This window comes from Balneola vulgaris DSM 17893, from assembly GCF_000375465.1.
Lineage (GTDB): Bacteria > Bacteroidota > Rhodothermia > Balneolales > Balneolaceae > Balneola > Balneola vulgaris.
Genome location: NZ_AQXH01000004.1, coordinates 1 through 164,625 on the forward strand (window position 1 = coordinate 1; position 164,625 = coordinate 164,625).

Annotated in this window: 150 protein-coding genes, 3 tRNA genes, 1 other RNA gene and 2 pseudogenes; 64 read left to right on the forward strand and 92 right to left on the reverse strand. The window is 40.5% G+C overall.

The features are described 5' to 3' along the window. The first annotated feature begins 1,357 nt into the window (after positions 1–1,357). Entirely contained in the window at positions 1,358–3,412 is a 2,055-nt protein-coding gene (uvrB, locus tag B155_RS0109475; RefSeq protein WP_018128027.1) for an excinuclease ABC subunit UvrB, read from the forward strand. A gap of 135 nt (positions 3,413–3,547) precedes the next feature. On the opposite strand, the gene B155_RS0109480 is transcribed toward uvrB, so the two are convergent. The 8 genes from B155_RS0109480 to rpmB form a co-directional block, all read right to left on the reverse strand. Further along, positions 3,548–4,009, reverse strand: a complete 462-nt coding sequence (locus B155_RS0109480; RefSeq protein ID WP_018128028.1) for a MarR family winged helix-turn-helix transcriptional regulator — start codon at positions 4,007–4,009, stop codon at positions 3,548–3,550. 80 nt (positions 4,010–4,089) lie between these two features. Continuing rightward, entirely contained in the window at positions 4,090–4,857 is a 768-nt protein-coding gene (locus tag B155_RS0109485) for an exodeoxyribonuclease III (protein WP_026167299.1), read from the reverse strand. A 1-nt stretch (position 4,858) separates the two neighbouring features. Next, positions 4,859–6,073: a tyrosine--tRNA ligase gene (tyrS, locus tag B155_RS0109490; RefSeq protein WP_018128030.1), complete on the reverse strand. Its 1,215-nt coding sequence runs from the start codon at positions 6,071–6,073 to the stop codon at positions 4,859–4,861. 5 nt (positions 6,074–6,078) lie between these two features. Further along, entirely contained in the window at positions 6,079–6,639 is a 561-nt protein-coding gene (locus tag B155_RS0109495; RefSeq protein ID WP_018128031.1) for a CvpA family protein, read from the reverse strand. Beyond that, positions 6,640–7,098 (reverse strand): GatB/YqeY domain-containing protein, encoded by a 459-nt coding sequence (locus tag B155_RS0109500; RefSeq protein WP_018128032.1) that lies wholly within the window; start codon positions 7,096–7,098, stop codon positions 6,640–6,642. A 91-nt stretch (positions 7,099–7,189) separates the two neighbouring features. Further along, entirely contained in the window at positions 7,190–7,360 is a 171-nt protein-coding gene (locus tag B155_RS13755) for a DUF4295 family protein (protein WP_018128033.1), read from the reverse strand. 8 nt (positions 7,361–7,368) lie between these two features. Further along, positions 7,369–7,533 (reverse strand): 50S ribosomal protein L33, encoded by a 165-nt coding sequence (gene rpmG / locus B155_RS13760; RefSeq protein WP_071594818.1) that lies wholly within the window; start codon positions 7,531–7,533, stop codon positions 7,369–7,371. 4 nt (positions 7,534–7,537) lie between these two features. Then, on the reverse strand, positions 7,538–7,783 hold the full coding sequence (rpmB, locus tag B155_RS0109510; protein ID WP_018128034.1) for a 50S ribosomal protein L28: 246 nt from the start codon (positions 7,781–7,783) through the stop codon (positions 7,538–7,540). 277 nt (positions 7,784–8,060) lie between these two features. Between rpmB and gyrB the strand changes: the two genes are divergently transcribed. Together gyrB and gyrA are read left to right on the forward strand one after the other, a co-directional pair. Next, complete coding sequence (gene gyrB / locus B155_RS0109515) at positions 8,061–9,998, forward strand: DNA topoisomerase (ATP-hydrolyzing) subunit B (RefSeq protein WP_018128035.1); 1,938 nt, start codon at positions 8,061–8,063, stop codon at positions 9,996–9,998. 34 nt (positions 9,999–10,032) lie between these two features. Beyond that, complete coding sequence (gene gyrA / locus B155_RS0109520) at positions 10,033–12,489, forward strand: DNA gyrase subunit A (RefSeq protein WP_018128036.1); 2,457 nt, start codon at positions 10,033–10,035, stop codon at positions 12,487–12,489. 424 nt (positions 12,490–12,913) lie between these two features. Here gyrA and B155_RS0109525 read toward each other — a convergent pair whose 3' ends face one another. The 6 genes and pseudogenes from B155_RS0109525 to B155_RS0109545 form a co-directional block, all read right to left on the reverse strand. Beyond that, a complete protein-coding gene (locus tag B155_RS0109525) occupies positions 12,914–13,642 on the reverse strand; it encodes a helix-turn-helix transcriptional regulator (protein ID WP_240386276.1) in 729 nt (242 codons plus the stop codon). Positions 13,643–13,687: 45 nt separating this feature from the next. Continuing rightward, positions 13,688–13,852, reverse strand: a pseudogene (locus tag B155_RS14110) (HTH domain-containing protein); the annotation flags it as partial. Next, positions 13,849–14,490, reverse strand: coding sequence for an RsmG family class I SAM-dependent methyltransferase (locus B155_RS13630; protein ID WP_018128038.1), 642 nt, complete (start codon positions 14,488–14,490; stop codon positions 13,849–13,851). The gene B155_RS13630 and the pseudogene B155_RS14110, both read right to left, overlap by 4 nt. Before the next feature lie 7 nt (positions 14,491–14,497). Beyond that, on the reverse strand, positions 14,498–16,384 hold the full coding sequence (mnmG, locus tag B155_RS0109535) for a tRNA uridine-5-carboxymethylaminomethyl(34) synthesis enzyme MnmG (protein WP_018128039.1): 1,887 nt from the start codon (positions 16,382–16,384) through the stop codon (positions 14,498–14,500). Between the two features lie 63 nt (positions 16,385–16,447). Further along, a tRNA-Asp gene (locus B155_RS0109540) sits at positions 16,448–16,521 on the reverse strand. Positions 16,522–16,587: 66 nt separating this feature from the next. Next, positions 16,588–17,133, reverse strand: a complete 546-nt coding sequence (locus B155_RS0109545; RefSeq protein WP_018128040.1) for a glutathione peroxidase — start codon at positions 17,131–17,133, stop codon at positions 16,588–16,590. 59 nt (positions 17,134–17,192) lie between these two features. Here B155_RS0109545 and B155_RS0109550 point away from each other — a divergent pair, with 59 nt between their 5' ends. From B155_RS0109550 to B155_RS0109560, 3 genes are read left to right on the forward strand one after another with little or no spacing between them, the layout of a single operon-like run. Further along, positions 17,193–17,909: a hypothetical protein gene (locus B155_RS0109550; RefSeq protein ID WP_157464835.1), complete on the forward strand. Its 717-nt coding sequence runs from the start codon at positions 17,193–17,195 to the stop codon at positions 17,907–17,909. Next, positions 17,906–18,208 (forward strand): hypothetical protein, encoded by a 303-nt coding sequence (locus tag B155_RS0109555; RefSeq protein WP_018128042.1) that lies wholly within the window; start codon positions 17,906–17,908, stop codon positions 18,206–18,208. The genes B155_RS0109550 and B155_RS0109555 overlap by 4 nt, the downstream gene beginning before the upstream one ends. Beyond that, positions 18,205–18,966, forward strand: a complete 762-nt coding sequence (locus B155_RS0109560) for an MBL fold metallo-hydrolase (protein WP_018128043.1) — start codon at positions 18,205–18,207, stop codon at positions 18,964–18,966. Before B155_RS0109555 ends, B155_RS0109560 begins: the two co-directional genes overlap by 4 nt. Here B155_RS0109560 and B155_RS0109565 read toward each other — a convergent pair. From B155_RS0109565 to B155_RS0109590, 6 genes are all read right to left on the reverse strand, one after another. Then, complete coding sequence (locus tag B155_RS0109565) at positions 18,963–20,048, reverse strand: mannose-1-phosphate guanylyltransferase (RefSeq protein ID WP_018128044.1); 1,086 nt, start codon at positions 20,046–20,048, stop codon at positions 18,963–18,965. The genes B155_RS0109560 and B155_RS0109565 overlap by 4 nt on opposite strands. A gap of 71 nt (positions 20,049–20,119) precedes the next feature. Further along, complete coding sequence (locus B155_RS0109570; protein ID WP_018128045.1) at positions 20,120–21,202, reverse strand: sensor histidine kinase; 1,083 nt, start codon at positions 21,200–21,202, stop codon at positions 20,120–20,122. Then, positions 21,199–21,876 (reverse strand): response regulator, encoded by a 678-nt coding sequence (locus B155_RS0109575; RefSeq protein WP_018128046.1) that lies wholly within the window; start codon positions 21,874–21,876, stop codon positions 21,199–21,201. Before B155_RS0109575 ends, B155_RS0109570 begins: the two co-directional genes overlap by 4 nt. Before the next feature lie 92 nt (positions 21,877–21,968). Next, positions 21,969–22,562, reverse strand: coding sequence for a Holliday junction branch migration protein RuvA (gene ruvA / locus B155_RS0109580; RefSeq protein WP_018128047.1), 594 nt, complete (start codon positions 22,560–22,562; stop codon positions 21,969–21,971). Then, the gene (gene ruvC / locus B155_RS0109585) at positions 22,559–23,134 is read right to left on the reverse strand and encodes a crossover junction endodeoxyribonuclease RuvC (RefSeq protein WP_018128048.1); all 576 of its coding nucleotides are present in this window, start codon (positions 23,132–23,134) and stop codon (positions 22,559–22,561) included. Before ruvC ends, ruvA begins: the two co-directional genes overlap by 4 nt. Positions 23,135–23,156: 22 nt before the next feature. After that, positions 23,157–23,990 carry an enoyl-ACP reductase FabI gene (locus B155_RS0109590; protein ID WP_018128049.1) on the reverse strand — a complete coding sequence of 278 codons (834 nt, stop codon included), beginning with the start codon at positions 23,988–23,990 and terminating at the stop codon, positions 23,157–23,159. Positions 23,991–24,173: 183 nt separating this feature from the next. Between B155_RS0109590 and B155_RS0109595 the strand changes: the two genes are divergently transcribed. Beyond that, positions 24,174–24,563: a hypothetical protein gene (locus tag B155_RS0109595; protein ID WP_018128050.1), complete on the forward strand. Its 390-nt coding sequence runs from the start codon at positions 24,174–24,176 to the stop codon at positions 24,561–24,563. 106 nt (positions 24,564–24,669) lie between these two features. On the opposite strand, the gene B155_RS0109600 is transcribed toward B155_RS0109595, so the two are convergent. Then, the gene (locus tag B155_RS0109600; protein ID WP_040368445.1) at positions 24,670–27,852 is read right to left on the reverse strand and encodes a WD40/YVTN/BNR-like repeat-containing protein; all 3,183 of its coding nucleotides are present in this window, start codon (positions 27,850–27,852) and stop codon (positions 24,670–24,672) included. A gap of 202 nt (positions 27,853–28,054) precedes the next feature. Continuing rightward, a complete protein-coding gene (locus tag B155_RS0109605; protein ID WP_018128052.1) occupies positions 28,055–29,119 on the reverse strand; it encodes a 6-bladed beta-propeller in 1,065 nt (354 codons plus the stop codon). A 377-nt stretch (positions 29,120–29,496) separates the two neighbouring features. Here B155_RS0109605 and ffh point away from each other — a divergent pair, with 377 nt between their 5' ends. From ffh to B155_RS0109645, 7 genes are all read left to right on the forward strand, one after another. Next, positions 29,497–30,837, forward strand: coding sequence for a signal recognition particle protein (gene ffh / locus B155_RS0109615; RefSeq protein WP_018128054.1), 1,341 nt, complete (start codon positions 29,497–29,499; stop codon positions 30,835–30,837). A gap of 32 nt (positions 30,838–30,869) precedes the next feature. Further along, a complete protein-coding gene (gene rpsP, locus B155_RS14085; protein WP_018128055.1) occupies positions 30,870–31,721 on the forward strand; it encodes a 30S ribosomal protein S16 in 852 nt (283 codons plus the stop codon). 14 nt (positions 31,722–31,735) lie between these two features. After that, the gene (gene rimM / locus B155_RS0109625; protein WP_018128056.1) at positions 31,736–32,293 is read left to right on the forward strand and encodes a ribosome maturation factor RimM; all 558 of its coding nucleotides are present in this window, start codon (positions 31,736–31,738) and stop codon (positions 32,291–32,293) included. After that, positions 32,283–32,975: a tRNA (guanosine(37)-N1)-methyltransferase TrmD gene (trmD, locus tag B155_RS0109630; RefSeq protein WP_026167304.1), complete on the forward strand. Its 693-nt coding sequence runs from the start codon at positions 32,283–32,285 to the stop codon at positions 32,973–32,975. The genes rimM and trmD overlap by 11 nt, the downstream gene beginning before the upstream one ends. Positions 32,976–33,005: 30 nt before the next feature. Further along, positions 33,006–33,365: a 50S ribosomal protein L19 gene (gene rplS / locus B155_RS0109635; RefSeq protein WP_018128058.1), complete on the forward strand. Its 360-nt coding sequence runs from the start codon at positions 33,006–33,008 to the stop codon at positions 33,363–33,365. Positions 33,366–33,464: 99 nt separating this feature from the next. Beyond that, positions 33,465–34,022 carry an adenylate kinase gene (locus B155_RS0109640; RefSeq protein WP_018128059.1) on the forward strand — a complete coding sequence of 186 codons (558 nt, stop codon included), beginning with the start codon at positions 33,465–33,467 and terminating at the stop codon, positions 34,020–34,022. A 124-nt stretch (positions 34,023–34,146) separates the two neighbouring features. Continuing rightward, a complete protein-coding gene (locus B155_RS0109645) occupies positions 34,147–34,893 on the forward strand; it encodes a DUF1499 domain-containing protein (protein ID WP_018128060.1) in 747 nt (248 codons plus the stop codon). Here B155_RS0109645 and B155_RS0109650 read toward each other — a convergent pair. The 8 genes from B155_RS0109650 to dtd form a co-directional block, all read right to left on the reverse strand. Continuing rightward, complete coding sequence (locus B155_RS0109650; RefSeq protein WP_018128061.1) at positions 34,883–35,797, reverse strand: glutaminase; 915 nt, start codon at positions 35,795–35,797, stop codon at positions 34,883–34,885. The genes B155_RS0109645 and B155_RS0109650 overlap by 11 nt on opposite strands. Position 35,798: 1 nt before the next feature. After that, positions 35,799–37,361 carry a glycerol-3-phosphate dehydrogenase/oxidase gene (locus B155_RS0109655; protein WP_018128062.1) on the reverse strand — a complete coding sequence of 521 codons (1,563 nt, stop codon included), beginning with the start codon at positions 37,359–37,361 and terminating at the stop codon, positions 35,799–35,801. Between the two features lie 19 nt (positions 37,362–37,380). Continuing rightward, positions 37,381–38,877, reverse strand: a complete 1,497-nt coding sequence (gene glpK, locus B155_RS0109660; protein WP_018128063.1) for a glycerol kinase GlpK — start codon at positions 38,875–38,877, stop codon at positions 37,381–37,383. Positions 38,878–38,883: 6 nt separating this feature from the next. Next, complete coding sequence (locus B155_RS0109665) at positions 38,884–39,771, reverse strand: cyanophycinase (RefSeq protein ID WP_018128064.1); 888 nt, start codon at positions 39,769–39,771, stop codon at positions 38,884–38,886. Between the two features lie 78 nt (positions 39,772–39,849). Continuing rightward, positions 39,850–40,752, reverse strand: coding sequence for a patatin-like phospholipase family protein (locus B155_RS0109670; RefSeq protein WP_018128065.1), 903 nt, complete (start codon positions 40,750–40,752; stop codon positions 39,850–39,852). Positions 40,753–40,759: 7 nt separating this feature from the next. Next, the gene (locus B155_RS0109675) at positions 40,760–42,226 is read right to left on the reverse strand and encodes a YiiX/YebB-like N1pC/P60 family cysteine hydrolase (protein ID WP_018128066.1); all 1,467 of its coding nucleotides are present in this window, start codon (positions 42,224–42,226) and stop codon (positions 40,760–40,762) included. Positions 42,227–42,259: 33 nt separating this feature from the next. After that, entirely contained in the window at positions 42,260–43,147 is an 888-nt protein-coding gene (locus B155_RS0109680; protein ID WP_018128067.1) for an alkaline phosphatase family protein, read from the reverse strand. Position 43,148: 1 nt separating this feature from the next. Beyond that, on the reverse strand, positions 43,149–43,589 hold the full coding sequence (gene dtd / locus B155_RS0109685; protein ID WP_018128068.1) for a D-aminoacyl-tRNA deacylase: 441 nt from the start codon (positions 43,587–43,589) through the stop codon (positions 43,149–43,151). Between the two features lie 435 nt (positions 43,590–44,024). Here dtd and B155_RS0109690 point away from each other — a divergent pair, with 435 nt between their 5' ends. The 3 genes from B155_RS0109690 to B155_RS0109700 all read left to right on the forward strand — a co-directional run bounded on the left by B155_RS0109690 (position 44,025) and on the right by B155_RS0109700 (position 46,840). Beyond that, positions 44,025–44,543: a YfiT family bacillithiol transferase gene (locus B155_RS0109690; protein ID WP_018128069.1), complete on the forward strand. Its 519-nt coding sequence runs from the start codon at positions 44,025–44,027 to the stop codon at positions 44,541–44,543. 42 nt (positions 44,544–44,585) lie between these two features. Then, positions 44,586–45,590 carry a phosphoribosylformylglycinamidine cyclo-ligase gene (purM, locus tag B155_RS0109695; protein ID WP_018128070.1) on the forward strand — a complete coding sequence of 335 codons (1,005 nt, stop codon included), beginning with the start codon at positions 44,586–44,588 and terminating at the stop codon, positions 45,588–45,590. Between the two features lie 167 nt (positions 45,591–45,757). Continuing rightward, positions 45,758–46,840 carry a DUF2914 domain-containing protein gene (locus tag B155_RS0109700; RefSeq protein ID WP_018128071.1) on the forward strand — a complete coding sequence of 361 codons (1,083 nt, stop codon included), beginning with the start codon at positions 45,758–45,760 and terminating at the stop codon, positions 46,838–46,840. Between the two features lie 6 nt (positions 46,841–46,846). Here the strand turns inward: B155_RS0109700 and B155_RS0109705 are convergent, their stop codons facing one another. From B155_RS0109705 to B155_RS0109715, 3 genes are all read right to left on the reverse strand, one after another. Then, a complete protein-coding gene (locus B155_RS0109705; protein ID WP_018128072.1) occupies positions 46,847–47,068 on the reverse strand; it encodes a helix-turn-helix transcriptional regulator in 222 nt (73 codons plus the stop codon). 1 nt (position 47,069) lies between these two features. Further along, positions 47,070–47,516 carry a hypothetical protein gene (locus tag B155_RS0109710; RefSeq protein ID WP_018128073.1) on the reverse strand — a complete coding sequence of 149 codons (447 nt, stop codon included), beginning with the start codon at positions 47,514–47,516 and terminating at the stop codon, positions 47,070–47,072. A gap of 152 nt (positions 47,517–47,668) precedes the next feature. Then, a complete protein-coding gene (locus B155_RS0109715) occupies positions 47,669–47,890 on the reverse strand; it encodes a putative quorum-sensing-regulated virulence factor (RefSeq protein WP_018128074.1) in 222 nt (73 codons plus the stop codon). A 170-nt stretch (positions 47,891–48,060) separates the two neighbouring features. Here B155_RS0109715 and B155_RS0109720 point away from each other — a divergent pair, with 170 nt between their 5' ends. Together B155_RS0109720 and B155_RS0109725 are read left to right on the forward strand one after the other, a co-directional pair. Beyond that, positions 48,061–48,771, forward strand: a complete 711-nt coding sequence (locus tag B155_RS0109720; protein WP_018128075.1) for an SIMPL domain-containing protein — start codon at positions 48,061–48,063, stop codon at positions 48,769–48,771. 87 nt (positions 48,772–48,858) lie between these two features. Next, on the forward strand, positions 48,859–49,206 hold the full coding sequence (locus B155_RS0109725) for an AtuA-related protein (protein ID WP_018128076.1): 348 nt from the start codon (positions 48,859–48,861) through the stop codon (positions 49,204–49,206). 26 nt (positions 49,207–49,232) lie between these two features. Here the strand turns inward: B155_RS0109725 and B155_RS0109730 are convergent, their stop codons facing one another. The 4 genes from B155_RS0109730 to B155_RS0109745 are packed head-to-tail and all read right to left on the reverse strand — an operon-like array spanning position 49,233 to position 54,687. Further along, positions 49,233–49,802: a DUF2911 domain-containing protein gene (locus tag B155_RS0109730; protein ID WP_018128077.1), complete on the reverse strand. Its 570-nt coding sequence runs from the start codon at positions 49,800–49,802 to the stop codon at positions 49,233–49,235. Beyond that, positions 49,803–52,739, reverse strand: coding sequence for a TolB-like translocation protein (locus B155_RS0109735; protein WP_018128078.1), 2,937 nt, complete (start codon positions 52,737–52,739; stop codon positions 49,803–49,805). A 5-nt stretch (positions 52,740–52,744) separates the two neighbouring features. Beyond that, a complete protein-coding gene (trhA, locus tag B155_RS0109740; protein WP_018128079.1) occupies positions 52,745–53,410 on the reverse strand; it encodes a PAQR family membrane homeostasis protein TrhA in 666 nt (221 codons plus the stop codon). 14 nt (positions 53,411–53,424) lie between these two features. Next, positions 53,425–54,687 carry an Nramp family divalent metal transporter gene (locus B155_RS0109745; protein WP_018128080.1) on the reverse strand — a complete coding sequence of 421 codons (1,263 nt, stop codon included), beginning with the start codon at positions 54,685–54,687 and terminating at the stop codon, positions 53,425–53,427. 77 nt (positions 54,688–54,764) lie between these two features. Between B155_RS0109745 and B155_RS13635 the strand changes: the two genes are divergently transcribed. The 3 genes from B155_RS13635 (at position 54,765) to B155_RS0109760 (ending at position 60,208) form a co-directional block, all read left to right on the forward strand. Further along, positions 54,765–56,645, forward strand: coding sequence for a histidine kinase (locus B155_RS13635; protein WP_169331293.1), 1,881 nt, complete (start codon positions 54,765–54,767; stop codon positions 56,643–56,645). Next, a complete protein-coding gene (locus B155_RS0109755) occupies positions 56,642–57,352 on the forward strand; it encodes a LytR/AlgR family response regulator transcription factor (RefSeq protein WP_018128082.1) in 711 nt (236 codons plus the stop codon). Before B155_RS13635 ends, B155_RS0109755 begins: the two co-directional genes overlap by 4 nt. 279 nt (positions 57,353–57,631) lie before the next feature. Then, positions 57,632–60,208, forward strand: a complete 2,577-nt coding sequence (locus B155_RS0109760; protein ID WP_018128083.1) for a M14 family metallopeptidase — start codon at positions 57,632–57,634, stop codon at positions 60,206–60,208. Positions 60,209–60,278: 70 nt separating this feature from the next. Here the strand turns inward: B155_RS0109760 and B155_RS0109765 are convergent, their stop codons facing one another. After that, entirely contained in the window at positions 60,279–60,785 is a 507-nt protein-coding gene (locus tag B155_RS0109765; protein WP_018128084.1) for a YdeI/OmpD-associated family protein, read from the reverse strand. Between the two features lie 80 nt (positions 60,786–60,865). Here B155_RS0109765 and B155_RS0109770 point away from each other — a divergent pair, with 80 nt between their 5' ends. Then, positions 60,866–61,528 carry a DUF748 domain-containing protein gene (locus tag B155_RS0109770; protein WP_018128085.1) on the forward strand — a complete coding sequence of 221 codons (663 nt, stop codon included), beginning with the start codon at positions 60,866–60,868 and terminating at the stop codon, positions 61,526–61,528. 78 nt (positions 61,529–61,606) lie between these two features. Here B155_RS0109770 and B155_RS0109775 read toward each other — a convergent pair whose 3' ends face one another. From B155_RS0109775 to B155_RS0109800, 6 genes are all read right to left on the reverse strand, one after another. After that, on the reverse strand, positions 61,607–62,806 hold the full coding sequence (locus B155_RS0109775) for an amidohydrolase family protein (RefSeq protein ID WP_018128086.1): 1,200 nt from the start codon (positions 62,804–62,806) through the stop codon (positions 61,607–61,609). A gap of 5 nt (positions 62,807–62,811) precedes the next feature. Further along, positions 62,812–64,119: an amidohydrolase family protein gene (locus B155_RS0109780; RefSeq protein WP_018128087.1), complete on the reverse strand. Its 1,308-nt coding sequence runs from the start codon at positions 64,117–64,119 to the stop codon at positions 62,812–62,814. A gap of 79 nt (positions 64,120–64,198) precedes the next feature. Further along, entirely contained in the window at positions 64,199–65,578 is a 1,380-nt protein-coding gene (locus B155_RS0109785; protein ID WP_018128088.1) for an amidohydrolase family protein, read from the reverse strand. Positions 65,579–65,832: 254 nt separating this feature from the next. After that, the gene (locus B155_RS0109790; RefSeq protein ID WP_018128089.1) at positions 65,833–66,240 is read right to left on the reverse strand and encodes a hypothetical protein; all 408 of its coding nucleotides are present in this window, start codon (positions 66,238–66,240) and stop codon (positions 65,833–65,835) included. Between the two features lie 110 nt (positions 66,241–66,350). Then, entirely contained in the window at positions 66,351–66,821 is a 471-nt protein-coding gene (locus B155_RS0109795) for an MgtC/SapB family protein (protein ID WP_040368448.1), read from the reverse strand. An 87-nt stretch (positions 66,822–66,908) separates the two neighbouring features. Further along, on the reverse strand, positions 66,909–67,241 hold the full coding sequence (locus B155_RS0109800; protein WP_018128091.1) for a YciI family protein: 333 nt from the start codon (positions 67,239–67,241) through the stop codon (positions 66,909–66,911). Positions 67,242–67,403: 162 nt separating this feature from the next. Between B155_RS0109800 and B155_RS0109805 the strand changes: the two genes are divergently transcribed. Beyond that, positions 67,404–68,405 carry a metal-dependent hydrolase gene (locus tag B155_RS0109805; protein ID WP_018128092.1) on the forward strand — a complete coding sequence of 334 codons (1,002 nt, stop codon included), beginning with the start codon at positions 67,404–67,406 and terminating at the stop codon, positions 68,403–68,405. A 62-nt stretch (positions 68,406–68,467) separates the two neighbouring features. On the opposite strand, the gene B155_RS0109810 is transcribed toward B155_RS0109805, so the two are convergent. After that, positions 68,468–69,385 carry an amidohydrolase family protein gene (locus B155_RS0109810; protein WP_018128093.1) on the reverse strand — a complete coding sequence of 306 codons (918 nt, stop codon included), beginning with the start codon at positions 69,383–69,385 and terminating at the stop codon, positions 68,468–68,470. 211 nt (positions 69,386–69,596) lie between these two features. Here B155_RS0109810 and katG point away from each other — a divergent pair, with 211 nt between their 5' ends. After that, positions 69,597–71,846, forward strand: a complete 2,250-nt coding sequence (gene katG / locus B155_RS0109815; RefSeq protein ID WP_018128094.1) for a catalase/peroxidase HPI — start codon at positions 69,597–69,599, stop codon at positions 71,844–71,846. Positions 71,847–71,912: 66 nt separating this feature from the next. Here katG and B155_RS0109820 read toward each other — a convergent pair whose 3' ends face one another. From B155_RS0109820 to B155_RS0109835, 4 genes are all read right to left on the reverse strand, one after another. Continuing rightward, positions 71,913–74,090 carry a TonB-dependent receptor gene (locus B155_RS0109820; protein WP_018128095.1) on the reverse strand — a complete coding sequence of 726 codons (2,178 nt, stop codon included), beginning with the start codon at positions 74,088–74,090 and terminating at the stop codon, positions 71,913–71,915. 105 nt (positions 74,091–74,195) lie between these two features. Next, positions 74,196–74,393, reverse strand: a complete 198-nt coding sequence (locus B155_RS0109825) for a hypothetical protein (RefSeq protein ID WP_018128096.1) — start codon at positions 74,391–74,393, stop codon at positions 74,196–74,198. Further along, on the reverse strand, positions 74,393–74,692 hold the full coding sequence (locus tag B155_RS0109830) for a winged helix-turn-helix domain-containing protein (RefSeq protein ID WP_018128097.1): 300 nt from the start codon (positions 74,690–74,692) through the stop codon (positions 74,393–74,395). Before B155_RS0109830 ends, B155_RS0109825 begins: the two co-directional genes overlap by 1 nt. Positions 74,693–74,698: 6 nt before the next feature. Further along, complete coding sequence (locus B155_RS0109835; RefSeq protein ID WP_018128098.1) at positions 74,699–75,310, reverse strand: hypothetical protein; 612 nt, start codon at positions 75,308–75,310, stop codon at positions 74,699–74,701. 859 nt (positions 75,311–76,169) lie between these two features. Between B155_RS0109835 and B155_RS0109840 the strand changes: the two genes are divergently transcribed. Continuing rightward, entirely contained in the window at positions 76,170–77,315 is a 1,146-nt protein-coding gene (locus B155_RS0109840; RefSeq protein WP_018128099.1) for a helix-turn-helix domain-containing protein, read from the forward strand. 115 nt (positions 77,316–77,430) lie between these two features. After that, positions 77,431–79,773, forward strand: coding sequence for a TonB-dependent receptor (locus tag B155_RS0109845; RefSeq protein ID WP_018128100.1), 2,343 nt, complete (start codon positions 77,431–77,433; stop codon positions 79,771–79,773). Positions 79,774–80,346: 573 nt separating this feature from the next. Here the strand turns inward: B155_RS0109845 and metK are convergent. Next, the gene (gene metK, locus B155_RS0109850) at positions 80,347–81,474 is read right to left on the reverse strand and encodes a methionine adenosyltransferase (RefSeq protein WP_018128101.1); all 1,128 of its coding nucleotides are present in this window, start codon (positions 81,472–81,474) and stop codon (positions 80,347–80,349) included. Positions 81,475–81,626: 152 nt separating this feature from the next. Further along, on the reverse strand, positions 81,627–82,640 hold the full coding sequence (gene ruvB, locus B155_RS0109855) for a Holliday junction branch migration DNA helicase RuvB (protein ID WP_018128102.1): 1,014 nt from the start codon (positions 82,638–82,640) through the stop codon (positions 81,627–81,629). An 86-nt stretch (positions 82,641–82,726) separates the two neighbouring features. Here ruvB and ppk1 point away from each other — a divergent pair, with 86 nt between their 5' ends. Beyond that, on the forward strand, positions 82,727–84,970 hold the full coding sequence (gene ppk1 / locus B155_RS0109860; protein WP_018128103.1) for a polyphosphate kinase 1: 2,244 nt from the start codon (positions 82,727–82,729) through the stop codon (positions 84,968–84,970). Positions 84,971–84,995: 25 nt separating this feature from the next. Here the strand turns inward: ppk1 and B155_RS0109865 are convergent, their stop codons facing one another. Together B155_RS0109865 and B155_RS0109870 are read right to left on the reverse strand one after the other, a co-directional pair. Next, positions 84,996–85,805 (reverse strand): tetratricopeptide repeat protein, encoded by an 810-nt coding sequence (locus B155_RS0109865; RefSeq protein WP_018128104.1) that lies wholly within the window; start codon positions 85,803–85,805, stop codon positions 84,996–84,998. An 87-nt stretch (positions 85,806–85,892) separates the two neighbouring features. Continuing rightward, complete coding sequence (locus B155_RS0109870) at positions 85,893–86,438, reverse strand: RNA polymerase sigma factor (RefSeq protein ID WP_018128105.1); 546 nt, start codon at positions 86,436–86,438, stop codon at positions 85,893–85,895. Between the two features lie 88 nt (positions 86,439–86,526). Here B155_RS0109870 and B155_RS0109875 point away from each other — a divergent pair, with 88 nt between their 5' ends. Next, complete coding sequence (locus B155_RS0109875) at positions 86,527–87,267, forward strand: segregation and condensation protein A (RefSeq protein ID WP_018128106.1); 741 nt, start codon at positions 86,527–86,529, stop codon at positions 87,265–87,267. A gap of 20 nt (positions 87,268–87,287) precedes the next feature. Beyond that, positions 87,288–88,916 carry a M28 family peptidase gene (locus B155_RS0109880; protein WP_018128107.1) on the forward strand — a complete coding sequence of 543 codons (1,629 nt, stop codon included), beginning with the start codon at positions 87,288–87,290 and terminating at the stop codon, positions 88,914–88,916. Positions 88,917–88,973: 57 nt separating this feature from the next. Here the strand turns inward: B155_RS0109880 and B155_RS0109885 are convergent, their stop codons facing one another. Then, positions 88,974–91,895, reverse strand: coding sequence for a CHAT domain-containing protein (locus tag B155_RS0109885; protein WP_018128108.1), 2,922 nt, complete (start codon positions 91,893–91,895; stop codon positions 88,974–88,976). 110 nt (positions 91,896–92,005) lie between these two features. Between B155_RS0109885 and B155_RS14070 the strand changes: the two genes are divergently transcribed. Then, positions 92,006–92,131 (forward strand): hypothetical protein, encoded by a 126-nt coding sequence (locus tag B155_RS14070; RefSeq protein ID WP_276130912.1) that lies wholly within the window; start codon positions 92,006–92,008, stop codon positions 92,129–92,131. A 34-nt stretch (positions 92,132–92,165) separates the two neighbouring features. Here B155_RS14070 and ftsY read toward each other — a convergent pair whose 3' ends face one another. Next, positions 92,166–93,119, reverse strand: coding sequence for a signal recognition particle-docking protein FtsY (ftsY, locus tag B155_RS0109895; RefSeq protein WP_018128110.1), 954 nt, complete (start codon positions 93,117–93,119; stop codon positions 92,166–92,168). A 4-nt stretch (positions 93,120–93,123) separates the two neighbouring features. Then, positions 93,124–93,654: a CDP-alcohol phosphatidyltransferase family protein gene (locus tag B155_RS0109900; protein WP_240386275.1), complete on the reverse strand. Its 531-nt coding sequence runs from the start codon at positions 93,652–93,654 to the stop codon at positions 93,124–93,126. Between the two features lie 118 nt (positions 93,655–93,772). Here B155_RS0109900 and B155_RS0109905 point away from each other — a divergent pair, with 118 nt between their 5' ends. Next, on the forward strand, positions 93,773–94,321 hold the full coding sequence (locus B155_RS0109905; protein WP_018128112.1) for an NUDIX domain-containing protein: 549 nt from the start codon (positions 93,773–93,775) through the stop codon (positions 94,319–94,321). Between the two features lie 40 nt (positions 94,322–94,361). Then, on the forward strand, positions 94,362–96,995 hold the full coding sequence (locus B155_RS0109910; protein WP_018128113.1) for a TonB-dependent receptor: 2,634 nt from the start codon (positions 94,362–94,364) through the stop codon (positions 96,993–96,995). A gap of 10 nt (positions 96,996–97,005) precedes the next feature. Here the strand turns inward: B155_RS0109910 and B155_RS0109915 are convergent, their stop codons facing one another. Both B155_RS0109915 and B155_RS0109920 read right to left on the reverse strand, forming a co-directional pair. Beyond that, a complete protein-coding gene (locus tag B155_RS0109915; protein WP_018128114.1) occupies positions 97,006–97,290 on the reverse strand; it encodes a hypothetical protein in 285 nt (94 codons plus the stop codon). Further along, positions 97,274–97,690, reverse strand: coding sequence for a helix-turn-helix domain-containing protein (locus B155_RS0109920; protein ID WP_018128115.1), 417 nt, complete (start codon positions 97,688–97,690; stop codon positions 97,274–97,276). The genes B155_RS0109915 and B155_RS0109920 overlap by 17 nt, the downstream gene beginning before the upstream one ends. Positions 97,691–97,919: 229 nt before the next feature. On the opposite strand from B155_RS0109920, the gene B155_RS0109925 reads away from it, so the two are divergent. The 3 genes from B155_RS0109925 to B155_RS0109935 all read left to right on the forward strand — a co-directional run bounded on the left by B155_RS0109925 (position 97,920) and on the right by B155_RS0109935 (position 104,093). Next, positions 97,920–101,642 (forward strand): BamA/TamA family outer membrane protein, encoded by a 3,723-nt coding sequence (locus B155_RS0109925; protein ID WP_018128116.1) that lies wholly within the window; start codon positions 97,920–97,922, stop codon positions 101,640–101,642. 70 nt (positions 101,643–101,712) lie between these two features. After that, positions 101,713–103,668 carry an adenylate/guanylate cyclase domain-containing protein gene (locus B155_RS0109930; RefSeq protein WP_018128117.1) on the forward strand — a complete coding sequence of 652 codons (1,956 nt, stop codon included), beginning with the start codon at positions 101,713–101,715 and terminating at the stop codon, positions 103,666–103,668. Further along, entirely contained in the window at positions 103,668–104,093 is a 426-nt protein-coding gene (locus tag B155_RS0109935) for a MarR family winged helix-turn-helix transcriptional regulator (protein WP_018128118.1), read from the forward strand. The genes B155_RS0109930 and B155_RS0109935 overlap by 1 nt, the downstream gene beginning before the upstream one ends. A 59-nt stretch (positions 104,094–104,152) precedes the next feature. Here B155_RS0109935 and hppD read toward each other — a convergent pair whose 3' ends face one another. From hppD to B155_RS0109960, 5 genes are all read right to left on the reverse strand, one after another. Then, positions 104,153–105,280 carry a 4-hydroxyphenylpyruvate dioxygenase gene (hppD, locus tag B155_RS0109940; RefSeq protein ID WP_018128119.1) on the reverse strand — a complete coding sequence of 376 codons (1,128 nt, stop codon included), beginning with the start codon at positions 105,278–105,280 and terminating at the stop codon, positions 104,153–104,155. 71 nt (positions 105,281–105,351) lie between these two features. After that, complete coding sequence (locus tag B155_RS0109945; RefSeq protein WP_018128120.1) at positions 105,352–107,316, reverse strand: acetoacetate--CoA ligase; 1,965 nt, start codon at positions 107,314–107,316, stop codon at positions 105,352–105,354. After that, positions 107,306–108,211 (reverse strand): flavin reductase family protein, encoded by a 906-nt coding sequence (locus tag B155_RS0109950; RefSeq protein WP_018128121.1) that lies wholly within the window; start codon positions 108,209–108,211, stop codon positions 107,306–107,308. Before B155_RS0109950 ends, B155_RS0109945 begins: the two co-directional genes overlap by 11 nt. Next, positions 108,212–109,456, reverse strand: coding sequence for a fumarylacetoacetase (fahA, locus tag B155_RS0109955; protein ID WP_018128122.1), 1,245 nt, complete (start codon positions 109,454–109,456; stop codon positions 108,212–108,214). Between the two features lie 30 nt (positions 109,457–109,486). Continuing rightward, the gene (locus B155_RS0109960) at positions 109,487–110,647 is read right to left on the reverse strand and encodes a homogentisate 1,2-dioxygenase (RefSeq protein WP_018128123.1); all 1,161 of its coding nucleotides are present in this window, start codon (positions 110,645–110,647) and stop codon (positions 109,487–109,489) included. A gap of 167 nt (positions 110,648–110,814) precedes the next feature. Here B155_RS0109960 and B155_RS13295 point away from each other — a divergent pair, with 167 nt between their 5' ends. After that, on the forward strand, positions 110,815–111,381 hold the full coding sequence (locus tag B155_RS13295; protein ID WP_018128124.1) for a Pycsar system effector family protein: 567 nt from the start codon (positions 110,815–110,817) through the stop codon (positions 111,379–111,381). 8 nt (positions 111,382–111,389) lie between these two features. On the opposite strand, the gene B155_RS0109970 is transcribed toward B155_RS13295, so the two are convergent. From B155_RS0109970 to B155_RS0109980, 3 genes are read right to left on the reverse strand one after another with little or no spacing between them, the layout of a single operon-like run. Beyond that, positions 111,390–111,593, reverse strand: coding sequence for a hypothetical protein (locus tag B155_RS0109970; protein ID WP_018128125.1), 204 nt, complete (start codon positions 111,591–111,593; stop codon positions 111,390–111,392). Between the two features lie 47 nt (positions 111,594–111,640). Next, a complete protein-coding gene (locus B155_RS0109975) occupies positions 111,641–112,678 on the reverse strand; it encodes a hypothetical protein (RefSeq protein WP_157464836.1) in 1,038 nt (345 codons plus the stop codon). Between the two features lie 19 nt (positions 112,679–112,697). Next, a complete protein-coding gene (locus tag B155_RS0109980; RefSeq protein WP_018128127.1) occupies positions 112,698–113,138 on the reverse strand; it encodes a hypothetical protein in 441 nt (146 codons plus the stop codon). Positions 113,139–113,259: 121 nt separating this feature from the next. Here B155_RS0109980 and B155_RS0109985 point away from each other — a divergent pair, with 121 nt between their 5' ends. The 7 genes from B155_RS0109985 (at position 113,260) to B155_RS0110020 (ending at position 120,690) form a co-directional block, all read left to right on the forward strand. Next, the gene (locus B155_RS0109985; protein WP_018128128.1) at positions 113,260–113,727 is read left to right on the forward strand and encodes a thioredoxin family protein; all 468 of its coding nucleotides are present in this window, start codon (positions 113,260–113,262) and stop codon (positions 113,725–113,727) included. Between the two features lie 23 nt (positions 113,728–113,750). Beyond that, positions 113,751–114,881, forward strand: coding sequence for a PQQ-dependent sugar dehydrogenase (locus tag B155_RS0109990; protein WP_018128129.1), 1,131 nt, complete (start codon positions 113,751–113,753; stop codon positions 114,879–114,881). Between the two features lie 42 nt (positions 114,882–114,923). Next, a complete protein-coding gene (locus tag B155_RS0110000) occupies positions 114,924–117,329 on the forward strand; it encodes a DNA internalization-related competence protein ComEC/Rec2 (RefSeq protein ID WP_071594819.1) in 2,406 nt (801 codons plus the stop codon). A gap of 81 nt (positions 117,330–117,410) precedes the next feature. Further along, a complete protein-coding gene (gene xseB / locus B155_RS0110005; RefSeq protein ID WP_026167308.1) occupies positions 117,411–117,611 on the forward strand; it encodes an exodeoxyribonuclease VII small subunit in 201 nt (66 codons plus the stop codon). An 11-nt stretch (positions 117,612–117,622) separates the two neighbouring features. Continuing rightward, on the forward strand, positions 117,623–119,539 hold the full coding sequence (gene dxs, locus B155_RS0110010; RefSeq protein ID WP_018128132.1) for a 1-deoxy-D-xylulose-5-phosphate synthase: 1,917 nt from the start codon (positions 117,623–117,625) through the stop codon (positions 119,537–119,539). A gap of 33 nt (positions 119,540–119,572) precedes the next feature. Next, positions 119,573–120,574, forward strand: coding sequence for a tRNA preQ1(34) S-adenosylmethionine ribosyltransferase-isomerase QueA (queA, locus tag B155_RS0110015; protein WP_018128133.1), 1,002 nt, complete (start codon positions 119,573–119,575; stop codon positions 120,572–120,574). Positions 120,575–120,613: 39 nt separating this feature from the next. Further along, a tRNA-Arg gene (locus tag B155_RS0110020) sits at positions 120,614–120,690 on the forward strand. A 69-nt stretch (positions 120,691–120,759) separates the two neighbouring features. Here the strand turns inward: B155_RS0110020 and B155_RS0110025 are convergent. Further along, on the reverse strand, positions 120,760–121,848 hold the full coding sequence (locus B155_RS0110025; RefSeq protein WP_018128134.1) for an alkene reductase: 1,089 nt from the start codon (positions 121,846–121,848) through the stop codon (positions 120,760–120,762). 411 nt (positions 121,849–122,259) lie between these two features. On the opposite strand from B155_RS0110025, the gene B155_RS0110030 reads away from it, so the two are divergent. The 4 genes from B155_RS0110030 to B155_RS0110045 are packed head-to-tail and all read left to right on the forward strand — an operon-like array spanning position 122,260 to position 125,013. After that, positions 122,260–122,688: a hypothetical protein gene (locus B155_RS0110030; protein ID WP_018128135.1), complete on the forward strand. Its 429-nt coding sequence runs from the start codon at positions 122,260–122,262 to the stop codon at positions 122,686–122,688. Continuing rightward, a complete protein-coding gene (locus tag B155_RS0110035) occupies positions 122,685–123,284 on the forward strand; it encodes a hypothetical protein (protein WP_018128136.1) in 600 nt (199 codons plus the stop codon). Before B155_RS0110030 ends, B155_RS0110035 begins: the two co-directional genes overlap by 4 nt. 9 nt (positions 123,285–123,293) lie before the next feature. Further along, on the forward strand, positions 123,294–124,607 hold the full coding sequence (locus B155_RS0110040) for a DUF4900 domain-containing protein (protein WP_157464837.1): 1,314 nt from the start codon (positions 123,294–123,296) through the stop codon (positions 124,605–124,607). 10 nt (positions 124,608–124,617) lie between these two features. Further along, the gene (locus B155_RS0110045) at positions 124,618–125,013 is read left to right on the forward strand and encodes a hypothetical protein (RefSeq protein WP_157464838.1); all 396 of its coding nucleotides are present in this window, start codon (positions 124,618–124,620) and stop codon (positions 125,011–125,013) included. A 13-nt stretch (positions 125,014–125,026) separates the two neighbouring features. Here the strand turns inward: B155_RS0110045 and B155_RS0110050 are convergent, their stop codons facing one another. From B155_RS0110050 to B155_RS0110090, 9 genes are all read right to left on the reverse strand, one after another. Then, positions 125,027–125,710: a LytR/AlgR family response regulator transcription factor gene (locus tag B155_RS0110050; protein ID WP_018128139.1), complete on the reverse strand. Its 684-nt coding sequence runs from the start codon at positions 125,708–125,710 to the stop codon at positions 125,027–125,029. Then, positions 125,710–126,762 (reverse strand): sensor histidine kinase, encoded by a 1,053-nt coding sequence (locus B155_RS0110055; RefSeq protein ID WP_018128140.1) that lies wholly within the window; start codon positions 126,760–126,762, stop codon positions 125,710–125,712. Before B155_RS0110055 ends, B155_RS0110050 begins: the two co-directional genes overlap by 1 nt. Continuing rightward, the gene (locus tag B155_RS0110060) at positions 126,759–127,418 is read right to left on the reverse strand and encodes a hypothetical protein (RefSeq protein WP_018128141.1); all 660 of its coding nucleotides are present in this window, start codon (positions 127,416–127,418) and stop codon (positions 126,759–126,761) included. Before B155_RS0110060 ends, B155_RS0110055 begins: the two co-directional genes overlap by 4 nt. 145 nt (positions 127,419–127,563) lie before the next feature. Continuing rightward, the gene (locus B155_RS0110065) at positions 127,564–128,337 is read right to left on the reverse strand and encodes a hypothetical protein (protein ID WP_018128142.1); all 774 of its coding nucleotides are present in this window, start codon (positions 128,335–128,337) and stop codon (positions 127,564–127,566) included. A 104-nt stretch (positions 128,338–128,441) separates the two neighbouring features. Then, the gene (locus B155_RS0110070; protein ID WP_018128143.1) at positions 128,442–129,278 is read right to left on the reverse strand and encodes a purine-nucleoside phosphorylase; all 837 of its coding nucleotides are present in this window, start codon (positions 129,276–129,278) and stop codon (positions 128,442–128,444) included. A gap of 16 nt (positions 129,279–129,294) precedes the next feature. After that, a complete protein-coding gene (locus B155_RS0110075) occupies positions 129,295–129,978 on the reverse strand; it encodes a DivIVA domain-containing protein (RefSeq protein WP_018128144.1) in 684 nt (227 codons plus the stop codon). Positions 129,979–130,023: 45 nt separating this feature from the next. Beyond that, positions 130,024–130,377 (reverse strand): hypothetical protein, encoded by a 354-nt coding sequence (locus B155_RS0110080; RefSeq protein WP_018128145.1) that lies wholly within the window; start codon positions 130,375–130,377, stop codon positions 130,024–130,026. A gap of 8 nt (positions 130,378–130,385) precedes the next feature. Continuing rightward, positions 130,386–130,685 carry a hypothetical protein gene (locus B155_RS0110085; RefSeq protein ID WP_018128146.1) on the reverse strand — a complete coding sequence of 100 codons (300 nt, stop codon included), beginning with the start codon at positions 130,683–130,685 and terminating at the stop codon, positions 130,386–130,388. Between the two features lie 57 nt (positions 130,686–130,742). Beyond that, positions 130,743–131,441, reverse strand: coding sequence for a YggS family pyridoxal phosphate-dependent enzyme (locus B155_RS0110090; RefSeq protein ID WP_018128147.1), 699 nt, complete (start codon positions 131,439–131,441; stop codon positions 130,743–130,745). 198 nt (positions 131,442–131,639) lie between these two features. Between B155_RS0110090 and B155_RS0110095 the strand changes: the two genes are divergently transcribed. The 3 genes from B155_RS0110095 to rnpB all read left to right on the forward strand — a co-directional run bounded on the left by B155_RS0110095 (position 131,640) and on the right by rnpB (position 133,937). After that, positions 131,640–132,701: a Nif3-like dinuclear metal center hexameric protein gene (locus B155_RS0110095; protein WP_018128148.1), complete on the forward strand. Its 1,062-nt coding sequence runs from the start codon at positions 131,640–131,642 to the stop codon at positions 132,699–132,701. 11 nt (positions 132,702–132,712) lie between these two features. Further along, the gene (locus tag B155_RS0110100) at positions 132,713–133,447 is read left to right on the forward strand and encodes a zinc ribbon domain-containing protein (protein ID WP_018128149.1); all 735 of its coding nucleotides are present in this window, start codon (positions 132,713–132,715) and stop codon (positions 133,445–133,447) included. Positions 133,448–133,570: 123 nt separating this feature from the next. Then, an RNA gene (rnpB, locus tag B155_RS13765) (RNase P RNA component class A) lies at positions 133,571–133,937 on the forward strand. Between the two features lie 69 nt (positions 133,938–134,006). Here rnpB and smpB read toward each other — a convergent pair. Genes smpB through B155_RS0110125 form a run of 4 tightly spaced genes read right to left on the reverse strand, consistent with a single transcriptional unit; the run spans position 134,007 to position 137,413 of the window. After that, complete coding sequence (gene smpB, locus B155_RS0110110) at positions 134,007–134,477, reverse strand: SsrA-binding protein SmpB (RefSeq protein WP_018128150.1); 471 nt, start codon at positions 134,475–134,477, stop codon at positions 134,007–134,009. A gap of 30 nt (positions 134,478–134,507) precedes the next feature. Continuing rightward, on the reverse strand, positions 134,508–134,933 hold the full coding sequence (locus B155_RS0110115; protein ID WP_018128151.1) for a hypothetical protein: 426 nt from the start codon (positions 134,931–134,933) through the stop codon (positions 134,508–134,510). Positions 134,934–134,943: 10 nt separating this feature from the next. Further along, entirely contained in the window at positions 134,944–136,170 is a 1,227-nt protein-coding gene (locus B155_RS0110120; protein WP_018128152.1) for a site-2 protease family protein, read from the reverse strand. Between the two features lie 10 nt (positions 136,171–136,180). Further along, positions 136,181–137,413, reverse strand: a complete 1,233-nt coding sequence (locus tag B155_RS0110125; RefSeq protein ID WP_018128153.1) for an arginine deiminase family protein — start codon at positions 137,411–137,413, stop codon at positions 136,181–136,183. 115 nt (positions 137,414–137,528) lie between these two features. Here B155_RS0110125 and B155_RS0110130 point away from each other — a divergent pair, with 115 nt between their 5' ends. After that, positions 137,529–138,380, forward strand: coding sequence for a transglutaminase-like domain-containing protein (locus tag B155_RS0110130; protein ID WP_018128154.1), 852 nt, complete (start codon positions 137,529–137,531; stop codon positions 138,378–138,380). Positions 138,381–139,092: 712 nt separating this feature from the next. Here the strand turns inward: B155_RS0110130 and B155_RS0110140 are convergent. Next, a complete protein-coding gene (locus B155_RS0110140; protein WP_018128157.1) occupies positions 139,093–140,142 on the reverse strand; it encodes a 6-bladed beta-propeller in 1,050 nt (349 codons plus the stop codon). Between the two features lie 255 nt (positions 140,143–140,397). On the opposite strand from B155_RS0110140, the gene B155_RS0110145 reads away from it, so the two are divergent. The 4 genes and pseudogenes from B155_RS0110145 to hsdR all read left to right on the forward strand — a co-directional run bounded on the left by B155_RS0110145 (position 140,398) and on the right by hsdR (position 146,340). Beyond that, entirely contained in the window at positions 140,398–141,855 is a 1,458-nt protein-coding gene (locus B155_RS0110145) for a class I SAM-dependent DNA methyltransferase (RefSeq protein WP_018128158.1), read from the forward strand. Beyond that, positions 141,852–143,162 carry a restriction endonuclease subunit S gene (locus B155_RS13640; protein ID WP_018128159.1) on the forward strand — a complete coding sequence of 437 codons (1,311 nt, stop codon included), beginning with the start codon at positions 141,852–141,854 and terminating at the stop codon, positions 143,160–143,162. The genes B155_RS0110145 and B155_RS13640 overlap by 4 nt, the downstream gene beginning before the upstream one ends. 294 nt (positions 143,163–143,456) lie before the next feature. After that, positions 143,457–143,843: pseudogene (locus tag B155_RS13305) on the forward strand (GxxExxY protein). A 112-nt stretch (positions 143,844–143,955) separates the two neighbouring features. Beyond that, the gene (hsdR, locus tag B155_RS0110160) at positions 143,956–146,340 is read left to right on the forward strand and encodes an EcoAI/FtnUII family type I restriction enzme subunit R (RefSeq protein ID WP_018128162.1); all 2,385 of its coding nucleotides are present in this window, start codon (positions 143,956–143,958) and stop codon (positions 146,338–146,340) included. Between the two features lie 117 nt (positions 146,341–146,457). Here hsdR and B155_RS0110165 read toward each other — a convergent pair. Then, positions 146,458–146,533 (reverse strand) — tRNA-Phe (locus tag B155_RS0110165). 62 nt (positions 146,534–146,595) lie between these two features. Beyond that, positions 146,596–148,296: a single-stranded-DNA-specific exonuclease RecJ gene (gene recJ, locus B155_RS0110170; protein WP_018128163.1), complete on the reverse strand. Its 1,701-nt coding sequence runs from the start codon at positions 148,294–148,296 to the stop codon at positions 146,596–146,598. A gap of 337 nt (positions 148,297–148,633) precedes the next feature. Here recJ and B155_RS0110175 point away from each other — a divergent pair, with 337 nt between their 5' ends. From B155_RS0110175 to B155_RS0110190, 4 genes are all read left to right on the forward strand, one after another. After that, positions 148,634–149,809 carry a Glu/Leu/Phe/Val family dehydrogenase gene (locus B155_RS0110175; RefSeq protein WP_018128164.1) on the forward strand — a complete coding sequence of 392 codons (1,176 nt, stop codon included), beginning with the start codon at positions 148,634–148,636 and terminating at the stop codon, positions 149,807–149,809. Positions 149,810–150,034: 225 nt separating this feature from the next. Beyond that, entirely contained in the window at positions 150,035–150,937 is a 903-nt protein-coding gene (gene hslO, locus B155_RS0110180; RefSeq protein ID WP_018128165.1) for an Hsp33 family molecular chaperone HslO, read from the forward strand. A gap of 1 nt (position 150,938) precedes the next feature. Continuing rightward, a complete protein-coding gene (locus B155_RS0110185; RefSeq protein ID WP_018128166.1) occupies positions 150,939–151,790 on the forward strand; it encodes a hypothetical protein in 852 nt (283 codons plus the stop codon). A gap of 13 nt (positions 151,791–151,803) precedes the next feature. Continuing rightward, complete coding sequence (locus tag B155_RS0110190; RefSeq protein WP_018128167.1) at positions 151,804–153,054, forward strand: NAD(P)/FAD-dependent oxidoreductase; 1,251 nt, start codon at positions 151,804–151,806, stop codon at positions 153,052–153,054. A gap of 17 nt (positions 153,055–153,071) precedes the next feature. Here B155_RS0110190 and B155_RS0110195 read toward each other — a convergent pair whose 3' ends face one another. From B155_RS0110195 to lpdA, 7 genes are all read right to left on the reverse strand, one after another. Further along, entirely contained in the window at positions 153,072–153,500 is a 429-nt protein-coding gene (locus B155_RS0110195; protein WP_018128168.1) for a HesB/IscA family protein, read from the reverse strand. 28 nt (positions 153,501–153,528) lie between these two features. After that, the gene (locus B155_RS0110200; protein ID WP_018128169.1) at positions 153,529–154,227 is read right to left on the reverse strand and encodes an AlbA family DNA-binding domain-containing protein; all 699 of its coding nucleotides are present in this window, start codon (positions 154,225–154,227) and stop codon (positions 153,529–153,531) included. A gap of 32 nt (positions 154,228–154,259) precedes the next feature. Further along, positions 154,260–155,270: an NAD(P)H-dependent glycerol-3-phosphate dehydrogenase gene (locus B155_RS0110205; protein WP_018128170.1), complete on the reverse strand. Its 1,011-nt coding sequence runs from the start codon at positions 155,268–155,270 to the stop codon at positions 154,260–154,262. Further along, positions 155,267–155,992, reverse strand: a complete 726-nt coding sequence (gene plsY, locus B155_RS0110210) for a glycerol-3-phosphate 1-O-acyltransferase PlsY (RefSeq protein WP_018128171.1) — start codon at positions 155,990–155,992, stop codon at positions 155,267–155,269. The genes B155_RS0110205 and plsY overlap by 4 nt, the downstream gene beginning before the upstream one ends. Before the next feature lie 50 nt (positions 155,993–156,042). Beyond that, on the reverse strand, positions 156,043–156,918 hold the full coding sequence (lipA, locus tag B155_RS0110215; protein WP_018128172.1) for a lipoyl synthase: 876 nt from the start codon (positions 156,916–156,918) through the stop codon (positions 156,043–156,045). Positions 156,919–156,994: 76 nt separating this feature from the next. After that, positions 156,995–157,717 (reverse strand): lipoyl(octanoyl) transferase LipB, encoded by a 723-nt coding sequence (lipB, locus tag B155_RS0110220; RefSeq protein ID WP_018128173.1) that lies wholly within the window; start codon positions 157,715–157,717, stop codon positions 156,995–156,997. 243 nt (positions 157,718–157,960) lie between these two features. Then, positions 157,961–159,382, reverse strand: a complete 1,422-nt coding sequence (gene lpdA, locus B155_RS0110225) for a dihydrolipoyl dehydrogenase (protein WP_018128174.1) — start codon at positions 159,380–159,382, stop codon at positions 157,961–157,963. A 277-nt stretch (positions 159,383–159,659) separates the two neighbouring features. On the opposite strand from lpdA, the gene B155_RS0110230 reads away from it, so the two are divergent. The 3 genes from B155_RS0110230 to B155_RS13645 all read left to right on the forward strand — a co-directional run bounded on the left by B155_RS0110230 (position 159,660) and on the right by B155_RS13645 (position 162,420). Further along, positions 159,660–160,430, forward strand: a complete 771-nt coding sequence (locus B155_RS0110230; RefSeq protein ID WP_018128175.1) for a lytic murein transglycosylase — start codon at positions 159,660–159,662, stop codon at positions 160,428–160,430. Between the two features lie 98 nt (positions 160,431–160,528). Continuing rightward, positions 160,529–160,900, forward strand: coding sequence for a BlaI/MecI/CopY family transcriptional regulator (locus tag B155_RS0110235; RefSeq protein WP_018128176.1), 372 nt, complete (start codon positions 160,529–160,531; stop codon positions 160,898–160,900). Continuing rightward, positions 160,897–162,420, forward strand: coding sequence for a M56 family metallopeptidase (locus B155_RS13645; RefSeq protein WP_018128177.1), 1,524 nt, complete (start codon positions 160,897–160,899; stop codon positions 162,418–162,420). Before B155_RS0110235 ends, B155_RS13645 begins: the two co-directional genes overlap by 4 nt. A gap of 7 nt (positions 162,421–162,427) precedes the next feature. Here the strand turns inward: B155_RS13645 and B155_RS0110245 are convergent, their stop codons facing one another. Beyond that, entirely contained in the window at positions 162,428–162,919 is a 492-nt protein-coding gene (locus B155_RS0110245; RefSeq protein WP_018128178.1) for a GNAT family N-acetyltransferase, read from the reverse strand. A gap of 138 nt (positions 162,920–163,057) precedes the next feature. Continuing rightward, entirely contained in the window at positions 163,058–163,528 is a 471-nt protein-coding gene (locus B155_RS0110250) for a GNAT family N-acetyltransferase (protein WP_018128179.1), read from the reverse strand. Positions 163,529–163,611: 83 nt separating this feature from the next. Here B155_RS0110250 and B155_RS0110255 point away from each other — a divergent pair, with 83 nt between their 5' ends. Further along, on the forward strand, positions 163,612–164,370 hold the full coding sequence (locus tag B155_RS0110255) for a hypothetical protein (protein ID WP_018128180.1): 759 nt from the start codon (positions 163,612–163,614) through the stop codon (positions 164,368–164,370). Positions 164,371–164,625 lie beyond the last annotated feature (255 nt).

The following is a 164,625-nucleotide window of genomic DNA, read 5'->3' on the forward strand; positions in this document are numbered from 1 at the left end:
AGTCTCAAACCATGAACTAACTTTGGGTAGTGCGTTCACTTGAGATCCTTCGTGTTAACACCCTTCAACCTCAACCTTGTATTTCCTACTCAGGATGACAGCTTTTTATTTGGTTGGATACTTAAGTTAAATAGCAGCGTTGTTAACGATCTATAGACTTCTCGTATTCACTCGAAGTGACAAAATGATTGGTATTTCTATCTTTGCCATATCGACCGAAGGGAGATATCTAAAGATTGACTTAACTGTTTTGTTTGAACTACAAGCCTCCAACCAACTCCCGGCGTTGGAATTGAGCAGGCATAGCCTTCATTTTGCATAGCGGCAGAGACGCAGAACATGCGCCGCGACGAAGATGCTTCGGAGCGGAATTGCATGTTGTGCCTGGCGCGGCTAAGGAAGGTCCGGACCCCGACAGCTGTCGGGGCGGTGCTGCTCCCCTTTTGTCCACACAAAAGGGGAAGAAGAGAAAATGAATGTGGCTCAGAAGCCGAAGAAAGATCCTGAATCATGCTGCACTTCGCTCCGCTGTTCAGGATCACGTCGTTGTTAGGGATGTTTGTAAACGAATGAAATTGCAGCTTTGTTAACGATCTCTAGACTTCTCGTATTCACTCGAAGTGACAAAATGATTGGTATTTCTATCTTTGTCATATCGATCGAAGGGAGATATCTAAAGATTGACTTAACTGTTTTGTTTGAACTACAAGCCTCCAAGCACTTCCGGCGTTGGAATTGAGCAGGAGTCGCCTTCATTTTGCATAGCGGCAGAGAAGCAGAACATGCGCCGCGACGAAGGTGCTTCGGAGCGGAATTGCATGTTGTGCCTGGCGCGGCTAAGGAAGGCCCGGAGCAATTCCTGGCGGTGGTTTTTGCTGCCCTTTTGTCCACACAAAAGGGGAAGGAGAGAAAATGAATGTGGCTAAGAAACCTAAGAAAGATCCTGTCCGCCAGCTGGCGGATCGCTGTTCAGGATGACGTCTTTGTTGTGGAAGTATGTAAACGAATGAAATCACATCACTATTAGCGAAGCTGGAGCTTCTAGAAGGCATTCCCAACGGGGACGTTGGGAACGAGGTACGAAGGGTCTCAAACCCTGATCTAGCTTTGGGTAGTGCGTTCATTTGAGATCCTTCGTGTTAGCACCCTTCAACCTCAACCTTGCATTTCCTACTCAGTAAGTCAGTTTTTTTTTGTTGGGTACTTAAGATAAATAGCAGCGTTGTTAACGATCTATTTAGTTCACTCAAAATCAACCTTTCAAACAAAAAGAAAGGCGTGGGAACATTCACACCTATGATAAGAGTTCTTTATATTCCTTAGTTAATGGTTTAACCTTTTAAATCCATCCTCTGTCTTGTCAGAATTTAAGCTTCACTCCCCCTATCAACCTGCTGGTGATCAACCAACAGCAATTAAAGAACTAACTGAGGGCATCCAAGCAGGAGATAAATTTCAAACGCTGCTAGGTATTACGGGCTCTGGTAAGACCCGAACCATCGCCAATGTAATTGAAAACGTTCAGCGACCTACACTGGTGATGAGTCATAACAAGACTCTTGCAGCCCAGCTATATCGTGAGCTTAGTGACTTCTTCCCCGATAACCGTGTAGAGTTCTTTATATCCTATTACGACTACTACCAGCCCGAAGCCTACCTTTCTGCCCAAGACAAGTACATCGAGAAAGACCTTTCCATCAACGACGAGATTCAGCGGTTACGATTACGTGCAACGAGTTCTCTTCTTTCAGGTAGACGTGATGTAATCATCGTTTCTTCCGTGAGTTGTATCTATGGTATTGGTTCACCCTCAGAGTATGCGAAATTGATTGTAAGCCTTGAGACAGGCATGGAGATCCCTCGAAACACCTTACTCTATGACTTAGTGGACCTCCACTACTCACGCAATGACATCGAGTTTAAGCGGGGCACCTTTAGAGTTCGTGGTGATGTTGTAGATGTTTACCCTGCTTACTCAGATGAGGGATTGCGAATTTCCATGTGGGGTGATGAAATAGAAACCCTTCAGCTCTTTGATGTAGATACTGGCAACATCATTGATACAGTTAATGAGTTTAAAATTTACCCCGCTTCGCACTATGTAACTACAAAATCACGCCTTGAAGAATCCATCAAACAGATTCGTGAAGAACTACAATGGCGGACCAAAGTACTTATTGATGAAGAAAAGTTTCTTGAAGCAAAGCGTTTAGAACAGCGGACTCTTTTTGATATTGAGATGATTCAAGAAATTGGATACTGCTCGGGGATCGAAAACTATTCTCGTTACTTGAGTGCCCGCAAGCCGGGAGAGCGACCCTTCTGTTTACTTGATTACTTCCCCGATGACTTTATCACGGTTGTGGACGAAAGTCACCAGACCATTCCTCAGATTTCGGCCATGTATGGTGGGGATAGATCGCGTAAGGTTCAGCTTGTAGATCATGGCTTCCGATTGCCTTCTGCAATGGATAACCGTCCCCTTACCTTTGATGAATGGCAAGAACTCGTTAAGCAAACCATCTTTGTGAGTGCCACTCCTAGCGACTACGAATTAGAACAAAGTGGTGGTGTTTATACGGAACAGTTAATACGTCCTACTGGGTTAATGGAGCCTGAACTTGAGGTTCGTCCACTAGGAAACCAGGTAGATGACTTGATGGAAGAAATACGGGATCGTGTTGCCAAAAAGGAGCGCGTTCTTGTGATTACATTGACCAAGAGATTGAGTGAAGAACTCAGTGAGTACCTCAAAAATGTGGGCGTTTCAGCGGCCTATATGCACAGTGAATTGGATGCCCTAGAACGCATCGAGGTTTTATATAAATATCGCCGTGGGGATTTCGATGTATTGGTTGGTATCAACTTATTACGTGAAGGTATTGATATTCCAGAATTGAGCCTTGTGGCTATTATGGATGCAGACAAAGAAGGCTTCTTACGTTCCGAAACTTCGTTATTTCAGATTGTAGGACGTGCTGCACGTAATGCTAAAGGTAAAGCCATTATGTATGCTGATAGGATTACCGATAGCATGCAAAAAGTGATCGACGAGACAGAGCGTCGTCGTAAGATTCAGCGGGAGTACAACGAGAAGCATGGCATCACCCCTATGACGGTAGCAAAAGAGTTAAAACCACTGGTAGATCCATCGCTAATTTCTAGTAAAAATGTGGACTTCAGTAAAGAAGCCGAAGAAGCGGCTCAGCAGGATTACCTTGAATCCATTAAGGTGGCCGAAGACGGGATTCAGTATAAAGCCAGTCCTGCAATGAATGAGGTGACTTTCGAGAGCAAAGATAAGCTTATTGAACACTTAAGAGCTACGATGCTTCATGCGGCTAAGAATATGGAATTTGAAGAAGCTGCCCGTATTCGTGATCAAATTGGTAAGCTGGAGGAAGAGCTTTAATTGCTACCTAAGGCATCATTTGGGGCTTTTTTAAAGCTCTTCCTTTTCTATACTTGAGGTAGGGACAAAAAAAAGGGAGCAAGCTTTTCATGACTTACTCCCTGAGGGATTTATGGAGTTTTATAAAATGTGTTTTTATAACGCAAGTTCTTCTGCTTTCATTCCAACTTTCTTGCAGATTCTTGCCAATTCCTTTTTCTCAGTTTCACTGAGTACATTAAATTCTTCTTCGATCTTTTCTAAATGCTTCGGGAAATATTCACTTATGAATTTCTCTCCTTTAGCGGTCAAACTAACGATCAAAGCTCTACGGTCGTTATCGTCCTTTTTTCGTTTTACATAACCGTTTTTTTCAAGATTATCGATCACCAATGTTATGTTACCACCGCTTTTCAAAAGTTTTGTTCCAATTTCCTTTTGATTTTGTGGTCCGAGGTGCAAAAGTGACTCTAGCACCCCAAATTGACTAATCGTTAACCCCACTTCAGAAAGACTTCTGCACAATCTTCGCATGATGCTTTCACTTGCTCGCATCATCTTTATATACGCATTTAAAGTATTGACCTGTGTGCTGCTTCCCTTATAGTGTGTTGGCATAGTATCACATTAAACTATTTGACGTTAAGTTAAGCTTTTCCTGAAAAAATTAGTATTAAAGTATTTAAACACTTAAGACTTTAAATATCATATACTACACTAACAGGAGCATGATCGGAGATGTTCCATTTCATCTCTATCTCTGCGCTTACTGCTTTTTCAGCCAACGTTTTAGTTGCAAAGTGATAGTCAATTCTCCAGCCTTTGTTCCTTTGTTTTGAAGCGGCTCTATAACTCCACCAGCTATAAAGGTCAGGCTCACCTTCATGCAATGTTCTAAACACATCGGTATAGCCTAGCTCCAAGAATTTGGTAATCCAGGCTCTTTCTTCTGGAAGAAAACCAGATGTTTTATGCTGTTTATCGGGGTTATGAATATCAATTTCTTTATGACAAATATTGAAATCTCCACAAAATACCATAGGCTTCTCTGAATTCACCCATTGTTCACCAAAAGCATAGAAGTCGTCTAAGAATTTATACTTCATATCCTGGCGAATGTCTCCCGTTGTACCACTTGGGGCATACACAGAACATACGCTATAGCTTTCGAATTCAGCAATGATGACACGTCCTTCTTTATCAATCCATTCCGTGCCCATGCCTTCATGAATCTTGAGTGGTTTTTCTTTTGAAAAGATCGCCACTCCTGAATAGCCTTTCTTTTCTGCACTATGAAAGGCTTTGTGATATCCTAGATCTTGAATTTCTTTTGGAATCTGAGTCTCATCTGCACGGAGTTCCTGAATACAAATTACATCAGGATTCGATTCCGCAACCCAGTCATTAAAACCCTTACGATGCGCGGCACGCACTCCGTTTATATTGTACGAACTAATCTTCTTCAACTTACTTCCCCTTTAGGATACCGTACTTACGCTTTCCTACTTTTAATACTACTTCTTCTCCCGATTTTAAGGTCAGATGGAAGTTCATATCTGTTATTTTCTCGTCATCTAAACTGATACCACCTTGCTTCATCATTCGCTTCGTTTCACCATTGCTTGGTGAGAAGTTGGTATCTCCAATGATATTCAAGAGGCGTAGTTCTTCACCTGCTTGGTATTCAAATACAGGTGCATCATCTGGAACCTGCTTATTGATAATAGTTTGCTCAAAATGATCTTTGGCCCCTTTTGCAGCTTCTTCACCGTGATACATTCTAACTAATGTGTATGCTAAATCATGCTTAGCATTACGCGGGTCTTTTTGTGCCTTTTCTTCAACCTTAGGTAGATCATCCAATGCAATGTCTGTTACCAGTTCGAAGTAGGTGTAGATTAAATCATCCGGTATCGATAGTGCCTTGCCGTACATATCGTTTGGCGCTTCATCAATTCCGATATAGTTGTCATACGATTTCGACATTTTTGCCGAGCCATCGGTTCCAACTAACAATGGCATCATTAGGCATACTTGAGGGTCTTGGTTGTCATCTTTTTGAAGTTGACGACCTACAAGTAAGTTGAATTTCTGATCTGTTCCTCCCAACTCGATATCTGATTTCAGGTACACCGAATCCTGACCTTGTGCGAGTGGATATAAGAATTCGTGCAGTGAAATTGGTTCGTTATTTTCAAAACGCTTTGAGAAGTCATCACGCTCTATCATACGTGCAACGGTCAATTTAGAAGACAACCGTATTACATCCATGAAGTCCATTGGCCCTAACCAGTCGTTGTTATTTGTTAGGGTAAGTTTGTCTTCATCTAAGATCTTTTTCGCCTGATCGATGTACGTCTTCGCATTTTCATTTACTTCTTCTAAAGTAAGTGGTGGGCGTGTTTTGTTCTGTCCCGTTGGATCTCCAATCATGGCTGTGAATCCACCAATAATCAAAATCACTTCATGGCCAAGATCTTGAAATTGTCTCATCTTACGTAGAATCACCGAGTGACCTAAATGTAAATCAGGACGTGTTGGATCAACGCCAAGCTTAACTCGAAGAGGCTTATTTTCTTTGCGAGACTTCTTTAGCTTTTCAACTAGCTCTTGTTCTGGTACAATTTCAATGGCTCCACGCTTAATAATCGCGAGTTGCTCTTCAACAGGAAGAAAAGACATGATGTTTAATCGTTGTTTAGAATAGGCAGATTCTCTGCCGGGTTATACTTACTTATATTTTCTTTGATGGTATCCGTAAAGTTCTCGGCACCAGGATAAACTAATGCGATGGCTTCGTAGGTCCATGGCCCTAACTGAATTACATAGGGATATAAAATGGATTCATTTCGTGTTTCTTCGGAAGGCAGATTAAAGCCCGATAACAGAAGCAGAGCTGTACTAATGATGATGCCTGCTTTAAGTACTCCGAACAAAGCTCCGAATGCACGATTCACTTTTCCTAGATTTACAGCTTCTAAGAACTTTTTCGTTAGAACGGCAATGATCCCCACTATTATCAACGTGCCTAAGAATAGAATGGCCCCAGATACAAATGGGATATAGGCTTCTTTGTCGGCCATAAATGGCTCAATAAGAGTGGCAAAAGCATCCATGTAGTTGAAAGTGAGGAATACAGCGAGGGTAATACCAACGATGTTCAGCACTTCCTTCACCAAACCATTAACCGCTCCTTTATAACCAAAGTATAAAATAGGGAGCGCTATGATGAGGTCGAGGATGTACATTTACTTATTCAGCTCTTCCTTAACTACCTTACTAACTAAACCGCCATCGGCTTTGCCTTTCAACTGACCCATGATCGGTCCCATCACTTTCCCCATATCTTGAGGTCCAGATGCGCCCATTGCTGCAATCTTCTCTTGTACAACAGCACGTACTTCATCTTCATCCATCATTTTTGGGAGATACTCTTCGATGATAGCCAATTCAAGCTTCTCATTATCGGCAAGATCGGCTCGATCGCCTTCTTCGAATTGAGTGATGGACTCTTTGCGTTGTTTGGCCGCCTTCATCAACACATCTGTAGCTTGTGCATCTGTAAGTTCGGCTTCGCCGCCTTTGCGTTCAGCAATTTCTTTTTCCTGCATTTTAGCTTTTAAAGAACGAAGCACGCGTAATCGGTCTTGATCTTTGGCTTTCATTGCAGTTTTAAGGTCTTCGAGTATTTTCGCTTTAAGGCTCATAGTATTCCCCTGTTTTGACTTTGAAAGTACGCAAAAAAAAAGGTTACACAATTCGAATTGCGTAACCCTTTAAAAAGTTTTTAAAACGTAATTACGCTTTTCTGCTTTTGATAAAATCCTGTACGTTTTCTTGATCGATCATAGTTTCACGATAAGAATACTTTCCGCTTTCATTCTTAGTAGAAATGATAACCTTTGCCATTTTACGTGCTGCAGCTTTAGCCGCTAGTGCGTCTGAACCGAATGTTTGTTTCTTAGCCATGTCTCAGATTATTTAATTTCTTTATGAACTGTATGCTTACGCAGAACAGGATTGTATTTTTTCAGCTCCATGCGTTCTGTCTGTGTACGACGGTTCTTGGTAGTCACGTAGCGTGAGGAACCTGGTTTCTCAGTACACTCTAAAATCACCTGAACTCTGTTTCCTTTTGCCATAGTGTTATACCTCTTTTAACAGGGTTCCTTTACGACGAGCATCCTTCAACACTTCAGTAATACCCTTCTTATTGATGGTTCTGAGTGTTTTCGCAGACACTTTAAGTGTAATCCACTTATCTTCTTCAGGAATGTAGAAGCGTCTTTTTTGTAAATTTAAATGAAAACGATGCTTAGTTTTGTTGTTCGCTTTAGAAGAACGGAAACCGTTCATCGCTTTTTTGCCAGTAATATCGTCTCTTCGCGACATCTTAATATGATTTTCTTTAGGAAATAGACACCAAAGATAGAGCTATTCTTTTCAAACATCAACGGCAGAAGCTCTAATTTTTCTTAAAATTTTGAATTATTCACAAAAACCTACATTTATCCACATTCTTTGCGCAAATAAAAGAGGCCGAATTTCGCTTCAGAATATTTATCTCATGTTTTTTTGAATATCACCCCGTCTCTTTTTGATTTTGCCCGTGTATACAGTATTTTCGGCTATTAAATTACACATCTAAACAAGCTATCACCCCTATTTTATGGCAAATAAAAAATCTGCTGATTACAAGGCTTCGAATATTCAGGTTTTAGAAGGTCTTGAGGCGGTAAGAAAGCGACCTGCCATGTACATTGGCGATACTGGTCAGCGAGGGTTACATCACCTTATTAATGAAGTAGTAGATAACTCCATTGATGAAGCGCTCGCCGGTCACTGCGACCACATCATTGTACAGATTAATAATGACGGATCCATGACCATTCAAGATAATGGTCGAGGTATTCCAGTAGACATGCACCCCAAACTCGGTTTACCCGCTGTAGAAGTTGTACTTACTAAACTTCACGCCGGTGGTAAATTTGATAAAGACACCTACAAAGTATCCGGTGGTCTTCACGGGGTAGGTGTAAGTTGTGTAAACGCACTTTCTACTTCGTTTAATGCCGAAATTCACCGAGATGGTGAAATTCACCGTATGGGATTCGAAAAAGGTATTACCACTACTGCACTAACTACAGATGGAAAGACGGATAAAACCGGAACCATCATCACGTTCACTCCTGATCCAGAGATCTTCACTCAAACGGTTGAGTTTAAATTCAACATCATCGCTGAGCGTATGCGTGAGTTGGCTTTCCTAAATCCTCAAGTTACCATCGAGCTTATTGATGAGCGCGAAGAAGACGAGGACTTAGGCAAAGAAGTCTATCACTATGAAGGTGGTGTGCGTGACTTCGTAAAGTATTTAGATGAAAGCAGAGAGTCGCACATGCCTGAGCCTATATATATAGAAGGCGAAGTGGAAGGCGTGCCGGTAGAAATGGCTATGCAATACAACAGTACTTATGCTGAGAACGTCCACTCTTATGTGAACAACATCAACACTAGAGAAGGCGGATCACATGTATCTGGTTTCAGGCGAGCTCTTACTCGTTCTTTGAAGACGTATGCAGAGAAGAATAAGATCATTAAATCGAACAGTAAGATTTCGATTTCTGGTGAAGATTTCCGTGAAGGTTTAACAGCTGTATTGAGTGTTAAAGTAGCGGAACCTCAGTTTGAAGGTCAGACTAAAACAAAATTAGGTAACTCGGAAGTACAAAGCGCTGTTGAAGTAACGGTATACGACCAGCTCAATGAGTACTTAGAGCAAAATCCTAAGACTGCAAAAAAGATTATTGAAAAAGTAGTGCTTGCAGCCGAAGCACGTGAAGCGGCTCGTAAAGCTCGTCAGCTTGTACAAAGAAAGAGTGTGATGAGTGGTGGTGGACTTCCAGGGAAGCTGGCCGATTGTTCGATCAAAGATCCTGAGCATTGCGAAGTATACCTGGTGGAGGGTGACTCTGCAGGTGGTTCAGCGAAAATGGGACGTAATAGAAGTTTCCAAGCTATCCTACCGCTTCGTGGTAAGATCTTGAATGTTGAGAAAGCTAAGATCAACAAGATTCTGGAGAACAAGGAAATTCAAGCGATGATTACTGCACTCGGTACGGGTGTAGGGCATGGCGAAGAAGATTTCGATGTAGATAAATTACGCTACCACAAAATCATCATCATGACGGATGCCGATGTGGATGGCTCTCACATTCGAACGCTACTACTAACGTTTTTCTATCGTTATATGCGCCCTCTTATTGATAATGGCCATATGTACATTGCAACGCCTCCTCTATATAGAATTACTGCGGGTAAGAACATTGAGTATGCTTGGGATGACGACACTCGTGATAAACTTGTGAAAGAATTGAAAAAAGGTCGTCGCAAGTTTGATGTATCTCGTTACAAGGGTCTTGGTGAGATGAACCCTGAGCAGTTATGGGAAACTACGATGGATCCTGAAACTCGCACACTTCAGCAAGTAACCGTTGAAAGTGCCGCTGGTGCTGATAAGATGTTTTCAACCCTTATGGGGGATGAAGTAGCTCCACGTCGTGAGTTCATCGAGCGCAATGCCAAGTACGCTAAAATTGATATTTAAGCCAAAAACACTACAAGGATTTATATAACTAGATATGGCTAGAGAAAAAATTATACCTATTACTATAGAAGACGAAATGGAATCATCCTACATCGATTACTCGATGTCGGTTATTGTATCTCGTGCCCTTCCTGATGTTCGCGATGGCTTAAAACCTGTTCACCGCCGTGCATTATATGGAATGAGTGAACTAGGAATGCTCCACAATAGAGGCTACAAAAAGAGTGCTCGTATTGTGGGTGAGGTTCTTGGTAAGTATCACCCACATGGTGATTCTGCCGTTTATGATACCATTGTTCGTATGGTTCAGGACTTCTCCCTTCGTTATCCACTTGTGGATGGTCAGGGTAACTTCGGTTCTATTGATGGTGACTCTGCTGCAGCGATGCGTTATACAGAGGTTCGCATGGACCGTATTGCTGAAGAGCTTCTTACGGATATCAATAAAGAGACTGTTGACTTCCAATCTAACTTTGATGACACCTTACTAGAGCCAACAGTAATGCCAGGTAGCTTACCAAACTTGTTGATCAATGGATCTTCAGGTATTGCAGTAGGTATGGCTACAAACATGGCTCCACATAACCTTACTGAGGTTATTGATGGTATCACGGCTTTTATTGAAAATCAGGACATCGAAACGAAAGAATTGATGCAGCATATTACTGCACCTGATTTCCCAACTGCCGGTATCATCTATGGTTATGAAGGCGTTAAGGAAGCTTACGAAACAGGCCGTGGTAAAATCACATTACGTGCTCGTGCTAACACCGAAGAACTTCGTGGTGGGCGTGAGCAAATTGTAATTACAGAAATTCCTTATCAGGTTAACAAGAGTACTCTAATTCAGAAGATTGCTGAGCTTGTTAACAATGAAAAGATTACCGAAATCTCTGAAGTTAGAGATGAATCGGATCGTGAAGGTATGCGTGTGGTTATTGTACTTAAGCGTTCTGCGAATGCGGGCGTTGTGCTTAACCAGTTATACAAGTACACCCAGATGCAAACCACTTTCGGCGTAATCAATCTTGCCCTAGTGAAAGGTCGTCCGAAAATCATGGGTCTTAAAGAACTGATCCATCATTATGTTGAGCATCGTGTAGATGTTGTAATTCGACGTACCATTTACGATTTAGATCAAGCTGAAGCTCGTGCTCATATTTTAGAGGGTCTAAAAATTGCTCTCGATAACCTTGATGAAGTTATCAAAACAATCCGTGCATCTAAGAATCCACAGATTGCCAATGTTGAACTTCGTAAGAAATTCGCTCTAACCGATATTCAAGCTAAAGCCATCCTAGAGATGCGTTTACAGAAGCTTACCGGCTTAGAAAGAGATAAGATTGATACTGAGTACAATGAGATTGTAGACAAAATTGCTCGCTTCCGTGAGATCTTAGGAAACCGAGAAATGCAGTACATGATTATCAAAGACGAACTCCAGGATATCAAAGAACGCTACGGTGATGAGCGTCGTACTCAAGTAGTTTATTCTGCAGAGGACTTCAATATTGAAGACATGATTGCAGATGAAGACGTAGTTGTGACGATTTCAAATAAGGGCTTCATCAAACGTATGCCAGTAAGTGGCTATCGTCGTCAACGTCGTGGTGGAAAAGGCATGAAAGGCACCACTACTCGTGATGAGGAATATGTAGAGCATTTATTCGTAGCCACCAACCATAACTACATCCTATTCTTTACAGAGAAAGGAAAATGTTTCTGGCTCAAGGTTTATGAAATTCCAGAAGGCGGACGTTTAGCTCGTGGTCGTGCAATCATTAACCTTATTGAGATTGATAAAGACGATCACATCAAAGCCTTTGTACCTGTTAAAACCTTAGATGATGAAGAGTACGTAAAAGGCCACTCTATCATCATGGCTACGGAACAAGGTCAGATTAAAAAGACTTCTCTTGAAGCTTACAGTCGTCCAAGAAGAGATGGTATCATTGCTATCAACATTAAAGACGGTGACTCTCTATTGGGCGCTGAATTAACAGATGGTGACAGTAACATTATTTTAGCTAATCAAGGTGGACGTGCAATTCGCTTCCATGAATCTGATGCTCGTGAAATGGGTCGTAACACTTCGGGTGTTCGAGGTATGACACTAGGTAAAGATGATAAGCTAGTAGATATGGTTGTGATCAAGAATACTCATGAAGCAACCGTACTCGCCATATCTGAGAATGGCTTTGGTAAGCGTTCCCTAGTGGATGATTACAGAGAGCAATCTCGTGGCGGTAAAGGTGTAATTACACTTAAGATAACTAGCAAGACTGGTAACCTAATTGCACTTAAAGAAGTAACTGACAATGATGATCTTATGATTATCACTGAAAGAGGTAAAGTAATTAGAATGAGCTGCTCTGGTATTAGAACCATGGGACGTAACACTCAAGGTGTTCGCATCATGCGTCTAGATCAAGACGGAGCCATTGCGGCTGTAACGCGTGTAGTAAATGAAGATGAGGAAGAAGAACTTTAAACTTCATCTACACTAGTAATTAATAAGTAGCCCCTTAGCAATAAGGGGCTATTTTTTTGCTTCCGTATTTTCCGTGTAAACACATATTTAGAGTATCTATCTATGCAAGTCTCTGTATTATCCTCAACTATCTTCTTCTCTATTTAATCACAATAGAATAGTTCATTATAGATATAAGCAATTACATATTTAAGACTGTAATGTATTGTTTTTAAATAGGATAGCTTCTTCATTCACACATATAGTGGATATAGTATAGTCTCAATATGGAATATTGGTCAACATTTCGGAAGAATCACACCATTTCCGACTAATGTAAATAAAGAGGTTTTTAGATAATTTTTAGGAAGAATAATGTGGGGGGTTGAACAGGACGAAAGCTAGAAGTCTGAGAATAGAATTTTAAAGAAGTTGTTTTCTCTTTTTATTTGCCGAGCATTTCTCTCAACAGGCTCTGTCTTTTTTCTTTGAGTTCTTTTGGAGCCAGCACTTCCACATGAGTTCCGAATTGGAGCAGCCATTCGTTGATGTAATCCAAATTATCGATCTCGAAGGTCACTTTAATTTTTTCAGAATTTTTAGCCTCTTTCTTAAATATTTTAGCCGCTAAATTCGCTTCAAATCGCTCCAAAACACTTATGGCTACCAACACCTCTATTTTCTGAGAAAATTCGTTAGACCTAAAAATTAACCCTTCTACGTTGAATCCCTTTTTCTCTTGGTAATTTTCGTCTAGAATTTCGACCTCGCTCACATTTTCCAGGATAAAATTTCGAAACTCTCCTCTTAAGTGAGAATAACCGATCACATTCCAATGATCTTCATAATAGACCAAAAGATAAGGGTCAATTTTTCTTGTTTTGGTTTCTCCAGATTTCGAGCGGTACACAAATTGAACACGATGTTTTTGAGAAATGGCACTGCTTAAAATATACCAGTTCCCTCCAGTTCTTTTTTTCCCACCGTATTTCAATAAAGGATCTACAACGGTCCGCTCTTTTAAAGAATTCATGAAGCCTTTTAATTCTTCAGGCAGCACATTATTTATTTTCACCTCCACCCCTTTTGCGTCTTCTACCAGAGTTTTATCCACCTGAGATTTAACAAAATTCAAACCCACAATAATGGTAGCTAACTCATTCGATGAAAACATAAGAGGCGGAATCTTATATCCTGGCATCACACCGTAACCACTATATCGATCCCAAGTGATAGGTACATTTATATCTTGCAGTGCATTTAGATCTCTAAAAATAGTCCTTCGACTTACATCAAAGTACTCGGCCAATTCGTCTACGGTCTTTTTCTGCCCCTTTTCTTGGAGCATCAACATTAACTTTAGCCTTCTTTCTGAACTCTTCACTTGATGCGCTCCAGCATTACAATGCCTTTTCCATCATAGAATTCGCCCATAAAATCAGCATCTAATTTTATTACCTGCATCGATACATGCTCTTTTATCGCCTCGTATTCTTTAAGCGACTCTCTCCATCCCTTTAAAAAAATCAATTTACTCCACGCTTTAACACCTACAAAACCGTACAACTCGTTAAGTTTAAATGCGTGCTTAGTTACTATAACCGTATCATTTTCGGTAGGCACATCTGCAATACTCCCCGCAACTCCCTTCGTTCTATCGCCGATTTTTAAAGAAGATATCATAGCATTGCTAGCAAATATCTTCTTAGTAACAATATCGTTGAGCACCACTTGCTCAAGTTCTTTTACACATATGGCTAATGGAATCCCCGGAAGTCCACCCCCTGACCCTGCATCCACAAGGCTTCTATCTTTAGCATCTAGAAATAAGTTCACAAACAAACAATGCCCCACATGCTCAAGCAATGTTTCACGTGAAACATCACGACTCACAAGGTTTACTTTCTTATTCCACCATAACAACTGATCGGCATAAGCAATCAATTCTTTTTTATGATCATCATATAAGGATGAAATCTGGCCTAGCTGTTCTTTTGTAATAATAGATATAGAGGGTTCCACGTGAAACCTATCCTTTTAAATAAACCATAAGTACCGAAACATCTGAGGCAGAAACCCCACTAATGCGACTTGCCTGACCGATGGTCTCAGGCTTAATCTTAGACATCTTTTGATATCCTTCGGTAGAAAGGCTTTTAATTTTGGTGTAATCAAGGTCTGCAGGAATTGGCGTAGTCTCTTTTTGACTGAGTTCTTGAACCATCTCCCACTCCTTTTCTATATATCCAGAGTATTTGATCTGAATTTCGGCCTGCTCAATCACATACTTATTGGTTGTAATTTCATGAACCGCTTCTTTTAAACCCTCGTCCCCTTCCATCATATCCTTTAAGGAAACTTGAGGTCGAGCTAACACAGACTGTGCCTTAACAGGCTGATTTAATCCGGATGTGCCTAGTGATTCCAGTGTGGAGTTTAACACCTCTGGTCTTACCGTTTGGTTCGACAATAGATCAAGTAATGCATTTACCTCTTCCTTCTTTTGAAGCATGCGATCATAACGCTCCTTAGAAGCCAAGCCTATCTTATAGCCCAATTCCGTTAATCGTAAATCCGCATTGTCTTGTCTGAGTAAAATTCTATGCTCAGCCCTAGAAGTAAACATTCGGTAAGGTTCTTCAGTACCTTTATTGATTAAGTCGTCAATCAATACACCGATATAAGCTTCAGATCTTTTAAGTATCAATGACTCCTTACCCGCAACTTTAAGTGCCGCATTAATTCCCGCCATTAATCCTTGGCAAGCAGCCTCTTCATAACCTGTAGTTCCGTTAATTTGCCCTGCAAAATATAGACCCTCAACAAGCTTCGTTTCTAAGGTTCTTTTAATTTGATGAGGCGGGAAGTAATCATACTCGATGGCGTAACCCGGTCGAATCATCACTACTTCTTCAAATCCTGGAATTGTACGAAGTGCTTCATACTGCACTTCTTCTGGAAGAGAAGTAGAAAAACCATTAAGATACATTTCATAAGTATTCCAACCTTCCGGTTCGAGAAATAACTGATGACGATCTTTATCTGCAAAACGATTAATCTTGTCTTCAATACTTGGGCAATAACGAGGCCCCACAGATTTGATACGACCATTAAACATTGGACTACGATCAAATCCAGTTTTTAAGACTTCATGCACTTCATCATTGGTATATCCAATCCAACAGGTAAGTTGCTCTTCTTTTGGAATTATATCATCTGTTAAAAAAGAAAAGGGAACCGGGTTATCATCTCCATCTTGAACTTCAAGTTTAGAGTAATCTATACTACGCCCGTCAACCCTAGGAGGAGTTCCTGTTTTTAATCTACCTACTTCGAAACCACTGTTTTCTAATGCTGCTGAAATACCTACAGAAGCACGCTCCCCTGAGCGACCACCTCCATAGTTAGAGTCGCCAATATGGATGAGTCCATTTAAAAAAGTGCCGCTCGTCAGAACAACCGATTTACTATAAAACTTTTGGCCAGTTTGGGTAACAACTCCTTCAACTACATTTTGATCGTTAATTATAAGATCAACAACGTTGTCTTGGCGAAAGGTTAAATTCTCTTTGGCTTCTAAAAGCTCACGCATCTTTTGTGCATACAACATGCGATCACTTTGGCAACGAGGACTCCACATAGCCGGCCCCTTGCTCATATTTAGCATTTTGAACTGTACCCCTGAGGCATCACTCACAATTCCAGAGAGTCCGCCTAGAGCATCAATCTCTCTTACTAACTGTCCTTTTGCAATACCGCCCATAGCAGGATTACAAGACATCTTAGCAATGGCTTCTAGATTCATAGTAATAAGTAGAGTCTTGGCACCAAGTTGTGCGGCTGCACCGGCTGCTTCACTACCGGCATGCCCAGCTCCTACTACGATAACGTCATAAGATGGGTAAATGGTTGACATAGGAGAATTAAACCATATTGTTTAAAAAGAAAAAGCCTTGAACCAAATGATTCAAGGCTTTTGCGATCCGGAAGGGACTCGAACCCTCGACCTCCTGCGTGACAGGCAGGCGTTCTAACCAACTGAACTACCGGACCAATCGAGAGCACCAAATATACGGTTCATTCCGAAAGAGAGTCAACCCTATTTGGAAATTTTTTTAACTATTTTTTTAGCTCTGCTTCTATAGCTGATGTAAGCTCTTTACTCTCTGGTTTAACGCCACTTCTGAAACGCCTAATTAGGGTTCCATCTTTAGAAACTAGAAACTTTTCGAAGTTCCATTTAATCTCGCCCGTGAAGTCTGGGTTCTCTAATGAAGTGAGATAAGTGAACAATTCATCTTGGTCATCGCCTTTAACCGACACTTTAGAGAACATAGGGAACTCAACCCCATACTCAAGTGTGCAGAATTGTTTAATCTCTTCATCAGTACCAGGTTCTTGACCTTTGAAGTTATTGGCAGGAAAACCAAGTATCACAAAACCGTCATCCTTATAAGTTTCATAAATTTTTTGTAGCCCTTCATACTGAGGAGTGTATCCACATTTTGATGCTACATTTACAATAAGTACTGTTTTACCTTTATACATTGAGAGCGGAGTTGCATTTCCATCAATATCATTGCGAGTAAATTCGTAAATAGAATCTGGATTTATAGCCATTGAGAACATTCCTATGAATGAAAAAAGAATAAATAGTAGTTTCATAAAATAAAGCGTTGGTTTGACGTTACTCACTCAATTTAATAATGCTTAAATTAATTCCCATGAAGCAAATTATATTACTCCTTACGTTCTTACTTACCGCCCCGACATTACAAGCTCAAATGTTCTCTGTTGGTGAAAGCGACTCTAGACCTCAGAGAAGCTCTTCAAATTATATCTATCTAGGTTACTCACCCATCAACTTTGATTATACCGGAGATGAGAGCGCCGTTCGAGATGAGGAACGTTTAGATTTTGAAGAATCAGGCGTGACTATCGGTTTTGAAACTCCTTTTGTAAATGGATCCATCCTCTTCGCAAATAAACTAACCGGATCCGATGATGCCCGTTTTCTGAAGTTGAACCTATACTACCTAAACTCTTTCAATTTTGTGCAAAGAGAACGATTTGTTTTAGGCGTGCCATTAAAGTTAGAATCGAATTTAACCAGCGTTAGAAATAGCACGGCTAGTAATGAGTTTAACCAATCCGTTTTTTCTTTTGGAGCAGGCGCTTTCATGAAATTTCGAAAAATAGAGTCTTGGGCTTTTGAAGTAAATACTATTCCATCCTATGGGTTTAGTAGTTCCAATGGTGGGCTTTTTGGCGGCTCAAACAAATCGTTGACAGCAAGTGCCCGCCTCAAGTTGCTAAACTTAATTGGGAACCGTTCTTTAAGCATTGGATATGATTATAAACTCTCAGTTTATGATATTGATGCGGAGAACTTTGATTACGATTTAAACTATCACCTCTTTACAATGGGAATTTCTTTGTGAAAGCAGATAAGCTATTACTAGAACTTGAGCAATTATTAGAGCAATGTGGCTACACCCTTCGAAAAGAACGCGGATCTTTCAGGGGTAATGATTGTATGGTTATGGGAGATCGATTAGTTATAGTAAACAAGAATAAGCCAACAGAAGCACAAATAGGTACCATTGCTCGGGTGCTGGGTGAAGCAGACCTCACGGGCATCTATATCAAACCCGCCGTTAAAAAAGAATTGGGCATTATTTGGGATCGCCTTTCTGTTACCCCTGCTAATGCGAGCGACGAATTGGATTTTGAGTCATGAAATTAACCTTCTTAGGCACTGGAACTTCTATGGGTGTACCTGTTGCTGGAGGTTATGGAAGTGAACGCCTTAGCTCTGACCCTAGAAATACACGAACACGATGCTCGGTATGGATTCAAACCGATGAAACTTCCGTATTGATCGATGCGGGTCCAGAGTTTAGAATTCAAAGTATACGTGCTAAGATTCGCAATATCGATCATGTGTTACTGACGCATGAACATATGGATCATGTAGCAGGTTTGGATGACTTAAGAGCCTATAACTATGTACAGAAAGGCCCTATCCCAGTGTACTCCTCAAAACGATGTTTAGATTCTGTTCGTAAACGCTTTGATTATATGTTTGGGGAGAAAAAGTATCCTGGATCTACCTCCCTTGAGTTAAAAGAGATATCTCAATCAATAGTATTGAATGATATCAAAGTTACCCCACTGGAAGTGTTACATGGTTCGCTTGAAATACTCGGCTTTAGAATAAACGATCTGTGCTATCTAACAGATGTTAAGAGTATTCCCGAGGAAACTAAGAAGCTCATCAAAGGCTCTAAAGTAATGGTGCTTAGCGGTTTACGATGGGGCCCAGAACACCCTACTCATTTAACTATTCCTGAAGCTGCAGCAATAGCCCATGAGCTAGGCATACAGCAAACCTATTTAATTCATATGAATAGTGAAGTCGAACATTCGGAAGTCAATAAAAAATTACCTTCCAATGTCCGACTAGCATATGATGAACAAGTAGTTCTAATCGATTAAAGAAACTTCTTTAAGTCGTCGGATCCTTTTAACTGCTCTACAATTTCCTTCACCCCTTGGGCCTGAGTGAGATCACAAACCAAGATCGCATCATCAGTTTCTACAAAAGCAACGTTTTCTAGTCCAACAAACGAGATCATCTTTTCTGTCTTAGACACCACTAAGTTATTGGTTGATCCTGCGAAAGTAGCATTTAAAGTCTGAACAGCATTGCCATCCTTATTTTTCTCTGCTAATTCATATACGGCCGTCCAACTTCCAACGTCATTCCAACCAAAATCACCCGGCACTACAAAAACCTGCTTAGCGCCCTCCATTACTCCATAATCAATAGAGATTGATTCACATTCGTAATAAAAGTCGTTTATGCTCACTTTATGCATATCGGTGTATAACTCAGGTGAAGCTAGTTTCACTTGCTCATACATATCTGGTAGTTGGCGTTTGAATTCCTTTAGAATAGAATCCGCTCTCCAAATAAACATCCCACTATTCCAGTAATAATCGCCCGAATCTAAAAACTGCTGTGCGGTAATGGCGTCCGGTTTTTCTTTAAAGGCTTGTACTTTCTCAACGGCACGACCTGCATGCTCTTCAGAATCTTGCTTATCCGCATGAATATACCCGAAGCCTGTTTCAGCACGGTTCGGTTCTATACCTATAGTAACTAAATCATCCCCTTGTTCTGCTTTTGCAACTGCAGACTTAAGTACTTTTAGAAACTCGTCTGGATTGGTAATGTGATGGTCGGCAGGAAGTACTACCATCACAGCATCCGGGTCTTTTTTATAAAGAAGTTCAGCGGCAATTGCTACACAAGGAGCCGTGTTCTTTGCCACCGGTTCCCCTACTATATTTTCTTCTGGCACCTTTGGAAGTTGCTCCTTCACTATATCCGCGTAATCCGCATTGGTAACCACCATGATTCGTTCTTGTGGAATCACTTCTTTTATGCGATCGGCCGTATTTTGAATCATTGTGTTTTTACCAAACAGATTTAAAAACTGCTTTGGAAGTGCTTTTGTGCTTTGTGGCCAAAATCGGGTTCCTGATCCACCTGCCATTATTACGGCATATACCATGTGTTAACTCCTTTTAGATAGGGCAACTATCAAAATTATAAATATCGTGTGGCTTCAAAATAGAAATTTATCTATCTCGATTCAGTAAGAACTTTGCGAAGGGTGAATTTAAAGGTAGAGCCAACATTTACTTTACTCTCGAATTTAAACTGCTCTCCATGGGCTTCAATAATATGCTTCACAATTGCGAGACCTAGCCCAGTGCCGCCACGTTCTCTCGATCTTGACTTATCTACTCTAAAGAAACGTTCTGTAACTCGAGGTAAATCGGTCTCATCAATACCAATGCCGGTATCTTGAACTGATATCACTACTCTATTTTTATCCTTTTTGAACTGCTCAACGGCAATGGTGACTTTCCCTTGAGGGATGTTGTACTTCACCCCATTTTCAATCAAGTTGATTAGCACCTGTTTAATCTGATTTTTATCCGCCTTTACCCTCAGGTTTTTATCAAAGTCATCCATCAAAATACTTACATGATCCCTTTCAGCTTTATGCTGCAAGCTATCTACGATATCATGTATCACCTCGTACAAATAAAAGGCTTCGATTTCAGACTTCAACTCCCCCGTTTCTAGTTTGGAGATTTCCATCAAATCTTTGGTGAGGTATATCAAACGATTCACATTACGCATCGTTTTCTTCAAGAACTCTCTATTTACATTTTCATCTTCGAGAGCTCCATTCAGTAGGGTTTCTACGAATCCTTGAATGGCAAAAATAGGCGTCTTCAGCTCATGAGAAATATCGCCTATAAATTCCTTACGGTAGTTTTCGATGCGGTTAAGTCGCTGGATCTCTCTTTCAACGGTTCTGCTCGACTTGATGAGTTGCTTAACTAAGTAATCCATCTCATCATTATAAGGGGAAGTTACGCTTTCGTATTCATCAAAGCGTTTCTTAGAGATGTTTTTAGAGACTTGCTCTATAGTTTCGATACGAGCGTGTTGCACCTTAAAGTTGATGACATAACTCACACCAAACACGAGAACAAACGCACCCCCCGACCACGCCAGGGAATACCAAATATTAAGCGGTACTAAAAAAGCTAAAATCAGGAAACAAAGCGCCGCTGTTGACAACGCTGTATATGCGGCTACTCTAAAGCCTAATTTAAAGAAAGGAGCTTTTTTCTTTTTCTTTGGTGTCATTCCTTAAATCGATAACCCACGCCTTTTACCGTTTCAATGTAATGGTCGCCTAGTTTTTCGCGGATTTTTCTTACGTGAACATCCACTGTTCGATCCACTACATAGATGTTATCGCCCCAAACTCTATTTAGAAGTGTCTGGCGATCTAATACTCTTCCTTTTCGACTAGCTAGAAAAAATAGGAGTTCAAATTCCTTTCTAGGCAATTGAAATTCTTCTTCCCCTCTTTGTACGATATATCGATCTTTATCAATAAGCAGGTCGTGAACGTCTAGGCGGTTCACCGACTCCTCTTTTTCATCGAATCGTCTTAAAACTGCTTTGATACGTGATAGTAACTTAACGGTACTAATGGGTTTTGTGATGTAATCATCTCCGCCCTTATTTAGCCCTTCAACTTCTGTTTTCTCATCACTACGGGCCGTTAAGAAAATAATAGGAGTGCCTTTGAGCTCGTCATCCTTTCGGATTTCTTCAACTGCTTGTAAGCCATCCATCTTTGGCATCATGATGTCTAGAAGGATTAAATCTGGTTTGTGCTCACGAGCAACTTCAATACCTTGCTCTCCATTTTCGGCTTTTAAGACCTCAAAGCCTTCTTTTCGGAGGTTATATTCGATCAGATCTAAAAGATCTTTTTCATCATCTACTACTAGAATGGTTTGCTTTGACACAACAGCGGGTTTGGTTACAGTAAAATCTTGAAATCAATGGTACTAATGTCTTTCATTAATATAAAATGAACAAATTGTTACCAACTATTGAGTCAATTTTTATTTAAAAGGCTCAATGCTTTTTTAATTCCACTTGCTACAGTCTTAACATCTTCAATTTGTAAGGCTTTTACCGCCGCTGCTTCCGCATCTTTCTTTTTGAAGCCCAATGATTCTAATGCCTGAGTTACTTCATCTACGGTTGAGTTTTTAGGCGCACTTGCAGCGGATGATGAAGTCGTCTTTACTTCCCCTAGTTTATCTTTCAATTCAAGGATGATCCGCTCTGCCGTTTTCTTACCAATACCTGGTACTCTCGATAAGGCGGCTACATCGGAAGTAGTTATAGCACTCACTAAATGATCAGCCGGTAAACCAGAAACAATGGTTACACCAGATTTAGGGCCTACGCCTTTAACGGTGATTAATTTTTCGAAAAGCTGCTTTTCTTCTTTGGTATAAAACCCAAAGAGTCGCTCGTCGCTATCGGTGATATGATGATGAATCAAAAGTTTTACTTCAAGGCCTTCCTTGAGCTGAGCTAAAGTCTGGGATGAGACTTCCACTCCATATCCAACGCCATGAACTTCAAGATGAACCATACCTTCTTCAAGTTCTTCAACCATACCTTTTAGAAATGTGATCATATCCCTTTTACTCTATCTGGATTTTTAGCGATGAAATCGGCCCAATCCGACTTCTTATTATTTTGGTGGGTCTTATTTGAACCGGTTGGAATCCCTCTTTTACCCTTCATGTAATGGCACCACGCTACCGCTAGTGCATCCGTGGCATCATTCTTTAGCTTTTCATTGGGTAGTTGAACCGTTTTGCTCAACATGAACGCAACTTGTTCTTTACTTGCATTACCGTTTCCAGTAATGGCTTTTTTAACCACTTTTGGGAAATACTCAAAGGCAGGTAAGTCACAATTTTTGATAGCAAGAATAGCCGCTGCTTGTGCTCGGCCTAACTTCAGCATGGCTTGAGGGTCAACCCCATAAACCGGTGTTTCTACCGCACAAGCTGTTGGTTTGTTAGAACGAATTATACCTGATATTTGATCGAATATGTACTTAAGACGGTCGGAGTGGTCATCCATGTGGGCCATCTTAAGTACATCACAACGTAAAGCAATCAGTTGCCCTTTCTCCTCAGTAAGGATAGCATACCCGGTAACACGGGAGCCAGGATCTATACCAAGGATTATATCAGGCATAATTGCTTATTGAATCTATAGTTTACTCTTCGCCTTCTGAGTAAAGTTTTGCTAGGTCGTTCATCATCTCTTCAGAAATACCATTTGTTACAAAACCACCATCGTGGAATAAGTTCTGCATGGTAACTTTGCGAGTAAAGTCAGAGAACATCGCCACACAATAGTCGGCACATTCATCCGCTGTTGGGTTCCCAAGAGGAGACAGCTTCTCAGCGAAGGTGTACATTCCGTCAAATCCTTTGATACCTGAACCAGCTGACGTTTTAGTTGGCGCTTGAGAAATAGTATTCACACGAATACCTCTGCTTGCCAATCTACTTCCGTAGTTACGAGCAATACTTTCTAACAATGCCTTCGCGTCGTTCATATCCGAATACTTCGAGAAAATTCTCTGTGCACCGATGTATGAAAGAGCAATTACACTTCCGCCGTCGTTAAGTACACCCATTTTGTCTGCATGGTGCAGAATACGGTGTAAAGAGATTGCTGAGATATCCAGTGATTGCTGGAACCACTTGTAGTTCAGGTCGGTATATTCTTTTTTCTTACGAATGTTAGGCGACATTCCGATTGCATGAAGAATGAAGTCAACACCACCGAATTCTTCTTTTACTTTCTCCATCATTGAAGTGATGTCGTCATCATTGGTGGCATCACAAGGAATAATAGTTGCGCCCGTCTCTTCCGCTAATGCATCTAAGGTTCCTAAACGAAGTGCAATAGGTGCGTTTGATAACACAAAGTCAGCTCCTTCTCGCTTACATGCTACGGCTACTCTCCATGCGATACTGCGATCGTCGAGCGCTCCGAAAATAATTCCTTTTTTACCTTTTAGTAATCCGTGACCTTCACTCATTGTGTGTACTATTATTTTATCAGTTTACTTTTGTCGAAAACAACCCATTATGATAAATGACTGCTGGGCTGATTATGATGAGCCTAAAATCTGCATATTTGCCTTAAAATGATAGCGCAATTGAATAGGGAAAAATGAGTGCTGTATTTGTGTGGAATCGAGATTTTTATTTATAATCAGAACATGTCTATAAAGTTCAAAAGAAATATATACTTAGATAAACTATCTAAGATCATAGATGTCGATTATACTTCGAAAACACCTACGCTCTCCTTCATTTATGCCGATGGTGTAGCCCGAGGATGGATTCTTGTCGCTACTATAAGTACTCCCTATGTACTTTGGTTGCTCTATAAACTTCGAAAGTTTAATTGGATTGTCAGTTTTCTAGTCTTTGTATTAGCTCCTTTCATCTACAGCTATAATGTCACCTCAATAAATGCCGTGCTGTTGATACGAGCCGTGGCGGCGGTAAATTGGGTGGTATTTCTCATACTCTTAAAAAACAGCTATAGAAACTGGCAAGAACCTATTTTCACACATTCACCGGAATCTGATTTCAGAGATACATAATTACACACTATTCACTGATCCTGCTATTGATTCCCCATATGAATTCCATAAAAAAGCCTCTCATTCTAAATAGAAGAGAGGCTTTGCTCAGAAACTTGATGATCTATCAATAATCACGATTTGGTTTGGTTAAAGCACGAATGCTTCCTCCTTCAACCGCTTGATTGAATGCCGCCACATCTACATTGATGAGACGCTCATATTCTTTTCGAAGAATAATCCAGGCTGCATTTAAATCGGTTGTGCGCTTATACGCCGCTTCAACAGGTCGACCTTCTGCTCCACCTGAAATATACCCATCAGGGCCCGTGGCAAATTTATACAACTCTAAGAATTGATTATCGATGCGTGGCGGGAAACGAATAGGATCTTGTCCACTTTCGTTCTTCGTTTGATGCAGCTTCTGCTGATAGTTAGAAAGCTTGGCTTGGAGTTCTTCGCCCATTTTCTGGATGCTTGGATCCATACCACTATCCTTTGCTCTATCTGCAATCCATGCTAATTGCTCTTTAATGGATTCAATGTCACGAAGCACATTCTGAATTTGATTAATTGAATCACGTACTTGCTGTGAAAACTCAAACTGAACGATGTAATCTTCTTTGGTTACATCGGTTAAGCGAGGGTCGTTTAACACTTCGAAGCTTTGAGTAATAGATTCACGTCCATTTTGCATACGTACTCTATAAGTTCCAGGAGGTGCTTTAATTCCGCCCGTAAAGCCCCAAACAACGGCACCTTCAACCATGTCTGGCCCTGGATAGGTTAAACCCCATACCAAGCGCTGCATACCTGCTTTAGGCTTAATTAAGGTGGTGCCAGGCTTTTTAGCAAGAGCCGAGTCCATAGTAAACGTATGTACGATGCGATTTTGATCATCTAAAACTTCTAGCGTTACTTCGTCTGCTTCTTTTGTGTAGTAATGAATGGTTGCCCCATGAGGTTTAGACGCTGGCGCGTACTCGCCACCCGGTCCCATATCATTTACACGGTAAGCATCTCGTGGCTTGAATAAGTAGCTACTTTCGTTAGCAACACGGCTGTTTAACTCTCTAAGAGGTGTCATATCATCTAGAATCCAGAACGAACGACCTTGCGTTGATAAAATAAGGTCGCCATGAGCTACCTGAATACCACTTACAGGTGTAACGGGTAGATCTAACTGAAATTCTTGCCAATTATCGCCGCCGTTAAAGGAAACGAATAATCCGAATTCGGTACCTGCGAACAGGAGTCCTTCTTTTTCGGGGTCTTCCTTCACTTCACGTACAGGATGTTTTTCAGGGAATCCACTTTTTGGCCCCGAAATTAACTTCCAGCTTCTGCCATAGTTTTCGGTTTTGTAAATGTAGGGCTCAAAATCATCCAAACGATATCTTTGAGCTGCTAAATACGCCGTTCCTTTATCGTGTACCGATACATCAATATTCTCTACAGTTGCAAGTTCAGGCAAGTCCTTAGGAGTGATGTCCGTCCACGTCTTTCCTTCATCACGAGTGATATGAACGCGTCCATCATCGGATCCAGTCCAAATCTCATTTGCATCATGAGGAGAAACCGTGATGGCAAACAGGGTATTATAAATTTCAACACCGGTCATATCATGGTTAATCGGCCCACCTGCATATTGTTGATGTGCTGGATTATTAGTGGTTAAATCTGGACTGATTTTCTCCCACGTTTTCCCGCCATCGGTAGTTTTGCTTACGTATTGCGAACCATGAAATACCACATTCTCATCATGGGGAGAAACCACAATAGGAGACACCCATTGGAATCTATATTCTAAGTTCTTGGCTGCTTCACCCAATTGTAGCTGAGGATATTCAATCATATTTCGAACTTGCTTGGTTTTATGATCATAGCGATCGATCACACCACCATAGCACCCTGAATAAATCACATCTGGGTTATCAGGATGTAGAGCTACAGGTCCCGTTTCACATCCACCTACACTATACCAGTGCTCTTTTGCATGAACGGTATTATTGGAACTCCACGCCGGTACACTGATGGTACTATTGTCCTGCTGTGCGCCATACAACCTATAGGGGAATCCATTATCTACAACTACTCCATACAGCTCTGCCGTAGGTTGGTTGTAATAGGTAGACCATGTTTTACCGCCGTTTGAGGTTACTTGAGCACCCCCGTCATCGGCTACTACCATTATGTTCGTTTTTTCAGGGTGAATCCATAAATCATGTACATCCCCATGAGGAACAGAAATACCTTCATAGGTCTTTCCTCCATCCACTGAACGATACATGCCGGTATTTAACACATACACCGTGTTTTCATCTTTTGGATCGGCTACAATATGTGTGTAGTACCAAGCGCGTTGGCGTAGTTTATTTTCTTTATTGATGCGCTTCCATGTTTTCCCAGCATCATCAGAGCGATATACACCGCCTGCAGGTTCCGCCTCGATTATGGCCCACACTCTTTTAGGATTAGCCGGAGATACGGTTACACCAACTTTACCAACTACACCTGTTGGCAGGCCACCCGATAGCTTATTCCAGTTCTCGCCACCATCGATTGTTTTATACACGCCCCCTTCATCAGCACCGCTAATCATTGTCCATGGTTTACGCTCAGCCCTCCACATCCCAACGTAAATTTCACGTGGGTTCGATGGGTTCATAGCAAGCGATACTGCTCCGGTACTATCTGATAAGAAAAAAATCTGCTCCCAGCTCTCTCCTCCATCTTTACTGCGGTAAACGCCACGCTCTTTATTCTTACCGAAAGCATGACCTAATGCCGCTACATATACCAAATTTGGATCTTGAGGGTGCACCACTACATCACCAATCTGACCAACATCGGGTAGACCTATAAACTCCCAATTCTCACCACTATCGAAAGATTTATAGATTCCTTTTCCAGCAGAAACATTTCCTCTTAAACAAGCGGAGCCTGTTCCTGCATAAATGATATTTGGTGAAGAAGGCGCGGCATCAACGGCACCAATTGAAGAGACATCAAATTGCCCATCCGTTAAATTATGCCAGTAATGTCCATAGTCATCACTCTTCCAAACGCCCCCGCCTGTAGTACCCATAAAGAAGGTTATATTGCTCCCGTCTTTATTTGGCACTGCGGTTACTGCGGTTGAACGCCCACCTCTATATGGTCCCACATTTCTAAACGAAAGCCCTTCATAGAGCTTTTCATCATATAATTGATTTTTGTCCTTTTGTTGTGCGTTTGCCCAATCTGAACTGCCCATAACTGAGAGCAGTAAAGCCAATAAGCACGCACTTATCCTTGTGCATTTATTCATGTACTTCCCTGTGTTAGTTTACTTTATTACTTCTGCCCTTGTTGTAGTGATGTGAGGGCGAGGCTAAAACATACTATAAGCGATTGAGTTTTCGTACTGCTAGCCTTGGCTTTACAATTTTTAATGATTAGAAGAATGGGAAGTACATTTCATTTACTCCGATCAGGCCTCCTTCTATCCGATGGATAACCCAAACGTGGATTTAATTTCCATCACTAGGAATTATTTTTAGAAACTGAAACCGTAAAGCTTCCTCATCTTTCAGCATAATCAGTTCGCCCTTCTTTGTGGAACCTAAAATTGCACCAGGGACTTTTACTTCTCCTAAATAATCAAAGGATTCTTTATTAAAAACAGCCACTATATGTTCGCTCTCATTGAGCGCCCTTCTTTTTTTATATACCCCGCTGTCATTTCGATACACTAAAAATAAATGGTGCTCATCATGAGAAAGATGCAGGCTAATACTCTGCTCTTCAGATAAATATCGAGCCCATGATTGTGAACTATAACTCATTGAAATGAACTTATCTGAGACCTTAAATAAAGGAGGTGTGATTTCTGTTGAGCCTAAGTGATTGCCCGAATGAATGGAAAATGCTTGAATTTTCGGTGTCTTTCCCTGAACGGTATAAATTACTCCGTTTTCACAATCCAGTGAGTATGTCGTTTCCTGTAATATATCATCCCGACCATCAAAATAAGGATCGTAGCCTCCTAAGGTATCTATCAAAGAAAAAGCCGTATCAAAAACAGCTATTGTTGGTACTGAAGGTAGGGTTGGCTTTCTAATTAACTGAACTCCTGAGAACCATTTCTCTTTACAAAATGATATGCCCCTAGATGTAATTGATACACCTTGATTAAACGTATAATCGAATAGCTGAACAGCTTCGGTTTCAGAGTTATAGAGTTTAAACTTTCCCAATTTCTTGTCTAAGATCAAAATGGCAGCAGAATCTTTTGCTCCAAAAAACCGCGAGGATAATATCTCTTTAGGTCCTCGACCCTTTTCCCCAATCTTTCTTACAAAATTTCCATCATAATCAGTTATTACTACTCCAATACTTGATCCATAATTGGCAAATAGTAGTTCATCTACTTCTGGATTGTCTACTACTTGAGTGTACATGCTTAACAAATGCTCTTTTGTTGAGTCACTCAAAACAAAATCATTAGTTGTAATAATTTCTGGGTCCTTTATTTCATTCGTACAACCCAAAACTATCGAAATCAATAAAAGGAGTGGTATTCTATAATCACTCATTCGTCAGGTATCCATTTAATATTCTGATTATCTGCATGTGTTTATCCCGATTTTCTTCAGACCCCCTCTCTGTTCTACCCCTAACTCCCCCCAAGCTTAATTTAGAACTTTGCATCAATTGTAATTCGTATATATTAATAAATAATAAATGTTTATCTTTGTTTAAATATGTTAATGAAAAGTTTATTCTATTTGATGAATGGTTGAACTCATCATTCAACCTACAGTTTATATCGTTTTCGCCACATTCTATCTTTTGATGACGCATTCCCCACAACGGATATAAATAAAAACTTTATCCACATTACTGTTGATAACACAATAATAATCCCGTATTTTTATCGGCTCTGAATTAAGCGGAGAAATCCTGAGTAACCATGTTTGAAAGTTTATCCTCAAAATTAGACAAAGCCTTTCAGCACCTTAAAGGTGATGCACGTATAAGTGATGTTAACATCGCAGATACGGTGCGTGAAATACGCCGTGCTCTATTAGATGCGGATGTAAACTATGAGGTTGCCCGCCAATTCACGAAAGAAATTCAGGAAAAAGCACAGGGCGAAGACGTTCTTGCCAGTGTAAATCCAGGCCAACAGTTCACAAAGATTGTGTTCGACGAGCTTGTTACTACATTTGGTGGAGAAAAGTCGGATATAGCCACTGCGCACACTCCCCCCACTGTAATTCTTATTGCAGGTTTACAAGGATCGGGTAAAACTACCTTCACTGGTAAATTAGCTCGTTACCTCAAGCAGGAGCATAAAAGGAATCCTCTTCTTGCTGCCGCCGATGTTTATCGCCCTGCTGCCGTAAACCAACTTAAGACTCTGGCCTCTGAAATTGATGTGCCGGTATACTCTATTGAACAACAAGATGCTGTTCGCGTAGCTAAAGAAGCTGTAGCGATGGCAAAAAGTTTGGCAATGGATACCGTAATCATTGATACTGCTGGTCGTTTACATGTGGATGAGGAAATGATGAATGAGGTTGCGGAAATTAAGAAAGCCGTAAATCCTCATGAAATCTTGTTCGTTGTTGACTCCATGACCGGTCAGGACGCGGTTAACACGGCAAAAGAGTTTAACGAGCGTATTGATTACGACGGTGTAGTTTTAACTAAGTTGGATGGTGACACCCGTGGTGGTGCTGCCCTTTCCATTAAAACCGTTGTAAACAAACCCATCAAATTTGTGAGTACTGGCGAAAAGCTAGATGCTCTTTCCCCTTTCTATCCCGATCGTATGGCACAGCGCATACTTGGGATGGGTGATGTGGTTTCGCTAGTTGAAAAAGCTCAAAAAGAATTTGACGAGGAGGAAGCTCAACGCCTTCAAAAGCGTATTAGCTCTGATAAATTCAATCTCGAAGATTTCCTCGATCAAATTCAAAAGATCAAGAAGATGGGAGATTTCTCCGATCTTGTTTCTATGATCCCCGGCGCCAGCAAAGCATTGGAAAATGCAGATATCGATGACGATGCCTTTAAGCCTATCGAAGCGATTATCTATTCAATGACGCCGGAGGAGCGTCAGGACCCAAGTGTACTAAACGGAAGTCGAAGACGACGTATAGCCGCCGGTTCTGGCACTACTGTCCGTGAGATCAATGATCTCATTAAACAGTTCGAACAGATGAAAAAAATGATGAAGACCATGTCCAAAATGGGAAAAATGGGACGTGCGATTCATGGATTGAAAAACCTGCCTATAGGTAGGTAACACTTTTATACAAAACTCACTGGAGAACAACATTGATTAGAATCAGACTTCAAAGAAAAGGTCGTAAAAAACGTCCTATCTATCATTTAGTAGTTGCTGACAGCCGCAGTTCACGTGATGGTCGCATCATCGAACAAGTTGGTCGTTACGACAACGTAACAGAAAAGAAAGAAGTGGTACTCAACGAAGACCGTATTATGTACTGGTTGGAGACAGGTGCACAACCTTCTGACACTGTTCGCAAAATCCTTCGCAACGAAGGCATCCTTTACAAACGCCACCTTATGATGTGGGGCAAAAGCGAAGAAGAAATCGAAGCTGCCCTCACTGAATGGAGAGCTTACCGCGATTCAAAATTAGAAGACAGCACTTCTCGTAAAGACAAGTACAAGTCTATCTTAGACGCAGAAGAGAAGGAATTCAAACAACAAGTAGAAAAGAAAGCTAGTGAAGCTGCTAAAGAATTAGCAACTGAAGACGAAGCTGAAACTGAAGCGGAAGCTACAGAAGAAGCACCGGCTGAAACAGCTAGCGAAGAAGTTGCTGAGGAAGCAACCGAAGAGACTACTGAAGAAGCTCCTGCGGAAGAAAAAGTAGAAGTAGCTGAAGAGCCTGCTGCCGAAGAAGAGACCACTGAAGAAGTAGCAGCAGAAGCTGAAACTACTGAGGAAGAAACCACTGAAGAGCCTGCGGAAGAAGAAAAAGCGGAAAAGAAAAGCGAAGAAGCTGCCTCTACTAGCGGAACTTCGGAAGACATGACCGCTAAAGAAGCGATCGATCATATCCGTGATAACGATATGGCTGCTCTTGAAGGTTTTGTAACCGACGCTGAATCACGTAAAACCGTGCTTGCAGCTTGGGAATCTAAGCAGTCTGAAGGATAAAAAATCCGGCTCCCATGAATCAGGAGGCCAATACACAACCCTTTACTAAGATCGGGCAAATTGCTCGCTCTCATGGACTCAAAGGTGAGTTAAAAGTCGATTTAGACTTTAACGACCCTGAATTCCTCAATGAAGTAACGCTCGTGTATTTGCAGAACGATCGTGGAGATTATTTCCCTGCTCGAGTCTCTGGCTTTAGAGTAGAGAAAAAAGGAAGTAACAATTCGTTCTTTGTACAATTTGACCACATCGCTGATCGATCAGCTGCTGAAGCCTTAAGAGGTCGAAGGATCTTTGTAGAAACTTCGTTAGCTGAAACAATCCTAACAGATGAATCTGAAGAGCTATCATTGGTAGACTTCAGAATTATTGATGAACATGAAAATGAAATCGGATTTGTACTAGACGTCATGGATATTCCAGGCAACAATCTGATTTCAGTGTCAACAGGTAGGTTTGAACTTTTAATACCTCTTGTTGATGAATATGTGAATAGCATAGACTGGGATGATCAAACGATATACTGCCAACATTTAAACCGACTAGAAGAGGGCCTGTATGATGAGGATTGACATAATATCTGCAGTACCACCATTACTAGACGGTCCATTGGATCACAGTATTGTTCACCGGGCTAAAGAAAACGGCTTAGTGGAAATTTTTAAGCACGACCTCCGCGATTACACGGAAGACAAGCATAAAAAAATCGACGATTACCCTTATGGCGGAGAAGCAGGGATGGTGTTAACACCCCAGCCCCTATTTAGTTGCATCGAGCACCTAACTTCAGAACGCAGCTATGACGAAATCATCTTTACAGCACCCGATGGTGAGACATTCAATCAAGAGGAAGCCAATAAGCTTTCATTGAAAGAAAACATCATCATTGTATGCGGGCATTATAAAGGAATTGATCAGCGAGTACGCGACACGCTAATCACCAAAGAGTATACCATTGGTGATTATGTACTATCAGGGGGAGAACTTCCAGCTATGGTTATCACAGATGCTATAGTTCGGTTAATTCCCAATGCCATTGGCGATGCTGGTAGTGCCTTAAGCGATTCATTTCAAGATGGTTTGTTAGAAGCCCCGATATATACGAGGCCTGCAAGCTTTAAAGGAATGGAAGTACCTGAAGTTTTACGATCAGGAGATCATAAAAAAATTCAGCAGTGGAAACTTGAACAGTCTATATCTAAGACCAAAGAACGAAGACAAGACTTGTACGAAAAATTTAAGAAAGATTATTAACGGCTGATTCGTCAGCAAACAAACAGAATCATGGATAAGTTAAAACTTATAGAACAAACAATAGTTAACGATGAACTGCCGCAGTTCACTGCAGGTGATACTGTAAACGTTCATTACCGTGTTCGCGAAGGTGAAAAAGAGCGTATTCAGCAGTACGAAGGTGTTGTAATTAACGAACGCGGAAGCGGAGCTAACAAAACATTTACTGTTCGCAAAATTAGTAATAACGTAGGTGTTGAGCGTATTTTCCCATTATACTCTCCGTTTATTGCTAAAATTGATGTTAAGCGTCGTGGTAAAGTGAGACGTTCTAAGTTGTTCTACCTACGTAACCTAACAGGTAAAGCAGCTCGTATTAAAGAGCGTGATACTCGCGGAGAAAAGAAGTAATTCTTCTTTTGCCCCGTATTTGAACTTAAAACCCGGCGTTGAATCGGATAATACGATTATGCGCTCGGGTTCCTTTTCAAAAGATAAAATCACTTTTCGATGAACATCATTCTATTCGGCCCTCCAGGTGCCGGCAAAGGTACTCAAGCAAAGTTACTTCAGGATAAGTACGCAATTCCGCACCTGTCTACAGGGGATATATTCCGTACGGCCATTAAAAACCAGACCCCACTAGGCGTTAAAGTAAAAGCGATTCTAGATAATGGGAAATTGGTACCTGATGAAACCGTTGTTGATCTTGTTGCCGATGAATTAAAAGATGAGAAGTACGATAACGGCTTTATTCTTGATGGATTCCCAAGAACGGTTCCACAAGCTGAAGCCTTTGATACCATCGCAAAAGATCAGAACAAAGCTATTGACGCCTTTGTTGTTCTCACAGTACCTGAAGAAGAATTGATATCACGTATCTTATCTCGTGGCCAAGGCCGCGCCGACGATACCGAAGAAAAAATCAAAACTCGTTTAGAGGTATATCATACAGAAACCGAACCCGTTAAAAATCATTACGACGCTAAAGGGGTTGTAAAAGAAATTAATGGCATCGGTACTATCGATGAAATATTTGAACGTATTACTTCTTCAGTAGAGAAATAAAGGTGTTTTCAATCACATTTAAAGCCTCATCAATTATTGGTGAGGCTTTTTTTATTTGGCCCTACTTTTAAATAGCTTCTATTCAACGATTTTGAAAACCCTCTTCATTCGCAAACGCCACACAATGAGCTATACAGGTAGATCCAAAAAAGGCATTAAGTCATTACAATGGGGTATTAGTTTATCCATCATCGGAGCGCTTGTTGTTTTATTAGCTGGCTATGGTTACCAATGGGGTTGGTGGCATTTTAGGCTTGGCTTTCAGATGATTCCTTGGGCCACAGGTACTACGGTTGTAGGTGGACTCATTACAACTTTTGGTTTTATCAGAGCTAAAAAAACAAAAACCACTTTAACCGTTTTAGGTACTATTAGTGTAATAATAGCCCTAGGTGCACTCTTCAATATTGGGTATTGGTATTTGGAAGTAGAAAAGGGCTACCCACCCATCCATGATATAACCACAGACATTCAGAATCCTCCAGCTTTTGTAGCAATTGCCCCTCTTCGTGCGGATGCTCCAAATCCTGTTGAATATGCTGGCATTGAAACCGCTATGAGCCAGCAGTCTTATTATGGGGATTTATCAGGCATTGAAAGCAACCTTCCTTATGATGAAGCCTTTGATAAAGCATTGGCCACTGTTGATGAAATGCCTTGGACTTTAGTTGAAACGAACAAGGAAGAAGGCCGAATTGAGGCTTACGAAAAACTCGCTTGGTTTGGCTTTATTGATGATGTAGTGATTCGAGTAGATACCACCAATACCGGGAGCATTATCGATATACGTTCTAAATCTAGAATTGGTAGAGGTGACCTAGGAGTGAACTATAAGCGCATCGAAGCATTTAAAAATGCTTTTAAAAAATAGATACGCCCGTTTTTGTAGTAAGTCGTTCTAACACTTCCATACCCAATACTGAATTCCCTGCTTTATTCAATTTAGGGCTCCATACTGTAATGCTGTAATGTCCTGGGAAAACGGCTGCTATTCCTCCGCCAACCCCACTTTTTCCCGGTAAGCCCACTTTAAAGGAAAACTCCCCGGCCTGATCATAGAACCCACAGGTTAACATTATCGCACTAAGACGTTTTGATTGGGATGCAGTTAAGATCATCTCACCCGATTGCACCTCTTTACCATGGTTAGCATAAAGCAAGAAGGTTTGGGCAAGCTCTTGACAACTCATTTCAATGGAACACATGTAGCAATAGAAATCTAATACGTCTTCTACGAGGTTATCTAAATTCCCAAAAGACTTCATAAGACTAGCCAGGGCGACGTTTCTGTAGCCTGTTTCCTTTTCCGATTCAGCTACTTTTTCATTGTAGTTAATGGATGAGTTCCCAGATAATCGTTTTACAAACTCAAGAAACTCGCTTTTGGGGTTCTTTAGCACACTAATAAGAACGTCAGATATGACTAAAGCACCTGCGTTTATTAGCGGATTCCTTGGCACTCCTTGTTCATATTCTAGCTGAACTAAGGAATTAAAAGGATTCCCTGAGGGCTCAACACCAACGCGTTTCCATAATTTCTCTCCTAGTATTGGGTAGGCCATAGTAAGCCCAAAGACCTTGGCTATACTTTGAATAGAGAACTTCTCATCACTATCTCCAAAGCTACAGTGTTCATTTTGTAGGGTACAAAGATGTATGCCAAACTTATTCTCATCAACAGTAGCTAATTCAGGTATATAGGTAGCAGTTTTACCGCCGAATTTCTTTCCTTCAAGCTCTGATACAATTTCTTTAATTACTGCGCTGTAATCCATTTCAATCTAGGATGTAATTCTTTGCTATTTCATTGAATTCATTGACTTCCGAGCGTATCCAATCAGAATCTTTACCTAACTCATCGGCCATAATAGTGGCTACTTTTTCAGCCATTTCAACACATGCTTTGGCATTCAATAGAAGGGCTCGTGTTCTGCGTGATAAAATATCCTCTAATGTCTGTGCCATTTCATTTCGAAGTGCCCAAATCACTTCACCTACTACAAAAGGCAGCGCAGGGTGAAGCTTCTCTTTATAACTCTCATCCTCTTCAAGCAAAGCATCAAAAGCCACTCGATCAGATCCATAAACAGAATGAGCATCGCTACGATCTACATTTTTAAGCCAACCATGTATTCTAAGATTCTTAGTGCCCGACTTTTTAAACTCTAGTCCGGCCACAACCGATGCTTGATCAATGGTATCCTCAGCCATCTTTCGGTAGGTAGTCCATTTACCGCCTGCGATAGTTACCAAGCCTGATTCAGACACTTGTAGATGATGGCTCCTTGATATTTCTGAAGTATTCTTAGCATCAGCAGGTTTAACCAACGGACGCAACCCAGCAAATACACTTTGCACATCCGATCGCTCAGGGTTTTTAGCTAGATATTGTTTGGCATGGCGTAATACAAATTCAATTTCTTCCTCTAAGGCCACCGGCTCAAGACTTGGTTTATCAATTGGGGTATCTGTAGTTCCAACTATTGCTTTACCATGCCAAGGCACTGCAAAAAGTACACGCCCATCATCGGTATGAGGAACCATGATAGCAGCATCACCTGGTAAAAACTCTTTGTCGAGTACTAGGTGTATACCTTGAGCACATTGTATCATATTTTGATGGCCTTGGTCATCCATCTTAAGAATACTGTCTGAAAATATTCCCGTGGCATTTACGACCACTCTAGCGTTTATCTTAAACTCTTCTCCATTGATATGATCTTGTGCTACTAGCCCTTCTACAAAACCTGATCCATTCTTTATAAGACTCTTTACCTTCATATAATTAAGTGGAATAGCGCCTTCATCAGCTGCCGTTTGGGCTAGATTAATGGCTAAACGGGCATCATCAAATTGTCCATCATAATAGATAACGCCTCCTCTAAGTCCTTCTGGCTCAAGTGTGGGTATCTTTTCAAGCACCTCTTTTTTCGTCAGACTTTCAGACTTCTTGATGCCAAGCTTTCCTGCTAAAGCATCATATACTTTCATTCCTATACCATAGAAAGGTCCGTTCCACCACTCGTAACTTGGAACAATAAAGGATTGATGGCTCACCAAATGAGGCGCATTTTGAATCATTAAACCTCGCTCGTGCAATGCTTCAATCACAAGCGATACATCCCCTTGCTGCAGATACCTAACACCACCATGCACGAGCTTTGTACTTCGGCTTGAAGTGCCCTTTGCAAAATCAGCCATTTCCAACAATAGGGTTTTATACCCTCTTGAAGCGGCATCAACGGCACAACCTAAACCCGTTGCCCCCCCACCTACAATCACGATGTCCCAATAATCATTAAACGACCGAACTTGATCTACATACTCTGCTCTATTCATAATTTGTATTCGATGGGTGTTAATCTATCCAGTTTTTACTCTTACCAACGGCTTGGTTCCATTTTTTCATTCGTTGGTCCACTTCATCATCCTTCATGCTTGGGGTGAACTTCTTTTCTTCTTTCCATAGTCGTTGAAGTTCTTCAGTTGAATCCCAAAATCCTACGGCTAATCCCGCTAGGTATGCGGCTCCTAATGCAGTTGTTTCCAAAATCTCCGGTCGTACTATGGGTATGCGTAAGATATCTGATTGAAACTGCATCAATAGATTGTTTCCTGTCGCGCCTCCATCTACTCGTAGTTCTTTTATCTCGATGCCTGAATCTGCTTCCATAGCTAGCAACACATCTCTTACTTGATATGCTATGCCTTCGAGTGCCGCTCGTGCTATATGTCCAGCGGTGGTAGCACGGGTTAACCCATAGATTGCTCCTCTGGCTTTTTGATCCCAATGTGGAGCTCCTAAACCTGCAAATGCTGGAACCATGAACACGCCTCCGTTATCCTCTTCGGTTTCAGCAAGGGCTTCTATATCCGATGATTTTTCTATGATACCCAAACCATCTCTTAACCATTGAACCACGGCTCCGGCTATAAATATGGATCCTTCTAAGGCATACTCTACCTTCCCGTTGATACTCCAGGCAATGGTGGTTAATAGCTTGTTTTCCGACTCTATGATTTCCTCTCCGGTATTAAACATGATGAAAGAACCGGTACCATAGGTGTTTTTGAGCATACCGGGCTCTAAACACATCTGTCCAAACAATGCCGCCTGCTGATCGCCTGCTATTCCCGTAATAGGGAGTTCTAATTTTGAATCCATTAGAACAGCTTTTGCAATGTCTGCACTTGATTCAACAACTTCAGGTAACATTGCCGACGGGATTTCCATCAATTCCAGTAGTTCATCATCCCATTTCTTCTCACGGATGTTATAAAGCATCGTTCTAGAAGCATTGGTCATATCAGTTACATGAGACTTCCCCTTTGTTAGATTCCAAACCAACCAACTATCAATGGTTCCAAAAGCTAGTTTGCCTTCATCGGCTTTTTCTCTAGCTCCGTCTACATTTTCTAAGACCCACTTTACTTTAGTGCCCGAGAAATAACTATCTACAATTAATCCTGTTTTCTTTTTTATGGGTTCAACCCAACCATCCTCTTTTAAAGAATCGCAATAATCGGAGGTTCTTCGGTCTTGCCAAACAATGGCATTATAAATGGGCTTACCCGACTCTTTATCCCAAACAACCGTGGTTTCTCGTTGATTGGTAATTCCTATAGCCGCGATTTCATTACCGTCGATATCATTTTCAGATAAAGCGGTATGGATTACCTCTTGTTGAGTATGCCATATTTCTTCCGCATCATGCTCTACCCAGCCATCATTTGGGAAGTGCTGTTTGAACTCCTTTTGTGATAAAGCAACGATCTTTCCTTTATGATCAAATATAATGGCTCGAGAACTCGTCGTCCCTTGATCTATCGATAGAATATATTTTTTCTCAGCCATTTAGCTTTAGTTTTGAATTACTCTTCGATTTGTGAGGTCATACTTTTGACCTTCTTTCAACATATAAAACTCTCTCGATCCTTCTGGCAACTGATATACCGTATCTCTTTCGGCCGACCATCGGGTACCATCGTACATCACTACATAGCTTTCGCCAATTACTTCAAACCAATCTCCATGTACTACTATTCCCGTGTTTTCGTCTAAACCTATACCTAACAACTCGGGTTTATGATCTAGAATTTCAAACATATCAAACTGGCGATTACGAGCGAATAGGTGCTGATCTATGGCCACGTTTGTTAAGAATCCCAGCCCTTCTTCATGATCGCCCATCATAACTGTATTTGTTTGAGTATCGCCCCTTGCTAGGTAGGAACCTTGTATGGTTGCCCCTGCAGAAGACCCTGCAACAACTCCGCCACGCTCTAAGAGCTTATTAAATTCTTGATGTGCTTTAGTGTTTAAAAAACCATCTGCAATACGCCATTGTCGACCGCCCGTAAACCATACACCCGTCGCTTTTTTTATAGGAGCAATGAAATCCTCTCGGTTTGCAACCGTGGGATCTTCTGTATTCAATACATGAATGTTTTTTACTCCCATTTGTATAAAAGGAGCTTTTAACCGCTCATAATTAGGATCTCTTCGCTTTATATTTTCTTCGCCCTGAGCTGTTGGCACAATGATAATGGTAGCATCCTTTCCTCCAGCATATTCAATGAATTTTTGGCGGAATATTTCTGAGCGTGCCGACCCACCAATAATAATAAGCTTTCCATTCTCCGGTCCTTTTGTAATGGACTCTTGAGAAGTACTTTGAGCTTGTGTAGCACTAGGGTTCAATCCCAGTACGAGAAAAGAAGCAATAACAGCTTTTAATAGGTTCTTCATAACATCATTAATTTTAGTTTTGGATAAGATGTTTCAAAAAAAGCAGAACCTAAAACTAAAAATACGGGCGCTTTACTCTTAGTGCCCTAACTTTGTTTTATATTCCTGCATCGCATGTTTGTATGCACGCTCTCCTACATTCACTAAATCTCTTGCTTTATGAAATTCGAAAGTGTCGCAGGTGTTTCTAGGTATCCTAACTAGAATATCTGGTTGGTGGTATTCGATCATTACTTTGGTGAGCTGATCTTGAGTGAAGCTAAAAGTGCTTTCCATCAATTCGAATAGATTAAACGATTCCTTTTCAGGTTCATCTTCTTTGGGCTCACTCCTAGCCAGTTCTTTTATAGAATTAGGTAAGAGGTTTTCGAACCAACTTGGCTTATGAACTTCTTTCTCATTGCGTTTCAATAGCAGCTCTTCAATAATGGTTCGTGAATTTATATCTACCGCTACTACTATGGCGTCATCCTGCTTATTAACTAAGTTTATAGGCAAAGGATTTAACACCCCACCATCTACTAAAACCTTTCCATCATACACTACGGGTGTAAAAATACCTGGTATAGAAACCGAAGCTCTGAGGGCTTTAAATAAATCTCCCTCTTTAAAGTACACCTCTTCATTGTGCTTCATATCTGTAGCAACGGCGGTAAAAGGAATCTTAAAGTCTTCAATGTGTTGAGGCCCTGTAACTTCCATGTGCTTACTGAATAACCGCTCTCCTTTTACAAAGCCTTGGCCGGTAAATGTAAAGTCGAGTAACTCAAACACTCGTTTTTTAGTAAGGGTGAAAAGCCATTCTTTATATTCAGATAATTGTCCTGCACAGTATATACCCCCTACCACAGCGCCCATCGAACAGCCTATAACTTCGACTATCTCGAACCCCTCTTTTTCGAGCTGTTCAATTACGCCTATATGAGCAATACCTCTTGCCCCGCCTGAGCCTAGCACTAAATGTACTTTCTTTTTCATCATTCCCTCTTTAGTTCACAGAACAACTGGCATATTTTTCTGCCATTCGAACAAGTTCCCAATAGGGTGGCTTATAGCCTTTTTCTTGATAGAATGTTTCTGATTCTAGCAATACTTTTTCTTTAATGGTTTTATGCTCCTCAACAAAGGTATTGTTCTTTAAAGCCTGCGTGGCACTCATCCCCTCCGGAATTATACTTGCCTTCCCAAATCGATTCATTAGCCAACTATAGCCTTTTATAACTCTAGCTACGGGCAACATGAATGGATTATGCTCTACTTTATCCCCTTGGCTAGCACACATAAGCATGGCATCTATAACAGCATTGTATACATGATCATCCCAAAGCGACTCATTGCTTCTCCATTCAGCCACAACACTTAATTGAGAATCATACTCTAAATCTGAAGGCATTTGTGTTCTGAAATATTCTACACCAAATGTATTCAACAAACTCACCACACCGGTTGATGAAAGGGTAGATTCATTTTCCCATAATTGAATACCATACTTGGCATAGGCTGTTGAACCTACTTCTGAACAAAACATCGCTTCATCATCATAAAAGTTCATCTTGAAATCATAGGGTATATGTCGATTTTGAACTTCTTCAAATATCCATTTTGCTGCTTTATGTGGAAGCATTGGATCTTCTTGAAGTGCTTCTAAATCCGCACGAGGTCGAACTACCATAAACCGTAGTTTTCGATCGTTGATGTATTCATCTAATCTAGCAATAGCTACTCCTCGTTCAATATGAGCTTCAATGAAATACGGAATGTTCGTTCCCTCTTCTATATAAATAAGAGCTACATGAGAGAAATTACCTGGATAATCATTTCCTCTTGATATCAAAGCCGACACTTCAGCCCCACCCCGTGATACTAATAAATCACCACTATGCACTTTAATCCCTAAAACTTGAGTAGATGGTGTTTCTGAAGGCTCATCTTGAACATGTAGTACAGGGTCTATAGCATCATATGATTGAAGTAATACTTCTTCAACAGCAGCGCGCATTCCATATAACATTTGATAAATGAGCTCTCTTTGAGAATGTTGGCTTAGGTCCCAATTAATCGATGCCTGCTTTATTTTCCTTCGGGCATCGTTGTACATCTCTAAATAATTAGGATGTATTTCTTTTGAAGCGGCAATTCGAGTTGAAAGCTCAAAGTAGCTATTCAAAAAGTGCCCCAACTCTTGGTCGTTCGCTATTGATGTTGAATCTATTTGATCGAGTAAGTCACGCGATTCTTGGAGGTAATATTCAATCTGTAGATTTAAGGAATCCCTTTCTAACCGAGTATACTGTGTAAACTGCTCCTCCAATTCATCCCATTTATCATCTTTATCCCAAATGAATGGTACCGCATTTCCCTCCTCTTCAATAGGAATAGCAGCGTTGTCGGGAATCAATAACACTCCGTAAAGTGCTATTATTACAAAAACAGAGAGGTATATTTTTTTAAGCATATTTGAATATATAGAAAATGCTGTGCAATGCTTCTAAAGGATATCTAGTAAGGTGTTTTTTACCTCCAAGATACTATTCACATCCTTAAACATATTCGCTCCTTGCCCATATACAAATAGTGGGACTTCATTTCTGGTATGTGTTTTAACAGATAAATCTTCCAGATTCCCATGATCACTACTAATGATAAGGGTGTCATTTGAATTCATCCCTTTTAAAAGGTGCAATAGAAACTCATTTAAGGGCTTTAAAACACGTTGGGCATTTTCTTCCTTTTTCGAATGCCCGGCTTTATCTGTTAAATAGTATTCATAGAGCACCAAGTCTTTAATCTGAAGCATATTTAACACTCGATTTGCTGCTTCACGAGTGTCTATTTTTGGGATATCAATATTTAGTTGTTCTCGCCAGGCATTTTGAACAATCTCGGCCGTAAGCGCTAACCCTGCTTTAATCTCTTCTGTTGAATTTAAAGGAAGCCCTGCACTTTTCGTCATTAGGGTAGTACAACTCCATCTATTTCTTTTTTGTGCATGTTCAAAGAATATGGGTGGGTATGCATTCATGAAATAAGCTTCCTTTCCCAATTGATTTACATCATTAAAAATGGAGTCTTTCTTTAAAAAGTGTTTTATACCTGAGTGAGGAAAAGGTCCAAAATGTTTACCTATTTCTTTAGCTGCATTTTGCCCAGTAAATAATGCGGTTTGTCCTGTACCACTTTGAGGTAAGCCTTCTACTCCAAGATTTGCATCAATCCCTTTGTACAGTTGTTTATCTGTTACATAATTAGGGGCCTTTTTGAAATAATTACCATTCGATAGGATTTCAAAACTTTCATAGGTGTTTGTATAAAAAGGATTTTCATTTCCTTTGTTGCCTAAGCCAATACCATCAATAAATAGAAATAGTACACTCAAATTACTTCTCCAATATTAAGGTTACCGGCCCATCATTAACGAGTTCAACTTCCATCATTGCACCAAATTGACCGGTTTGAATATTCAATGATGATTGCTCTTTAAAATATTGAACCATCTCTTCATAATAGGGCTCAGCAAATTCAGGACGAGCTGCTTCTATGAAACTTGGGCGCGTTCCTTTTTTAGCATCTCCATATAGTGTGAATTGAGAAACCACGAGCAATCCTCCCTCAACATCCTGAACAGATTTATTCATTTTCCCTTCTTCATCTTCGAAAATGCGGAGTTTCAGAATCTTATTACACATCCATTCTAATGACTTTCTATCATCCTGCTCATGAATCCCAACCAGAAGTAATAAACCTTTTTCAATGGCCCCGGTTATTTCTTTTCCAACGGTTACAGATGCTGAACTTACGCGCTGAACTACTACTTTCATGAATGTGAATAATGTTAATTACTATGTGGATTACTGTTGTACAAAAACTGGATAACTATTTACCCTCAAAGTTCTCAACAAGTTTCCACAAAAAACTGGGGTAATCAACATCCAAAAAGAATAACTTTTGGTGTTGGCATAGGTAGATCAATTTTTATGTACAAAACAGGTGCGCTTGTTGATAACAAAAAAAGAGACTATTTAACCCTTTGATTTTACTATCAACATAATCCACATTGATATCCACATAGTTGTGTCAAGAAATGGGGAGAAAAAGGATAACTTTGTTTTCCACAAATCCACACTCTCTATTACTATATATTAAATTTATAAATCTCATTTTGATTGTCTCTTAGGGTGTGGATAAGAATCAGAAAAAGAGCTTCAAAGATTTTTTTAAGACCGTATATTTGAGACAGAATTAAATTCATTCATATGGATCTGAGATACCCTATCGGAAATTTTGATTATGATGCACAACATCAATTCAGTGATGTAGCTTCATGGGTAGATGATATTAGAACACTCCCCTCAAGAATAAGTTCCGCTATACAAACCTACTCTCAAGAAGAATTAGATACTACGTATCGCCCAGGTGGTTGGACGACCACTCAAGTGATTCATCATTTAGGTGATAGCCACTTAAATTCTTTGATTCGTTTTAAACTGGCACTAACAGAAAAGAATCCGACCATTAAACCTTATGATGAACAAGCTTGGACTTCATTAGGTGATTATGATGCATTGAGTATAGAGGATGGATTAACCTTACTTGAACTCATACATAAAAAGTGGGTAGCTGTTTTAGATCAAATGAATGAAGAAGATTTCAATAAAACATTCTTTCATCCTGAATCTGAGATTGAATATAGTTTATTGCAAGCAACAGCAATGTACGCTTGGCATGGAAATCACCATTTAGGGCATATTCAACTCATCAAAAGAAACCAATAATTTTTAATACATCGGCCAGCGAGCCATTCAAATACTTTTATCATGACTAAGAAAACTTTTACTTACAAAGATTCAGGCGTAGACATTAAAGCGGGTGAAGAATTAGTTGATTCAATTAAAGGTGTAGTTAAAGAAACTCATAGTTCTGCCGTGTTATCTAACATTGGCGGTTTTGGTGGATTTTTTAAGCCTGAATTAGGCAACTTTAAAAATCCTGTATTTGTAAGCTCGGTAGATGGAGTTGGAACCAAGTTAATTGTAGCCTTCAAAGCTGGTAAGTATGATACTGTTGGGCAAGATTTAGTAAACCACTGTATCAATGATATTGCTGTTTGTGGAGCACAACCACTGTTTTTCTTAGACTATTTCTCTACTGGAAAATTAGAGCAAAACGTTGGCTACGAAGTAATAAAAGGTTTTGCAACCGCTTGTAAAGAAAATGGTGTGGCGCTTATTGGTGGCGAAACAGCAGAGATGCCAGATATTTATGATCAAGGTGAATTTGATTTAGCCGGTACTATTGTAGGTATTGTAGATGAAGACAAAGTGATAAATGGGGCATCCATTCAAAAAGGCGATGTGTTATTAGGTTTCAAGAGTTCAGGACTTCATACCAATGGTTATTCGCTAGCAAGAAAAGTTCTATTCAGTAAATATGATGTGAACGATTATGTAGAAGAGCTTGGAAGTACTGTAGCAGAAGAACTCCTTCAAATTCATAGATCTTACTTACCACTTATTACAGCTCTTAAAGAATTAGAGGGTGTGAATGGTTTTTCTCATATCACTGGAGGGGGTATGGTAGGTAATACTAAAAGAATTTTACCTGAAGGATTAGCCCTTGATATCAATTGGGATGGTTGGGAGCGACCTGCGGTTTATAAACTAATCCAAGAAATCGGCAATGTTCCTGAAGATGATATGCAAGCTACCTTTAACTTGGGAATTGGTTTAGTTACGGTAGTTTCAGCCGATGCGGTTGATGCTGTAAAAGCCAAAGCTCAAGAATTAGGAGAAGAAGTATTTGAAGTTGGAGCTGTAGTTTAGCACTTCATTTTGCCGTTATAGTAGTTTTACGAAATTAAGTTAGAGTCCGATGAATTCTGGAACAACAGAAGGAGTTTGGACTCTTAGTTAATACTCTTAAATAATTAACAGTTTGAAACTACTGACTATACTATCTTTTGCCGGAATCCATTTAACCTGAATTTTTCATGATTACAAGATTTCGTGCATATATTCGAAAGCATAAAAAAAGTGCTCCCGTTGTTTTCTTTATTCTTGGTTTTATTTGGGACTCGCTTACCCTAGGTAGTATTGATCGTTTATATGACAGAGTGATACTTTGTGTATACCTCTCATCACTTAGTGTTTGTCTATATTTATACAACCTTGCCGATGATGACAAATGGAAGGAAACCTTTCTTGAGAAGTATGAAGATTATTTCCCACTAGCTATACAGTTCTTTTTGGGTGGTTTATGTAGTGCTTACGTTATTTTCTACTCCAGAAGTGTATCCTTCACAAAAACCATTTCCTTTTTCATCATTCTGGTGATACTTCTTTTTGCCAACGAGCTACTAAAAAAACGAATTTCCAATAAGTACTTACAATTTGGTACTTACTTCTTTGTCAATTTTACCTTCTTCACGTTCTTTATTCCCGTTCTAATAAATGTAATGAACACTTTTGTGTTTTTAGTATCAGGGGGTATAAGCTTAGCAAGTACCTTATTTTTAGTGACTTTCATTTATGGTAAAAGTCCTTCTACACGACGAGAACTTCATAAAGGAAAACTCATTGGGTTAATCGTTGCTATCTACTGCATGATTAATGTGTTTTACTACTTTAATCTCATCCCTCCGGTACCATTAGCTATGGAGAAAGGGCTCATTGCACAAGATATCTCAAAAGCGAATGGACATTATTTTGTGACCTATCAGAAAGGTGGATTCTTTAAAGACTTTGAAGAGAAAACCATCTATAAGCCAGGGGACAGTTTATTTGTATTTACTTCAATTTTTGCACCGGCAGATCTAAAGAAAGAGATTGTACATTCGTGGCAATTTAAAAATCCTAATACCGAAGAATGGGAAGTAACGGATAACATAAAGTTTGAAATTACGGGTGGCCGTGATGGTGGATATAGAGGGTATTCATACAAAACCAATTTATTTTCTGGGGACTGGAAAGTGGACGTAAATACCGATGATGGAAAAGTTCTAGGTCGAATCAATTTTGAAGTGATTGTCGACTCTACAAGGGTTCCACCAAATTTAAAAACTGATCAATACTAGTGAGTGTTATTTAGTATTCGTTGAATAACTAAACACTTCATGTATAGGCTTGTTAAAAGCATGAGCTATTTTAAAAGCCAACACTAAAGAGGGTGAATATTTAGCAGCCTCAATAGCGTTAATGGTTTGGCGAGTCACTCCAACTTTATCAGCTAACTCTTGCTGAGTCATTTCACCCGCCATAAATCGTAGTGTGCGAATATTATTTTGAAGAGCTACATCACTCATCTTAAAACTCCTTTCTATAAAAATAGATTTGAGTACCTCTATTTATCATACTAGCAAATAGAAGCACAAACAAAAGGGTGTGAAAAAGAAGAATATTAGCAGGGATATTGAAATGTAACCCCCAAGATTGTTCATAGAAAGATGAAAAAGGAATTTGAAAGAGTACGAAACAGACAGCAGCACACAAAAAGCCATAGGCATTTCTATATCCTTTTGAAGCAATTAGATAATCTCGTTCATCTTTAGATACTCCATCTTTTGAATCCAATACACCAATTACGAGTTCAATAATAAAGGCGAAGAGAAAGACTTTGATAAGTACAGACGACAATTGATCCGATACGGTAGGTGACTCTCCACCCCATCCTAAAACATAGATAGTATATAAACCTGCAATTGCGATTGATGAAGCAAAAGAGGCCCATGCGTAAACTTCTTGACGTGACATATGCGCTTAATTTGAGTTAATGTATAGCACACCTTACGTGATGTAAAATATTTGTTACACTATGGAATAAATTTTTTACTAATTAAATGGAATCTTTGATTGAAACGAGAACACCTTTAACAATCAGTTTTGATGATTAAAGGAAGAAAGGTCTATCTATACTGTCTTTTTAATGGATCTATAACGTGATCTAATCCATTAGTCTTTACCTCGAAAATAGTAGATAGATACTGCCCCAATTTTCCAGGCGGCCAACCCTTGCGTTGAAACCACTCTAGGTAATGCACAGGAAGATCTGTGATAAACCAATGCTGATATTTACCAAAAGGCATACGGGCTCTAACAAGGTCTATCATAAATTGAGGATCGTACATCAATAGGGAATTAGCTGAATTAAAGGCTAAATATAAATGAATAGCTTCTTAATAGTGACTTCATACAATAAATAGAATTTTTACAAGTAAGTACAAGGAAGGTAGGAACAAAAGATAATGAACCTTTCTATGTGTTAATGTAAGTAAGGTTGAATTAAAATTGAGTAGATATGGAAAGTAAAAGTAGCTGGGTAACAGGTGTTGGTATTTTATTAGGGCTGTGTTTATTAGGCTTAATATTGGGTAAGGCAGCCATCGAAGTAAAAGAATTTGAACGTACTGTTACGGTTAAAGGACTTGCTGAACAAGAGGTGTTAGCAGATGTGGTGATATGGCCTATTCAATACACGGAGGCAAGCAATAGCTTAGAAGGGATATATGCTGATTTAGAAAAGAGTGAAGAAAAGGTGAAATCCTTTTTGAAAAACTATGGGGTATCTGAGGATGAGATTACTGTTTCCACGCCATTTGTAACGGATAAGTCAGCACAGCAATATGGCGGATCGAACAACACCCAGTTTCGATTTGTAGCCACGCAAACAGTAACGGTTTACTCTGAAAATGTATTAGAGATAAGAAAACTAAAAACACAGTTACCTGAATTAGGAAAACAAGGTGTAGCCTTAACGGGGAATGAATATCAAGTTCGAACGGAGTACTTGTTTACTCGATTAAATGAAATTAAACCGGATATGATTGAGGCTTCAACGAATGAGGCTCGAAAAGCAGCTCAAAAGTTTGCTGAAGATTCGAATAGTAAACTGGGAAAGATCAAAACGGCGTACCAAGGACAGTTTAGTATCAGTAATAGGGATAAAAATAATACCCATATCAAAAAGGTAAGAGTGGTTTCGACGGTTGTATACTACTTAGACGACTAAGGGATGTAAAATGCTTTTCAATCTATATTCACGCTCGAAAAGAATAGCATTATTCTGTACTTTCAATGGAATTAAAAAAACGTATTTATGCCTCAGGTAAAACTTCTGAAAATAGCACATGGTCGCAGTGGCGATAAAGGAAATGGTTCAAATGTAGGAATCATTGCACGTCACCCAGATATCTATCCATTTCTTCAAGAGCAATTAACAGCAGAGCGTGTTAAAGAACACATGAAGCATGTGTGCAAAGGGGAAGTAGAACGCTTTGAATTACCGAATATAGGTGCGTTGAACTTTATCTTGAATGAAAGTTTAGGCGGCGGCGGTACCGTATCGCTTAAATTAGATGCCCAAGGAAAAACGCATGCTTCTCAAGTACTGAGAATGGACATCGATGTACCTGCTGAATTACTTGAACTTGTAGAGCAAAACTAAAGAGCTTTACTTCTCTCACCTAACAATTAGTAAAAGCGAATAGGGATCTCAACTTTAACGAGATCCCATTGTAGAATCATTTGTGTCATCGAACCTTGAGGTTCTTCAAACTCTATTGAAAACGCTTCAATAGGATCGTTTAATATCTGCACAGGCACTTCAAAGCGGGTATAATCCATTTGCTCATTGTATTCGAAGGCTCCCCACAGTCCCAAACCATGATTTAGTATTACTGTCCAGCTTTCTTCTTCTGGAATAGTAAATAGAGAATAAGTGCCCGCATCTATTACTTCATTATTCATTAAAACGGGTTCAGTAATGGTAATTTCAGTGGCTTCATTTGCTCCCGTTCGCCATACAGCGCCATAAGGCTCCCATTCCCCAAAGATTGTTCGTCCACGCCGATATGGCTGCCCATAAACTACTTTTATGTAGGTATTCTCGTGCTTTACCGAAGATATAGCAATAGGACTTTTTCGGTTCCCAATTGGAGATTCTTCAGGCGTGGAAGGCTTCTTGTTTTCACAACCCCATAGCGCAATACTCAGCACAAGTACAGCAATTGGTAGTTGGTAGCTTTTTAATTGGTACATCATTTAAAAGTCTCCAAAAACGAACTTAGAATTAGATCTCGTTGGCTCGTATGAAATCCCAAAACCCAAATCGATATTAATATTTGATAGATTCAATTGAAAGTGAATACCTGCACCAATCACACTTCGACTTGCTTCAACTATATCAGATTGATTTAAATCGGTTATAGTATGTGAAAAAGTAGTTAGATAAATGGATCGTAAATACAATGGTAGTAGCATTCCCCCGTCATCCGCATACACTAATGGTATGGTATAACGAGTACTGAAACGAGCTAAGTTATTGAAAGATTGTGATGTATTTGTAGGTCTCCTAAAGGCATCACTTGAGAAGGCTTCAGGAATGATAGTAGAAACACTATATAATAAGTCATCACTTTGTTGTAGGAACTGAATATCCCATTTTAAAGACTGATTATATTTTCGAAGTGGAGATACATATCCATTGATTCCATAATAAGCGGCCCATCGATCATTAAGAGTTACAGCACCTCGATTGTTATTCCCAAAAGCGATGATAATATCGGGATCATTCAACGCATGGTCTAAGAAGCCAAATAGGGAAACACCCGCTACGGGTTGTACCGATCGAGTAAGTGAAAGCACATTCCAACTTAATTGAGAATAGAATCCAGCTTTGTACTGAGATTCAAAATCTGAAAGACTATTCGCGGCTAAATCAAAGTAGCGAAACTGCTCAGTGGTTAACTTTGGAGAAAAATATAAATATCGACTTCGCGTGGTGCTATTCAAGTCAAAGGTCATGGGCACTTCAAAGCTAAAACCACGTTCCTGTAACATATAGGAAAACGGACTTCCTCCTACATCTGCAAATACGCCAAATGAAGGATTACTGTATGCTCTAACTTTAAAGCCAGGCCAAAAGGTTTTGTTTGAATATCTTAAATCGTACCAAAGACGATCTTGAATGCCGGTTATCTCGGCATAATATTGCTGACTTCGTAATACATCTATGCTTTGAAGGGATGCTCCAAATTGAAGAGTCCCTACCCGGTCCTTGAGAACAGGAAGTATGGTTCGTGGCTTTAACCAAGAAGCATCTCCATATTTTTTTGTCGGCCAAGCAGCCGCTTCTGTTGAAAGCTCACTTCCAAGAAGAGGTTTTTCCAATTGAGATCTTAAATCTGAACCTTGAATAAATTTATCTCGTGGCACTCGTTGGTTATAAAAATGTTCTTCACGCAGAACGGCAATTTTTTGTTCTTGATTACCCTGTTGAATAAAGGCTATAGCTGAACCGTCGGGCGAGTAACTGCCTTCATAAGCATTAAATAGAGCATTGGTTAGTTGAAGGACATCGCCCGTTGTAAGATTTAATTCGTAAATATTAAGTGCTTCCCCTTTATCGGATGAAAAAAGCAGTTTCTGTTCATTTGGGTGCCATGATAGATCAAAGATAGATGCGTCTTCAAAAGCAATATTTGGTGGTTGCAGCACATCTTGCTGTATAGTTGAAGGTGTTGTAAGCCACAATGCTTGAAGCCCTCTTCTATTAACGATGAGGGCGATTTGATCAGGATTCGAGGGATTGGTCTTTATCTCTACTGGATGTGCACCTGTAAAATGAGCCAATGTTGTAACCTCACCTTCAGAGGAAATATGTATAACGTCAGCGCTAGCTAAATGAGTTTGTAATGCTAAATACCCATCCTTGGCAAAAGTAGGACTATAAATACGGTCTTGATTAGCTATAGATTTCATGGAACCATCTTCAAGAGCAACGATTCTAGGAGTCGCTTTGTAAGCACCATTGTACAAACGCTCTGGAAGGTATTCTGAAATGAGCATTTCATTCCTACTCAGAGATAGATCGAAGGAGTAATCAGCTACGGCAAATAATTCTTTGATGCGTGAAGCCTTTTTGCTGTTTAGGTCATAGCTATAAAGCCCACGAATTCCGTTGTAGTGAATACCATGATAGGCAATTGTAGAAGGGCTTGTCCAGATTGGTCTATTGAGTCGAACTCCTTTAAATGGAGTCTCTAAAATTTGATGGTGTTGTTGAGTTGAAGTGCCGATATCATTTTGGCGCACACGTTCATTTTGCTTCTGCGCAGCTATATAATCAGCATATAATTCGGAGGGCCACTTCCCTGTTACTTGCTTTAAAGCAAACCCATAGCCTAAGAAAAAGTATTTATAATGATAGCGAATGGCATTGTTAGAAACCTCTTCCCCATAGGTTTGGTGTAACCACCTCGTAAAAGCAGAGCCGGATATATAATGACGATTGAGAGGAAGGGTATATCCAGATGTTTGAAAAATTTGGCCGGCACTCCATGGGTCATTACTAGCCACATTGGCTGAAAACTGATTTATGTAGTAGGGATAATTGTTACGCCCGCCATTATCGAATACACGAGTAGACTCATGGTGGACGGCTAAGCCTTCATGTACGCCTACAGGTGGATAAAAATTAACGGATCTCGCGAAATCTGGGGATATTAATCGAATTAAGGAACCACTTGAACCGGCCACAGTAACGTTGCCTTGTAAGGCATGTACAAGTTCATGAGGAAGTACCGTTTCTAGCCAATCACCAGATTTGGGATTGAGTGATTTCCCCTTAAAAGGAGCCGCATCAAATTCAGATCGAAAATTTAAAGGAGTTACAAAACCATTGGTTAGGTCATTGTATGTGGTTAGAACCACAGGAAAGTTAGTTAATGAACCACCCGTTAACTGCGATGCTTTGGGATATTGTTGCTCAAGTATCATGGCCGTACGGCGAGCCAGAGAATCTAAACCACTCGGATAAATAACTCTAAAATGGGGGCTTTTTAGCTCTTGCCAATCATATCCCGCCGGGCGATGAATAGTACTATACACCTGTTGAGGAATAGTAAACTGAGCAGAGGTAAAACTAGAACTACAAAGGACTAAAATACAGGTAGTTAGAAAAGAACGTAAAGCTCTCATGAAGGTTAAATTAGATATCCTGGAAGGTAATGATAGATAGCCCAAAAATGAGAAAAAGCACCTCCCAATACAAATAAATGCCAAATCTCATGAAAGCCGAATTTACCGGGAATAGGATTCGGTTTTTTGATGCCATAAATAATCGCCCCAATGGTATAAAAAATGCCCCCAATAGCTATCCAATAGGCAAAGCCATGAGGAAGTTGTTCCCAAAGCAATGGGAAGATAATTACCGATACCCACCCCATGATGAGATATAAAATAGTTGAGAACCAACGAGGGGCGCCCATCCAAAAGATCTTTTTAAATACACCGATCAGTCCAAAACTCCAGATGCCAATGAGCATCCAAAGTCGCCAATTGCCTTCTAAAACTACCGTACATATAGGCGTATAGGTTCCTGCAATCACCAAGTAAATCATGATATGATCAAACTTACGGAAGAGCTCCTCTACCTCTTTTGCTTCTACATTAATCATGTGATAAATGCCACTTGAAGCAAACATCAAAAAGACGGTAACACCATAAACAATGAAGCTTACTAGTGGCCATACCGAATCCCCGTGTGCTTTAACAATTAGGAACACTAAAAAAGCGAGTGCAAGAATGGCTCCCAATAAATGGGAGTAAGCATTAAAAGGCTCTCTTGGAGGGAATAATATTTTGGACATTGATCTTTGGTTGGTTAGATCGCGAAAGTCCAATAAATATACAAAAGAGCGAATCCGGTCAGAAATAGAATTCCACTCCAACTTAATACTCTGAGCCACATTGGAGGCTTAAAGTCGGCCGGGAAGTCTTTCGACATCACCAATCGATAATTAATAAATGCTATAATTGGTGCCGTTAAAAATGAAAGAGTAGTTGCTAGGTCTACCATAAACACAAACTGACTGCCCGTGATATAAAGAGCAAACAGCGACACTAGAGAGATGATGATAATGAGCGTTCGGTAATTAGATTTAGAACTCGCATTAAAGCTGGGATTTATAACGGATATAATCTGCCTACTTACTCTAGGATAAGCATCCGTAACGGTTAAAGTGGTACTAAACATGGTAGTAAAGGCACAAATGATGATAATCAAATAAGCCCAATCGCCTAAGGTGTTGGTGTACATACTCACTAACTGTTGGGCGAAAGACCCTCCATTGGCCGCAAAGGTCTCCCCGCTTCCAAACATTACTAAGGCCCCAAGAGATAGAAAACCTACCGCCAATAGTCCGGCTCCGATATAACCGATGTTAAAATCGAATAAGCCGTCTTTTAAGCTCGGTGATTTCCCTGTTTGTTTAGTTCGTTCCAGCGACCATAACGAGTGCCATGCGGCAGCATCAATTGGAATGGGCATCCAGCCCATTAAGGCAATTAAGAATGAAACCCCAGCTACATTCCAAATGGAAGGTGCTTCTATGGTAGCAACCATCGTATCTGTTTTAAATATGGCTACACCAATAGCAATAATGGTGGATATAGTAAGGATTACCATAATGGTTTTAATGGCAGAATCGAGAGCCGAATACTGTCCCGCAAGTAAAATGCTTATACAGATAGCAAGGACAATAGCGCTCCATAAAAGTGGATTGAGGGCAATGCCGGTTAGTTCAGCCGCTAAACTGGCTGTAACGATGGTAACAGCTGCTTGAACCGTGAACATGGTGCCTAGAGTAAATACTACAAACACCCAAAAGGCCCAATTCCCCAGTTTTTTATAGCCTTCTATCATGCTTTCTTTGGTGGCTATGGCATAACGTGGGCCATACTCTAAAAATGGATATTTAAACAAGTTAGCGAGTAATACCGCCCAAATTAAGGCAAAGCTATACTCAGCTCCTGCACGGGTTGATTGCACCAAATGTGAAACCCCAACAGCCGCTGCCGACATGATGAGCCCTGGTCCTAAAGCGTACTTTAAGGTTGCAAAACGAGAAGAACTTTCTGTAGCCATAGTTTAAACGAGTAAAGTGTTGAATTTCGTGAGAGTACAAATTTTTCTTTCCATCTGTAAATCGTAAAATGCACAAAATGAAAAAAACGCTTTTTACATATTTATTCCTATTAGTGCTCACCTCGGGATGTATCAATATTTTTGATAATGAATCCATCGAAGTTCTTGAGGTTAAATCATTTCAGTATCCTTCCATAGAATGGCTTGAAGTGAATAATCCTGAACTTTCACTTCAAGACATACTTTCTGATTCTGCTCAATTTTCCTTTGATACCTTACAAGCCACCATGCCTCATCAAAGAGATAAAGTGTATTGGCTACGAGCAGATTTTTCGAATCTCAACTTAAGTAAAGATGAAGAATGGGTACTGCGAACAGGTAACTTTTCGGTGAATAATGTTTACACCACACATCCTGATTCGGGAATTCAAGTATCAAAATCTGGAAACTTTGATGCGGTACAATATGGCCTCGAAAACCTGAATTGGCGTTATCATGTGGTATCTCCAGAGGAGCTTTTTGAGGGAAAATATGTGTACGTAAAACTGATAGAACCCTTTTTTGCTCGGCTGATATATAAACGACATGTTGCAGCAGCAACATATACCGATTTCACATTTATCTCACTGCGTTCATTTTTAGAATCGGCTGCCTACCAATATAGATCGATATTATTTTTAGGAGGTATTGCCTTCCTATTAGTGTATACCTTTGGCATTTACTTTGTGTATAAGGAGTCGCTATATCTGCTTTATGGAATCTATCTGATTTTCCTACTTATGTATTTAGGTGTGAAAATGTACCCTGGCTTCTCAGTATGGATGTTTGGTAGCCACCCGGTTTATAATCATGTGTGGAACGAGTGTACTCAGATTTTGCTAAACTTCTGGTATACCCGATTTGTGAGAAAGTTTATAGATGCGGAGAACCTATATCCCAAATTTAATCAAGTAGCAAAATGGGTTGAATGGCTGCTAATCGTTTTTGTAATAGCTATAACCATATCCATTTTTGTACAGCCATTGAGCATTATGCCGTATTACTTAGTTACGGCAGAGCGACTCTTTATGATTGTATTTGCTGTACTGAGTAACATCTATGTGATAGTAAACCTTAAAGATCGTCGTGGATTATTTATTATTGCGGGTTCAAGCGTGCTTTTAGCTGGAAGCGTAACGGCCTTGGTACTGGTAGACATCCAATACTTCATGATTGGGGTAGTGATTGAAATCCTGATTTTTGCGATGGGTTTGGGCATACTTATGAAACGTCGGGAAGATGAAAAAACGATACTAAGTAAAGAGATGGAGCGAGTTAAAATGAGAGCGCTTCAATCTCAAATGAACCCACACTTTATTTTCAACTCACTCAATAGCATTCGTTCTTATATGATTAAGAACGAGACAAAGGAAGCGTCGGGTTATCTTTCGAAATTCTCCCGATTAATTCGACAAATTCTGGAGTATTCAACCGAGGAGTCGATTAGCCTAAAACAAGAGCTTCAAGTGTTAAACCTCTATGTTCAGATAGAGCAATTGCGATTCAGAGATGAATTCGGCTTTGACGTACGTGTGGATGAATCGATTGATCAGGAATTAATATTGATACCGCCCCTTATAGTGCAGCCTTTCTTAGAGAATGCCATTTGGCATGGATTGATGCAAAAAGAGGGCGCAAAGAAAATTGAATTGGTGATAAAAGAAGAAGATGCTTATTTAAATATCACCATTCGAGATAATGGTATTGGTCGTGAAGAAGCGAGTAAAAGCAGATCTGGTGTACCCAAGGAAAATAAATCGATGGCCATTGAGCTTACCAATAAGCGTCTTGCTATGCTTGAAAAGGCATCAGAGGAATCCCCAAGGGTTCATATAAAAGACTTATACCATACCGATGGAAGTTCGGCAGGAACCGAAGTTAGTTTCCAGTTACCGAAAATTATAAAAATGACGACATGAAACTGAAAGTGGCTATAGTTGACGATGAACTTCATTGCATTGAAACACTCAAGTATGATTTAGAAGAGTCGTTTTCAGATCATGTAGATGTTCTTTTTACCTGTAACAACAGCGTAGAGTGTGTAAATAATTTAAAGCGAATTAAACCGGACGTACTATTCATAGATATTGAAATGCCAGGGTTAAATGGCTTTGAGTTGTTGAAAGTAATTGAACCTAAAGAAACGAAGATTGTATTTACTACGGCGCATGCTCGCCATGCTATTCAGGCTATTGACTTCAAACCAGAAGCCTATCTACTCAAACCCATCGACGTTGAGGAATTAGAAGTAGTAGTTCAAAAGCTATACGCGCTGAAAAAACCCTCGCTTGAGAAAGTCATATCTGATAAACTTGCGATATCGACGACCGAAGAAATTGAGCTTATCAGACATTCTGATATCGTTTATGCCAAGGCTTGCAATAACTACACAGAAATACATACCCAATCTGGAGATACGAGGCTAATCAGTAAAACGCTGAAGTATGTAAGTGCACAGCTTCCCGATCAGTATTTCTTTAGAGTGCATAAAAGCTATTTAATCAACCTTGCTCACATCGAAAAGTACCGCAAATCTGAAGGCGGAATGGTGATAATGTCGGACAAAATGGAGATTCCCGTCTCCTCTGACAAGAAAGAAGAGCTATTGTTACTCATTCAGAGCTGAATTTAACTCACTCCACGGTTTAGAATACTAAGCTGTAAGCCCATCAAAGTAGATTGTTGTGCATATTCTTTTAGGGATTTATGGAGAGAGATTATAGTAACCACAAGATGTCCTAGCCCTCAATCCCACTGGTGAAAACCGAAATATTGAGGGACTACAGCGCAATAGTTGTTTGAAAGCAGTTATTGCGCTTTTTTTGTTTTAAGCTTTTTTCAGCATTTTTCATGTGTAAAAGCTACCATTAAGGGCTTATAGAAATTCAACAAATCATTTAACTATATGAAAAAGATACTACTGATAATCCCAGTGTTACTTATTGGCCTTCAGGCTCAAGCGCAAGTAACCTTGGATTATTACCTACCAAAAGGGGTTACTTACGATTCTAGTATACCTACACCAAAATCTATTTTAGGGGCAGAAGTTGGAGAATGGCATATTCGTCACGACCAACTAGTAAACTACATGTATGCGGTAGCTGAAGCTTCCGACCGTGTGACTATTACAGAATATGCTCGTACTTACGAGAACCGTCCACTTTTAATGCTCACAATTACCTCTCCAAATAACCATCGTAATATCGATAAGTTGAAGAGAGAGCATGTGATGTTGACAGATGCTTCTAAATCAGGTGATTTAGACATCAGCAAGATGCCAGTTGTGCTTACACAAAGCTTTAGTGTACACGGTAACGAGCCAAGTGGTTCGAATGCATCTCCACTTACGGTTTATTATTTAGCAGCTGCTCAAGGCCGTGAAATTGATGAACTTCTTGAAAATGCCATCATCCTAATTGATCCAAGCATCAACCCAGATGGTTTAAGCCGTTTTGCTCAATGGGCAAACATGCACAAAAGTTTAAATACCTTAGTTAGCGACCCAAATAGTCGTGAGTTTAATGAAGTATGGCCGGGTGGTAGAACAAACCACTACTGGTTCGATTTAAACAGAGATTGGTTGTTAATGCAGCACCCAGAGAGTAAAGGGCGTGTGGCTAAATTCCACGAGTGGAAGCCAAACGTGCTTACCGATCACCATGAGATGGGTACAAACTCTACATTCTTCTTCCAGCCAGGAATTCAGTCTAGAACTCACCCACTTACACCGGCGCGTAACCAGCGTTTAACAGCAAGCATCGCTGAATACCATGCTGAAGAGTTAGATAAAATTCAGTCGCTATACTACTCAGAAGAAAGCTTTGATGATTTCTATTACGGTAAAGGATCTACGTACCCAGATGTAAATGGATCTATTGGTATTCTGTTTGAGCAAGCTAGTTCTAGAGGTCATGCTCAAGAAAGTATTCATGGCGTACTGAAATTCCCTTTCACGGTTAAGAATCAGTTTACAGCAACTCTATCTACCATGAGAGCGGTTATAGAGCTTAGAGAAGAGTTACTAGCTCACATGCGCGATTTCTATAAAGAGAAAGCAGAAGCAGCAGCAAATGCTTCTATCAAAGCCTATGTATTTGGTGATGACGAAGACAGAGCTAGAAACTATCACCTAGCTGAAATGTTGACTCGTAACCAGATCAAAGTATATGATCTAAAAGAAGACTTAACGGCGAACGGTACAGAATACAAAGCGGGTAAAGCATTTGTGGTTCCAACCAACCAACAGCAATATCAGCTGTTAACTGCCATGTTTGAACGCCGTACAGAATTCACCGATAGTTTATTCTACGATGTATCAGCATTTAACATGCCTTATGCATTCAACCTACCATTTGCTGAATTAAACAGCCGTCAGTTTAAGACGAGCCTTCAAGGCGACCTATTTAGCATTGGCAATATGCCAAAAGGAATGGTTGTTGGTGGACGTAGCAACTACGCTTATGTATTTGAGTGGGATGAGTACTACACACCAAAAGCGATGTATAAATTACTAGCGAATGGTGTTCGAGCTAAAGTTGCTTCTCAAGGAGTAACAGCTGTAACAGCAAATGGTCCTCGTGATTTCGATTATGGAACCGTTATGATTCCTATGGGCGTGCAAGACGATCAAGAAAAAGTTCATAAGCTTGTTCAAGAAGTAGCCCAAGAAAATGGTATTACGGTATATGCTATTTCAACAGGTCTAACTCCAAAAGGAATGGATTTAGGAAGTAATAACTTCAGAAACCTGAAGCTACCTAAAGTTGCTATTATTGGTGGAAGCGGAGCGAACTCATCAGAAGTGGGTGAAGCTTGGCACTTACTCGACCAGCGTTACCACATGCCTCTTAGTATTGTACAAAGAGATGATATTCGAGGTTCAACCTTGGATAGATACAATGTTATCATCACCTCTGCATACAGCGGACTATCTAATTCAGCTACAGAAGAACTGAAGCGTTGGGTTCGTAACGGTGGTACTCTAATTGCTTACAAGTCGGCGGTTTACTGGGCTAAATCTCAAGGATTAGCAAACGTTGAGTTTGTATCAAGAGAGCAGGAAGAAACAGAAGACGTTGAAACCCTGCCGTACATCCGTCAGAGTAACGACTCAGGTGCTCGAGTAATTGGTGGTGCTATTTTTAATACTAAAATAGATTTAACTCACCCATTAGCATATGGCTTCAATGATGAGAACTTCACAGTATTTAGAAATAGTACGCTATTCATGAAGAAAGGAAAGAACCCTTATTCTTCACCGGTAGTGTATACTGACGAGCCTCTTGCAGCTGGTTATATTTCGGACGAAAACCAAGAGCTACTGGCTAATACAGCCGCTGTTGTAGTAAGCCGATTCGGTTCTGGTAAAGTAATTGCTATGACTGATAACCCGAATTTCAGAGCATTCTGGTATGGTACCAACAAATTATTCGCTAACGCGATTTTCTTTGGTCATACCATCTCTGGAGGTACAACGAATTAAGCACTAATATTTATTAGGCTAAATCTGAAAGCACCAACATCACCGTTGGTGCTTTTTTTATGTCGATGATTTAATCTCGTGGAGGTATGCCCACTAAATGCCGAAATGAAAATGGACCCTCAGGCATAGTCTTCAGGTTACGAATCATCATAATTGCACGATCTATCTTCAGTGCGCTTGATTTAACCTGACTTACATAATAGATGATATATCGCTGTTGACCGTCGGTTAATGTGTCGAATAGCTTGGCTCCTTCTTCATCCTGCTCAAGCAATGCTTGCAGCTCCTCCGGTACTTCTAGGCCATATTTAGATTGGTCTAACTCAAGATGAACCTGTACTTCGTTCCCTAAAGTAAGTCCAAAGGACTTTAACCGCGCCTTATTTAGGGAGATGTATGCCGCACCACCACCTAAAGCTACCAAACCGCATTGGAAAGGAGGATTATCATTTACTCTGCAAATCAGACGAGTACCAATGCCACCAATGGCCTTTACCTGATCACTCGGAACAGTGATATAATGCATGCGAAGTTTGTAATGCTTATCAATAAACGACTTAAACAGGAAGGAACTCATGGGCTAACGAAGTATTAGGCTTTGAAACAATTAAAGGCATTTTGGCTTTGAAGTGGTAGAGTATAATTAAAAAGAATAGAATGAAAGCAATGAAAGTATTGGGCTCTTTACTAGCTGTTTTAGTTGCTGGTTTCCTAGTGGTTACCTTAACTATTGATGGTATTGTAAAGTCACAAATCGAAGAATCAGGAAGTAAGTTACTGAATACCAAAGTTGAAGTAGATGATGTCGATATATCATTACTAAATGGTACAGGTAGTATGGATGGCTTTATCGTGTTTAACCCCGAAGGGTTTTCAACGGAAGCAGCAATGGATTTAGAAGAAATTGAAATGGATGTAGATCTCAAGAGTCTGTTTTCAGATACCGTCATCGTAAAAAGACTTCAGATTAAAAACCCAGCTATAAGTCTTGAGCAAAAAGGATCGGATATTAACCTTAGAACGATTAGCGAGAACCTAGAAGTTGATGAAGAAAATGAAAACCAGAAGTCGTTAGTAATAGATCGTTTTATTCTTGAAGAAGGTGAAATTACAGTCTCTTCAAATATTGACGAAAAGCGTACTACAAAAGCAAAGGTTTCAAGAATAGAGCTAAACGATATTGGTAAAAATGGTTCGAATACTATTCAAGAGGGAATGAAGGAAGTGCTTGAACCCGTAATTAGTGAAGCGTTAAGCAGCGCCCTTAAATCGACCCTATTTGATAAACTTGAAGACACCTTTAATGAGGTAATCAAGTAGGAATACGATAATATCATATCCAATAAAAAAAGCCTCCCTGATATTCTCAGAGAGGCTTTTTTATAAGTTTTGGATGGTTTAGTTCGTTTGAACTTTACCATTGATGATTACACCGGTTACATTGGAGGTGTACTCAAAAGGGTCGCCATTAAACAATACGATATCGGCATCTTTTCCTTTTTCGAGTGAACCCACTCTTTCTTCGATGTCAAGAATCTTAGCCGCTTCGATAGTCAATATTTCCATTGCAGCGCTTCGATCTAAGCCGTTTGCTACAGCCACGCCAGCTTCAAAAAGCACTACACGTGTTTTAGGAACATATGGCTCATAGCCACTTTGGAAGCCGAATGGAATGCCTGCTCTGTGAAGCATACCCGCCGTTTCCATACTCGCATTTTGTGCATCTCTAGAAGGTCGAATCATCGTTGGATGAACAAATACAGTTACACCAGCATCTTTAATTTCATCCAAAATTAGATGCGCATCTGCTGCACCATCTAACACCATTGGGAAATCAAATTCTTTCTGCAGGCGAAGTGCAGTCATGATATCATTCGCTTTATGAACAGTTACCATCGCTGTTAATTTACCATCTAGTAAATCAGCCAGGGCTTCCATGCGAATGTTCTTAGTGTAGGAATCACCGTTTTTACGCTTTTCTGCATAAGCTTGTGCCTTCACAAGTTCTTGTCGAATCATAGCCACACCTTTTGAGCGTGTACCTGGCTTATTAATAGCACCACTAATCATAGAGCCCATAGTAAAAGCAATCATCTTAGATGGAGTCACAACAGCCTCTTCTACTGTTTCGCCCGTTGTTTTAACGATCATGGTTTGGCCACTCATAAGAGCTCCCGGTCCATGACCAGTATGCACTGTAGTCACACCAAGACGGCGCAGGTGACCTACAAGCTCTTCTCGAGCGTTGTAAGCATCAATAGCACGTAACTCGGGTTGAATAGCCGATGAAGTTTCGAGCTGATCTTGATCGTGTGGCTGACTCATGTGACCTGCTAAACCTACCACCGAGTGTACATCAATAAATCCAGGGGTAACTACTTTTGCTTCCATCACTTCATAACCTGAAGGGATTCGAACAGAAGACTGTGTACCTACTCGTTCAATTTTGCCGTCTTTCACCAGCACAACCCCCTTCACAATAGGATTGCCTGCACTTGTATACACGGTATCGCCTTTAACAGCGATGCGTTGTGCGTAAGCAGTGCTTGAAAAAGCAGCGAATAGCACCAATAAAAATGTAATTCTTAATGTCTTCATATCAATTATTCTCCTTCAGTGTGGTGAGTATGGATGTTTCCGCGGAATGTGTCTTCGCCACCCGTAGCAAACTTGCGGTCTTCTGGGTTATCGCGATCCCACACTTTTAGTCCTTCAATCCATGTTTCTTCTACTAGAGTATACACGCTGAATGGGTCTCCTGATAGAATTATGAAATCAGCATCTTTACCTTTTTCAAGTGTACCCACACGGTCGTCGATGTCCATCATTTTAGCGTTGGCAATGGTAAGAGCTTCTAAAGCTTTTTCTCTACTCATGCCATCGCGTACGCCCATAGCTGCCGAGCGAAGGAATAAGCGAGAATCGGTGATACCGTCATCGGTATGGAAACCAACGAGGGCACCAGCTTCTTCTAAAGCCGCACCATTTACATTACTGAAATCCATCGCTTCTAACTTACCACCAAAGGAGTCGAGGGTAATAATAGATGCAGGAACGCCAGCCGCAGCAATTTCATCAGCTACTTTGTAGGCTTCACTCACATGCTGAAGAACCACTCGGTATCCAAACTCCTGAGATAGACGAATAGCAGTAAGGATATCATCATGGCGGTGAGTATGGTTATGAACCACTCTCTTACCTTCAAGAATTTGAACAAGAGCTTCCATTTGAAGATCGCGTGGTGGCATTTTGCTTTCATCACCGTTAGCGGCCTTAATCTTAGCTTGATAATTCTGAGCCTTTACAAATAGGTCTCGTACCATAGCCGCTGAACGGGCACGAGTGCCAGGAAATGCGCCCGATCCTTTTATAGGGTTAGTACCGTTAGCCATCTTCATACCACCGTAAATGTTGTTTTCTTCGTCTACAACAAGTAGCATTTCTTCAATGGTATTAGCTTTTTTAAGCTTTAAGTAAACAGTTTGCCCACTCATAAGATGACCAGACCCCGGCATGATATTAACGGACGTAATTCCACCAGCTAATGCTTTTTTAAAAGTATCACTACGTGGGTTTATAGTATCCATAATTCGAACGTCTGGATGTAAGGCTGATGAGCGATCACCGCCATCTCCTTCACCAAGGTGAGAGTGCGTATCAACAAGGCCCGGCATTAGAACTTTGCCCGACACATCCACAACGGTAGCATTTCGGGGTGTGCGAGTGTTGGCATCACCAACGGAGAGAATCTTACCGTTTTGTACCACAAGTACCCCATTTTCGATGGGATCTCCGGAGATAGGAATTATTTTGGCTCCCTTAAAAACCAAAGGGTTAGATTGTGCTGCAAGCTGTGTACTTGAGAGTACAAGTAGCATAAGCACAGAAAAGTAGTAGCTTAGTTTTGTCATAAAAAATGGACTGGTTATTAATCAGTCCGAAAATTATAAAAATAACTAAGCCTGCAAAGCGATTTGCAATGATTTACACTTACTCTTGATAACTTTTTTGGATATCAAAAAGGCGGGCTTCGATAAAGTCTTTAGGCAACCATTTTCCATTCACCATAACACCCGATTGAGCTTTTAAATTTATGATGCTATCCAATGGGTTTTTATCCAGCAGGATGAGGTCAGCTCGCTTGCCTTCTTCAATGGTTCCGAAGTCTGCTTCATTCTGGAAATACTCGCCTACATTTCGGGTGCCGGTTACTAAAATTTCATAAGGACTCATCCCTGCTTCGGCCATAAATACCATTTCACGGTGTATGGAGAAACCAGGCACACTAAATAACTGAGGAGCATCCGTTCCAAGAAGGATACGCACACCGGCTTCATTCATTTTACCCAATAACATTCGGCGAATAAGAGAATGTTCTTTTGCTTCATCTAAATCATAATTGGGGCTATTCAGCTTATTTTCTACATAAGCATTATAACCAGAGAGCAAGTTTTTGGGGATGTACTTAAGCTCTTCATATGTTTTCATTACATCATAGTTGGCAGAACCAATGATGGTTTCCCATAAAGCCTGTGTAGGCACAATCCATACATCATTTTCGAGGGTAAGCTGAATAAGTTCATCCATTTTCTCATCGAGTTCAGCTCCTTCAAAAGCACTTAGGTACGCAACATAGCCATCCATATGATCGATACTATTTTGCCCTGCTTCTAAAACATGAACGATTCCAACATCAGAAGGAACATGACCACCAAAACGAATACCAACTTCATTAGCGGTAGCGGCCATAGCGTCATACTCTTCAAGGGTTAAACCAGGATGAATTTTCAATAAATCCCAGCCCTCTTCGTTTTGAGCACGCACTTTTTCCCGTGCTTCTTCCACCGAATTAATGGAGTTTCCATTAAAGCTTGGCCCAGCTAAAAATAACTGTGGACCAATAAGCTCTTGAGATAAAATTTTATCCTTGAGCTGTAATTGATCCGGCCACCCTAGCATACCGCGAACCGTAGTTACACCTGCAGCGGTATATAGAAATAACGTGTTCTCTACATATTCTTTGGTCATGTATCGAGGCGCGTTAGCAGGTGGGTCGGTTGGCGGTACGTGGCCGTGCATTTCTGCAAGTCCGGGCATTAAATATTTATCGGTACCATCAATAACAGAAACGCCTTTGCCCATTTTCAATTCGCCAGTAGGACGAATCATAATAATTTCGTTGCCTCTTATAACCACCGTTTTATTTTCTAAAATCGTGGAGCTGGTCATAGGCACTACATTCACATTCGTAAATGCGGTCGCTTCACCGGATATTAAGAGCCTGTTATCAACTTCTTCGTTATTGTTATATATAACGAATGCCAATAGGAGTAATGATAGAATAGCGGCTGAAAAAACGAGTCGCTTCATAGTATTGCTAGTTAGTTACTTTATATAAGAACCTAATTTATAGGTACAATTCAACGCAATAAGAGATAATTTGATGTTTTTTTACGCTATTACAAGGGTGCTTGATCGTTATTGGACCACCCTGTTTTAGATTTACCCTGTTCTCTACTTATTTAAATCGCATTTTTAACCTTGGCTAAAAATATAGTAATAACTGGAGCTTTTAGAAATAGAAAGAGGCCATTAGAGATGTGGAGACCTAATTTTAATATTTCTTAGTTCAGTGAATATTTAACCACAGAAATTGGGCACGGTAAATCTGGATTGCTAGTCCTTGTTAGTGATGGATGAAGGTCAGCTGCCGAAGGATTTCCGCTGATCTGAACTACAATTTGATTGGGAACTACCATATCTAAATCACCACAAGTAGGCGAATACTCTCTAACCCATGCAAATTCAACGTCTACGCTATCACGAACCATACGCTCAAGTATGGATGTAGTCTCTGCTCGGCTACTAGGATTGAAGCCATTTTCCTGTGTACCTATATAATTAGCAAACCGCCATTCACTTTGGGAAGGGTTACTTAAAATACTGATAGTGAATGAACCGGAATTACCCGAATCATTGGCGCCACAATTAATTAAAAATAGAAGGGATAATAGACTTAAGTACAATCTCATGTGTTTGTGTAATTTAAATATGCTGCGATGGCAGAAATAACAGCCACAACCCCTCGCTTATTGTATGAAGTGGGAAATATTATGTAATCAATTGTTGAGTTTGAGCGGAACTACGAATCAGTGTAAGTAGATTTTCGCTCGATATACCGATTTAAAAACCCGAAGAGATAGTTAATGGTAACAATAATAATGGTCGCCCCAACACCGATAAGGTATTGTTTAAGCGCAATACTCACTCCTATACCTGAAGCCATCAGGATGGTAGCTGCCGTAGTTAAATAGCGGATATTTTGGTCAGATTTGTTTTTAAGAATAGTGCCTGCACCTATAAAACTCACCCCAACAATCACTGCATGAACCATACGAACGGGATCAACGCCCAATCCACCATCAGGGATGAATTGATTGAAGTCTAAAACCACTACTCGCCCTAATGAAACCAATAAAGCCGAAGCTCCGGCAATTATCATATTGGTGCGAAATCCAGCGGGTTTATTTTTCCATTCACGTTCGAATCCCAATACACCGCCTAGAATTAGGGCGATGGTTACATCCATTAAGATTTGGACTTGGCCTAGCATAATCGAATTTAAAATCCTCTGTAAAGATAATTGATATGCTATTTGTAGAGTAAATTCCCCCTAAAGTTCCGGAGTTATAATCTCATACTAGAACGAAGGCATCGGAAGTTTTTCAGAAACTTCGATGGTACCATTGATATCTAAAAATGGACAATTACGAGCTATTTCTTCGGCTTCACCTATAGAATTGGCTTCTATTATTGTATACCCTGACATTCCAATTTGGCTTCCTTCAGTAACGTTTCTATTGGGAGCTATAGATCGGGTGTTTTTAAAAGGATTGGCAGGCTCAATAGCTTTCTCTCCCAGATTGCTCAGCCATTTCTGATAGTTCATCATGTGTTGCGTACTTTCCTCTTTATTGCTAGGGTAGTCGCCGCCTAAGTAAACGAGTACAAATTGTGCCATTGGTTTCTCCATAAATTGATAGATAGCTCAATTTACACGAAGTGGCTTGGGAAGCAATAAATAATGCAAATTAGGCTAATTAGAAACTTCCTAACTTGTTAAGATTTGGAATCCAAATACTTCAAATCCGAAAGGTGGTAAAAGCTATCTTAAGGTGAACTAAAGATATTAAGTATGGATCCAGTTACACATGGATTAGTAGGAGCAAGTAGTGCTCAATTGTTTTCAGATAAGGAGAGCTTTAAAGTGGCATCTCTGGTGGGCTTTATTGCTGCCTTAGCCCCTGATGCAGATGTATTTTTGGGCTCCTCTTCTAACCCATTACTTACCCTTGAGCTACATCGACAGTTCACCCATTCATTTGTATTTATCCCATTTGGGGCATTAGTTGTTACTTTAGTGCTCTGGGTATTTGTTAAGAAGAAGCTCAGTTTTAAACAGACATACCTGTTCAGTCTACTGGGCTATTCAACTGCAGGGCTTATGGATTATATCACTAGTTACGGAGTGCACATGTTTTGGCCCTTTCTAGACGAACGCTTCTCTTTAAATCTTGTGTCCGTATTTGATCCCATATTTAGTTTAGGACTACTAATTGCGGCATCTATAGCATTCTACAGAAAGAATAAAAGGTATAGTATTGGGTTAGTTGGGTGGCTAGCCGTGTATCTATGCTTTGCAGGGATTCAACAAACTAGGGTGGAAAATCTAGCTAATGACCAATTAGGTGGGGATAATAACTCCAATAAGGAATTTATCATTAAACCCACTATCGGAAATCAAATTTTGTGGAGTGTTCGAACGGTGAACCAAAGAGAAATATGTAGTTATGGTATTCGAGCAGGTCTATTTTCAACTCCAGAAGTTTATGAAGGAGATTGTGCAGAACTAATTGATTGGAATTCAGAATTTAAATCATTCAAGGGTACCGCGATGTTTAAAGATATCGAGCGGTTTTCGAGATTATCAGAGGGGTTATTAGTTAGGCATCCGAATCACCCAGAAGTTCTTGGAGATGCACGCTATTCCATGCTTCCAACTACTTCAAATCCATTATGGGGAATCACCGTTGATACCACAAAAACGGATCGGCATGTAGACTTCGATTCATACCGTGATGCTAGTCCAGAGGTAAGAACAAAGTTTTTAAATATGCTTTTAGGCAGAACGAAATAAAATGCCAGTCTCTCATTACACATACTAAGAGTGTGCTGCTTGAAGCTAAAGGAGCTGTTCAGTTATTGTGAGTCTAATTGAAAAAATTGAAGAGCATTTTTAAAAAGTAGTTTATCCTTTTGCATATCAGATAGAAAAGAAGCTTTCTGTAGTCGTTCAAGGATCATAGGTATGGGAAGGTTATCACTTCCAAACATCAACTGATCTTCAAACCCGGCATCAATAAAACTTTTTAGGAACTGGTGGTACATCTCTTCAGGCATTACACTATTCAAGATGGATAAATCAGCATAAACATTAGGGTGTTTTTTCATGAGGGAGATAGCCTGCTTATGAAAACGAATTTCACCTCCGTGCATTAACCAAATTTTTAAGCCAGGATATTTTTTGAGTATGGGCTCAAGCATAAGAGGATTTCCTAATTCTTCATTGAAGTTAGGGCAGCAAGTGGGTAAGCGTCGCTCTTTAGGCGGACCATGCCCAGCATGCACACCGATTGGAATATTGAGCTCATGAGCTAGTTCAAAGTATGGAGCTAGTTTAGCATCGGTTGGGGGTATACCGTAATACACATACAGCAATTCACCCATTACAGTAAACGTGCCCTTTTCATATTGACTTCTTAACCACTCTATATCTGGCCACCCACCATTCTCAGCAAAACAATCATATCCAACGGGATATTTTCCATCTGCACAGGGAAAGGAAGGGCCCACAAGAAAAGTATTTGGTGTTTTTGCTAACCATTCTTGCCCTATTGTTTGGTTGGCCACTGATAGCGCAGCATATTTCACATTAAATTGTTGGTGGTGCTCAATTGTGGCATTTAGGCCCGATATCATGCGTTCTGATTGTTGGTTCGTGGCATGGAAATGCACATCAAAAATAAACTTAGGGTTGTAAGTGGTGTTTTGGGCTGCAAGGGATTGACAATAAAAGATCCCAAAAATGATCAGGCTTAAGTGCTTAATAATCTTCATATAAACAAATGAGTTAGCTAAAGGAACTGTAGTCAGTAATTTAAATGGTTAAAGTTTAAAAGCAATTGACCAAGTGTACTGAAGGTCAATAAATAAACTTTAATGCTGACGATAGGTACAATCTATCAAAACAGAATTTTAATGTAGCTACGATTTGGTATTTTTAAGAGCTAAAAAAGTATAGAAGACATCTAAAGAATAAGTTAGTAGTATGGATAAAAATATAACACATAACTCAGGGGACAATACCTCAAGTTACAATGTAAACAACGCATCGAAATGCCCATTTAGTGGAGGTGCATTACGTCAGAGCGCAGGAGGAGGTACCAAAAACAGAGATTGGTGGCCAAACCAATTAAACCTCAACATTCTTCGTCAACACTCTTCCCTATCCAACCCAATGGATGAGGATTTCAATTATGCTGAAGAGTTTCAGAAATTAGATTTAGCAGCGGTTAAGCAAGATATCTACGATCTACTTACCGACTCACAAGATTGGTGGCCAGCCGATTTCGGACATTATGGTCCATTTATGATTCGTATGGCTTGGCACAGTGCAGGTACCTACCGTATTGGTGACGGACGTGGTGGTGCTGGTTCAGGTACGCAACGTTTCGCTCCTTTAAATAGCTGGCCAGACAATGCTAACTTAGACAAGGCACGATTGTTACTTTGGCCAGTAAAAAGAAAGTATGGTAGAAAGCTTTCTTGGGCCGATTTAATGATTCTTGCAGGAAACTGTGCATTAGAATCAATGGGCTTTGAGACCTACGGATTTGCTGGTGGTCGTGAAGATGTTTGGGAACCAGAAGAAGATGTTTACTGGGGTTCTGAATCAGAATGGCTAGGCGATAAGCGTTACACAGGCGACCGTGAACTTGAAAACCCGTTAGCAGCGGTACAGATGGGTCTTATTTATGTGAACCCAGAAGGACCTAATGGCAACCCAGATCCTGTTGCTGCAGCTAAAGACATTCGTGAGACTTTCGCAAGAATGGCAATGAATGATGAAGAAACAGTTGCGCTAATTGCAGGTGGTCACACATTCGGTAAAACGCACGGCGCAGCAGATCCTGAAGAATATGTAGGTCCAGAACCTGCAGGCGCAAGCATTGAAGAGCAAAGCCAAGGTTGGACCAATAAATATGGTACAGGCCATGGCGCAGATACCATTACTAGTGGTCTTGAAGGCGCTTGGACTACAACACCAGCAAAATGGAGCCATGATTTCTTCAAGCACTTGTTTGAGTATGAGTGGGAACTAACTAAAAGTCCAGCAGGCGCTCATCAGTGGAAACCAAAAGATGGAGCTGGTGAAGGTACAATTCCTGATGCTCATGATCCAGAGAAGAAACATGCACCTTTCATGCTAACAACCGATTTGTCACTTCGATTCGACCCTGAGTACGAAAAAATCTCTCGTCGTTTCTACGAAAACCCAGATGAATTTGCAGAAGCGTTTGCTAAAGCTTGGTACAAATTAACGCACCGCGACATGGGGCCAAAAGCAAGATACCTAGGTCCTGAAGTACCAGAAGAAGACTTAAGCTGGCAAGATCCTATTCCTGCAGTAACTCATGATCTTATTGATGATAATGATGTAGAGATGCTGAAAGGAAAAATTCTTGATGCTGGACTCAGTGTATCTGAACTAGTGTCAACGGCATGGGCTTCAGCTTCTACTTACCGCGATTCTGATAAGCGTGGTGGCGCAAATGGTGGACGTGTTCGTTTAGCTCCTCAAAAAGATTGGGAAGTAAACAATCCATCGCAATTAGAGAAAGTGCTAGATAAACTGGAAGCAATTCAAAAAGCCTTTAATGAAGAGCAATCAGGCAACAAAGCTGTTTCAATGGCAGATATGATTGTTCTTGGGGGATGTGCTGGTGTTGAAAAAGCTGCTAAAGATGCTGGCTTCGACGTTACAGTTCCATTCACTCCTGGTAGAGCGGATGCTGGTGATGAGCATACCGATGTAGACTCATTCGAGCCACTTGAGCCTGCTGCAGACGGCTTCCGTAATTACTTCAAGCCTAAGCACAATACATCAGCAGAAGAAATGCTGGTTGACAAAGCTCAATTACTAACACTTACAGCTCCAGAAATGACAGCACTAGTAGGTGGTATGAGAAGCATCAATACAAATTACGATGGTTCAACTTTAGGCGTATTCACATCAAAGCCTGGAACACTTAACAACGACTTCTTCGTGAACATCTTAGATCTTGGCACAAAATGGAGTGCTACTTCAGATCACCAAGATAGATTTGAAGGTCGTGATCGCAACACAGGTGAGTTGAAGTGGACAGGTTCTAGAGTAGACCTCATTTTTGGATCAAACTCAGAACTACGTGGAATCGCCGAAGTATATGCGTGCGATGATGCTAAAGAAAAATTCGTAAACGACTTTATCGCAGCTTGGGATAAAGTGATGAATTTAGATCGATTTGACGTGAAGTAATTCAGCAAGTCATAAAAATTAAAAGCAGGTTTTAGCAATAGAACCTGCTTTTTTTATATCTAAGAATTAAAAACTAAGCTTAACGCCACCGTTTATAACGAAGCCATCAAGAGGAGCATAAATATCTTTGAACTCAGGGTTTTGAATACTTCCCGTGTAAATGGCATCAAATCGTGTTTGCCGTGTATCCATGAAGTTCTCAAAGTTTAAGAATAGGGATAGTGTGGACGTCATTTTCTTTTCCATCATTAAGCCCGTAATCCAATAGGATTCGCCCTCTGAACCATCGCCCAAGAGCTGTGGACTATAATAATATGCTTCCAAGCCTATCCAAAACTCACCATGCTTTTCATACATCAGCACATTATTTAATCGGTGTTTAGCAACTAATGGATACCGTTGGCTATTTCCATTGGTATGTTGTTGAACATCAGCATGGGTATACCCAACAAACAGCTTCAAGTCTTTATAGCTCCATTTTAAGTTTACTTCTACCCCTTTTGTATCCAAAGAACCATTAGGCTGAGTGAATTCATATTCGGAATTCGATTTGGTTAAAAGAAGGGGGTCGTTGATGCGTGTATAGAAGAAAAGAATGTTCGAATTTAGCACTAGATCATTGGTAATCGGAATTCGGTAATTGATGTCAATATTCGTACCTAATGATCGCTCCGCTTCTAAAGCATCAGAGTCGAGCGGTTTAACATCCTGAAACTGACGGCGCTCGCTTTCTTCTGAAAATAATGTAGGCACTTTATAGCCATACCCACCACCAATACGCATGGTTAATTGTTGTGAAGGTTCAACCATCAATGAAAGTCGTGGAAGCAAAAACGAACCATAGGTGCTATGAATGTCATATCTAAGGCCCGTTTCTAAGGTCCACATGGAGTGCAATGGTGTTGTATTTTGAACAAATAAACCAAAGGTATGCTCATTGAAGTCGAGTGTGTAAGATGCAGAACCTTGCTGTTGGTCGAAGTTTTCCGTCCATAGGTTTAACCCACCAATCCACTCTGAACTTCCATATCTGGTTCGAACATTGACCTCACTAAAGGAAGATTGTTGAAGGCCTTCGAATACATAATCTGGAATCTGAATGCTTCGATCGAAATAACTAAAACTGTTCTTTATTGATAAATGGGTACGCTCACTGATTACATGCTGAAGATCAAAAGTTGACGTGATGCGCTGAGTTTCATTCCGTTCAAAATACAGATTCGAGCTCCTATCCCCTTCAATATAATCGATGGAACCGCCTAGTCGGTCTTCAGTGGTAATATGCATTCCAACATTAATATCAGTGTGGTCAAAATAGAAAAAGACCTTAGGATTGAGGGTAAATCGATCAAATTTTGGAATAGCCGTTAAGCCAATATCAGCCGGGTCATATTCTGTGCTTTTATTGTACGAACCAAACACAGTAACCCCAAAGCGGTCGTTTCGGGTAGCATAAAAAGTGCTAGCATCGAGCCCAAGAGCGGATGTTCCATTCAGCATAAAACTAAGTTCAGGCTCATCAGAAGGTGTTTTCGAAATTAAATTTACGATGCCCGCAATGGCTCCACCACCATATAAGGTTGAGGATGCTCCTTTAATTAATTCAACTTGCTGTAAATCAAGCGGGGCAATCTGCATTAAACTTAGTCCACCCGAATATCCTGAGTATAAAGGTAATCCATCACGTATTAATTGAGTGTATTTACCATCTAAGCCTTGAATACGAATACTTGAATTATAACTAGTGGCTGATGTCTGTTGAGTTCTTACACCCGTGCTTTCATTTAACAACATTCTGATATCACCCGGTTTCATATTTCCTTTTTCGGCCAGCTCCTCACCAGCAATAAACTCCACCCTAGTTGGACTATCTTCAATAGTTCTACTACTACGCGTAGATTGTACCAATACCACTTCTAACTCTTCGTGGGCATGCTCTAATTCAAAAGTGATAGGCATTTGTCCACCAGTAATTGGAAATGAGAATGAACGCACTATAGATTCATAACCAACATAGCTAATGCTTACTTGGTGGGTGCCAGAAGGAATGTTGTTTATTTTGACCAACCCATTTGCATCGGTAATATCCCCTTTTGATAAGCTTTGAAAATACACCGTAACTCCTACTAAGGGGTCTTGGTTATCATGGTCAATTACTTTAGCACTAAAAGTATGCTGAGCTTGTACGCTGAAAGAAATGGCAAGAGCAAATATGAAGGAGTACGGAAGGAGTCTATATCTCATGGTCTATGCTTAGTATGGATTTTAGAAGACCTAAGATTACACACAATTCAGAATAAAAGGTGCAAATGATTATTAAATAAGCAGTCGTAGTGCACTATTACTTTTCTAATTACCACGAGACAATCGACTAGTTTTGCGCTTTATTATGAACGCCCATGCAGTACCTACAACTATAAGCAGTGTAGGAATGGCTCCGGGTTCATCTTCTACCACAATCATAAATACCATTAGTAGGATTCCGAATGCAAGCATGAGCAAAGGAATAAGAAGTATGGTTGGTGACTTAGGTTTAGTTGTATCCATTATTTTTGGGCTTTGATAATGCCTTCTAGCACTTGAAGGTGAGCTTCAAAAGCTTGGCGGCCTTTTGGAGTAACGAAATATTTAGTATTGGGTTTTCTATCTACGAACGACTTCTCTATACCTATAAACTCAAGTTGTTCTAACTTCTTGAGATGCGTAGCTAAATTGCCGTCTGTGACATCCAAAAACTCTTTAAGCGAATTAAAATCTAGATAATCATTCACGGCTAATGCCGACATGATTCCCAGGCGTACTCTATTTTCGAAGGCTTTATGTAAGTTATCGAAGGATACTTGCACAATCGATCACCGCTCGTATTTAAAGTGCATGGTAGCACCATAAACGATATGCATAAGGCCAAATCCAATTGCCCACAACAGTACGCCCCACTGCACGAACCAACAAGCTAACAACCCAAGCACAATCTGAATGATGCCAAGGTACTTTATATCATGATAGGTATAGGAGCCGGCCGTGTATAATGCGATGCCATAAAACAGCAGCGTAATAGGTGCGATAAGTCCAACTAAATCATTTTGAAGAAGAGAAATGGAAAGTACAGCTCCGGCAATTAGTGGAATACTTACATTGGTGACCACTCGACGTGTTGTGGCATTCCATATTTTCTCATCCTTCTTTTGAGCCTTCCTCCAGGATAATAAAATGGCTGAAAGAACGGCAAGCACCAAGGTAGCTAGGGCCGTTAGCACTAAGCCCTGCTCATGTTCTGCATTAAGAGTATAAGCCATAGAAGTTGGATTAAACTCGAAAACATTAGCGCTTACCCAAGCGGCACCTAGAGCATAGCACCCAGCCAGAACACCAGATAAGCCGGATAAGGATAAAAATTTGGAAGAGCGCTCCATCATGGCGCGAATTTCAGCAAGATCTTGTAAGTGTTCGGATTGTGGGCTCATAGAAAAGTACTTTTAATTACAAAGTAACTCGTTCCACCTACATCTGCAAAAAAAAGGAATTTGGATCAAAACAGCTTTGGAGAGGCGATAAAAGTTGTTTTTTAATACTCAAAAATTCATAGACATAAAAAAAGCCCACCGCTTGGTGCGCTTTACTTTCAAGTAACTCCTACCAATATACGGCAGAGAAGGTGGGTTGACCAAATCTTTTTAATTATAGATGTCTAATGTATAAGTAATGTTTATTATTATCATTCTATTATTAACTTATGTTATAAAACACACCCCTACTGTTACCCCAAAGTACTGAAGTATTGATGTATTGAAAGAAAAATAATAGGCATCCGGAATACAGACATAGCCCTACACAGATACTGTCCAGCAAGACGACATGGTTGTTATCTTTATCTTTGTCATATCGACCGAAGGGAGATATCTAAAGATGGAAGTAGGTGCCCTAGATTTAATTAAATGAGATGAGTGAGTTGATACGACTCAATGGTTTGAAGTAAGATCTCTAAATTTAACCTAGTTCCCACCGTCCACGTTGGGAACGCATTCTTTAAGCACCAGACTCGCTGATAGCGATGCAATTTCCATAATCCAACAAAGACATCATCTTAAACGGCGCGAAAGATTATAAGGGATAAGGGTTTGGGATTTTATTCACTCGAAGTGAAAACAAGAGTGTTACCTTTATCTTTGTCATATCGACCGAAGGGAGATATCTAAAGATTGAAGTAGGTGCCAAGTTATAATCAATTTTGATGAATGATAGATTTAATGAGCCCTATATTATGAAGTATCTTATGACAGGTTTTAAATTTTCCCATTTATCCGTTAGTACCTACTATTAAGAATGATAATAGAAATTGTTTTTTTACTTGGCGCGATTCATGGTTTGTTTTTGGCACTCATTTTAGCCCTAAAAAAGACCAATCAGCTTCCTAACAAGTTACTTGCATTACTTATGCTTGTTTTTTCCATCGATCTAGGAATGGCGGCATTTTACAACAGTCAGTTATTGTCTGTTCATCCCATGTTAATTGGTATAGATTTTCCAATTACTCTTCTTTATGGCCCGCTATTGTTCTTATATGTTAAACTGATGAGAGATGGCAGTGACACACTCACAGTTTTGGATTACTTACATTTTATACCCTTTGTAGTACTGCTAATTTACATGATTCCATTTTTTATAGAACCGGGGAATGAAAAATTAGCCTTCACAAAATCCTCTATGGTTCAAGCTAATTCATTCGGGTTTAATGTTCTGAATAATTTAAAAATTGTACATGGGTTAGCTTATGCGTTATGCCTTTATTTCATGCTTAATTCCTATCGTAAGAAGTTGAAAAACTCCTATTCCTCTATTGAGAAAATAAACCTAAACTGGCTACAGAATATTGTAATGGGAGCCATCGTGTTAGCATTAGTGGCTGGAAGTATACATTTTTTCTCTGCTTCAAATACTTTGCTAATGGGATCGGGGGAAGGACTTTTCGGAAACATCAATTTATTATTCGTAACGGCATTCATTTACAGTATTGGATACATGGGTTTATATCAATCGGAAGTGTTTAGTAATTCCGAAATAGTACCTCAAGTGAACAAGCGTACCCTTCTTCAAGATCAATATCAAAAATCAGGATTGAATAAAAATGAAGCCGAGCAATATGTGATTCGTATTAAAGCTGTAATGGAAGAGCAAAAAATCTATCAACAAAATGATTTAAAACTAAGTGATTTGGCAAAGGAATTATCCCTTACTCCCCATAACCTTACTCAAATTTTAAATCAGTACTTAGATAAAAGTTTTTATGATTTTATAAATCACTATCGAGTTGAGGAAGTGAAGAAGAAATTATTGGATTCAGAAATGAATAATAAAACCTTTTATGCCTTAGCTCTTGAAGCTGGTTTCAACTCGAAATCTTCTTTTAATTCTGTTTTCAAAAAGCACACTGGGATGACCCCTTCTGAATTTAAAAAACGAAATCTTTAAGCCACTTAAAAAGTGCTATAAAGAATGTCCAATCCCACCGGAAAAGACGATTTAGAGCCTTAACACTCCTTTTATTCCCACAGAATATTAACAACCACACAAATTATTCTGTAGGATGAAATTCTTATTTGTTAAACCAACCCTATTCCTTTTTTTAATATTACTCACGCTTCCAGCTACCACCAAAGCACAATCGGGCACTATTCGCGGAAATGTAACAGATGCTTTAACCGATGAGGGGCTTATAGGTGCCAACATAATTCTACTGCATACCCAACCACTTATTGGAACGGCAACCAATCAAGATGGGGACTTTGAAATGGAAGATGTTCCCTTAGGTAGATATGATATCAAAGTCACTTTTTTAGGTTATGATTCTATAGTACTTCATGAAGTACTTGTACAATCTGCTAAAGAAACCATTCTTGATATAAAAATGACCGAACAAGTATTTGAAGGTCAAGAGGTCATTGTAACACCTGAGATAAATAAGTCGAACCCCATAAACGAGATGGCCTATGCTAGCTCGAGATCTTTCACTGTTGAAGAAACCCGACGTTATGCTGGAGGAGTTGATGATCCTAGCCGTATGGTTTCCGCCTTCGCAGGGGTCTCATCTGGTGGCGGCACACAGCAAAATGCGCTGATAGTAAGGGGCAATGCACCCAAAAATGTTCAATGGCGATTATTTGGTGTTGAAATACCCAATCCGAATCACTTTGCGGGTCTCTCCATAGCTGGAGGAGGAGGTCTCACATTATTTAGCAATCAGCTTTTAGCCGACTCAGATTTTTTAACAAGCGCCTTTCCAGCACAATATGGGAATGCTTTAGCTGGGGTGTTTGATATCAATTTCAGATCTGGGAATATGAATCGCCGTGAACACACCGCACAGATTGGGATCAATGGCTTAGAATTTGCTTCAGAAGGACCCTTTAATTCATCAAGTAACTCAACCTATTTATTTAACTATCGCTACTCTACACTAGCATTATTAATGCCATTACTTCCAACTGAAGGAAGTCTTCAATATCAAGACATATCCTACAAAATTGATTTCAGATCAAAAAAATATGGAAGAATTAAGCTGTGGGGTATAGGAGGATGGGATGGGCAATCACAAAATGCCACCTTTGATAAAAGCCAATGGGAATATGAGTTTTGGCATAGAATCAAATACAAAATGAATATGGGTGTAGGTGCTACAGGACTAACACACAATATTCTTATTGGTGAGAATAGTTCATTGGAAACCTCATTGGCTGCAACGATTAATTATACAAGCTGGCAGCAACAACGCCTCAATCAAGATGTAGTATTAGAGCCTAACTTAACTATAAATAATACAAGTGGAAGAATTTCTTTTCGTTCAGTACTCGATAAGCCATATTCAAAGTATCATTTAAATAGAACCGGAGTAAGTTTTCAATATCTATTATATGATTTGAAGCTTCAGAGCGCCCCAAATGATTCCCCTCCCTTAGCTACAATTATTGATGAACAAGGACATAGTGAGTTATTGCAATTCTTCACCCAATCCCGATTCTATATATCACCTAAGGTTACCGTACATACTGGAGTACATTCACAGTGGTTTGCACTTACTGAAGAAATGACCTTAGAGCCCAGAATGGGTGTTGAGTGGATTATGAATAATAATTCTAAGCTTAGTTTTGGGTATGGACTACATAGCCAAATAGAGGACTTACGTATTTACTTTATTAAAACTGATGATGAATACACAAATAAGCACCTAAAAATGACTAAAGCGCATCATTTTGTTCTTGGGTATGATTTGAAAGTAAAAGAAAATACCCGACTTAAAGTTGAGGTCTATAATCAAGAACAATACGATGTTCCGGTTATTGCAGATAGTTCATTTTCAATGATAAACTTTACTCAAGATTGGACCTTTAATGAGGCCTTAATAAACAAAGGTAAAGGACGGAATTATGGTTTGGAAACAACCTATGAACGATTCTTTAATAATGGGTACTATTATTTAGTTACTGGTACCATCTATAACTCTCAGTATAAAGGAGGAGATAGTAAATGGTATAACACTCGCTTCGATCAGGGCTATGCATTTAATGTATTAGGCGGAAAGGAATATAGTTGGGATGATGGTAAACGTGTACTAGGGTTAAATGGAAAAATAGCATATGTAGGGGGTGAACGCTTTAGCCCTATTAACTTTGACGCCTCGTCAAACTTCGAAGAAGTCCGTTATTTTAACCAACGTGCTTTCGAAAAGAAATTTCCGAATCGCCTCATTTTTGATGCTACCCTTACTTATCAAATCAACAAAGCTAAACACACCTCAGAGTGGGCGCTTCAAATAAAAAATCTCTTAATGGAAAAAGACTTGTCCCATGACTATAACTTTAAAACCAACCATGTTGATGTAGTTAAAGAAGGCTTCATTTTACCTTTTATCAACTATAGTTTTAAATTTTGATAATTACCTAACGAGGTCCAGACAATAGTTGTTAAGGAAGAAGTGTTTTTACTAGAACAACCAAAAATATGGGCAGCTGAATCATGCTTCATTTCGTTCCGCTGTCCAGCATGACAACAAGGGTGTTATCTTAACCTCGTTCCCAACATCCACGTTGGGAACGCATTCTAGAAGCTCCAGCTTCGCTGCTAGTGATGCAGTTTCTATCATCCAATAACGACGTCATCCTAAGCGGAGAGAAGGAACTTAGGGGGTTGGGATTTTATTGACTCGAAGTGACAATAAGGGTGTTACATTTATCTTTGTCATATCGACCGAAGGGAGATATCTAAAGATGGAAGTAGGTGCCTTAGATTTAATTAAAGGAGATGAGTGAGTTAATACGACTCAATGATTCGTAGTAAGACCACTAAGTTGCTCGTATTCACTCGAAGTAACAAAGACCAGAAGTAATAAAACGGTAAGAAGAATTAAGGGCATGACTTATATCAATAAAAAAGGTCTTGAAGTAAAACTCCAAGACCTTTCAAAAACGGTAGCTTGTTTAAGCTAGTTAAGTAAATAACTAAAGGCTTACTTACTTAATGCATCTACGAAGTCAAGCTTTTCCCAAGGAAACTCCTCGCGACCAAAATGCCCATATGCAGCCGTTGGCTTATAGATAGGTCGCTTGAGGTCAAAGCGTTCAATAATGCCTTTTGGAGTACAATCGAAGGTGTTGCTTACAAGTTTAGCCAACTCAACATCGCTCATTGATCCTGTACCATAGCTATTCACATTTATAGAAACAGGTTCTGCTACCCCAATTGCATAGGCCAATTGAACTAAACATTCTTCAGCGAGACCTGCAGCAACTAAGTTCTTAGCAATATGACGTGAAGCGTATGCTGCACTACGATCTACTTTTGAAGGATCTTTACCAGAGAAAGCACCTCCACCATGAGCTCCGAATCCACCGTAAGTATCCACAATGATTTTACGACCTGTTAATCCAGTGTCGCCATGTGGGCCCCCAATCACGAATTTACCTGTTGGATTAACGTGGTAAATAGTATCCGCATCTATAAGTTGTGCTGGAATTACACTCTTAATTAAGTGATTCTTGATGTCTTCTTTAATCTGATCTTGAGATACGCCTTCATCATGTTGCGTTGATAGTACAATCGTATCAATACGCTTAGGCTGCCCATCATTGTCATACTCTATAGTAACCTGACTTTTGCTATCTGGACCTAAATAAGGCATTAAATCGGTTTTCTTGCGAATTCGAGCAAGTTCACGAAGCAAATCATGTGAAAATTGAAGCGGCATCGGCATATAAGCTTCGGTCTGCTTAGTAGCATATCCAAACATCATACCTTGATCACCAGCGCCATCACGGTCAACACCCATTGCAATATCTTGGCTTTGCGTATGGATGGTAGAAAGTACCCCACAGCTTTCAGAATCGAAGCGATAAGAAGATTTGGTATAGCCTATTTCTTTAATCACTTCCCGAACGATCTCTTGAACATCGATATAGGCATCTGTGGTTACTTCACCAGATACTACAGCTAATCCGGTAGTTACAAGGGTTTCAACCGCTACACGAGATTGCGGGTCTTTTGCCAACATGGCATCAAGTAAGGCGTCTGAGATTTGGTCAGCTACTTTATCTGGGTGTCCTTCAGATACTGACTCGGAGGTAAATAAATTCTTCATAGTCTCTTTTTATAATCGGTATAAGGTGCTTTCGGTTACGAAAGCGCCAAAGTTAAGAAGAAAAGGGTAGAAAAATGGTTATTAATTTCTATCGCCCTAATAAATTTTTAAATCACGTTTTTGATGTGCATGCTCGCCGGCTAGGCTATGCATCAATCAAACAGTGAACCGGTGTTATCATCTTTATTAATGCCCAAGTATTGATATGCTTTTGCAGTAGCAACTCTACCTTTTGGGGTACGCTGTAAAAAGCCTTCTTGAATTAGATAAGGCTCGTACACTTCTTCAATAGTGCCTTTATCTTCCCCTACAGCCACACCTAAGGTTCCAAGACCTACAGGGCCACCGCTATAATTCTCGATGATGGCACGTAACATGCGAATATCCATATCATCCAAGCCATTAGAATCTACATCTAAAGCGTTCAGGGCTTTGTCGGCTATAGCCTTATCAATTTTTGTAAGTCCTTCTACTTGTGCAAAATCACGCGTACGACGAAGAAGTTTATTTACAATACGTGGGGTTCCTCTACTACGTCGTGCAATTTCATGAGCACCTTCTTCGGTTATGCCAAAGTTCATGATGTGAGCAGTTCGTAAAGCAATGCGTTGTAACAGCTCCACTTCATAGTAATCGAGGCGCATATCGATACCAAATCGAGCTCTTAAAGGAGCAGTAAGCATCCCCTTTCGAGTAGTGGCGCCAACAAGGGTAAAGTGATTTAAATCAATTTGAATACTTCGCGCATTGGGACCAGAATCAATTACGATATCCAATTTAAAATCTTCCATGGCCGAGTAAAGGTATTCCTCAATCACAGGATTTAAACGATGGATTTCGTCTATAAACAAGACATCGCCTTCTTCCAGATTCGTGAGCATTCCTGCTAGGTCACCTGGTTTTTCTAACACAGGCCCTGTTGTTGGCTTAATACTCACCCCCATCTCTTGGGCTATGATATGAGAGAGTGTGGTTTTTCCAAGACCTGGAGGTCCTGATAAAATCACATGATCGAGTGCGTCGCCACGTTGCTTAGCCGCACTTATAAAAACCTGAAGATTAGATATGGTCTTATGTTGACCGATGAATTCTTCCAAAGAGGAGGGCCGAACGGAATTCTCAAAGGCATCTTCTTTGTTGGAAGGATTTAAAAGTGGATTATGCACGATATTGCTGGAGTATAAGTTTACACTAACTTTACAGAATTATAGTTAGTTTAGCATCGAAATGCGTATTGAATTTTAAGCCGCTTATGAAGTATAAATCTTTCTCCCCTGATGAACTTGAATATGATCCCATCGCGGAACAAAAAAAGCGACGTGGGAAGAAAGTGGCTAACCTAAAAAAGAACGAAGTATTGAAAGAGAAGGGATTGCACAAGGACCTGAGTTCAAGTAGTCTAAAGATATTCGGTCCAGATTACTTTTTTAACTATGAAATGAGCTGGCTGAAATTCAATGAACGAGTGCTAGCCGAGGCGATGAACCCAAAGAATAAGTTGCTTGAGCGAGTTAAGTTCATCGGTATTGTGTGTTCGAATTTAGATGAGTTTTTTCAGAAGCGCGTTGGAGGTCTTAAACGCCAACAGCTTGCGGGTGTTAATACCTTATCTGTGGATGGGCAATCAGCTTCCGATCAGTTAAAAGTGATTCGTCATGAAGTGATGAACATGATTGAAACCTATAGAGGCTGCTTTTTTAATGAGTTACTGCCAGCGCTTGCCGAGAAAGGGATTAAAATCAAAGAATACGATGAGCTGAGTGATTATCAGAAAAAAGTAAGTGATCGCTATTTCACAAAGCAGATTTACCCGATTGTTACCCCTTTAGCTGTGGATGAATCCCATCCTTTCCCATTCATCTCTAACCAAAGTTTGTCGTTTGCGATTGAACTTCAGCACCCTAAAACAAAAGAAAAGCATTTCGCGCGGTTGAAAATCCCAGCGAACCGTCCTCGATTAATTCAAGTTCACCGCCGTGGTAACAAAGTAGTATTAGTACCCATCGAAGACCTAATTCGTACTAAAATCGATGAGTTCTTCCCTGGAATGAAAGTGCTTTCGGCGCACATGTTCAGAGTAACTCGAAATGCTTCACTAGATAGAAATGAGGAAGAAGCGGACGATTTACTCGAAACCATAGAAGATGAATTAAGAGAGCGGAAGTTTGCTGAGATCGTTCGCTTAGAGCTAGACGCAAGCATGCCCAAGCACATCAAGAAGTACCTCATTAAGAATTTAAACATCAATTGGAATGATGTATATGAAATGAATGGGACTATCGGCTTGGTAGATGCACTGCAGATTACCAATTTAAGTGGATTCCCTCGCCTTAAAAGTAAGCATTGGACCCCTGTACAACACCCCGTGTTAAGGCACGAGATTGATGAAGAACGTCCGAGCATATTTGAAGTGATTAAGCAAGGCGATTTCATGGTTCATCACCCTTATCATAGTTTTGAGCTAACCACTCAGCAGTTTGTAGAAGAAGCCGCTAAAGACCCTCAAGTGTTGGCCATTAAACAAACCCTGTATCGCACCTCTAAAGATTCCCCCCTTATGCACTCGCTTATGCATGCAGCTGAAGAAGGGAAGCAGGTAGCCGTATTGGTTGAAATCAAAGCTCGTTTTGATGAAGAGAGAAATATCACTTGGGCTCAGAAACTGGAAAACTGTGGTGTACATGTGGCTTATGGTATTCCAGGACTAAAAATTCACACTAAACTCACCATGGTTGTGCGTGAAGAAGCTAGTGGACTCAAAACATATTGCCACATAGGAACGGGTAATTATCATCCTGATACTGCTCAGTTGTATGAAGATCTGGGTTTATTCACTTGCAACGAAACGATTGCTTCGGATGTAACAGACGTCTTTAATTTGCTTACAGGCTATGCGCCTGAGCAAACCTTCGAAAAGCTCATGGTAGCCCCTCGCCATTTACGAAAGCAGATCACCGGACTTATTGAATTTGAAACGGAAGAAGCCAAAAATGGCCGACCAGCTCGAATTATAGCGAAGATGAATAGCTTGGAAGACCCTGTGATAATTCAGAAACTATATGAGGCATCACAAGCAGGAGTTCAAATTGATATAATTGTTCGAGGGGTTTGTAGGCTTATCCCGGGCAAAGAAGGTTTAAGTGAAAACATCCGTATTTTTTCAATAATCGGGCGCTTCCTAGAGCACTCTAGAATGTACTACTTCCACCATGGTGGGCAACATTTGTATTCTATTGGATCGGCGGATTTAATGCACCGAAATTTAGATGCTCGAGTTGAAGCGATTACACCTATAGAGGCACCGGCCTTAAAGCGATACCTACAGTTTGTTTTCAATGTATACCTGCGTGATAACGTACAGCGCTGGCAATTGAACACGGATGGGAGCTACACTAAACTCACAAAAAAGAAAGGCGAGAAAAAAGTGAGTACCCATAAAGTGCTGATGAACCATATGAAAGACAGCTTAAGTCCTATTCCTGCTGAATTGCGTTAGTTCTTGTCTAGCGGAAAATTAGGGCTTACTCTTTTTCTCCTAAAGAAGCTGGTGCTTGTTCATAATCCACATTACCGAGGTCGTAACTTAGTTTTTGGTAGAGTAATAATGCCGGCTTTCGGAATACACCATCTCTTTTATAAGCTTCGGAAACAGCCTCAAGTGCTTTTTCTAGTTGGCCGGTATTCACATATGTGTTGGCAAGGTACCAATAAGCTTTTTCGGAAATCATGCGATTGTCAGAAGCTCTTTCAGCTGCTTCAATGAAATCTTCAACGGCACTTTCGAATACCCCATCATTAAAATGGATAATGCCGCGATTCAGATATGCTTTTGAAGCATAAGGCTCTTCATCGTAGCTAGCAATAACTTGGTTAAAAAGGGAAAGTGCTTGTTCTTTGTTGTCGTTCACTAAAGCGGCAAAACCTAAATTCATCAACGAGTCGGCTTCAAGCACTATCATTTCCTTTTTAGAACGGATTCCATCTGTGGTTTCAACTTGATCTAAAGGAATACCAGTAATGATAAACTCGCTAAGTTGAGTAGGGGTGTCGACTCTAAACACTTGAACAACGGCAACTAAAAGAATTGCCACTGCAGCGGCGGCATGCCAGCCCCAATTGTTTAAAAAGAGAAGCTTTGCGCCTTTAGACTGTGAGGGCGCCATTTCCGCTTGAATAATTTTTTTAACACCAACTTCAATTTCTAGGCGATCTAACAAAGTAGGATCTTTGGCAAACTCTACCCATAAAGCTTCTATTTCTTCTTCACTTAGCTGACCTTGAATGTAGCGCTGTATACTACCGTAAATATCTTTCTTGTTGCTTGTACTCATTTCACTCCTCGCTTAATTCAGTATGTATGCTTTACATACATACTGTTGACCTGCTTTGTAAGACCGCTGAAAATCATATTCCTTACACTATTGTTGTAATTTTTTTTGAACACAGTCTTTTAGTACTTGAAGTATCCGGTGCTTCTTGGTCCAAGCATTGTTAACACTAATCTTAAAGTGCGCCGCTACCACTGAAGCATCGTTATCCGGATGTTCGAACCAATAGCTGATGTATTTCAATTGTTTGGGCTTTAGAAGCTCCATGCATTTTTTTAGTATCGATTGGCGTTCTTTATCTAAAATATTCTCCAATTGATCAGCGGGAGCAATGTAAGTATCTGGAACTTCTTCAAAATGCGATTCACGGTGTTTAGCCACTAATTTCAGATAATCATTTTTAGCGGTTGTGAATAAATAATAGATAATGGAGTCGGGATTGTTGAGCTTGTTTGCGCGAATTTTATCTATCACTAACATTAAAGTATTTTGCGCACAGTCTTGGGCATCAGCCGGATTGGCATCTAAGCGAACCAGCAAAAACTTAATGAGTACACGTGTAAGAACCTCAGAGAACTCATTGAGTTGCTTGCGATCATTTTCGAGTACGGCTGTTACAAACTTTGGATAATCCATCTAAATGATAATAATGAACCTATAAAATAAGGTAGATTAGGTAAAAGAAAATGCAGAATTTTATTAGAATACCACTTAAGTTTTAATAGTGTATCGCGTTCAATTAAATAACTTCGAAGGTCCGCTCGATCTACTGCTTTTCTTTATCAAGAGAGATGAGCTCGACATCTATGATATCCCCATATCTTACATTACGGGGCAATACTTAGAGTATATACATGTGATGGAGGAATTCGACTTAGATGTAGCCAGCGAATTTATTCTAATGGCCAGCATGTTAATGTCGATTAAAGCCAAGATGATGCTCCCTCGAGAAGAGGATGATAGCGAAGAGTTGGACGAATCTGATCCGCGATACGAGTTGGTACAACGCTTGCTAGAATATAAAAGGTACAAAGAGATGGCCATCAAAATGGCCGATATCGATGAAGAAGCCCGAAAACGCTATATGCGTGGCTACCCAGAAGCCGACAATGTGGAACAACAAGCTTCAGGAGAGGCACTTAAAGATGTGACTTTATTTGATCTTATTTCGGCTTTTCGAAAAGTACTTACAGATATAGAACGAAAACGCATTGTTCATAAAGTAGATAAGGTTGAGACTTCAATAGAAGAACAATCTGAATTTGTAATACATACTCTTAGTAAAAGAGGACGGCAATCTTTTACAGAACTTTGCGTAGAAATCACAAATCGAGTAGTGATTGTGGTTACCTTCCTTGCAGTATTAGAAATGATCAAGGAGCAACAAATCGATCTCTTTCTCGAAGAAGACCCCACTGAATTTTATGTGGACTTGAAACCGGTCGACGAAATTATAAGTGCTTAAATAAAAAACAACGACTAAACATGAAGAAAACAACACTACTATTAATTACTGGGTTGCTTATTGGATGTAGTGGAGCTAAACAAAGCTCAAACATCCCATCGGCAAGTATTTACGACTTCCAGGAAACCATAACCATGGAAGGCCTTAAAGCAGATTTAACCATCATCGCGAGCGACGAATTCGAAGGTAGAGCTACTGGAACCGAGGGTATTCAGAAAGCTACCGATTACATAACTCAACGTTACACAGAATTAGGGCTTACGCCGGTTGGCGACAATGGTACCTACATTCAATCGTACAACTTAGCTGGGCCCGTAGTAAACGGATATGAGTATGTGCTAAGCAATACCGAAGATGGGGTAATAAGTGCATCAAACTTAAATAAACAAGAAACAGGTGATTTCGCGACTATTTTCGGTGGAACTGATAATGTAGAAGGTGAAATCGTATTCGCTGGCCTTGGTATGTTAGACGAAGAAAAAGGCATCAACCACTACCCAACCGATATCGAAGGGAAATGGTTACTCGTAATTTTTGATGCGAAATCTTTAAACCAACGTGCCCTGCAAAGTGTGATGGCAGCTGGTGGCGCTTCTGGGGTTATCCTAGTTATGGATTACGCAAACCCTGCTACTTTTGACGAAGCTCAGGCTTCCGTTCAAGAAAACTTAGGCAGAAGCGGACGTTTATCGTTAGCCTACCTTCAAAACAACGATCGTAAAGTAGCTGCTTGGAACCGTGTGAAGCCTGAATTAGGGGCCCAAATTTTAGGCTTAGAAAGCAACGAAAAAGTTGCTGAGCTAGCTGAAACACTAAAAGCAGATCCAACAAACTTTGAACCTAAGCCATTAGGTTTTTCACTTGAACATACTGCTGATGTAGATCAAAATATTGTTGAAGCATCAAACATCGCAGCCTTCATTGAAGGTTCAGACCCAATGCTAAAAGACGAAGTGGTAGTACTTAGTGCACACCACGATCACGTAGGAATTGGACGTCCAGATTTAACAGGCGACAATCTATACAATGGTGCTGATGATGATGGTAGTGGAACGGTAGGGCTTCTAAATGCGGCACAAGCAATGATTGCTGCTAAGAAAGCTGGTGCAGGTCCAAAAAGAAGTGTGTTATTCCTTCACGTTTCAGGCGAAGAAATGGGACTTCTTGGATCTAGATACTACTCAGACCATCCAATTTTCCCAATCGAAAATACTATTGCTAACATCAACGTGGATATGATTGGCCGTGTTGATAAAGAGCATGAAGACAACAAAGACTATATCTACGTAATTGGCGGTGAAATCATCTCTTCAGGCATCGATAGCTTGATGAATGAAGCAAATATGGAAAGCGTGAACTTAGATTTAAGTAAGCGTTATAACGATTTAGAAGATCCAAATCAGTTTTACAGAAGAAGTGATCACTGGAACTTTGGTCGATTAGGAGTGCCATTCGTGTTCTTCTTTAATGGAACCCATGATGACTACCACCGTCCATCGGATGAGATTTCTAAAATTGAGTGGGAAGCTCTTACCAAGCGTACCAAGTTAGTTTATATGACGACTGCAAAATTGGCGAACTCAGCAGTGCGTCCTGAAGTTGATAATCAGGAATTCATCAACAAAACTAAGTCGCAATCGCGCAACTAATATTTATTTAATATTGATTCGTTAGAGGCCTGTTCATTAATTTGAGCAGGCCTTTTTTTATTTGCCGTAAAGTACAAACGGCGCCCAATGTATTGGATGATTGTAGTACGGATGATCAATCAAGGAGAGTTTAGCATCCCGAAGTGCTTTTTCTTTATAGCCGAATAATGGGGCTTCATAAACATCGAAAAACAGCTTTAATTTATTCCAAACTCCCAATTCTTCTTCTTTATGTTCCTTCAACTTTTTATAGAAACGGCTCATCAAGGTAGAAGTACTTTTATCAAATATATTCCACAAACTTACCAGCACTGATGAGGTACCCGCTTGGAAAAAAGACCGCTGCATGCCCAATACCCCTTCCCCCGACACCATCTTACCCATACCCGTATTGCAGGCGCTCAGCACTACTAAATCAGCGTTTAAACGTAGGTTAGAAATCTCCATGCTGTTGAGATATCCATCTTCCCCAAACAACACCTCAAAGTCATCTTTCTTTGAAATAAGTAAACCACTTTGAAGAGGATTGCTCTCGTTGATATTCCCATGCGTGGCAAAGTGTATATACTGATACTGCTCTAAGTTGAGTGCTTTAATGCCAGATTCAGTAACCTGTTCATTTTTTAAAATGGTTTTATTCTCGAATAGAACAGAAATTGAATCTACTTCCATTAAAGAAGCTGGCAAGGATGAAAAATTACTTTGTGATGAAGAAGCATTGTTGGTTGAACCAATGGTAAATCCTGAACTTGCAACCGCTAAAATCTGCTTTTCCGTATCACGATGCGGATTTTGAATATGTGGGTATATCGACACTGAAGGCAGATACTTTACATTCACTTCTTCAATCAAATACTTCCCATTTTGCAAAAGAGCCTCAAACGGTAACACCGAAATAGACATAGATGGTACTATAGTGAGGTTGGTTATGGCAGTATATTTACTGCGGAAATCAGACAGCAAAACCTGCACCAATGGTTTTGAGAGTTCTTCTAGCACTTCACGTGGTTTTTGAGACTCTATGCCAGCACGAAAGTCCGATATTTTAAGATGCAGAAATTCAGCCGCTGAATTGGCTGAATCGATGGTTGTTACATGAGATTCAATCCCTTCTTTTGTAATCCAAAAGGCAATGACCTTGTCTTCAAACAAAGCATATTCGATAAAGGATGTAGATTTGTCGAGCATGGCAGTGATTTCTTCAACACTGAGCACTTCGGGCAATTCATATTTTTTTAACGAAGGATGAGCCAGGCGCACCTCATTGGTAAAGGAATCGTAATCGAGCTGAGCATATCGAATGTCTTCTAATATTACCTCCCTTTCATTTTCGTCACTTGCTTCATCCAATCTTCGATAAAGTTGGTCTATTACCTTTTCCCTTTGTCTAATCTGTAAAAGAGTGGGCTCGTCTATAACTTCAGAAGGGTTTCTTTTGGCTGAAAGTTGCTCCAATAGCACTCTCGACTTCCCCATTTCCACAACCTCAAATGCTTTTTCAGCATCATTTTTATCGGTTAAATACCAATAGGCCACTTCGTTATAAAAGCTTGAGTAATCGCTAAAAACTAGGGTTTGGAGATTTTCACCATAGATGTTTTTGCTAACTCGTTCAATTTCGTTGAAGGCTAAATCGCTATAATGGTATGCGCTATCAGGTTCTATTTCATAATAAGCTCGCGACAAATCCATGAGGTAACTTGCTATGCGATACCCTTTAAAGTTGGAAACAGATTGATATGCTTTTTTGGCAAAACTAAGGGCTAAATCATGTTCATTTAAAGAACGGTAAACTTTTGAAAGGGCCTGAAAGGATTTAGCGCGCAATAATTTAGATTCTGTATTTAATGCAATCTCAATTGCTTTATTGGCTAATGAAATGGCTTTATCAGAGTTGCCAGCCTGCAATTCCATATCAGTCATACTGATGTACGTTTCTGCAGCTAGCAGCTCCTCTTCAAATTTTAAGAAGAGATCAATTGCTTGATTAAACAAGCTTCGGGATACATCAAAAGCCCCTAACTTTTGATAAATAGTAGCCATATCTGAAGCCGTTTCAGCATCCTTCATGAATGAATTCTCAACACGCTCTTTCTGGCTTTGACTTAAAAACTCGAGTGCCGTTTCGTACTCACCCATCTGCAAATACACTTGGCCAATTTTCATCTTCGCTATTACTATATCTAGAGGAGCTAAGTCATTAAAAGCTATTTTCAAGTACTTATTGAAGTACAAGAGTGCTTTATCGTATTCCCCTTTATTCTGATAGAAACCACCTAATTTCCGATAGTCAAGCGCAATCAAATCAGGGTTATTCATCTCAAGCTTTATTTCTAAAGACTCTTTTAAGATTGTTTCAGCCCTGTCAGTGAATCCAAGTAAGCTATACATGTTAAATAGATTCACTTTGGCATTTGCCAGCATGAATGGATCGTCTTTTTCTTTAAAGAAATCATGGGCAATGGTGGCATAATTGATAGCCTCGCTATAACTGCCAAGAAACTGAGTTAAGGTTGCGAGGGAATTCGAAATCTGAGCAACGCGATATCCATCTTCTGATTTTACTGCAAGGCTGTGAGCTTCTTTGTAGATAGGAAGTGCTCTTTTTGCATAGCCTAACCACCACGTAGCCCACCCCAAATGACTTTTTACATAAGCCTGGAGTTCATAAGAAATTTCATCCGTTAGGGCATCGTCGGCATTTTGAATCCATTTAGCTCCTTCACGAATCTGACCTAAATCAAGAAGGGATGCTCCATACCCAACAGCCGCGATGATCCATTCTTTGCTATTTGGGTCATCTGCATGTTCGTCTAATGATTTTTTATATATGATGGCAGACGCTTCGTAGTCCCCACTTCGATACACTTTATTTCCTTCAACTAATAGGGAATCGTTTTCAATATTTGCGTATTGCCCAAGCGTTGGAAAAGAGATTAGAACACAAAAAAATAATGTGAAAAGGGATCGCAGGGTCATGTGAGGGATCTAAGATTTACCAATTGTTACTAGTATGTCACAAATATATTTTGTTGTTTCGGTAGTACCAAATAAAACAATATCAAGTGGGTAACAAAATGGCTAATAACATGGACACATTATACACAAATAGGTTTAAAATCCCTGATGGAGATGACCCGCCTGGCGGCAAACCAGGTTCAGGAAGTGGAAGCGGTTCTGGTGATGGTGGAACCGGAGGCGACACTCTTACTTAAAATGAAAAAGCCCAGTATCACTACTGGGCTTTTTTTATTCACCAAATAAGGCGTTTACAAAACTTTCTCGTTCAAATATCTGAAGATCTTCCATACGTTCGCCTAAGCCAATGTATTTTACAGGAACATTCAGCTCATTGGAAATCCCTATCACAATTCCGCCTTTGGCAGTACCATCGAGCTTGGTAAGAGCTAGGCCAGTAATGTCTACCGCTTCGGTAAAAGCTTTAGCCTGTTGCATTGCATTTTGGCCAGTACTCGCATCCAGTACTAATATCACTTCATGTGGCGCGCCATCAACAACCTTACCCATTACTCGCTTAATCTTGGTAAGCTCTTCCATTAAAGCTTTTTTATTATGAAGTCGCCCTGCCGTATCAATAAGAGCAATATCTGAACCTCGTGCTTTAGCCGACGACACGGTATCAAAAGCTACAGAAGCGGGATCGGCATTCTGCCCTTGCTGAACGATAGGAACATCAGCACGTTCACTCCAAATGATAAGCTGATCAACCGCCGCTGCCCTGAAGGTATCAGCAGCACCTAACAGTACTTTTTTACCGGCCTGCTTGTATAAATTGGCAAGTTTACCAATTGTAGTTGTTTTACCAACCCCATTCACACCTACTACAAGTACCACATGTGGTTTGGTTTGAAAGTCAGCATCAAATTCAGCTGGTTTATCGGCATCATTATCTTTTAGTAACGCTACAATCTCTTCACGTAGCATTGTTTGAAGCTCTGCCTGAGTTACAAACTTGTCTTTTGCTACACGCTTTTCAATCCGTTGTATAATTTCTAAAGTGGTTGTAACCCCAACATCCGAAGTAATGAGAATCTCTTCGAGTTCATCTAAAGTTTGGTCATCTACACGGTCTTTGCCTACAAAAGCTTTACCGAGTTTATTGAGTATGCCCTCTCTACTTTTTTCTACCCCTTTCTCTAGGGTTTCCTTTTTCTTGAGTCCAATCTTTTCTAAAAAGCCCATACCGTTAATTAAATTTTGCTCCGCGCATGATTTTGCGATAGCGATTAAAATAGTCAAAAAATGAGATTGCCATCACCACTGTACACATATACAATAAAATATTATGTGCAGCTACTGCATCTCTAAAAAAGAATACAGATAGCCAATATAGTGCCAACACGTTTACGGCTATTTTTCCTGACATAGTTGACATCGCTACCTTCCCATATCGTACTTTAATGAAGGTAGAACCCATCATAATAAGTGAGTCGCGAATTACATTCACAACAAGAAACCAAAGGGGCACCCAGCCTAACCAAACGGTATAAATAAACAACGCCACAGCACAAAGCTTGTCAGATATAGGATCAATCATTTTACCTACTTCCGACACCGTGTTGGTTTTACGTGCTACGAGGCCATCTAAATAATCCGACACCCCTGCATAAATAATTAATACCAAGATGGTGGCATTATACTGTAAATCATTATGGTAATGCAGATACAAAATTGGAAATGCAATAAGGAAGCGAGTAAAAGATATAAAGTTAGACAAGGTAAAAACCTTCCCTGTCACCTTTATAATTTTCCCATCAATGTTTTCTTGCTGAACCAATTTATCTTATTACTAGATTAAAGCTTAAAGTTACACTCATTGTTAACATAATACCACCATGATTGATACTTCTCTTTTATTAGAAGAAAAAATAACCTCTAAGGCTGTTTATAAAGGCAAATTACTACACGTTTATCAAGATAAAGTGAGTTTACCAAATGGCGATAGTTCACTTAGAGAATGGATTAAGCACCCCGGTGCTTGTGCAATAGTTCCAATATACGAAAACGGGGATATTCTCATGTTACATCAGTTTAGATATGCCGCTCAACAAGTTTTTATGGAAGTCCCAGCTGGAAAAATTGATACCGGAGAGTCGATTCTGGAAACGGCTACGCGCGAACTTAAAGAAGAAACGGGCTTAGAAGCAGAAAAGCTGGAGTACATTGGGCATTTCTACCCTGCAATTGGATATGCTAACGAAGTAATTCATATTTATGCGGCCACAGGGCTCCATCAGTCTGAAAGTGACCGAGATGAAGATGAGTTTTTAGAACTATTTAGGATTCCATTTAAAGAGGCGATAGATAAAGTGTATACCGGTGAAATTAACGACGCTAAAACGATGGCTTGCCTGCTAAGAACATGGAAGTGGTGGAATACTTAAAAATTTGTAGTACTATCAGCCATTAAATAGGTGGCGGGATATGAAAAAGATTTTTGGTTCGAGTTGGTTTTTCGGGGTACTATTTTTAACCATCTCAATGTGTACAACAGAGCAGCTTTATGCTCAATCGGAATTAATAGGCACCATTTATAGCGGAGAGGATAATTCACCACTTGCTGGTGTGAATGTAGTACTGCTGAATGCCGACAGCACTTATCTCAAAGCTACCTCAACAGATGGAAATGGAGACTATCGTTTTACAAACATCGATGAAGGAGCCTTTATCATCACCGCTAGCTTTGTGGGTTTTAAGCGGTATCAAAAGGAGATTTATACCATTGGTAGCCGTTTTGAATACGATATCACTATGATCCCTGACTTATTGGTGATAAATGAACTAGAAGTGATGGCTAACTTTATGCAAGACAGCTCATCTGTTCAGCCCTCGGTGTTAAGCATCAGTTCTCTTCAGATTGAAGGTCTTGCAGGTGGACAAGGCAATGTGTTTAATCTACTAAAAGCAGTACCCGGCGTTACTTCAGCGGGAGATTTTTCCAGCCAATTAGTGGTTCGAGGTGGAGAGCCCAATCAAAACTTATTTTTTATTGATGAAATAGAGATTTACAGTCCCTATCAAGCTAGTGGAGTGGGAAGTATTTTTAACAAGAGCTTGATTAGAAATATAGATTTCTTCTCCGGGGCATTTCCAGCTAAGTACGGCGATCGACTTTCTTCTGTGGTGGTGGTTCATACAACCACAGGCCGCCCAACCAAACCTCTTGAAGGCAGTATTGATGTAAACGCATCCATTGCTTCTGCTACATTTAAAGGAGCAACTTCGGGTATAGAAGGTGATTGGATTATTAGCGGGCGCCGAACCTATTACGATACATTTGCGAGTACATTCTCGAATGCGGTAACCACGAAAAATGAAGTCGCCTTTCCCGATTTTTATGATGTGGGTGGGTTGTTAGAACTACGCCCCAAAAAAGGACACCGCATTAATTTTTCAGGCCTTTATAGTCATGAAGTTGTAGACTGGGTGTTTAGAGAAGATCAGTTTGGTGAACTCGCTAACAATCGTTCCGACATATTAGGCGACCAAGAAGGAGTAAATCGCGCGTTAGGCGTCTCCTATTCCATCCAAACAACCGCAGCTCTTCGGTATAAAGCCTATACCAACTGGTATAAAAATTCAGGCTTTAACGATTTAGATGGGCAGTTCAAGCCTGGTTTAAGTAAAAAAGTAGGCGGTGGACCAGGGGATGATCCTCCCGTAGACCCTAATGACGAAATTTTGATTAATTATGATCAGGATACGCATTTCCAAAAGTACAGCATCGGAAACCGATTGAATATCAATTCGGGAAGACATGCCATTGAATTAGGTGGAGGTGTTGATTGGATGACCAATCAAATTGATGCAGACCTCGGGTTAAATGAGTATGGTACAACCATCTTTGAATCATTCGAATCCAGTTCAAAACTACTTGAAGCCGTAGCAGATACTATAAATTCAACTCAAGATTCTTATAGATACCATACGTATGTACAGGATAAAATTGAGGCACTAAATGAACGGTTGTTTTTTCAGCCAGGCCTGAGGTATACCTATTATGGTATTAACGAGGAACAATTTCTGTTGCCACGCTTTGGCTTCTCATGGATTCCAGCTAAAGGGCTTACAGTACGTGGTGGGTATGGCCAATATGTGCAAAGCCCGGGTTTTGAAAAACTTATCGATCCAGATGATATTTTTAGCGTATCTAAATTCAATGATTTAAAACAACTTAAAGCAGAAAAGTCTACCCAGTATGTGTTGGGGGTTTCGAAGCAATTTTTTGAAAATTGGCTCATCGAAGTTGAAGGTTACTATAAAACATTTGATGACTTGATAACAGGCAGATATGGTCCTGTAAATAGGCTGGTTGAAGATTATCAGCCCGGAGATCACTCCTCCATTACTCCTTTAGATCCTGATAACTATCAGCTCTTTTTAGAAGAAGTAAATGAAATCACCGACGACCCAGTAAACAATGGGGAAGGAACTTCCTTTGGTGTGGAAGTGATGCTTCAAAAATATGCGCAATCGAGTACAGATTGGTATGGGTGGCTTTCCTACGCCTTTGCACATTCTGAACGCTCTGAAGAGATACTTGGAAATCGTATAACCTACCCTTTCGATTACGACCGCCCTCATACCTTCAACTTCATTCTGAATCAAAACATCAATCGTAATTGGCGTTTTGGCATCGCTTGGCGAATGGCTTCCGGTTTACCTTATACAGAGCCCATCAACTTGAAACCTATGACCTACCTCTATCAAACCAGAGGGTATTTCATTGTAGATTCAAATGGTTTAATAAGAATGAACCCAGATTTTGGTGGGCCAGAGAACATCAACCAAAGTAGAACGCCTTCTTATAGTCGATTAGATGTTCGCGTTGGGTATAACAATACCACTCCAACATTCGACTATAGCGTATATCTAGAGATCATCAATTTCTTAAATCAGAAAAATGTACAGAGCTACAACTATGTGCTTTATATTGATGACCCGAATCACCCAGATGTAGCGCCATGGTTACGGGCACCATCTGGGGTAATTATGCGAAAAGAGCCGGTGTTCATGTATCCGTTTTTGCCGAGCATTGGCTTTAGCATCGACTTCTAAAAGCAGGAAGCTAGAGCACGCCTTCTTCTTTGGCTAATTCATACAACGAGCGGTGTAGCTTATTTGGGTCTAGTTCTTTGCGGCGAACCAGTTCATCAATCTCAACCTTACTAAGCATGATAAGGCAACCCAAGTTACTTAGGGTAGCATCAAAACTACGTGGGTCGGCAAGTTTAAGCCGCTCTAAGTCGATGCCATCAGGGCTAACGTTGCGGTCCACAAGGATGTAAAAGGTGTCTTCGGGTGCATCCCCAAATGAAAATTCTTCTAAGCCAGTTTTATCGAACGGGATCATAAGTGTCTAAAAAGTCTCGTGCTTTGATGATTTTAGTGATTTGGTCGTTTTCTCGGTCTATAACTTGCACTTGAAATAGACTGATAATGGCCTGCTCGTTTAGAATCTGCACCACTTCTTCAATGGTGTCGCAATGTTCTGTCTCACTCACAAGGTCATTTATACCTTGCACAATATACCGATATTGTTTTTTGGATGTATGCGGCTTGGGTGAACTTTCTTCGGGTTCTTCAAAATAATCACGGATGGCGCTCTCAGTAACAAACCAACTCACCCCCAACTTTCTCCCCTTCAAGCGCCCCTCTCTTAAGTACGCACGGATCGTCATTTTCGAAATACCCAACATCTCATGCAGATCATCTACAGAATAAAGGGTTAATTCTCCAATCTTTTTAGGCATATCGAACTTCTATAAATTTATCTTATTTAGTATTAGGCGCTAAATATATGCAATTAGGATAACTTTACTTAACATTAGTTATACAATATAAAATAGATTTGGTCGGGGCTACTTCTCCGCCGTATATTGGTGACAGTTGATTCAAAAACAACCCAGCCAAACGGCAGGGTTTTTTTATGCCCATCAGTTTTCTATCTGAAAAACCCATCTCTTTCAACTATTTTGCGGCATGAAAAAGATATTCATCACCATTCTCCCATTTCTTTTCCTACTATCATGTTCATCATCGAAAATATACGTCGATGAAGATGGCCAAAATTGGCAAGCTAGTTCCTCATCATTGAGTACAAAGCCCATATATGAACTCTATCTTATTGGAGACGCAGGTTCCCCTCGGTTAGATATACAAGAACCGTCACTTCGGTTTTTGGAAAGTCAGCTTGCAGAAAGTAATGAGCGTAGTGCCATCGTCTATCTTGGAGATAATATCTATTTGAATGGCTTGCCTGATTCAACTGACGCCCAACGCGATTTCTATGAAGCTCGAATCATAGAACAAATGAAAATTCTTAAAGACTTTAAAGGGCGGGTCTTTTTTATCCCTGGAAATCATGACTGGGATGATGGTGAAAAAGAAGGTCTAACTCGCATTAAACGTCAAGAAGATTTTATTGAAGCCTATCTTGATAGGGGAAATGTTTTCCTTCCTGATGATGGCTTCCCAGGCCCAATAGATGTTGAGCTTATGGATGATGATGAACACCCTGCTTTGCAAGACGATATCCGGTTAATCATTTTAGATACCCAATGGTGGCTACATCGCCATGAAAAATCTTATGGCGATACTGGCGAATATGATCTTGTTGATGGGGGTGACTTCCTAAATGAACTTGAAGACATTCTCAAAAAGAGACAAGGGGATTTCTTAGTGATGGCAGCGCATCACCCAATTAAAACTGCTGGGCCTCATGGAGGATATCTACCTTTATCTACACACTTTAAACCGCCCATTTTTGGCAGTTTGTATGCCATGTATCGAAGGGTTTTTGGGTTAAAGCAAGATGTAACTCATCACCGCTACAAACAAATGGCGGACGCACTTCAAGAAGCCTTTTCAGAGAATGAAGAGTTTATATATGCATCTGGGCATTCCCATAGTTTGCAATATTTTCGGGTTGAAGGGAAAAGGTTCAATCAACATTATTTAGTATCGGGTTCGGGCACCAAGAAAAGCTATGTAGCTAAAGGAAGAGGTACTGAATTTTCATATGCGGGAGAAGGGCACATCAAGGTGCTGTTTATGGAAGATGGTTCAGTGTGGATGGAAGCATGGGCACCCATTGGTAATGGTGAAACAGGTCAGCTACTCTACAAAACCCAGATGAAGCCTCCTTATGATAATCCTGTAGAGGAAGCCGTTGAGGAGCTTCCTGATTACGATTATACCGACAGTACGAAAGTACTGGCCGCCAACCCGAAGTACGGTGGTAAAGGGCCTCTTTTTAATGCTCTAGTTGGTGCACATAACAGGGATATGTGGACCGTGGAATCAGAATTTCCAGTATTTGATGTAACTGAAATTCGTGGTGGGCTTATACCCGTTCGAATGGGAGGTAAGGGGCAGTCGAATACTTTGCATTTGGAAGACAAAGAAGGCAATGAGTTTGTATTGCGCTCGGTAGATAAACAAGCTGGTAAAATCTGGGAAGAAGAGCTAAAGAAGACCATTGCTTTAGATATCGCTCAAGATCAGTTTTCAATATTGAATCCTTACAGCGCATTGGTAATACCTATATTAGCCGATGCTGCCGGGGTATACCATACGAATCCAAAAATTTACTATGTACCGCATGATCCTCAACTAGGTAGATATGCTGATGAAATTGGTGGTCAACTGGCACTCTTTGAAGAGAAACCTGATAACAACATGAATACTGTTGCGAGTGTGGGTTACTCAGAAGAAGTGGTTGCACATCGTGATATGATTCGTGAAGTAGATGGAGACATCGATCATCGGGTAGATCAAGAGATGTTTTTAAGAGCTCGACTACTGGATATGCTGATTGCAGATTGGGATCGCCATAGTGATCAATGGCGCTGGGCTACTTTTGAACCCGAAGATGAGCAAGGCAAAATATACCGCCCTATTCCTCGAGATCGTGACGTAGCATTTATGAAAATGACAGGGCTAATTCCTCGTCTAGCTAAAATCGGTCCTTTCTTCCAATACCAAAATTTTGATGAGGACTATGGAAACTTGATTGGTTTGAATTTTAATTCCTTACCTCTCACAAGGCGATTTACAAATCAACTTACCAAAGAGGATTGGCAGCGAATTTCCCTAGATATTCAATCATCGATTACCGATGAAGTCATTGAAACCGCCGTAAAGGCCTACCCAAAAGAGATTTATGATCACTTTGGTACGGAAACCATAAAGACTCTAAAAGCACGAAGAGATAAACTAAATAGTGTAGCTCTTAGCTATTTTGAAATGTTAAACGGCACGGTAAGTGTGCCAGCGAGTAATAAAAGAGAACGTTTTGTAATTACAGGTCTGAGTGAAGGCAGGGTGCAAGTTCAAGTGTTTAAACTATCGGGCAAAGGGGTGCTTCGAGAAAAATACTATGATCGCATTTTTAACCCCTCAGAGACAAAAGAAGTACGCCTATTTGGGATGGGAGATGACGATGAGTTCCTATTTGAAGGCCCAAAAACTCAAATCAAATTAATTGTTAATGGGGGGCCAGGTGTAGATGAGTACACCCTTCAAGGAGACCACGGTATATTCAAAAACATTGAGCTGTTTGATACAGAGGAAGACAATAGAATTGACGTTCCACAAAAAACCCATTTACACCTCACTGAAGATGCCGCTGAAAACACCTATAACTATGAAAATGATTTTAAGTGGAACCGAAGCTTCCCCGGCTACTACTTCGAGTACAATAACTTTGATGGGGTATTCTTAGGGGGTGGACCAAAAATTGTTAAATACGGTTTCCGCAAAAACCCTGCAGTTACTCATTATTTACGGCTGAATTACGCCCCTAAAACAGGCGCCTCTAATTTGAGGTATTCAGGCACTTGGTATGAACGAGCAGGAAACTGGAACGTAGGCAGCGAATTAAAAATACTCTTCCCAAAAAGTTATAAGAACTTCTTTGGCTTAGGGAATGAGACGAGTCTTCAAGAAAGAGGAAATAAATACTACCGCGCGCGACTAAGCCAATATGAAATTCAGACTTACTTCAGTCAATCCTTTAATAACGTACTGAATGTTAAAGCAGGAAGTTTATTCAACATCACAAAAGTTGAGAAAAGCGATGAAGAAAACATCATAAATGATGTAGACAAAGGTATCAGCGAAAGCACATTTGAAGACCAATGGTTTAATGCCTATTTCGTGGAAGCTTCTTTTAAAGATGTTGATAATGAAGTGAACCCTAAGCAAGGGTATAAGCTTTCTTTGGCGAATACTGCAAATATTGGGGTCATCAATACTTCTAAAACATTTACTACCTTGGCGGGGAATTTACAGCTTTTCTATCCGATCAGATTTTCACCACAAATTGTGATAGCTCACCGAACAGGTGGCGCACACACTTTTGGTTCATTTCCATTTTATTCGGCGAATACCATCGGTGGTACAACAAACTTGCGAGGCTTTAGAGGGAATCGATTTTCAGGAAGGTCTACCTTCTATACCAACTCTGAAGTTCGAGTTGAGCTCTTTGACTTCTACAGATACTTATTAGGAGGCAAAGTAGGTTTATCTGTCTTTTATGACACGGGAAGAGTGTGGACGGATGATGAAAACTCCTCACTTTGGCATGAAGGCTACGGAGGAGGCGTTTGGTTTAATGCTTTTGACAGTATGTTAATCCGATCAACCATTGGGCTATCCAAAGAAGACACAATTTTTGAACTAAAAGCAGGTTTTTTCTTTTAAATAAAAAGAGTGGCTCGATTATTGATATATTTGTTTCTTAAAAGCCACAAGAAGAGTTAAAGACCCGTTAATGCCCTCAAAGAATAATTTTAGATTACTTGCTGCCATCATGTTTGCAGACATGGTTGGTTATACCAAGCTTATGCAGCAAGATGAACAAATGGCTAAAGATTTGCGCGATCGACAACGTGCCGTTGTAGATAAATCTATTGCTAAATACCGTGGGCAAGTAATGCAATATTACGGTGATGGCACGCTTAGTATGTTTGGAAGTGCGTTAGATGCCGTAAACTGCGCTAAAGAAATTCAAGAAACGCTTCAAGAAGAACCTCAGGTTCCCCTTCGCATCGGAATACATATTGGGGATGTGGTATATGACGATGAAGGGATATATGGCGATGCTGTAAATATTGCCGCCCGTGTACAAGGTTTAGGAACCCCTGGCTCCGTAATGTTCACAAATAAAGTATTCGATGAGATTAAAAATCATCGAGGTATTCGAGTTGAAGCATTCGGGAATCATGAACTCAAAAATGTAATTGACCCCGTTGGTATCTATGCCTTAGCGTCTAAAGGACTTGAAACGCCGTCACAGTCGTATATTCAAGAAATGACTGGTAGCCATCAGAATAGTGTGGCGGTACTACCCTTTGCGAACTTTAGCGGCGATAAAGAACATGAGTATTTTAGTGATGGTATCACCGAGGAAATTATTAATGCATTAGTACGACTGAAAGGCTTGCAAGTGACTTCACGTACTTCTGTATTTGCTTACAAAAACACGAATAAAGACATTCGTGAAATTGGGCGTGAATTAAATGTAGCAACGGTATTAGAAGGTAGTGTACGACATGCAGGGAACCGTATTCGAGTAACTGCCCAGCTTATTAAAACCGATGATGGGTTTCATATTTGGTCAGAGAATTATGATGGTGAACTGAAGGATATTTTCAAGGTGCAGGATGAGATTTCGAAGAAGATAGCTGAGAAACTAGAATCCAATTTCACCTTCGAATCCGATAGTAAATTGTATGAAGCTTCAACGGAAAATGTTGATGCTTATAATGACTACCTACAGGGATTATTCTACTGGAATAAGCGAACTCCTGAAGCTGTTAAAAAGGCCATTGGCTTTTTTGAGAAAGCTGTTTCGTGTTGTGATACTTATACCAAAGCCTATTCGAATTTAGCCAACTGCTATACATTTTTAGCAACTATTGGCCATATGCAAACAGACGAAGCCTATACTAAAGCCGAGGAATATGCCCTCAAGGCCATTCAATTAAACAATTTAAGAGCAGGGTCATATACCGCACTTGGCTATGTGAAAATGTTTAAACATTGGGATTTTGATGCGGCTGATTCATGTTTTCGAAAAGCGATTACTCTTGAACCGGAAAATGTAGAAGCACGACTTGGTTTTTCATTTTACAATCGAGTAGTAGGTCGATACGATAAGATGTTATTGCATTCAAAGGTGGCTAGTAAAATCGCACCCCTATCATTACCCGCTAAGTTAAACCTCGCAAGTTCACATAGTCTTCTTGAAAACTATGCTGAAGCCTTAGAGCTGTACAAACAAATCCTCGAATTAGATCCTAACTACCGTACCGCTTACGAGGGGATGGCATTGGTGTATGCTTTCCAAAAAGACTATGACATGGCTACTAAGTACATCAAAAAGTATCTAAAACTTATTGACGGTCCATTTAAAGGCGGTGCTCAATTGGGATATATAGCAGCGGTTAAAGGAGAGGTAGAAGATGCAAAAAAATACATCGAGGATGTAAAACAAAGAGAGGAAGAAAACCCTCATCTTAATTTGTCGTTAGATTTTGCTATAATCTACACGGGGCTAGGAGCATACGACAAGGCTTTTGATTATTTATTTCAGGCGGCAGATCAAAAATTAGGGTCCGTATTACTGTTAAATTCTCTACCACCTTTTAATGTGCTTAGATCAGACCCACGATTTAACCAGTTATTAGACCGCATTGGTCTTCCTAAAGAAGTACAGACCGTTTAATGAGTAGAAAAGAAATTGGCATTTATATCGACCGTACCTACAAAGTTGTACGGCAAGATTTAATCGGAAGGTTTAAGCAAGCAGATGTAGACATTACGCCAGAACAATGGGTAATTTTGTCGAAGTTGCGTGAAGGTAAAATGAATCAAACAGATTTAGCCAATGGAAGCTTCAAAGATAAGCCCACTATATCCCGTATTTTAGATCTTCTAGTTAAAAAAGGATTTGTAGTTCGTGAAAACGACGAGCGCGATCGCAGAAAATACCTTATTGCTCTAACCTCGAAGGGTGAGGATGTAATTCAAAGAGCAGAACCCCTGGTTTTTGAATCGCGTGAAAAAGGCTGGCAGAACTTAGAAGAAGAAGAATATCAGCAGCTGATTACTTTACTCGATAAAGTATTCAATAACTACAGCCAAGAATAAAAAAAGGCACCTTCGTAGAAGTGAAGGTGCCTTGTGCGTTAACACAATACGAAGAAAATTTATAGCGTACCTCTTAGTTCTTGTTCCCTTTCAATAGCTTCAAATAAAGCCTTGAAGTTCCCTTTCCCAAAAGAAGTAGCCCCTTTTCTTTGTATAATCTCGAAAAACATTGTTGGACGAGCTTGTACAGTTTTTGTGAAAATTTGAAGTAAATACCCCTCATCATCACGGTCTACCAAGATACCAAGTTCTTTTAAGGAATCGATATCTTCATCAATTTTCCCTACGCGTTCCTGAAGAACATCGTAGTAGGTACTAGGAATATTCAAAAACTCAACGCCTCTCGATTTGAGGTCAGATACGGTTTTGATAATATCATCGGTTGCTACAGCAATGTGCTGAACCCCAGCACCCTCATAAAATTCCAAGTATTCATCTACCTGTGATTTTTTGAGACCTTCAGCAGGTTCATTAATCGGGAATTTGATTCTACCGTTCCCGTTACTCATTACTTTACTCATCAATGCTGTGTACTCGGTGGAAATATCCTTGTCATCAAAAGAAAGGATTTGTGTGAAACCCAACACGTCTTCGTAGAATTTCACCCACTTATTCATGTCACCCAACTCCACATTTCCAACCATGTGGTCTACATACTTCAACCCAACAGGTTCAGCGTTAAATTCTGGGTTCCAAGCCTGATAGCCCGGTAAAAATGGACCATTGTAGTCTTTGCGCTCAACAAAAATATGTACGGTATCGCCGTAGGTGTGAATACCCGCCCGTACTACGGAACCATGCTTATCCTCTTCTTTTTTAGGCTCAAAATATGAAGTAGCACCGCGTTTCATAGCTTCTTCATATGCATAAGTGGCATCATCTACCCAAAGAGCAATTACTTTAACTCCGTCGCCATGTTTATCGATATGCTTACCAATATCGGTTCCACTATTTAGAGGAGAGGTTAAAACCAGGCGAATTTTGTCTTGAACCACGACATAGGATTCGCGATCACGTAATCCGGTTTCAAGACCCGCATAGGCCAGCGAATTGAAGCCAAAAGCAGTCTTATAATAGTGAGCGGCTTGTTTTGCATTACTTACGTAGAATTCTACGTAGTCAGTACCCATAATGGGCATAAAATCAGATTCTTGTTCTGCTGCTGCAGAGATGTTTGGAGCTTCCATAACGAGACAGATTATTTAGTTGTTACAACAACTATTATACAATAATTTGGATAATATGGAAAGGAAATAGATTAATATTTTAGTTGCTCAGCAAGGCGAATAAAGTATTCCATAGCGTCTGGATTTCGGCAAGCATCTTTATTCATGCTTTTCTCAATATCCATACCCATTAATGCTTTTTTAACCGGTACTTCCATCTTCTTGCCACTCAGCGTATAAGGGATATCAGGCACGCTTATAACTTGGTCTGGTACATGACGAGGTGAACACTGTTCTTTCAGAGTTTTGTTAATTAAAGTGGTAACGGGCTCTATTTCAATCTCATCTATAAGCACTACAAAAAGTGGCATGTAATCCTCTCCTTGAGGACGTTCAAGATTAATAATGAGGCTGTCTTTTACTTGATCTAGCTTATTGAGCTGTGCATAGATTTCTGCGGTTCCAATACGTATACCTTTGCGGTTCAAGGTAGCATCTGATCTGCCTTGAATGATTAAGCTTCCATCTTCAAAGATTTTTATCCAATCACCATGGCACCAAGCGCCATCAAATCGCTCAAAGTAACTTTGTTTATACCTAGCGTGATCCTCATCACCCCAAAAATAAATAGGCATTGAGGGCATAGGCTGTGTGATAACCATTTCCCCTAGCGAATTGAAGATAGGTTCCGCGTCATCACTATATGAAACTAATGCACAGCCAAGAGCTCGACCTTGAATACGTCCTTTAACAACTTCTTTGTATGGAATGCCACCTACGAAAGCTGTACAAACATCGGTGCCACCACTCATCGAGCAAAGCCACACATCTTTAGAAATAGCATTATATACCCATTCAAATGCTTCTTCGGGTAAGGGAGCGCCTGTTGAGCCAATAGACCGTAAGGCACTTAAGTCCAATGTTGATGGCTGAAGTCCTTCTTTCATACAGGCCGTTAAATAAGGGGCACTTGTTCCAAAGTGATGAATGGGTAGTTCTTCGGCAAGCTCCCAAAGAGTATTTAAGTTTGGCTTAGCTGGTGAACCATCATACAATACACACGTGGCCCCCGCTAACAAACTAGATTGAAGGAAATTCCACATCATCCAACCAGTGGTTGTAAACCAAAAGAAATTTTCCCCCTCTTTAACATCATTATGGAAATGCATGTATTTAAGGTGTTCAAGTAATACTCCACCATTAGAGTGGGTAATAGCCTTAGGCTTCCCGGTAGTACCTGAGGAGTAGAGTACCCAAATTGGGTCATTAAATTCTACGGGAGTAAATGCAACGTCCTGCTCTTTTCTAACTTGGATGGTATCCCACGAAGTACATTCGAAATTTGGTTGAGGATGCTTATTTAAGTAGGGGACTAGAACAACCTCTTCAATAGAGGTGATATGAGAGGCAATCTTTTGCACTTCCTCTAAACGGTTGAGAGATTTACCGCTATATACATAACCGTCGGCAGCTATTAGCACTTTAGGTGCTATTTGTTCAAATCGATCCAGGACCGTATTCACCCCAAAATCGGGAGAACAACAGCTCCATATTGCCCCCAACGAGTTAACGGCTAGAAATGAAACGATGGCTTCAGGAATATTAGGAATATAAGCGGCTACACAATCGCCTTTCTTTATTCCCATATCGATTAAAGTAGCCTGCAGTTTAGCTACTGAATGCTCAAGCTCTTGCCAACTTATCTTTCGAACGGCTTGTTGTTCCTGCTTAAAAAGGATAGCGGGTCGCTGATCCGACTTTTTGCGAAAGATGTGTTCAGCGTAGTTTAAAGTCGCCCCTTCAAACCAACGGGTATGAGGCATAGGTAACCCATTGGTTGTATTAGTTGAGTTTGAATGACTGATGATATCGAAGTATTCCCAGAGGCTGCTCCAAAACTGAGGGTAATCCTCCACCGACCATTCCCACAATTCTTGATAATTGTCGAACTCTAACAGATGTGTTGTTTTTAGCCATTGCTCATAAGCATATAGATTGGATCCTTTTTTAAAGGAATCAGAGGGCTGCCAAAGCGAAATACTGTTATTACTCATCATCTAATGTCATTAATACGGCAAAGGCTAATTCAACTTCATTTTGTTCAAGGAGTACTTGAGCAAATTTATGAACCTCTGCTTCAAGTTTATTGCCGCTAAATTGGGTGTAAATGGATTCTAAATCGGGTCGTTGCCGTACTTTTTCAATAAGCTCTGATGAAGGAAACTCTTCACTATTCCCAAGTCGGCCTAGGTTATTCCCTGTAAGTATCGAACTATTTCTAATAGATGGAGGTAATTGATCCACACCTATTCCTTTATTCCGAAGGGGTTTGGGTATTTCAAACAAGGACTCACCGTGAGCTCGCGAATACCAGTTCCCGCCCATTCGCGCTACAAGGTCTAATTGAGTAGTGTCTGGGATATTCGAGTCCCCTAAATACTGCTTCTGAATATGGATTTTCTGTATAGTGGCCACTACCAAGTTTCCACTTCCGCCTTCCTCGCCAAGCTCGATGATTTGATTCACTGTGCACTCAAAGTTGGCAGGGCTTTCTGCTACTCTTGGGGGTTGTATGGTATCACTAGGGATAGCAGTGAATCCTGCTTTTTCAAATTCATTAACCCCATAATCATATTCTGTGCTTGCAAGCGACATCTGCTCAACCATGGCATAGTTCACTACACTTATACATACCTCAGGAACTTCCTTCAAATTCTCATAAGTATGTTTGGTGGTGCCATCTCGACCTCTTCGTGACGGTGAGAATACCAGCACTGGAGGATTCGCAGAAAATACATTGAAGAAACTGAAAGGGCTCAAGTTTATTAAGCCCTCTTTGTTTACCGTACTTGCAAATGCAATAGGCCGTGGTGCAATCAGTGCGGTTAAAAGCTGTTGACGCTCTCCTACACTCAACGCATCAGGGTCCATTGATTTGAAGTCTGTGTACATTTATTTAGCAGGGAGAATTTTAGCTGTTACCTCACCAAACCCAACTCTTTTCCCATCTTTGCTGGCATGACCTCGCATTGTAATACGATCACCATCTTCTAAGAACACCCGTTCTTGGCCACCATTAAGGGGGATAGGTTCTTTGCCTTTTGTAAGCTCTAAAAGAGAACCAAAAGATCCTGGATCGGTTCCTGAAATGGTTCCAGAAGCCATCATGTCGCCTATATTTACGTTACATCCATTAACCGTATGATGAGCTAGTTGCTGTGCCATATTCCAATACATGTACTTGTAGTTAGTGCGAGTAATGGTTGTGGCTTGTTCTTCATTGTTTGGAATTAAATCCACCTCTAGAGCAATGTCATAATTGTGTTTGCCATCATATTGTAGGTAAGGAAGCACTTCGGGATCTTGTTTCGGGCTTTCTACCGCAAATGGTTGTAAGGCCTCTAGAGTTACGACCCATGGAGAAATAGATGATGCAAAACTCTTACCTAAAAACGGGCCAAGAGGCACATATTCCCATTTCTGAATATCCCTGGCCGACCAATCATTAAATAATACCATTCCAAAGATGTGATCTTTTGCCTCTGTAGTCGAAATAGAAGAGCCTAAAGGGGTAGACTTCCCAACGATAAACGCCATTTCAAGCTCAATGTCTAATCTTCGTGTTGGGGCATAAATAGGGTTGCTATCCTCGGGCTTTAGCTGCCCTTTTGGGCGATGAATATCTTGCCCTGATATGATGATAGATGAGGCACGGCCATGATAACCAACAGGAAGGTGTTTCCAATTAGGCATTAAAGCATTTTCAGGGCCTCGAAACATCTTACCAATATTGGTGGCATGTTCAATGCTAGAGTAAAAATCGGTATAGTCGCCTACTCGTACAGGCATGTGCATAATGGCGGAACTTTGATCCACGAAAATAGTGGGATTGTTCTGTAAAGGGGAGCCTTCCACACACAAAGCATTTTGAACCCGCTCGCGCACTTCTGTAGTAACTAGCTTTCCGAGGCCTATAAAATCATTCAGGAATTCATTTTCGAATACTTCAGCTGGGATGTTTAATCCATCAAATATATCGGTTTGATGTGCTTTGGCTAAGTCGATGATTTGATCACCGATGGCAATACCCACACGATACTTTGACGAACCCGTGGAAAAAATCCCAAAGGGGAGGTTATAAATAGAAAAGTCTGTGTTTTCGGGGAGGTTAATCCAAGGTTTTAATGCTTCAGCCAAAACTCAAAAATTGTTTTAGAAAGTTAATGTTTAATGATCTAGCCACGATTGGTAATACTCGCCATCGTCTAGCTTCAGTGCGTCTTCCGTTACCATCAATGGTTTAAAAGTATCCACCATAACAGCATACTCTTTGGTCTCTTTTTGCCCAATACTACGTTCATAGGCTCCTGGGTGTGGACCATGAGGAATCCCTGCTGGGTGCAATGAAATATGCCCCTGTTCAACATGATTACGACTCATGAAATCACCATCTACATAATAGATCACTTCGTCAGAATCGATGTTAGAATGATTGTACGGCGACGGAATGGCCTTCGGGTGATAGTCGTACATACGAGGTACAAAAGAGCACACTACAAAAGCAGAAGTCTCAAAAGTTTGATGCACGGGAGGCGGTTGATGAACGCGTCCGGTAATAGGCTCAAAGTTGTGAATTGAAAATCCATAAGGGAAGTTATATCCATCCCACCCTACTATATCAAAGGGATGCGAAACATAATGCAGTTGATGAAGCATGCCCTGCTTTTTAATCTTCATTAAAAAATCACCTTTCTCATCGTGGGTCTCTAGCTCATAAGGTAATTTATAATCACGTTCACAATAAGGTGAGTGCTCTAAAAGCTGGCCGAACCAGTTACGATATCGTTTAGGAGTATAAATAGGCACATGCGATTCCGTGATAAAGTGCCGGTTATTTTCATCGTTAAAATTAATCTGATAAATCATGCCCCGAGGAATCAAAAGATAATCACCCTCCACAAAATCAATATTCCCTAACATCGTGCGTAATGTACCGCTGCCACGGTGAACAAAAATCAACTCATCAGAATCCGTGTTTTTATAGAAATATTCAGTAAGTGATTTTCGTGGCGCCGCTAAGTGGATGGTAACATCACTATTGGTAAGAATCGGCACTCTACTTTCTAAATAATCATCCTTGGGTTCTACTTCCAGCCCTTTCAGCATGCGTGCTGTGATGTTATTCTTGATAGCAATTTTTGGGGTTAGGTCGATAGCCTCACCAATTTCCTTAACCGCCGTAGGGCGTTGAATATGATACATCAAGGTCGACATACCGTCGAAACCAATAGTGCCAAAAAGTTGCTCGTAGTATAACCCACCATTCGGTTTTTCGAAGATGGTATGCCTCTTGGGTGGGATTTTTCCTAAGCGATGATAAATAGGCATGATGCTAAATTTTAATTCACGGATACTTGAATCAGTATATGTAATTGTAATAAATTTCGCACAAAAAAGTTGTTAAGACAACTAATTTATCTTCTTAGCTATTTTGGGGATAAGAACTGCTATTTATGCTTTATTTTATATATTCGTAGCAATTCAAATATCATCTTATGTCTGAAGAGAATAATACATCGAAAAAATTAGGTTCAAGAAAACGTGGCGTTTCGGATATGTTCCGTACTTCCTACCGTACCCACATGGACCTAAGTGGGATAGCCGATAATAAGTCGAACATTATGATCAGTATAAATGGAATTATCATTTCCATTATTATTGCATCTATTTCGCCAAAAATTGATTCCAATCCCTGGTTGTTGCTCCCAACTTCTGTTCTCTTAATTACTTGCCTTGGTTCTATGGTTTATGCGGTGTTATCTGCACGACCAAGAGTAAGCAAAGAAAAAGTTACCCTTGAAGATGTGCGTGCAAACCGGGCAAATATTCTATTCTTCGGAAACTTTTACACCATGCCACGGGCCGATTATGTGGAAGGCATGGAAGAACTGATGATGGACAGTGAGCGCCTCTATGATAATATGGCGCGAGATTTACATGGCCTAGGTGTGGTGCTTGCTAAAAAGTATCGTCTACTCAGAATAGCCTATAATATATTTATGGTAGGCTTAGTGCTCTCGGTACTCAGCTTTATCTTTGTGTTTGTGATGATATCACAATAATAAGCTTATTACTCAGCGTCTGATGCTCCTGAAAAAGCCCTAGAGATGCGTTGGTTCATAAGTCGACGATAGTTCTCAAACTCATAGGGACTCACCGTGAATTCTGACTTGAATTCTCCGTTATTACAGCTCACTAAGAGTTTGTTAGGCTTATCAGTTTCGGTAACGGTTACTTGGATATTCCCAAGTTTATACGCTTCAATTTCTTTCATACTTCCTTTGTTTGAAGGCAAAGATAAGAGATTCGTTTATAAAGTGGCTACTCTTTACAGCCCCAACCCGAATGGGAAGAGTTAGATTTATTTCGTCCGAAACTAGCGGGTTTATGGAATAGTGTTACTCCATCATCTTTGATATAAGATTTCAAATTATCTAAATCAGCACAATCAATATTGTCGGTAAAACGAGGTGATTTTTCTACATCAACAAGGTGCTGCTCGTAAGCCTTCGATAAGGGGGATATGTATAATTTCACTTTGCTCATGTCGTAATGAGCAACAGTAACAGCCGTATATAATTTGTCGGATAATTCTTGAAATGAGCTTCGTGAAATAATCTCGGCCAACTCTTGTGCGGGAATAGTAGGATCTTCTTCTAGTGCAGAAACACTATTAACATCCATGTAAGATAAGTGAAGATTCTGAGGTGAAGCTACAACAGCTTTGGTAATGGGGGCCAGTAAATTCAACATAAGAGGGTTGGCATTATTACAAGTGGATAGCACAGTTAATGCGATGCTGTCCGAAAATAATCTCAAATTCTTAGCAAATTGATGACTGTCGAAGCTTAGATTTGGTTGACTTGTATGGTAACTTGAGCCTTGCTTGGTTGGGATTTCATGACCCAAGTAATAAAAAAAAGTGCGTGAAGGTTCAGGGTCTGAATATTCTTTAAATAAATTCGCTTCGTGTGTTAAATCGCCGTATTCGGAAGAATACTTTTGTTTTTGGATCAGCTTACCGCTTTTGTAATGATAGAATACACGATCTTTTTGTGGGAAAAAGAACAACACTTTCTTTTCTGGTCGTTGGTGAAAAATGAACACTTCACCCTGTGTAGCATTTTGCCCTGCTTTCAATGCATTCATTAAAGCTTGTTGGTCGGCTTGGTATGCTTTACCATTTTCGTGATATAAATAATTAGCGTCTCCATGAATAACATATATCACAGAATACTTTGGAGATGGGGAAGTACTTGAATAGCCGGCGGATGAAGTCAATTTTTCCGTAGAACTACATCCTGCCAGCATAAAACAAGTTAGAAATGTGATTAAAGTTAGATCACTTATTCTTTTCATCTATTACTCCTGATATTGATTATAGGAGTAATAAAATAAGTACAATTAATAGAGCGGTAGTAAGACTTAATGTTACAACACGATCTGCTTGCTCTAAATCTTGCTGAATGAAATTAGCGTAATCGTTTAGTTGATTAGCAGGAACAGCTTCAAATCCTTCTGCGCCATTTAGTTCATTCTTTCGGTCTTCTAGGGTAGTTTTAAAAGCATTAAGACCTTCTTTGTCGGCAGTAGGTACTGCTTTCATATTGCTTACTTTATCGATTGCAGCAATCATCTCGTCTAAAGATTCATTTAATGCTGCTCTTTTTTCTGTAGTCGTTTCTTTCTTTTCAACAGTTACAACCATTTCATTAATATGCTCTTTAATTAAAGTATGAGCATTATCTGATTGTGCTTGAACCGGGGCACTAAGTGCCAATACACAAAATCCGAATATTGAAAGTACTAGTTTTTTCATGAGTTACTCCGTTTTATTAGGGTTAGTATCGGTTTAACCTGCACATTCCCCCTCAAGTTCCTTATTTTAAAGTGACGCTGATAAACGTATCTTTGATTGAACTTCAAATCTTGAGCACTTCATGAAGAAAAAGTATGTGATTATAACAGGTATCGTAATATTCTTAGGAGTATTTCTAGTTACTTCTTTAAAGAAGACGGCGCCCATGGAAATTGAGAACGCTCCAAATTGGGTAAGCATTGAAGAAGCCCGAGATATGGCCGCTGATACTGGAAAGCTAATCATGGTGGATGTATATGAGGTAGGGTGTAAATATTGCCGAGCCATGGAGCGTGAAGTATACCCTGATACCACCGTGCGAGTAGTTATAGACCAAGGATATATTCCTGTAAAATTAGATGGAAATTCCGAAGAAATGGTTACGTTCAATGGAACGACTACCACAGCAAGAGACTTTGCTAGAGCGAAAGGCGCATATGCGTTTCCTACCGTACTAGTACTAGATGTAAATGGAGATGTGGTGAAAAAGCGAACAGGCTTCATGAATATTGATGAGCTCCGTCAATTTTTATACCGCAACGAATCTTAATCAACAATAGAAGGTGATTTATAATGAAATGGTTTAAACTCGGAACAGCACTCTCATTACTCGTATTGAGTTTAGCTTGTGTAGATAAGGCAGAAAGTAATACAACAGACCCTGCTGCTAATCCTCCAACCTATGAGCCTGTACTTGTATTTGATGGAGTATCGGTACCTTGGGGAATGGCATGGCTTCCAAATGGTGATATGCTTGTAACCGAACGTTCAGGAAAATTACTTCATGTTCGTGATGGTGCATTAGTAGCAGAACTATCAGGCTTACCCGATATTTATGCGCGTAGCCAAGGTGGTTTACTAGATGTTGTACTACACCCAGATTATGCTAACAACGGTTGGATCTATATCACCTATTCATCTACGGAAGGCAGTGGCGATGGTGCAAATACGGCGCTTATGCGTGCTAAAATAGATGGCGATGCTTTGGTTGATCAAGAAGTATTATATAAAGCCACTCCGAACACAACTAGAGGCCAACATTACGGTAGCCGAATCGCATTTGATGACAATGGATATGTATACTTTTCTGTAGGTGACCGAGGGAACAGAGACGAAAACCCACAAGATTTATCCCGTGATGCAGGTAAAATCTACCGCCTTCATGACGATGGTAGAATACCTTCCGATAATCCTTTTGTAGATCAAGAAGGAGCGAAATCAGCGGTATATTCTTATGGCCATAGAAACCCGCAGGGAATGGCTACCCATCCTGAGTCAGGAGATATATGGGCACATGAACATGGTCCAAGAGGCGGAGATGAGTTAAATCACATCCGTGCTGGTAAAAACTATGGTTGGCCAGTAATCAGCTACGGTATCAACTACAATGGTACTTCGTTCACAGATCTTACCGAAAAAGAAGGGATGGAGCAGCCTCAAACTTATTGGGATCCTTCAATTGCTCCTTCAGGCTTAGCTTTTGTAACCAGTGACATGTATCCAAACTGGAAAGGCCATGCCTTAGTGGGTTCATTAAAATTTGGTTATGTAGTACTTGTTGAAATGGACGGAATGGAAGTAACCAATAGAACGGAAGTTTTAAATGATATTGGTCGTGTACGTGATGTTCGCCAAGCACCGGATGGTTACATCTATGTTGCTGTTGAAGGCAAAGGCATTTACCGAATCGAGCCTCAATCGTAATATTTATTTGTAAGGAGCCGTCTTTGTGGAGGTCTAACCTCCATGAAGCGGCGCTCTACATACCACTTCCCTTTCGAGCAGTACCCTGCCGTACGGCTTGCCCTTCTCTTTTCTATTGGGATTATCATTTCACATCAGTTTGAAATCCCCTCTTTATACAGCTCAATAGCTACTTCTCTTGTAATCTTCTCAATTATACTTTCTGAATGGATACTGCAATCTAGAGTATTTCTAGTTTTAAGTAGATTAAGTTCCATTCTATATATACTCGCCATTTTAGGAGTTGGGATGTCATTGCATGGATTGAGGTCAAATGGGGGAAATACACTCTCGGAGCAAATACTGCATAGTTCTCCCTGGGAAGAGATTAAAATAGAGGGCGAGGTATATAGATTATCTGAATCAAATAGCGGCGCATATAGAGCGGATGTTTCGGTATACAATATTGAATTAGTAGATGGCCTGCAGTTAGACGATAGTTTTAAAACGAGAATGCTTTTGGATGAAGAAGGGGAGCATTTACAACTGGGATATCGTGTAAGTGCATTAGCAAAGGTGGTTCCTATTCAAGAACGAAGAAATCCCGGCGCATTTGATTACAAAAAGTACTTAGCTAGCCAGGAAATCTACACCCAAGTTAAAGTAGACTCTGTATATGCAATTCAGAAACACATTAACACATGGAGCTGGACTTGGCTTCGATTGCAAGCACTTAAGCAGTTAGACACACTGCTCACCTCTTCTGTAGCTCCCATTGCCAAAGCCCTACTACTAGGACATAAATCATCTATTGAACAACCTACTCGCGAGGCTTTTTCAAGAGCAGGGCTATCCCATATTATGGCCGTCTCTGGCTTACATGTGGGGCTGGTGATTACTCCGTTTTGGATCATTATGCCGTGGCTCTGGTCATTTAAAAATGGAAAGAAAATAGGCTTCCTTTTACTTGGGGCACTTTTAATCTTTTACGCCGGCTTAACAGGCTTTTCAACTCCGGTGATTCGGGCCTCTGCAATGGCTTTGTTTTTAACGTATGGCAAACTCTTTTCTAAAAATGCCGACTCCATAAATCTAACTGCTTTTGCCGCCATCGTGATACTGATATGGAAACCAAGCCAACTTTTCGAGATCGGATTTCAGCTTTCTTTTTCTGCAGTCTTTATCATCCTATTGGTATTGCCTGTTGTACAAAATACCCTACCCTATTGGGTCCGGCTTAAATGGTTTGGCGCTCCTTTGATGGCTGTGATTCTTTCCGTAATCGTTCAACTAGGGCTCTATCCACTTCAGGCTTATTATTTCGGAGAAATATCCTTAATCAGTCCCATTGCTAATGCCCTTTTTGTACCCCTTTTGGCATTGGTAGTGCCCTTAGCATTGTTAGCACTTCTTGTTTCTACTATATGGATGCCTTTGTCGGAATTACTCATTCTCCCCGTTAACTATTTTTTAGAATGGATGCAGGCCTTTGTTCAGTATTCAACAACGTATCAATGGTCGTGGCATACCGTTGATAAGCCGAGTTTATGGATATTTCTTTTATGGATTTCTGCCGTTGCATTAGTAGCCTCATGGAGACAGTCGGCTATTAAATGGAAGTACTTACGAATATTTCTCGCTTTGATAGGCGTATTCCTCATTCTTCAAATTCACGAGAAAAGAAGTACACCCATTTTGGAAGTGGTATTTTTAGATGTAGGTCAAGGCGACGCCGCAGTTGTACACACTCCAGATCAAAAAACCTTTCTCATTGATGCGGGTGTTTGGTCGCCAAGTGGTAATTCGGCTCAGTATGTAATCCTTCCTTATTTAAAATTTAAAGGCGTGGAAAGGATTCATGGTGTGTTTCTTTCACATCCACATGCAGATCATATCGGTGGTATTGTTGAGTTAATGAAATCCATCCCCATCGACACTCTTTATCATTCAGGCTATAGATACGATTCAGAATTATACCAAAGGTATCTTACCCTCGCCAAAAAAATGAAACTCCCGATACGACAACTACAATCGGGCGATTTCCTAAACTTAGATGCGTCAACAAAAGCGATGGTGTTAGGTCCTCAAAATTTGGTGGGCGATGATCCGAACGAACACTCTTTAATCTTGAACTTAATATATGGAGAAAACGAGTTTCTATTTGTAGGCGATGCAGGAGAACACCAAGAACGTAGGCTTCTTTCCAATTATGCTTCCCTGCTAGATATTGATGTGTTGAAAGTCGGTCATCATGGGAGTAATACGAGTTCTACCATTGAATTCATTCAACAATTAACCCCTGAGATAGCCATCGTTTCTGTAGCTGAACAAAATCGATTTAGGCACCCACATGCAGAAGCCGTTCTACGTTTAAAGGCATTTGTTCCCGAAATCTATTACACCAGTAGAGACCGCGCATTGATATTCCAGTCGAATGGAAAACATTTAAAAAGGGTTCATTGGTACTAGATGGCAACACGAGCCTTTTACAATATAAACCCTTACTTTAGGGAACAATTCAAAAAATCTAGAGATACACAAGAAAATTTAATGGATCAAAAGGAACGCCCAAGCTTCGAGGAGGCTTTAAAAGAACTGGAAACAATAGTCTCCCAATTAGAAGATGAATCCATCACGTTGGAGCAATCGGTTAAATTGTATGAAGAAGGAGTTAAGCTTTCCCGTTTTTGTTCAGAGATCCTGAATGATGCTGAATTAAGAATTGAGCAGGTGAACGAAGCTAATAGCTAATTATCATTGATATGGAAAAACGCAGACCTGAGCCAGGCAAATTGCTGGCTACTATAAATTCACCCAACGACTTAAGGAAATTAAAGCCGGAAGACTTACAAGAAGTTTGTGATGAATTAAGAGAGTATATCATCGATATGGTTTCCGTGTACGGAGGTCATTTTGGGGCGAGTTTAGGTGTGGTTGAATTGACTACAGCTATTCATTATGTGTACGATACACCCGAAGATAGACTGGTTTGGGATGTAGGCCATCAAGCTTATGGTCATAAGATTTTAACAGGTCGAAGAGAGCAATTTCATACAAACCGTGTGTATGGCGGACTTTCAGGATTTCCAAAAAGATCTGAAAGTGAATACGATACCTTTGGGGTGGGACACTCCTCAACTTCTATCTCTGCAGCATTAGGTATGGCGGTAGCGAACGACTTAGACAAAGGAGATCGAAAAGTTGTAGCCGTAATTGGCGATGGTTCCATGACCGCAGGCTTAGCATTTGAAGGCTTGAACAATGCCGGAGCTATGAACAGTGATGTATTGGTGATCTTGAATGACAACAATATGAGCATCGATCCTAATGTGGGTGCTTTAAAAGAATATTTAGCCGACATCACTACCAGCAAGACCTTCAACAAAATGCGTGACGAGATTTACGATATGTTGGGGCACTTCAAAGCTGCAGGTGATAAAATGCGTAAGGTGGCATCACGCTTAGAAAATGCAGTTACGGCCGCTTTAACACCTGGATCCCTTTTTAGAGCACTTGGATTTAAATACTACGGCCCAATCGACGGCCATGATGTTGATGGACTTCGCAAAACTTTAGAAGACCTTAAAACGGTAAAAGGTCCAAAGTTACTTCATGTAGTTACAGTAAAAGGAAAAGGCTTTGCTCCTGCTGAACGCGAGCAAACAAAATGGCATGCCTCAAGTAGTCCTTTTGATAAAATCACGGGTAAAGCCATCAACCCAGCGCCAGCAACCAAAGGCGCTCCAAAATACCAAGATGTATTTGGTGAAGCACTGGTTGAGTTAGCGGCAAAAGACGAACGCATTGTGAGCATGACGCCAGCGATGCCAAGTGGTTCGAGTTTATGGCCGATGATGAACACCTTTCCAGACCGAGCCTTTGACGTTGGAATTGCAGAACAACATGCCGTTACTTTTGCAGCAGGACTTGCAGCCGAAGGTAAAAAAGCATTCTGTGCCATCTATTCATCATTCTTACAAAGAGGTTACGACCAACTTGTACATGATGTAGCTATTCAGAAATTACCCGTAGTATTCTGTATTGATAGAGCTGGTTTTGCAGGTGCAGATGGTCCAACTCACCATGGTGCCTACGACATCAGTTTTATGAGAGCGATTCCAAATATGGTAATCTCTTCTCCTCTAAACGAAAAAGAACTTAGAGACATGATGTACACCGCTTCTACGTATGAAGACGCATCATGGGCTATACGATACCCTCGTGGTAAAGCAACAGGAATGGTAGTGCCTGAAGGCTTTGAAACCATGGAAATTGGTAAAGGCGTTACACTTCGAAAAGGGGATCATGTAGCAGTATTAAGCTTCGGACCTATTGGTAAATATGTCACTACTGCAGCCAATCAGCTTTCAGAAGAAGGTATAGAGATTGGGCATTATGATATGCGATTTGCGAAACCGCTCGATATTGAGCTCTTAGATCAGATATGTCAGGAATATGACCATATCATCACTATCGAAGACGGCGCGCGTCTGGGTGGCTTTGGTAGTGCCGTAGCCGAATATCTAGTGGAGAAACGAGACAGACCAACGCTTAAGATTCTAGGAATTCCAGATCGTATAGTTGAACATGGAACCCAAGAAGAACTTCATAATGAAGTAGGAATTGGTATTGAAGGCGTAAAAGCTGCCGTGTTATCGATTTTAGAGAAGGTTTCATAAGTAAAGAAGTCTAAAAGCCTTTATCTTTGAGGAATGAATTACACCCTCTCTGATTTCGACTATCATCTACCTGAAGAACTCATCGCACAGTCGCCTGCAAATCCGCGCGACCATGCCCGTTTGTTGGTGTATGATAGAGCCACTAAAACCATTACCGACGACTATTTCTATAACATTGGGAAGTATCTTGATACGTCCACTCGCCTTGTTGTAAATAACAGCAAAGTGGAAAAGTGCCGCCTGATGTTTGATGGAGGGAAAAAAGAACTGTTTGTAACCTCCGTTCGAAACGACACCACTATAGAAGCCCTTGTGCGACCGGGCAAGAAGTTCAAAGTCGGTAAAGTTGTTCAGTTAACCGAGGAAGTAACGGCCACAGTTACTCATGTAGCCGAAGATGGATTGAGAACACTTCAGCTCAGCCACAACTTAGACAGTGCCGAACTGCAGGATTATAAGTTCACGCCTTTTCCCCCTTATATAGAGCAAGACGAATCCTTAGCGTCTGAGTATCAAACAGTGTATGCTAAAGACTTAGGAAGTAAAGCAGCTCCAACAGCGGGTCTTCACTTTACCGACGAGCTACTGGAGAAATTAGAAAGCCAAGGCATTCATCGATCTGAAGTTACACTGCATGTAGGGTTAGGAACATTCGCTCCAGTGAAAACAGAGGAATTGGATGAGCATGTAATGCATAGCGAATGGTATCAACTAACTCCAGAAACGGCACAAGAACTAACCGTTGCGAAGCACATCACAGCGGTAGGTACAACGAGTGTGAGAGTGTTAGAGTCGTTGGCTTCAGATCAAGGAAGCTTCGAGCCCCAAAATGGTGATACCGATATCTTTATAACTCCGGGTTACACTTTCAAAGCGGTTGATGCACTCGTTACCAACTTCCACCTTCCCAAAAGCACGTTACTTATGCTTGTTTCAGCGTTGATGGGCTTTGAGGGAATGCATAGAGTTTACAAGCATGCAATCTCGGAGAAGTATAGGTTTTATTCCTTCGGCGACGCTATGTTAATTAAGTAACTGAAAGATAAGATTACTATATTTGTCGCTCTTAAATATGCGCCCGTAGCTCAACTGGATAGAGTACCAGATTTCGGCTCTGGGGGTTGGGGGTTCGAACCCTCCCGGGCGTACCAAAATCAGAAAAGCCACTTCCTGTTATAGAAGTGGCTTTTTTTGTTTATATGAACCAAATGAACAGAAAACTAAACCGTAGGGGCCATTGCAAACTCATAATCGGTATACCCTTCAGCGCCGCCCCCATAAAACGTAGATTGATCGGCAGGGGTTAAGTCTATGCCCTCCGCAAACCGAGTCGGTAAATCAGGATTTGAAATATAATCTCGAGCAAAGGCAATAAGGTCCGCTTTTCCAGCTTCAATCAACGCCTCTCCTTTCTCCTTTGTCATATTTCCACATACAATAATGTTTCCGTTGTATGCTGGACCGTAAGTGTCTAATACATTATTAGGATAGTGAGCATAGCGTTCGCCTTCAGGTCGCTCTTCTTCCACAAAATGAACATAGGCAAGATTGTACTCACTTAGTTTATTCAATACATAGGTGTACAACTCTTGTGGGTTCGAATCGTGCATGCCATTAAAATACCCATTTGGCGAAAGACGGATTCCAATTTGGCTCGCATCCATAGTTTCAAGCAACGCATCCAATGCCTCGAATAAGAGTCGGGCTCTTTGTTCTATGGATCCACCATATTGATCATCTCTAGTATTGGAGCCATCTTCCAAAAACTGATTAATTAAATAACCGTTTGCAGCATGTAGTTCTACACCGTCAAAGCCTGCTTCTTTTGCATTGTATCCAGCTTGGCGAAAGTCTTCAATAATACCTGGAATTTCATCCGTATCTAGTGCTCTAGGAGTTTCAAAGTCTTTGAAGCCTGTTGGGGTAAATGCTTTGCCTTCAGCAGGGATCGCCGATGGAGCTACGGGTAAGTCGCCGTTATGAAAATCAGAATGGGAAACACGACCTACATGCCACAATTGAAGAAAAATGGCAGAGCCTTCATCGTGTACAGCAGTGTTAATCGGCTTCCAGCCTTCAATTTGTTCTTTAGTATGGATCCCTGGGGTATTCGGATATCCGATTCCTTGTTCAGAAATCTGGGTGGCTTCCGTAATGATCAGTCCAGCACTCGAACGCTGGCGGTAATAGGTGGTCATTAAGTCGTTTGGTGTGTTACCTTCGCTGGCTCTATTTCTAGTCATTGGTCCCATCACAATTCTGTTTGTTAGAGAAAGTGAAGCTAGTTGAAAGGATTCTAATAGTTGCATTATTGTGGTTTTTGATATTTAGTTTAACATTGAACTATAAAACATTAAACAAAAATCATGCCCATTCGTTTCGAAATTTTAAGCTGTCAGGGGGTTGAATGGTGAATCCCTATAGAGTGGTAAACCACTGCTATATAGCGGGTTAAGTTGCATAAACAACTAATGACCTGTGGAGAATTTAGTTCATCTATAATAATTACGCATCAAAACTAACTACCATTGTGCGTAAATGAAAAGAGGCAAAAACAGCTTATAAAAGCATTTAAAACGGCATTAACATTAATAAAGGCTAATCCCAATTAGCTAGTTGTGGCCTTTATAAGTCGTATCTTTATGCCGTTAATGATTGTGGATAAAATAATCCAAAGAGAGACAATCTTCGTAATCAGTAAAACCATTTAGGACATTTCAATGAGTGACTATACAGACATTATTTATTTATCAGCTGCAATGATCATCTTTTCAATGTTGACAACCAACACTGCAAAGAGTTTTATGAATACTTCAGATACTGTAGTGAGATCGGATATTGAATATCGTGCTATAGCCATTGCACAAAATGAAATTGATCAAGTAAAATTGTTAAGTAGAGATAGCGAGCAAGTATTGAAAGCAGGTAGCAATTCTTATAAGTATACGAACTACCCAAGAACCATTATTGAATCGTATGGTAGCAGCGACCAGTATAATGACCAGTTCACTATGGAAGCTACCTCAGAATTAATTAAAGAAAACGACCTCCTTGTAAACCGATATCTGATTACGGTTAAAGTAATTAATAAAAGTATTAGTCCAAATGTTCAGGTTGAGTTGAAGTATATAAAGGCATTTGAAAAATGAATGTAGGTATTGTAACAAGTTTTGTGATAGGTGGGCTTATGCTCATCTCCGTTTTGGCATTTAACAACTCAGTGATGAACTCTACCATAGAGACAACCACTAGTGTAATTGCTCAAAACAAAATTGATGATCTTGTTACAGTGCTCACTAACGACATCTCTCGTCTTGGCTATAACACCGGTACTGCTGATAACTTCCTGATAAACACAGGCACTACCATGAAGTTCAAAGGCGATATTTTTGATGGAGATGAAACAAAGAACTTAGATTATGATGTGGTTGTATGGACATTTAGCAACACTGCCGCTGGTTCAACCACCAACCCTAATGATTACATCTTAACTCGAACCTGGGACCCCACCCCAAACGGTGGAACTGGTGACGAAGAGATTAGTACTTATACCGTTACCCATTTCGAGTTGAAATATTTTAATGGGCAGGGTCAGGCAACCACCGATCCTAATGTAATTAAGCAGATTGAAATAGAAATCGTGCAAGAATCAGGAGAGCCATACTACACCAATAGAGCGGGTGAGGCCAATTATTATCGTTCCGTTTGGAAGCGAACGATTATACCAAACAACTTAATGTTTTAAGGAGAGACTATGGGACGTTCCATGTTATTACTGGTGAGTGGACTGGTTATTTTAGCCGGCATCATCATTGCATCTAACAACAAGAGAGCCGGTATGTTACCGGGCAAATCAGAGAAAAGCGTTGCTGAAGTTCAAGCACGTAACTCATCGGTAAGTTTAATCACAACGGCCATCGAGAAACTGACCATCGACAACGAATGGACAGGCAGTTTAGAGTCTGGAGATTTACTCCCAGGAGAGGCTGAGTTAGAAGTATATGATGCTAGAAGTTCTAGTTACCCTGACGGTATTACAGTGGGTGAAGGAGGCTGGGATTCTTATAAGATTTTACTATACAGTAAAGCCACGTATGATGGCTATGAAGTAATTACCGAAGTAATGATGCGCCGTGATTCCTTTTCAAAATACTCTTACTTCAGTGATATTGAAAAAAGTACGCTATTAGGTGGTGCCGATATTTATTTCCACAGTAAGGATGAGATTACAGGTCCTGTTCATACAAATGATGCTTTTCATATTTCTGGAACCCCTACTTTTTACGGAGCCGTAACAAGCCCAAGTATGTGGAGAAGTAGAAACCTTTTGGGAGATAACCCTGACTTCCAAAGTACTACAGACTTTAACTCGCCTGTTAAAAATCTGCCTGGAGCCACACAGATTTCAAACTTAGAACGAAGTGCTAAAACAGAAGGTCTCCATTTTGATAGAGCGATTATCGCATTATTTCAAAGTAATGGAAGTGTGAATATTTATCAGTACGATTATGCCAACAATGTATGGGGTAGTGGAGTTAATTATCCAGCTTCAGTACATAAAGGTTTAATATCTACTTCTCGTGAAGCCTTTGTGAAAGGGAAAGTGAAAGGACCGATCACTCTTCACTCTAAAGAAAATATGGAAATCTTGGGTGACATCGAATACGTGGATGATCCTCGAACCAATCCAAACTCCACTGATTTACTCGGTCTGGTAAGCGAGAAGAATGTAATTGTTGATAAAAATGCACATGCCGATAATGGATCCAGTGACCTGACTTTACACGGCTCAATTATGGCACTTGGAGATTCATTTGTAGTAGAGGATTATAACCGAAATGGTTTTAAAGGAAACCTGAACCTATTGGGTGGTATCATTCAAAAGAGTAGAGGTCCTGTAGGAACTTTTGGCAGTTGGACTGGAGACACGGGTTATGCAAAGAAGTATAACTATGATGACCGATTGAGGTATTCTATTCCGCCTCATTTCCCAAGAGAAAGTGTGTTTTCTATTCTTTCATGGAAAGATAGAGTTGTGAACAAAGACGATGAATTAGCATCTAATTAAGCTTTTAGACATGAAATACTTAGTAGTTTTATTGACCCTTATATTCTGCTCAATATTGATCATTGAGGATGCAGAAGCTCAAACAAAAATAACTTTTCAGATTGATATGGCTGATGCTATGGAGCAGAAGCTATTTGATCCAACGAAAGACAAAATTAGAGTTTTAGGTGGCTTCCCACCACTAAATAGTGCCCCTAAGCTTTATTTAAAAGACACTTCTCCAAAAGACAGTGTGTTCTCGGTAACGGTAAATTTTGGCCAATTCTATAAAGGTCGCATCCTTCAGTATAATTTTGAGTTGGAGTTCCCCGACAGAACTTTGCGTGAAGAACTCCCCCGTCAGGTTAGAATACAAGGCAAAGAAATAGAATTACCTGCTGTTCCCTTCGGCGCTTCAGCTAACTAAGTTCCGTTTCTATTTACTGCCTTGAAAAGGCATTCATAAAGCTCTCTTTATAATGATTGCCGATGGGTATTTCTTTTGTGTGTATATGGATGATGTTGCCTTCAACAAATCGCACATGCTCCATATTTACGAGGTAAGATTTGTGCACACGTTGAAATGAATGCCCTCCAAGTTCCTCCTCTAAACCCTTCATGGTCTTATTGAAGGTTAGGGTGTGCTCTTCATTTACTAGGGTTATGTAGTCCCCTTTCGACTCTGCATAGTAAATGGATGAGTGCTTTAGGTTATAGGTTTTTCCATCGCACTTAACGATTAAAAAACCTTCTGTTTTATTCGGCAATGTAGGTTTAGAAACTTGAGCTACTTTTTGAACCGCTTTTAAAAACCGCTCAAATGAAAAAGGTTTGAGTAGATAATCGATCACGCCTAAGTCGTAGCTCTCCAGTGCAAATTCAGCATAGGCCGTAGTTAAAATCACAGCTGAGGGATTATTCAATGTCTTTAAAAAGCTTATCCCGCTTAACTTTGGCATATTGATGTCTAGAAAAAGAAGCTCCACCGATTCATTTTTCAAAAATTCTAAAGCTTCCAATGCATTTTCACATTCTCCTGCCAATTCAAGATGCGGCACGTCCTCTATATACCCCTTAAGTATATTTCGAGCGATGGGTTCATCTTCAATGATTAAACAACGCATTAGCTTAGTTGTACGGTTAATGTAAGTTCGTAAGTAAGAGGCTTAGCTTCGAAGTTCAACTCATAGTTATCCTCATAATAAACTTCCAGCCTTCGCACGGTGTTATGGAACCCTACTTTTTGGATTTCAGCTAAATCTGATTGGGGCTCAGTGATCTCCGTAGTATTCACAGAGTTTTTGGTATTCAGCCTTAGTACTCGGTTTTGAACGGTTAACTCAATATCAATGAAATCTTGTAAGCCTGAAACAGTGCCGTGTTTAAAACAGTTTTCAACAAAGTTGATAAGCAGTAATGGGACAATAGTATAATTTGAAGCATCACCCTTACAGGAAAAATTCACGCGATTAGGATGAGAGAGTCTACTTTTTTGTAACTCCACATAGTTTGTGATATAGCTAAGCTCATCTTCCAGAGGCACTTGTTCATTTTCAATATTATCTACCACATACCTAAGCATCTCAGATAAGGTTAGTATCATGTTCGGTGCTTTATCCGACTTCTGAAGGGCCTCACCGTAAATAGAGTTCAAAGTGTTAAACAAAAAATGGGGATTAATTTGAGCCTTCAATAACCTAAGTTCATTTTTTGAAAGCTCATCCTCTAGCTTGGCTATTTCCAATTGAGCTTCCTTTTCCTTGAACCATGATTTCGAAAACTCAATGAGCGATGAACTCACCAAGTAAATCATCATTATGCCAAACAACTCTAATGGGCTATGTATAGCAACGAAATAAAAAGAAGGAAATAAAAACTCTGCTATTGGGCCAAAGGCCAATTGATATAATCCAACTGTAATCCCATAAAAGGGAATGATCATGATCAGATAAACCCAAATACCGTAGCGCTTTAAAAAGTAGGGAATGGCACTAAAGGTATTTAAAGTAACCACTACGAAAAATGGGATATGGAATAAGAACACATAAATGTAATCAATGATTAAGATCTCATCCGCTCGACTAAATATCTGTAAACAGATTGCAAAAGATATCACCCAATAGATAAGACTTTGGGTGATTCTTGATGTAATGATGTGTCTAGCTGCCGAAATCATTGCACCTTATTTAATTTAATAGGGTCGGCAAATGCTTCTTCCTCGTCGCTGAATTTCTGCACAAACTTGCGTAATTCCTTATTTGAAGCAGTAATCAAAACTTCACCATTTATGTTTTCATGTTTGATACGAACACGATTATAGGTGATTAGTTCTTGTATCCATTCACTATCAAATATGCTGATGTGTAACTGCTCATCTACATATTCAATCTTAGAGAAAGTATGAACGGGGAAGGTATGCCAGTTCTCAAAACTGGGATCAACGCCATAGCTAACTACTGTTAAATCTAAATAAGTAGCTTCGCCTACTTCCCCAAAATATCCTAACAGTAAAGAGGGGTTTTCAGATCCATCGATGCTTTCGATATACACCAAATACATATTTGGGTTGGTAATATAGCGTCGACCATTTGAATCCGTTTCTAATTCTATATCTCCTAGATCGTCAAATTGATCTATATCTAATCCGGGTGATTGCGCTTCACTACGGAAAAAAGTCCATCGGTTATCGCCATCTTCCCAAGAGCCTTCAAGCTGAGGCATCAACATGGCTTGTTCTTCAGTGATAAGTGGGTGCACAGATTGCAAAAAGCAGCCCGATATCAATACAGATGTAAATATTAGGGTATGTAAAAGTGTGTACTTGGTTTTCATGAATCTTTGATTGATTAAAGTTCATGTCAAATAAACGAACCTATAATCCTTGGGTGAAAAGTATTCGATGAACAATAGGATATTCTCGATGAAAAGCGAAGTACAGAAGAAAAAAGGAGATGAAATTTCATCTCCTTGCTAATTTTTAATCAAAAGCTGAGTTAAATCGATCTCTCAGTTGCTGAACGTAAATCCCAACATCGTTTCTCAATTCAAAAAGACGAGCGTGGTATTCAGCATATTCAGGAGCAGTAAAGATTTGAGCTCCTTTTAGTGTCTGTAAATTCGAAAGTGCAGCGTTAGCGTATTTCAGTGCCTTTTTAGTATAAGCAATGTTGGCTCCTATATACTCGTGTTCGAAACCAAAAGAGTATCCGCCAGCAAGTTTAGCTGCAATCTTTAAGCTATCCCCTACATAATTTAGGAAGGCTTCATTTTGAAGGGTAGGCGCAATAGTCTCGGCCCACTTTAAGGTGTCTACAGCAAGCTCACGGGCATCAATAAAGAGCTTTAGGTTATCGAGCGAACCATTATCAGAAAGGGCGAATTCTTCACTTAAGCTCTTCCACTCTTCTCCGGCATCATAATCGTCCGAGTCTTCATCGCCTAAGTCGAATAAATCGTCACTATCCATTCCAAAGAGGAAATCCTCTTCGTCGAAATCGTCTTCATCTTCCCAGTCATCTTCTTCTTCAGGGAAATAAGCTTCATCGAGAAGAAGTTCTTCTTCTACATAGGCCTCAAAGGCGTCATCTTCACTTAAACTTTCCTTAAGCAAAGTTATCCAGCGGGGTACTGTGCCTTTTTGATCAGAGGAGATGAATTTGCGGAGTTGTTCACTCTTTTTTTCTACTTCATCGAGGTGGGCTTCCCAACGAAATTCGTCCCAAAGCTCACCATCGAAACCGTCAATACTCATAAGCGCTTTTACTACAATTATCTAGGTTGTTGATAGAAAACGATTTTTTATCAACAACACAATAGCGTGTGGAAAAATAACGATTTTTGTGGATAAAAAGTTGTTTAAAGTCGCTCTAAAACATTCACCATAACTTGCGTCAATTTAGGCTCGGCGACGGCCGCTGCAGCGAAAATTTGTTCAAGATTAATGGGTTTTAAAGCATCTGGGAAGCATTCGTCAGTAATCACTGAAATTCCTAGAACATCCATGCCCATATGAACGGCGGCAATTACTTCCGGAACGGTGCTCATTCCAACAACATCAGCGCCAAGTTGGCGCATATATCGGTACTCTGCTTTGGTTTCAAGCATCGGACCAGAAATAGCAAGATAAACACCTTCATGCATCCGAATGTTTTTCTCAAGTGCCACATTTCGAGCAATATCCATCAAACGCTCGGTATATGGCTCACTCATATCTGGGAAACGTGGACCTAATTGATCGTCGTTGGGGCCAATAAGTGGGTTGTCGCTTAAGAAGTTGATGTGATCATTAATCATCATGATATCACCCGCTTCAAAGTTGGTGTTCATTCCACCACAAGCGTTACTCACAAAAAGAGTATGGGCGCCAAGCATCTTTGCCACGCGTACTGGAAATGCAATTTGCTGCATGGTATAGCCTTCATAGAAATGAAAACGTCCCTGCATAGCTACTACTGCTTTCCCGCCAAGGGTGCCGAATAACAACTTTCCGGCGTGGCTTTCTACCGTGGAGGTTGGAAAGTGTGGGATATCGGTGTATTCGATAGCATGTGTAACCTCAATTTCGTCGGCTAATTGGCCTAAACCGGTACCTAAAATAATGAGGTATTCAGGAGTGAAATCTGTTTGAGATTGAATGTATTGTACCGCTTCACTGCGTTTAGCGCGGAATTCTTCAACAGTGTCAAATGCCATGTTCTAAAATTGTTAGTTAGTCTAATTCGTCCAATATGTCGTCTAATCGGTCACTACCAGGTGGGTAGGCATGATCTTCATCCTCTAATGAAGATTCATTGTCTGGCGTTTCCATATCTAATTGAAAGCGAGAAGATTTGTTTTCCGTTTCCTCAGCTTCCACGTCTTGGTCATCACTTGAAGTAGTTTCCTCTTCCTGAACTTCACTTTGGATAAGAGCTTCCTCTTTAGGAACCGAGTATACCCCCGCTTCATCTTTACCAAACTGATCTAATGATTTCATTGAGTTTTCGAGGTAAGAACTCATGCCAGCTATAATTTCTTCACGCTTATCCAGTAGTCGAAGAATATTCTGGCGAATTTGAAGACGTTGGTGGTTCGCATCCTTAATAATTGCTTCGGCCTGCATCTCTGCTTTCGCAATACGATTGTCAGCTTCTGTTTTTGCCCCGTCCAGTTTTTGGGCTACCGATTCTTTTGTGGTTTGAAGTGTTTCGTGTAAAGCTTCTTCAACACGTTCATAATGTCGAACTCGATCATTCAATTTCTCGATCTGATCTTCAAGTTCTTTGTTTTTATTAAGGAGGTGTTCTACTTCATTAGAAACTAGCGTAAGAAAAGACTGAACGTCGGTTACATCATAACCGCGAAGTGCTTTCTCGAATTGCTGTTGCTTAATTTCTAGGGGTGTAAGTTTCATAAGAGCAATGAATTTAAGTGAACCTAAGCTACATGAAAGTACTATTTATTCATTTAACATGTTCCGCAAGTTATTGTTGTTATCATCTTTTGATGATGTGCGGATTTCTGGTTCTTCAATCTCTATTTCGCCAGTAGCATTTGGGTTCTCGTGAATACGAATTTTTTCTTCTTCCAGCTCGGCAACAATGCTTTCTAAATTAGCAATACGGCGTTCGGTGCTTTTTTTGAAATCACCCAGAGCTTTAAAAAATTGAGGATTGATCTCACCTTGGCTTGTACCGCTTTTACGGTTCAACCAAGTTTTCACGATGCTGAAGATATTCCAAAATAGAAACATCGTGAAACCTGTACCAAAAACTATGCCCACTAGGGCTATTATAAACTCTTCTTCTCCCATAACTTCCTCTATGCGTTTGTTCTAGTTCCAGATGCCGAAGGGGGTTCTTGATGGTAATCATCTTTTATTTCGATGTCATCTAAGGGAACCTTTTTCTTTTGTGTAGCCGCATTTGATGAAACGGTAGCTTCTAAATCATCAATGCGACCTTTCAGATTGTGAATAATCTTTCGAAGTTCATTGATCTCTTTTGAACTCGCCATGCGCTTCTCTTCGGCTTTGAGTTCTTGTTTGCGGTACTCTATAAATAAACCACCAATAATTGCGGAAAGTGGGATGAGAGCCCACCAAGGTAAACCAAATAACATAACGCCCTAAGTTTGTTGAGATTAGATTAATGGTGCCGACTACGTAATAAATGAATCTTAGTTGCGAGCTCCAAATATATCACTGCCAATGCGAAGCATAGTTGCTCCTTCTTGAATGGCTATTTCCATATCGTTACTCATACCCATCGAAATGTGCTCGAGCTGAACACTGCCCTCGCTATACTGTTTATGCTCGTCGAATAGTGACTTAAGTAATTTGAATTCACTGCGTACTTCGCTCTCATCATCTGTGAAAGTAGCCATGCCCATGAGGCCACACACCGTAACATGCTTAAACGATTGAGAAGCGAGTAAAAGGTCTTTCAGTGCTTCGGGTTTACAGCCGCCCTTTTGTTTTTCATTACTGATATTAACCTGTATAAGTGCCTTTACATGATGATTAGCGTCGGCGGCACGTTTCTCAAATTCTTTTAAATACTTCAACTTTTCAATGGAATGAACCCAATGCACACGATCTGCAATAAATTTAATTTTATTGGTTTGAAGGTTGCCAATCATGTGCCACTCGATGTTTTTGCCCGCTAACTCCGTCATTTTATCATCCAGCTCTTGCATGCGGTTTTCACCGAAATGAACTTGCTTATGTTCCATAGCATACTCAATATAACTTGTTGGCTTAGTTTTACTTACAGCCACAAGAGTGATCTCATTCGGATCGCGGCCAGCATCGGCACAGGCCTTAGAAATTCGTTGTTTTACAGTTGCTAAATTGGAAGAGATTTGATGACTATCCATTTAAAAACGCTTTTTCTTTGTGAAGTTTACTTAAACAAAACAAATATATCCTTTTATCATTCATGAAATAACCTTATTTTTGGAAGCTCAAAGAAAGCCTAAAATAAATTAGTTATTGATCAAGCTGACTTTAAAAAACCCAATACCTGCTTCGTCGGGCCAACTTATCTTAACCTTAAGAGAGGTAAATAGATAAAAATGGCAACCAAGATCCGACATATCACTACCTTCCTTAACCAGTGGGCTCCTCCGGGTACTAAAATGGATTACGATAATGTCGGCCTTCTTGTAGGCGACCCAGATGCAGAGGTAACAAACGTAATCACCTGCTTAGACATTACAGATGCAGTTGTTGATGAAGCCATTGCTGCCAATGCAGAACTTATTGTTGCTCATCATCCACTAATCTTTAGTAAGATTGGAAGTATTAATCCCACCAACGAACAAGGTAAAATTATCTACAAACTGATTAAGAACGATATCAGTTTATTAGTAGCCCATACAAACTTAGATGCAGCCCTTGATGGCGTTTCATTTGTACTGGCCAATATGTTGGGCTTAGACAACTTGAAGTTCCTTACTAAGAACTACGAGATTTCTAAAAAAATCAGCCTAGTTAGCGCAGTTGAGAACAGCGATTCGATGGTAAAACTATTGAATTACTACTCGGCCGAGAACGTACATCATTATAGTGTTGAAAGTAGAGAAGCTGATTTACGTTGTTTTGAAGCTATTATTGATAAGCACAACCTTCCTGCACTTAAGAAAGGACTGAAGAAAGAAGGCCTGATTAAAGACGGCGCTCTTCAAGTAACCGATTTAGCATCCACTTCGAAAAACTTTGGAATGGGTGTGATAGGCGATTACCCAGAAGAAGGCGTTGGGAAAGAAGAGTTTCTACACCTGGTATCACAAGCGTTAAATGTACAAGCCATCCGCTTTAGTGGTGATGTAGAGCGTATCAAAAAAGTAGCCGTATGTGGCGGTGCAGGTGTATTTCTTAAAAATAAAGCCATTGCTAAAGGAGCCGATGCTTTTGTAACAGCTGATATAAAATATCATGAATACTTTACCGAGCAAGAAGATTTCTTGTTGGTAGATGTAGGCCATTACGAAAGTGAGTTCCCTGTAGCAGAAGCCCTGAAAAATGAGATTTCAGAGGCATTCGACGACCTTTCCGTTACGGTAACCCAGGTTGTTACCAATCCGATGCAAGTATATGTATCAGACCATAAACCCCAATCCATCCAAACAAGCTGAAGAAGCAATCCATGAAAGAAGCACTTCAACAACTAGCAAATTTACAATACATAGACAGCCGCATAGACGAGCTTAAGCAATTAAGAGGCGATTTACCGGAAGAGATCTTAGATATTGAGACTGACATCGCTCGAAAAGAAGCAAGGTTATCTAAGTTAGAGCAAGAGAAAACAGATCTTCAAGTTGAGTATGATAACTTGAAATTAGAAGTTGCCAGCTCAGCTGAAAAAACTTCTAAATACGAAGACCAGCAACTATCTGTGCGTAACAACCGCGAGTACGACGCACTAACCAAAGAAATTGAAGCGCAGAAGCAAGTTGTAGAAAACGCAACAAAGCGTTTAGCTGAAATTGAAAAGCGCCAAGAAGAAATCGATCCTGAGATTGAAGAAGCTAGCCAAGAATTAGATGCTGCTAAAGCTGAGCTTGAAGAAAAAAGCGATAGCCTTGAGTCGGTTACTAAGTCTACGGAAGAAGAAGAGCAAGCATTGCTTAAGAAGCGTAAAGAAGTTGAGAAAGAAGTAGATCAAAGATATTTACGTAGCTATAACCGCTTACGTGAAGGGCTTAACAACGGTATTGCTGTTGTAGCTATGGATCGTGGCGCTGCTTTTGGAATGGCACTTCCTCCACAAACTCAGGTTGAAGTTAGAAGAATGAATAAAGTTATTATTGATGAAAACAGCGGTCGTATCGTTGTAGATCAATCATTCTTTGACGAAGCTAAGAAGCAACTAACGATATAAAATGGTGTTTTTATAGTTTAAACACTGTGATCAGCACATTAAAAGGGAATGCTTAACGGCTTCCCTTTTTTATTTGAATCAGCCTTATTATTTGAATTACGAATAAAGCTGTATCTTTGTAATCGAGAAGGCCGGGTGATCGCTTCATTTCTTAGGAGATGGGGAGGAAAGTCCGGACACCAACAAGTACCGCGCTCTGCGATCTTTCGAGCGAAGCAGAGGATCGTTAATGGCAACGTTAGCGAGACAGACAGTGCAACAGAAAACAAACCGCTCCGATTGTTATCGGAGTAAGGGTGAAAAGGTGAGGTAAGAGCTCACCGCCCCGAAGGCAACAGAGGGGGCACGGTAAACCTCGCGGGGTGCAAGTTCATGTAGGATGGTATGCGCCACTTGTCGTAACGCCATCGGGTGGAATGCACCAGATAAATGATCACCGAATCAGTCATAGACTGAGGAACAGAATCCGGCTTATAGGCCTTCTCTCAAATACATGAAAGCCCCATCCGAAAGGTTGGGGCTTTGTTTTTGTATAGCCATTCTAAAAGTAAGCAGTACGCTATAGGTTCACCTTATAGGTGCCTTTGATGTTGCGATCTAACTGACGTTTAACATCCTTTTCTTTGATACTATCACGCTTATCAAAGCTCTTTTTACCTTTGGCTACCCCAATTTGAACTTTCGCAAACCCTCTTGTGAAGTAGAGCTTCAAAGGAACTAAAGTGAATCCTTTTTGCTGCACAAACTTATCGAGTTCTCGAATTTCCTTTTTGCTTAGCAACAATTTGCGCTCACGACGTGGATCATGATTGTAATAGGAGCCGTGCTCGTAAGGCTTCACATAAAGCTCTTTTAAAAACACTTCACCATCTTTGATATAAGCGAAGGCATCCGTAAAGGAAGCTTTGCCCTGGCGAATAGATTTAACCTCTGTTCCCTGTAAAGCAAGCCCAGCCTCATAGGTCTTTTCTATGTGGTAGTCGTGGCGGGCTTTGCGGTTTTGTATGGTCGGTGTGTTATTCGTACTCATGGTAGAATATAGGGCTCAGGTCGTGTGAAATTATATTTCGAAGCCGAGTTCTTTTAAGTCTTCAACCACTGCTTCTTCGGGTTTACGATCCGGAAAGGTTGAATAGATGCCTAAAATTTGCTGAATCTCGCTAACGGCTTTCTCATTGTTTGGATTAATTTTTAATACCTCAATGTACTGCTTTAATGCACCATTCATTTTGTCGCGCATATTGGTGGCATTCGAATCACGGTACTCTAGGTATAATCCATAATTTAAATGGGTTTTCTCGCGTAATGTTTCCACTTCAGGAGTGCTTTCTTGCTGATCAAGCAATGTAAGTGCATCGGCATATTGGTCGGCATCTAAAAATGCTTCCACCTTTTCACTTAGCGACATCGTGGTCACTTTGTCTGATTCTGATTTATTACAAGCTACAAGTCCTAAAATGGCTAGAACAACTAAGAAATTTTTCATGAATGGTTTGTTATAACGTAATGATTGGATTTAAACTAATGCAGAGCACAAATATAAGCATACTTATCCACCCTATCACTTTTCTTCTGGTTGATAAAGGCTCAAAAAAAGTAACCGGCGGGTGCTCAACTTTAACAGCAAAAGTGATGAAGAAAGTCCAAATACCCCATATGAGCGAAGGTTGAGCATCGCTAGGATTGGTAAGTATATATAGGTAAAGACCCGAACAAAGTAATGACACCGGAAAGAGTACGTTCACCCATTTCATCTCGCGGTGGAAAGCAATTTGCATCACTGAAAAGAGAATGATGGCCCATATCAACCAGCTTAAGGCACCAAAAGAAGTATCGTATTTGCCTAGTAAATCATGGAAGAGAGGCACTAATTCAATACCCGCTAAGATGGTTACGAAGCTATAGAATAAACGAGCTACAATTTTATGGTTCTTGTAGCCAATTAAGCTGTACAGGATGTGCCCACCATCTAATTGCCCAACAGGCATAAGGTTTAAAGCCGTAAAAAAGAGTCCAAACCAGCCCGCCAATAAAAATGGGTAGTGATACATCTCCCAAAGAGGAGGTACATTTTCAAAGAAAGAAGCTAAAAAGTTATAAAGCAGGGTCTCCCCAAAAATAATCACCGTTCCCTCATTGCTGGAAAGTACTTCCGTGGGAAAGGTACCTGTTTGCGCTACATAAGCTTTTAGTTCTTCGTGACCAGCAAAATTTTGCACATGGGAAGGATCAGGCAGATTGGCGAAACCAACAATGAGGATGATAAAAGAAACGATGAAGCCGGCTATTGGCCCCGCAATACCTATATCGAATAACTCTTTGGTTCGGTGAATTTTCTCTTTAATCCTAATAACGGCTCCGAGAGTCCCAATGCCCACAGGTAGTGGAATATAGTAGGGCAAGGAAACTTTGATGTTGTGATAGACCGCTGCGAAGTAATGCCCAAACTCATGAAAAGTCAAAAAACTAAGCAGTAAGGAAGCGAATAGAACACCTCGTAAAAGATCCTGATTACCCGGCAATACAACAGGACCTATTTGTGTGAAGCCTGAACCATAACCCACAAACACCGATCCTACTACCGATACAGATATAAAGGTAAGTACAAATAAGCCGAGGTGTTTTGCTATGGTTTTAGCATCAGGCTTATTTTTGGAATACCGATTTTGAGATAAAATTTCGAAATCGGCATCTACATTAGATTGTGGTGAGTCGTAGCTCAAAAAGTAGTCCTTATTTTAATACTGCTCTTGATATAGGCATGGTCATACAACGAGCGCCACCTCGTCCACGGCATAATTCATGGCCTTGGAAGCTTACGGCAATTCGGTGATCTTGATTCGGATCGAGCCCTTTTTCACCATATTCTTCAATGAATTCAAATTGATTCATATACGAATAACCATGATCAACCAGCGTGTTGAAGGTATTGGTATTACGTTCATACCCAACAATCACTCCTGGTGCTAGAGCAAACACATTGGCTCCATCGGTCCATTGTTCTCTAAATTGATTCGTTCGGTCTTCGCCTCCACATTTGATGAATTCGTAGTTATTAGATGAGAACTCATTAAGTGCGTTTAAAAGAGAGGGTCTGTTTTCAGCAACAATACCCCCATTATGCTTTTGAAGTGCTACAACATTATCCCGCTGCTCCATAATGGCAGGAGGAAAGGCAATGCACTCGCTATGGCTGGCAAAAGTGAATATCGTATCCAAATGCATCGATGCCCTTTGTTTAGGGATGTCGACAGCAAGTACCGTTTTAACACCATGATTAAGCAACCCTTCACTCGCTTTCAGAAGCCCTGTGAATGACGTTCGTTCACTCATCCCAATAAGCACTAAATCTTTACTTTCAACCAGAACATCCCCACCCTCAATCGACTGATTTCCAGAAATACGAATCGCTTTATCGCGTACACTTTCGAAAAGTGGGTGGAATTGTACGATGGTTTCCATCATCAACGATTCCCGAAGACGTGTTTTAGTAGCCGCACGAGATAATAAAATGGTGTCGTCAATAACAGCCGCTAAATCGCGAGTAAAAAGTAAGTTCGGCGATGGGTGTAAACTAAATTTATGAGACCCCGGTAGTGTTCCTTGAGTGGAGAATACCAACAACTGATCGGGGGTTAGCCCAAGAAGTTCTTTTTCGATTACTGATAAGTTTTCCTCGGGGAATTCTTTAATCAACTGCTCAATAAAAAAGCCTCTAGCATCTTCAGATTGCACCGCATCTAAAAACAGATCTATGATTTCGAGCACTTGACCATCACGAGGCATTGCAGCTTTAAATACCTTCAACATATCGAGGTGCTCGCCACGGGCATCTTCTTCAAAGATGATGTCATCAAACAGAAGTTCATCTTTTAATTCAGGATTCACTAAAGACACTTCATGACCTGGAGTGTGAACAATTACTCCGTTAAGGTGTCCAATTTCAGAGGAAACGTTGATTTTCATAGCTGTGTTCTATTTCAAATTTTGAAGGCTAAATATACTAGTATACACTTCCATAAATAAAATGTATTTCAGAAAACCTATGGCTATTTTGAAGCCAAGGTAGTAATAATAGACTATGATTAAGAAAAAAGAGATAGAATCGCTTCTTTACCTTATGGACGACCCCGATCCATTTGTACAAGAGAGTGTACAGCAACGGTTTGTAGAATTAGGTGAGTCGGCCGTGCCGTTATTAGATGAGTATCGCGTTGATCTTAAACAGCCCGCACAGAAAGAAAAAGTTTCCGATTTAATACACACACTAACTTTTGAGGGACTGCAAGCTGATTTTGTATTACAGCTTGAGCAGGGTATAAAAAACAGGAAAGATTTAGAAGATATACTCTTTATTTTAGCGCGATTCGGCAACCCAACGTTAAGAACTGCTTCCTATAAAGAGCGACTTGATCACTTTGCAGAAATGGTTGCACCAAGTATTCGCTATAAGCTTGATGAACGAAAAAAAGCGAAGCAGTTATTTAAATTCGTATTCGAAGATCTCAACTTTAGAGGTGATACCGAGACCTACCACAACCCGGCAAATTGCTTTTTAGACCAAGTGATTGAGCGTAGAGTAGGGCTTCCAATTTCATTGAGCCAAATTGCTATGTTTATAGCTCGTAGACTCGATTTGCCCGTTTTTGGTGTGAATATGCCCATCCATTTTATGCTTACGTTTATCGGCGATAAAGAGGAGTTCCTAGTAGACCCTTATGATAAAGGAGCGGTTGTTAGCTACGATCAGTGCTATTTCTTTTTGAAGAAGAATAACATTGAACCACGTCCTGATTTCTTTCAAATGGCCTCTGATATGGACATACTCATCCGAACCATTCGAAACTTAATACATAGCTATGAACGCCAAGAGCAGTTGCATAAAGTAGAAGACTTGAAAGCGTTACTGTCTACGGCTGAATTGTTTGAGTAGTCCTTGATGTCTTCTGTTTAACATTGCCCGTTCGTGTGAGCACAAGAAGTCTAGCGGAGTTTAATAACGCAACTATTTAACTTATATACCCAACCAAACATAAAAGCTGTCATCCTGAGTAGGAAAGGCTGTGATGAGGCTGAAGGGTGCTAACACGAAGGATCTCAAGTGAACGCACTACCCAAAGCTAGTTCAGGGTTTGAGCCCCTTCGCACCTCGTTCCCAACGTCCTCGTTAGGAATGCCTTCTAGAAGCTCCTGCTTCACTAATAGCGAGGCAATTTCATTCATTTACCCAAACACCAATCAACGCCGTCTCCTGTGCAGCGATCCGCCAGCTGGCGGACAGGATCCTAAGTTGGCTATGATTACTCTCTCAAACGTTTCCCTTCCCCTTTTGTATGGACAAAAGGGGAGCAAAAGCCACCGGCAGGAATTGATTCGGGCCTTCTTTAGCCGCGCCAGGCACAACATGCAATTCCTCTTCCGACAGTAGTCGGAATCGGCGCATGTTCTGCTTCTCTGCCGCTGTGCAAAATGAAGGCTATGCCTGCTCAATTCCAACGCCGGAGATTGTTGGAGATGTTTAGATATTTCAGTGCGTTAAAAGAAATCTTTAGATATCTCCCTTCGGTCGATATGACAAAAAATAGAAACCACCTTTTTGTCACTTCGAGTGAATACGAGAAGTCTAAAGATCGTTAACAATGCACTTATTTATCTATCTCAGGTTTTACGAATCTATATTTTATCAACCAGTTAGTGCTCTCGTTTTCAATATCAGACTCAATACTGTAGAGATAATCATCATTGGATTCTATTCCATATAGAAGAGGATAATATTTTAACTCATAACTGTTTTCATAAACTCCATTTTCCCTATGGTATGAATCCACATATTTATAACCTTTCTGCCCATTAGGATCTACGGCATTAAGTACACTTTTATTAGTAAGAGTTAGGCTTACACTACTATATAAAGCTCCATCAGTGTATCCAGCACTAATGAAATCACCATCCATATTTCTAGCATAATTTATTGAGCTGTCATACCCATCAATTACTTCTTCCGAATAAATTTGTCGTTCTTGGTCAATGGAATATTTTTTAATGATTGGCTCTGAAGTCCCTGCGAAATAAACCTCATTTCCACTCACATAGATATCACCAGAATACATTAAATAATGCAGCTCATCCTCAGTGGGTATAAATGATTTTGATACGTTTCCTTCTGCGTCAAATACATGGAAAACATGCGAGCTTAGCTGCATAGTAAAGGTAAGAATGGCGTCTTCGTTTATAACCTGAATTCGATTTGCAAGTAAATTTGGTGTTTGAAATTCGTTGATAAACACACCTGTAGTATCATAAATTAAGACCTTAGTTTGCCGAATGTCAGATATATAAATTTTATCTTCATATACATCATAATCGGTAATTTCTAAAACCTCTCCTGGGCCACGACCTTCCCTGAAAGAAATGAAGCTATGATCTTCAAAGCTCTCCTTGTTTACTACTAATAGATCAAAATTATTCCCATTTCTTATAAACAGATGCTCGTTGTTTTCTTCAAGCTTTAGGGCATAGAAGATTTCTAGTTCCGTTAAATTCAATTCTTCTACTACTTCAAGACTATCAAATGTGCGGGCCTCATTAACATTCACTGTACCGCTGGCAATAAATGATTCAGTTTTCGAATCAGTATCACACGAGTAAATTATTAGTAAAGCGAACACCCATAAATAGTTTTTCTGCCGAATCATTCCAATCCTTTATTAAGACTAAATCACTTATTTGTATTGATATACGCCAAGAATAAACTAAACAATTGAATATTTAAAGACTTAGCGTTCTATTAATTGAAATAAATGATCTGAGCAAGCAATCAAATAGCTCAAAAAGTTCTAGCTCCATCCTTCAAAAATTCTAGCTGATTTCCCTCTTTCTTATATATAAATCTTTACTCATTTTAGCTCCTAAACTATTTAGGGTTATTAATCAGTCTACAATCAACCTACATGTTCGAACAAGCTTTTAAGAATATTGACGACGCACTTTGGAAAGATTCCGGATGCGATAGTGAACTGGATTACATTGGGCAGTCTTCGTGGCTACTCTTTTTGAAGTACTTAAATGATCTAGAGCTTGTGAAAGCCGATGAGGCCGCACTTCAAGGCAAGGAGTATGCATTTATCTTAGCTGAAAAATACCGTTGGACTTCCTGGGCAGCCCCAAAAAATGAACAAGGAGAAATAGATTATAACAAAGCTCAGACGGGCGAAGACTTGGTGGACTTTGTAGATCAAAAACTGTTCCCCTACCTAAGGGAGTTCAAACAAGGACATATTGAAAACCCCCAAAGTATTGAATACAAAATTGGGGAGATCTTCTCGGAGCTCAAGAACAAAATTCAGAGTGGCTACATCATGCGTGATGTAATCAATCATGTGGATGAACTCCCCTTTCTTGCAGCGGAGGATAAGCACGAACTCAGTGAGCTGTACGAGACCAAGATCAAAAATATGGGGAATGCCGGCAGGAACGGTGGACAGTACTACACTCCCCGGCCATTAATCCGTGCTATGATTGAAGTAGTAGATCCGAAAATCGGGGAAACCGTGTATGATGGCGCAGTTGGCTCGGCGGGTTTCTTATGCGAAGCGTATGAGTATATGTACGAACGCATGGATAAAACTACCGAGAACCTAAAGACTTTACAGGAGCAGACTTTTTACGGCAAGGAAAAGAAAAACTTGGCCTATATCATTGGAATCATGAATATGATACTGCATGGTATTGAGGCTCCGAATATCATTCACACCAATACGCTAGCGGAGGACATCCGTTCGATACAGGAGAAAGACCGATACAACGTGATTCTTGCCAATCCTCCCTTTGGCGGGAAAGAACGGAAAGAGGTGCAGGAGAACTTTGATATTAAAACCAGCGAAACTGCATTTCTGTTTCTACAACACTTCATTAAGTCGCTGAAAGCCGGTGGGCGAGCTGCCATTGTGATTAAGAACACCTTCCTCAGTAATACCGACAACGCCTCCATTAGTTTGCGGCAGTATTTACTAGAGAAATGTAACCTGCATACCGTCTTAGATATGCCCGGTGGCACCTTCTTAGGCGCGGGTGTGAAAACCGTTGTGCTGTTCTTTGATAAAGGAGAGCCGACGAAGAATATCTGGTATTACCAGTTTAGCCCTGAGCGGAATTTAGGGAAGACCAACCCTTTGAATGATGAAGACTTGAAAGAGTTTAAAGAACTCATAGGAGACAAACCTGAGACCGAACACAGTTGGAACCTGAAGGTAGCGGATATCCCTGAAGACACCTGCGACCTGAGTGCCAAGAACCCCAATACCCCGGAAGAAGCTCCGCTCCGAAGTCCAGAGGAGATTCTTACCGAAATGGAAGCACTGGACGAAGAAACTCAATCTCTCATGCAATCGATTCGGGAGTTGATATGAGGGAAGATTGGGATTACAGAAAGATAGGTGACTTTCTCAAAACTGGAGCAGGTGGAACTCCATTAAAAAGACACAAAGAATTTTACGAAGGAGGGAATATTCCTTGGTTACTTAGTGGTGAAGTTGGCAAAAAAGAAATTATTTGTGCCGAGAATTATATTACAGAGGAAGGACTAAATAATTCTTCTGCTAAACTATTCCCAAAGAATACTGTATTGGTTGCAATGTATGGTGCGACAGCAGGTGAAACTGGGATTTTAAGATTTGAGGCCACAACTAATCAAGCAGTTTGTGGTATTCTACCAAATACAAAGATCATCTCAGAGTTTCTGTATTTCTGTTTGCTGTCTAAGAAAGACGAGTTAATTGCTCAAGCGACTGGTAATGCTCAACCGAATATTTCACAAATAAAAATTAAAAATACAGAAATCCCCATCCCTCCACTCCCCGAGCAACAGCGCATTGTTGAAATTCTGGATGAAGCCTTTGAAGCCATCGATCAGGCAAAAGCCAACGTTGAACGCAACATCCAAAATGCGGAAGAGCTGTTCCAGAGTAAGCTGAATGAGGTGTTTTCCCAAAGAGGTGAGGGGTGGGAGGAGACAACACTTGGAAAAATGTGCAGTGTATTAAATGGTTATGCTTTTAAAAGCAAAGAAGCCATAGATAGTTCTAATACTCAGTTATTACGAATGGGAAATCTTTATCAAAATAACTTAGATTTAGAGAGAAGACCTGTTTTTTATCCTGATTCATACGCAGAGGAGTATGAAAAATTCGTTTTGAGTGAAGGTGATTTAATTATGTCATTAACAGGTACTGTTGATAAAAGAGATTATGGATACACAGTAGAAATACCTGAAACAGATGTAACGCTTTTACTGAATCAACGAATAATGAAAATCATCATAGATAAGCCTGACCTGATCAATAAGAGCTTTTTGAAAGGTTATTTATTGTCCCCTTTCTTTTTGGATAAACTTTATGGAACGGCAAGTGGGACAAGACAAGCAAACTTGTCAAGCCAGAAGATCATGAAGCTTCCTTTTTACTATCCAACTGATATTGAAGCACAAAAAAAGATAGTGAGAGTTATTCAATCGCTAAAAGAGGTTACCAATAGTATAGTACTTAACAACAAAAAACGACTCAGTGATATAGAAGAGCTCAAAAAATCCATCCTCCAGGAAGCGTTTAGTGGAGCGTTAACGGGGGGTGAACCAGGATTTGCAGGATTACAGGATGCACAGGATGGAATGGTCACCAAAGCTGCTGAACCAGAGGTAGAATATAATGCAGAGGGGTGAACTAGGGTGTGCGGGATTAAAGGATGAACAGGATGAGATGGTCACCAAAGCCGCCGAGCCAGTGGTAGAATACAATGCAAATGGGTGAACTAGGATGCAAAGGATGTTGAGGATAGAAATAATCCTGAAAATCCTACCATCCTGTAAATCCTGATGCAAAGACCCTATAATTGAATATCAACCCCGTCAATCCTGATGCAAAGACCTGTAATTGAATATCAACCCCGTCAATCCCGATACAAAGACCCTATAATTGAACATCAACCCCGTTAATCCCGATGCAAGCACTCACTAATGAACCTCGACGACATCACATATAAAATAAACGGTTGTGCTATGGAGGTGCACAGCGAGCTTGGAAATGGATTTCAAGAAGTGGTGTATCAGCGGTGTTTGGCTATTGAGTTTGATAAAGCCGGCTTACAATTCGGGCGGGAAATTGAGTAGGATTTGTTCTATAAAGGCATTCAGGTTGGTACCCGACACGCCGACTTTATCGTTGAAAAAAAGGTTGTTGTAGAAATCAAAGCCGTGATTAATCTAGAAGATGTTCATTTAACCCAAGCAAAAAACTATGTAGTTGCATACAATCTCCCAATTGGTTTACTTATCAACTTTGGGGCTAAAAGCCTTCAATTCAATAAGATATTTAATTCAGCTCTCGGGAAAGCTAGAAAATAAATCAAGATTTGAATGGAGCTTTACGGAATTGCAGCATACTGAGTGAACTCATTTTGCACATTCTATCCCACTGTTAAATATGATGCGAAAATTAGTAATTAAGTAAATACGGTTGAACGAAGCGGAAACTATACAGGATTTGATTCTGCCGGCATTAAATGCCGCTGGTTGGGGTAAAGAAGGTTGCAGAAAACGTAGAGAGTTTCCGATTACTAAAGGCCGCCTCATTGGAGGAGGTCAACGCACTAAGCCTCTTAAAGCAGACTTCGTTCTAGAGTATAGAAATCGTCGCATAGCCGTTGTAGAAGCGAAAGCCCGAAATAAGTATTACACCGACGGAGTAGGGCAAGCCAAAGAATACGCCGAACGCCTAAATATCCGATTTACCTATTCTACCAATGGTCAACGGATCTACGAAGTAGATATGGACACCGGAGAAGAGAGGGAGATAGATGCCTTCCCAAGTCCCCAAGAGTTGTGGGAACGATTATACCCTACCATTTTGGAATATGGCGCACCACCTGAAGAGCAGATAGATTGGAAACAACGCTTTCAAGACGTGCCTACAGAATTATTTAAAGGCCAATACTCCCCCTACTATTATCAGGAGAATGCAATTGTTAAAGTCTTAGACGCCATTGCTGAAGGTAAAGACCGACTCCTGCTCACCATGGCTACCGGAACTGGTAAAACGGCCACCGCTTTTCACATATGCTGGAAGCTGTTTGAAGCCCGATGGAACCTTCAACGGGATGGCCAACGCAGGCCACGTATTTTATTCCTCGCAGATCGGAATATCTTAGCAACACAAGCATATAATGCCTTCTCTGATTTCCCAGAAGATGCCATGAAACGAATTCGTCCTGACGAAATTAAAAAGAAAGGGCGGGTACCGAAGAATGCCAGTTTGTTCTTTACCATCTTTCAGACCTTCATGAGTGGCCCCAACGATTCTCCATATTTTGGCGATTATCCAAAGGACTTTTTCGATTTCATCATCATTGATGAGTGTCACCGTGGGGGAGCCAACGACGAAAGCAACTGGCGAGCCATCATGGAGCACTTCAGTCCTGCCGTTCAGCTGGGTCTAACTGCAACACCTAAAAGAGATGTGAATATTGATACTTATGAATATTTCGGGGAACCCTTATATACCTATTCTCTCAAGCAAGGAATCAACGACGGTTTCCTAACTCCGTTTCGGCTTAAGGAGATTCAAACCACAGGAGATACCTACCAATTTACCCCTGGCGACATTGTATTAGAAGGGGCTGTGGATGAGGAAAAAGAGTACACCCATGAAGAGCAGAATCGAATTATCGAGATCATGGATATTGAGAAGTACAGGGTTCAAAAACTTCTTGAACTCATCAATCAAAATCAGAAGACTATAGTATTTTGCGCTACTCAGATTCATGCAGCCGCCATTCGTGATTTGATCAATCAGCTCTCTGATAGCACCAATCCAAATTACTGCCACCGAGTCACTGCCGATGATGGCAAAAGAGGGGAACAACACCTTAAGCAGTTTCAAGATAACGAAAGTACCATTCCTGCCATTCTCACCACTTCAGAGAAACTTAGTACGGGAGTAGATGCCCCTGAATTGCGGAATATCGTACTCATGCGTAAAGTAAACTCCATGGTTGAGTTTAAGCAGATCGTAGGACGAGGTACTCGATTATTCGATGGAAAAGATTATTTCACCATCTACGATTTCTACCGTAGTGCTCATGGCAAGTTTAATGACCCCGATTGGGATGGAGAACCGGTAGCCCCTGAACCACTCCCGCTACCTTATCCACCCACACCATGCAACGAATGTGGTGAAATTCCATGTATTTGTGTGCACGAACCTAAAGAGTGTGAAAAATGTGGTAACACTCCCTGTGTTTGCGATACTCCTCCGCGGATGATGACTCGCATCAAGCTATCCGACGGGAAAGCCAGGGAACTCGATTCAATGGTAAAAACCTCTTTTTGGAGTCCTGATGGGAAGCCTATTGGGCATGAAGAATTCCTGAATCAGCTATTCGGCGACTTACCTTCACTATTCAAAAGTGAAGCCGAATTAAGGAAGATTTGGAGCCTACCAGAGACCCGACGTCGCTTACTGCAAGAACTTCAAGAAAAAGGGTATACCCTTGAACAATTAACCGATCTGAAGAAACTAGTTCGTGGCGAAGACAGTGACCTCTTTGACGTCCTTTCCTATGTAGCCTTTCACTCGAAGATTGTAAAGCGACTGGAACGAGCGAGCTACGCCAAACTGCACTTGGAAAACTACAACCAAAAGCAGCAAGATTTTATCAATTTTGTATTAGATCAATACATCAGAGACGGAGTAACCGAATTAGACGACTCAAAGCTTCCAGAGCACTTAGCGCTTAAATATCGAGCTTTAACCAACGCTAAACGAGAACTAGGCAATATTCCAGAGATCAGAAATGTCTTTATCAGCTTTCAAGAGTATTTATATGATGCGAAAGTGGGTTGATGTGATGTAAACCAATCATAAGAACCGGCTTTTCTAAGGATCACACCCCTATTGTTGTCACCAATTTCACCACCCCAAACAAAAAAACCCTTGCGAATCGATGACTCACAAGGGTTTTGGTGGGACCGGGCGGGTTTGAACCGCCGACACACGGATTTTCAGTCCGTTGCTCTACCAACTGAGCTACAGTCCCTTTCAGAAGGACGGCAAAGATAGAAGGTTTTTAGACCACAAACAATACAGAAATGAAATCAATTAATAATGAATGTCTTTAAGTCGCATTTGAAGCGTTCTACGGCCGTTCCAATGATTTTCTTCTATCACATAAGCTACGTCAAATGTTTTGCCACTTCGAACGTGAGGCAGATATTCATGCATGTTAAAACCGATGGCATCAAACACCCCTGAGTTTTCTTGGCGGAGCTTCATCTTCAGATGTCCATTACCCACTATGGTAGGTACTCCCACGGCTTTCACTTGCTTGCTCGAAAATACAGGACGCAGATTCCCAGGCCCAAAAGGTTCAAACTGATTCAGCAGCTTCCAGAACTTCATATCTACTTCTTCAAGGTGCAGGTTCGCATCAATCAGCAATTCGGGCTCAAAGGTGTTTTCCGATAAATCTAGATAGGCGATTTCGCTCATGCGTCGTTTAAACTCACTCAGCTTGCCCTCCTTTATCGTGAGGCCCGCTGCGAACTCATGTCCTCCAAACTGCTCTAGCAAATCCTCGCACTTCTTCATGGCGTTATAGATGTTAAAGCCTTTGATGCTTCGTCCAGAGCCTTTAATCACGCCTTCCACACTACTTAGCATAATCGCAGGGCGGTGGTATAGATCCACTAAACGCGAAGCCACAATGCCGATCACACCTAAGTGCCAATCTTCTTTGTACAGCACCATTATGGACGACTGATCTAAATCCATGTCCTCATCGATGATTGAAAGTGCTTCTTCCATCGTTTTCGAGTCGGTATCGCGCCGTTTCATATTCACTTGTTCCAGCTCATAAGCGCAGGCCTTGGCTTCGCCTGAAGTTTCCGCAATCATAAGCTTTACGGCGGTAGTAGCATCGCCCATACGTCCAGCAGCGTTGATACGTGGCCCTACCGAGAACACAATTTTGGTAGTGTTGATATCTTCTTTCGATACTTTGATGAGTTCAAGCAATGACTTCACCCCAATCCGCGGATTTTTGCGAATCATTTGAAGCCCTTCTTTCATCAAAATCCGATTTTCATCTACAATCGGCACTATATCAGAAGCAATTGAGATGGCTACTAAGTCCAAGAACTTGTAGGCAATGTTCTTCGGGAGCCCTAGCTTATCGAGTGTGCCTTGAATAAGCTTAAAACCTACTCCAGCTCCTGATAATCCATCAAAAGGGTAGGTGCAGTCGGGGCGCTTCGGATCTAAAACAGCAAGCGCATCGGGGATTTCATCACCAACGGTATGGTGATCACAGATAATGAGGTCAATGCCTTTTTCTTTGGCTTCAATGGCTTCGTTGATGGCGGTGATACCACAATCCACCGAAACGATAAGGTGAGCCCCTATGTCTTCCGCATAGCGAATGCCTTCGGGGTTTATGCCGTAGCCTTCTTTAAAACGATGGGGAATGTAGAAATCTACTTCTACACCAAACTCTTTCAGGAATATATAGATGCAAGACGTAGCGGTAGTGCCGTCTACATCGTAGTCGCCATAAACTAATACTTTCTCGTTATTACGAATGGCTAGCGCCAAGCGTTCAGCTCCAGCATCCATGTCCTTCATCAGGAATGGATCGTGGAGTCGGTCTATCGTAGGTCTGAAAAAGAGTTTTGCATCATCAAATGATTCTATGCCGCGGATAGCCAATAACTCGGCTATTTTCGCCGGAACGCCCAATTTCTGCTGTAAGGCAGATACAGGGATATCGTTGTCCGGCTGTGCGAATACCCAGCGGAATGACATGGTTAACTTTATTTATTTTTTTATACATAAAAGGTACAGCGGCGACCAAACCTACTTACCAACGCAAAGCGTAATTACCATTAAAATACAATATCGAGTTCAAAATTTTTAATCTGATTCTGAAAAGCTTTAAATGAACTCAATCAAATATTGCTACAGCTTTTTCCCCATAAATATCTATGTAATGGTTATATTAAGAACTGGCTTCCAACAAAATTATTGAGAACGATTTAAATCTTTGTGAAAGGAGTTCGTTCAAATTTGAGAATCACGATAGAAATTGAGAGCTTGTGGAAGCGGTTCCAATTTCAACTTTACACACAAAAGAAATTATCAGATGACTGAAGCACCATCAAGCACACCAAAAACGGAAAAAGAAGCAAACCCGAATTTTCCTGTATTTAACGCTCTGCAATCTTATGAGCATGAGCAAATCGTAGTTTGTTCTGATCCGGAATCAGGCTTACGCGCTATTATCGCTATTCACGACACTACTCTTGGCCCAGCATTGGGTGGTACTCGTATGTGGAATTACGAAACCGAAGAAGCTGCCCTTCGTGATGTTCTTCGCCTTTCAAGAGGAATGACTTATAAAGCCGCTATTTCTGGTTTAAACCTTGGTGGTGGAAAAGCTGTTATTATTGGCGACCCACATACTCAGAAAACAGAAACTTTATTCCGTGCATTTGGGCGTTTTGTTGATGGCTTAGGAGGTCGTTACATCACTGCTGAAGATGTTGGAATGCACGAGCAAGACATGGAGTGGGTATACTCTGAAACGAAGTATGTAACGGGTATCCCTAAGTCGTTAGGTGGAAGTGGTAACCCTTCGCCTGTAACGGCACACGGTGTTTACATGGGTGCGAAGGCTTGTGCCAAAAAAGCGTATGGCAGCGATTCATTAGAAGGTAAAAAAATCGCTCTTCAAGGAGCTGGAAACGTAGCTAGCTACTTTGCTCGTTACGCGGCTAAAGAAGGTGCTGAGATTTACATCACCGATATCTACGAAGACAAAGCCAAAGCTCTAGCTGAAGAAGTAAACGGTAAGTTGGTGAGCCCAGACGAAATCTACGGCTTAGATGTAGACATCTACACACCATGTGCATTAGGTGGAGTGATCAACGACGACACCATCGATCAATTCAAGTGCGACATCATCGCTGGTGGGGCAAACAACGTGCTTGATATCGAAGACCGCCATGGTAAAATGCTCCTCGACAAAGGCATCATCTACGCTCCTGATTATGTAATCAATGCAGGTGGGCTAATCAATGTAGCGGGCGAGCTAGAAGGCTACAACGAAACACGTTGCATGGAGAAAGCGAGCAAGATCTATGATACAATCTTAGACATCTTGAACTACTCTGAAGATGAAGGCATCCCAACGCATCAGGCTTCTAACATCCTAGCAGAGCGTCGTATTGCTCAAGTTGGCAAAACACATAAAATCTATTCTTCAAAAGGTCACTTCTCGGGTCGCCTTGGAGAAATGTACATGACTAACCGTCGTTAATACGTCGAATTAGCAATCTATTTATAGCCCTGTTTCCGATGGATGCAGGGCTTTTTTTATGCCCATCTTTCAGGTCGTAGCCAAAGTTGAAATGTGATGAATGATGGCACACTTATTGTTATTGGTGTAGCACAAACACACATGTGGCCTATACAAGTGAAAAAGTTTAATTATCCGTATCTTTGGGCCATTAAAATTACACTATTTGTAAACTGTATTTAATTCATGGACAAAAAAGATTTTCTGCTTAAAGATCGACTCATCAAAGGAATTACTGAGGATGGGTTTTTTAAGATATCTGTGGTTAAAACCACTGATATGGTCAAAGAAGCACAAGAGAGACACCAATTATCACTCCTAAGCACAACGATGTTAGGTCGTGCCCTCACAGGGGTTATGTTATTAGCCTCTGAGTTGAAAGGCGAAGAGCGTATTCAACTTCGTTTTGAAGGCGATGGACCTATAGGTTTTATGGTTACTGAAGCTAACAGCTTAGGCGAAGTGCGTGGTTACGTAGGTAATCCTGCCGCCCAAATTGATTACACCAAAGAGAATGCTTCTTTAGCTGATGGCATCGGACTTGGCGTACTCACACTTTCCAAATCATTGTATAATGAAGCGGAGCCTCGCACCAGTACCATTCAATTGGCAAAGAGTGATGTTACGACCGATATCGCGCTTTACTTAGCGCAGTCGGAGCAAATAGACTCAGCCATCATGTTAGATGTTGGCTTCGACAAAGATGGCAATATCACTGAATCGGGTGGCTTACTCATTCAAAAGCTCCCAGGTGCACCAGATGGACAAATTGACCTCCTACAAGAGCGCTTAGCTTCCTTCCCAGCGGTGCATACTTTCTTTGAAGATGGCCAGTACATCGATGATGTAATGCAAAAAGTGATGTCGCCATTGAAGGTTAAAGAGTTATCGCGCCAGTTGGTAGATTTCTTCTGCCGTTGCAGTAAAAAACGTTTCTTGAATGCGTTATCGATGTTGAATCACGACGACCTCAAAGACATGAAGGATGAGTCGCAAGAAATTGTTTGCCAGTACTGCAACAATAGAGAGAATATCTCGAAAGAGGAGATCGCAGCATTGATTTCTACATCGCAAGCCAAAATGAACTAACATGGATAATCTGAGGGATAACGACGTTAAATACATTGTAAATAGAGCTACAATGTTTCAAAAGTTTTATGGAACTACTTCCACCAACGTCGATCCCTCTTTTCGTGAGCGCTACCCTCATCTTTTTGAGCTCACAGATTCCATGAACTTAAATCCGGCTTGCGTGTGCGAAGCCATTTTAGAATTTGAAGGGGTTCCTGTTGAGGACCCTTTAATTTTAGATGCGGGTGCACACCATGCTGAAATTCTAGGCTTTGCCAACGGCACGTTAGATCAAGACACCTTTCGAGAGCTGAAGGCCAATGTGGAGTACCACTTTTTAACGAGGGGCCGTATTTCACGTCGTAAGAATAAAACAATATGGAAAGCTGAACCCACCGGTTTCTCCCGTTTTATTCGCACTCGGAATTCAGGAGAAGTTCATTTTGAACAAAAAGACGGCAAACTTCTGATTAGAGCGAAGCAGAATCTGAAGACCTTAAATAAATTTCTTTTGTTTGCACTGCCTCCTGGCATCGGGGGCACCTTAATGGTAAGTGCGGTGATTACTGGAAATAGTAGTTCAAGCGATGCCGCTCCGATGTTAATTTTTGGAACCATTTTCATGACGGTGGCATTCTTAATATCACGTTTTGTGAAGCGCCGCAAGCAAAAAAGGAAAAATGAACTCGTGGATTTGGTGGAAACACTTCAGCATACCTTAGAACGCCGAAGAAAAGGAAAAGGAGTAAACACCGCTGCTACAGCCACTGCAACGCAAAGTGGTCAAATTCAGATACCTGATATTGAACTTGAGGGCGACGAACAGAATATTGATTCAATTGAATTAAACTTACGACGAGAACAACAATAGGAGAGCTTTTATTATGGCAACCAAAGTGGTGATAATAGGAGGCGGCTTTGGTGGTATTTCTGTTGCCAAGCAGCTTTCTTCTTCGGAATTCGAAGTAACCTTAATAGACAAAACGAATCACCATTTATTTCAGCCTTTGCTATATCAGGTAGCAACAGCCGCTCTTTCTCCCGGCGACATCGCTATTCCCATCCGAGCGATCTTCAGCAAAAGAAAAAATCTGAATGTGATATTAGGTGAAGTCACTGATATCCAAAAAGACGCCCAACAAGTTCAGCTAAAGGATGGCGAACTCATCCCATTCGACTATCTGATATTAGCACCTGGTTCACAATACAATTACTTCGGCAACGACGATTGGAAGTCGCATGCTCCCGGCCTTAAGTCATTGGGTGATGCCCTTCAAATTCGAGAACGCATTCTTCTATCATTGGAAAAAGCGGAACGCCTTAAGGATGCATCAAAACGAGCACCTTATCTCACTTATGTGATTATAGGAGGCGGACCTACCGGCGTTGAAACAGCTGGTTCTATCGCTGAGATTGCAAAGCGGAATATGATGCGTGACTTCAAGAATATTAAAAAAGATGAAACGCGTATCGTCTTAGTTGAAGCGGCTCAAAACGTGTTAAATGGCTACCCCGACGAACTATCGGATGTGGCTAAAAACGACTTGGAGAAAATGGGAGTACAGGTTCTACTTAATACTCCCGTTAAAGACATTACTGATGAAGGGGTTCAGCTTGAGGACCAATTCATTGAAACACCCAATGTTATTTGGGCCGCAGGTACCGCTGCTTCCCCTTTGCTTCAGTGTTTAGGTGAAGACCTTGATAAAGCTGGGCGGGTTAAAGTTCAGGCAGATTTAAGTATCAGCGATAACCCTAATATTTTTGTAATCGGCGATGCTGCTTATTTCGAAGACAAAGATAATAACCCCTTACCCGGCGTGGCGCCTGTAGCACTTCAACAGGGTAAGTACGTAGGGGAGCTGATAAATGATGAGCAAAAAGGAAAAGCTCGTTCCAACTTTAAGTATTTAGACAAAGGAATGATGGCTACAATTGGTAGAGCTAAGGCTATTGCCAACATCCGTGGCATTAAAGTAAGTGGGTTCATTGCTTGGTTGATGTGGGGCTTTATCCACATCTTTTTCTTGATTGGCTTCCGCAATAGATTTCGGGTATTTGCCGAATGGATATGGCATTATCTTACCTTCAAGCGAGGGGTGCGTTTAATCACAGAACGCAAGAAAGAAGACTAAGCGTAGTCGACTCTTTCTTAAATAGAGAAGCTGGTTCCACAACCGCAGTTTTCCACTGCATTGGGGTTCTCGAACGTAAAGCCACGTGCATCTAAGCCATCGGGGTAGTCAATTTCGATACCTTCTAAGTAGAGCAGGTGATCGGATGAGACAATGATTTCTACACCAAAGTTTTCGAATACAACATCGTCTTCCGTGCGGTGATCTAATCCGAGTTTATAACTCAGCCCTGAACAACCTCCGCCTTCAACAGCTACGCGTAGATATAGTGATTCATCTAAGCCTTCTTGGGCCTTAATTTCTTTTACTTGCTTGGCGGCACGTTCGGTTAGAGTAACAGGCTCGCCGGTAAGTTCTCTTTTCTCCTCTTCTTGAGAAGTTTCTGTTTCATCAACGTCTATGAGTGACGCGATGATATCGTCTAGATTATCTTCTTGGGTATTCATTGTTCTCCTTATTTAGAACAAGTCAAAACTACGAACTTTTATTGGAAAATGTATAATGCAGAACGCCTTTATCTTCGAACATATCGAGTACTCCGGCACTCGCTAAATTCACCAATATTTTGCCCGCTCTATAGGTCGTTACATTGGCCAGAATGGAAAAGCGTTCAATGGTGATATCTCCGTATTCATTCAAAAAACGGAACAGCTCACGCTCTCGTTCACCGTACTCGAAAGTAACGCCTTCGGTATCAGCACCGTTCTTCAATATCTCGATATAATCGTCGCTAGCGGCTATACATTCATCATCTTGGCGTATATAAACCACACGTTTTTTCTTTCCTTTTACAGCTACGGGTTTGTTCTCAACCTCGGGTACTTCCACAATTAGAACATCGCGTTTGCTGTAGTGAAGCAATTCAATTTTGATTGGGATGGGAGGTACGCAAAGCTCTTCGGCTGCTTGTTGAAGCCAGAATTCTTCTTCTAAATAACTTTCTATGCCTGTGATATCGCCGTTGTCTTCTACGCCGATGAGAATGCGCCCACCTTTTGTATTGGCAAAGGCCACCATTTCGCGTGCGATTTTTTCGGGAGAAGCAACCTTGTGCTTAAACTCTAAGAACGAACTTTCACCGGTAGCTACTAAGTTTCTAAGGTCTTGCTTACTCAGCGCAGACACCGACACGGAACCGATGTTCTGCATATAAAATTCGTACTCGTCTTCCATTATGTAAACGCTAAGCGAACTTAGCTTTTTGGTTATAGCGACACTTCGTCTTTTGGATCGCGTGTCATTAACGCATTCAAAGCGTCTTTAGGGTCTACATCTTCAAAAAGAACTTTATAAACCGCTGCTGTGATAGGCATATCCACATTGTTTGCTACTGCCCAGTCGTGCACCGATTTCGTTGTTTTGATCCCTTCAGCCACCATGCGCATACTCTTGATGATCTCGTCTAATTTCTTGCCTAATCCAATCTGATGCCCTACATATCGGTTTCGGCTATGCTGTGAGGTACAGGTTACGATTAGATCGCCCATTCCGGTTAAGCCCGAAAAGGTTTCGGCGTAGGCTCCTAACATCACGCCCATTCTTTTCATTTCATGAAGTCCGCGAGTAATCAAAGCTGCTTTGGCATTATCTCCTAACTCGGCACTGTCGATTACACCGGCTGCAATTGCCATGATATTCTTTACAGATCCTCCAACTTCAACCCCTTTGATGTCGTTGTTCAAGTACACTCTGAACATAGGCGTCATAAAAGTGTCTTGAATAAGCCGTGCTGTTCGAGTAGAATAAGCCGCCGCTACCACGGTTGTTGGTTTTAGCAAGGCCACTTCCTCAGCATGACTAGGGCCATACAGCACTCCTATATTGTCTTCGTAGGTTGTGCCTTCCATCACCTCAACTAGGATTTGAGACATGGTCTTAAAGGTGTCGTTCTCTATCCCTTTTGATACAACCACTAAAATCTCGTGTCCATCTAGGCAGGGTTTTATCTTTGCTGCTACTTCTCGCAAGGTATGAGAAGGAGTAGCAAAGATGATCATATCCTGATCCATCAAACAATGCTCGAGATTGTTATATGCTTTGATCGACTTTGGGAGCTCTAAATCTGTTAGGTAGGCAGGGTTGCGATGGTCGTTATTGATACCATCCACAACTTCTTGTTCTCGTGCCCAGATCTGAACGGTATTACCGGCAGTATCTAATACGGTAGCTAGTGCTGTTCCAAAACTACCGGCGCCTATAATGGTAACGTTTCTCATGAGTTTACTTGTTCTAAATCTTTTTCTGCTTCTTCGTCACCCTCTTCGGGTACATCTTTTTTCTTTTTTGAAGAACCAACTTTGCTTTCTGTTCCCGCTATTAACCGCTGAATATTCGTTTTATGCTTCACAATGATACCTGTGGCTATAACAATACCAAAGATAATCATACTCCCATCAACGATTTTATCCATGCCGAATACATAGCGCATCACTAACAAACTAATAGGATATAAAAAGGAACCCAAAATGGATGCTAATGAAACATAGCGTGTAAGAAGGATGGTAAGTACAAATACGATCGAAGAAATTCCGATGGAGATGGGCTCGATTCCGAATAGCATACCACAAGCCGTTGCTGCGCCTTTACCGCCTTTAAACCCTGCAAATAATGGGAACATGTGGCCAATTACGGCAAACAGTCCGCAACTGATTTTAAGGAAAGCGTCTACTTCCCAGTTGGGTGGCGAGAGTGGGCCATCGAACAGACCCCATGCCATGGCACTTACAAAATATGAAGCCACAAAGCCCTTCAAGAAGTCCATTGCAAAAACGGTAACTCCTGCGGGCCAACCTAAAACTCTAAATGTATTCGTGGTACCGGCGTTACCGCTACCATGATTTCTTATATCGACCCCTTTGGTGAGCTTACCTACCCAAATTGCTGAAGGTATGGAGCCCAACACAAAACTGATCGCTAAAACAGTAAGTGTTGCTAGCATGTATTATTAACTTTTACCTCAAGATACTATTGCAGAGGTATAAGAAAAAACTAAACGTGTCTTTCGGCGTGATATGATGAACGCACAAGCGGTCCACTTTCTACGTGACCGATGCCAAGTTTTTCCCCTATTTCTTTATACTCCGCGAACTGATCAGGGTGTACCCAATCTACCACAGCATGGTGCATCTTAGTTGGCTGCATGTATTGGCCAATGGTAAGAACATCCACTTTATGGTCCACGCAATCTTGCATGAGTTCAATTACTTCTTCCCTAGTTTCCCCTAATCCGACCATGATGCCGGTTTTTGATTTAATTCCTGCTTCCTTCACGCGCAGTAGTAGCTCAAGCGAACGCTCATATTTAGCCTGAGGACGTACTCGGCGGTACTTACGCGGCACCGTCTCTAAATTATGGCTTAGTACATCTGGAGGCGTATCGATTACGATTTGAAGTGCATCCCATACTCCTCTAAAATCTGGAATCAACGACTCGATCGTCACGCCTGGGATAGCTTCTCTAAGTGCTGTATGTGTGGCTGCAAAGATAGGTGCTCCACCGTCTTTTCTATCATCACGGTTGATAGAGGTAAGTACCACGTGCTTTAATTTCATTTTTGCTGCAGCATCGGCTACACGTGCTGGTTCTTCCCAATCTAGTTCTGCTGGTGGGCGACCTGTTTTAATGGCACAGAATGCACACGAACGAGTACAAACATCACCCAGAATCATAAAGGTTGCGGTACCTGCACCCCAGCATTCACCCATGTTAGGGCAGCGAGCTTCTGAACATACAGTGTTCAGATTATTCTCATTTATCGTATCTAGTACTTCTTTAAACTTCTCTCCTGATGGAAGTTTTACCCTTAACCATTCGGGGCGGCGTTGTACTGATTTCTTTTCTACTACTTGCAGTTCTTTGATCATGGGAATGCCTTTAAAAAAATTAGTCTTGCATGGCTATTTCTGATATTTCAATTCAAAGCCATCAAGACTCGTAAAGTTACAAAAAATTCTTCTTTAGTTCTTCCAGTGTGCCGGCTTTCACAATGGGAGTTTCAAACACCTCGCTGAAGTGAAAAACTATCCGTTCTTTTACTTCTTGAAGCTCAATATGATTGCCTGTTAGCTCTTGTAAACTCGTAACGGCTTTATCTTGAATTCCGCAGGGCACAATGTTCGAAAAATAACTCAAATCTGTGTTCACATTGAGCGCAAAACCGTGCATGGTTACCCAGCGTGAACAACGAATGCCCATCGCACATATTTTCTGTTCACCTACCCAAACGCCAGTTAACCCGTCAATTCTTCCGGCTTCAAAACCATAGTCAGCAACCGTGCGAATGATAACCTCTTCCAAGAACCTTAGGTACTTATGGATGTCGGTAAAATGGCGGTCTAAATCTAAAATTGGGTACCCAACAATTTGCCCTGGTCCGTGATAGGTGATATCCCCGCCACGATCGATTTTCACAAACTCGGCATCCCATTGCTGAAGTTCAGCCATAGAGCGCAGCATATTTTCTTCCGCGCCACTTTTCCCTAGGGTATATACATGGGGATGCTCAACAAACAGAAGCGCGTCATTTTTCCGAATGCCTTCAAAAACGCCTTTTTGCTCCGCTCTTTTCTCATCAATTAACACCTGTTGAACCTTGTGCTGAAGATCCCAAACGGGCTTATAAGAGCCTTGACCTATATCATATAAATCTATGGTTTTTTCCATGGGGTCCAAGATACGCAGATTCGGATTAAATATTTGAGGATGGGAGAGAGCTAGAACTCGATAGGTTGCTTGTTGGCCGACTGTTTAAACTCACCACTTATTGAAACAAAAAATGGCTCCACAAGGGAGCCATTAATACTTAGTTCATAAAGTGCGTGCAAAAATTCTGACACACTTTGAATCCCCTTTCAAGAGGGGATTTAGATCCGTGCCAATTAAAAATTAATCAGCACATCAATGATCTTATTTCTTTTTAACGGGAGTTCCTAAGTGAACACCTTCATTGTATGCTTCAGCAACTGCTTCCATTACCGCCTCAGATAGAGTTGGGTGTGGGTGAACAGCGCTAATGATTTCATGACCTGTAGTTTCAAGATCACGAGCTACAACAGCTTCAGCAACCATTTCAGTAACGCCAAATCCGATCATGTGGCAACCTAACCACTCGCCGTATTTCGCATCAAATACTACTTTCACGAAACCTTCTTCGTGACCAAGTGCTGTTGCTTTACCACTTGCAGAAAGTGGGAATTTCCCAACTTTTACGTCATAGCCTTCTTCTTTCGCTGCTTTTTCAGTTAAACCAACAGAAGCTACTTGAGGCTCACAGTAAGTACATCCTGGGATGTTGCTGTAGTTAATTGGCTTAGGGTTCATGCCAGCTAGAAGCTCAACACACACGGTTGCTTCATGAGAAGCTTTGTGCGCTAACCAAGGTGCACCGATGATATCACCAATTGCGTAGATACCGTCAACGCCGGTTGAGTAGTCAGACTTATCAACAACGATAGCGCCTTTTTCAACTTTCACGCCAATCTCTTCAAGGCCTAGACCTTCCACGTTTCCAGTTACACCAACTGCCGAAAGCACAACATCTGCTTCGATCTCTTCTTTACCTTTTTTGGTGTTCACTGTTACTTTAACGCCGTTACCTTTCTTCTCAACTTTTTCAACGGTGCTCTCAAGAAGTAAGTTCATGCCTTTCTTCTTGTAGATCTTACCAAGCTCTTTTCCAACGTCTTGGTCTTCAACAGGCACAAGTGTTTTCTGAAGTTCAACGATAGTTACTTCCGTACCTAAAGTGTGGTAGAAGTATGCGAACTCAACGCCAATTGCGCCGGCACCCATAATTACCATTTTCTTAGGCTGCTTGTCCATTTGCATCGCCTTTTCAGAATCGATGATAAGCTTACCATCAATTTCTAAATTAGGAATCTGGCGTGGACGAGCACCTGTAGCAATAATAAATTTCTTTGCTTTGATAGTGTCGGTTTCTTTTCCTTTTTCGTCTTTAACAGCTAATTCTGTTTTAGACTTGAAAGAACCTTCACCCATGAACACGTCAATCTTGTTGGCTTTCATCAAGAATTGAACACCTTTGCTCATTTTGTTCGCAACACCACGGCTACGCTTAACAATGCCACCGAAATCAGCTTTAACGTCTTTTACACTAATACCGTAATCATCGGCATGCTGGATCGATTCCAATACTTCCGCTGAGCGTAATAATGCTTTAGTTGGAATACATCCGATATTCAAACAAACACCACCAAGATGTCTTTTTTCAACAATTGCGGTTTTAAAACCTAGTTGCGATGCACGGATTGCAGCTACATATCCGCCCGGGCCCGACCCGATTACACATACATCAAATTCTTTTGCCATGATTTCCTTTAGATATTAGTTTTTTGTTCTTCGTTACCTCGGCTGAACCGAGAACCTTAACGAAAAGTACCTTTCGTTTACACGGAAGGTATGACGGTTTTTTCAAAGGCGGGTTAAGTTAAGGGTTTTTAAACTGAACTTCGAGTATCTACAAAGGAATCTTATTCTAAATTCAAGTTCTTCACTTCGGAACTTTTAAACTGTTTTTTCACCTTCTATTAGCATTTATTATTATGATCAGTATCATTTACTAGAATTAGGGCAAACGGCTATTACCATGAGATATCAATTTCTTACACTTTGTTTAGTTTTTTTCATTAGCGCAATTACCGCAAATGCTACTCCAATTGCGGCAAATCCAGACGACGGAGAGTATCAAGAGCAGCTAAAAGCACACTTTGCCAAAAAAGGCATCGATATCTCGCCCTACTTTGAAGACGAGCGTTTTGAGATTATCGAAACTATAAAAAAGAAATTTACTCGCTCTGCTGAAGTAAAAATCAAAAGCTTAGATGACTACAAAAAAGTGCTACGCTATGAAGAGAAAAAAGAAGCCGCTGCTAGCTTTTATGCTGCGTATAAAGAACCTTTAGCAAAAGCCGAAAAAGAATATGGCATTTCTCAAGAAGTGATTATCGGGATATTAGGAGTGGAGTCGGCATTCGGTAAATACAAAGGCTCTTATAATCCATTCAATGCCTATGTGAGCATGTATGCCAAAGGGTATAGAAAAAAGTTTGCCTTGGCCCAATTAGAAGAACTGTTGAAGTTTACCCAACGCGAAAACTTGGATGTATTGGCTTTAGAGTCGAGTTATGCGGGCGCAATGAGCTATGCTCAGTTTATCCCGTGGTCTATCAATCGCTGGTTTGTGGGTAACGATTTATACAATATGGAGAACAACATATACTCGGTAGCTAATTACTTGGCTCACTACAAAAAAGTAACCGGGAGTATTGAAAAGGCAGTGCTTCGCTATAACCCAAGCTCTTTATATCAGCAAGCCGTGTTAGCTCTTGCGAAAGATGTAGAACCCCTTACTGAATAGCCCTCAACACTCGTTCTTACCCACTTTTTAAATTTTTTGTTGACTTTATATTTTTTTGTTCTACATTTGTAGAAGTAATTCTAACAATGTAGAACAACATGCGATTATCCTCGACTGAAGAAGAGCTGATGGAACATTTATGGAAGCTTAAAAAGGCTTTTATGCAAGATCTTTTAGAATGCTATGCAGATCCAAAACCAGCGCCTACTACTATCGCCACGCTGTTAAAGCGCATGAACGACAAAGGCTTCATCAGTTATGAACAGAAAGGGCGTTCACGGGAATACTTTCCAACGGTTAAAAAGGAAGACTACTTCTCAAAGCACGTCAAAGGACTCATTCGGAAGTTTTTTAATAACTCAACGGCACAATTCGCTTCATTTTTTACTTCTGAAACAGATTTAACTACAAAAGAACTTGAGGAGTTAAAGCGCATTGTTGATCAAGAACTAGAGAGGAAGAACCAATGATTTTATACATCATCAAATCCACTATAGTATTAAGTCTGTTACTGGGGTGTTATTTTGTATTCCTTGATCGATTAAAAACGTATCGATTCAACCGCATTTACCTATTAGGGAGTTTAGTTTTAGGGCTACTTGCTCCACTGATTCCCGTTAATTCAGGAACTACTTTAAAACTTATTCAACAGCCCAATACTGTTTTGAATACTTTCTCAAAACAATCGAGTGAATGGTTAGATCGTGCAGTGGTTTCCCTTCCTACCCAACCTGTAAACAAAGATGAACGAAGCACTGCAAAGACTTTAAACACAGCGAGTGCACCTGAAAAGTCTAGTTCTTCGAATGGTGATATATTTCCTTTAGAAACGGCTGAATCTACTATTGTAAATCCAGCATTTAGCATAGAAAAAGCGCTGTTTTATCTTTACTGGATCGTGGCTATAGGGTTTTTTATTCGCTTGGTAACACATTTGACTGCCTTTTATGCTCGGGCTTATGGGAAGGGCTATAAAGAATATGATAAGGCGAAGATTGTATTAGTGCCTGAATCTATCATTCCGCATTCATTTATGAATGTCATTTTTTTAAATGAAAAGGAATACCAGGATGGCAAAATCTCTTCCACAGTATTAAAGCATGAGCTAACGCATGTTCGCCAATATCACAGTGTGGACATCCTATTTATTGAGCTCATTAAAACCTTCTTTTGGTTCAACCCCGTGGTATATGCTTTTAAGTACGTCATTCAAACCAATCATGAATATTTAGCGGATCAGGCAGTATTAGATGCTGAGGTAGATGCTAAAAGTTATATGCATCAATTAATTCGATATGCGTCCCATACATCGCCTCTAGCCTTAAGTAGCACATTGAATTTCTCCTTAACTAAAAAGCGTATTCAAATGATGCACGCTGTTAGCTCTAAAATGAAATCCATCTTTAGAATCTCTTTGGTTGTACCTCTTTCATTGTGCGTGTTGCTTCTATTTTGTGATGACTATGCTTCTTCTTTCCCCTATTACAGTGATATTGAAATAGATTACAAGCCGTCTAAAACATCAAACAGGAGGGGCATTGTTTATCATAATGGTGAACCATATACCGGTGTAATAACCTACCGATTCAAAAGCAACGATGCTCTGTATACTCAACAAACTTATGATAATGGGTTAATTATAAAAAATGTCCTTTTTGACTCGTTAGCCAATAAGAGACTAGAATATCATTTCACCTATGAAGGGGATACTTCAAAATCCTTTAAACATATTGAATACATAGAAGGTGAAAGCGTTGTATTGTCACACTTTATATATGCAACAGAATCATCAAAGGGCTCAACTATTCACCGCTATCCTAACGGGCAGTTAAAGTTTACTGCTCAGGTGTTAAGAAAAGGTGTATATGACGGGCTTATGACCTTGTACGCTGAGGATGGTACCATCTTAGAACAAGAGCGATATGAAAATGGCGCTCTTGTTGAAGTTTTAGTGGATACCGACAATCAAACAGGATTCCGAAATAATTAAAATAAAATCAGTCTAGATCTTTAGTCATGAACCACCATTTGGGTTCGCCGTATTCAAACCCCTCGCGTTCGTATAGTTTTTTTGCAGGGTTATCGGTTCGAACTTCAAGAGTGATTTTAGAACAACCAAGTCCTTCCGCTTCGGCTTCAACCGTTTCAAGGAGTTTAGTCCCTATACCTAGTCCGCGTGCATCGGGGTGAACAGCTACATCATGAATTTTAAAAGTCTTACTAGCTGTGAAGGTAGAGTACCCAATAAAACAGGTTACAATCCCTAAGGCCTTTTCCCCCATATAAGCGATGTAGGTCATCGTTGTTGGAATTTTTTTCATTTCCGCGATCATATCAACGCGAACTTCTTCACTTAGTGGCTCATTTTGGCCCATTGGATCTTTCGCGAATAGATCCACAATGTTTACAATATCGGCGGCGTGTTTAGGATTATCGAGGTCAGCTTGAATTATTTCGATGTCGGTAGCAACATCTACAGTTGAAGTCATAAGAACAGTGTTCTTTAAATTAATTTTCTTAATAAATAGCGTGTGAAACTAAGGAATTAAAGTGACCATGTACAAAAAAGTGCCCGATTCTAACACTTTTTAATCAAATGCCTCAAATAGCTAAATTAATTCGTTCTATTACTCGTCTAACTTCATCGACATAAAGTAATAGGGGGGCTTTCCATAACTGAACCCTTCCCTTTCATACAGTCTTCGTGCAGCATTATTTTCTAATACTTCTAAAGTTACTTTACAGGCCCCTCGATCTATTGCTCTGCGTTTAACTTCTTGAATTAAAGCGGCTCCCACACCTTGTCCACGAGCCGATTCTACTACGGCTAAATCATGAATATTAACTAAAGGTTTAGCATAAAAAGTTGAATAGGCCCAAAAGCAATTCACGATTCCCACAGGTTCGTCGTTGTTATAGGCAATCAATACCATACTATTTGATGTAGCTTTTAAGCCTTCAACCAAATGTTCTTTTACGTGTACGCTTAGCGATTGCCCTCCTCCCATTTCATCTTCCGCATACGCATTGGTCAAATAAACAATATGCTCTGCATGTGTGGGGTTATAATAATCGGCTTGAACAATATTTAATTTCATAGATTCTTACTTCGTGGGTTGACTAGGAACAAAATGGTTCAGAATTTGGTAATAAGTATGATCTCTAACAAACTATAATCGCCTTGAAGTTACATTCCCTCGCATTCCTTTTTGTATCACTGTTTATCTTTTCCTGCTCCAGTTCCTCAGGTTCAAATGACGGGGGTGGTGGTACTACTTTCTCCCATACTCAAGGCGTAGGCGATACAGCCAATGGCTTTTTATCTGCTTCTGAATACACCTCACTGACTATCGAAGTGGATTATGTAGCAGGGTTTCAGCCTAGCCAAGCGGCTCTAAATAATTTAAAGAGCTTTCTTGAATCGCGACTTCACAAACCCGGGGGCATTACCATTACGGTTGATGATGAAATTTCTTCTCCTGGGCAATCTCCTTATACCGCTCAAGAGGCCTTTGACCTTGAACAAGAACACCGCGATATCTACACAGAGGGGAATACCCTAGCTGCCTATTTCATCATCCTAGACGGGGAGTTTGAAAATGAAAACGTGTTAGGGTTTGCCTATTTCAATACTTCTATGGCTTTGATGGGGGAGCGCATTGAAAGTATCTCAGGCGGATTTGGTCAGCCTAGTAAAACCACTGTGGAGACAGCGGTATTGAATCACGAATTCGGGCACATTTTAGGCTTGGTTGACAACGGAACTCCAGCAGTTGAAGATCATGTGGATGAAGCTAATGGAGCACATTGTGATGTTGAAAGCTGTTTAATGTATTTTGCTGTTCGTACTTCTGATTTCATGAGTAACCTCATGGGAGGCGAAATCCCTGAGTTAGATGCCCAGTGCATTCAGGACTTACAAGCCAACGGCGGTAAGTAAAGGCACAGACCCGTTGTGAATGAGGGTAAGCGATTGTGGTTCAGTGGCTTTACAAAGATCCTGTCTATCAGTTGGTAGAGATGGTTACAAAAAAAATGCTGTCACCCTGAGCTGATGAATACTACAAAGGCCACTTTATCAGTTGCGAAGGGTCTCAAACCTTGAACTAGCTTTGGGTAGTGCGTTCATTTGAGATCCTTCGTGTTAGCACCCTTCAGCCTCATCACAGCCTTTCCTACTCAGGATGACAGCTTT

Coding starts and splice junctions, on each gene's coding strand:
- B155_RS0109480 (WP_018128028.1), bottom strand. CDS start 4,009: ATGCCAACACACTATAAGGGAAGCAGCACACAGGTCAATACTTTAAAT.
- tyrS (WP_018128030.1), bottom strand. CDS start 6,073: ATGTCTTTTCTTCCTGTTGAAGAGCAACTCGCGATTATTAAGCGTGGA.
- B155_RS0109495 (WP_018128031.1), bottom strand. CDS start 6,639: ATGTACATCCTCGACCTCATCATAGCGCTCCCTATTTTATACTTTGGT.
- B155_RS0109500 (WP_018128032.1), bottom strand. CDS start 7,098: ATGAGCCTTAAAGCGAAAATACTCGAAGACCTTAAAACTGCAATGAAA.
- B155_RS13755 (WP_018128033.1), bottom strand. CDS start 7,360: ATGGCTAAGAAACAAACATTCGGTTCAGACGCACTAGCGGCTAAAGCT.
- rpmG (WP_071594818.1), bottom strand. CDS start 7,533: ATGGCAAAAGGAAACAGAGTTCAGGTGATTTTAGAGTGTACTGAGAAA.
- rpmB (WP_018128034.1), bottom strand. CDS start 7,783: ATGTCGCGAAGAGACGATATTACTGGCAAAAAAGCGATGAACGGTTTC.
- gyrB (WP_018128035.1), top strand. CDS start 8,061: ATGGCAAATAAAAAATCTGCTGATTACAAGGCTTCGAATATTCAGGTT.
- gyrA (WP_018128036.1), top strand. CDS start 10,033: ATGGCTAGAGAAAAAATTATACCTATTACTATAGAAGACGAAATGGAA.
- B155_RS0109525 (WP_240386276.1), bottom strand. CDS start 13,642: ATGTTTTCATCGAATGAGTTAGCTACCATTATTGTGGGTTTGAATTTT.
- mnmG (WP_018128039.1), bottom strand. CDS start 16,384: ATGTCAACCATTTACCCATCTTATGACGTTATCGTAGTAGGAGCTGGG.
- B155_RS0109545 (WP_018128040.1), bottom strand. CDS start 17,133: ATGAAACTACTATTTATTCTTTTTTCATTCATAGGAATGTTCTCAATG.
- B155_RS0109550 (WP_157464835.1), top strand. CDS start 17,193: ATGAAGCAAATTATATTACTCCTTACGTTCTTACTTACCGCCCCGACA.
- B155_RS0109560 (WP_018128043.1), top strand. CDS start 18,205: ATGAAATTAACCTTCTTAGGCACTGGAACTTCTATGGGTGTACCTGTT.
- B155_RS0109565 (WP_018128044.1), bottom strand. CDS start 20,048: ATGGTATATGCCGTAATAATGGCAGGTGGATCAGGAACCCGATTTTGG.
- B155_RS0109570 (WP_018128045.1), bottom strand. CDS start 21,202: ATGACACCAAAGAAAAAGAAAAAAGCTCCTTTCTTTAAATTAGGCTTT.
- ruvA (WP_018128047.1), bottom strand. CDS start 22,562: ATGATCACATTTCTAAAAGGTATGGTTGAAGAACTTGAAGAAGGTATG.
- ruvC (WP_018128048.1), bottom strand. CDS start 23,134: ATGCCTGATATAATCCTTGGTATAGATCCTGGCTCCCGTGTTACCGGG.
- B155_RS0109590 (WP_018128049.1), bottom strand. CDS start 23,990: ATGAGTGAAGGTCACGGATTACTAAAAGGTAAAAAAGGAATTATTTTC.
- B155_RS0109595 (WP_018128050.1), top strand. CDS start 24,174: ATGTCTATAAAGTTCAAAAGAAATATATACTTAGATAAACTATCTAAG.
- B155_RS0109600 (WP_040368445.1), bottom strand. CDS start 27,852: ATGAATAAATGCACAAGGATAAGTGCGTGCTTATTGGCTTTACTGCTC.
- B155_RS0109605 (WP_018128052.1), bottom strand. CDS start 29,119: ATGAGTGATTATAGAATACCACTCCTTTTATTGATTTCGATAGTTTTG.
- ffh (WP_018128054.1), top strand. CDS start 29,497: ATGTTTGAAAGTTTATCCTCAAAATTAGACAAAGCCTTTCAGCACCTT.
- rimM (WP_018128056.1), top strand. CDS start 31,736: ATGAATCAGGAGGCCAATACACAACCCTTTACTAAGATCGGGCAAATT.
- trmD (WP_026167304.1), top strand. CDS start 32,283: ATGAGGATTGACATAATATCTGCAGTACCACCATTACTAGACGGTCCA.
- rplS (WP_018128058.1), top strand. CDS start 33,006: ATGGATAAGTTAAAACTTATAGAACAAACAATAGTTAACGATGAACTG.
- B155_RS0109640 (WP_018128059.1), top strand. CDS start 33,465: ATGAACATCATTCTATTCGGCCCTCCAGGTGCCGGCAAAGGTACTCAA.
- B155_RS0109645 (WP_018128060.1), top strand. CDS start 34,147: ATGAGCTATACAGGTAGATCCAAAAAAGGCATTAAGTCATTACAATGG.
- B155_RS0109650 (WP_018128061.1), bottom strand. CDS start 35,797: ATGGATTACAGCGCAGTAATTAAAGAAATTGTATCAGAGCTTGAAGGA.
- B155_RS0109655 (WP_018128062.1), bottom strand. CDS start 37,361: ATGAATAGAGCAGAGTATGTAGATCAAGTTCGGTCGTTTAATGATTAT.
- glpK (WP_018128063.1), bottom strand. CDS start 38,877: ATGGCTGAGAAAAAATATATTCTATCGATAGATCAAGGGACGACGAGT.
- B155_RS0109665 (WP_018128064.1), bottom strand. CDS start 39,771: ATGAAGAACCTATTAAAAGCTGTTATTGCTTCTTTTCTCGTACTGGGA.
- B155_RS0109670 (WP_018128065.1), bottom strand. CDS start 40,752: ATGATGAAAAAGAAAGTACATTTAGTGCTAGGCTCAGGCGGGGCAAGA.
- B155_RS0109675 (WP_018128066.1), bottom strand. CDS start 42,226: ATGCTTAAAAAAATATACCTCTCTGTTTTTGTAATAATAGCACTTTAC.
- dtd (WP_018128068.1), bottom strand. CDS start 43,589: ATGAAAGTAGTAGTTCAGCGCGTAAGTTCAGCATCTGTAACCGTTGGA.
- B155_RS0109690 (WP_018128069.1), top strand. CDS start 44,025: ATGGATCTGAGATACCCTATCGGAAATTTTGATTATGATGCACAACAT.
- purM (WP_018128070.1), top strand. CDS start 44,586: ATGACTAAGAAAACTTTTACTTACAAAGATTCAGGCGTAGACATTAAA.
- B155_RS0109700 (WP_018128071.1), top strand. CDS start 45,758: ATGATTACAAGATTTCGTGCATATATTCGAAAGCATAAAAAAAGTGCT.
- B155_RS0109705 (WP_018128072.1), bottom strand. CDS start 47,068: ATGAGTGATGTAGCTCTTCAAAATAATATTCGCACACTACGATTTATG.
- B155_RS0109710 (WP_018128073.1), bottom strand. CDS start 47,516: ATGTCACGTCAAGAAGTTTACGCATGGGCCTCTTTTGCTTCATCAATC.
- B155_RS0109715 (WP_018128074.1), bottom strand. CDS start 47,890: ATGTACGATCCTCAATTTATGATAGACCTTGTTAGAGCCCGTATGCCT.
- B155_RS0109720 (WP_018128075.1), top strand. CDS start 48,061: ATGGAAAGTAAAAGTAGCTGGGTAACAGGTGTTGGTATTTTATTAGGG.
- B155_RS0109725 (WP_018128076.1), top strand. CDS start 48,859: ATGCCTCAGGTAAAACTTCTGAAAATAGCACATGGTCGCAGTGGCGAT.
- B155_RS0109730 (WP_018128077.1), bottom strand. CDS start 49,802: ATGATGTACCAATTAAAAAGCTACCAACTACCAATTGCTGTACTTGTG.
- B155_RS0109735 (WP_018128078.1), bottom strand. CDS start 52,739: ATGAGAGCTTTACGTTCTTTTCTAACTACCTGTATTTTAGTCCTTTGT.
- trhA (WP_018128079.1), bottom strand. CDS start 53,410: ATGTCCAAAATATTATTCCCTCCAAGAGAGCCTTTTAATGCTTACTCC.
- B155_RS0109745 (WP_018128080.1), bottom strand. CDS start 54,687: ATGGCTACAGAAAGTTCTTCTCGTTTTGCAACCTTAAAGTACGCTTTA.
- B155_RS13635 (WP_169331293.1), top strand. CDS start 54,765: ATGAAAAAAACGCTTTTTACATATTTATTCCTATTAGTGCTCACCTCG.
- B155_RS0109755 (WP_018128082.1), top strand. CDS start 56,642: ATGAAACTGAAAGTGGCTATAGTTGACGATGAACTTCATTGCATTGAA.
- B155_RS0109760 (WP_018128083.1), top strand. CDS start 57,632: ATGAAAAAGATACTACTGATAATCCCAGTGTTACTTATTGGCCTTCAG.
- B155_RS0109765 (WP_018128084.1), bottom strand. CDS start 60,785: ATGAGTTCCTTCCTGTTTAAGTCGTTTATTGATAAGCATTACAAACTT.
- B155_RS0109770 (WP_018128085.1), top strand. CDS start 60,866: ATGAAAGCAATGAAAGTATTGGGCTCTTTACTAGCTGTTTTAGTTGCT.
- B155_RS0109775 (WP_018128086.1), bottom strand. CDS start 62,806: ATGAAGACATTAAGAATTACATTTTTATTGGTGCTATTCGCTGCTTTT.
- B155_RS0109780 (WP_018128087.1), bottom strand. CDS start 64,119: ATGACAAAACTAAGCTACTACTTTTCTGTGCTTATGCTACTTGTACTC.
- B155_RS0109785 (WP_018128088.1), bottom strand. CDS start 65,578: ATGAAGCGACTCGTTTTTTCAGCCGCTATTCTATCATTACTCCTATTG.
- B155_RS0109790 (WP_018128089.1), bottom strand. CDS start 66,240: ATGAGATTGTACTTAAGTCTATTATCCCTTCTATTTTTAATTAATTGT.
- B155_RS0109795 (WP_040368448.1), bottom strand. CDS start 66,821: ATGCTAGGCCAAGTCCAAATCTTAATGGATGTAACCATCGCCCTAATT.
- B155_RS0109800 (WP_018128091.1), bottom strand. CDS start 67,241: ATGGAGAAACCAATGGCACAATTTGTACTCGTTTACTTAGGCGGCGAC.
- B155_RS0109805 (WP_018128092.1), top strand. CDS start 67,404: ATGGATCCAGTTACACATGGATTAGTAGGAGCAAGTAGTGCTCAATTG.
- B155_RS0109810 (WP_018128093.1), bottom strand. CDS start 69,385: ATGAAGATTATTAAGCACTTAAGCCTGATCATTTTTGGGATCTTTTAT.
- katG (WP_018128094.1), top strand. CDS start 69,597: ATGGATAAAAATATAACACATAACTCAGGGGACAATACCTCAAGTTAC.
- B155_RS0109820 (WP_018128095.1), bottom strand. CDS start 74,090: ATGAGATATAGACTCCTTCCGTACTCCTTCATATTTGCTCTTGCCATT.
- B155_RS0109825 (WP_018128096.1), bottom strand. CDS start 74,393: ATGGATACAACTAAACCTAAGTCACCAACCATACTTCTTATTCCTTTG.
- B155_RS0109835 (WP_018128098.1), bottom strand. CDS start 75,310: ATGAGCCCACAATCCGAACACTTACAAGATCTTGCTGAAATTCGCGCC.
- B155_RS0109840 (WP_018128099.1), top strand. CDS start 76,170: ATGATAATAGAAATTGTTTTTTTACTTGGCGCGATTCATGGTTTGTTT.
- B155_RS0109845 (WP_018128100.1), top strand. CDS start 77,431: ATGAAATTCTTATTTGTTAAACCAACCCTATTCCTTTTTTTAATATTA.
- metK (WP_018128101.1), bottom strand. CDS start 81,474: ATGAAGAATTTATTTACCTCCGAGTCAGTATCTGAAGGACACCCAGAT.
- ppk1 (WP_018128103.1), top strand. CDS start 82,727: ATGAAGTATAAATCTTTCTCCCCTGATGAACTTGAATATGATCCCATC.
- B155_RS0109865 (WP_018128104.1), bottom strand. CDS start 85,805: ATGAGTACAAGCAACAAGAAAGATATTTACGGTAGTATACAGCGCTAC.
- B155_RS0109870 (WP_018128105.1), bottom strand. CDS start 86,438: ATGGATTATCCAAAGTTTGTAACAGCCGTACTCGAAAATGATCGCAAG.
- B155_RS0109880 (WP_018128107.1), top strand. CDS start 87,288: ATGAAGAAAACAACACTACTATTAATTACTGGGTTGCTTATTGGATGT.
- B155_RS0109885 (WP_018128108.1), bottom strand. CDS start 91,895: ATGACCCTGCGATCCCTTTTCACATTATTTTTTTGTGTTCTAATCTCT.
- B155_RS14070 (WP_276130912.1), top strand. CDS start 92,006: ATGGACACATTATACACAAATAGGTTTAAAATCCCTGATGGAGATGAC.
- ftsY (WP_018128110.1), bottom strand. CDS start 93,119: ATGGGCTTTTTAGAAAAGATTGGACTCAAGAAAAAGGAAACCCTAGAG.
- B155_RS0109905 (WP_018128112.1), top strand. CDS start 93,773: ATGATTGATACTTCTCTTTTATTAGAAGAAAAAATAACCTCTAAGGCT.
- B155_RS0109910 (WP_018128113.1), top strand. CDS start 94,362: ATGAAAAAGATTTTTGGTTCGAGTTGGTTTTTCGGGGTACTATTTTTA.
- B155_RS0109915 (WP_018128114.1), bottom strand. CDS start 97,290: ATGATCCCGTTCGATAAAACTGGCTTAGAAGAATTTTCATTTGGGGAT.
- B155_RS0109920 (WP_018128115.1), bottom strand. CDS start 97,690: ATGCCTAAAAAGATTGGAGAATTAACCCTTTATTCTGTAGATGATCTG.
- B155_RS0109925 (WP_018128116.1), top strand. CDS start 97,920: ATGAAAAAGATATTCATCACCATTCTCCCATTTCTTTTCCTACTATCA.
- B155_RS0109930 (WP_018128117.1), top strand. CDS start 101,713: ATGCCCTCAAAGAATAATTTTAGATTACTTGCTGCCATCATGTTTGCA.
- B155_RS0109935 (WP_018128118.1), top strand. CDS start 103,668: ATGAGTAGAAAAGAAATTGGCATTTATATCGACCGTACCTACAAAGTT.
- hppD (WP_018128119.1), bottom strand. CDS start 105,280: ATGGAAGCTCCAAACATCTCTGCAGCAGCAGAACAAGAATCTGATTTT.
- B155_RS0109945 (WP_018128120.1), bottom strand. CDS start 107,316: ATGATGAGTAATAACAGTATTTCGCTTTGGCAGCCCTCTGATTCCTTT.
- B155_RS0109950 (WP_018128121.1), bottom strand. CDS start 108,211: ATGTACACAGACTTCAAATCAATGGACCCTGATGCGTTGAGTGTAGGA.
- B155_RS0109960 (WP_018128123.1), bottom strand. CDS start 110,647: ATGCCTATTTATCATCGCTTAGGAAAAATCCCACCCAAGAGGCATACC.
- B155_RS13295 (WP_018128124.1), top strand. CDS start 110,815: ATGTCTGAAGAGAATAATACATCGAAAAAATTAGGTTCAAGAAAACGT.
- B155_RS0109970 (WP_018128125.1), bottom strand. CDS start 111,593: ATGAAAGAAATTGAAGCGTATAAACTTGGGAATATCCAAGTAACCGTT.
- B155_RS0109975 (WP_157464836.1), bottom strand. CDS start 112,678: ATGAAAAGAATAAGTGATCTAACTTTAATCACATTTCTAACTTGTTTT.
- B155_RS0109980 (WP_018128127.1), bottom strand. CDS start 113,138: ATGAAAAAACTAGTACTTTCAATATTCGGATTTTGTGTATTGGCACTT.
- B155_RS0109985 (WP_018128128.1), top strand. CDS start 113,260: ATGAAGAAAAAGTATGTGATTATAACAGGTATCGTAATATTCTTAGGA.
- B155_RS0109990 (WP_018128129.1), top strand. CDS start 113,751: ATGAAATGGTTTAAACTCGGAACAGCACTCTCATTACTCGTATTGAGT.
- B155_RS0110000 (WP_071594819.1), top strand. CDS start 114,924: ATGAAGCGGCGCTCTACATACCACTTCCCTTTCGAGCAGTACCCTGCC.
- xseB (WP_026167308.1), top strand. CDS start 117,411: ATGGATCAAAAGGAACGCCCAAGCTTCGAGGAGGCTTTAAAAGAACTG.
- dxs (WP_018128132.1), top strand. CDS start 117,623: ATGGAAAAACGCAGACCTGAGCCAGGCAAATTGCTGGCTACTATAAAT.
- queA (WP_018128133.1), top strand. CDS start 119,573: ATGAATTACACCCTCTCTGATTTCGACTATCATCTACCTGAAGAACTC.
- B155_RS0110025 (WP_018128134.1), bottom strand. CDS start 121,848: ATGCAACTATTAGAATCCTTTCAACTAGCTTCACTTTCTCTAACAAAC.
- B155_RS0110030 (WP_018128135.1), top strand. CDS start 122,260: ATGAGTGACTATACAGACATTATTTATTTATCAGCTGCAATGATCATC.
- B155_RS0110035 (WP_018128136.1), top strand. CDS start 122,685: ATGAATGTAGGTATTGTAACAAGTTTTGTGATAGGTGGGCTTATGCTC.
- B155_RS0110040 (WP_157464837.1), top strand. CDS start 123,294: ATGGGACGTTCCATGTTATTACTGGTGAGTGGACTGGTTATTTTAGCC.
- B155_RS0110045 (WP_157464838.1), top strand. CDS start 124,618: ATGAAATACTTAGTAGTTTTATTGACCCTTATATTCTGCTCAATATTG.
- B155_RS0110050 (WP_018128139.1), bottom strand. CDS start 125,710: ATGCGTTGTTTAATCATTGAAGATGAACCCATCGCTCGAAATATACTT.
- B155_RS0110055 (WP_018128140.1), bottom strand. CDS start 126,762: ATGATTTCGGCAGCTAGACACATCATTACATCAAGAATCACCCAAAGT.
- B155_RS0110060 (WP_018128141.1), bottom strand. CDS start 127,418: ATGAAAACCAAGTACACACTTTTACATACCCTAATATTTACATCTGTA.
- B155_RS0110065 (WP_018128142.1), bottom strand. CDS start 128,337: ATGAGTATTGACGGTTTCGATGGTGAGCTTTGGGACGAATTTCGTTGG.
- B155_RS0110070 (WP_018128143.1), bottom strand. CDS start 129,278: ATGGCATTTGACACTGTTGAAGAATTCCGCGCTAAACGCAGTGAAGCG.
- B155_RS0110075 (WP_018128144.1), bottom strand. CDS start 129,978: ATGAAACTTACACCCCTAGAAATTAAGCAACAGCAATTCGAGAAAGCA.
- B155_RS0110080 (WP_018128145.1), bottom strand. CDS start 130,377: ATGGGAGAAGAAGAGTTTATAATAGCCCTAGTGGGCATAGTTTTTGGT.
- B155_RS0110085 (WP_018128146.1), bottom strand. CDS start 130,685: ATGTTATTTGGTTTACCTTGGTGGGCTCTCATCCCACTTTCCGCAATT.
- B155_RS0110090 (WP_018128147.1), bottom strand. CDS start 131,441: ATGGATAGTCATCAAATCTCTTCCAATTTAGCAACTGTAAAACAACGA.
- B155_RS0110095 (WP_018128148.1), top strand. CDS start 131,640: ATGGCAACCAAGATCCGACATATCACTACCTTCCTTAACCAGTGGGCT.
- B155_RS0110100 (WP_018128149.1), top strand. CDS start 132,713: ATGAAAGAAGCACTTCAACAACTAGCAAATTTACAATACATAGACAGC.
- smpB (WP_018128150.1), bottom strand. CDS start 134,477: ATGAGTACGAATAACACACCGACCATACAAAACCGCAAAGCCCGCCAC.
- B155_RS0110115 (WP_018128151.1), bottom strand. CDS start 134,933: ATGAAAAATTTCTTAGTTGTTCTAGCCATTTTAGGACTTGTAGCTTGT.
- B155_RS0110125 (WP_018128153.1), bottom strand. CDS start 137,413: ATGAAAATCAACGTTTCCTCTGAAATTGGACACCTTAACGGAGTAATT.
- B155_RS0110130 (WP_018128154.1), top strand. CDS start 137,529: ATGATTAAGAAAAAAGAGATAGAATCGCTTCTTTACCTTATGGACGAC.
- B155_RS0110140 (WP_018128157.1), bottom strand. CDS start 140,142: ATGATTCGGCAGAAAAACTATTTATGGGTGTTCGCTTTACTAATAATT.
- B155_RS0110145 (WP_018128158.1), top strand. CDS start 140,398: ATGTTCGAACAAGCTTTTAAGAATATTGACGACGCACTTTGGAAAGAT.
- B155_RS13640 (WP_018128159.1), top strand. CDS start 141,852: ATGAGGGAAGATTGGGATTACAGAAAGATAGGTGACTTTCTCAAAACT.
- recJ (WP_018128163.1), bottom strand. CDS start 148,296: ATGTCATTCCGCTGGGTATTCGCACAGCCGGACAACGATATCCCTGTA.
- B155_RS0110175 (WP_018128164.1), top strand. CDS start 148,634: ATGACTGAAGCACCATCAAGCACACCAAAAACGGAAAAAGAAGCAAAC.
- hslO (WP_018128165.1), top strand. CDS start 150,035: ATGGACAAAAAAGATTTTCTGCTTAAAGATCGACTCATCAAAGGAATT.
- B155_RS0110185 (WP_018128166.1), top strand. CDS start 150,939: ATGGATAATCTGAGGGATAACGACGTTAAATACATTGTAAATAGAGCT.
- B155_RS0110190 (WP_018128167.1), top strand. CDS start 151,804: ATGGCAACCAAAGTGGTGATAATAGGAGGCGGCTTTGGTGGTATTTCT.
- B155_RS0110195 (WP_018128168.1), bottom strand. CDS start 153,500: ATGAATACCCAAGAAGATAATCTAGACGATATCATCGCGTCACTCATA.
- B155_RS0110200 (WP_018128169.1), bottom strand. CDS start 154,227: ATGGAAGACGAGTACGAATTTTATATGCAGAACATCGGTTCCGTGTCG.
- B155_RS0110205 (WP_018128170.1), bottom strand. CDS start 155,270: ATGAGAAACGTTACCATTATAGGCGCCGGTAGTTTTGGAACAGCACTA.
- plsY (WP_018128171.1), bottom strand. CDS start 155,992: ATGCTAGCAACACTTACTGTTTTAGCGATCAGTTTTGTGTTGGGCTCC.
- lipA (WP_018128172.1), bottom strand. CDS start 156,918: ATGATCAAAGAACTGCAAGTAGTAGAAAAGAAATCAGTACAACGCCGC.
- lipB (WP_018128173.1), bottom strand. CDS start 157,717: ATGGAAAAAACCATAGATTTATATGATATAGGTCAAGGCTCTTATAAG.
- lpdA (WP_018128174.1), bottom strand. CDS start 159,382: ATGGCAAAAGAATTTGATGTATGTGTAATCGGGTCGGGCCCGGGCGGA.
- B155_RS0110230 (WP_018128175.1), top strand. CDS start 159,660: ATGAGATATCAATTTCTTACACTTTGTTTAGTTTTTTTCATTAGCGCA.
- B155_RS0110235 (WP_018128176.1), top strand. CDS start 160,529: ATGCGATTATCCTCGACTGAAGAAGAGCTGATGGAACATTTATGGAAG.
- B155_RS13645 (WP_018128177.1), top strand. CDS start 160,897: ATGATTTTATACATCATCAAATCCACTATAGTATTAAGTCTGTTACTG.
- B155_RS0110245 (WP_018128178.1), bottom strand. CDS start 162,919: ATGACTTCAACTGTAGATGTTGCTACCGACATCGAAATAATTCAAGCT.
- B155_RS0110250 (WP_018128179.1), bottom strand. CDS start 163,528: ATGAAATTAAATATTGTTCAAGCCGATTATTATAACCCCACACATGCA.